Raw genomic sequence first — 230,686 nt, 5'->3', positions numbered from 1 at the left:
GACCGATGTTTAGCTCGGTTATCTCTTTTATATCCATCATATATGATACATTGTGATAGTTTAGTCCGTGACCAGCTGCTACTTGAAGTCCTAGTTTTTGTGCGTGAGTTGCAGCATTTTGTAAGGCTTCAAGAGAGTGTTCTAGTTTGCTTGCTAACTCATAACGAGGAAGCATAAGTTCTTTTATAGAGTGGTTTGAGTGAGGGAGTGAAGAGTTAAGCATCGCAAAAAGATTTGCAAAAAGTCCAGTGTGGAGCTCTACCATCTCTGCTCCTAATTCTTTTGCCATCCCTATAGCCTCTATAGTTGGGTCAACAAATAGAGAAACTGGGATGATGGAGTCGTGAAGTTGTTCTATGGCAAAAGCTATCTCATCTTCATATTTGAACAAGTCAAGTCCACCCTCGGTTGTAACTTCTTCTCTTTTTTCAGGAACTAGCGTAGCACGATGAGGCTTTAAAACACTTACAATATTTAAGATATCTTTATCGATACTACACTCCAAGTTTACAGGTAACTTAGAGTGCATCATAATATTTTTAGCATCTATATCTTGTATGTGTCTTCTATCTTCTCTAAGATGTATAGTTATCTGATGGGCGCCACTAGCACAAGCAACACTTAGAGCCTCTAAAATATCTGGATCATTTACTCGTCTAGCTTCTCTTAAAACTGCTATATGGTCTATATTTACACCTAATTTCATACTACTCATTCTTACTTCCTTTAACATTTTTTACGAACTCTTTGTAGTTATCTTCAAGCTTCTCGTGGTCTTGTATCAGCTCGCCAAAATAAACTTGAACTTTTCTCTTTTCTTTAAATGGAGCTTGTCTAAAAGTTCTCTCTAACGTGTCATTTATAAAGACAGGAACTACATCTAAGTTATTTGCTTTTGCTATCTTTTTTGCACCACTTTGAAACTCTAAAACATCTGGGGTTTTATTTCTCTCTCCCTCTGGAAATATATAGATGTTAAAGTCATCTACTTTTTTTAGGGTGTGCTTTATCTCTTTAAAAAACTTTAAAAGTCCTCTTCTGTTTTGTAAATCAACACTAATACACCCACTATATCTAAAAAATTTACCATAAAAAGCATCAAAAAGCTCTTGTTTTGCTATCCAAGTTCCGTTTTTATCGTGTTTTGCAAAGATGTGTTCCATCACGATTATATCAAGCAAAGAGCGATGGTTTATAGCGTATAGAACCTTGTCTCTTTGTGGTACTTCGCCTATGAGTTCTATCTCAATATTTAAAAACTCTATGACTGCATTTGAGTATGATTGTCTATCTTTTGAGAGTTGTTTATAAGCTGGTTTTAGAGGTATAAAAGGATGAAAGTAAGTTTTTTTAAAGATTTTTATCTGTTTGTAACCAAGTTCAATCATAAAGATGAACTTGCCTATTTTTCCTAGCATATATTATTTACGATGCATAGGGTGTTGATAGTCGTTTCTCTCACAAGCACTAAACATTGTGATGACTCCGATTGACAAAATTGTAGCTAAGATTATTGTTCTCATGTTGTCCTCCATCTAGCATTTATTTTAAAAACTATTTCTTATTATATCATCTATTTTATTTATCTTAGAGGTGTTAGCAAAACAAGATTTATCTCCACAAACCATAAAATCTTTATCTTCGGTTGCTCTTTTTAAAACAAAAGGATAGTTTAAAGCAGCCAACTCTTTAGCAGAATTTTCAAGGTTTTGAAGATTTGACTTTATAACTCTGTCGCCCTTTAAATATCTTAACATTTGAGATAACATATATGGGTATATAACAGGTCTTCTCCCTAGCTCATAAGAGTTGTATTCTAGTGTTTTAAAAGCAAAATGAGAGTATTTTTCATCTTCTAAAAGAGTTGAGAGTGAGAGTAGGGCATCTAACATGATGCTAACTGAACTTGTATAAGTGTTATCAGCTATTTCAGCTTTTGTCTCAAACTCGCCTTTGCTAAAACTCCAACTTCCACGATCGTAAAACTTCTCTAGTGCTAGGTTTGCAAATCTTTGAGCTTGGATAAGATAAAGCTCATTCTGTGTGGAGCCAAATGCAGCTATAAGAGCCTGAGTTAGATAGGCATAGTCCTCTAAGAACGCCTCCACTTTAGGTTTTTTATGTATAAGTGTTGTGTGATGAAGTTTTGAGTCTATAAACATACTCTTAAGAAGTGCATCTAAACTTTTTATAGCTCTTTGTTTGTATTTCTCATCAATATCTCCTAGAGTAAAGAGTGCTTTTATCATCATACTAGACCATGAAGTCTGAACTTTTTTATCTATAAAAGGGTACTCTCTTTTTGCTCTTATATCTTGGAGTATTTTTTTTACATCACTAAAATACCCTGGGATTTTACCATCAGCAAAGCGAACTATATTTTTACCCTCAAAATTGCCATCTTTTGAAATGTTCATCTCTTTTAACATCGGTACTATATCTTTGTAGCCACCATTTTGTAGAGCATCATAAACTTCATCATAACTATAAACAAAGTAAGTTCCCTCTTCGCCCTCGCTATCTGCATCAGAGGCACTGTAAAACAAATCATCCTCACTCATCTTTTCATACCAAAAATCAGCACACTCTTTTGCAGTAGTTAAAAAACTCTCATCTTTGTATGTTAGGTAGGCTTTTGCGTAAACATCGCAGAGTAGGGCGTTATCATAGAGCATCTTTTCAAAGTGGGGAACAAGCCATTTATCATCAACACTGTAACGGCAAAATCCTCCATCAACAAGGTCATACATTCCACCTTTTCTCATAGACTCTAGTGTGTGAAGCATCATAGCTTTTACAGCTTTATCATCATAGAGTCTATCGACAACAAGGAGTGCATTTAGAGTTGAAGCGTGGGGAAATTTTGGAGCATTGCTGAAGCCTCCATCTGTAGTTTCATAGTTTTGTTTTACTTGATGGATAAAATTTTTAGCAAAATCCTCTTTTAGTAGAGTTGCCTCTTTTGGATGCTCTTTTTTGTTTATAAACTCTTCTATCTCATCAGCATTTTTAAAGATTTGTTCATCATTTTGAGAGATTTTTGAGCCTATGAGTTTTGCAAGTTCGATAAACCCCATGCCCTCTATGGAGCTGTGAGATGAGTGTGGTGGAATGTAAGTGCCTGCAAAAAATGGCTTATTGTCTGGTGTACAAAATATAGAAGTTGGCCAACCTCCAGAGCGGCGATTTAGTAGCATATAGACCTCTTGATAGTGTTTGTCTATATCTGGGCGCTCCTCACGATCAACTTTTATAGAGATAAAATGCTCATTTAAAATATCTGCACACTCTTTGTTCTCAAATACATTCTCTTCCATCACATGACACCAGTGACAAGAGCTATATCCGATGCTAATAAATATAGCCTTGTTCTCTTCTTTTGCTCTAGTAAATGCTTCATCGCCCCACGGATACCAATCAACAGGATTGTCTTTGTGTTGTTGCAAGTATGGAGAATCTTCTTTTTGGAGTCTATTTGACATCATAACTCTTTTGTTTTAATTTTTATAGCAAAAGAGTATGTAAAATTTGATGATGATTTGCTTAATCAAAATAAATAGATAATTTAGTTAATCTATGTGATAATAGCTCAGAATATAAGAAAAGAATTATTTAAAATATAATAATTATTAACAAAGGAAAAAATATGAATAGAGTTACATCATATGGAGCTGCTCAGAATGTTACAGGATCTTGTCACTTGGTGGAGTTATTGGGGTTGAATATACTTATTGATTGTGGAATGTTTCAAGGGGAATTTGGAGCTGAGAAAAACTATGATGATTTTGAGTTTGATGTACGAGAGATAGATTATCTTATCATAACTCATGGACACCTAGACCACATAGGAAGGGTTCCAAAACTTGTAAAAGATGGCTTTGATGGAGTTATCATTGCAACAGAGGCAACAAAAGAGATAGCAAATATTATGCTGCTCGATAGTGCAAAAATCCTAAGAGAAGAGTATAAAACTCTAAGAAGAAAAGCTAAAAGAAGGGGCGATGAGAAGAGAATAATAGAGCCACTATATACGATAGAGCATGTAAAAGAGGTTTTTTTAAAAGAGTGGCAAACCCTTGAGTACCGCAAAGAGCTAAAACTCTCAAAAGATGTGACTATTACATTTGGAGATGCTGGACATATCTTAGGAAGTGCGTTTGTAATGATAGACTATAGGGATAAAGAGAGTAAAAAAAGAGTGGCCTTTTCAGGAGATATAGGAAGTAAAGAGAGAATGATTTTAGACCCACTTGATACACTCAGTAGTGCTGATACTCTCTTTATGGAGTCAACTTATGGAGATAGAAACCATAGATCACTAAAGGCTAGTATAAAAGAGTTTAAAGAGACTATTATAAAGACACTAAGAAGGGATGGAAATGTCATCATTCCATCTTTTGCACTAGAGAGAACACAAGAGATACTTTGGTTACTTAATAATATGGAGTCTGATGGAGAACTACCAAAATGCCAAGTTTTTTTAGATAGCCCATTAGCTACAAAAGCTACAAGGCTATATGCTAAATATCCAGTGCATCTAAATGAAGAGTTAGAGCTTCATGCACAGGAGAGTGGCAATCCGTTTAGATTTGCCTCACTTAACATTAGCTCAACAAAACAAGACTCTCTTTTGATAAACAAAGTCAAAAAAAGAGCCATCATCATAGCTGGGAGTGGAATGTGTCATGGTGGACGCATCATGCATCATCTAAAGCATCGTCTGTGGAATGAGAAAAACTGTGTCATTTTTGTAGGTTTTCAGGTTGAGGGGACCCTAGGCAGAGAGATTATAGATGGATATGAGTATGTCAAAATATATGGAGAAGACATAATTGTAAAAGCTCAAGTTGAGACCATAAACGGTTTTTCCGCACATGCAGGACAAAACGACATGATAGAGTGGATGTCAAACATAAAAGATTTGAAAAATTTATACTTAATACATGGCGAACAAAGCAAGATGAAAATCTTTACTAAAAAGATAAAAGAGGAGTTAAACATAGATGCTAAGATAGTTAAGTATGCAGAGGCGGTGGAATTATAGTGGTATTTTTAAACGCTCTCTAGTTTTCAATTTGATATCAAATATATGGGTAGATATTCATAAAAGATGATGTAATAATTAAATCAGCAATGTATAATGTTAATTGTGATTAAATATGTAATCAATATATTAAGGTATTTAATGAACGAATTTAAAACACTTCCCAAAATACGAATAAGTCAGGTTAATTTAGACATTACAAATCCAAGAATTGGTAAACAGGCTGATGAAAAGGCGTGTATTGAAGCGATAGCTAATAAAAATAGAGTACACATGCTAAATCTAATTCGAGATATAGCTTCTGAAGGACTTACTCCGAACCCTATTATTTTATCAAAAAACAAAGATGATGAGTGGATAGTACGAGATGGGAACAGACGTGTTACTGCTCTAAAACTTTTAAAAAATCCAAATCTTGCACCTTCGGATGAAATGACTAAAAAAATAAAAGAAATTAAATTAAAATATCCAAAGTACTCTTTAGAAATTAAAACGGCACATGAATTTGAATCAGAAGAATCACTTCAAAAATATCTAGATAAAATTCACAAAGGTTCTCAAGATGGTATTGGACAAATAGAATGGTCAACAATAGAAAAGGCTAGACATAATCAACAAGTCGGTAATAAAGATAAAAATATACGCGCATTAAACTTTTTGATCTGGGCACAAAACGAGTGTAATATATTTATTGATGAAGATACATTTCCATTCACAACATTATCTGATAGATTAATGTCTGTTGAGCGTTTGGAGAGAATTGGAATTATTGCAGATAATGATAAAGCATACTGTTCACCTAATAAAGACTTAGATATTACAATAAAAAAAGTCACAAGAATCATAAACGATTTATCAAAGGGTGAAGAAACATCAAGAACTCTTTTGGGAGCTAAAGATCAAGATCGTTATATTGATCAGCTATGTTCAGAATATGGAGAAGGTATTATTGAATCTAAAAGTGATACTAACGATTCCACTAAAATTGGTTCTAATCTAACAAATGCAGTAACTAATCCAACAAATAAACCTACTGCTCCAACAGACACACTGGCTACTACAACTTACCCAGTTAATAATAAGCCAACATGGGATCGTCCAAAGCTATTTTTGAAGAGTAAAAATCCAATTAAATTGCCAGAAAATCAAAATAAAGTACAAAATATTCTTACTGAGCTTAGTAAACTTCGTGTTGACAGTACTCCTATTGCGGTAGCTATGTTATATAGAGCATTAGTAGAACACTCAATACTTTACTACATTAATAAACATAATCTAAAGCCGAAAAAAGCAGAATTTGTACCTAGAATTCGTAGTGTTATTACTCATATGAATGATAATAATGTAATTTCTGAAGATTTATTTGAATTAATAGGAAGGTATACAAATGATGATTCATCAATGTTACATGCAAGGACTTTACATGCCTACGTCCATTCTGATGTATTTCATCCAGACAAGCAGGTATTAAATAATTTTTGGGACCAAACAAGTCCATTTCTTGTTGCCTGTTGGAAAGACTAAGACTTCACAAGCTTAGGGCGTTCATGTAGGTCTATATTCCCAAAAAACATAGCTTCAGTAGCAACTGTCCCTTTTTTATTTGTGGTTGAATAATTCAATGAGAATTCTATACCCTTACTTCCTTTATACAACTCTTTTATTTGGTAACAATTATCATATGTAAGAGTCCAGGGTGTTTCTAGAGATATTATAATCTCAGATATTTTAGAATGATCGTTATGATTATAGTGATTTCTATAAAGTTGAGAACCTTTTTCATAGTATGGAGGGTCGAAATAGATAAGAGCTTTGCTAGAAAGCTTAGGTTTTATATTATCTATAAAATCAAGAGCGTCTAAATTATATAAATGTATATTATCACTATACTCTGCAATATTTCGTATCCTCTTTATTAGATTTATTCTATTATAGCGGGCATCCATTTTATAGTTGCCATTTTGGTTATTTCCGCCTATGACACCCGCCGTTAAAATACCAGAACGATTTGTTCTATTTAGAAAAAAAGTTGCAAAACCTAAATCAAGCTTTGAAGTATTTTCATGATTTTTATATATATCTTTTTGAAAACGCCACTCTTGTACAGTTAGCTCTGTATTCTCTATTTTTTCTATTAATGCATCTGTGTCATTTAATACGCTATACCAGAAAGCATATATCGCTGGATCAAGGTCATTTATATATATATTATTCACATAATGAGATAACAGTAGATACATAGCCGCACCAGCCCCACCTGCGTAAGGTTCAACATAGCTACCACCACTAATATTATTATAACGCATCAGTTCACCAAACCATGGTCCCAAACGAGATTTTCCACCAGGATAGCGCAAAGGTGTTATATCTCTTACTTTTATAGCCACAATAAACCTTTAATTTTTTTACTATTTATATTGATATTATAGTCTCTATTTGTATATGTTTTTATTAAAATAACACCTCTATGAAGAATAGCTCTGATTTAAGCAATAACATTACATTTTAGGGAAACTATTTTTCATAATTTAGCTCTTACAATATTTTTAAATTGCATAAGTAATCTAAAAAATACACCCTACTAAGTGAATCTTTATTTCCTAAGTGGTTTATATAATACAGATATATTCTTTATTTTAATATTGATGAAACAAGTTATAGTAATTGAAATATTTTACCACCAGTTCTAAAAAAGCCTGATTTTACATTTTTTAGTGAGTTTTGATTTTACCTCTTTGGTATTTTTGATTATTGTTCTTTCTTATCCAGTCAAGATTATTGTAAGTTTTTGGAGTAAGTCGTGTATCAACAGGCTTTTTTGAATTGCTCTTCATCTCTTCTATCTTGGTTTTTGGAGTTTTTGTTGTGATGGCATCTTTTATATCTTGTGCGCTAAGAGCTAAACATCCAGTATTTAAAAATATAACTGTTCCAAGTATAATGGTTAATGATTTCATAGTTTTCATCATTTGCCTTATTTTTATGTATCATTCCACTTACACAGAACCTAGAGATTGAATCCAGCTTTAGAAGCTACTTTCAAAACACTTTTAGACTTCTATCTTTTTCTATAATGTAGCATAAAGCAGTTCAAAGAGTGTTTTAGAGCTTTGTAGCTCTACAAAGTTTTTAACTTCTTTGTAGTTTTATTCGGACTTACTCGAGAGAGTGTCGTTTATTTTAGGCTTGTTTTTGAGTATGACTAATGCATCGCAATAGACAAGACTCAAAGACTCCCCTAGAGAATGGCAAAACCAAATCCCACTAAGCTTTTATGTATAAAAATTATTTACCGATAGTTTGGGCAAATGTTTCTAACTCAGCATTAGAATATTTAGCAACTTGACCTTTCATTACAGCTTTCATAGCTCCGCCATAAGTTCCATCTTTGTAACCCTTTAGTGCTGTTGCAATCTCTTCATGTGCTAAATCTGAAACAATTTTTGATTTGCCAAGTGCAGCTTTTTCAAAGTTAGCACCATGACATGCTGCACAAGCTTTTGGTTCTACCGCACCCATGAGAGCGATACTACTTACAAATAACATTAAAGCAATTTTTTTCATTCTAAACCCTTTGTAAAACTATAGTATTTTTAGATTATACTCCGCCAATTCTAAAAATAAGTAAAATTTTTAAAATTGAATATATTAATTAAAAATTAACTCCGAGTAAGTCCTAATCTACCTCTTCACACATCGTTTTTGACAAACATTTAGGCTTCTATTTCTTTCTATAATGCGACATAAAGTAGTTAAAGGAGTGTTTTAGAGCTTTGTTTGTTAACTCTACAAAATCTTTTACTTCTTTGTAATTTTCTTCGGCCTTACTCGAGAGAGTGTCAAATTTTTCGTTCGCATCTTCATAAAGACTCTCTAACTCTTTTGCACCTATATCAAACTGTTTTTTAGCTTCTTTGCTTAGATGTGAACTTGCTTCTTTAATCTCATCTATCTCTTCTTGGAATTTAGCCAACTGTTTTTTAGCTTCTTTAACTATTTCATCTTTTTTCATGATATACCCCTTCATTAAGTTTTACTATCTTAATTCTATCATAGATAGCTTGCTAAACTTTAAACAATCCTAGTTGCTCATTTAAATCGTGAGCACTTCCTTGTACTGTCTTTACTTTTAGTTCTATCTGTTCTAAAGAGCCTTTGTTTTGAGTAGATAGCTCATCTACATCATTTATATTTTTAATAATATTTCTAGTGTTTTGGGCAAGATTTTTAGAAACAGCTTCTGAATTTCTAGCCATAACAGCAGCTTCTTGAATGTACTCAGAACTCTCTAGTATCTTATCTTGTACATTTGTAGTGTGCTCTACTAGTTGTACAACTGATTTTGCATTTATATCTATTTGAGTGCTTGAGTCAACGATGGACTGCACTATAACATTTATGGTTGCATTGATTTCACTAAGAGAGCTTTGTGTGCGTTCTGCAAGTTTTCTGACTTCATCTGCAACGACTGCAAAACCGCGTCCATGCTCACCTGCACGAGCTGCTTCTATGGCAGCATTTAGTGCTAAGAGATTTGTCTGATCTGCTATCTCTACTATGATATTTAGAACTGATTTTACATTTTGAGCATCTTTGCTTAACTGAGCAAGTGATTGAGCGATTTCGTTTTCTTTTTCAGAGACGTTGTTTACAGATGCTACAAGTTTTATGATGTCATCGTGTGCGGCGGAGAGGTTTTCAACTGCAAGGTTTACTTTGTTGCTGGTCTTTATAGCATCATCTAGTGACTCTTTGAGTATATTTTGAACATCAACGCCCAAGCCTGTGGCTTTATGAAGAAAGCCTCTCTCCTGACTCATACGTTCATTTATCTCTATTAAGTTTTTTGTAACTCCCTCTACATCTTCATATGTTTTTTGCCCTGAGAGCATAACTTTTGAGACCATGTCTTGTACTTTTTCTATAAAGCTGTTGAAATAGTTTGAGGTTTTACCTATCTCATCATTTGACTTCTCAACTAGTCTTTTTGTCAAATCTCCTCTACCGCTAGAGATCTCTTTAGCGATGCCTGAGAGTTCATCAAGTGGAGATAAGATCAAGACCTTTGTAATAAAAACTAGAACAAATAAGATGATTATACTTGCAATAAAAAAGATGATTATTAAAGAGATTAGTGCTTGGCTGGCCTCTTTCGCTGTTGCTTTTACTTCATCTAGGGGTTTGGCTAAGAGAAACATACCTATCTCTTGTCCATCATTATTTTTAATCTTTTCATAGGTGTAAAAGTATTGCTTATCGGTGAGATGTCCCTTTGTCTTGAGTGCTTTGAAGTCTATAGCAGATGCCGCTTTTAAAAATGTTTCATCTACTTTGTCATCCCCATGATCAACATAGTAAGAGCCGATAGTTATAGGATCTTTTATATAATGTGCAGTTTCTAGGTGCTTTTTATCTACAAGTATCAGTAGATCGCGACTATCTTGTGGATCGCTCTTTTTATAGATAAGAGCATTAAATCGCAAGATAAAGTCAACACTTCCTGTATATTCAGCCTCTTCATCTTCAACAACATACATAAGAGGTGCAGTTGCAACCATCATAAGACCACCTCTGGTGATTTCTGAGCCAACAAAGGGTGTCATCTTTTTTTGAACTGCTTTTATACTGTTACGCACACCAACATCTGCACCGTAAGCTCTCTTATCCCAAGACTTTACATATGAGGTACTCATAAGATCTACTACTTGTATAAGCGGGTTTTTAAAGGATTTATTTGCGGTTAGCGCTTCTCTTAGTTTATATATCTCATTAAAGATAGTTTCGCGATCTTCATCATACATGCTGTTTACTACAAGAGAGTTGTTTGAGATGGAGATAACAATGTTCTTTAGTGCTTCTAACTTTGTGTTTAGGTCTTTTTTAATGTCACTCTTTAAAGAGAGTTCCTCTTTATTATATATATTATTTTGTATAGAATCTACTTGCTTGTACATAATAAATGAGAGTATAACAAATGCTAAAAGTATGATTGGTATCAATGCGATGAGTAGTTTGCTTAGAAGTGTAAAGTTTTTTGTAGACATATGTTACGCCCCTTAATAAAATATCATAGAGTATAGTTGTTTTTTGTAAAATATATATAAAATCTAAGATAGGACTAAATATGATAGGTTTCTCATTAGTTTATAAACTAGATTTTGCATCAAGCTAAGATGTAGATTTAAAATAAATTCTTATAACTTTACATAAGACTTTAAAATACAAGTAGATATACTATGCGAACTAAAACTAGAGTATGTATAAACTCAAGTGAGGCTTTCAAAGAAGTGTAAGAGGTGTAGATGCTAAAAAAAGTTGTAGTTGTTTTTATCTTAATCTTGATAGTTGTAGCAATGTTTTACTACAAGGACAAGGTAAGAGAGCAAAAGATAAATCATATCATGGATCAAGTCTCCATAGTTTTAAAATCAAAGCTCAAATCTGACAAGATGGATGATTTGAAGATGGCACTATTTTTGTCTAAAAACAAAGCTTTAGTTGATGCCTTAGAAAATGATGATGAAGATTTAGGCTACAAACTGCTCTCAGAGATAACTTCAACCATAAAAAAAGAAACAGATATCTTAGTAAGAGCTCAAATCATAACAAAAGAGTTAAATATCTTTGCTAGAAGTTGGGATGATATGTATGCGGGAATGCCCCTAGGCGAGTATAGAAAAGACTTTAAGTACTTTGAGACTAACAAAGTCCCACGAACTTCTATAGAGATAGGAAGACGTCTTGGTATAAAAGCTACAGTCCCCATATACAAAGGTTCTGAGTTTTTAGGTTTTGTAGAAGTCATCTCTTTTTTTAAATCTATTACTGAGTTTTTTAACTCCATGGGGGTAGATATCTATGTTTTATTGGATGTAAAGTATATAGATACTGCGGTACTTATGATGCAAAACTTAATGGTAGATGATTATATAGTATCAAATAGAAACTACAACTATGACCACATTCAAACCTTAAAAAAGATAGATTTTCAAAAGCTAAAGTTAGATAGACTTGCATATAAAGATAATAAGTATATCTTTTATGAGACTATGTATGATGGAGACTACAAGGCTATAGGTGGGTTTGTTTTTGTGCTTGATGAGAAATACCTAGACTACTTTAGAAATCCAGAAGATGATATATCTTTTCTCATAAATGTCACAAGAGGTGGACTCTATGATGTTGTGAAAAGGGAGAAATACAACAATAATGTTTATGATAAATACTCGGCTAACTCTATGGTCTATCTTCAAGATGTTATAGACAAACAAGATAGGCAGATCTTTTTAGATGAGGCTTATGAAAAGTTTGATGAGTACTCAAAAGATGAGCTTATACAGATGATGTTAGAGAGAAATATAGTTAAAAAAATAGATGGAAAGATAAAATGAAAATCCTACTTTTAGAAGATGAGTATTCGCTAAGAATTAGTATAGAAGAGTTTTTAACAGATATAGGCTATGAGGTAGATGGTTTTATGGATGGGCTTGAGGCTTATGATGCCATCTATGAGAGAGCTTATGATATATTGCTTTTAGATGTAAATGTGCCATCTCTAAGTGGTTTTGAACTTTTAAAAAAATTAAGAAAAGAAGATGATAAAAAAATTCCTGCTATCTTTTTAACTTCTATGAGCGATATAGATGCAGTAAAAAAAGGCTATAAAACAGGTTGTTGTGACTATATAAGAAAACCATTTGACTTAGAAGAGCTAGAGCTTCGCATCGACCAAGCATTAGCTAGCTTTTTAAAAGATGATAGCTCTTTGGTGCATTTTGGCAGTGGGCTATCATATGATATGAAAAGAGGCAAGCTTAGTTTAGGGCATGAAGAGATTTTACTTAGAAAAACGGAACAAGATCTCTTAGAAGTGCTGATAAAAAACAAAAATGCAGTAGTATCTACGCAGATGTTTCAAGATGAGGTTTGGGGCGAGTATGTTGAACCAGCTACCATCAGAGTGCAACTCAATAACTTACGCAAAAAACTCCCAGATGGTGTTATACAAAACAGAAGAGGATTAGGGTATATAGTTGAAAGGTAATCAATACTCAGCAAAATACGCACTAATATATACATCTTTAGTCTCTATAATTCTTTTAACACCACTCTTTTTTTACTTTATATATATGAAAAATATCCACTCCATAGAAAATGAGTTACTACTAAAAGAGAAATCACTACTAATCATAAAAGCGATGCAAGAGTACAACCAGCATGAAGAGTACTTTGAATATCCACGATTTAAAACATTTGAATCAGGGCTTTATGATGAGAAGTTTAAGCCTATTTTTTCTCTTATAGATTATAAGATACACTACTTCAAAGATGGTTATCACGTAGAAGACAATGATGCTTACTTGATAGTAAAACTCCCCAAAGATAGATATTTTGGAGCTTCTTATCTTATAGTGAAAAACAAACTCTCTTTTGCATCTGTTTATGAAAAAGTTTTATATATACTCTTTAGCATAGTTATTCTCATCTTTACTCTTAGTATATTTTTCTTACAAAGTTTTGCAAAACCATTTCAAAGAATGAACAAACAGTTAGATAACTTCATCAAAGACTCTATGCATGAGATAAACACACCGCTATCTATCATAAATGTAAATATTGACCTATACAACAGAAAGCATCAACCAAACAAGTATATGCAAAGGATGAAGGCTGCATCTAAGGTTTTATCTAACATATATAATGACATGGACTATCTTATAAAACATGAGAGGCTAGAGTATAAAAAACAAAATATTAATCTTGATAAGTTTTTAAAAGAGAGAATAGAGTACTTTAGTGAAGTAGCACTTATGAAAAATATAGTTATAAACTTAAATATACAAGAATCACTGCTAGTTTATATGAATCCAAAACAACTTCAACGAGTTATAGATAACACTCTCTCAAACGCCATCAAGTACTCATATGAAAACTCAAAGATAGATGTAAATTTGCACAAAGAGGATGAAAAGCTCTACTTAAGCATAAAAGATTACGGTGTTGGGATAGAAAATGTTGAGAGTATTTTAAGCAGATACTATAGAGAAAATATCAATAAGGGTGGCTTTGGCATAGGCCTGAGCATTGTAAAATCCATCATCGACAAAGAAAACATACAACTCATTATAAACTCTACTCCTAAGGTAGGGAGTGAGTTTTTATATGTATTTGCTTCTATAAATAAATAAATCTAATAAATAAACCTCATTTTACATTAATTTTACATTGTAGAGATACACTTGCTACTGAAATGAAAATAGGAGGAACAGAGTATGAGAAAAACTGTAATGATATCGTTGCTAATAAGTGCTTCACTTTTTGCTGCTGATTATAGTAGTGTGATAGAAAAGCCAAATGCGAGCAAGATAATCAAAGATGACTTGCTAGCTAAAGCTACAGTCTATACTATGCCTGATGGCTGTATAACAACAGACAAGGATGCTATTGCAAGGGGTGCTTATATATTTCACAACCTAAATAGTAACAAAGCAAGCAAAAAACCACCAAAAGGTATAGTTATTAAAGAGGGAAAAACTAAACAGTATGGAAACTGTGTGGCTTGTCACAATATTGAAGGTGCTAAGGGTGCAGGAAATATTGGTCCAGACTTAACAGGATATAAGGCTATGTTTATAGATAGTGGTGTCAGAGACAATCAGTTTGTTTTTCAAAAAATCGCTGATCCTCGTATAGACAACAAAAATACAGACATGACTGTTAACTTAACTACTAAGTTATTTACAACTAAAGAGATATGTGAAATTACTTCATATGTTATTTCAATAAAATAAGGATATACAAATGCAAAGAAGAGATTTTTTTAAACAACTAGGTGCGGTAGCTACTATTGCTGCTATTTCTCCAGCGATTAGTTTTGCAGCTGAGGCAAAAGGTCCAAAAAGTCCAAATGCACTTTCGTATAAGGCGGCAGTCGATGCGATAACTGGCAAAAAAGGTGCTACAGAGTCTTCAAAAGTAAAGTTAAAAGTTCCAGAGATCGCTGAGAATGGTGCAGTCGTTCCTGTTACTGTTGAGGTAGAGTCTCCTATGACTGATAGTGACTATGTAAAAGCTATACATATCTTAGCTACAAAAAATGCTAACACTAGATGTATCGATGTCTACTTAACTCCAGCAAACGGAAAAGCAATGTTTGCTACTCGTATAAAACTAGGAGATACTCAAGATGTAGCTGCTGTAGTAGAGCTTAGTGATGGCACATTTTTAACTGCTAGTCAAAATGTGAAAGTAACTATTGGTGGATGTGGTTGATAATCAATCATTTAACAAAATCTAAAATAAAATAAACCAAGGAAAAGAAATGTCAAAAAGAAAATCACTTATTAAGATTAAGCCAAAAAAATATAAAGACGGCGAGATAGTTAAAGTCAGTTTTATGGTTATGCATCCGATGGAAACTGGAATGCGTAAAGATAAAAAAACAAAAAAAATTATCCCAGCTAAGTATATAAACAGCGTTAAGTTTGACTATAACGGTAAAGTTATTACAACTATGAATGTTTGGGAGTCACTATCTACAAACCCAGTTTTTACTACATATATGAAGGTAAATGGTGCGGGAAAATTAAGTGTTACATATAGTGATAGTACAGGTGAAGTTCACGAAAAAAGCACAAAGATTAAACCAAAAGGATAATCAATGAAAAGTACAATCAAAATAGCACTATCTCTTACTCTTCTTTGGTCACTTTCTTTTGCGAGTGAGCAGTTTTCTATGAGTGATTCAGATCGTGAAATGTATGCTGAGATGTTAGATGACAATCCAGCAGATATTATGGTGGGAAATGGTGAGGAACTTCTTGAAGAGTATTGTGGTGGAGATGCTGGGCTTGCAAAGTTTTTAAATGTTAGTGAAGATAAACTACCAGCTTATATAGCAGGTTTTCCGCGATATTTAGAAGATTTTAAGCAAGTTGTTGCTTTAGATCAAGTGCTTCAAGGACTGATGCATAAAAATGGACACAAACCTTTCGCTCTTAAGAGTTCAGATATGTTTGATATGAGTGCTTATGCAAAGTCTATTGCTAATGGAGAGAAACTTCAAATAGACATAAACGCTAACAAACATATGAAAAAAGCGTACGAATTAGGCAAACTAACATTTGAACAAAAAAGAGGTTCTAGAGGGCTTTCATGCTTATCTTGTCATTCAGAACGGGTGATAGGAGGTATTTTAAGAACTCAACCATTGCCAGATTTAAGTGGAAAGGGAAATGCACCAGCTGCGACTTGGCCAGCGTATAGAATGACAAAGTCATCATTAAGAACTTTGCAACGTCGTTTTCAAGGATGTATGAATAATGCTTTGTTAGCAGTTATTCCTTTAGGTTCGCCTGAGATGGTAGGACTCGAAGTATATTTGACTCAAGAAGCTAAGGGAAGCGAGATAGCAATTCCTGGACTAAAAAGATAAGGTTAAAATAATGGATATTTCAAGAAGAGATTTTATGCACATAGCTGCTGTTTTAGGGCTAGGTGCGGTTAGTGTTGGATGTTCTAAAGATAGCGTTAAAACTCCTGCACAAGTGTCACTAAAAGATATTTATGATTTTAAGGCGACTGGAAACTTTACCCTGTTACATATGTGCGATATTCATGCTCATATTAAACCGCTATATTGGAGAGAACCATCTACTTTGATATCTGCTCCAAACTTAGTTGGAACTCCCGGCTTTTTATGTGGAGAGGCTTTTGCTAAACACTACGGTCTAGAACCTAGTAGTTTAGATGCTTATTTTGATACACACATGGATTTTGATACATTAGCTAAAAAGTTTGGAAAAATGGGTGGAATTGCTCATATGAAGACTTACTTAGATCATGTAAGAAAAGAAAGAGGAGCTGAGAATGTCTTGTTCTTAGACTCTGGGGATACATGGCAAGGAACAGGTGTAGCACTTAAAACAAGAGGCGAGGCTATAGTAAAAGCTCAAAACTACTTAGGTGTAGATGTGATGGTTGGTCACTGGGAATTCACTTATGGCAAAGAGAGAGTAAAAGAGCTTATAGAGATGCTAGATGCTAAATTTATCTCTCAAAATGTAGTAGGAAATGACCCTTTTGCAGATGAGTATGAAGAGCTGATTTTTGAGCCTTATACTATTGAGCAAAGAGGTGGAGCTAAGATTGGAATTATAGGACAATCATTTCCTTTTACTTCAACTGCCAACCCTAGAGAATTTACAGAGGGCTGGAGTTTTGGCATAAGAGCTGAGACTCTTCAAGAGTATGTTGATGAGTTAAGAGATGAGCATAAAGTTGATTGTGTTGTTGTCTTATCTCATGATGGCTTTAGTGTGGACCAAGAACTAGCTCGTATGGTTCATGGCATCGACTTTATACTTAGTGGACATACACATGACCCATCGCCAAAACCTATAGTAATAGATGGAACAGTAATTGTTATCGCAGGAAGTCATGGCAAATATGTTGGTCGCTTAGATATAGATGCTAAAGATGGTAAAGTAAATAACTACGAGTACAAACTTGTTCCTATCGCTTCTAATATGATTCCAGCAGATCCACAAGGCGAGAAACTTGTAGATGAGTTATATGCTCCGTTTGCAAAAGAGTTTAATGAAGTTTTAGGTAAAACTAAGAACACTCTTTATAAGCGAGATACTTTTTTCTCAACTTTTGATCAATTGATTAATGATGCTATTATGGATGAAATGAAGTGTGATATCTCTTTTACTCCTGGTTATAGATGGGGAACAACAGTTCTTGCAGGTGATGATATATTGATGGATAATGTATATGAGATGTGTGGTATCACTTACCCTAATGTCTATACATTTGAGTTAAAGGGTTCTAAAATCGCAACTCTCTTAGAAGATATTGCAGATAATGTTTTTAATGCAAATCCTCTTTACCAACAAGGTGGAGATATGAGTCGTTTGGGTGGAGTTACTTACTCTATTGCTGTTGCAAATGCAGCAGGAGAGCGTATTTCTAAACTTATGATTGGAGGAGAGCCGATAGACTTGGATAAAACATACATAGTGTCATCTTGGGGCGGTAACTTGCAAAACGCAGGAGAAAACCTTCAAAAAGACAAGATAAGAGCAGTTTATGATGTTACTCGTGATTATATTAAAAGAAAAAAGGTCGTTGATGTAAGCAATGAAGGTAATGTTACTTTGATTGATTATGATTGTGGGTGCCCAGTAAAGGGCTCTAGAAGTTGTTAAAATAAAAAAAGGAATACAAATGAAAAAACTACATTTAAGCTTAGTAACTGCTGTAGCGTGTTTACTTACAGCACCACTTAGTGCCGATGAGTCTAAACCAAAACGTGAGCTTAAGAACAACATGATGGTTGTAACAAACAAAACACCAAAAAGTGTTGATAGCATTACTGAGGCATTTAGTGAGGGTATCTTTTATGGAAGACTTAGAACAAATGCTTTTAGATGGGACTGGAAAGAAGAGCAGACTGGCGGTAACTTAGATAACTATGCTTTTGGTCTAGGTGGTAGCCTTGCATATAAGACTGCACCTTATAAAGGTGTAAGTGGTTCAGCTGCCTTTTACTACTCAAGTAGTCCCTTTTCTGCTTTACGCATGGATGAGAATGATATAGGTAAAGTAAAAGCTGGTAAAGACACAATTAGCCGTTATGATGTCAAAAACTCAGGAAGCTATAATATGGCTGTACTTGCTGAGGCTAATTTGCAATATGAAATCTCTAATACAAAAGTCATTGCTGGTCGTCAAATATTTGAATCTTTTCTTACAAAGTCAAATGATACAAAGATGATTCCAAATACTTTTGAAGGTTTTGTTGTTGAGATGAGAGAGATTCCAGATACAACTATCCGCGCGGCATACTTTACTGGACAAAAACTTAGAGATCATACAGAGTTTCATGATGTTTTAACATTTAAAGACTCTGCTGGAGATAGCTGGGGAAATAATGATGACTCTGCAATACACAAGGGTCTCTCTTATAACAACTTTAAAAATGCTGGTGAAGACACTTCGCATGAACTTATTATTATAGATGCTAAAAATAAGTCTATAAAAGGGCTGCAACTTGATGTAACATATGCAAGCGTTCCAGACGTTGTCTCTTCAATCACGGGTGAGATAAACTACAAAATAGATATTGGTGATGGCTACTCTCTTACCCCAGGTGTTCGCTATATGCACCAAATGGATGATGGTGGTGGTGTAATTGGTGGTGCATCACTAAAGGGTGGATTAGCAAGAGATAAAACTCCTACAACAAACTTAGGATATACAGACACACAATCTCTTGACTCATCGCTAGCTATGGCTCGTTTGGTTCTAAAAAAAGGACCACTGAAAGCTCAAGTAGCTTACTCTGCAGTTAGTGATGATGCAGATATAGTAGCTCCATGGAGAGGTTTTCCAACTGGTGGATATACTCGTGCTATGGCTCAGTATAACTGGTATGCAAATACAAAAACTACATCAGCAGAAGTTAACTATGACTTTGATAAAGCTGGTCTAATTTCGGGGTTTAGTGCACTTGCTCGTTTTGCAATGCAAAATTTTGATGAGGCAAAGCAAGTAGCAGGTAATCAAGCAGATAGTATGATTCTTCATATGGATTTTCGTCAAAGAATCACACCTGAATTTTATGCAAAAGTTCGTGTTGGTTTAGTAAATGCTGATGATCGTCAAACTGGTGGAGATAAAGATTCATATAATGAGTACCGTTTTGAATTAAACTACTTGTTTTAAAAAATAATATTAGAAGGTTGTGTGTATGAAGTCATTATTGTTTGTAGCGTTAGCTTTTCATTCTCTTTTCTCCTTTGAGTACACCCTTGTGCCAAAAAAAATAGAGACTAAAATCTACTGTTTTTTTGGCAAGCCACAGATAATGGATACACACAACAACGGTGATATAAGCAACTCTTGCTTTGTAGATTTAGGCAAAAGTTATCTAGTAATAGATAGCGGACCTAGCTATAAGTATGCAAGAGATGCTCATAAAGCCATGAAAGCTATCAAAAATCAAAAAGTCTCTTTTGTTATAAACACTCATATCCATGATGACCATTGGCTTGGAAATGGATACTACAAAGAAAATGGTGCAACTATCATAGGTGCTAAAATATTTGCAAATACACCAAAAGCAACTCCCATAAGAATGCAACGATTTATCTCTAAAGAAGCATTTCTTAAGACTAAAGAAGTTTTTCCTACAGAGCATATAGAAGGAGTGAAAACACTTGATCTTGAAGGTGTTAAGGTAGAGCTTACGAGTTTTGATAAAACTATTCATACAGACAATGATATGATAGTCTTTATACCATCAAAAAGTGTTGTATTTGCAGGTGATTTAGTATTTAATGAGAGGGTTTTATCTTTGCGTGATGGCAATATTAACAATTGGATTAACGTCTTAGATGAGATAGAAGCAAAGAATAGTAAGTTTATCATAGGTGGACATGGAAGTCTTTATCTTAAAGATAGCACAGAGATGACAAAGAGATATCTTAAAGCCATCAAAGAGTTTGTGCTAGAGTCTATTGACAAAGGACAAGATATTACAGACACTCTTGCAAACTCTCGTATGAGTGAGTTTGAGCATCTAAAACTTTATAAAGAGATGCACACTAAAAATATAGAGACTGCTTATAGAACTTTGGAGTGGGGCGATGAGTAGCCTAAGGCTTCTTGCTCTTTGTTTAGCCCTTTTGTGCCTTACTTTAGAGGCACTAGATTTTAAAACTTATGAAGAAGCAAAGATACTTCAAAAGAAGAGTAAAAAGCTTATAATGCTTGAAGTTATGCGAAGTAATTGCCACTTCTGTAGCGATATGCAAAGAGATGTTTTTGATGATAAAGAGATGAGTTTATGGATAGAAGAGAGGTTTATCCCAGTTAAAGTAAATCTTGATACAGACTCACTTCCACTTGGTTTAAAAGTGAGTTTTACTCCCTCTTTCTTTTTTATAGATATAGATGATAATATTAAAAAGAAAATCCCTGGTTCATGGAATATAGAGGACTTTAAATCACTAACAAAGGATCTTAAATGAGAAGATATTTTACTTTAATTTTACTCTTGTGTGCGATACTCACAGCCGAGACAAAGTTTGCCGAGCCGGAGCCATCTTTTGCTGATCCAAGACAAATTGTCTTCTCAATCAAGAGTGCAGATGATGCAGAGATTCATCATGTGTTAAGTAGTGCTAATAATGTTCTAAAATTTTATGGACCTGATAACGTCCAGATGAGAATAATAGCTTACTATCATGGTATTAAAGCCTTGCAGAGTGTCCATAAAGATATAGCTCTAAGAGTGAGAGCTTTGATGCTCCTTGGTGTTGAGTTTGTAGCTTGTGGAAATACAATGACTACAAAAAACATAAACAAGAGTGAGCTTATAGATGGTAGCGAGATAGTTACTGCTGGGATAGTTGAGATTGTTGAGAGAGTTAAAGAGGGTTGGGTAAATATAGTCCCTTAATGTATTATACGAAGGAAAAACATGAAAAAAATAGTTTTACTAGTGCTGTTTAGTTTTAGTATGCTCTTTGGAGCAGGAGATTTGCATCTTTTTGAGATACAAAACAAAGATGGTGCCATCACACCAACAACGGTCGAAGAAGCGTTTAAAAAGAGTGATTTTATGATAGCGGTAAATAGTGAGATGAACTATCCTTATAAAAAACAGTTTAAAAAGACAAAGTTTCAAACCTTTAACCTTTTAACTATATATCATAAAACAATATCAGCAGAGTTGGTTAAAAAGTACCCAGAAGCTGGCGTACTTACACCTTTTGGCGTTGGTATATATCAAGCTAAGGATGAAGATGTGCTACATCTCTCTTTTTTAACCTCTGAGGCACAAGCAAAAATTTTAGGAGTTGATGATGAACTACTAAAAAAACTAGAACAAGAGAGTCTAAAAGCAATAAGAACGAACTTTAAAGATGCTAAACACTCTATAAGTGAAGATAGCCTTAAAGAGAGTAGAGGGCTTGTCTCTAAGTTTGAGTTAGAGTTAGATGGAGAAGATTTTGATGAAGCAAGAGAAGAGATAGAGATGAATCTTGAAAATGGTTTTGCTCCTTTTGGTTTTGTTATGCCAAACTATATGGATTACAATGATGAGATAAAGAGCGTGTCAAATGGTAAGACTCCATTTGACTTCTATGTGTCCTACTCTATTTGTAAACTCAAGGTAATATACACAGTCTCCTTAACACGCCCAGAAGCTAGTGCTTTTGCTCCTTGTACGTTGATGTTGTATAAGAAAAAAGATGAAGACAAGATAGTTTTAGGGTTTCCAGCTGTTTATAACTGGATGAGTAGTGCAAGAGTTAAAGATAAAGATTCAAAAGAAGTTCTTTTAAAAGCACAAAAAGACTTTGAATCTGTACTAAAAGATATAACAGAATAAAGGTAGAAAAAGATGAAAAAAATAATTTTAGCATTGATGCTATTGGTTGGTTTAAGTAGTGCTGAGGATATAACTCCAAAACTTGTTATTGATCTTACTGCCGGAAATGTAGAGACTTTTGAAAAAAGAGTACTAAAGGCTATAGTTGTAAATAAAAATCACTATGAGAGTATACTTAAAGAGTTAGAAGTTGCAGTTGTAGTGCATGGGAGTGCTTATAGGTTTTTTGTAAATGATCCAAATAAGACAAAATATAAAGATGATAAAGAACTCTTAAGTAAGTACAAAGAGCTTCATACCAGAATAAAGTCTCTTGCTACTACTTACAATGTTGAATTTTATGCTTGTAGAGTCGGAATGACTAAAAATGGACTTGAAGATAAAGATATGCTTAGTATTGTAGAGATAGTACCAACTTCTACTATAGCTCTTATAGACAAGCAAAACAGAGGTTATGCTTACCTGCTTGTTGATGACAAATAGTAAGTAAAAAGACAATAGATATGAAATCTTTATTGGCTATAATTATCTAAAAAAAAGGTGTGTATTTATGAAAAAACTCTTTATAGCCCTTTTAGTCCTAAACATCACTCTCTTTGGTGCTCCAAAGTTTTTGATGCCAGATGAGGCTTTTAAGCCAAATGCTAGTATAAACTCTTCAATGCAGATAGAGGCTTCTGTAGAAATTGCTAAAGATATCTATCTCTACGCCGAGCAGTTAAAACTAGAGGTAAAAGAGGGCAGTGGTATCTCTATAGCAGAGATAGAAAAACCCAAAAGCATTTTGCATCATGAAGAGATGGTTTACCTAGAATCTCCAGAGTTTTTAGTTACCTTGCAAAAAGATAGTGATATTAGTGGGATTAAAAACATTGAATTTGTGCTTTCATATCAAGGTTGCTCAGAGCAAGGTCTCTGTTATGAACCACTAAGTGCTACTTACAGTTTTGAAGTAGATACAAGTAAACTTGAGCTTGCATCTACACTTAAGAGTGATGTTTTAGCTATAGACAATCAAAAAAGTGTGGCATCTAAAGTAGTACCTAAAGAGGATAGTGTCTCAGAAACAGATGCCATAGCAAACACTATAAAGACAGGAAATATTACGCTTGTACTTCTGACATTTTTAGGCTTTGGACTTCTTTTAGCTCTTACTCCTTGTGTTTTTCCTATGATTCCTATCATCTCTGGAGTTATTATCTCTCAAGGCGAGGGGCTTACTACTAGAAAAGCTTTTGCCTTGTCAGTTGTTTATGTTTTAGCTATGGCAGTTGCATACACTATCGCCGGTATTTTAGCAGGCCTTTTTGGTGCAAACCTTCAAGCAGCACTCCAAACTCCGTGGGTGATTTATGCTTTTGCTGGAGTTTTTGTAGCATTAGCATTTAGCATGTTTGGATTTTATGAGTTAAAGCTTCCTGATTCATTTGTAGCGAAGGTGAGTAAAAATAGCAATAGGGGTGGTTATGTTGGTGTAGCTATTATGGGTTTTCTCTCAGCTCTTATAGTTGGCCCTTGTGTGGCTGCTCCACTTGCTGGCGCACTAGTCTATATTGGACAAACTGGTGATGCTGTTCTTGGAGGATTGGCCCTATTTTTTATGAGTATAGGTATGGGGCTTCCACTTATTGTAGTTGGAGTTAGCGCAGGTAAATTTATGCCAAAACCTGGGGCATGGATGACTATGATCTCTGCTATTTTTGGTGTTATGATGCTCTTTGTAGCAGTTTGGATGCTTGAACGCGTGCTAGATGAGTATGTAACTATGCTTCTTTATGCGATGCTAGGTATCGGTTTTGCTATCTACTTAGGAGCATTTGAGAGAGAGTCTCATATCTTTAAGAAAAGTGTGGCTCTTATATCTTTCATCTACTTTGTAGCACTGTTTATTGGGGCACTTGGAGGTTCAACTAGTATGACTAAACCTCTTTCGTTTTTACAAAGTAGTACAAACAAGATACAGGTTCAAACTAAAGAGTTAGAGTATACTACAGTAAAGTCTATAGCTGAACTTGATGAGCTTTTAGCTAAACACAAGGGTAAAAAAATCATGCTTGACTTTTATGCTTCATGGTGCACATCTTGTAAAGAGTTAGATGGGGTTACTTTTGCAGATGCTAGGGTAAAGGAAAAGCTTAATGAGTTCGTCTTTATAAAAGCAGATGTTACAGAAAATTCTAAAGAGCAAAAAGCTTTGAGTAAGAAATATGGAGTCTTTGGACCTCCAGCTCTAATCTTCTTTGATGCTTCATCTAAGGTTATTGACTCTAAAACTATTATTGGTTTTATTGGGCCTGATGAGTTTTTAGCTCACTTAAACCAACTCTAATCTATTTAAGTCTCTCAACGAGAGGCTTAGAGTCTTCTAAAAGTAGGTTTGGCTCTATAAAAGGGGCAACTTGTGCTAAAAAATTTAGCATACTCATAATTGGCGAGCCATAAAAAAATTTCACTTTGTTATTGTAGTGCCAGAGTCTATCTGCATATTGGTAGATTAAAAATGAGTTATCCCCTATATTGTCTCCATCTGTGTCAAAACCTGCATATCTATCCCAGTAGTTATACTCAACTCTGTTTAGCATAGTCTTATATCCAGCCGTACCTTTTACAATATCATCTATATTTCCTTCAAAAATATTGTTGGTGATAGTATTTTGTCTAATGGTCATATGAAAACCTATAGCCTCTTTGTTGTAAGAGATGTCGTTGTTTGTGATATATCTTTTCATCTCTTTCTCATTTGGATTTGAGTCTATATAGATGCCCTTAGCATTGTATCTAAGTCTGTTTGAGTCAAAAATAGTTGAGCCACCTTGAAGCATAACTCCGATGCCTGCAGCTCCATTTGAGCTTAGTATAGAGTTATTTATGATTTTGGAATGCTCACTCATCATCATTATTAAAGATACAGAGTTATACCTAAAGCTATTTTTCTTTATAAGAGTGTTTTTACTATGAGCTACTTTAAGAGCAAATCTTGAGTTTGAGATATTGTTATCTTCAATAATGTTGTCATGAGAGTAGTTTAGAGTGATGTCTCTGCTATTGGTGATGGTGTTTTTAGAGATAAGATTGTTATGCGAGTGCCATATCTTTAGTGCATCTCCTCTTAGGGAGATCTCAATGTCTTTTGAATGTATGAAGTTTTCTTTGATGGAGGAGTCTTGCACCATGTACATATCTATGCCGTACAAAGAGTCTAAAATCTTGCATTTAGTTATGTGTATATTTTTTGCTTTTTCTACCTTGATACCGCTATCGAGTGAGTGCATAAGAGAGCCACTATTTTGGATGGTAAGATTGCTAAGAGTTACATTTGAGCTTTTAATGCTAATAACATTTCCAACACCACCACCATCTATGACAACTCCATCTTCAACACCGATTATAGTTAAAGGTTTAACAATTATAATGTTATCACTATAAACACCGCTATAAAGCTTTAGTGTAGAACCTGATGGAGCTTTGTCTATTGCATCTTGAAGCAGTCCCGCATCAAGATTATAGATGAAAAGTAAAAGAGTTAAAAGTTTTTTCATCTATGTTTATAACTTCTAGTAAAATCTGTGGATTTCTTCCATGATATTAGCGAACTCAACATTATCGCCTTTGTCTTTTAAAAACTTTACAAGATAGTCCTGAGACGCTTTAACACCTTGAGTTTTTTCTATCTCTAAAAGTTTTGCATAAAGCTCAGCAATAACCCCTATTACATATTTTGAGATTGTTTTTCTTGAAGCATGATATCCTATGATTTCGCCAGTGTCTGTGTTTTTTCTTATCTCAAACTCTGTAAAAATCCAGTAATATCTCCCATCTTTTGCAAGATTTTTTACAACTGCATTAATATTTTTCCCCCTAGATATAGTCTCCCATAAAAGTTTAAATACTACTTTTGGCATATCAGGATGGCGTACTATATTGTGAGGTGAGCCTATAAGCTCTTCTTCTGTATAACCAGATACCTCTTTAAAGTAGTCATTGCAATAGGTAATCTTACCCTTTGCATCAGTTTCACTTACAATATATCTCTTTGGGTCTAGTTCTATCTCTTCATCTTTTGGAGTTGGTTTAATCATTCTATATCCTTCCATTTAAAAGTTTTATAAGTGCCTCTGGAATCTCTTTAAAGTTTAAAATTCTTTTGCCATTATGCTCTTTTGCATACTTATCAGCGGCTTCATATGTTGCAAAAGCTGGTAGGTCATCTCCAGCAGGGGATACCATGTTTGAACCATAAACATAAAAAGCACCTCTAGCATTTATTGGCTTAAGAGTTGTAAAGTCTGTGACTATGATATCTTTAAAATCATCCTCACTTTTTACACCCACATCAAACCATTTTCCTGGATGATGATAAAATTCTATCATTGCTTTTGGACTTACAAAAAAGACTTTTTTACCATTTGTTAACTCTATCTTAGCCACCCAATTGGGCCCCTTATGAACCTTTAACTTTTTTACCAAACCCTCTGTCTCTTTTGTATAATCCATCTCATAAGAAAGGGCTACACTATATGCTAAGACTACTGCTAAAAATATTTTTATCACTATAAACTCCTAATATTAAACTAAATCTTTTTTTTCAAATATCTTGTAACCTAAAAATGCAAATAACAACCCAATAGAGAGAGGATAAGCAATGGATAGTAAAACAAAAACACTCTGACTCATAGAGTCAAGTATATAAAATGCGACTGGACCCATAACTGTAAGCTCAGGGTCAAAAAGAGAGATGGCAGCCACGCGGAAAATCTCCATAGGGTTTATCATAGCTATAAAAATGATAAGCTCTTCATTAAATCTGTTTTGCATCATAAGTGAGATAAGCGCGATATCTATAAAAGCGAGCAGAAATATCCAGATAAAAAATGCAATTCCAAGCGCCACCTCACTAGACTTTACAAAAGAAGATATAAAAAATGCTATACCTAAAAACGCACTGCTCATAGCAAAAAGAAGCCCTGTATATAAAAAGAAGATATTCCAAGGAATATCTGCACCTTTAAACGCTCCATAGACTATAGCAATAACCATAGCAAACAAAACAGGAAGATATACAGTGATAAAACGACCAATAATCTTGCCCCAGTAATATTGCTTTAGTGAGATTGGAAAAGAGAGCATATACTCTAGTATGTGGTTATCTCTATCTCCAGAGATAGATCTAACTGTAGTTATGAGGATAAATATAGGCAGTATGACTATAGTTATCTGTATATACATAAGCAAAAGTCTGCTAAGACCACTAAAACCCATAACTTGTGACTCTGTAACTCCTGCTATAAAAAACAGAGCTATAAGCCCTCCAAAAACAAGAGAGTAAACTACAAACCATTTAGCTCTAAGGGACTCTTTTAGGTCCAAATATGCGATTAAGTATAAATTTTTCATTAGTATCCTAGTATCTGTTTTCTAATTTTTGGATTTGCCATATGCTCACCTCTTAACATTTTGATTCTAACTTCATCAAAGTCTATTGTCTCTTCTATGCTATTTTCAAAGGCGACAAAACCATATGACATTGGAGTTTTCTCTCCTATCTTGTAGTGTGCTTTTGTTGCATCTATGTAACGAGCTGAATCTTTTGTAAAGACTTTTGCACTCTTTGCATCTAGCTTATTTTCATGACTCCACAAGATAAGACAACCTATATCATCAAAGTAGTATAGGCTATTATTTTTTACTATAGATGCACTATGGGCATTGCTCTTATCTAACTCCATATGACACTTTGGGCATACTCTGCTATCACTTTGCGGTTCTTTTGCACCAGAGTGTTGAGTAGAGTTACAAGCAGTAAAAAAGCTAATAGCAAGGATGAGTAAAAGATTAAAACTTTTCATCCGAAACCACTTTTCCTAGATCCATATAAATCTGACGATTAACAAGATCTTTTACCTCTTCTAGTCTATGTGTTACAAAAAGAAGAACTTTTTCATCTTCGTTTTGCTTTAGCAGTCTATAAAAGTCATCCCTAGCTTTAGGGTCTAAGTTAGCCGTAGGCTCATCATATATGATAATATCACTCCTTTTTGCTATAGAGATAGCGATTAGTAGCTTCTGTTTCATTCCTCCACTAAGCTTAAAAAAAGACTTTTTCATATTTGCAGCTAAATCAAGCTTCATCTCATTTGCATAGTGCATGATTTTGTCTTCATCTACCTCTGCACTTACAGAGATGTAGTGTATAAGTTCTTCAATATTTAGCTTAATAGGAGGAGGAAGTTGTGGAACAAAACTTATCTCTTTTAAAACTTCTACCCTTTGTTTTATGGGGTCAAGACCGTTGATAGACACACTCCCTGCATCTGCGTGATAATACCCCAAAATAGAGCGAATAAGTGTAGTCTTACCAGCTCCATTTGCACCCATAAGTGCGATGGACTCATTTTTGTTAAACTCACAGTTTACACTATCTAAAGAGACATGAGAGCCAAATTTTTTTGTTAGATTTTCTATTTTTATCATGATTTACACCAAACTTTTTAATCTAAAGTCGAACTTTAGTGCATCTGCATGACATACATCTATACATCTACCACAAAGTGTACAGTCAGCACCAGTTATATACTCTCTTGTAATGCCCTTTTCTTCTCTTTGTTTGTCATATTTTGCTTTTGTAATCTCTAGTACTTGATTTTCAAAACATACATCGCTACAAACCATACAATGATCACAGTTATCATTCCACTCAACTCTTAAAGCTGAGATTTTGCCAATGTAGCCATAAGTAGTACCTATTGGGCAGATGTAAGTACACCATGCGCGGCGAGAGTAAAAAACCTCTATGGCAAAAACAACTACTACCCAGAAAAATGCTAAAGACCAACCGTAAACTATCATCCTACTTAGTATCCCAACTACATTAAATGTCTCAAAAACTAAGTAGCCACTTGTAAGAGATAAAACTAAAAATATCGCCCAAAAGATATGTCTAACTCTATGGTCAAACTTTCTCTCTTTGATGATTTTTTTACTTACTAGTGTGTTGTGCAGCTTCTCACCAATCTCGCTAAGTATGCCATAAGGACAAACCCAGGCACAGTAGCTTCTACCACCAAGTAACAGATAGACTAAAACAATAGTTGTGATACCGATGATCACATTTACTGGCAACTCATGCGTAGCTAAAAAAAGTTGCATAGTAGTATATAGATCTATCATATGAAAGCCTAAAAATCTCGAGCCGTTTAGTGTACCTTCTAGCATCTGTAAATCTATAAAAAATGATAAGAAGAAAAGGAGATGCACAGCAATAACAACTACCCATCTCTTTGTTCTGTAACTAAAAATCCTTTTTCCATCTCTTGTGGTATCAAAAAATGTAGAGAAAAAACTTGATTTTTTAATGGTTTCTCTGTTGTTATATTTATCCATTTAAATACTCCATTTCATACTAGATATTTTTAGTTTAGCTCTTCTTTTGCTCTTGCTGGAAACTCTCCAATCTCTTTTGCAAATCTTCTTAGATCTTCATCTTCAAGATGTATCAACAAGCCTCTCATTACCATATTTTCTTTTCTACCGGCTTTAAAGTCAACTAAACTTTTGTAAATCTCTTCTTCACTTTGTCCAAACAGAGGTGGTCCCATCATAGGCTTACCATTTTGATAGCCAGACCCATTTGCACCGTGACAAGAAGCACATTTGCTTTTGTACTCATTACTTACTTTAAAAATCCCTGCATTTCCGGCTTTGTCTCTTAATGCCTTTAATGCCTCGTCTTCTTTTTCTCTATCTGATTTTTCTTTTGGTGATGCTGCTAAATTTGCAGCTTGCTGGTTACTTCCATCGCCAAAGTCTTCAATAACTTTTGCTTGATGCCCACCATGAAAAACTGCATCATCCATTGCAGTAAAAACCATTAAACCAACTATAAAAAGTGTTAAAACACCTACTACTATATTTTTCACTATCTGTTCCTCATTCGTGTAATCTCTTTGTTAAACTCATATATCTCTTGAGCTATTTTTTTAATCTCTTTGTCATCCATCTTTTTAACAAGGTCATTCATCAATGGATTTGACTCTTTACCAGTTTTAAAAGCTACAATCTTGTTATAGATAAAGTCGCTATCTTTTCCTAGGAGTGATGGACCTACAATTCCATTTGCATAGTCGTCATGACAAGCTGAGCACTTTACTATAAAATCTTTACTTAATTTTTTTACAAGCATAGAAATTTCTACTTTTTCATATGGACTTCTTACGTTCATATTAGCCTCCATACTTGTCCTAGGCTTTACTCTAGTAGAAGCATCACCATTTGCATCTTTTACATTGTAGTCATAGTAGTAAGATTTGCTTTGAGACTTATCGCTTTGTTTTTCTTTAACTTTTATAGCGTGAGCATCACTGTTTTGAACGACCTCTATCTTAGGTGCATCGTTTGAGCTTGCCTGCCTCTTATCTTCTTTTTTATCCGAACTATCACTACAAGCACTAAATGCAACCATTAACACTATTGCAAATGTAGAAATTTTAATCTTAGATACTTTCATAACACTCTCCTATTTTTTACTTGCGTAATACTCTTCATAAGTAACCCGCGGTTTAACTATTATAGATGGGATTGTAGTAGGACATACATCTTGACAAGCACCACAACCAATACAACCATCGTAGATCTCAGGACGATTTCCACCACCTGCATCTGGTACCATAGCTATAGCACTGAGAGGATTTGGTATCGGACACATATCTGCACAAAGTGTACACTGTTTTCCCTCAAACTCTGAAAACTTCTCTAAAAGTTCTACTTCAAGATCATGTAAATTTGTAACAGAGTCATTAAACTTGCTCATTTTGTCCATATATCCAGCAGGTATCGGAATATTTTTCATAGCGATACATGTATCTGGATGTTCTAAAACTGCTATTCCCATTTTTATATCTTCTGGTTTTTCAGTATGATGGTCTAGTGCTCCACTTGGACATGCTAAAACACATGGAACAGCACTACAAGCATAACAAGCTCTCTCATTTGCATCTATATAAGGTGTTCCAACCCCATGACCATGGGCCATGTCAGTTAGTTTTATAGAATGATATGGGCAGACCTGAAGACACTGCCCACACTTAATGCATAGAGCTAAAAATTTTTTCTCATCTACAGCTCCAGGAGGTCTTAGTCTATTTTCTGCTCTTAGAGTGTATGGGCTAAATATCATCCCACCACCAAGAACAAGTCCTAGTATCCCTAAGGTGGAATACTTCATAAACTCTCTTCTATCTGTTTGTACTTTTTGCATATCTATCCTTTAATCCTAACTTTGGGTTTCTCATCTTCAAGTAAAAAGAGTGGCTTAGTAAATGGCGCTAGTTTTGCTAAAAAATTTAGTAAAGAGATAACTGGCGAGCCATAAAAAAACTTAACATCTGGATTGTAAATCCACATCTGATCTGCATATTGATAGACTCTATATGGAGTATCTCCAATATTATCGCCATCTCTGTCAAACCCTATATAGTTATCCCAGTAGTTTCCCACTATCTCATTTTTATAGGTTTTACTTCCTCTACTGTCATTTACAATATCTTCTATATTTCCCATAATAACATTATCTTTTATGATGTTGTTTTCACTAAGTGAGTGAAAATGTATAGCCTCAGAATTATATAAAACCTTATTTCCTGTAATCCAGTTGTTAGTATCTGGCTCAAATGGGGATCTGTCTATATAGAGCCCTTGTGCACAATAGATAATTGTATTATCTTTGATTGTAAAATTTGAGACATCTTTAAGACCGATACCCATTCCTGTTGCACCCAATGAGCTTTGTACATTGTTTCCTATAGCTATTGTATCTTTAGAGTACATAAAAAATATGCCAACACTATTAAACTTATATGTATTATTTTTTACTAAGTTTTTACCGGCATACATAAAGTGTAGAGAGTATCTACAGTACTCACCATAATTTTCTACTATCTCATTTCCATGAGAGTACCAAATAACCATATCTCTTGACTTTATAAGAGAGTTTTTCTTTATGATATTGTCATTTGAGTACCAAAGTCTAAGCCCATCTCCACGAAGTCCTAATTCTAAATCCTTTGAAGTGATGGTATTTTCAGATATGATGGAGTTTCTAGCCATCTGCATATCTATACCAAATAGGCAATCTTCAATAACGCAGTTGCTAACCTCACAATGCTTTGCATCAGCTATAGCTATAGCCGCATCTACATTTTCATGTCTGCTACCACTACCTACGATTTTTAAATTTTTAAGAGTGACATATGAGCTTTTTATGCTTATAACAGTTCCTAAACCTTCTGCATCAATAATAACACCTTTTTCTTTTCCTATAATAGTGATAGGTTTATTGATAATTATATTTCCTTTATAAACACCAGCATTAAGCTTTAAAATAGAACCACTTGGTGCGGCATCTATTGCTTCTTGAAGCGGGTTTGCTCCAAAAAGAGTAGTAATAAAAAAAGAAATACTAAAGATTATTTTAAACATGTTAAACCCTAAATTTTATTTACGCTTGCATCTCTTTTAGTGCTTTTTGTTTTGCAAAAAATGCTAAGAGGCTAAATAGTCCTATAAGAACCAACATATAAAAGCCGATAGTCGGGTATGAGTGAGTAGTAAATTGTGCAATCTTACCATCACCAAATACTGTTGGCATAAAAGGTTTTATCTTAAACGCTCCCCAGTCATGTAAGTTGTGTCCAAACCAGTATAACCAGTACGAATAATCGGCTATAAAAAGTAGAGGCAGAGATGCAGGGATTAGCATAACATAATTTAAGTACTTATTATTGTAAGCTATAAAGTAGATTATAAAAAGAGAGAGCAAAAGTAGTGCATAGATACCAATCTCTCTCTCAAAAACACCACCTACCCACATAGGATCCATCCCAACATAGTGATTTATCGTGTTCATCTCATGAACCTCTCCACTAAATCCATCGAAGTGAAAAAAGACAGGAATTCCTTGAGGGAATGCTTCTTTTGGATAGTTTGGAGCTTCTAGTGAAACCGCCCAAATTGGAAGTGACGCTACACCAATCTCTGATGCAGAACTTATCATTTTTTCTAAATTGTTGTGCGCATCTTTAGGAGTAGATATACTTTTATATCTTCCTTTATTATAAAGATTCCAAACTTTGGCACTAAAAGGTGATACTTCATCTCCTTTTTGATTGTCTATTTGTGTTAAAACTCCATTAAAAGCTATCATCGGAAATGTAAACGAGAAAGTTAAAATGAGTAGAGCTAAAAGAGCAAAGATTCTTGCCTTTTTTAAACTTGTATGCATGTGTTATCCTTAGAGTGAAAATAATTCTAGACTTTTAAAGCCATTGATTATTATAGTTTTTATTATAGCTAAATATACTTTAACTTATTATAGACATAAGTCAATAATATAGTTAAATATAATAAATTATAAATTTTATTATATTTAAAAACTATAATAAAAGCAATAAAATTATAATCAAAACTTTGATTTAAGTCAAGAAATATCAAGGAAATTTATGATATGGGCATTTTTTCTTAAGAAGTGACAAATTTCATTTTAAGTCAGATTTTTCTAAGCTTGTAGTTGAATCTTCTGAGTAATTTATAAGCTAAATATTAAAATGAAATTTGAGAGGTTAAAATAAGAGATAGAGGAGGCAACTCCTCTATCTTACATTGAGTATAACTTAGTCTTTTATCTTAGAATAAGTTAGCATTTTCATCAACCCATTTTAGGTATTCGATAATGTCTTTAGTCTCTTCTTTACTCATATTTTGGTTCGGCATTCTTATTTTGAAGTAATCAATCATGCTCTTAACATATGGGTCTTCATACATTTTTTCTGGATGTAGGATAAAGTCACTTACCCACTTCTCAGCATTTTCATGTCTTTGTAAAACACCTGTCAAGTCTGGACCAGATGAAACTTTACCAATAACATGACATCCATTACAACCACCCTCAGCAAATGCTCTTTCACCTCTAGCAGCAGCAGCAGATTGTTTAGTAGCGATCTCTCTTACTAGTGCGTCTTTTGCACGAATTCCAACATCAGCAGTTTTAACCATTAGTTGCCAAATCATATTTTCAAAAAGGATAGCTTTTTCATAATCACCTTTTTTGTAGGCTTCATCAGCTTTCTTTTTCTGAGCAGGAATTTGGTTATATTGATCAAACGCATCAGTTACAAGGTCAGCTACAACTTTATGTTTATCAAACTTATTGTCTTTTAAGAACTTAACAACTGATTGAATAACAGCATCTGTAGCGTCATTTACTGCAACAGTTTTTTTGTACTCAGCTATTAACTCATCTTTTGACATTGTTTGCATTTTTAGTTTTTGAGCCGAAGTATATTTTTTGTTCGGATCTTTAACCATTAAGTAACCCATCATCTCTAAGTGAAGTGCAGAACAAAACTCTGTACAATAGTAAGGAAAAACTCCCTCTAAGTCAGCAGTAAACTTAACACTTCCTGTTTTACCAGGTTCTAGTGAGACGTGAACATCATGTTGACTAACTGTAAATGCGTGAGTCTCATCTTGAGCTCTCTCAAGGTTTGTTAAGTACATAGTTACCTCATCACCTTTATTAACCGTGATTCTCTCAGGGTTGATGTGTGAACGAACAACAGTAGCATATACAGTAACTTTATTACCATCTCTCTCAATTCTCTCTTGACCCGCCAAAGTTTTACCTTCATGAATCTTACCAGTTCTTACGTTTGTTCCCATTGGGTATCTAACGTGTGGGTGAAGCTTCTCAGCACGGATAGCAACAGCTTGGTGAGGTTCACCTAATGGAATAGGCATATCATATAAAAGATCCATTTTTTTACCACTAATGTCAATTAGCTGGTGACTTTGTGGATGCAATGGTCCAACAGGTTGATATCTATCAATCACTAGTTTGTTTAGTGAAATAACATATTTCCCTTGAGGATCAGCAGATTTTCCTTCCATTCCACAAAGGTGACCAACATTGTAGTGAACATTTACTTTGTCTAAAACTTTAAGAGTTTTGTAGTTCCACTTAACAATTTGTGAATCAACATATAGTGAAGTATAGATTTCACCATCTACGTTTGAGTATTGGTTATGCAATGGCCCAAGACCTAGTTCAGCTTGACCATGTAGTGATTCTTTCATATCTAAGATAGGAATACCATATGGGTCTTTACCAGCGTATTTTTTGCTCTTGATAAGTTTTTGAATCTTACTCCATTTATAAACAGAAGCGTGAGTATCTAACTTACCACAAACTGTGATATATTCACCATCAGGAGAGACATCAACACCGTGAGGTGATTTAGGCTCTGGGATTAAAAATAGTGCTTCATGCTTAACCGCAACATCCATAGGAACAATTCTATGTCCATTTACAACTTTTACATTTTTTTTATCTTCTGCAAGTTTTGCAAGCTTTTTCCAGTTATAAACATGTAAAAAGTCAGTGTCATTTCTTGACATACCAGCTTCATTTGGTGGCATACCAACTTCGATTCCACCTGTGTACATCTCTGAGTTAAATGAGTTTGTAAAGCCCCAACCATGAGAGACACCTTTACCAGCATCACTTAAATCTTGCATATATGGAGGCATCTCGATAGTAAAAGAGTCTTTTTGTTTTATACGACCAATTTTAGAATCAAACTTCCACATAGTGACACCACCACGGTATCTCTCTTTGTACTCTTCTATAGGTGCATAGTCATTATCAAATGGAGCAGCATATTGAGCAGCTTCTATGATATACTCTGAGTTTTGTGTAAAGAAAGCTCCACCGTGAGCAGATTTAAAAACAGGGTTTACAGCTATTTGTTGAGTCTCAAAGTCAGCCAAAGAGATGATAGCTATACGAGGAGTCGCTTTATCGTTGATTGCTAACCACTTACCATCATACTTACCATCTTTTTCAGATAGAGCAGGGTGATGAGTGTCTCCCCAGTTAATCTCTCTTCCACGGATGTTACCTTGTCTTAGAACCTTTTTAGATTCCTCATCAAAGCCATAACCTTGCCAAGGCTCAGGTGTAAATACACCAATGTACTTCAAGATTTTCATTGAAGGAACACCATAAACTATAACTTGTCCAGCTTGTCCAGCTGAGCTAAATACTACAAATTCATCTCTACCACCTGATGGCAGATATGTCTTAGCAGCACGAATAATGTCTTGTTCTGTTAAGCCTCTTTTCTTCATTACTTCTTGTAGCTCACCACCTGAAGCTGCTGATGCAACTGTTGCAGCTAGTGTAGTGCCTAAAAGAACTGAAGCAAGCTTATTGAAATGCTTAGTCATTTTCTTCTCCTTAAAATTCCTTTGAATATAAAAATATACCCAAATGATTCGTAATACTATTATATTTTTGAGGTCTATAATTTGACTAAGGTCAAATTATAAAATTAATTTTGAAATTTATTTAAGATTTAAGAATAGAACTAGAAATAAGAGAATTTAAGTCTTTTTTTAAGTCCTCTAGTCTCTTTGCAGAGGTTGTTAGCTCTTCTAGTGAGTCTATAAGAGCATCCTCTCTTTTAGTTAGCTCTTTGTCTATAGAGTGAGTCCCTTGCATGGTATAGATTAGCTCTAAGAGATCTGTAATGTTACTCTCAACTTGATACAAAGAGCCAAAAGAGTGTTCAATGGAGTGACTTGAATTTTCTATGGAGCTATTAATTTTTTCTACAAGTAAGTTAAAGTTATTTCTTGCTTGTAGTATCTCTTTGCTTTCATTTTTCATTTTTATAGGTTCTAGGTCTTTAATGCTGGAATTTGTAATAATTTTTTTTGAAGTTGATAAAAATTTCTGTATAAAAGAGATTAACTCTTTTAGCTGAGTAAAGAGATATACAAGAAGCACTACTAGGATTAAAAAAAGAGTGTATTGAAGGCTTTTAGAGCTATGAAAGTTTTTTTCATACTCAGTTTTATGCATCTTGATGAGTTCATCAAACTCCATAACAAGCTTTATATTTGCGTGGTATATATCATTTACCATTTTTTCTAGCAAAATAGTTGAATAGGGAGAAGTCGTTTTGGCTTTATCTCTAAAGTTTTGTACAAGAAGATAAAATTCGTTCCATAACTTAGTTATTTTTCTAGTTTTTTGAGTTATCTCTAAAGAGCCTTTTTGCTCTATTGGAAATTCTCTATTTTCCATATTTTTAACAAATGCTTTTATAGACTTATCTAACTCTTTTGTTGAAGAATCTCTATATCTATATACAAAAAATATATTTTTAGCTATATCTTGTGTAAAAGCTTTTTGTGAGTTTAGAAGATCAAGAAAATCATTGTTAAAACTATTTTGCTTTGAAATCTGGCTAGAGAGTAGAGCTAGAGTGATAGAGAGTATAAAAATAAGTATGCCAACTACTTTTATATTAGTCATTTGCTACTTCCTTCAATGCTTTTGAATCTAGCACCTTAATTCGACCATGTATTATATCAATAATATTATTTCTCTTTAGTCTATTTAAAACGCGAGATAGAGTTGCTGGTTGTATGTGAAGTATTAGAGATATATCGTGTCTTTTTAGTTTGTTAAACATCTCTAAATCACTGTGAAGCATCATAGAGACCTTTTGAACTGAGTCATATATAAACTCACGATTTATCAAAGATTGAAGTTTTTGAGATCTTTCATTTACCTCACAAGATAGCTCTAGGCAGAGTTTTTGTTTATCTAAAAAATTTTCTTTAAATAGCCCATAGTCTATGTTTAAAACTAAGGACTCTTCAACAATAGAGATGTTGGAAAAAAAGTTAAGAGTTTGGCTTTTAAAACTCTCTATCTCTGAGAGTAGAGAGTTTTTATATATATAGTATAGAAAAATTTCATTTTTGTGTTTGTCTATCTTGTAGGATTTTGCTAAGCCACTTATAAGAAACTCTAAGTTTTGACTCTGCTCATTTTCATAATGAAGCACATACTCATTTGCGTAAGTAGTAAGCGTACAAAAAGAAGATAAGAGCTCTATCTCTTTAGCATCAAGAGAGCTAAAAAAGATCAAAGATTCCAAAATCTCTCGAATAGACAACTCTTAAGTCCTATTCTAAGATAACAGGACAATCTTCTTGTGAGATATTAAACTCAAAAAGTTTAGCTTTAGATTTTGCACTGATGTAAACATATAATGCATTTATGCCAGCTTTTAAAAACTTATGTGAAGTTTGACAAACTCCCATAGTTACAGCTTCTTTCATTCTTGATCTATCTTCTTTTCTCACAGCCTCATCACTCTTTGAACCAGTGTTTATCTCAAAAGTATATACAAGTGTAGCACCGTCATTTTTTATAGATGTAAAAGTTGTATATTTGTCTATCACTTGAGGAAGGGATTTAGATGTTTCTTGTGCTACCATTTCTGCTATAGTTATATTTTGAGACTTCATCTCTTTTTGGGGAAATACACCAGTTCTTGTTGGTATCTCAGATGAAAATAAGAAAGTAGATAAAACTACCATTAGAAATATTTTGTTCATTATTACTCTTTTACTTAAAATTTATATAATTAAAAAGTCAAGCTTTTGATCTCAATCAGTAAGCCAAGACGACAATATCTTTAATCCTGTTGTTGTCTCATATATGAAGGAATATCCAAGTAATTCTCATCATATTCTCCACCAACTACTAATTTTGGACGAAGTTTTATTTTTGCTTGTGGCTCTTCACTTACAAAGTCTTCATTATTGGAACCTGTGCCCATATCTTTTTCAAAGCCTGTTGCAATTATAGTTATTTTTATATAATTTGGCTCAATAGTCGCATCTGTAGATGTACCAAAGATAACCTCTGCATCTTCGTGTGCACTCTCATGTACAACATTCATAGCATCTGATATCTCCATAAGTGGAAAATCTGGATGCATCTTGAAGTGAACTAAAACACCCATAGCTCCGTTAATTGTCATGTTGTCAAGTAGAGGTGACTCAATTGCTGCTTTAATAGCTTCATAAGCAGCATTTTCACCCTCATATTCACCAACGCCCATAAGTGCCATACCTTTATGACTCATTACAGTTTGCAAGTCGGCAAAGTCTAGATTTATATCATTTTCACCACTCGCAAGTATTACACCCGAGGTTCCACTCACAGCTTGAGCTAAAACACCATCAACTATCTTAAAACTCTCTTTTAGTCCGAGTCTTCTATCTATGATGGAGAGTAGCTTGTCATTTGGAATAACTACAATAGAGTCGCTCTCAAGCTTAAGCTCTTCTAGTCCAGATTCAGCAAGTTTTAGACGTTTTTTGCCCTCAAAGGAGAAAGGTTTCGTAACTATAGAGATAGTTAAAGCCCCAACTTCTTTTGCTATTTGGGCAATAACAGGAGCAGCACCAGTCCCAGTTCCACCGCCTAGACCTGCTGATATAAAGACTATATCAGCACCATCAAGAGCGTCTCTAATCTCATCATAGCTCTCTAGCGCTGAGTCTTTTCCAATAGCGGGCTTCATTCCAGCACCAAGACCCTTAGTAAGCTTTGTACCTATCTGAATCTTAGATGCGCTCTCTGCTTCATAAAGAACTTGAGCATCAGTGTTTATCATAATCATCTCGATGCCACAAACACCCTCTTTAATCATATGACCGATCATGTTACCACCACCGCCACCTACGCCTACTGCTATTATTCTTGCTCCACTTAGGTTGCTTGCTTCTTCAATTACATATGGTTCCATAATCTTACTCCTTAAAATAGCTGGGTTGCCCAGTTCCAAAATTTGCTAAAAACTCCAGCTTCATCGTTTTTTTTATCTTTTTTAGATTCCAAAGAAACCATTTTTTGCTCTTGCTCTTCTTCAGCCGAGGGTGCAATAGGAATCTCACTCTCAGTAGAGAAGTTTACCTTACTTTGTGAAACAGGTGTCTCGTTTGAGTGCCGAACTCTTTTGTTTACATCTATCTCATAAGGAGTGTAGTATTTTGCACTATACATAACCAAACCGATAGCACTTGAGAACTCCGCACTTCTTAAGTTGTCAAAAAGTCCGTCCATTTCTATTGGGCGAGCAAGGCGAACAGGCACTGAACCAAATGTAGCTACAGCTAACTCTCTGATGCCTTCCATCTTTGAGAAACCACCAGTTAGAACTATACCAGCTCCTAGCTGATCTTTAAGACCGCTATTTTCTATAAACTGGGCTAGTATCATAAGTGTCTCTTCAACTCTTGCAAAGATGACATTGTGAACTACTTCAAGAGAGACCTCGTGAGTAGTCTCCTCATCACCTATAATTGGAAGCTCTATAAGCTCATTGCTAGGAGCAAGAAGTGAGCCATAACTTAGCTTTACACTATCGGCAATATTGAGTGGAGTATGTAGAGCCATAGATAAGTCACTTGTAACATGGTTCGAGCCGACTCCCAAAAAGTCATTATATCTGATGGAATTACCAGAGTGGATGGTTATATTGCTCGTGTTTCCACCCATATCAATAACGGCAACGCCTAGCTCTTTTTCATCAGGATTTAGAGTAGCTATAGAAGATGCATAGCCATTGAGTACTACATTTTCTACCTCCACACCAGCTCCACGAACAGCTTTTTTTAGGTTGTTTAGGTTTGACTTTTGAGTAGTTATGATGTGTGCTTCAACTTCAAGTCTTGAAGCATTCATACCAAGCGGGTCTTCTATAAAATCCTGATCATCGACCTTAAAGTTATATGGAAGAGCATGGAGTATCTCATACTCGTTTGGTATGTTGGCGTTATAAACAGAGGTGTTCATAACTCGCTCAATCTCTTTAAAACTTACTTCTTTGTTTTGAATGTTAACTATACCGTTTGAGTTTAGACTTTTAGTGTATGCACCAGATATAGAGACTATAGCAGTTTTGACATCACTACCAGAGACTCTTTTTGCATCATTTATTGCAGTTTTTATAGATTTTGAGGCTAACTCTATATTTGTTATGCTTCCTCTTTTTAAACCTTGCGCTTTAGAAATACCAGCACCCGTTATAGATACTGAATTATCATCGGCAATTTCAGCAATGATAGCGCATATCTTTGTGGAACCAACATCTATGGCTAAAACAGTTCTGCTCAACTTAGAGTCCTTGAATAAATATCTCTGTTTTGTACTTGTTTTGGAGGTTTTTTACCAAACCTTCGTTAAACAAGTCACTCTTTATCCTAACTATAGGGTTGTTAGGGTTGTTATTAGAATTCTCAAGCAGTTTTTGTTCCAAGATGTTATAAAGAACAATTTTTCCACTATTTAAAGCTATAAATCCTCTTTTTTTGTCTGTTGCAAAAAGAGCGTTTAAAAATTCGTTTGCCTCTGTCTCTTGAAGATTTGCAATCTTGTTTGCATCTTGATTTGTTATAAAATCTGTAGAGTCTCCTTTAAACGTCTTAACTGAGTTTTTAGCTAACTCTAAGAGCTTGTTGTTTTTTTGCTCTTGAACATATTTTGGCAAAATCTCATCTTTAGCATCTTCATAACTCTTTACACTTGATGGGATAGTTTTTATCAGTTCAAATGTAAAGTACTCATCTCCTACTAAGATTGGCTTTAACAGTGGAGATGTAGGAGATGTTTTTGAAATAGCTTCTAAAACTTCGTCATTATAAGGGTTATTTGAAGCTGAGATAATAGTAGTTGTTACCTCTATATCAGGAGCGAGAGTTCCTTTTTTGTAGTCTATGTAAGCTCTAAGAGCTGTATCTTTAGTTTCTTTTGCATCAAGTTTGGCTATTACTGATGCTTTTGCGCCCTCAAATGGAAGTATCTTTGCATCTGTATCTTTGAAGTTAATCTTGTTCTCTTCATAGTACTCTCGTATCTCTTTATCTTCATACTTACCAGAGACTCTTGGCTGCTTTATAAACTTAACTTCATACATGACTTCACTCATAAAGTTTTGTTTGTTTTTTTCCCAATATGGCATAAGAACTTCATCTGAAGTGTCAACTGAGATTTTTTCATCACTTATTACTTTATACTCTATCTTATCTGCTATATTTAAGATATTTTCTATGATATCAAGTTCATTTTTACTTACATCAACTGGCAATAAAGCTAAGGTTTTTTGTATCAAAAGCTCTTTTTTTATATCTGCTTCATACTCTTTTGTAGTCATGTTATTTCTTGATAAAACCTGCTTATAAATCTCTTTATCAAAAACACCATCTTTAAAGAAAAATTCCTTAGTCTTGAGTCTCTCTAAAATCTCTTTTTCACTTACATCTAAGTCATAAGAGATACCAAGATTTAAAACAAGTGCTTGGTTTATAAGCTGTTTTAGCGCCTGCGATTGGAGTCCGAAACTTTTTGCTTTTTCTTCATCAAAGTTGCCTTGAAACATCTCGTTGTATTGAGCGTAAAGATTTGAGTAAGTTTTTTGAAGTTCACCTATGGTTATCTCAACGTCTCCAACCTTTGCAGCAGCTCCAGCCTTGTCTCCATAAGAGTATTGCCCCCATCCAACAAAGCCTGCTCCGACGAAAGCTATAGTTGAAATCCAAATAGTTATAATGAGATATTTTTTATGTCTTTGCATCCATGAAATCATGTATTGTTACCTTATAGCGCGATATTTTCGTAATTCTATGTAAATTCTCATTAAACCTTGATAAAAGGGTTGCGAGAGTTTAATTTGTACAGATTTAAAATAGTGAAATTTAAGTGAAGATGATTTAGGTTTTGTTACAATGGTTTAATTAGATTTTATGCTAAAATAATAGTATTTTTATTTTGAATCTAGCAGGAGTGATTGTGCAAGTCGAATATCCTATTGATATTGTTCAAAGTAAATTTCATCAAGATGTAGAGAGCTATGGACGAGTTTTGTTTTTTTCAAAAGATGAAATGGTTTTAACACCCCAAGAGCTAACGAAAAAATTCTTTTTTGTACTTGAGGGCAGAATTAAAGTTTCACAAGTGAATCTAAAGAATGCTAAAGAGCAGATTATCACCATCTTAACTAATGGCGATATGTATGATGTAGTTACGCTTCTTGATGGTAAGCTACATGAAAATCTATTGTATGCACTAGATGAAGTTAAAATCGTATGTTTTCCTATTGAGATCGTTAGAAAATGGATGCAAGAGGATCAAAATTTTAATAAAATACTTTTTCCATATGTTTCAAATCAGTTAAGAGAGAGGGAGGAGCTTGCTTTGGACCTCTCGCTTTATAGTGTTTCAGAGAGACTTATAAAGCTAATTTCAAAAACTACAAATCATGAAAATCCTAGCAAGCGCAATCTCTTACAAAATCTTTCACACGAAGTAATTGCAAGTATAATAGGAACTGTAAGAAAAGTGCTTAATCGACATATTCAACAACTAAAAGATGATGATATGATCACTGTCAAGCGTAAAAATATTGAAATAAAAGACGCACAAAAACTTCTAGACAGCCTTCCTCTATCTTAAGTGCCACTAAAGTGGCAGACTTATTTTATTAAATAGACTAGACTTAAATTCGTAAAACGAGGAAGAGTTGGATTGTTCTTCTTGTTCTTCTTTTTTATGATTACAACTTCAATTTTGCTAACAGTAACGATTTGATTTATAGAGGTGCTAATGATTGGTTTGGTAAGTCAGATGGGGTATATCAGTCAAAGCAGCACAAGCTATAAAGAGTTACATTAGCTGATAGAGGGAGTAAAAAAGATAGCAGTGAATAATCAAACATAAAGGCTAAACAATTAGTCTCTTGCCTATTACTACACAGTTTAGGAGGGTTGTAGATGATACAGGCGATTATTATTTATAAAAAAAACAAAGAAAATATTGAAAGATTTTTACTTGATAATATTTCCAATAATGTTACTAACGAGCTTACAGATAAACATCTAAGTAGCTTTTTTAAAACATTTAAATCACTACAAATGCTTTATGTTACAGATGATAATTATCAACAATCCAAAGCAAAACTTATAAGAGATAAGAAGGATACGGCACCATTACCAATAGATAGAATAGTTACTTTTGAAAAGAGAGTTATAAAAGGTGGAAAATATGTTAGCTCTCCTTATGTGTCCATATCAACAGGTCGTACCATTATTACAGTCATTAAAAAGATAGAAAAGAACTATTTAGTAATGGATTTTGATTTAATTGATTTATTAGAAGAGTTAAACTATGTCACACATGGCACATTTTTTATAAAAACAAATAAATTTTTTTATGCTACTATAGGATACGGACTGTATCTATTATCTGCAATTTTAATTTTATACTCTATTCTAACTTTTGGCTCGTACCTGCTCTACTATGATTCAACATTAATAGAAGCCACATTTAAATCTATTGTTTCAATTACATTAGGATTGGCTATTTTTGATTTGGGTAAGAACTTATTGGAACATGAAGTTATTTATAGACAAGAAGCAGAAAAAGGCAATAGCAGCAGAGTTTTTATTAAATTTTTAATTTCAATAATTGTTGCGATATCAATAGAAGGATTGATATTTATTTTTAAAATTATACTCTCAAAAGAATACAGTGATATGACTTATGCTTTTTATTTAATTGCTGGCGTTTCCATGTTTATTATATCTTTATCTATATTTAGTAAACTTTCCCGTAGTTGATTTTTTTTAAAGTGCCACTAAAGTGGCAGACTTATTTTATTAAATAGACTAGACTAATACTGCAAATAAAAATAAGGAGTTAAAAATGTACATTACAAAATATAACCCAACTAGAGATATGCGAGAGTTTCAAAGAGGATTTAATAGTTTCAACTCATTCTTAGATAATTTTATGGGTGGTATGGCAACAATTAGCAAGGCTGATTTTGAACCTTTAGTCAACACGCGGGAGGGAGAACATGCTTACCATGTAGAGTTGGATCTGCCAGGTATGAAAAAAGAGGATATCAATGTAGATGTAAAAGATAATGTTGTAACAATCTCAGGTGAAAGAAAGACTAAAGAAGAGGTTGAAAAAGAGGACTACTATAAAATAGAGAGTAGTTATGGAAAATTTGAAAGAAGTTTTACTCTGCCTGAGAATGTAGATATTGAAAATATACGTGCAGAATCGCAAGATGGTGTCTTAGAAGTGATCATACCAAAGTTTCAAAAAGTAGAGAAAAAGTCAAAAAAAATAGAGATTAAATAGGAGGTTTATTATGAGCTTTATTGAAAAAACTAAAGAGATAGGAAATGAGATAGAAGAGAGCTTAGAAAAAGGGTTTGAAAAAGGCAAGGAGGTGTTGAGTAATGTTGCTAGTCATCTCCCTTTTGCAAACTTGGCGAAAAAGAAGGGTGGAGATTTTCATGTCGAAATTGATTTACCTGGTGTTAAAAAGGAGGATATCGAAGTAAAAATTGATAATAATATCTTAACTATTAGTGGTGAGCGTAGGATGAGAAAAGAGATAAACAGGGAAGACTATTATCATCTAGAGAGTTCATTCGGTAGGTTTGAGAGAAGCTTTACTCTTCCTAAAGGGATTGATCAAGAAAAGATAAATGCAGAGTACAAAAACGGGAGACTTATAATAGATCTTGAGAGAGAAGAGTCTCTTAAACCAAAAGCTATAGAAGTAAAATAATTTTAGATAAAAATTGAACCTTCTTGTTAATCTATAAACTAGATTCCGTGTCAAACACAAAATGACAAAACACGCGTCATTCTGAACTCTAAAGAAACATTTTTGTATAGCAAAAAGTGATTCTCTTGTTTTGATTCAGGATCCAACTCAATAAAAGATTATAGTTTGTTAAAAAAGTTTCTAAGACCTTTTAGAGCTTAGAAGCTTTGGCTTATTTCAGCTTCATATCCACTCCATATTGTTATACTCCACATCGAAGTTAGAGTTTATCTTAAATGTTAAAGGTGTGTTTGATCTATGAAGAATGAAGAACTAAAAAAAAGAGACTTGGAAGTTTTGTGGCATCCTTGTACTCAGATGAAAGACCATGAAACACTGCCACTTATCCCTATAAAAAGAGCTTATGGAGTATATCTTGAAGACTTTGAAGAAAATATTTTTATCGATGCTGTTAGTAGCTGGTGGGTAAATATTTTCGGGCACACAAATGCTTATATAAATGAGAAGATAAAGGAGCAGTTAAATAGTCTAGAGCATGTAATTTTAGCGGGTTTTACTCATGAGCCAGTTGTAAAACTCTCTGAGAGACTCGTGGAGTTAACGCCAGATGGACTAAGTAAGTGTTTTTACTCTGATAATGGTTCAAGCGCTATAGAAGTGACCCTAAAGATGAGCTATCATGCTCATAAAAATGATAAAAAAATTGGCAAAGATATCTTTGTCTCACTCACAAACTCTTACCATGGCGAGACTATTGGAGCGCTGAGTGTTGGCGATGTAGAACTCTACAAGCAGACTTATGAGCCACTTTTACTAAAGACCATACAAACTCCAGTTCCAAGTGATACAAGTGTTACCTCTGCAAAAGAGGCCGCACAAAAATTTGAAGAGCTGTGCAAAGAGAGGTCTCACGAGATAAGTGCAATCATACTAGAGCCTCTTGTTCAAGGCGCTGGATATATGCATATGTACGATAGAGAATTTTTAGTTTTAGTGCGCGAGATTTGCTCAAGGTATGATGTGCACTTAATAGCAGATGAAGTTATGGTCGGTTTTGGACGAACAGGAGAGCTTTTTGCGTGTGAGAGTGCTGGAATTACACCTGATTTTATGGTGCTATCAAAAGGACTCACTGGTGGTTATCTTCCTCTCTCTGTCGTTTTAACCTCAGATGAGATATATGCTAAGTTTTATTGTGATTACAACGAACACAAGGCATTTTTACACTCTCACTCATATACAGGAAATGCACTTGCATGTGCGGCTGCAAATGCAACTCTTGATATTTTTGAAAAAGATAACGTAATAGAGCAAAACAGAAAAACGGCAGCGTATATGGCTGAAAAATTAGAGAAGTTTAAAGGGCTAAAAAATGTAGCATCCATCAGACAAACAGGAATGATATGTGCCATCGACTTAAAAGGTTATAAGAGCGAAGATAGAGTAGGCTTGAGAGTTTATACTTATGCGCTAGAGCATGGAGTACTGCTAAGGCCACTTGGTCATGTAGTCTACTTTATGCCACCATATACCATCACAAAAGAAGAGATAGATAGGGTAATGGATACAGCTTATGATGCTATCTCTGCTTTGTAAACATTTTTATCTTATCTTCAAGTCATGATTGGTTTGTTTGTTTGTTTGTTTGTTTAAAGTAGGACTAAATTGCTAAAAGGGCAGCTTGCCCATCACAACATCGTGACTATTTACATATTGCTCACACTTTGTGCCACCGAGCTTTAAACAAGCCTTTTGCCACTCTTTTGAATGTCCATCACCTTTTGTGAAGTTTTTGAGCTTAAACATAAGTGCGTGAGCATACTCATGCGCGATAACGCTATCTACCATATAGTCCATACTCTCTTGCATTACTTTTTTGTTTAGGTAGATTTTTATCTCGCCATTTTTGTAAGCTGTAAGACCATAGAGTCTACCTTTAAATCTATCTGTAACTATTAAAGGGACCCTAAAGCTAAAACCGTAATTTTTTTGCATAAGCCAAATAACTTCTTGCTCTTTTTGTGCTATGCGGTCTTTGTAACTTTGGGGTATGTCGTTGGTTTTAAAACTATAGTCATCATAGAAGTTCTTTGCTAAGATTAAAGATGCTAGGACTATGATGCCTAAGAAAAGAAGCTCGAACTTTTTTATAAACATAGTTTTATAAAACCTCTAGCTCATTTTTACTTGTCTTAAAGCAAAACTCTCTTGCTACAAACCAGTCAGCAATCTCTTTGTCACTATACTGATGTTCTCTTTGTTTTGGAGGAATGACACTATTTCTAACTTTAGAGCGGATGATGCCCATAACTATGTAACTAGCTATCAAAGATGCTATAGCTATAAAATAGTCTTGTATATACCAGACTATAAGTGCAACAATATATATGCCAAACTGTAAAAAAACTCTTATAAGAAAAGAGATGATTTTGCACTTTTTTGATTCTAGTTTTGGAGTTGCCTCAAGCATCTCTAAAATTTCATTATCCACTTCTATACCTTACTTTTAAGTTGTATGATTATAGCTAAACTATGTAAAATGCTAATAGACTAAAAATATGTGAGCCATATAGGCTAAACTTTTTTGATATCATTTGTAACTATTAACTATTTTTTGGTAATATACTTAAAATTTAAAAAAAGGACATTTAAGATGGCAAAACATCAATTTCAAACAGAAGCAAATCAAATACTAAACTTAATGATACACTCACTATATTCAAACAAAGAGATATTTCTTCGTGAGCTTGTCTCAAATGCATCAGATGCACTTGATAAACTAAATATGTTAGTTTTAACAGATGAGAAGTACAAAGGTGTGACTTTTGCTCCTAGAATCGACATTATTGCCGATAAAGAGACGAAAACTCTAACTGTTAAAGACTCTGGTATTGGTATGAATGAAGAGGATTTAATGAACAACTTGGGAACTATCGCTAAGTCTGGAACTAAAGCATTTTTAGAAAATCTTACTGGTGATCAAAAACAAGATTCTAATCTTATAGGTCAGTTTGGTGTTGGTTTTTATGCTTCTTTTATGGTTGCAAACAAGGTAGAAGTTATAACTAAAAAAGCAGGCGAGACGCAAGCATTTTTATGGACTAGTGCTGGTGATGGCGAGTTTGAAATATCAAAAAGTTCAAGAGACTCTCACGGAACTACTATAGTTATGCATCTAAACGATGATGAAGAAGAGTTTTTAGAGACTCATAGAATCGAGAGTATCATCAAAAAGTATTCAAATCACATCCCTTTTGCTATTTTTATGGATAAAGAGAAGCATATTCCCGCAGTTACAGATGATGATGGTAAAGAGACTGAGCCATCACGTACAGAGATAGAAAATACTCAAATAAATCGTGCAAATGCACTATGGACAATTTCAAAAAATGAAATTTCGGATGATGAATATAAAGATTTTTATAGCTCAATAGCTCACTCATCAGAAGAGCCGCTAACATGGATGCACAATAAAGCAGAAGGTGCTATAGAGTACACGACACTCTTTTACATCCCAAGTAAAGCACCGATGGATATGTACAGAGTTGATTACCAAACTGGTATCAAACTATATATCAACCGTGTATTTATTACAGATGATGAAAAAGAGTTGATGCCAACTTATCTAAGATTCTTAAGAGGTGTAATTGACTCAAAAGATTTGCCTCTAAATGTTTCTCGTGAGATTTTACAATCAAACGCAGTTATGAACAAGATAAAAAATGCTTCAGTTAAAAAAGTTCTCTCAGAACTCTCAAAGATGGCAAAAAAAGATCCTAAAAAGTACGAAGAGTTCTTTAATGAGTTTGGAAATGTTTTAAAAGAGGGTCTATATAGTGACTTTGCAAATCGTGAAAAAATCTTAGAGCTAATGAAATTTAATACACTAAACTCTGATGAAAAGGTTATGATAGAAGAGTTTGTTAAAAATGTAGATGAAGATAAAAAAGAGATATACTACATCACAGGAAAAGCATCACTCTCAATGCTAAAAGCATCTCCAGCTCTAGAGAAGTTTAAGTCTCGTGGCATCGATGTTTTAGTTTTAAATGAAGAAGTAGATACTATCATCTTCCCAATGGTAACTGAGTATAAAGAGTACAAGCTTATATCTGTAGCTGATGCAAAGTTTGAGGAGAGCGAAGATGAGAAAAAAGAGCAAGAAGAGGTTGCAAAATCTTTTGAAGGTTTAGCAAAAGAGTTTAAAGACGCACTTGGCGATGCTGTTAAATCAGTTGAGACTACATCAGATCTTGTTGACTCTCCTGTTAAACTAAAAGAGGATAAAGAAGACCCAGCTTATATGATGGCTCAAATGATGAAGCAGATGGGACAAGATACAGGAACTCCTGCACCTGCACCGATTTTACAGATAAATCCTAAGCATGAACTTCTTGTAAAACTAAAAAACTCAGCGGATCAAAATCTTATAAACGATGCTGCTCATGTTCTGCTTGACCAAGCAAAACTCTTTGATGGCATAGAGCTTGATGATACAGCAGACTTTATCTTAAGACTAAACAGAATTATCTCTAAAGCTATATAAATTTTTTCGTAGTGAGTGCATTTGGGCACTCACTTTTTTTTCTGAATAGAATCAGATACTTTTTCAAGCAAACCTTGAGGTTTCTTTTTAAAAGTCGGTGTTTTGTCTTCAAGTGGTAATGCAAAAGCTAAAATGATAAAAACAAATGAAAAAACTACACCACCTAACATACTAAGGATAAGTTTTAGTTGAAAATCACTCATATAGTTTTGCACCTTTATTAAATGTAGTAAGATTTTTAAATTATATCATGTTAAAATTACATATGCTAAAAATAACAGAGATTTTACTCTTATTGCTTCTTCTTAATTTAAACCTAGATGCCAAAGAGCCGCTACTTGGAATTTTAACCTCAGTAAACTCAAATGAGGTACAATCTTTTAATATATCAAAATTCAATTTAACATGCAGACCTTACGGTGTTTTGACACTAGAGAGACTTTACGCAATTTCCGATGATGGTTCAGTCTGCAAAGAGAAGATAGAGAGCATCTATGCTAAATATCCAGACCTTAAGTACTTTGCTCAAAGACTCTTAAAAAGACAGCAGAGATACCACTTTGTGCCAAAAGAAAAGGGTGAGTGTGTTTTGTATGCAAAAGGGCAGATGACTCTCTCAGAACTTCTCTTAGCTAAGGGGTTAGCATTAGTAAAACCTCTATTTGATGATGAAGAGTTTAGAGATGACTTCAATGTGGCCCAGAGAAAAGCTTCTCTAGAGAAGAGAGGTTTGTGGGAGAAGGATATTTTTGAGATATGTGCGGCTAAGCTTTATGAGTAGCTTAGCTCTGTTTGTTTGTCATATATATCCAAAACTCTTTATGAGAGTAACCTTTGTTTAAAAAGTAGATTTGTAAAATCGCCACTCTATAAAGTGTAATAAGCATCTTTGCAAAAGGTATAAAAAGACTTAAACTAACAAGTAAAGACTGCTCTTTATCTCCTTTTGATGTCATCATCTCTTGTATACCAATATTTTTACTAAGATATATGCCAAAAAGTATGGAAAACAAAAAGTTTAGACTTAGTCCAAAAATCATATAAGCTACAAAATCTTGTTCATGCATTCCTGCTATCATAGTCTCTCCATAAAATTAAATTTTAGAGTATATTTTATCAAAATGTTTCTTTTGTTATTCATAAGTTTTTATCCTGCTTTTTGTAAAAAAAGTACCAAAAGGAAGAAGTGAAGCTATAAAAAAAATCAAACTCTCACTAAAAGACCACTTTGTATCTTCCCACGCTTTTATTAATAAAGCACAAAATATTATAAATAATATCCCGTGAATCATACCTACAATTTTTACCGCTATTGGAAAACCAAACATGTACTTCATGGGCATTGCTACAAATAGCAAAAGAAGATAAGAATAACCCTCTATTGTGTTGATATATCCGAACTTTTTTACACTATTTTTTACCATTTTATCACTTTGGGATTGAATTTTGAGGCAATTATATAATCAAAAGGTAACAATAATGCAAGTTTGAAAAACTACGAAACAATCCAAAACTTTATTTAAACATCTTTACACTATACTTTTTGTGCTAAATTGTAATAACAAAGGTAGATTTATGGAAACTAACCTCATAGTAGAGGGTTTTAAATTTATGGCTTTAGGAATGGGTACTGTTTTTCTTTTTCTAATCACACTAATTGTGTTGATGAATCTTATGTCAACTGTACTTCATAAGTTTTTTCCTGAACCAACTGCAGCAAGCTTAGAACCACAAACAGCAAATCAAAAAGATAATAAAAAAATTATTGCCGCCATTAGTGCTGCGATTTCTCACCATAGACAAGGTTAAGGATTATAATGGGTAAAAAATATATAGATGTAATGGATACAACATTTAGGGATGGTTTTCAGTCCGTATTTGGCGGTCGAGTACTTATGGATGATTTTTTTCCAGCAGTAGAAGCGGCCAAAAGAGCGGGAATAAATCACTTTGAATTTGGTGGAGGTGCAAGATTTCAATCTTTGTACTTCTATTTGAGAGAAGATGCTTTCGAAATGATGGACAAATTTCGTAAGATTGTTGGACCAGAAGCCAACCTTCAAACTCTAGCTCGTGGTGTAAACACAGTTATGCTAGATACTGGCTCTAAAGAGTTAATAGACCTTCATGCAAAAATGTTCAAAAAACATGGAACTACAACTATTAGAAACTTTGATGCACTCAATGATGTTGAAAACCTAAAGTACTCAGGCGAGAGAATATCTCATCATGGGCTAAAACATGAAGTAGTTGTGACTATGATGGACCTTCCACCAGGATGTCATGGTGCCCACACTGCTGAGTTTTATGAAAAAACTCTTCGTGAGATTTTAGATAGCGGTATCCCATATGATAGTATCTGTTTTAAAGATGCATCTGGAACTTCAAACCCACAAAAAGTCTTTGACACCATTAAAATGGCTCGCAGACTAATCCCAGAGGGGACTCACTTAAGACTTCATACTCATGAGACTGCTGGTGTATCAGTTTCCGCTTATATGGCGGCACTAGAGGCTGGCGTAGATGGTATAGATATGGCAGCAGCTCCAGTATCTGGTGGAACAAGTCAGCCAGATATCTTAACTATGCTTCATGCTACAAAAGGTATGGATTATGATCTTGGTGGTTTAGAAATTGGCAAAATTTTGACCTATGAAAAAGAGTTGCAAAACTGTTTAGCAGACTACTTTATGCCTCCTGAAGCTACTATGGTCTCTCCTATCATTCCATTTTCTCCAATGCCGGGAGGCGCTCTTACTGCAAATACTCAAATGATGCGTGATAATAACATCCTAGATAAGTTTCCAGAAGTAATTGCTGCTATGACTGAGGTTGTAGAAAAAGGTGGTTATGGCACAAGTGTTACTCCAGTATCTCAGTTTTATTTCCAACAAGCTCTAAACAATGTTATGCAAGGACCATGGAAAGCTATAGCTCCAGGTTATGGAAAGATGGTTCTAGGTTATTTTGGTAAAACTCCAGTTGCTCCAGATCCAGAGATTGTAAGAATTGCCTCAGAAAAACTGGGCTTAGAACCAACTACACAGAAGGTTCTTGATTTAACTGATGTAGATGAGAGCAAATCTCTAGAGACTTGGATTAAAAAGCTCAAAGAAGAAGATATAGAGATAACAGAAGAAAATATCTTTATTGCTGCTGCTTGTCATGAAAAAGGTATTGCTTTTCTAAAAGGCAAGGGTGAGTTAAATGTTCGTAAAATATCAGAGATGAAAAAAGATTGTGAAGGAAGTTCAAATATGGGTAGTGGAAATTATACAGTAGTCGTTGATGGTCAAAAGTTTAGTGTTCAAGTAGCAGAGGGTGATGCAAATGTTGAAGTTACAGCGGTAGATGGTGAGAGCATAACTCCATCAGCATCAACACCAAAAGAGGCTCCAGCTAAAGCTTCAGGTGATGAAGTCTCTATAAAAGCACTGCTTCCAGGAAATGTTTGGAAAATAGTGGCAAATCCGGGCCAGAGCGTTAATGAGGGCGATGTTATTATGATACTAGAGTCTATGAAGATGGAAATAGATGTTGTGTCTCCTCGTGGTGGCGTTGTTAAGTCTATCAATGTTGCTACTAATGACAAGGTAGTTGAAGGTCAAGTCGTAGCAGTACTAGGATAAACGATGAGATTTTTTCTTATAAAAATAGTAGCACTTTTGCTTCTTAGTTTTGGTGTCTTACATGCTAGTGCAGAGACTGCTAATGGTTCATCAACTCATAAAGAAGAGACTTATCAAACTAAGCCACTCGCTGAGATGATTTCAGGATTTTTAGCTTCTACTGGTCTAAATGCTCTTATAAATCCAGATCCAAATGAAAAAAGTGCCCATGGGGAAGATATGAGTGACTTTCATAAGTCGTGGGGTCGTGTGATTATGGTACTAATCACATTTTTGCTCTTTTATTTAGCTATTAAAAAAGGTTTTGAACCTCTGTTGCTCTTGCCTATCGCCTTTGGTGGGTTACTTGCCAATATTCCAGTTGCAGGGATTGCCGGTGAACATGGCTTTTTAGGTGTTATCTATAGTATGGGTCTCTCAAATGAGATGTTTCCCATCATCATTTTTATGGGTGTTGGAGCTATGACTGACTTTGGACCACTCTTATCAAACCCTAAGACAGCACTTCTAGGCGGAGCTGCACAGTTTGGTATCTTTGGAACACTTGTTGGAGCGGTGGCACTTTCACAAATGGGTTTTGTTGATTTTACACTTCAACAAGCATCAGCTATCTCTATTATTGGTGGAGCAGATGGACCGACTTCTATCTTTATAGCCACAAAACTAGCACCTGAACTTCTTGGAGCTATTGCGGTTGCGTCTTACTCATATATGGCTATGGTTCCTATCATTCAACCTCCAATCATGAAAGCACTAACAACAGATGCTGAGAGAAAGATTAAGATGACTACGCTTCGTCATGTCTCTCGCTTAGAGAAGTTGATATTTCCTATTATGGTTTTAGTTTTGGCTATCTTAGTTCTTCCAGCCGCAACTCCGCTTATCGGTGCGTTTATGTTTGGAAACTTTTTAAAAGAGTCAGGTGTGGTTGAGAGATTAAATGACACTTTGCAAAATGCACTTATAAACATTGTAACAATCTTTTTAGGTCTTGGTGTAGGTTCAAAGCTTGCATCTGATCAATTCTTGGTTCCTGATACTATGTTTATTATGGCTTTAGGTGTTATTGCATTTTCTGCTGGAACTGCGTCTGGTATTATTATGGCTAAGATTATGAATCTATTTCCTGGGCACAAGGTAAATCCGCTTATAGGTTCAGCTGGTGTGTCTGCTGTTCCTATGGCTGCTCGTGTATCAAACAAAGTTGGTATGGAATATGACCGCTCTAACATGCTCTTAATGCATGCAATGGGTCCAAATGTTGCGGGTGTTATTGGCTCAGCCGTTGCAGCCGGTGTTCTTATCTCACTCTTTCAGTAGAGAGGTTCTCACTACTTATCCTGATGGATGAGCAGTGAGACTATTTAGCTTTTATAGCTAAGACTTCTTGGGTATTTATCGCCTCTATAATAAGCGGTATAACATTATGGCTCTTTGTTTTATCAATAAATCCATTTGCTCCTAAAACTTCGGCTTCTCTTTTGTTATTGCTTCCAGTCATTGAAGAGTTTACTATGATAGGGATTTTTTTTGTTCTTGGCTCATTTCTAAGAAGTTTTATGACTGTAAAACCTGACATCTCTGGCATCTCAATATCTGTAATAATAGCTGGGATCTTAGATGGATCTTGCAACTCTAAGACATAATCCACAAGTTTTTTACCATTGTCAAACATTTTCATATCTATATTTGCATTTTTAAATATTTGAGATAGGTGCTTTTGTGCAGTTTTAGAATCTTCTGCAATAAGAACCGTACCTTTTAGTAGTTTTGCAGGAATATCCAATTCAGTTAGATTAGTAGGAGACTCTGATACATCAACCATAGCCTGAGGTACTACATCTGCTAAAAGTTTTTCATAATCAAGTATAAGGCATAGACTTCCATCTTCGAGTCTAGTATCGTTCATGACCACGCCATCGTCTTTTAGCCTGTAACTATCAGGAGCGTGCATCTCATTCCAATTTTTTTTGATAACTCTGTATGCAGACATGATTCTAAGACCAATAATAACACCATTAAAGTCACAAATAAGAATGTTTGACTGTTTAATCTCTTCCTTTGTTAGGGTCGTTCCTAGCCAGGCTGGTAGATTTAGTATAGGGATTTGAAGACCACGAAGTATGATGGTTCCTTCAAGCAGTTTGTGAGATGATGGGATCTGAGTTAGGAAATGATTTTTAGATTCAACAACTTCTCTTGTCTTAAAAACATTTATTGCATAGTAAGCAGAGTCTTTATGATTGCTGATTCTAAAAACTAAAAGTTGAAGCTCATTATTTTTAGCTAGATTTGTAGTAGAATCAACTTTGGACAGAACTGACATTGTTACCCCTTGAATTAAAACTTTGTCAATAATAGCGAAAATATGATGAAAATATGCTTGAATATTAGCGATGAAATGGTAAAATGACTCCAAAATTAATAAAGGCTTTTAAAAGTGAAAATATTATTGATTATGATCTTAACGTTTACTTTATCATTTGCAAAGGTTTACTACTCAAAGGTAGAACCTTACGAGATTAGAGATATATCTTCAAATGTTTTAGGGTTAGTACTCTTTATAGATGAAGATATGATAGGAAAGAAGCTTGGTTCAAAACCTTATATACGCATAGATGATGAGCTTGATGTAAAAGAGCTGGGATTTATAGAAGACAAATTAGAATATTTGCAAGATATAGTCAAAGTTAATGAAGAGGTTTTACTAAACTTAGAAAACTCTATCCAGAGAAAGAGAGAAAACTATAAAAGAATAGAAGAGTTGAAGTTTAAATCAACTGTTGAAAAAGATAGAGAGTATCATGAGCTTATATCAAGTGAAAATCAATACTTAAACACACAAAAAGAGATACTAAACTTAAAAGTTCAAATAGCGGACTTAAAATTAAGACAAGCTCAACTTTTGCGAGATGTAAAAGATAAAAGTCTTAAAAATGAGGGTTTTATACTTTATGAAATTTTGGTAAAAACTGGTCAGGTTGTAAATATTTCAACTCCTCTTGCAAAAGTAGCAGATGTATCAAAAGCAAAACTTAGCATCTATCTTGATGAGTCTGACGTAGCTGGGGCAAAAGAAAAAGTGGTATATATAAATGGCGAAAAAACTTCTTATAAAATATCAAGACTCTTAAAAATAGCAGATGCAAAAAATATTTCAAAATACTTAGCTCAAATCATCATAGACTCTCCAAAACTCTTCTCAAAACTAGCAACTATAGAGCTAAAAGATAAGTAGATGCAAAAAGAGATAAAAGAGTCAGATGTAATTATTTTTTGGGGGAAAAACCCAAAGTTGAGCAGTTTAGAGCCACTTGAGGTGTTGAAAAATAAAAAAGTTATAGTAATAGACCCTATAAAAACAGAGATTGCCAAGATGGCAGATCTGCATATCTCTATAAAACCAAAAGGAGATTTTTTTCTTGCTATGCTTCTTTGCAGGTTTTTATATATTTATGAGAGTGCTGATGAAGAGTACTTGCAAAAACATACAGCTGGATTTGAAGATTTTTATGAGTTAACTCAATCTATACGCATAGTCTCTACACTAAAAGAGATTGATGTTAATTTAGGCGAAATTGAGAGAGTAATCGAGCTTGTAGAGAGTAAAAAAGTAATTATAATCTGTGGTGGTGGTGTACAAAAGTGTAGAGATAAAGATGATATCTTAAGAGCGATTGATGCTTTTGGAGTTATGCTTGGACTCTATGGTGAAGGTGGTTTTGATACCCCATCTGGCAAATTTGAGTTTATAGACGAGCATGATTGTACTCTACCATCAAAATAATAAATTTTTAAGGAACAAAAAATGAGCAATACAAAAGAGTTAGATAAAAAATATATATTACCAACATATGCAAGAGCAGATGTAGAGTTTGTAAGTGGAAGTGGAGCAAGATTAGTAGATGTTAATGATAAGAAGTATATAGATTTTGCATCTGGCATTGGTGTAGTAAGCGTTGGACACGCAAACAAAAGAGTAAATGATGCCATCACAAAGCAGATTTCACAACTAACACACACTTCAAACCTCTACTATATAACATCTCAAGCAGAAGCTGCAAAAAAAATAGTTGAATCAAGCGGATATGACATGATGTGTTTTTTTGGAAATAGTGGAGCTGAAGCAAATGAGGGTGCTATAAAGATAGCAAGAAAGTTTGGAGAAAAGGATGGTGAAGTTAAGAGATATAAAGTCATAACACTTCAAAACTCATTTCATGGAAGAACTATAACAACGCTAAAGTCAACAGGGCAAGAGCTTATGCACAACTACTTTGGACCATATCCTGATGGCTTTGTATATGCAAATGATATTGCACAAGTTGAGTCACTTTTGGATAATCATACAGTTGCAGTTATGATAGAACTTGTTCAAGGTGAGGGTGGAGTAGAACCACTAGATAAAGAGAGAATCCAAGCACTAGCAAAGATGCTAAAAGAGAAAAATATCCTGCTTATAGTAGATGAAGTTCAGACTGGAGTCTATAGAACTGGAGAGTTTTTAGCATCAAATGTTTATGGCATTGAGCCAGATATCATAACTCTTGCAAAAGGTTTAGCTGGCGGTGTTCCTATCGGTGTAGTTATGACATCTCTAAAAGAAGTTTTCTCTCCTGGAGATCATGGATCTACTTTTGGTGGAAACTTTTTAAGTTCAAGGGCAGCTTGTGAAGTTATAGATATCTTAGATGAGTATACAAAGAGTGGAGGCTTAAAAGAGATAACTGAGTACTTTAACCATAAGCTTCAAGAGTTTTGCAACTCACATAAAGAAGTCTTTACTTCTAAAGTTGGCATCGGTTTGATGTGCGGTCTTAGAGTAAGAGATGGGGATACTTTAGCAAAAATTATCTCAAACGCAAGAGATGAGGGTGTGATAGTGCTCCGAGCTGGAAGAAATACCCTTAGATTTTTACCACCACTAACTATAACGAAAGAGGAAATAGATGAAGGTTTCATATCTCTTAATAACGCTGTCACTTCTTTGTAGTACAGCCTTTGCACAAGAATCCCTTGAAGCATATATATCAGACAACAAAAAAGAGCAGTTTAAATATGACTATGACAAAGTAGAGGCTGAGAGTTTAAAGCTTCGCGACTCCTGGATAGCTCCGCTTAATTTGCAATACAGCTACTCTAAAAGTAACCCCTATGAAGAGGAACAAACTTCAGAGAGTGCTTTTGTGAAAATGGACCAACCTATATTTGCTAGTGGTGGTATCTACTACGGCATAAAGTTTGCAGAAGCTTCAAGAGTCTACTCAAACTACTCCATAGAAGTTGCACAAAGAAAGCTAGTAAAAGATGCTATCTCTCTTTTGATGCAGATAAAGCAGATGGACTATAAAATCAAAAAACAAGAACTGCAGATAAAAAACTCTGAGATAAACTTAGCTCAAAAGCAAGAGCAATACTTAAACGGTCAACTTGATTCTGGTTTTTTAGATAATGCTATTATTGAGAGAAATGTAGTTACACAAACTCTTTATGACATCCAAACAAACAAAGAGAGACTCATCTCAAAGTTCAATGCTATTAGTGATATGTCTTATAAAAACGCAGAGGTTCCAAACTTAGATACTTTAACGTTGGAGCAGTTTTTAGCTAACAACATAGTGCTTGATATGTCTAGTAGTGATATAGATAAAACTAGATACAACAAAGATGTAACAACTGCCAAATATCTCCCACAAGTGAGTTTAACCGCTGGATATAACTGGAATAAAAGTGATACTGTATATAAGTTTGGGGCAAATGAAAAAAATTATTATGACTATGGTATTAAAGTATCTATGCCCCTTGATATCAATACTTATAGAGATATAGAAGCCTCGCGCATAGACTATTTAAAGTCTGGGCTTGTTGTAGAAGATAGAAAAAGAGAGCTAAAAGCACTTTTTGAGCAGGTAATGCAAAACATAAAAAACTTTGAGAAAAAGATACTCCTTAGCATTGATAACAAAAAACTCTATGAGAAGCTACTCTTTGAGACACAAGAGATGTATAGTGCTGGATATAAGACGAGCTATGATGTGGATTTGTTAAAAAACTCTGTAGCTATTCAAAGTATTGATTTAAAAATATTTGAGATAGATAAGCAACTAGAGCTTTTAACACTTTATGAGATGTATAAAAATGAGTAGATTTAGCAAGTATATGAGTGAGTGGCTCTATAGCGATGATGGTTACTATGCTACTTATAAAGCTATAGGAAAAGAGGGAGATTTTTATACCTCTGTAAGTACAAGTAAATTTTTTGGTGGAAGTGTAGCGAGGCATATCATCTCTTTAGTAGATGAGGGTTTTTTAAGCAAAGATGCAGTCATCTGTGAGATAGGTGCTCATCATGGCTACTTTTTAGCTGATATCATTGAATTTATTTACACCCTAAGACCAAAACTTCTAAAGAGTTTGAAGTTTGTTATTATCGAGAGATTTGAGGCACTTCAAAAAGCTCAACAAGAGTATTTTAAAGAGTCCTTTGGAGATGTTATAGAGCTAACACACTACAGATCTCTAAGTGAACTTAGATGCAAAAATGCTTTTTTTATAGCAAATGAAATCTTTGATGCATTTGCGTGTGAGCTCTACTATAAAGGTAAAACTGCAAGAGTTGAAGCACATAACATTGAGTTTGATATAGAAGATGAGTTCATTGATGCAAAGGCTAAAAAATACAAAAAGGATAGAGGCGAGATAGCTATAGGTTATGAAGAGTTCGCCCGTGAGATGGCTAGTTCTTGTGATAAGTTTGAGTTTATGAGCTTTGACTATGGCGAGATGATGGCACGCCCTGACTTTTCCATCAGAGTCTATGAAAAACACAAAACAATCCCTCTTTTTGATGAAGAGATAAAAAGAGATGAACTTTTTAAAAGTTCAGATATAACTTATGATGTCTGTTTTGCTCATGTAAAAGATGCCTACGAAGAAGCTGGGGTAAAATTTATAGAACTAAAAGCTCAGATGGTAGCACTTGTAGACATGGGGATACTAGAGCTTTTAGAGATACTAAAAGAAAATGCCGATGAGAAGATCTATGAACAAGAACTTCAAAAAGCAAAGATGCTAATCATGCCAAATTTTTTAGGTGAGAGATTTAAGATGATACGCTTTAGAAAAGAGTATCTATGTTAGCATTTGATAGTTTGAAAACTAAAGAGGATTAAAAGTGAAAAAAGAAGCGGTAGTATTGTTAAATATGGGTGGACCAAATAACCTAGATGAGGTTGAGGTTTTTTTAAAAAATATGTTTAGCGATAAAAATATCTTAACTATGAAGAGCAGCCTTTTAAGAAAATTGGTAGGTGGGATAATAGTTTTTACAAGAACAGAGAGTTCTCAAGATATTTACCGCCAGATTGGTGGAAAGTCTCCTATTGTTGGGCATACAAAAGGGCTTGTTAAAAAACTTCAAGATAGAGTTGGAAGTGATGTGATGGTGGATTTTGCAATGCGATATACTCCGCCATTTGCTAAAGAAGTTATAGAGAGATTAAACAAACAAGAGGTTGAAAAAATCTATCTCATCCCTCTTTATCCGCAATACTCAACAACTACTACTAAGTCTTCTTTGGAAGATTTTGAAGAGGTTTACCATGCAAGTGGATCTGATGCTATTTTGGTTGAGATAAAACACTTCTTTGAAAATGAAAGCTATAACAAAGCCATTATAGATAGGATAAAAGAGCAGATGAGTGGTGCTAAGTATGAGGATTTTGATATGATTTTCTCAGCTCATGGACTTCCTCAAAAGATAGTAGATGCTGGAGATGTTTATGAGAGACACGTTAAAAAGCATATTGAGATTTTAAAAAGAAAACTACAAGAACAAGATATGAATTTTCATGATGTTCATCTTGCATATCAGTCAAAAGTTGGACCGATGGAGTGGTTAAAGCCCTCACTTGGTGATAAGCTTGAAAGTATAAAAGATAGAGGTGTTGTGATATTTCCTATAGCTTTTACTATAGATAATTCTGAGACTGATTATGAGCTAGAGATTGAGTATAGAGAGATAGCCAAGGAGCTTGGTATCAAAGAGTACAAAGTGTGTAGATGCCCTAATGATAGTGACTTCTTTGTAGATGCCTTGCAAGAGATATATGAAAAGATGAGATAGTTATGAAAGTTGTTATTTTTGATATGGACGGAACATTGGTTGATTCTAAAAAAGATATAACCACCTCTGTAAACTACATAAGAGAAAAACACTATGGACTTGAGCCTTTAAGCGAAGAGTATATAGTTGAGGTAATAAATATGGAAGTGAGAAACTTGCCAAAGCTTTTTTATGGAACTGAGCATTATGAAGATAGAGATAGAGAGCTCTTTGAGATTCACTACGCCAACCAATGTATACAAAATCCATATCTTTATGATGGCATCAAAGAGACTTTAGAAGAGTTAGTAGAGTCTAGTGTAAAAATCTCCGTTGCTACAAACGCGCCAACACCCTTTGCAAAAAGGATTTTGAAGCATCTTAGAGTTGATGAGATGTTTGATGTTATTATTGGAGCTGACAGAGTTGAAAACTCCAAACCAGATCCACAGATGCTCCATCATATCTTGAATCATTACAAATACGATGAAAAAAAAGACATAGCTTGGATGGTTGGAGATAACTCAAAAGATATGCTAAGTGCAAAAGCCGCAGGGATAGAGTCTATGTTTGCAACTTGGGGTTTTACTCCTCAGGCAGACCATGACATAATAGTGTACGAACCAAAAGAGATACTTGGCATTGTTTTATAAATATATGATAAAATAAGACCAAATTATATTGAAGGTATGATGTGTTTGATAACGACTTGCTTTTAGCTTTTGCATTTATGGCGATTCTCTTTTTAAGACAAATATCTATCTTAAAACATCCAAACAAGATAAACTATGCACCGCTTATGATAGGTGTAGGAGCTATTAGTAGTGTTGTTCACTTTATCATTCACCCAGATGTTACAAATGTTATTTTACTTCTTAGAGAGTCTTTCTTACCGCTCTTAGTCTCACTTCTTTTATATATAGTTATGAACATACTCCATCAAACACAGCAGACTCAAAGTGCTAGAACTAAGGATGAGTTTTCTCAGTTTATCGTCTCCCAAGTTAGTGAGTTAAAAGAGTTTATGGCGGATTTGGAAGGTCGCATGATACTCTCTCAACAAGAAGATAGAGAGGCCCAAAAAAACTTAACAGAGAAGTTTAAAGGCGATATAAAAGCACTAAATGCTATAGAGATAAATCAAAGTAGATTTTTAGAAAAGTTTGATGAGATGCAAGAGTGGCACAAAGGCGTATCAAAAGCTTTTGATAACTTTACTAATGTTCAACTTCCAGAACTTGACAATGTCGTTCACAAGCATATAGATATGCTAAGAGTTGCAGAACAAGACCACTATAACCAAACTAAAGCTACTCTACAAAAAGCTTTAGAAAATAAGTACGATGTAAGCGAGGATATAGAGAGTTTAAAAGAGAACCTGACTAGTATGCGCGCTATCTCAGATGACATAGCAAAAGCCATCACAAAACATACTCTAGAGCAACTCTCAGGCATAACAAAAGCTTTTGAGAATCAAATAGTTTCTTTAAAATCCCATACTGAGGGCGTAAGCACAGCTCTTTATGAGGGAGAAAATAGGCTTAACTCTATACGAGAGCAGAGTGAAATGATAATGAAGCAGATGGTTCTCTCATCAAAGAAAATGAATGAACTTGAAGAGAAAAATAGTGGCTTACACGATATCTATACAACCATAAAAGATTTGGTAGAGGAGATAGAACATATAAAAGCAGACTATGTAAAATCTCAAGCACAACTAAGTTCTATAGTAAGTAACCTAAGTAGAGCTCAGCAAGAAGAGATAAACAGTGTAAAAGAGCAGATGGAAGATCTCATAGTTATACTTACAAAAAAGATAGATAACTCCCTAGATAAACTACATGAACACTATCATATAGCATCCCAAGATATTACAGACAGCGTTAAAGTTTTAGCAAAAAAAGCACAGATAAAAGGTTATACAGACCTAAACTGATAAGCCATCAAGGCTTAATATGATTAGAGCAGGGTAGGTCACCAAACCTAGATATGGTAAAAAACCATTGATGGGAGCTAAAAGTATCAAACTTAGCTCGTGAGAGAGTTGTTTTTTTCTAAAGACCTGCTCAAGTAGTAAAATCTTCGTAGCAATGTCAGCAGTCTTTATAAAAAGTATTATCATAGATGCAATACTATAGTTGCTTAACATGACAAAGCCTATGGAGAAGTAAAATGTCGGTTGCATAAGTAAAAACAAAAAGATACTTTTTCTATAGTACTTATGCATACGGATAAGCATCCCCATAATGCTAGGAGCTTTTTGCCAATATATCTCATAAGACTCAAGTAAAACGAATAGGATCACATAGTTTAAAACGGCTTCATTTATCATAATGGGATTTTACTATAATAAAAGAAAATGGAGCTTGAATAAAATGCTCAAATATATTAAGTTGATTTTGACATAAAGGAAAATGCAATCTGCCCTCAAAATTATAAAAATAAAATCCTCGACTAAAACCTATATATGAAGTTCTAGATGGTAAAGTAGGATATTATGATACAGGATTAGTATTACTTTAAAATAACATCATCAAAAAATAGTTCTCTGTTATCTTCAAAATTTTCAACTAGTTTTGTAAAACAGCTTCCAAGCTCTCTTATAGTCTCAATATTTGGCTCGATATATATCTTATTTGATTTTTTCTGCATTTTAATAATCCCTGCTTCACGGAGTAACTGCAGATGCTTTGAGATTGTCGGTAGAGAAAATTCAAAATGTTGAGCAATTGTTGAGACACATGTAGAGTGAGGACTTACTTTTGGGTTTTTATTGTCTATGGAACACACATATCCACCTGTAAATACATTCTTAAAGATAAGAAATCTAGTCTCATTTCCAAGTGCTTTAAATATTTTTATTTTTTCTTGCATATCCAGCATAGCCTTCCTTGACAATTTTTTTAAATAAGTATAGCATACTAAAAGCTATTTAGTTAAATGCCTAAATATGCAAATAACTAAGGAGGGATTTTAAGTGAAAAAACTATCAAGATTATTGGTATATACAATACTATTTGGATTGCTTTGTAGCAATGCTTACGGGCAGATTGACGCAAAAATGATGCTTATAAATGAGGCAAAAAAGGAAGTAGGTGAAGTTACTTCAGAGCAATTAAAAGAGATGATTGATGATGAAGAGGTGATAGTTCTTGATGTAAGAGAGTCTGAACAAAGAGCTGAGGGCTACTTATTTAGTGACTTTATTCCTGTTAAAACTATTTCAATTACTCGCGGTAATTTGGAGTGGGAAGTAGAGAGTAAAATCCAAGATAAAGAGAGTGTGATTGTTACCTATTGTAGAAATGGTGGACGCGGTGCATTGGCTGCACAGGTACTAAAAAAAATGGGCTATAAAAATGTTAAAAACCTCCAAGGCGGGATTAGCGCATGGGCAAAAGCCGGCAATCCTATAAAAACTGGACTTGGCATACAAAAAATAGCAAAATAGGAGAAAAAAGATGGTAACGATTATATTAAACCATGATCCTTACGATGGTTCAGATATTGCCTACAATGCTCTTAGACTAGCTTCAACACTACATAAAAGTGGGCAGAGTGTAAATATCTTTTTGATGAATGATGCCGTTGATTTAGCAAGAGATAAGACACAAAAACCACAAAACTATGACTATGACTTGGTTGCAATGTTAAAAAAACTTTATGAGAGTGGAGTTGCCTTACAAGCTTGCGGTACATGTAATGCTAGATGCGGAATCTTTAAAAATGAACCGTACTTTGATGAAAAGATTTTATCAACGATGCAGACTTTATCAGATTGGGTCATTCAAAGCAAACAAGTGCTTACGTTTTAAACGTATGATAAAGTAGATATAATAAAATCTTAAAGCTAATCTTTTGCGTATCTAGAAGATAGAAGAAATAGCACAACCTAGGAGAAATATTATATGAAGATTCGCGTTTATTACGAAGACACAGATACAGGTGGGGTGGTTTATCACTCTAACTATTTAAACTTTTGTGAGAGGGCTAGGAGTGAGGCTTTTTTTGTTAAGGGCTTAACTCCTATCTTGAGTAGTGGGCACTTTGTTGCAAGGAAGTTGGAGGCTAGTTATATAGCTAGTGCTAAGCTTGGGGATGAGTTAAGTATCACTACAGAGCTTCTTGAGATGAGAGCGGCTTCGTTTAGACTTTTGCAAACTATATATAAGGGTGAAAAAAAGATATTTGAGCTTACTATCACTCTAGCTTACATCACATTTGAAGCAAGACCTCAAAAGATAGATGACGAGGTTAAAAAACTTATACTCTCACTCTTTAAATCTTGAGAAATACTTTACAAATCTATATCTAGAAGGGTTTAAAAGCTCTATTGGGTATATCATTTGGTTGTCTTGTAGTTTTATCTCATACTCTCTATCTGCTCTAGTAGCATGACTATAAAAGTAGTCAACTCCAACTGTAGTTGTGTAGTTTATCCAGTCATAAACTATGTCATTTCCTAAAAGTGAATTTGTCTCTATGAGGATACTGTTGTTTTGGGTAATGGAGTTTGCTATTATCATGTTTTTTCTATCTTCGTACTGGGTTATAGAGAGGATTAGCGGGTCGTAGTTTATCTGGGTAGATAAAACCTTTGTAGCGTTTGTCTCATAAAGTGTGAGTTGAGACATAATCATTCCCGTTTTTACAATAGGCGTGTTTATAAAAAATGAACCCTCAACGATGCTCTTGTTATCTTTTAGCTGCTTTTCAAGATTTGTAGTTCTTTTTGGGATAGCAAACTTTACTACACTCTTTTTTTCTTGTGGATCACTAGAAGTCAAATATGCCATTTCCTCATAAAGACTAAGTTTGTTCCCAATAGTCGTGTCATCATAAAATATAACTAAAGGAGAGACCGCTTCTTTAAGTAACATATCGCTTTGGGCTCTATAATCTATCCCGCCATAGTAGAGGTATGAAGATGTAGAAGTGACATCTTTTTTGTTTATGGTTGGAAAAAAGATGTTTATCTCAGGGTTTATCAGAGAGACTGCATCTGCTCCCTTTTGAGTGAATGGCGCGATTACATAGTTAAAGCCATCATTGGATATCACTTCTAGCGCTTTTTTTATATCATCAATATCTTCGCTCTCTATCTTATAACTTTTTAACTCAAAAGAGTGGTTTTTAGCTATGAGATATGCAAAAGATGCATTTGTTGTTGATGAGGCATATCTTCCTATGATTTTATATGGAAGAAGCAGGGCTATGCGTATCTTGTCGCCAATGATGTATGAGCCGAGATTTAAGATGGAGATGCTCATCTTTCTTACTTCATCGTGTTGCTCATTTTCTAGTTTTCCTTCCGCGTGAGCTAAAAAAGAAAAGATCATACCATTGTCAAGATATAGTTGCATGCAATTTTCATCACATGGGTATGGATCTAAGTTTTGTATATATGTTTTTGGGATAGGAATGTTAGATATAAGCGAACTCTGTGCAAACATCATAGCAGGAAGTAAAAGTGTGAAAATATATAATTTTATCATAAGCCAACTCTTCATTTTAGTAACATTTTATATTTGCCATTATAACCATCTTGAACTTAGAAGTTAATAGTTACATCTATAGAGCCGTTAAGACATGAAACTCTTTTAGTGCAAAATCATCAGTCATACCGCTTATATAGTCAGTTATCAACCTTACTCTGTAATACCATTCGAGCATTTCATAGCTCTCTTTATCTTTTGTATTTAGTTTTTTTTCATCATTTTTATAAGCGGATATCTGCTTTGAAGAGACTCTTCTAATGAGCCTCATCGATACAAAACACTCTATACTCTCTTCATTTAGTAGGGCGCGAAAATCATCTGCACTAAGCTCTAAGAGTGGCCTGTAAAGGTTTAGTAAAGCATTTAAGATTGAGTAACCTTGCAACTCAAGCTCTTGTACCTCTTTGCATTTGTAGATATATTTAGTTGAGATTTTTTGTAAAATCTTAACTGCTTTATAGTACTTACTCTCTTTATCATACTCAAGAAGCGCGTGGTTAAACTCTCCTTTAAAAATGGCTTCATGATTGGCTAGATATATCTCAACTACATGACGAACCAAAGAAGAGACGAGTTTTGCCCTAATTAGGGTAAAAAACATACTAAATTGATAGGGCTCTTCATCTTCTTTTGCCTGTTTATATCTCTTTTGAATCACTTCTAAAAGGTAGCTCTCATTCTCTTTTTCACACTCTGCTTTTATAAGTGAGTAGACCTTGTCTAAGCTAAGTATCCCTTTTACAACACTATCTTCTAAGTCAGCGGTAAGGTATGAAATGTCATCGGCAGCTTCCATAATATAGGTTATGGGAAATCTATGCCCAGCTTTTACATCTAGTATCTTTTGAATCTTTTGTATAAAATCTCTCTCACTATAGTAAAAACCCGGTTTTTTTCTTAGATAATCAAGCGGTTCATCTTTAACTCTATCTTCGTAGGCACCTCTAGTGTACTTAAGAACTGACAATATCTGCGTATATGAAAGATTGAGGCGTTGGAGTTTTGAAATAACTCTGATGGCTTGTGCATTGCCATCATAGTTGCAGATATCTTTTGCAAGCATCTCTTTTAGTTTTTTTACTTCTTGCGAACTTGCTTTAAATCTGTCTAAAATGGGTACAGCACTATTTTTCATCCACTTGTTTATACTCTTTTCTGCAAAGTGCCCAAAAGGAGGGTTACCAATATCATGCAAGAGACTCGTCATCTCCGCAGTTGATACAAATGCATTTTCAAGCTCACCGAGTTTATACTTTTGCAGTCCTTCTTCTTTTAACTTTGTTAGTATTGATTTGGCAATAAACCTAGCAGTTTGCCCAACTTCTAATGAGTGTGTAAGTCTAGTTCTTATCGAAGCATTTAGCTCTAAGGCAAATACTTGAGTTCTCTTTTGCAATCTTCTAAAAGCAGGAGCCGATAAGATGCGACCTCTATCACTCTCGATGGAGATATCTATATCTTTTAAAGGATAAAATTCTCTATCTAATGTAAGCTTTTTACTATAATCAATCATCTACTTGCCTCTTCTAAATTTTTACAAATATCTAAACTCTTAAAATACCAAATTTACACTATTTAAGCAAGGTAGTTTGACATGTTTACTTCTAAGTTTAAACTAGTAAATACCTAAAGTGCTGGATTTTTAATATACTCTTTAAAGCATAATTGCTATAATCTGCAAGCTTCGTAAGCATCTTTATTGTTGATGTTTTTAACAGGATACTTTATGAATAAAAAAGAATCTATGTTTTATATTGGACTAAATAGACTAAAATCTATTGTAGATATAAAAAGCAATAACATTGTCAGCTCCTTTTTTAAAAGAGCTCTCTTCTCCCTTGTATTTATCAGCATAATAAGCACTATATCTATAATCCATTTTCTACAGTACAATTTTTACACCTCCCTAGCAGATGACATTAAAGTAAATGTTGATGAGAGGCTTAGCAAATATGGTAAAGATTTTAAATCTTCAAATAAGGAACTACTAAAAGAAGATGTAGAAATTTTAATGAAACAGCTAGGACTTGTTGTAATTGAAATTTATGATGATAAAAAAGAGAAGTTTTTTAAATTTACTTCTGCTGAAGAAAAATTTGCAGATAAATTAGAACTCGTTCAAGCCAACTACAAAAATATTGGGCATAATTTTCCAACATCTAAAAAAATAAGCTATAACTTTTTTGAAGTTCCAGGTAAGCATAATTTTATGCAGATTTTCTACCCTATATATAAATCAAACAACTTATTAGGATATATCGAAGTTATCTCTTATATAGAGCCAATAGTGGTTAAAAGATTTAAACAAAGCATACTTACTACAATAGTAACCGTCTCGGTGACAATATTTATTTTTTCTCTTTTGATATTTCCACTAGTATATTTTGCATATAAAAAGCTAAACGCACACAGATTGGAGCTACTATCTAGCAATATTATGACGATTAACACTCTTGGAAATGCAATTGCCCTTAGAGATAGTGACACAAATGAGCATAACTATAGAGTAACTCTTTACGCGATTAAATTTGCACGAAGTATAAACCTAGACTATGAAAGTATCAAAGTGTTAATAAAAGGAGCTTTTTTACATGATGTTGGAAAGATAGGGATATCTGACAATATTCTTCTAAAAAATGGAAGTTTAAATGAAGAAGAGTTTGAGATAATGAGAAGTCATGTTGTTAAAGGAGTTGAGCTTGTAAAGGGTGATAGTTGGCTAGAAGATGCCAAAGATGTGATTTTATATCATCATGAAAGATATGATGGAAGTGGTTACCCAAACGGAGTAAAAGGCAAGGAGATACCAATTGTCGCTAGGATATTTGCTATAGTTGATGTTTTTGACGCACTTACTTCAAAGCGACCCTATAAAGAGCCGTTTAGTTATGAAAAAAGCATTGAAATTTTAAGAGATGGTTACAATAGCCACTTTGATGGGGAGTTGTTAAATAATTTCATAGAGATTTCTCACAAACTATATAATGATACTAGATTAAAACAAAAAGAGGAGCTAAAAAAAGAGCTTGAGGGTTTGATAAAAAAATACTTTTTAGAGTGAGCTCTCTTTTTCAATCTCAGCTCGTAGTTTTTTCAAAATCTCTACCATCGCTAAAGTATCAAGTTTGCAGTACTCAAGCAGGGCAGTTCTAGTTTTTTCTTTTTCATCTTCACTCATAAGAGATAGTTTAGCAAAGGCGTTCATAGCTTCACTACCGTTTTGGATGCCATCTAGGCTTTTATAGGCTTCTAGCATCTTAGGAACTAGCGCTGGTAAGACATACTTGATGGAGTAACTTCCTTGCATCTTGGGAGCTATATAGTGCTTTTTTTGAAAAGGAGACATCAAGTCTCTCATGTTTTCATTTATAGAGAGCAGATGCTCTTTTAACTCAGAAAAACTCTCAGCAAGTTTAGATATCACTCCTTTTTCAAAACTCATGTTATAAGCCAAAACCGTAGCATCTTTTGGAATATCACTGACAAGACTCTTAGCCAACTCATAACGAGGATCTTTACCATCTTGAGCCAAATACTCACAGTGCTCTAGCCTTCCTTCAGAGTGCTCTATGTGAAGTGAGTACTGAAAAGGTATCTGCTGATATGGGCTAATGCCTCTCCACTCTGGGATTGCCTGCTGGAAGGTTTCAAAATCAAGATGATAGATAGGATAAGTTAGTCTCTCAAGAAAACTTTTTATACTCTCTTTATCAACATAGGTGCTTTGACTCTTATAGTTTTGCACCTTTTGTTTTTGTATGGCTGTCATGGCAAAGTCATCAAGAATATCTTCTATCTTTACTATCCCTTGAGTGTAGAGTTCTAGCTGTTTTTTGCTTCCAAGGTTGAAGATATTAAAAATCGAATAATCAGGAATCCCTCTTTGAACTCTCCAACAATACTCCTTAGCATCACACTCATAAGGAGTGTTACAATGAGCCCCGATATCAATGTTTGGTTCATCATCGGACAAATAAGCCTTAAACTCCTCAAGCTTTTTTTGGATGCCAAGCTCTAAAGCGTCAACTTCCTCACTAACATCTATAATCTTAAAGAGCCCATCTAAATCAAGCGCCTCTCCTCGTACATAAGAGCTGTCAATATGCACAACATAACTACCAACTACACTATATCCAAGCTCTTTTAGTACATAGTGCTGAATCGAGACATCATGAAGATAGATATCTTTGACGCTAGTAGAACTCTTTACTTCATAAATCTCCACTCCATTAGGCGTAACCTTTAAAATATCCACCAAAACAAGTATGCCATCATAAAGAAAAGTAGCCTCATAAATATGTTCAAACCCCTCATCCAAGAGCTTTTCTGTAGTCTCAACCATACCAGTGAAATCATCAGGAGTATAAACAACTTCTTTACCATCAGGAAAAAGCCCACAAGCCAAATCACCCACAACATTACCAGTCTCAAACCGAGCTAAAGCAGTTGCATCTGGAGGAGTTAAAACTTCTTTTTTGTACTTTTTTAGCCAAAGAGATTTTGGGCATTGGATGCCACGGGTGTAGAGGGATTTAGAGAGGGCTATTATCTTGTTTTTTTGCATCATTTTTTTCTCTATTTAAGATTTATATCTTTAAAAATATTTTATTATTACTGTTGATTAACTTCAACAAAACTAGTCCCATCCCCATTAGGAATAACCTTGATTTGCAACGGTATCCGCTCTTTTAGAGCTTCCACATGAGAGATGACTCCAACCATTTTTCCGCCACTTTGTAATAAATTTAGAGCGTTTAGTGCGATCTCTAGGCTCTCTTCATCTAGTGTTCCAAAGCCCTCATCTAAAAAGAGTGAGTCTATGGCTATTTTTTGGCTTGCTAGTTCTGAGAGACCGAGGGCTAGGGCTAGACTTACTATGAAACTCTCCCCGCCAGAGAGCGTGCTAACAGGTCTGATGGCGTTGCCTTGAAAGGCATCTATGACCTCTAGGTCTAAGAGTTTGTCTTCATTTCTTGTTAGTGTGTAGCGAGAGCTTAGGATCTTAAGGTGCCTATTTGCTAAGTTTATGAGTTGCTCTAGCGTGATGCCTTGTGCAAACTTTTTAAACTTTGTTCCATCAGCTGAACCTACAAGTTCGTTGAGCTTTACCCAAACTTTAAAAGACTCTTTTTTTAGCTCAAGTGATGCCATCCTACTTTTATGCTTATCGCTGTTTTCTTGGTTTACTTCTAGTTCTTTTTTATCACTGCCGATGCTCTCTTGAAGAGCGTTGGTTTTTTGCTCTAACAATGCTTGAATGGTCTCTAGCTCGTTAGTGGGTTTTTCGCTTTCAGGCTCTTGTTTGTGGGTTTGTAACCTTTTAGAACTCTCTGTTTTTAGTGTTTGTGAGAGTTTGTATCCATCTTCTATGTTCTTGCAAAAACTTGCTAACTCAGCTCTTTGCTCATTGCTAAGATTTGCATCTAAAAACTCTTGCTCATCTTTAAAGTCATTTTCTTTGTATAGCTCTTGAAGCCTTAAAGCTATCAGATTTACTCTTTTTTCATCTTCGTATATCTTAGCATCTAGGTCTTTTTTATAAGTCAAGCGCTCTTTTTGTTTTGTTATGAGTTCATTAAGAGCATCTCTGAAGAGTTGAACCCTTCTTTGCATCTCTTCATGCTTTGCTATAATCTCTCTTTCATAACTCTCTAAATCAACAACATTGAGAATCTCTAAGCGACTAGAAGTCAGCTTTTTGAGATTTTTATCTAGCTCTTTTAGGCTCACTTCATCTGCTTTTATATCTGCACTAAGCGAGATTTCTCTAGTATGATTCTCTTTTTTATCAACCTCGCATCTATTAAGTTCTGTCTCTAAAACTCTTAACTCTTTTAAAGTCTGTGCATAGAGTTCTTTTCTATTTAGTAGCTCTTTATACTGCATCTCTATTTTTGTTGCATCTAGCTCCATGCCAAACTCTTTAAAGTGTGACTTTAGATTTTGTAGATATTTTTGAGCCTTTGACTCGTTTGTTTTTACATCAAAATTAGCTTGTTCTTTTTGAGAGATAAGCTTTTGTATCTCGGCACTAAGAGCGTAATAGGCTTTTTCTTCTATATCCATCAGCTCTCTTGTTTTGTCTATCTCGTCAAGAAGTTCATCTTTTTTTATACGCTCTTGTTCTATCTCAACTAGTCTAAAGTTGAGTTTTTTGACACTCTTATCATAGTCTATATGCTCTTTTTTGAGAGTCTCTAAGTGATCGTTTATATCCGCAATATTTGCATTTACACTTTTTTTATAAAGCCTTTTATACTCAAGTTTTAGCTCTTTTAAAGTTGCAGATAATTCATCAACGCTTCTCTTTATAAGTTTGTACTTTTCATTACGAAGTGACAAATCAAAAAGTTTAAGTCTCTTAAGACTCTTTTGAAGAGTTTTCTCTTCATCTCTATAGTGTGCGATATTTTGCTCAATGATGCCAAGAGTAGAGTTTAGTTTTTCATCTTTTTGGTTGCTCTTTAGGTAAGAGTTTTTAGCATCTATCTGCTTTTGTATCTGTTTGTCTCTCTCAAGAAGTGCGTTTAGAGAGTTACTGGCTTGTTTTAAACTCTCTTTTTTACCTTCACAAACGGCTTTTAGTTTAGTTATGCTCTGTGCAGTCTGTCTCTCATTTAGGAGAAGTTCAAAGGCTTGTTTTATCTTTTGTTTTTGTCTGTCAAACTCTCTCTTTTCATCTTCAAAACTTTTTTCTAAGATGGCATGCTCTTTGGTTTTTTCCTCTATATCTTTGCTCAGAGTCTCAAGTTCAGAGCTTAGTTTTGTTAAAGCTGTTTTATCGGCTTTTAGGCTCTCTTTTAGTTGAGTGTGTGATGAAAAAGTTGAAGAGATATTTAGTGCTTTGTTTGCTAGAGAGAGTTTAAGAAAAGAGTCTTTATGTTGCTCTTTTAGTTTTGAAGCTTTTGTAAACTCCTCTTCATGTCTCTTTGCATCTAGTGTTAATTCTCTTAGTCTTTGAGTCCAGTTTAGTTGCCTTGTTAGCTCTTTTAACTTCTCATCTGTTTTTCTCTTCTCATTTGTGTTTTGCTCAAGCTCTTTTTGCTTTTTTAGAACTTGCTCTTTACTCAGGAGTTCTATGGATTCTAAGATTTTTACATCAGACTCTATCTCTTGCTTTAAGTTTCTATGTTTATCAAACACAGCTATGGAGATATCTGCATAGATTTGAGTTCCTGTAATTTTTTCTAAAAGTTCTGAACGCTCTTTTTCATCTGCTTTTAAAAAGGCATCAAATCCACCTTGTGCTAACATCATTGACTGTGTAAAACGCCCAAAGTCCAGACCTGATAGCTCTTCTACCTTTTTGGCAACATCTCTTGATTTTAAGTCTAAAACCTTGTTAGTATCCAGATCTACAAGCTCCATCTTTGCAGTTTGAAACTTTCCATCATGCTTTTTATGTGCTCTTTTTTGTGCCCAAGAGGAGCGATATCGCTTTTTTTTGACCTCAAACTCCACTTCACAATAAGCCTCAGCAGAGTGTCTAGTCATCAAGTCATTTGGATTTTTAAGTCTTGAAGTGCGACCATATAAAGCACATGAGATGATGTCAAGAAGTGTACTTTTTCCTGAGCCCGTTGGCCCTGTGATGGCAAAGAGGGCGCTATCTTTTGTAAGTTGTAAAAAGTCTATCTCAGTTTTGCCAAGAAGGGAGTTTATGTTGAGAGCTTTTAGTGAGAGTATCTTCATAAGGCTTCTACCTCGCTCATAACTACTTTAAAGTTTTTCAACAGCTCTTTTGTTAGCTCTTGATCTTCTAAACTCTCTAACTCAACTCTTTTCCCAAAAACTTCAAGAGGATTTAGTTCATCAAGGCTTATAGCGTTAAAAGTAGTTGCATTAAGAGATGCTTGCTCTCTATCAATCTTTACAGCAAGAAGTGTAAGTTCCAACTCTTTTGCTCTTGCTCTGATGCTCTCATTTGCATTAAAAGGGTTCTCATCTTTGATATGCACCTCTATCCAACTCTCTTTATCCGTTACATTTTCAAGTTCATTTATAACAGATGCAGTCTCTCCACGAATGACGAGCAGTTTTCTAAAGAGTGGAATGTCAAGCTCTTTTACCTTTGCATCTAGGCCACTAAATTCTACAATATTTACCTTTTTTTGCGAGTTAGATTCACTAAAACTAAGTGGTATTGGAGAGCCACTATAGCGAACACTCTCGCATCCAACTCTCTGGTTTATATGAAGATGCCCCAAAGCCACATAGTCAAAATCTTTGAAAAAGTTACTATCTATATCTAGGGTTCCACCTATATATATTTCTCTCTCTGATTCACTTGTTTTAGCTCCTAGAGTTGTTAGATGTCCAGTAGCGATTATAGGAACATCTTTTGAGAGCTCTTTTGCTCTTTTGTAAGCACTTTTGTAGTGTTCTTTGATGCCAAGGGAGAGAGCTGACTCTTTATCGTCCATAGTTTGGGCACTAAGAGATTTACGAACTACATAGTCGCGCAAAAATGGAACCGCGCAAACAATGCCACAAAGCTTTTTTTCATCATAAATAGCGATAATTTCATCTTCCTCTTCATCGCCAGATGTTATAACATGAACATTTAAAGCACGGAGCAGTTGTTTTGGCGCTTTTAGTGTTGCTACGGAGTCGTGATTGCCCGCTGTTATGATGATGTTTTTGCAAAAAGAGGAGACTTTAGTTAGAAAGTTGTAGTAGAGTTCTAGTGCATAGTTTGGAGGAGTAGTAGTATCAAAAATATCGCCTGCAACGATGAGAGTGTTAATCTTTTCTTGCTCTATAGTTTGCATGAGCCACTTCAAAAACGCTTTATGTTCATCTTGGCGACTCTTTCCCATAAAGCTCTGACCTAGATGCCAGTCTGATGTATGCAATACTTTCACTATTTCCCCATTTATGTGTAGTTTTAGTTAAAGAGGCAACTCTTTATAGTTTTTAGGTCATTAAAAGTGACTTTTTTTAGTTCTGGATTTCTTTGTAAATATTTAGGATGATAGATAGGGATTAGTTTGTATTCTTTGAATTCTATGACATGACCTCTAACATTTTGAAAGTCCATTTTTTCGTTTGTTAGTTTGTAGTAAGCATCTTCGCCTAGAGTTACTATGACTTTTGGTTTTATGAACTCTATTTGTGAGAAAAGATATGATTTACAAGAGTCCCACTCTGAGGATGATGGCAGGTTTGAGTTTAGTGGTTTGCATTTTATTGCGTGCGTTATATAGACATCTTCTGTTTTTAATTCTATAACATTTTCTATCATTTTTCTCAAACTATCACCGCTTCTACCGCTGTAGTATTGGTTGTTAGCGTCTTCACTCATTGAGACGCTAAAGTCTATAAACATAAGCTTTGCATCTTCACTGCCATATCCGCTCATGCTCTGTTTTCTTGATTTACTCAAATCACAAAGATGACACGTTGCTATGTTTTGAGAGAGCTCTTTTAGTGTTGTTGGTTTTTCATGTGGATTTGCCTCATTTACAAAAAAAGGGTCGGTATAAGTAAACCCAAGAGCTTTTAAACGGTAAAGATTTTGTAGAAGAACTAGATTTTGAAAAGATTTCACACAAATACCTACTAAATAAATTTTTATGAGTATAGTTAAAGAGTTGTTAAAGTCTACTTTGAAGAACTATTTATGATAAAATGACAAACTTTAAAAGGATGAAATATAGGTATGAATAATAAAAAAAATATTTTAGATATATATAATTTTACATTGACATCATCAACCGAAGTTAGCTCTATAGTTAGGCAAATCATAGATATTGACAGTCTAAACTTGCTTATACATATCTCTTCATATATGCACAACACTGTTTTAGTACAAAACTTAAAACTTGAGCTAGAGAAAAAACTCCCAAAAGTAAAGATTGTTATGTTTAAGCATTCACATAAAACTTTAACTTCTGTAGTTGTTTATGAATTGGATGCTACTTTAGAGATAAATAGATTTAGTGATGAAGCTCTTAGAGAGATACAACTAAGAGACTCTTTTGCAAATAACGCACTAAAAGAGTGTAAAAAACAGCTACTTAGCAGATACTTTACAGATCATTTAACAAATTTTCCAAACCTTTATCAACTTAGGAAAGATCTACATGATAATGATGGCTATGGTCTTGTTACTATTGCAGTAGATGACTTTGCAACTATCAATAACTTTTACGGTTTTATAGTAGGTGACTATATAATAGAGCAGGTTGGAAACTATCTTGTTAAGAAGATAAACAAAAAAATTTATAGAGTCTCAGGAACTGAGTTTACACTTTTTCTAGATGAAAATTTGCCTTTTTATGATCTTAAAGACTATCTTAGTGAGCTTTATGAGAAGATAAAGCATATAACGGTTGTGTACCAAAACAACGAGATAAATGTAAGTCTGACTCTTGCATCTTGTGTAAACTCAAATCAAGATAATCTATTTTCAAAAATAGCAATGGCTCTAAAGTATGCTAAAGACAATAGGTTACCGTTTTGGATATATGAAGATAGGATGAGGTTTGAAAATGAGTATGAAAGAAATCTTAAGACCTCAAATATGGTTAGATATGCTGTTGAGAGAAAAAATATCGTGCCATATTTTCAGCCCATCATAGATAACAAAACGCAAGAGATAAAAAAATATGAGTGTCTAGCGAGGCTTTTAGATGAAGATGAAAATATCGTCTCTCCAGCACTTTTTTTGCCTATTGCAAAACGAATAAAAGTTTATAATTATGTCACACAAATCATAATAAATGAGTCATTTAAAGTTTTTGAGGAGACAAGCTTTGAGTTTTCCATCAACTTATCGATGGAAGACATCATAAATAGTGAGATGTTTAACTTCATCCTCAATAAACTAAAACACAGTAAAGCATCAACTAGAGTTATATTTGAAATAGTAGAATCAGAAGCTATACAAGACTTCAACAAGATATCTCGTTTTATACATGAGATAAAAAGATATGGAGCAAAAATAGCCATCGATGACTTTGGTGATGGTTACTCTAACTTTGCATATTTAACCAAGATGAGTGTCGATTTTATAAAGATAGATGGTTCTCTTATACAAAATATAGACACAGATAGGGACTCTTACTTGGTTGTTGAGACTATAGTTGGTTTTGCAAATAAACTAGGTATAAAAACCATAGCAGAGTTTGTTCACTCAAGCACAGTTATGGATAAGGTTAAAGAGTTGGGGATTGATTTTTCTCAAGGCTATCATATAGATAAGCCGTGTATTAGCATCTAAAAGACTTAAAGCCCAAAGGGGGCTTTAAAAATTACGCTGTTACTTCTACAGTAACAGGTGTGCTCTCCCAGATGCCGTGTTTTGTACAGTATCCGTGAGCTACAAGGTTTAGTTTTTTGCTAGTTGGGATGATTGTAAAAGTTGTAGTGTTGTGAGCTTTTACATTTCCCAGAGTTCCCGGAACATAAGAGGCAGTTGCAAGTTTTGTTTCGCCATTAAATAGTGTAATACTCTCTATGTAGTGATCAAAATCATCAGGATGAGAGTACTCGTTACCCATTTTTACAGTTACTTCAAATGGCTCACCAGCTTTTGCAGTGCTCGCACAGTGGATAAATGGAGAGTGACGGTCTATAAGATCTTTTTTAGCTTCTCTCTCTACTGTATCTATATCAACATATTTGTTAATCTTTGGCATTTATAATTCCTTTGTTTTGTTTTAATTTATGGTGCAATTGTAACTTCAAAATCATTTACCTAGATATAAATAAGAGTTTATCTAACTTGTTTAAGAAACGTTTTATAAAAGAACTTTTTAACCAAAAAGTAGGTAAAATCGCCTCAATTTAATACAAGAGAACTATTATGTTAAAACCACTACTTATCGAGATAGGCGTTGAAGAGCTGCCAGCTGCTCCACTTTTAAAAGAGTTAAAAAATATTGAGAAAAAATATGTAAATATACTAGAGAAAAACTCTCTTTTGAGCGACTTTGAATTTTACTACACTCCTAGGCGTTTAGTCATCTGGCATAGAGAGTTCAGTACCCATCAGCCAGATAGCGTAGAAGAGTTTTTTGGAGCACCTCTTAGTATCGCATATAAAGATGGTAAAGCAACCCCTGCAGCTGAGGGTTTTGCCAAAAAGTGCGGAGTTAGTCTTGATGAGATTGGCACTTCTACAAAGGGCAATAAAGAGGTTCTTTATTATAAAAAAGATCTAAAAGGAAAGGCATCTGTTGAACTTATAGATGGCATAATAAAAGAGTGGATAAACTCGCTTGATTTTGGCAAGTCTATGAGATGGGGAAGTTTAGATGAGAGTTTTATACGACCTATAAGATGGATAAATGTACTTTTAAATGATGAGCTTGTAGATGTTGAACTCTTTGGTGTGAAGTCTAAAAAAGAGACTTTTGTACATCGCATCTCAAGGTTTGAGTCTTTAGAGATAGCTGGTGCAAAAGAGTATTTTGATGCATTAAAGGCTGGTGGAGTTACACTATTTCAAGAGCAAAGAAGAGAAGATATTTTAAATGATTTTGTAGCTTTAGAGAAAGAGTACAACATAAGTATAGATGCTGATAAAGAGCTGCTTAATGAGATAGTGGCGATAACTGAACATCCTAAAGCACTTTTAGGTTCATTTGATGAGGAGTTTTTAAGACTTCCTCCTGAGGTTATTATCACTTCTATGAAAGAGCATCAGAGATATTTTGCAGTCTTTAAAGAGGGTAGGCTCTTAAATAAGTTTGTAGTTGTCTCAAATGCACTTACAGAAGATTACTCAAAGGTTGTGGAGGGAAATGAGAGAGTTCTTCGTCCTCGTTTAGCTGATGGACTCTTCTTTTATGATAATGATATAAGAGAGGGTTTAAGTACAGATGGACTTGAGAAGGTTGCATTTTTTAAAGGTCTAGGAAGTGTAAAAGATAAAGTAAAAAGAGAAGCAAAGATTGCAAGTGCACTCTTTGATAAATACAGAGTAGATGCTAAAAAAGAGGATTTGGTGCGAGCTGTCTCTCTGGCTAAGGCGGATCTTACAAGTGAGATGGTTTATGAGTTTACAGAGCTTCAAGGGCTGATGGGATATTACTACGCACTAAAACAGGGCGAGAGTAGTGAAGTGGCAACTGCGATAAAAGAGCAGTACTTGCCAGATGGTGAAGATAGTGACTTACCATCAACTCCTATGAGTGCAGTTGTTGCGATGAGCATTAAGCTTGACACTCTTTTAGCACTCTTTAGTATAAACGAAATTCCAACAGGCTCAAGAGACCCTTTTGCTCTTCGCCGTGCGGTAAATGGCATCATAAGAATCACTAAAGAGTATGGTTTTGAGTTTAATATAGTAAAGAGCGTTAAAGAGCTTGCTTCTATATATGCACCTATAGATATGAAGAAGTTAGAGAGCTTCTTTTTAGAGCGTATAAAACAGTACTACAAAGTAAATCCTTCTATAGTCGAAGCTGTCATTGCATCTAGCGAGAGAGAGATAGTTTCAATGGGTAAAAAGATAGAAGCACTCTCAAATATCGCTTCCTCAGAAGGTTTTAGCGAATCTTTTTCTACATTTAAAAGAGTTGCAAATATCACTAAAGATATAGATTTGAGCTTAAAAATGAATGTAGATGCAAAGCTTTTTGAAGAAGATGCAGAGCGTGAACTTCATGATGCGTATAAAAAAGTAGCATCTAGTAGATATGACTCTTATGAAGAAGAGCTAGATGCACTACTTGGATTAAAACCAGAGCTAGATCGGTTTTTTGAAGATGTGATGGTAAATGCTGATGATGAAGCTATAAAAAATAATAGAAAATCTTTAGTAGCATCTATATATAAGAGCATCCTAAAGATTGCAGATATAAAAGAAGTAAGTCTGTAGTTTTAAAAGGTTTCTTTAATTGAATGCTATAAACAACTGAGTGCTCTGAACAATTATTAAGGTAGATCCTGAATCAAGTTCAGGATGACGCGTGTTCCGTCATTCCGTGCTTGACACGGAATCTAGTTTATAGACTAATCAGAAGGTTCAATTTAACAAAATTTTATAATATAGCTATTGTAACATTACTAAAAAGTGAGATATAATGCAAAAAAAATTATTTAGTAATGGTGCAAAATGGTTGTAAAAAATCTTTTATATTTTTTCTTAATTTTTTTCTTAAGTGGATGCACACAAGCGTACACGACAACAAACACTCAACACCTTGATGCACTAAATAAGCAGATAACTAATTTAGAGCAAAACTTAAGCCAAAAACTAGATACTAAACTAGAAAAACATGATGAAAATTATAAAAGATTATTAGAGACTTCTCTTTTGCAACAAGCTAAGAGTTTTGAGTCTTTAAAAAGCGACTTGATCACTCTACTTAAACCTGCAAAGCCTGTTAAAACAAAGGTTGTAAAAACTAAACAAAAACCTATAATAGTTGAAAATAAAATACTATCTCTTAAAGAAAAGCTAGTTATTGGAAGTGTTGAGAGAGTGCATGTTTATCCATCTAACTTTGTTATGGAGGCTAGGATAGACACAGGTGCTGAGACTTCTTCTATAGATGCAAGAGAGATAACAAGGTTTGAGAGAGATGGCAAAAAATGGGTGCGATTTACCTTAGTCGACAGAGAAACAGGCACATCGCATGTTGTAGAGCGTAAAGTAGTTCGAGTTGTGAGAATTTCACAATCTTCACTTGAAAAAGATTATGAAAAAAGAGTGATAGTTGTGCTTAAAATAACTATTGGAGATAAAAAAGAGTTAAGTGAATTTACTCTTACAAATAGAGAGCATATGAAATATCCGATGTTGATTGGACGTAGTGCGCTTCAAGATGTTATGGTTGTTGATGTTAGCGAAGAATATCTAGCTCCATTAGTTATAAGAAAAAAAACAAAATAATGATATCCAAAAACCTCTTATATTTATTTGTATTTTTTTTAGCACTCTTAGGTGTTTTTATAGCCATAATGAGACATGAACAAACGCAGATTCCTTTTTTATCAAGTGAGAAAAAAGATGTTTGGATGGTTGAAGCAAGAGTGGAGTTTAAAGCACAAAACAACACGCCTATAACTGTTAGTTTATCTTTACCTGAGGATACTTCAGGATATAAACTCTATTTTGAGCAGAGTGTCTCAGCTGGGTATGGTTTTAGTATGGTGCAAAAAGATGGCATCAAGCGTGGAGAGTGGAGCATTCGTCAAGCAAAAGGAAAACAGGTCCTCTACTATAAGGCACAGATTGTTCAAGACTTCACAGATGATCTGCCTTTAAACAAAGTTGAGTCAAAACTAAATCCTAAAGATGATATTTTATGGAGTGCTTCTGAGCAGATAGCTGCAAAAGAGATACTCGACCTTGCATATGCAAAATCAAGTAACAATATCACTTTTACCAGAGAGCTTATTAAAATTCTTAAAAATATAGAAAAAAGAGATGATAGTTCTCTGCTTTTACTTAAGCATAACTATATGGATGTGCTTAGTAAACTCTTAACTGATGCAGGAGTTGTGCATAGAGTATCTCTTGCACTAGAACTAGAAGATGCAAGGCGTAATAAAGCACTCACCTCTGTAATAGAAGTTTTGGATAAAGGTGAGTGGATACTATTTGATCCAAAAAATGCACTACAAGATGTAAACAAAAACTTCCTTTTGTGGACAAGAGGTGGAAAATCACTCATAGATGTTGTAGGTGGAACAAATGCAACAGTAAATTTTTCAATGGTTAAGCAAAATATGCCAGCACTTGAACTTGCAAAGGCTCATTTTGATGAGAGTGGATTTGGTATCTTTAGCGTTCATCGTTTGCCAATAGAGGAACAAAGTATCTTTAAAATGCTTCTTCTTTTACCTATTGGTGCGCTCATAACTGTTTTTATGCGTCTAATCATTGGCGTAAAGACCTCTGGAACATTTATGCCTGTGCTTATCGCTATGGCCTTTTTACAAACATCACTCTTTTTAGGACTACTAAATTTTGTTGTTCTTGTTGCTATCGGACTTCTGCTTAGAGGTTACCTCTCAAATCTTAACCTTTTACTAGTTTCTAGGATTGCTACTATCATAGTTATCGTTATATTTTTAGTCGCATTTATGACTCTTATAGGGTATGAGATGGGATTCAATACTGGGATGAGTGTAGCATTTTTCCCTATAATAATCCTTGCATGGACAATAGAAAGAATGTCTATACTATGGGAAGAAGAGGGTGCAAAAGAGGTTTTAACACAAGGAAGTGGAAGTCTTTTGGTTGCGATACTTGCTTATATGGCGATGATCAATGGATATGTAGCACATCTATTTTTTAACTTTCCTGAGCTTCATCTTATAGTTATTGCACTTATGATTTTAATGGGAAGATATACCGGTTATAGACTCTTAGAACTTCGTCGTTTCCGTGAGTTTAAAAATATTTAAATGTTAAACTTCATAGGACCTTTTACACTTAAGAGAAGAGGAATATTGGGGATGAATAGTCGCAATATTGAGTTTATCAGTCGCTACAATGACCGCAAACTATTTCCTCTTGTAGATAATAAGCTTCAAACTAAACTCTTAGCACAAGAGTATGGTATAAATACTCCTGAGCTTCTTTTTGTTGTACGATATCAACATGATGTTTATAGACTTTTAGAAAAGCTAAAAAACATCTCTTCTTTTGCTATAAAACCAGCATGTGGTTCTGGTGGTAAAGGGATTTTGGTTATCAAAGGTAGAGATGGTGACGGCTTTATCAAATCGAGTGGTATGGTTATAGGACTTCAAGAGGTAACGAAGCATGTTACAAATATTTTAGCAGGACTTTACTCACTCTCTGGGGACCAAGATGTCGCACTTGTAGAGACTTTGATAGAAGCAGATGCCGTGTTTGATGATTACTCTTATCAAGGTGTTCCCGATATCCGTATCATAGTTTTTCAAGGCTATCCTGTGATGGCTATGCTTCGTCTCTCTACAAAAGCGTCAGATGGCAAAGCGAACTTGCATCAAGGAGCAGTTGGCGTTGGGCTTGATATCAAAACAGGTAAGCCAATAAACGCTGTAATGAATAGTGAAAAAATTCTTATTCATCCAGATACAAAACATAGTTTTGATGGTATAAAAATAGACAATTGGAAGGAACTTCTACTCTTAGCATGTAGCTGTTATGATATGACTAATCTTGGTTATTTAGGTGCAGATATAGTACTCGATAAAAACAAAGGTGCTATGCTTTTAGAGCTAAATGCAAGACCAGGACTTTCCATACAAGTAGCTAACTCTAAAGGGTTGCTTCCTCGCCTTAGAAAGATAGAAAAAGAAAAAGTAGCCTCTAAAAGAGCTAATGTACAAAAGAGAGTAGAATTTGTTCTTGGTTTTGAAAATTTTTAATTATAGCTTTTGAACTTTTGGTGGTATCGTTTTAAAAGCCTCTTTAAAACCTTTTGCTCTTAATTCTTTTGCTTTTCCTAAAGCTAGTGGAGATAAAAAGTAGCCAATCTCTAGAGCTTCATCCTCATCATGGTTATTGTCATACATAAATACTATATTTTTATCTAACTTTTGAACTTGAGCAGACAAGGCTCTAACATAGGCGATGATAGCTTTATGGTGTCTGTCATGCTTGTGACCAGAGCCAAAAAAGACAAACTTACCACTAAGTCTAATGTTTGGGATATCAAGATAGTTTAATTTTTTATCGTATCTTGTGTATTGGTTCGAGTTGAACTTGTCTAAATCAGCATCAAACTCTTCTAAGATGGGTGTTGGTTCTATGTTTTCTCTGTTAAGTGAAAAAAGGTACTTTATCTCTACAAGTTTTTTAGGATATACTTTTTTAAGTCCTGCATTTATAACATAACTCATAGGGTATTCATTAAGTGTAACAAATTTATCATACCCATCAAAGCCATCTTCTTTTAAAAATCTACTAAGTTTAAAGCCTACTGGGCTTGTTTCAGGGTTGTAAAGTATGATAGTCCCAGCTACATTTTTTCTCTTTTTTTTGAGTAGAATTTCAAGCTCATCGGTAGTGATTTCATCTTCATCACTCTCATTAAAATAAATATATTGTTCTACTAAGTAGTCCATATCAAAGTTTGTTGAGTACTTTCCAAATATTTGCATCTATCTTAATCCTTATAGTTGTCGAAATTGTACTTAGTTTTGTTTAAAATGTCTATTTTATTTAAAAGATAGTTTAAAGCTTAAAAAAGAGTGGCTTTAATATTTAACTTTTGCTAAGTAAAGTCCATTGCTAGGCGCTGGCTTTAGTTTGTACTTCTTTTTACAAGCTAGAGACTCTTTGATCTCATTTTTATCTAGATTTAAAAGTCCAGCTACCATAAAACGGATTTGACTTCTTAAGTATCCATTTGCTTCAAAGTGCAAAACTATAAAGCCTTTGTGTCTATAGGCAAAGGCTTTGTAAACTTCTCGGATGCTACTCTTTGTATCACTTCCCACCTTCATAAAGTTAGCAAAGTTATGTCTTCCCTTATAAAGCTTTATATTTTTCTCTATCTTTTTAAAATCTAGTGAGTCAACAAAAGTTACAAAATCATCTTCAAATGGGTTTCTCTTAGCTACTTTTATCATATATCTATAGACTCTTTTTTTAGCGCTATATCTTGCATGAAAAGAATCATCTACTTTTTTTACGCTTTTGATTAAGATGCTAGGAGGGAGCATGGAGTTTAAAACTCTTTTTAGTTTTTCTAAGTCATTCCAAAATTGTGGTAAATCAAGATGACAAACCTGAGCAGATGCGTGAACTCCTTTGTCAGTTCTACCAGATGCAACAATCTTAGAGTCAATCCCTAGTTTTAAAAGAGCTGCTTCTAGGGTTCCTACTATAGTATTTGTGGAACTTTTTTGTACTTGTGAACCTAGAAAATGAGTTCCATTGTAAGAGAGAGTTATAGCGCATCGCATATATAAGTTAAAACCTAGCTAAAATGGTCTTTTTATAGATGGCATAAGTCACTATAAGCCAAGTTAGAGAAACTGCTGGGATAGTATAGTAGCCAAGTGCTTTTTGAAGCCATAGAGTAGTTCCGTAGTAGATAACAATATCTATAAAAAGATATAGATATAGTCTAGCTTTTTGATGCCTTACATGGGCTATACCGATGCTAGCAACTAAATATAGACTAAGAATAGGAAAGATACTCAAAAGAGTATTGGTTATCATCTTATGCTTTTTTTTATCTTTTCTCTCATCTGAGAGCCAGTACTCCAGTGGTGTTTTATAAACTGATAGGTCTGTAGTCATAGTATCATTTATAAACATAGTGTCAAAACTAATTTGTGAAAACTTTTCTTTAGAGTAACTATAACCCTCTCCATCTATAAGTTTTAGCCTAAGTATCCCAGCATTGTTGATGATTTCGGCTCGATTGGCACTAATGATGATCTCTTCTTCTATATTTTTGTTAAAAAGGATAACATCCGAGTAAGTTTCATCTTGATTATCTGCACCAATATACAAAAGCCAACTACCAAAACTATGACCAAATTCTGATGCACTTAGGTTAAACTTTGCTTCACTTTTTTTATAAGAGATAAAGTTGCTTGAGAGCGTCTTTGCATGAGGAATAAGTACAAGAAAGTTAAAAGCCAGCAAAAGACTTAGGGTAATGGCAGGTTTTAAAAGTATCTTTAATATAAATTTTGGATGGATACCAAGAGAGAATAACACTACCATTTCATTGTCAGTTGAGAGTCTAAAAAGTGTAAGCGTGGCTGCTGTGAAAAATGTTATAGGAAGTGTATAAAACAGAATTTCAGGAAGCACAAAAAGAAATAACTTTGTCATATCCAAGATGTTAAGCTGTATAACGGCTGTGTATGTCGCTAACTTTATCATAAATACAACTGTTGCTATAGCAAACAGAGGTATAAACATAGATAAAAAGAGTATGTAAAAGTTGTCGTTTATGTAGTTTTTTAGTTTATGCATATCAGTAAGTTGCCTCGATATAAGCTAAGATAGGAGAGTCAAAGATATAGACTATAAATGAGGCTAACGCTAAAAAAGGCACAAAAGGAACTCTCTGCTGCTCAATACTTCTTTTTAATACCAATAGCATAACAGGAAGTGCCAAAAGAGCTGATAAAAATATAGCTACAAGCGTTAGTTTAACACCAAGCAGAGCTCCCATAGTAGCTGCTACCATAATATCTCCCTCTCCCATAGCTTCGATAAATGGAGTTCTATCATAGAACTTGTTCCAAGAGGTTTTATTCTTTTGCGCTGCTCTGTATATAGATGAAGTTAGATAGTATGAAAGTGCAAATCTAAGAAGGGTAAAACCACCCGCAAAAAGTAGGGCGTTTTGTAGGTTTAAAAGTATTCCATCTAGACTCCACGCTCCTAGTATTGCAAAAAAGATAGCCAATAAATTTAGTGAATCAGGAACCATTTTATAGCGAAAATCTATCATCGAAAGTGCTAGGAGCATTAAAAAACTAAGAGCTATAAAAAGAGCTGGTAGTGTTAACGTAAATTTAGCTGCAATTACTAAGAAGATAAGTCCAGATAGTAACTCTATGATGGGATATTGCATGGATATTTTAGCAGAGCAATATGAGCATTTGCCCCTTAAAAATATCCATGAGATGATGGGGATATTGTGCCAAGGTTTTAGCGAAGTTTTGCAACTATAACAGTGTGATGCACCAAAAACAACACTTTCATTTTTTGGAATTCTAAGTATGACTACATTTAAAAAAGAGCCAAAGAGTAAGCCTAATATAAACGCCACTAGAAGCATTATAGTCCTCCAAAACGACGTTGTATTTTTGTAAAATTTTTTATGATTTTCTCTAACTCTGTAGTTGTAAAGTCAGGCCAAAGCGTATTTGTAAAAAAGAGTTCTGCATAGGCTGATTGCCAAAGTAAAAAATTAGAGAGTCTTTTGTCCCCACCCGTTCTAATAAGCAAATCAACGCTATCTTTACAATCAAGCGTGTTTGATAGCATCTCCTCAGTAATATCTCCCTCATACTCTTTTAGCTTGTTTGCAGCTCTTAGGATTTCATCGTGAGCACCATAGTTAAGTGCTAAAGACTGTATAAGTCCATCACAGTGAGCAGTCTCATCTTTTACTCTTTGTATAGTCTTTTGAAGTGACTTTGAGAAGGCTCTTATGTCACCTATGGGTTCAAAACGGATATTATTAGCTAAATATGTTATGAGTTCATCCTTTAAGTATCTCTCTAAAAGTTTCATCAAAAACTCGATTTCTAAGCGAGGTCTTTTCCAGTTTTCAGTTGAAAAAGCGTAAAGAGTAAGTCTCTCTACATCTCTGTTTTTTGCACAGTATGCAGTTACATCTTTTACAACTTTTGCACCAGCTTCATGCCCTTTTACTCTTTTTTTACCGCTAAGTTCTGCCCATCGACCATTGCCATCCATAATAATGGCTATGTGTTTTGCTCTGTTTATATTAGAGTTTTTTAGCATGATCTAAAATCTCAAAAGATAGACTTAGTTTGTCATCTAAAGTTAAAGACTCTATAGTGTTTGGAGTTATAAAGTCTATCTGGTTTGTGTTGCTTCCAAAGCTTGATGAGTCTTTTAGAATATTTAAGCATACCGCATCAACACCCTTACTATCTATCATGTTTGAAGCGTTTTTTATAGCACCGCTAGCGTCTACTTCTGCTTTAAAGCCAATGGTCGTTATATCTGTTTTATCTATAGTTGTTAAGATATCAAGATTTTGTTTTAACTCTAGTGCAAACTCTTCACCTAAAGTTGCTTTTTTTAGTTTGCCCTCTTGTGTATGTTTTACTACATAGTCACTAACAGCAGCGGCCATAAAAAGGTATGGTTTTTTTTGTATCAAAGATATCGCATCATCACTCATGAGAGTCGGTTTTGAGAGCTTACCTTTTTTTGCTATGCGTATAGAGTCTACAAGATACTCCATCATCTCAGCTGAACTCTCTACATCTATAGTATACATATCTTTTGGGATATTTGACTCAAACTTTGTAGATATAAGGTTTACATCTGCACCTTTGCAATAAAGGGCAGTGGCAAGTGCGGATGCCATCTTGCCACTTGAAAAGTTTGATATGAATCTTACATCATCAATCTTCTCAATTGTCCCACCACCTGTGACTATAACTCTTCTATCTTGCCAAAAATCATCTTGTAGTAAGATTTTTACACTATGCCAAAATATATCTAAAACATCAGCCATCGCACCATCACCTACAGTCCTACAAGCTAACTCTTTTGTTTGAGTATCTACTACGCTATAATTTGCAATAGAGAGCATTTTAAGGTTTGCTTTTGTAAAAGGGTTCTCAAGCATGACAGTGTTTGCTGATGGAGCTATGATTTTTGGTTTTGAAAATGCCAATGCACATTGAAGAAGCATATTATCAGCAATACCGTTAGCAAGTTTTGCTATAGTGTTTGCAGTAGCAGGTGCAATAACAAACAGATCTGCCCACTGAGTTGTTTTTATATGGTTATGTTCATCTACCCATGACTCATTTGTGTCATCTAGTACTCTGTTTGTTGTGAGTGTCTCAAAACTAAGCGGTGTTACAAACTTCTTAGCTGCTTCGCTCATCACCACTTTTACCTCGGCTCCAGCTTTTACAAAGAGTCTTGTCAGCTCAAGTGATTTATATACGGCAATAGAACCAGTAACACCTAAGAGTATCTTTTTGTCTTTTAGTAAGTGTGGAGGAATAAGCATAAAACGAGCCTTAGTGAAATATTTATGGATTATACCAAATTTCTCTATGAGAAGATTTATATATTGACACATATCAAGCTAAATATTATTATCTTTGATAAGATTACAACTTATAATTAATAAAAGGAATATTTATATGAAAGCTATATTTTACATACTAGCTCTTGGCTTAACACTTTTTGCAAACACTGCAGATACTGCTACATGTCATAAGTGTCATCCAACTATAGTTGAAGAGTTTGAATCTTCTATGCATAAAAAATCTTCTATATATGAAGACAAGATTCATAAAGCAGTCTGGGATAAACATCCATTAAAGGCTAAAGATAATTACACTTGTGCAAAGTGTCACACACCAAATACGACAGATGGACAAACCCACAAAGAGGGCATTACTTGTCTTAATTGTCACACTATTACGAGTGTCCAAAAGCATGCAAAGTCAAACAAAAATATTTATTCAGACAAAGATAAAACGTTTTACTCAGCAGAGAAGGGCAGAGAGGGTGAAATAGTTAAGCATAAAACAACAAGCTCTTGGTGGGGTAACAAAACTACAGTCGGTTCAGCTTATCATGATATAGACTATACAAATGAAGCTTTTTATAACGGTCAAATGTGTATGGGATGCCACTCACACAGACAAAACTCACATGAGTTTGCAGTTTGTAGCATAGACGAAGATGGTGCAAAAGACAAAGAGTCAAACTGTATCTCTTGTCATATGCCAAAGATAGATGGGACAGCAACAACTGTAAGAAAGAGTAAGCAACACACTTATCACGGTTTTGCTGGAGCTAGAGTGAATCCTGAGATGTTAAGCAAATATGTTGAGTTAGAGTTTAAAAAAGTGGCTAATGGTTTTGAGGTGGTTATAGAAAACAAAGCTCCACACGACTTTATGACTCATCCTCTAAGGGTTGCGCAGCTAAGAGTAACACTTACTAGAGACTCTAAGCATATAGAGTTAAAAACTCATTCATTTGTAAGAATCATAGGAACAGATGGCAAGCCATCTATGCCGTGGTTAGCAACTGAAGTTATAAAAGACACTATGATAAAAGCTAATGAGAAAAGAGTTGTAAACTATAGCGATGCTCTTAAGAGTGGTGACAAAGTAGAAGTAAGCTTAGGCTACTATCTTGTAAACCCAAAAGCAGTTAAAAAACTAAATCTTCAAGATGAAAAAGAGTTAACAAAATTTACTATACTTAAGAGTAAACAATTTAGTATAGAATAGTTATAGTAGAGCAAGGTGGAATATCTTACCTTGCTTTTATATTTAAGAAGATGCAAAAAACTTCTCCACATCAACATTTAAAGCTTTAGATATTTTGTATATATGCTCTAAGTTAAACCTTCTGTTTTTAGCAGAATTTTCAGCATTGGCATAAAAAGCTGATGATTTTTGTCCTATCATCAGAGCTAACTCGAGCTGAGTAACTCCCTTTAGTTGCCTCTCTTTTTTTATATTTGCTGAAACTTGTTTTATGAAATTTTGAACTTCATCATCATCAACAATGCATAAATTGTCAAATATGCTCAACATAGATCCTTTAGTAATATTTTTAACACTTATTTAATTATCAATTAGTATAATTGTGATAATGCGTAATATTATATAAGGTTATAATTCATGGGTCAATTACTTGTTAGTAATTAACTTATAGGTTAAATAAAGGAAGTTCATGTTTAGTTTAAAAAAAAGGGATGATTTAAATATAAAGATAGAAAAACTCGTCACTGAAAATAATAAATTACAAAATACAACTCAGGATTATATAGTAAAAAACAAGGCTTTGCAGAAGGAAGTTGATAGACTTAAAAAACATGCAAAAAGTTCAGAGCTAAAAGAGACACTTGTTGATTTATTATTGTCAGGTTGTACGAGCAATATAGGTATTATTCAAAAAGATTTTGCTGGAAATATAGACCTCCTAACTGATATGCAAGAGCATTCAAAAAATTCATCACTTGGATCAAGAAAAAGTGTCTTTTCAATCTCTGAAAATTTAAGAAACTTAATGGAGTCAATCGCTGAGTCTAATGAAGGTGTTTCAAGACTTACCGAGGGTATCAATGATGTCTCATCTTTAATGATGCTTATAAACGATATAGCAGACCAGACAAATCTCTTAGCACTAAATGCTGCTATAGAGGCAGCTCGAGCAGGTGAGCACGGACGAGGATTTGCAGTAGTTGCTGATGAGGTGCGAAAACTAGCAGAGAGAACGCAAAAGGCAACTAAAGAAGTTGAAATAACCATAAATACATTAAAACAAGAGTCACATAACATAGCCAAAAAATCTGAAACAATGACATCAATAGCCCAAAAATCTGAAAGCCTGACAAACGACTTTGAATTAACACTTCAAGAATTTGCTAATGATGGCGAAAAAATCGCACTCTCTATAGATAGTATACTTGATGAAACATTTATAGGTTTAGTTAAACTTGATCATCTCTTATTTAAAGCAAATGCTTATAGTGCCTTTATCCATGAAGATGATAAAGCACATTTTTCAAATCATCATGAGTGTAGACTAGGAAAATGGTATGATAGTGGAATAGGTAAAGATAGGTTTGGGCATACAAAAAGCTATAAAGATATGCTTAGTCCTCACAAGTTGGTACATCAAAATATAATAGATGCTATAGAGTGTATAAAAAATGGTATCTGTAATGATGCTGAGAAAATTATAAAAAATTTTAATACTGCAGAGTCTTCAAGTAAAAAACTTTTTGAATTATTGGATTTATTACCATTAGAGAGGTAGAGATGATTGTAAATAATAAAGAAACTCTAATTTGTGCAATTGACCTAGAAACACATGAGATTTTATATGCAAACAATAGCTGTATAAAAGAATTTGGCGATCTTATAGGAAAAACCTGCTATAAGACTTTTCAAAAAAATAAAAAAACACCTTGTTCTTTCTGTCCTTTTGAGCAATATAAGCAACCAAATCCTTTAGCAGTAGGAACTACATTTGAGTGGGAAAATGAAAACCCTATCAATGGACGGTATTATTTATTTAATGATTGCATTGTAGAATGGAGAGATAATCAAAAAGCAAAAATTCAAGTAGGTATAGATATAACTAAACAAAAAAAACTTGAAGAAGAGATCAAAAGGCTTGCAAATTATGACTCTCTAACAAATCTAGCCAATAAAACACTTTTGAAAAAATCTATTTCAAGCACTATGAAAAAAAATCATCAAAAAGGTTTTTACAGTGCTTTGTTATTTATAAACCTAGATAATTTCAAAGCAGTTAATGATAAGTCTGGACACAGTATAGGAGATAAGTTACTTATAGAAGCTTCACGCAGAATAAAAAAAACCATAAAAAGTAAAAGTGTAATATCAAGAATAGGAGGAGATGAATTTATTGTTTTAGTAGAGACAAGTAAAAAAGATGAAACACTTGCAATGAGAGTATTTGAAAAAATATCACAAAAAATTCTTGATAGTTTAAAAGAGACATATTTTATAGATAACTATGAGTTTAGAGTGAGTGCGAGTATAGGTATTAAGCTATTTAACGATGAGAGTACATCTGTTGATAAGTTAATCTCATATGCTGATAATGCTATGTACAATGCAAAAGGAAATGGAAAAAATACTTTTTGCTTTTTTGATCCAAAGTTACAAAAGATAATGGATGAAAAAATAAAACTAACTGAGAGTTTAAAAGAGGCAATAGAGCAAAACCAAATGAACTTGCACTATCAAACACAAATTTTTTTAAATCAAGAAGAGAAGATTGTAGGAGTAGAGGCTCTTATTAGATGGAATCATCCTACAAGAGGTATGATCTCACCTGCTGAGTTTATACCTTTAGCAGAAGAGAGTGGGCTTATTATTCCCCTTGGAGAATGGATTATAGATGAGGCTTGTAAGCAGATAAAAACATGGAAGAGCGAGAAAGTTAAAAAAAGTTGGAGAGTTTCTATAAACGTAAGTTCAAAACAGTTTGAGATGGATAGTTTTGTATCAACTATAAAAAATATTGTTGATATAAATGGTATTCATCCAAATATGTTAAGACTAGAACTAACTGAGAGTTTATTAATAAAAAATGTTGATAAAGTTTTAGATAGACTTCATAAGTTGAAAGAGATGGGATTTTCTCTCTCTATTGATGATTTTGGAACTGGTTACTCATCTTTGTCTTATCTCAAAAGACTACCTATAAATGAATTAAAAATAGATCAATCTTTTATAAAAGATTTAACTACTGATAAAAATGATGAAATTATTATTAAAACCATCATAACCATAGGAAAGAAATTTGGTTTAGAAGTCATTGCTGAGGGGGTAGAGACTAAAGAGCAATACCAAAAACTTACAGAGATAGGATGTAAATATTTTCAAGGTTATTTTTTTTCAAAACCTATTAGTGCACAACAGCTCTAAAATTTATCTTTTTTTGCTAGAATCCCAAAAAATTTAACCCAAGAGGATTTAAATGCAAAAAAGAATAAAAAGTTTTGTAGAAGATTCAAAGTTTCAAAACTTCATAATGGCTCTTATCATCATTAATGGTGTTATTATGGGGTTTGAGACTTCAAAAGAGATTATGCAGGACTATGGCTTATTGTTTCATATATTTGACAAGTTAGTTATTACTATCTTTACTATAGAGATATTGCTTCGCATCTATGCTCATAGAGTAGAATTTTTTAAAGATTCATGGAGTCTTTTTGACTTTGTTATAGTTGCTATCTCTTTGATGCCATCAACTGGTGGATTTGAAATCTTTAGAATACTAAGAGTATTTAGGCTCTTTAGACTTATAACAGTAGTTCCACAGATGAGAAAAATAGTAATGGCGCTCATTAGTGTAATACCTGGAATGCTCTCCATCGCTGCACTTTTAATTCTGTTTTTCTATATCTTTGCAATCATGGCTACACAGTTATACGCCGAGACTTTTCCACAGTGGTTTGGCTCACTAGGTGAGTCTTTTTATACACTCTTTCAGATTATGACGCTAGAGTCTTGGTCAATGGGAATAGTGCGACCTATTATGGAGGTTCACCCATATGCCTGGATATTTTTTGTGCCATTTATATTTATGGTGACCTTTATTATGGTTAACCTTATAGTTGCTATTGTAGTAGATGCTATGAGTGAGATAAACAAGGATGAGACACAAAGTGTTGTACGTGAGATTCATTCACATGATGAGGGCTTTTCTTTGGAGTTAAAAGAGTTACATCTAGAGATAAGAGAGCTAAAAGAACTCTTAAGAACAAAGCTCTAATCTACCGAATCTACCACTAGTAGATACTCTCCTGCAAGAGGGTGATTTTTTGGATGTTTTGGTGGTTTTTTATATGGATGAATCCACTTTTTGCCTTTGTAGAGATGCTTAAAAAAGACAAGGTTATTATCTAAAAAACTATTTAACTCTTCGCTCATACGGATACAGCCGTGTGAACGAGCTACTCCAAACTCTAGTGAGCTTTTGTGAGTATGAAGGGCAAACTTTAGTTTATCTCTTATGAGTTTATGCTTTTTTATATCTTTTATCTTTTTACCATTTACATCAAAGGTGTTGTAGCGGACACTGCTTTGCTCTCCAAAGTAAAAAACAAAACTACCTTTTTTTCCATAAGGAAGGGTTACATTATCATCGAGCATCTCGCCTTTTGAGCGCCAACCACTCTTGATGCTAAAGAGTCCTGATGGAGTTTTAAAGTAGTGATCTTCTCTGCTTTTTACTTCTGCTTCTCTACTCATATCTCCACTAGAGATAAAGTCAAAGCCAATGGCAAAGAAGTCATCGACTTCTGCGTCATATAAAACCAATATAAAAACCTGTTTTTTTAAATCTACAAAAGAGATAAACTGAGAGGTTTTAAATTTCTCTTTGTACTTTAGAAGATGTTTTTTTGCTCTTTGCCAGTAGATGGCATCTATGCTAAACTTTTTCTCTCTTGCTATAAGTTTTTCTCTTGTATCAAAGGGCTTTAGAATGACTTTAGAAAAAAATTCATCTTGGATTTTTTTAACATCAAAGTTTGATGCTCCAAGATAATTTAAAGCTAAAAAAAACAGAAAAATTATCTTCAACGGATTAGCTATTTACTCTTTTTGTAGGGTCTAACTCATTTACAACTAAGTCTAAAATTTCAAATAATTTTTCACTCTCATTTTCCATATTTTTAAAGTTGTTAATGATTTCATCCTCAATATTTTCTTCAAAAATAGTGCTATTGTTCATTAGTTCTATATTTTTAATAACATTTGAGTGAACTTTTGCGTGAGGTGTATCTATGGCTGAGTAGTTTTTAGTGTGTCCATACCTCTCTTTTCCATCTGCTAGGTACCACTTACCTAAACGGCACTGCGTATGATCACCAAACTGAGCTTTAACCTCGTGAGACAGTACCGAAGTATAGGCGTTTGATTTAAATAAAATATGGTCAATCTTTACAAGAACCATAAAGAGTGAATCACGTATAAAACTAGCATATTCAGCCGAATTTTGGGCATTTGCTTGAAACTGTTTAAGTGTTATAGCAAAATCATCTATAGTGCTAGTAACATTTTGTGAAATGTCTGCCATCTCTTGTGAGTTTGACTGAATCTCTTGTGTCTCTTGTTGAAGAGTTTGGATAGTTATAGATATCTCTTGAGTTGATTTTTGAGTTCTCTCTGCAAGTTTTCGCACTTCATCAGCAACTACTGCAAATCCACGTCCATGCTCACCTGCACGTGCAGCTTCTATGGCGGCATTTAGTGCTAAAAGATTTGTTTGTTCTGCAATATCTTTGATGATATCTGCAATGGCTGAGATCTCATTTGATCTCTCTGAGAGAGAGTCTATATTGTTACTTGTTGCATCTATTTTGTGGCTAAGATCACCAAACAAGCCAAGAACACTGTCCATAGTCTCTAAGCTACTGTTTGCTTCTTGTGAAGTTTTATCTGACATTTGGGAGATCTTGTCTACCTCTTCTGAGTTATTTAAAAGATTTTGCTGGATAATAGTTAAACCATGTGAGATTCCTCCACCTAAATCATGAAGTTTTTCACTAAAGCTACCTCTTACTTGTGCTCTGTATCCATCTTCTATGGTTTTAACTGAGTTGTTGATGGCTTGAGTTGCTTGCGTTAGAGTAGGGTTAAGTCCAGTTGTATCAGCGTAGTAAGAGTTTGAAGTGTCTTCTGCTATCTGAATGGCTTTTACAGTCTCTTTCATATAGTGTTTTAACTGTTTTATCATAGAGTTAAATTCAACCCCAAGTTCATATATCTCAGCTTTACCTATCTCTGGAGCTGCTACTTCAAAGTCTCCATGACTAAGTTTCGTCATAGAGTTAGTAGTTTTCTCAATTGCCTCTTTTAGTAGAAGTAGTTGAGAGCGAAGATATAGTGCTAAGAGGATATGCACTATTACAATTCCTACCATAAGAGGAGAGAAGTCAAATATAAAGACTTCTAAAACAAATCCTAGAGCAAAAAGGATCAACTGCAAAGTATTTGAATGTGCAGAATTTTGTAGAGTTGAATTATTCATATTTTTTCCGTTACTTAGAATATAAATTTCTTAAAGATGAATTGTACCTAAAAAAAGTTATATAAGTTTTATAAATCATGCTTTTGAAAAAAATTTGTAATAAAAATCTTTAATAGTCTTTAGTTTTGTGCGGCTGATGGCTAAAACCCCGCTTTGTATCTTAGAACCAGTTACTGTAGTACCTGCGGCTATCATAACATCATCTTCAACTATAAGTGGCGCTATAAGTTGTGAGTCACTTCCGATAAAAACATTTTTTCCTATGATGGTTTTATATTTGTTTACGCCATTATAGTTACAAGTAATAACGCCAGCACCGACATTTGTACCTTCTCCAACTTCTGCATCACCAATATAGCTTAGATGTCCAGCTTTTACGCCTATAAGTGAGCTTTTTTTAACCTCTACAAAGTTTCCTATATGCGTGTTTTTGAGCTGTGACATTGGTCGAATGTGGGCTAATGGACCAACATCTGAATCTATGATGCGACTATCTTCTATAACGCTTGAGGATTTTATGTGAGAGTTTGAGATAAGAGTATCTCCCGTTATACGGCAGTTATTTTCAACAATACACTCTTTTTCAAACTTAACACTCTCCTCTATATAGATAGTATGAGGAAGCTGCATCACAACTCCCTCTCTCATCCAGTGAGATTTGATTTTATCCTGCATAACAACTTCACACTGGGCTAAATCTTCTTTAGAATTTACCCCTTTAAAATGTCCCTCATCTACTAAAAGAGGTGAGATGCTGATGGCATCTGCTTTAGCTAATGAGATTATGTCAGTCAAGTAGTACTCTCTTTGAGCATTGTCATTTTTTAGAAGAGGGATGTACTTTTTAAGGACAGATGAACTAAAAGCATAGACTCCAGCGTTTACGCTTTTTACTTTTAACTCTTCTTTACTTGCATCTTTATGTTCAACTATCTTTAAAACTTCGCCATCTTCAATGATAACACGACCATATCCATCAGGATCTTCTAACTCAAAGATAGACATGATAATCTGGGCATCACTACTTAAAAAGCCACTGAGTGCCCCTGCTGTTATAAGTGGCATATCACCATTTAAGACTAAAACTTTGTCTCTTTTTGGCTCTATGTTCATCATGGCTCCACCAGTTCCAGGGAAGTTTTGTGCATCTTGGATAACAAAGTTTATGTTGGTAAAAAACTTGCCTATCTCTTTTATAACCTCTTCTTTTTGATGTGCTACAACTACTGTTATGTCATCTGAAATCTCTTGTGAAGATTTGATGATGTGGTAAAGCATTGGTTTGCCACTTATGTGGTGGAGCACCTTTGCTTTTGTTGACTTCATACGGCTGCCTTTTCCAGCTGCTAAAATTACTATACTTAAATCTTTTTTATTCATATTTCCTCTATTTTATATTTTATTTGCAAGATGATTTGTCTTTTTTGATGACAAACTCATCTAAAATCTCTCCATCTATACTTAAAAACTTTGAGTTAAGCGTAGTTGGAGTTATATCTATGATGAGCGAGCCCATTTGATTAAAGGCAAAAGGAAGAGCAGGGTGTTCTAAAGAGGCGTTATCTAGTTTTGAAGATGAACCACAAACTTGATAAATAGTACCGCTATTTTTACTTGGCTTTATAGGTTTTGTATAGCAGCTCTTTGCATCTTGAACTATGTTATGTTTGCCTAAAGTATCACTTTTACCTATATGATTGACCATAAGTTTTGAGCGCTCATAGCCATGTGAGTTTCCACTTAGAACCAAATCTACCCCAAATTCATCAAAGATAGGAACTAAGTTTTCTCTGATTTTTTTAATTTTGCTATGGCTATCTGAGTTGTGTCCACCATCTGTATATGGAGGGGTGTGAAGTGCTACAATAACCCACGGTTTTGTGTTTTTCTTTAAGTCCTCTCTTAACCACGCTGCTAAGTCTGAATTTTTATCTATACGGTACATTTCGCTATCGAGCATAACTAAGTGAAGGTTACCACTCTCAACGGAGTAAAATTTCTCACTACCACTTGGCACTCCACCACTTTCACCCTTTGTAGGAAAGTCAAATATGTTATAAAATGCCCATCTCTTAGCATCATATTTTCCGATAACTGCCCAAGGAGTAAATCTTTTTAGTAGTTTTGCATAAGGCTTAAAAAAGCTCTCATTGTACTGTTTTTGACTACCATTGTTATAAGCATTATTACCTAAAAGTATCCACATATCAAGGTTGTTGAAGTCATGCTCGATGTAGTCTAGCATTGCAGTATAAACTTTTGTTTGGTCTGCTGTTGCCTTACCACTATCCCCGATAACCCATAGTCTTTGAGTCTCTTTTTCCTTACAAAGTGTTCTAAAACTTCTATCTTCATTGTCTATGGACATAGAAGCAGATAAGACTTTGTAGTAGTATTTTGTGCATTCATTTAAGCCTGATATAGTTATGGAGTGTTTTTTAGTTTTTTTAGCGTCTTTAAGAGTATTATCAAGTGAATCTGAGAAAAAACCATACTCTATTGAGCCTACTTCAAACTCTGGAGTGTGCCATTTTATGGTTATGGAATCTTGCGTTTGCATAACAGTATAAGGTGCACGAGGTACAAAAACATGGCTATCATAAGTTATTATGCCAAATCTGCCAATACCATATAGTAAAACTGCAATAAAAACTAACTTTAAAACTGTTTTGAAAAAACTTTTCAATTATCTTCTCACAAAAAATAAACTCAAACTATTGAGTACAAAAACATAGTTGAGAGCACCCCAACCATAACTCCTGCTAAGATAGCATTAACAAAATGGCTATTTGCTAAAACTCTACTTCAAAAAAGCACAATGACTATACTAAATCATAAATAGATATATTTAAGAAATAGTAACACAAGATAGGTAAAAGTAGCGAAGATTGTAGTTATATAGCCTGATGGAAATGAGCTAAAAGTTGTTGAAGAGTCTAAAATAGTGATATAAAGAAGTTTCATATTTTGTAAGAAACTCACATCTTTAGCCTTTTAATTTTCTAGATTTTTTGATAAATGATAAGTGTATAATATTTTTTGTGGTATTATAACCGCAATATTTACTCTTAAGGTATTTGAATGGATTTAGGTACGGTTATTGGTATAGTTCTGGTTTTAGCTCTTTTACTAGGTGCTATGTCAATGGGTGTGGGTGTAGGTCCATATATAGACATCCCATCTATTTTAATAGTTGTTGGTGGTAGTATTGGTTCATTACTGATATCTTTTAAACCAGCACAAATGAAAAACTTTGCAAAAGTCTTTATGGTTGCTGTTAAGCCAACTATTGAAGATGAAGTAGCACTTATAAAAAAGTTAGTTGATTTTGCTACAAAGGCAAGAAAAGACGGTATCTTAGCTCTTGAGGGTGAAGTAAATGCTGAACCAAACGAGTTTTTAAGAAGGGGTCTCTCAATGGCGATAGATGGAAGTGAACCAGATACTATAAGGGAGTTGCTTGAGATAGACATGGAGAGAACCAGTGAGAGGCATAGGGTAAATGGCACTATGTTTAGTCAGTGGGCAGCTTTGGCTGGTGCTATGGGTATGGTTGGAACACTTATCGGTCTTGTTGCGATGCTTTTAAACATGGCTGATCCATCTGCTATTGGTCCATCTATGGCTGTTGCACTTCTTACTACGATGTATGGTGCCATTATTGGTAATGTTGTGGGAACTCCAATATCGATAATCTTAGGTATTAGAAACAATGAAGAGACCCTAATTAAAGAGATGATACTCTCTGGTATCATGTCTATTCAGTCAGGAGATGCACCTCGTGTTTTAGAGGCTAAACTTTTAGCTTATCTAGCTCCAAAAGATAGAGTTAGTCAGTTTGACTAATGAGATGGGTAGTAGATAATGGCTAAAAAGAACAAATGTCCTGAGTGTGAGAGATGTCTTCCTAACTGGTTAGCAGCCTTTGGAGACTTGATGTCCCTGCTTCTATGTTTTTTTGTTTTACTTCTCTCTATGTCGAGCATGGATGCTAAAAAAATCTCTGAAGCTATCGGCTCACTCTCTGGTGCTATGAGTGTTTTAGAAGGTGGAACAAAGACTGAAATCTCAAAAAGAAGAATTCAAGAGTCAACTCCTCTAGAGACTAAAGATGAGACTTCAGAAGCAGTAAATAGAATAACTCAAGCTGCAATGGATGCAAATGAGATGATAGATAAAGGTCACGGACCTGCTATTACAGTTGAAGAGGCTCAAGAGGGTTTTGTTATAGAGCTTCCAGCTTCACTACTTTTTAAATCTGGAAGTGCAACCATAGAAAATGAAGATGCACTTTTGTTTTTAAAAAGAGTAGCCCTGATAGTTGATGAGCTTCCAAACGCTATGTTAGTGAGTGTCCAAGGTCATACAGATAACTTAGCTCCGGGAAAAGATAGCGTATATAAAGATAACTGGGAACTCTCATCAGCTCGTGCTATCTCTGTACTTCAAGAACTTATCTTAGATGGAGTTGATCCAAAAAGAATTAGTGCAGCAGGATTTTCTGAGTATACACCACTAGCTACAAACGTAACAAAGGCTGGGCGAGAAAAGAACCGCAGAGTTGAGTTACATTTTTATGGCAGTAAGAGAGATGATGAAGCAAAAGCTAAACAATCTATCTTAGATAAGGCAACAGCTGAGTAATGATAAGAATCTTTTTTACTCTTTTAGCCTTAGCATCTATACTTGGCGCAGAAGCTGTAACTATTCCCACTATGAACTTTGCTCTATCAGCTCCTGATACTCCAGAGCAACTTGTAAGTTCGCTAAATGTCTTAGTAGTTTTAACACTTCTCTTTTTAGCTCCAAGTATGATACTTGTGATGACGACATTTACTCGTTTTGTCATAGTCTTTGGCTTTTTAAGACAAGCTTTAGGAACTCAACAAGTACCTCCTACTCAACTTCTTGTAATGCTTGCGATGATTTTAACATTTTTTGTGATGGAGCCTATTGGAAAAGAAGCTTATGATGTAGGAATTAAACCATATATTGAAGAAAAAATCGGTTATGAAGAGGCATTTGATAAAACGGCTCTTCCATTTAAAAACTTTATGGTTAGAAATACCAGAGAAAAAGATTTGGCTCTGTTTTTTAGGATAAGAGAGATGCAAAATCCAGCAACTATTGCAGATGTACCTCTCTCTGTAATCATTCCAGCTTTTGTAATAAGTGAGCTAAAAACCGCTTTTGAGATTGGTTTTTTACTCTTTTTACCATTTTTAGTTATAGATATGGTTGTTGCATCTATACTTATGTCTATGGGTATGATGATGCTCCCACCTGTTATGATATCACTACCCTTTAAGATACTTGTTTTTGTTCTAATAGATGGTTGGAATTTGCTTATAGGTAACCTAATAGCGACGATAAAGTAGGAAAATGATGGATTGTAAGTATTTTGGAGAGTGTGGAGCTTGTAGAGTATATGAGGGCGGATATGAATCACAGCTAAAGGATAAGTTAGAATTAAATAAAGATAGATTTAAATCTTTTTACGCTGGAGATATGTCTGTTTTTAAATCCCCAACTTCACACTATCGCTCAAGAAGTGAGTTTAAGGTTTGGCATAAAGATGAAGATATCTTCTATGCGATGAATCACTTAGAACATAAGGGCATAGTTTTAGTAGATGAGTGCCCTCAAGTAAGCGAGCATATTGCATCTCTTATGACAAAACTATTAGTTGCTATAAAAGAAAAAGATATAGCTTTTAAACTTTTTGGAGCGGATTTTTTAAGCTCAAGTAGTGGTGAGATTGTAGTCTCTTTGATATATCATAGAAAACTGGGCGATGAGTGGCTTATAAAAGCAAAAGAGATAGCCGATGAGCTTGACATCTTTATTATAGGGCGAAGTCGCAAGCAAAAGCTAGTGATTGGTCAAGACTTTGTAACTGAGCATCTAAGCGTTAATGGCGAGGTTTATAAGTTTAACTATATAGAAAATAGTTTTACCCAACCAAACTCTAAGGTAAATGAGCAGATGATTTCTTGGGCTACAGAGTCACTAGAGACTTGTGATGGAGATTTGCTAGAGCTTTATTGTGGAGCTGGCAACTTTACAATTCCTTTTGCAAAATCTTTTAAAAAAGTTCTAGCTACAGAGATATCAAAGTCTTCTATAAATGCTGCAAAAACAAATATGCTCTTAAATGAGGTCAAAAATATTGAGTTTTTAAGAATGAGCGTAGAAGAGTTTACTGAGGCTATAGAAGGAAAAAGAGAGTTTAACAGAATGAAGGATATAGATATAGACTCTTATGATATAAACACTATCTTTGTAGATCCACCTAGATCTGGAATGGATGAGACCTCCTGTATGATGGCATCAAAATATGACAATATTTTGTATATCTCTTGCAATCCAGAGACACTTTTACGAGACTTAGAGCTACTTTGCAAGACTCATAAAGTTGTAGATATGGCCCTTTTTGATCAATTTCCTTATACTCACCATGTTGAGATGGGAGCAAAATTATTAAGAAAAGGTAAGCAAAAATGAAGCCTCTTTTTTTACTTTTTTTAACACTCTCTTTACTCCAAGGGGATGAACTAAAACGAATAGAGTCCATCATAAATGATATAACAAAACTTAGAGTTGAATATGCAGAGTGCCAAAGAGCTTTGGAGTCAAAAGGTGCTTTAAAAGTAGAGGCGACAAAAGAGACTCATAGCAAAAATCATGAGAAAACTATAAAGACTCTAAAAGCTAAAAATAGCCATTTAGATAAAAAACTAAAAGATGAAATAAAGAAGTACAAAAATCAAGTAAAAATCAAAGAACAAGAGATAAAAGCTTTGAAAAATCAACTAGCTCTTTTAGAAAAAAAGCGCAAAAAAAAGCCAAAAGTAGTGGTAAAAGATGACAATACATTTCCAACTTTGATGCCAAAAAATATCAACGTTATAAAAGAAAATCAAAAAGAAGAAGTAATAGTAAAAACAAAACCAACCACTTTTAGGCTTAAAAATGATAGCAAGATTTATAGCACGCTTGATAAAGAGGAGATTTATGTGTGGGAAAAAGGTAGATCTTTTACATCAAATGTTAAGACTCAAAACTTTGTTATGATAACAGGATATTTTATAGATAAAAAATGGCAAAAAGCTGGGGAAGAGTTATGGATAAAAAGAGTAGATGTCTTTGAGAGATAAGCTACTAAAGAGAGTCTTTGGACATGAAAGTTTTAAAAACTATCAAGAGCAAGCAGTAGAAGCCATCTTACAAAAGAGAGACCTCATAACCATACTTCCAACAGGTGGCGGTAAATCTCTTTGTTATCAACTTCCATCACTTATGATGGATGGGGTTACTATTGTCATATCTCCACTTATTGCCCTTATGCAAGACCAAGTCTATGCGCTAAAGAAAAATGGCATCAAAGCTGAGATGATAAACTCCTCTCAAGACTTTAACGAGATACAGGGTATTACCGCAAGACTTCTAGCAAATGATATAAAACTTCTCTATATAGCGCCAGAGAGGCTTAGTGCAAATGGTTTTGTAGAACTTTTAAAAAGAGTAGAGATTAACTTCTTTGTAGTAGATGAGGCTCACTGTGTGAGTGAGTGGGGGCATGAGTTTCGAGCTGACTATAGAAATCTCTCTATGCTCAAAGAGATATTTAGTAATGTTAGCATCGCAGCTTTTACGGCAACTGCAACGCACAAAGTTCAAGAAGATATAGTAAAAACTCTAAAACTCTCAAATGCACTCTCTCTTCGTGCTAAGACTCTAAGGGAAAACCTAACCATCAGCTCACAACAAAGATTAGGAAATGGTAGAGCTCAACTACTTGATTTTATCTCTAAACACAAGTCAAAATGTGGCGTTATTTACGCTTTTAGTAGAAAAGATGTAGAAGCAGTTGCAGGTTTTTTAAAAACAAAAGGTTATAAGGTTGGAGCTTACCATGCCGGCTTTTCAAGCGAGGTACGAGAGAGAGTCTATAAAGAGTTTATCTATGAAGAGGTTGACATCATAGTCGCAACTATTGCTTTTGGGATGGGCATAGATAAAAGCAATATCCGCTTTGTAGTACATATGAGTATGCCAAAGACGGTTGAGAACTACTACCAAGAGATTGGACGTGCTGGGCGTGATGGACTCTCTGCTGAGACTCTGCTACTCTACTCCAAGGGCGATGATTTGAAGATGCGCTCTTTTATTGATGTGCTTGAGAACAAAGAGTATAAAGAACTGCTCTATAACAAACTAAAAAAGATGTACAGCTATGCAAACTCAAGTGAGTGCAGACACAAACTCATAGCGAAGTATTTTGATGATGAGATAGATAGTTGCGAAGATGTTTGTGATAACTGTAGGCGTGGAAGTGTTGAGAAAGTAGATATCACAACAGAAGCACAAAAACTTCTCTCTTGCATCTACAGGTGTGAGCAAAGATTTGGGCTTACTCATCTTATAGATGTCCTAAGAGGCTCTAAGGCTAAAAGAGTTTTAGAATTTGGGCATGATAAACTCTCAGTTTACGGTAGAGGCGAGGATATATCAAAAGATATTTGGAGTGCCATAGGAGATAGACTCTTTGAGCTAGATGCCATAGAGATAGGCGAATTTAGAGCCATAAAACTTAAAAAATATGGTGCTGATATATTAAAGGGTTTGGTTAAAGTTGAGATAGATAAACATAAGATGCAACTAAAGTCAAAGAGAGCCAAAAAAGAGAGTTTAACTACTGCTGATGATGAGATATTTGAGAAATTTAGAACTCTTAGAGCTAAGATTGCCACAAAAGATGAAGTCCCTGCATATATAGTTTTTTCAGATAAAACTTTAGTTGACTTTATAAACAAACTTCCCCAAACAAAAGATGAAATGCTGGGCGTAAATGGAGTAGGCGAGGTTAAGTTTGAGAGATATGGGGAGGAATTTTTAGCTCTTTGTAGGGAGATAAAAACCTTATAAACATTAAAGTTATGCAGGCGGGGCTAAAGCCCCACTTCCGGAAAACCTTATAAATTTTAAAGCTTGACATCTCTTCTCGGAAGTGAGGTTTTAACCTCGCAGGACAAGGCTTATAAGCTGTGTACCCTAGCTTTAAAGCCTCATTTTCGAAGTATCTCATAATCTCGCACCACTAAGTTATGTAGAGTTTAAAAATGATATAATGGCAAAAATTTAAAAAGTAGAGTCTGTTTTGAAAAAAATTTTGATAATTAGTGATGGTAGTGTAGGCGAACATTTTATACAAAGAGTTATTGAGACATATACAAGTGAAAATATTTACTATGTAATTGAGCTTAAAGCAAAAAAGTATGAAGAAGTTAATCCTGCTCGTTTTAAATTTTACGAATTTGACCCAACTAGCTTTTACAAACTCTCAAATCTTTTAAAGATGGAGTTTGTTCAAGTCATTATTGCTATGGATAGTCAGCTTGACACTGAAAATACTATCAAAAATATAAGACTTGTCAAAAAAAATCTTCGTGTTATTGTTTTAAATCAGTGGGATATGCAAAATGAAGACTCGGATGTTCTTATGGTTAATTCTAATGAGATTTTAGCATCAAGGCTTCTTGATTATTTACCAAATGTTCCAGTAATCGCTCAAAATGTAGGGATTGGCGAGGGTGAGATAATGGAAGTTTTAGTTCCATTTGGAAGCTCTTTTGTTTATAGGCATATTGGCGTAATAGAGCAAAAAAATTGGCGAATTGTTGCTATTTACAGAAATAGAAAACTTCTTATGCCATCACGAAGAAGAATGATTCAACCAAATGACCTTTTAGTTTTAGTGGGTGATCCTGCTGTTTTAAAGTCAGTTTATCGTGCTATTAAGAGAGAGTTGGGGCAGTTTCCTGAACCTTTTGGCTCAAACATCTTTTTATATGTAGATATGTGCTTAGTAAACTCAAATACTATAAAAGAGATGATAAGACGGGCAGTTTTTGCTCATAAAAAGTTTAAGCATAACCTAGTTATAAAAGTGGTAAACCCTAGTAATATAGAGACTCTTCAATATATAAAAGAGTTTAGAGATGAAAATGTTATTGTAGATATAGAGTACAAATCAAGAGATTTAAGAGCTACTTTTTATAAAGATATAAAATACTACCATATAGGTTTAGTCATAGTCTCATCTGAAATGTTTGGCGATTACTATACTAGAAACACTCTTTATGAGTCACATGTCCCTGTGCTCAAACTCTCTGATAGATCTTTTTCAAGCGTTAAAGATGCAGCTATTATACTAACAAACAATCGAGACTTAGAGAAGATATCTTCCACTATTTTTGACATCTCTGAACAGATGGGATTTAACTTAGAAATCTATAGCTATGTAAATGAACATGATGATGATAAAGAGCAAACCATCGAGCACTATAACAACCTTGCTGCAATTTTTTCTAAGAGTATTAAAGTTATAAATGAGAATGAAAATCCCATAAGAGAGCTTAGAAAAAAAGAGAATTTTGTTCATATCTTGCCATTTACTCCAAAAGTAAAAAAGAGAAGAATCTATTCACTTTTATCAACAGATAGTGAAAAATTATATTACAAACTAGATAATTATCATCAGATTTTTCTACCTGTTCAACTATAATCTTGTGATTTAGCTTTTTCTTACCCTTTTTTAAGTATTATCTATCACTAGAGATACCCTATATATTAATTAAAATTTGGATAGCTGATGCAAGTAAATATTCCCCTTAAAAAAGTTGTTGATAACTCTTATGATATAAGCATAGACACTCTTAAAAAAATTCACTTTGATACAAAAGTAGCCATTATAACAAACCCAAAAGTAGCAGGTTTGCATCTTTCATACCTTCTTAGTTTTATAAGTGCAAAAGAGCTCTATATCATAACTCTAAGTGATGGAGAGGAGTATAAAAACCAAGAGAGTATAGATACTATTTTAGAATCACTCTTTAACCATAGATTTAACAGAAAATCAATGCTTATAGCTTTTGGTGGTGGTGTTATTGGAGATATGACAGGATATGCTGCTAGCATCTACCAAAGAGGTATCGACTTTATACAAATCCCAACTACACTTTTATCTCAAGTAGATGCAAGTGTTGGCGGAAAAACTGGAATGAATAACGCTTATGGTAAAAATCTCATTGGAGCATTTCATCAACCAAAAGCTGTTTTTATTGACCCATATTTTTTAAATACACTAGCACCACGAGAGTTTGGTGCTGGAGTGGCAGAGATGCTTAAGATGGCGATAACATTTGATAAAGATTTTTTTGAATTCTTAGAAGATGCAGATCTTAATGACAAAGAACTCTTAGCACAAGCCATAAAAAAAGCGGTTGAGACAAAAGCTAGTGTTGTTGTAAAGGATGAGAAAGAGCATGGTTTAAGGGCTGCACTAAATTATGGCCATACTTTTGCACATGTTATAGAAAACGAGACAAACTACAAAGAGTTTCTTCACGGAGAAGCTGTGGCTATTGGTATGATTATGGCAAATGAAGTCTCACTTAGTCTTGGACTAATGAGTAGAGATGAAATCTTAAGAGTTAAAAATATTTTGCAAAAGTATAACTTACCAACAAGTTACAAAATCAAAAATAGTAATAGCTTTTATGATGCTTTTTTTCTTGATAAAAAAAGCTCAGATGAAAGCGTCACTTTTATACTAGCAAAAGCTATTGGTGAGGTTGAGATCATAAATAATGTAGAGCCAAGTGTGATTATGTCTGTTTTAGATAAGTTTGGAGATGTTAAATGAAAATAATCTTTTTTCTGTTTTTACTACTTAGCTCAATAGTTTTTGCAGAAACTGAACCTATAGAGAAGTTAAGTAAAGAGCAGCTCCAAAAGATAGAACAAGAGCAAGAACAACAAAGACTTAAGAGAATCTCTGAGTATCTTAATCGTTTAAAAAAGCTAGAAGAAGATATATCTAAAGAGAGAGTTTGGACAAAAAGTTATGCATCTTACCTCACATCACTTGATGTTAGAGAGTCTTTGCAAAAAATAAAAGATAGAATAAAGTTTTTAAAAAACAAAAAGAAAAAAACTATTAGTGAGCAAGATGAACTAAACGCCATCATCTCAAAAGAGAAAATTTTAACTATACAGATAGAGAAGTTTAAAGAAAAAGATAGTGCACCATTTTCAACTCTTATCACTCCACCTAGTATTGAAGATACGCCTAGTATTACCAATCCTTTTGATATTTTTACTGGTATATCACTTATTAAAACTTTAAACTCTGATTTTAATGACTATATCAAGAGAAAAGATGAACTAACTCAGCTCATAAATCTTTTGCGTAAAGAGAGTGAAATCTATAAAGAGATAGCGGCTCTAGATACTGAAAAAAAGTATGAAAAAGAGATAGAGAAGAAGCACAAACAGCTAGAGAGATTTGAGACAGCGCTAGAGACTATGGAAGTCGCATCTGAGGTTTATCAAAAAAGATTAGAAATTATTGAGATAAATATTAACAAAGATATAGAGGTTCAGGTTCTAAAACTCGCTAAAATAGGCGTAGTTATATTAGTAGTATTTTTTATATTTTTTACCCTAAAACTAATTGTTAAGAAGTATATAACTGATAACGAGCGATTTTATATGACAAATAAAATCATCACATTTTTAAATGTTACGCTCATTATACTTATCCTATTTTTTAACTATATAGAAAATGCTAGTTATCTTGTAACCATACTTGGATTTGCATCTGCTGGTATTGCAATTGCCATGAAAGACTGGTTTATGAGTATACTTGGCTGGCTTGTTGTGGTTATCGGTGGTAGTATTCATGTGGGAGATAGGATACGAGTTGATTTGGCTGGAATGAAGTATGTTGGAGATGTTATGGATATCTCATTACTTCGCATGACCATACTTGAAGATATAACTCTAACAGCTGTTAGTGATAACAGAAGAGCTGGAAGAATCATCTTTATTCCAAATAACTATGTATTTACACATATGATAGCCAACTATACACACTCTACACTAAAGACAGTTTGGGATGGTGTGCATATTACTATTACCTTTGAGTCTAACCACAAAAAAGCTATGCATATAGCAAAAGAGATAGTTAAGAAGTACTCTAAAGGTTATACAGATATAACAAGAAAACAGTTAAACAAACTTAGAAATCAGTACAGCCTAAAAAACACAAATGTTGAACCTAGAATATTTTCCTTTATAAAAGAAAATGGTGTATCTATAGATTCTTGGTACTTAACAAACGCTTATGCAACTTTAACTCTAAGAAGTGTTATATCTGTAGAGATTGTTGATGCTTTTAATAAAGAAGATGACATAACTATAGCATATCCTACTCAAAGACTCCATCTCAATAATGAGACAAAAAAAGAACCTCCTTTTGATATTGGTGAGACAATATGAAAAAAGTATTTTTTAAAACCTTTGGTTGTAGAACAAATATTTATGATTCACAAGTTATGATGCAAGCTTTAAAAAACTACGAGATAACAGAAGTTGAATCTGAGGCTGAGATAATAGTTATAAACTCTTGTACAGTTACAAATGGAGCGGATACTCATGTTCGCTCATACTTAAGCCAAATAGAAAAAACATCAGATGCAAAGGTTTATCTCACTGGATGTGGCGCTCATACAAAAGGCGAGTCACTTCTAAAGAGTGGTAGAGTTCATGGAGTATTTGGACAGAGTGAAAAGCTAAAGATAGAGAGCTTTTTGCAAGAGGAAAAACCATTTTATGATGCTGGAGATTTAAACCATATAGACAATGCAGTTGTTGATGACTTTGTTGGTAAGAGTAGGGCGTTTATAAAGATACAAGAGGGGTGCAGTTTTAGATGTTCATACTGCATCATTCCCTTTGTAAGAGGTGATGCTAGAAGTATGGATGAGGCAAGAATTTTAGAGCAAATCCAGAGACTCGCATCTAATGGTTTTGGAGAGTTTATTTTAACTGGTACAAATATTGGAAGTTATGGACAAAAAACCAATAGCTCACTAGCTTCACTTATGAAAAAAATCTCACAAATTCGTGGAGTTAGACGCATAAGACTAGGTAGTGTTGAGCCTATTCAAATAACAGATGAGTTTAAAGAGATTTTAGGTGAGAGCTGGTTAGAGCGACATCTTCACATCGCACTTCAACACACTTCGCCAAAGATGTTAAAGCTGATGAATAGAAGAAATGTTTATAAGCATGATTGTGAGCTTTTTGAAGAGTTAGCCTCAAAGGGTTTTGCTATTGGAACAGACTTTATAACAGGTCATCCTGGAGAGACTAAAGAGCTATGGGAAGAGGCTATGCAAAATGTAAGAGATCTGCCACTTACGCATCTGCATGCCTTTACATACTCAAAACGAGATGGTACTCCATCAGCAACTCTAAAACCTGAGGTAAATGGTAAGCTTGCAAAAGAACGTCTACATGAGTTAGAATCTGTTGTAAAGCAAAAAAATCTAGAGTTTAGAAGTGCTTTTAGTGGTGAGTTAGAAGTCCTACTAGAGAGTCAAAAAGGCTCTCTCTTTGTAGGACACGACCAACATTTTAACAAGATAGTGGTTGATTCAAAAGAGGACTTACTAGGAAATTGGGTAACTATACAAAACTATGAAGCTAGAGGAGAATTTAATCATGCCAAACTCTAAGACAAATAAAATACTACTCTATTTATCATCTTTTTTTATTATCGCTTTGGTACTATTTGCAGTCCTTAGAGACAACTCTTCAAAGATAACCCTCTATGAAGCAAAAAAGATACTTGATAATCATACAGTAAAAAAAGTAACTATTACAAAGGACTATGTATATTTAAAAACTGATAACGATATTTACAAGATAGCATCTTCTCAAGTTAAACCTGAGATGTTTATAAACCATAAAGTTGAAGTCGGTGCTGGTTCTAATGTCATAGTCTATATACTTTTTGCAGTCTTAGCTTTAGGCATAGGCTCACTTATCTTTAGGTGGTGGCAAAAAAGAGGGGTTATTGTTGAAGGTGGTGGAGTTAATGCTTCAAGAGTTGAGATACAAAATGCTCCGCTTGAAGCTATAAAGAGTGATGTAAAGTTTAGTGATATTGGTGGCATTAGCGATGTTAAGATTGAGCTTGAAGAGATTATAGACTTTATGAAAAAGCCCACAAGGTATAAAAATTTTGGTGCTAGGATGCCAAGGGGCGTGCTTTTGATTGGACCTCCGGGTGTTGGTAAAACTATGATAGCAAAGGCAGTTGCGCATGAGGCTGGTGTGCCGTTTTTTTACCAAAGTGGCGCTTCTTTTGTACAGATCTATGTAGGTATGGGAGCAAAAAGGGTTCATGAACTCTTTTTAGCTGCAAAAAACTCAGCACCCTCTATCATTTTTATAGATGAGATAGATGCAGTTGGTAAAAAAAGAGAGGGTGTTAGAAACGATGAGAGAGAAGCTACACTAAATCAGTTACTAACTGAGATGGATGGTTTTGAAGGTCAAAGCGGCATCATAGTTATTGCTGCTACAAACAAGATAGATGTACTAGACTCAGCACTTCTTCGTGCTGGTAGATTTGATAGAAGAGTTTTTGTAGAACTTCCAACAAAAAAAGAGAGGGCAGCTATCTTAGAGAAATACCTAAGCAGAGTACCAAATGACTTAGAAGTCATGAAAATAGCAAAGATGACAGTAGGCTTCAATGGAGCGGCATTAGCTGCACTTGTAAATGAGGCAGCTCTCTTAGCGTTAAGACAAGATGATAAAAAAGTCAATATAGATCACTTCCATCAGGTAAAAGATAAAGTGATGTTTGGAAAGAAAAAGCTTCAGATGCTAAGTGATAAACAAAAGGCCTATAGAGTAACTTACCAAGCTGCAAAAGCAATAGTTGCTACTTACTTTGATCTTCCTTTTGAGAAGTTAATGCTCTCAAATGAAAAGCTAACTCCAACTGTAGATGAGCCACTTATTAAGCATGAGCTTGAATCAAGAATCAAGATGCTTTTAGCTGGAGTTGTTGCTTGTGGTATTAAGTACGGCGAGCATGCAAGTAGTGCTAAGGTTGATTTGGATGAGGCTAAAGAGCTTGTAGAGAAGATGCTAAAAGAGTATGGAATGGGTGAGACTCTTATCTACTCTATTGAGCAAAATGAGGCTCTTACCTCAAAGCTACATAGAGAGACAAAAGCTCTTATAGAGAAAATGTCAGATGTAATGATTGTGGTTGAAGAGAAGCTCTCTGAGAAAGAGAGCATCACAAAGTCAGATGTTAAAGAAGCAATAGATGCAGTTCTTTAGTGGATTTTCTTTGCAAAAAGAGAGTTATCTCTTTAAAGAGTATATAAATGATACAAAATACACCGTAGCAGGGTTTAGCTATGGAGCTATAAAAGCTTATGAATATGTTCAAAAAACTCTAGCGGTTAAAAAGAGAGTAGATACTCTACAACTTCTATCCCCAGCCTTTTTTCAAACAAGAGATGCAAAGTTTAAGAGACTTCAACTTCTCTCTTACACAAAGAGTGAGATAGTCTATATAAAGCAGTTTATAAAGCTCTGTTTTGATCCTTATGAAAAAAAAATTGTAGAGCAAAAAAAGAGTACAAAAGAAGAGTTAGAAGAGCTGTTAAACTATGAGTGGGATATCAATGGGTTAGAAAAACTTGTGCAACAAGGCGTAAAATTAGAAGTTTATCTAGGTGAAAAAGATAAAATCATAGATGTTGATGGAGCAAGGGAGTTTTTTACTCAAGTCTCTACTGTTACATATATAAAAGGTGCAAATCATTTTTTGCAGACTAAATAAGGTGTTTAAGATAATAATTGTTTTATAAACGGTTATAAAACAATTATTATCTATCATATAAAGGAAATAATGAAATGAATAAAATAAAAATAGGTGTAATAACAGCGAGTGATAGAGCAAGTAGAGGGATATATGAAGATATCTCAGGCGTGGCAATTCAAGATACTATGAAAGAGTACTTAAAGAATGATTTTGAGATAGTTTATAGATGTATAGCAGATGAGCAAAGCTTGCTAGAGAAGACTATGAAAGAGCTTTGTGATAGTGAGTCTTGCTGCTTGGTAGTGACTACAGGTGGAACAGGGCCAGCACTTCGTGATGTAACTCCAGAGGCAACTGAAAATGTATGCGATAAGATGATGCCAGGCTTTGGTGAACTTATGCGTCAAGTAAGCCTGCAATACGTGCCAACTGCAATTTTATCTCGTCAAAGTGCAGGGATAAGAGGAAAATCTTTGATTATAAATCTTCCGGGAAAACCAAAGTCTATCCGTGAGTGTTTAGATGCAGTATTTCCTGCTGTTCCTTACTGTATAGACCTTATTGAAGGTCCATATATAGAGACTAATGAAGAGGTTATAAAGGCTTTTAGACCAAAGACTAAATAGAAAAGCATTAGCGAAATTTTACTCTATCAATGCTTGGTTTATAGGTTGGGTCTTCTCCCTCCACTGTCCAGAGTTTTTTTGCCATTGCACTGATGGAAGGTGAAAAACTCTCATCTATTGGTTCTATAAAATCAACATCACTAAAGTGAGTCATTAAAAGAGACTTTTCATAAGCAAATCCAGAGCCTGCTGGCTCTAACTTTAGTGTTTTGTTTGTTTGCAGACTCGCCAATATCCAAATAGCTAAAAACTCCTCTGAGAACTTGTTTAAGATATTGTCTGAAAATTCTTCAAAGTTATTGAAGCTACTTAGTTCATAGATATCTATAATAAGATCAAGAGTTTTATAAAGATGAACAAAGGGAACCATAGAAAAGAGCATTCTTCCAACGTTCTTTCCAGTTGTGTGAACTGCACCTAGAAAAACTCTAGCTCCCCCATCTGTGTCGCCAAAGTTATTTGTTTTTAGTCCAACAAGTCCAATATCAGTATGTCTATGTCTTCCACAGCCTTTGATACAGCCTGAAAAACCAACTGTGATGCCATGTTTTGCTATGCGACTAAGTGGTATGTACTTTGTCTCATCTTTTATGCTCCAAAAAGAGTAGGGGCACAAGCTTCCTGCACAGGCTATGATGGTTGAACTCTCTTTTGGAGATGCAAATGGAGTTGATTTTTCTTTTAATCCAAGTAGGTAGATATTTTGATCTATACCTATTCTAATCTCTACGTTGTTTTTGTTTGCAAAGTCAGCTATCTCTCTTATCTCTTTAACACTTAGTCTTGCAAAGTCAGTTTGATAGCAGTAAGAAAAAGTTTTATCTTTTAACTCTTCATGCGGCAAGAAGACCCTCTTTTTTAGTACAATCTCCGCACCGCTATTAAAAGGCTTACCGTACTCCTTTTGGATGTGAGCTTTAAGTGCATCTAGCCCTATCTCTTCTATAAGATAAAAAAGACGTGTTCTAGATCTTGTAAAACGAGAGCCATGAAGATAAAAAGCTTCTACAAAAGCTTTAAAGAAGTCAAAAACTTCTCCCTCAAGCAAAAATATGTCGGCATCCTCGGCTATCTCTGTATTTTTTCCGCCCATGTAAACTTTAAAACCATAAACACCATCTTTTTTTGCAAGTGCAAAGTAGAGGTCATTTGCAAAAAATGAGGTAACACTTGCACTATTTCCACTTATGCCAATAGATACACGACGAGGTAACATACCAACATAGCGGGGATTTTTAACTATATAGTCTTGCATCTTTTCTATGATGGGATATGCTTCTATAACATTAAAAGCTCCACAACCATCATAAACATCGCTTACTATATTTCTTATATTGTCGCCAAAACTTTGCCAGGTGGTTAGTTTATGAGAGTTTAGTTTTTTCCAAATTGCTAAGACATCATCCGCTTCGAGGTCGTGGAGTTGTAGACCACCTCTTGCAGTTGTGATAAGAGTTAAGTCATACTCCTCAACCACATTTGCAATATGGCAAAACTGCTCAGTTGTAACTCTTCCAGCAGGAACTCGAAGACGCATAGTAAATTCATCTTCTAAAAAGTCAGTAGTAAAGATACCAAAGTCTTGAAGGAAAAATCTATCTCCCTCTGCTAAGTTTTCAAAGTCAAGATCTTCAAATTCTTTGAAATACTCTATAGGTTTTAGTCTTGCTTTGTATCTCTCTCGTTTATTTAGTTTTGGCTCTGGGCTTTGCATCAAAATCTACTCCATAAAAATATATGTCTTTATTTTATCTAATAATTAATATAAATAGCTTGATATATATTAACGCCAGATGATATTAAGTTCATCTAAGAGTATAGATTTGTCAAAAGTTGATGTTGGAGCTTTAAGATTTGCGATGTTTATCTTGGTGTCTAAAAAACTTTGAATGTAGTAGTTGTTTTTGTAGCCTCTTCGCTTTAGGTCTTTGATGATGGAGTTTATATCCTCTGTACTTAAAAGATCACTATGCAACGTTGTTCTAGCTTCAAAGGCAGTGTTTGATTCTATAAGAAAATCAAGTGTTTTAGAAAATTCTTCATACTTATTTGAGTGGGTGATTTGTGTAAACTTCTCTTTTGGTGCTTTATAATCAAGTGCTACAAAGTCAAGCAAATCTAACTCTATAAGTTTTTTTACTTGTGTGAAATTTGTGCCATTAGTGTCTAGTTTTATCTTAAAACCTAGCTCTTTGATGGCATAAGAGAATTCTACTAAGTTATGCATGGTTGCTTCTCCGCCAGATAAAACCACAGCTTCAAGTAGACCTACTCTAGTTTTTAAAAACTCTAGTACATCCACAAATGTGTGGCTTCCCTCTTTTGCAAAAACAATATCTTTGTTATAGCAATAGTCACATCTCATATTGCAACCACTTAGCCAAATGATGCAAGCTAAGTGATCTGGATAATCAACATGAGTGAACTTTGTTATATCATATACAGTTCTAGTGTTCAGTGAATTGCTTTCTCTGTTTATGTTCACCAGCTTTACCCACATTAAAACTCTCTACAGGTCTATGATAACCCATAACTCTTGTATATACTATACACTTTTGTCTTTTTTCATTTAACAGCGCTAATGCTTCGTTCTTACTCATTTTGTTTTCCTTTTGTTTTATTTAATATATCTATCTAGTAACACTACACTCTTATAATTTGGGAACAAGAGCAGTTGTTACAGCTTCCGGAAGTGAGGCTAAAGCCTCGCTTCCGAGTTATTCACAGTCTAAGAAGAGGTGTAACCAAGTTTGACAAGGCTAAAACCTCGCTTGTTGATTTTTTACGAAACCTCAAGTTCTTTTTGTTCCATCAGCAACTCCTCATCACATTTTGGACAATACTCGTGCTCTCCTGCAATATATCCATGTTTTGGACATACTGAGAAGAGTGGAGTGACTGTAATGTAAGGCAGTCTAAAGTTTGAGATTACATTTTTTACTAGCTTTCTTGAAGCCTCAGTTGAACTGATTCTCTCTTGCATATATAGATGTAGAACTGTTCCGCCTGTATACTTACATTGCAAATCATCTTGAAGTGTAAGTGCTTCAAATGGATCATCTGTCAAATCTACTGGGATTTGAGATGAGTTTGTATAGTAGATATTCTCACCCATTCCAGCTTGTAGGATTGAGTCGCCATATCTCTTTTTATCTTCTTTTGCAAACCTATAAGTAGTTCCCTCAGCAGGAGTAGCTTCTAGGTTATAAAGATTGCCTGTCTCTTCTTGAAACTCTACCATTTTATCTCTCATATGGTTGAGTAGTTTTGTTGCAAACTCAATGCCTCGCTCATCACTAACATCATAAGCATCTGATGTGAAGTTTCTTATCATCTCATTGATGCCATTTACCCCTATGGTTGAGAAGTGGTTTTTAAAACCTGGTAGATATCTCTTAGTATATGGAAAAAGACCTCTATCATACATCTCTTGGATAAATACCCTCTTTTTCTCTAACGTGCTCTTTGCATGAATCATGAGCTCATCAACTCTAGCCATCAGAGCTTCTTCATTGCCTTTATATAAAAAGCCAAGTCTAGCCATATTGAGTGTTACAACTCCTATGCTTCCAGTCATCTCTGCACTTCCAAAGAGACCGCCACCACGCTTAAGAAGTTCTCTTAAATCAAGTTGCAACCTACAACACATACTTCTTACATGACCAGGTTTATATGCTTCCTCATTTTCTACTAAGTTCCCATTTTCATCTCTCTTGTACTGAGAGCCTATGAAGTTTTGAAAGTATGAAGAGCCTACTTTTGCCGTATTTTCAAAGAGTATATCTGTATTTTCACCATACCAGTCAAAATCTTCTGTGATGTTTACAGTTGGAATAGGAAAAGTAAAAGGTTGTCCTGTCTTGTCTCCCTCTGTCATAACCTCATAGTAAGCTTTGTTTATCTGGTTCATCTCAGGTTGAAAGTACTTGTACGTCATCTCATCAAGAGCATTACAACCTCTTCTTTTTGCCTCAGCTTCAAGTTCACTATCTAAAAGATTTTTAAATAGATGTGACTGTTTTGAAGTTGGAGTTTGATCTTTTAAATCTTCTGGGACTGTCCAGTCAATAGTTACATTTGTAAAAGGTGACTGACCCCAACGAGCTGGAACATTTAAGTTATATATAAAACTTCTAACAGCCTTTTTTATCTCTTTGTATGGGAGTTTGTCACGAAAAACATAGGGAGCTAAGTATGTATCAAACGATGAAAACGCCTGAGCGCCTGCCCACTCACTCTGTAGTATTCCAAGAAAGTTTGCCATTTGACCAAGAGCTTCACGAAAGTGTTTAGGTGCATCACTCTCAACACGACCGCGAACTCCGTTAAAACCCTCATCAAGAAGGACTCTCAAGCTCCAACCAGCACAATAACCAGTCAAACAGTCTAAATCATGGATATGATAATCACCATTACGATGAGCATATCCTTCCTCTCTTGAGTAGATTTTATCTAGCCAGTAGTTTGCTATAACTTTTCCAGCTGTGTTGTTTACAAGTCCAGCGTTAGAGTAGCCTGTATTAGAATTCGCTTTTATACGCCAGTCACTCTTGTTTATATACTCTTCTATAGTTTGAGTTGAGTTTATATAAGTTGTGTCCTCATCTAAAAGAGCATCCCTTTGCATCTTGTGCATATGTCTATAAAGAATAAATGAGCGCATTACTTCAAAATATCTAGCTTTATATAGCTCTTTTTCTATGCTGTCTTGAATATCCTCAACTGCTACAACTCTTTTGCTTTTAAGTCTATCTAGAACATTAAAGAAGATAGAACTATCATAGATAACTCTCTCACTCTTGAAAGCTTTTTTGATAGCATCTTCAATCTTGAAAGATAAAAATTCCGCTTGAGTACCATCTCTTTTTAAAATTGTATCTACCATCGCCATAACTCTCCTTTGCTTTTGTAAAGAGAAGTTTAGTCCAAGATGATTTAAACACTCATAATAAAAAGTGTCACTTATGTGTCACTAAAAGCTATCTTCGCCTCTCATTGGGTATAATTCATCCATGAAAGAAAAAACACAAAAGATATTAAATATTTGGTACAAGCATTTTATGGATGAAGATAGACAATATAGTGAGTTTGAAGACTCAGATATTGAATACTTTGTAGGTTGTATGCTCTACAATCACTTCAACTTCTCTTATGCACTTAATACTATGAAGACTATAGATTTGTCCTATGATTTTCTAAGCTCTTGCGGTGATGAGTATGATGAGATAGTAAAGATTATTAAAAGCATAGAGATAGAAGATGAAGAGCAAAAAATAGTTTTTTTAAAAGAGTATATAAAAGAGTCACAAGAAAAATATAGTGGTGATGCACTCTATCTTTTAAACCGACTAGCCTACCATGTTGATGGAGTCTCACAGAGATTTTTAGCTGGGCATAAGGCTAAAGCAGTTCAGTTTATAAACCCAATTTTAAGATGAAAAAGTATCTTATAACCTCAAGAGAGTTTTACACAGATACGCCTGCTATATTTCGCACAATCCTGTATGAACAGTTTACAAAGCACTCGCCAGACTATGCGCTATATAGAGATAAAACAAATCCAAACTACAATATTCAAGCTGCACATTTTGTTGAGATTTGTAAAGAGTTTAAAGAGATTAAGAGTTTTATCCATAGAGATGTAAAACTTGCAAAAGAGACTGGAGCATCTGGAGTGCATCTAACTTCAACTCAAAGTGACGAGATAGAGTATGCAAAAGAGTTAGGACTTGAAGTTATTATAAGTACACATACAATAGATGAGGTTTTAACAGCAGAGCAAAAAGGTGCTGATATGGTTACATATAGCCCAATCTTTGCATCTCCAAACAAGGGTGAGCCAAAAGGGGTAGAAGAGTTAGAGACGCTTTTGGATATATGTAAGATAAAGGTATTTGCTCTTGGTGGGATAATCAGCCATGAGCAAATAGAGCTGATAAAAAATACAAAAGCGTATGGCTTTGCCTCTATTCGCTACTTTTATTAGTGCTTTAGCCATTGATGTTAAGCCTAAAATAACTATGTATAGCTATAATGATTCTAATAGGTTCAAATTAGCTCTTGTTCTTGAGCAAAACAAATAAAAGGAGTCAAAAATGGCTAAGGAACTATCAAAAAAAGATATAAAAAAAGTTGTTGCTAAAGCAACTAAAAAAGCAGTAAAAAAAGAAGTTATTAAGAAAAAAGACGCAAAGTCAGTTGCAAAGTCAGTATCTAAAAGTGTGATTAAGAAAAAACCAGAGGACAAAAAAGAAGCTAAGAAAATTGTAAAGAAAATTTTAAAAAAATAGCTTAACAGACTCTCTAAGAGAGACTTCCTGCTAGATAACCACTAGCAAAAGACCATTGGAGGTTATATCCTCCGCATGGTCCATCAAGATTCATAATTTCTCCACAAAAGTACAAACCACAAATGAGTCGGCTCTGCATATTTTTAGGATTTATCTCTTTTAAACTAACTCCTCCTCTTGTTATCATTGCTCTCTCAAACCCATCGTGACCCACAATGGTTAGGGGCGTTGATGCTAGAGTCTGTATAAGTTTGTTTTTTTGTTTTCCTGAGATATCTTTTAGTTTTGCATCTTCTTTTATAGAAGCAAGTAGACATATCTCACTAGAGAGAGTATCGGGAAGTAGAGTCTTTACTATATTTAACATACTTGAGTTGGGATTCTTATTAGCTTCATCTCTTATGTGCTTTAATATATCATCTTCATTCATACCTTTTGTAAGATTTACTAAGATTTTTACCTCTTTATACTTATCTATAAGTGGCGTTATCTCTCTTGCAAAGTCTAGAACTACTGGACCCCTTATGCCTCTGTTTGTAAAGATAAGATCACCTTTTGCTTTTAGTTTTTTATACTTTTTCATATCAACTCTAAGCTCGGCTTTTGCGATGGTGTCTGCGCGACAATTCTTTACCCAACCCTCTTTAGTATGAAGTGGCATCATTGCAGGATATAAGGCAGTTGATGTATGTCCAAGCTCAGATGCTAAAGCGTAACCATCTCCATTAGCACCAAGCATAGGATAACCCAAACCACCAGTTGCTAGGATGACATTTGAAGTCTTAAAACTATGTGATGAGGTTTGGACTTGACATATATGCCCATCATAACTTTGTAGTTTTGTAACTTTTTGTGAGCATAAAATCTCAACTCCGAGTCTTAGCATCTCTTCTTTTAGACTTGAGATGATGGTGCTAGAGTTGTGAGAGGTTGGAAAAACTCTAAAGCCATCAGGTGCGTGGGTCTCAACGCCAATACTTTTAAAAAACATCATAAGCTTTTTGTAGTCAAACTCTTTTAGTGCATCTTGCATAAAACGACCATCTCGCCCAAACTTCGACATAAACTCTTGTGATTCAAGCGTGTTTGTAAGGTTGCATCTACCTCCACCAGTCGCCTTTAGCTTTGCACCGACTTTTGGAAGTTTTTCCAAGAGTAAAACACTTTTGTTATTTCGTGCAGCTCTGATGGCAGCAACCATTCCAGCAGCACCAGCGCCAACAACAACAAGATCATAGTGTTTTATCAAAGCATTTCCTATTAAAGTTTTAAAGAGCTAATTGTATAACAATTTGGGATATTAATCTTAAATAACTAAAAACAAATGCTACAATCACTCTTTAATTTTATAAGGTCAGTTATGAGAAGTTTTATTTTGAGTCTTTTTACTCTTTTTATATTTAATGGATGTTTTACTAGCTCTTTGAGTCTCAAAAACGAAAATGAACTCGTCCTAAAGCACGATGAAAGTGAGTTGATTTTGTCTAACGAAATTGTAAGTTCAGAGCTTTTAAACTTTAAAGACCTCTATGTAAGCAGATATAAACTTCAAGATAAAAATACTAGAACTCTTTTTTATGAAGTTGCCAATACCAATATGAATTTTGAGTTTAATTATGGTGGTTTATATACGGTGATGTATGTTTTTGATAACTCACAAAAATATGAGAGTGTTTGTGAAAAAAACAACCTTTATCTTGTTCAAATAAAACTAAAAGATGCTTCATACCTAAATGTCATTATCCAAGCTAGTGACTCTCAACTCTATACATTTACATATGGTTTTTCAAATGAAGAGTTTTTAAAAATAGCAAATGGACTTATAGAAGAGGAGAATTTAAAAATCAAAGAGCTAAAATACGATGCCATAACTTTTAACCCATCAGACTCGCCAGCTAGTAACTGGAGTGATGTAATAGTTTTTTTTACACCACTTATCACTCCATATAGAGCTTTAAATTCAAAGTGAGAGTATCTACCATCAATAGACAAAAATGCTACAAATGTTATCGACCTGCAAGCTCATGTATGTGTAGTGAAGTTCATAAAATAGGGACTAAAACAAAATTTGTTATACTTATGCATCCAAAAGAGTTTAAAAAAGTTAAAAATGGGACTGGGCATTTGACTCATCTATCTCTAGAAAACTCTGAGTTGTTTGTAGGTGTGGACTTTACAAAGCACAAAAGAGTAAATGAGATTATAGACTTATATGATAGTTATATCTTATATCCATCAAAAGATGCTATAAATATAAGTAAAAGTATTCCAGAGTCACAAAAAAAGATGGCGATATTTCTTATAGACTCTACATGGAGTTGCTCTCTTAAAATGTTAAGAGAGTCGAAAAATCTACAAACTTTAAAACAGATGAGCTTTGATGCTGTAAAATTATCTGAGTTTAAGATAAAACGACAACCATCAGAGCAGTGTTTATCTACTATAGAGTCTGTTTTATCTGTTTTAGAGTTACTAGCTAAGCATAATAAAGAGAAGATAAAAGCTAGTGACTTTGAAGAGTTTTTAAACCCTTTTAGAAAAATGATAAAATATCAACAAAAAATTATATCTAATCCTCTTAGCAATGCTGTGAGGTTTAAGAAAAGAAGAGAGAGGCTAGAGTAGATGCAGATAGAGACTTATCTTTTTGAAGATGGAGTGTGGAATAAAGAGATAGATGCCACTCTAGACTCAGCAAACACTCTGATTGTTATGTTTGGAAGCATAAATATTTTAAATGTTAAAGATGGTATTGATGATATTATACATAACTATCCAACTTCAACCATCGTAGGCACTTCAAGCTCTGGAGAGATATATGATAATGAGATTTTTCATGATTCACTTAGTGTGAGTGTTGTGAAGTTTTCTAAGAGTAGATTCAAAGTTGTAGTAAAAGAGATAAGTGAACAAAACTCTTTTGAAGTTGGCAAAGATATAGTAAACGAACTAAAAGATGACCATCTAAAGAGTATTTTTGTGCTTAGTAGTGTTGTAAATGTTAATGGCTCAGAACTCACAAAAGGACTCTCCTATAATGCTCCAAAGGAGTGTATTATAACTGGAGGCTTGGCTGGAGATGGAGTTGACTTTAACAAGATTTGGATCTTGTTAGGCTCAAAACTTATGAAAAGACAGATAGTGGCAATTGGGTTGTACGGTACCTCTTTACGGGTCGGATCTGGCTGTAGATGCGGATGGTCAAGATTTGGATTAGATAGAAGAGTGACTTCATCACACCAAAATATTCTCTACTCTCTAGATAACAAACCAGCACTTGAACTTTACAAAAGATACTTAGGTCCTTACGCAGATAAACTACCAGCATCAGGACTCTATTTTCCTCTGATGCTACTAGAAGAGGGAAATGATAAACCAATACTTAGAGCCATAAAAGCCATAGATGAAGAGAATAACTCCATAACTCTAGCTGGCAGTATCCCACAAGGAAGCATAGTAACTTTTGCAAAAGCTAACTTAGATGAACTCATAGATGGCGCACAAGAAGCTGCTGAGTCTCTGATGGTAAGCTACGATAAAAGCCAAAAAGCTTTGTGTATAGCTATCAACTGTGTGGCTAGAAAGATAGTGTTAAAGCAAGAAGCAGAAGATGAGATAGAGATAGTGCGAGATATTTTAGGAGAGAATGTCTCACTTGTAGGGTTTTACTCTTATGGAGAGATATCCAATATCTCAGAAGGTGGTTGTGACTTTCATAACCAGTCTATGACATTGATGTTACTGTATGAAGAAGATAATCATGTGTGAAGATAAATTACTAAGCAGACAGCTTAAAAAAGCTGGTATAAGCTCTTTTGAATCACTAGATAAAGAGAAGTTTGAAAATCTCTTAAAGTATATAGAACAATCATACAAAGATCACAATGACACTCGTCGCATTATAGAACGTTCACTCGATATAGCATCACAAGAGATGAGAGAAGCTGTTGATGATTTAGAAAAAGCACATAAAGAAGTTGATAAAAAAAATAAACTTATGTTTCAGCAGTCTCGTTTGGCTCAAATGGGAGAGATGATAAGTATGATAGCTCATCAGTGGAGGCAACCATTAAACATGATAAGTGTGACAACTGCATCTATAGAGTTTGATCTTTTATTTGGAAAGATTGATAAAGACAAGTTAATAAAAGATACAAATAAAATAGCAGGTTATTCACAACATTTAAGTGATACTATAGATGACTTTAGAAACTTTTTCAGACCAAATAAAGAGATGCAAAAAACTAATTTTTGTGATGAAGTAAAAGTAGTTCTTAGTATCATAGGCGAATCAATTTTAGCAAAAAATATAAAAATCATTAAAGAGTTAAACTGTAGAAGTGAGTTTAATACCTACTCAAACGAGCTAAAGCATGTCATAATCAACTTACTAAAAAATGCAGAAGATGTCTTAGTTGAAAAAAACATAAAAGATGCATATATAAAAATAAAAACATATAAAAATAAGAACAAAAGAGTTTTAGAAATAAGTGATAATGGTGGCGGAATAGCAAAAGAAAATCTAGAAAATATCTTTGATCCATATTTTTCTACAAAGATGAAAAGAAGTGGAACAGGGCTAGGTCTTTACATGAGCAAAATAATTATAGAAGAGCATTGTGGTGGCGAACTGCAAGTTAGTAACGGTGAACACGGAGCAGTTTTTAAAATAGTGTTCCCATACTAGCTGTTTTTTAACTTCATAACCCACTCAAGCATCACTTCTTGGAGTTTAGGATTTGGAGCTTCCATAAACTCTATGCTAAAACTATCTCTAAACTCTACTATACCAATACTTCTAGGTCTAACTGCCAATATTTTAGAGTTTGGAATAGCTGCGCCAAAGCAAAAAACAACATTTTTAGCATTAAGAATATTTTTATCTATCTCTCCGCCTAAGTTTTTTGTATGTTTAAAGTGGTCAAAAACAGCGATATTTGTAGCTATAGGGTGTTGCTCAATCATTTGTATAAAATACTTTACAATCTCATCAACACTCTTCTCTTTTATCTCACTCTTATTTAAACTTAGTGAGTAAATTGGGTATTTATCCAGAAGCAGAGTTTTTGTCATTTTTAACCTTTTAAATAATATAAATTTATGATAATAATTATAATAAAAGCTTCATTAAAATGTAGTGAAAATATAAAAAAGGCTGTATGTTACTTGTTAAACATGATAGAACCAAGTCTTATCATATTTGAGCCACACTCTATTGCTAGCTCAAAATCTCCACTCATTCCCATGGAACATATGCTAGCACCATCTAGTGATTTGTAAATATCAAATGTAGTCTCAAAACTTTTCTTTATGATATTTTTGTCTTGACTATGTGCACCAATACTCATAACACCCTTTAGGTTTATGTTTGGACACTCTTTTTTTATTTTTTCATAAGCTTCTACTGCAACTTCTGGCATAAAACCGTGTTTTGAGTCCTCTTTAGCTGAGTTTATCTGCATAAGTGCATCTAAGGTCATCTCTTTTGCTTTGAGTTTTTTTTGAAGCTCATAAGCTAATTCTATGCTATCAAGCGAGTGAAAGAGAGTAGGATTAATATCAAGTAAGTTATTTATCTTGTTTTTTTGCAGATTTCCCACAAAGTGCCACTCTAAAGGCAACTCTTCAAGTTCATTAGCCTTTGCTTTTAAGTCTTGAACTTTGTTCTCACCAAAAGCTCTCTGTCCGATAGCGTAAAGTTTCTCTATTTCAGCAGATGTAGAGTACTTACTAATAGCTATGATTTTAACTATATGGTAGTCACTAACTCTAAGCCTAGCACTTTCAACTCTTCTAAGCACATCATCTATATATATTTTATACTCTTCTTGTGTCATCTATATCCTCTTACAATAAAACTTCAATTTATTTTTAAATATTTTGCAAATATGATTTTATCGAAAAAAGGATATATTTTTATAGCTTTGTGCTAAGATTTATCAACCCATCAATCTATTTATATCATTATAAAGACCTAACCCCATAAGCGAAAAGAGTACTACCCAGCCCGCTATAGTTAGTTTTATAAGAACGGCTTTACTCGCTTCTCTTTTAAAAAGTAACTCATAAAGATTAAACATAATGTGTCCACCATCAAGGGCAGGGATTGGGAGGAGGTTTAAAACTCCTAAGTTTACAGAGATAAGTGCTGCAAAAAAGAGTACACTCATCCAGCCTGCATCTGTTGCATCTGAGGTTAGTTTTACTATGCTTATCACACCGCCGAGCTCCTTAGCTGGAACTTCTCCAACTATAAGCTTTTTAAGTCCTGTAAAGATAACAGTAGAGGCAAAGATGGTTTGCTCGGTTGCATAGCTAAGTGTTTGTGCAGCAGAGAGTTCAAGTTTGTGTGAGACTCCTGCACTTCCTATGCCTATCATCTTTTTTTGTACTACTTCATTGAACATGTTTGTAGTCTCTTTTATGTTAGGTGTTAGAGTTTTAGACTCTATAAAGCCATCTCTTATAATCTCAACATTTAAAGAGCCCTCTGATCTCTCTATGATGCCAGCCATCTCTTTCCATGTGTTTATTTTTACGCCATCAATACTTTTAATGGTGTCATTTGTCTTTAGTCCAGCAAGTTCGGCAGGAGAGTCTTTTACAACTTCGCCGATAACAGGCGAGAGAATATTTGGACCTCCTAGTGCTATGAAAAAGTAGAGTATAAAGGCTAAAACAAAGTTTGCAAGAGGACCAGCTAGAAGGATAAAAATCTTTTGAGATGGAGTCTTTACATTGTAACTATCTGCGTCATAACTTTTTTTACTAGGATCAGTGTCGTCTTGACCTTTCATGCGGACATATCCGCCAAGAGGAATAGCTGAGATACTCCACTCAGTCTGCCACTTTTTAAATGTAAGCATTCTCTTACCAAAGCCAATGCTAAAGACTTCAACAGAGACACCCATCAGCCTCGCTGCCCCATAGTGACCGAGTTCATGAAAAAATATAAGTGCTGAGAGAACTAAAAGGGATACTAAGATACTCATGATATTTCACCTCCTAAGAGTGCTTTTCTAAAACCCCAAAGATATTCTAATCCTGAGTAGAGTGTAAGCGCTACTGCAATCCACAGCAGTGTATCTCCAAATGGCCAGTGCATTAGTAGAAATCCTATGGCTATCATCTGTGCTACAGTTTTTACTTTGCCAGCCCATGAAGCTTTAACATCGACTCCCTCACTAACTGCAACAGTTCTGATACCAGTGATAAAAAGCTCACGAACTATGATGATGTAAATAGCCCATGCAGATGCTTCGCCTATCATCATAAGTCCCAAAAATGCAGCAAGGGTAAGCATCTTGTCAGCTAGTGGATCTAAGATACCACCAAGCATTGTCATCTGGTCCCACTCACGAGCGATATAGCCATCAAAAAAGTCAGTAGCAGATGCTAAAACAAACAATAGAGATGCAAAGTAGTAGTTCCATGATATATGAAAACCGTTGTCTGTAAAAATATCAGGATTTAAAATAACCCAAAACATCAAAGGAGCTAAAAGAATCCTAAGAGAGGCAAGGGCGTTGGGAAGATTTAACAAAAAAAGTCCTTAAAAATATAGTAATGAGATTTTAACTTTTTTTTGCTAAATAAATGCTCAAAATAATTTTTCAAGTTATTTTTTAAATTATTGTAGTCCTTTTTTTAGCTCCTACAAGCCAGTATGCTATAGCTAAACCAACTATAACAACGCCTATAGTCAAAAGTTCATTAGATTTCTCAGATGATAGCGAGTAGATTAAAACTTTTCTAATAAGTGCCGCCATAGCAAGCATAATAAACGCTCCAATAGCAAAACCTTTTCCTTGGAGATGATTTATCTCTTCATGTATAAGCTCGATTGCTGCCCAAAGGACAAGCAAACTTCCCAAAATTGTCAATATCCCTTTCTCTATTCCAATATCTGAGAAAAACAGGAGATAGATATCGTAAGCAAAAAGTCCAATAGCAAAAAAAGCAACTAGGGCTAAAGCCCCTGCTAAAAAAAAATTTACATATGAGTTGAAGTTTTTAAGTCCTGAGAGGATTGTTTTTTCAAACTTTGAGAGAGATAAAAACTTACTAAGTTCACCGTCTCTATAAGAACTTGTAAGCACATCAAGATTCATATCTAAAATCTTCTCAACCGCTTTTATCTCGCTTATATGAAGCTTTTTGTTCTCAAAGTTCTCTTCAATATTTTGAAGTATAAAAGTTCTAACAAAGGTAAAAGCTGAGTTTACATAGTGAGTTGGAAGACCTATTCTGACATGAATCTCTCCGATGCTGTAGATATACATAAAGTAAGTCATTTCATATTTGCCACAAAAGAGATTTACAAACCACTCTTTTATTTTTTTACGATGATTTGCGATAATCTCTTTGTTTTTTAAAAACTGTGCAGTCTTTCCAAAGCCCCAAATATAATCGTAAAATCCATCTATAAACTCTTCTGCTAAAAGTTCCATTCTAGGTTGCAATTGCTTTAAAAGATTAGCTTCTTCCTCAGTAAATCTATAGTGTGCCTTTAAGTCTATATAATCTTGCATATAGCTGTCCTTTAGTGGTTAGTTTTTCTATCTAGACTCTTTTAAAATGTTAATAGTAATTATAGCAAAGTCAAGTTTTAATATAGATGCTAAATTAGTACTGCTTTTATCTTCTTAATTACACTGTCTTTTTGCATAACTATAAACTAGATTCCGTGTCAAGCACGGAATGACGGAACAAGTGTCATCCTGAACTCTAAAGAAACATTTTTGCATAGCAAAAAGCGATTTTCTTGTTTTGATTTGGGATCTAACTTAATAATTGTTCAGAGCATCCAATCTGCTTACTAGATGCTTGGCAACTCTAAAAGAGTTAGCATAAATCGTCCAAGTGTATGGAACGCTTCCTCCTGTTGGCATAAAGCTTGCATCTGTTACATATAGATTTTTAAGCTCATGAGCTTTGCAGTTTACATCTAGCACCGATGCTTTTGCATATTTTCCAAAACGGCATCCGCCTGCTACTAAATTTGGTGGTGGTGAAGAGGAGATGCTCATAGATACATCGCTCGCACCCATCTTTTGTAAAACTTTTATAGCTTTGTTTGCAAGATATGTTCCCACTTTTATATCATGCGGATGTCCATAAAGGTTTATCACACCTACTGGCATATCAAACTTGTCTTTGAGTTTATCATCCACACTAACAAAGCAATAATTACTTGGAAGCCAGTCATTAAAGACTTCAAATGTTAAAACTCTTGAATTTGTGAGCCTTTTGTGTATTTTATCGCTTAGTTTTTCTCCCCAGATAAGCTCACCATTATCATTATAAAATTCTCTTGTTGCACGAGATATAATATTTGCGTGTTCAAACAAAAAGTCAATAGTTCCACCCTTATATTTTTTTCCATTTTCATCATATTCGTACCAATCTTGTAAAGAGCGATTGAAAAACAAACCTACTTGCATCAGCTCTTTTTGCTGTTTTTGCGAAAGTGTTTCAAAGTTAAAACGGCCACTGCCAACCCCACCCGCTGAAAAAATGAGATTTTTGCCTACTTGTCCACTATTGTTTGCTAAACCATTTGGGAAAAACTTGTTTTTTGAATTTAGTAGTAGGCGAGAACTCTCTATCGCCTGAGCAGCCACAACAAAAATCTTAGCCTCTACAATATGAGAGACTCTGTTTTTGTCATAATAGTGAGCCTTAGTCACTTTTTTATCATCACTCTCTAGTTTGTATACAAAGGCTTCAGTGATTATTGTCGCACTACATTTTTGTAAAAGTGCCGCTCTTGCACTCCCTTTTGCACCAGTTGCACAACCATAACTTCCACAAAAGTTTGAGTAGGAACAGCCTTGTCTACCCTGTGCATTTAAAGGTAAAATTGCCCTTGGAGTTGGGATACTTTCATAAGATAAACTCTTACACGCATCATCAAACCATTGTGTAGCACTATTAACTGCTAGAGCGGGGTAAGGGAAGTTTGGAGTAGAACGAGGCTCTAAAAATTTATGTTTTACTATTTTGCCTGAGACTCCAACAATCTTTTCTACTTTTGTATAGTAAGGTTCCAAATCTTCATAACTTATAGGCCAGTCAACAACATTCGCTCCATCAATCTCTCCGTAAACAGATTTTAGTTTAAAATCGTTTGGCTTCATCCTATGAAAATAACCACTCATTAGATTAGAGGAGCCTCCAACCATAGAGCCGTTCCAGAAGTTCCAATTGTACTTGCTTCCTTCGTAACGCACTATGGAGTCATCAGCATCTCTCTCATTTATGACATGTTGTTCTTCTTTTAGAGAAGGAGTAAAGATATCTCTTCTGCAAACAGCTAACTCATCTTTGTTGAAATCTTCTTCTTTGTAATCTTTTCCTTTTTCTAAAACTACAACATTAAAACCCGCATTTGAGAGTTCATAGGCTATAGGAGCACCTCCTGCACCGCTTCCTATTATGCAAACATCATAAGTCATAGATATGGTTCTTTTGGCTGAGGAAGTCCTGGGATATGTTCTAGCCACTTCCAACCGGCACCATTTTTATTTGCTCCATAGATAGGATCGCTAAGGGTAGCTTCCATTATATAACTAAGCATAGTATATATCCAGTTATCTCCCCATCTCTGTTTTGAAATAATCTGGAGTACATTTTGTCGCTGAGATGGAGAGAGTTTTATATAAGGATGTTTGTAGTGAAAAACAGCTTCTTCATTGAGCCACTGCACGCCATTTTTTAAGAACTCTTTCTCATCATCTGTTACACGGCTGTGATGTAAGATGAGTGATAAATAAGAAGAACCATTAATACCCAACTTTTTTATACTTGGAGAGAGGTCTTCTTGAACTAAGGAGATAGTCTCCAAAGTGGAGACTGCACCAAAGAGTTCACTCTTAGGCATAATGATTAGAGCAGTTGTAAAAAAACTACTCTTTAAAAAAGATCTACGAGTTTTTAAAGATATGGATGAATATACATTACCTAAATAAAGACTCAAGAAATGACTCCTCTCATAAACAGAACATCATTTGATGGAAATTTTATACTAATTTTTTTCACCAAAAATCAATCTATCTATACTAAACTTTCCTGCTCCATTTGTTACAAATATAAAGAGAAATAACATATAGTAAAGAGGGATTTCAAAACCATTATCTCCAGCTGAAAAACCATTTGGTAGATGTACAGTTATAATTGCCACAACCATAACAACAATAAGAGGTATAGATATAAGGCGAGTAAATAGTCCCAATGTAAGTAAAACTACACCCAACGCTTCCGTACTTGCTGCCATATAAGCGTTAAGAGTTGGAAAAGGGATGCCTAGTGAACCAAACCACTCAGAAACAGAGCCGATATCTTTCCATTTGCTCATTGCTGGACCATAAAAGCCGTACGCTATTGCTAATCTGGCAAATAATAAAGAGAGTGGTTTACCATACTCACTTAAACGAGAAAATTCCATATACATTTGTTTGAATTTCATGACAGACTCCTTAGGTTAATTTGTATTATAACAAATATAAATATATTTGTATGTAATCCATGTTACAGACCAACTTACTATACCAGTTTAAAACCAAATTTGAGTGTTTTCGTCTTCAAAAATAAATGAGTTTACTTCATAAATACTTTTTTAACAACGGCTAGTGGCTAGTTATTTCCACCACATTTTCCTTTTCTTTTTGCCTCTCTTTTTTTGGCACCGCATTTTCCTGCTTCCTTTGCCTCTCTTTTTTTGGCACCACATTTTCCCGCTCTTTTTGTAGTTTTTTTCTCAGTGCCACATTTTCCAGCAGCCTCAACGGGCTTTTTCATAGAACTCCCACATTTGCCAGCACCACACCTCATACCCTCTGCACTTGCAGATGTTACTCCAAATCCCATAAAAAGAGCCACACCAAGTAAAAGTGCTGTTAGATTTAATTTTTTCATTTGACATCCTTATGTTTTAGACTAGAACAATTGTAGCATAAGAAACAAAAAAATCATGTTATATATATTATATTTTATGTATAAGGATTAAAAGGTGATAAGTAAGGTTTGATTTATGACTATATTGAGATATCAGTTCTTTATCATAAATATTTTATATCTAATTACACAGACAAATCTAAAAATATTATTTTAACTTAAGCATCTCTACATAATGTAGAGAGCTTGTTTACTGAAAAGAAGTTCCGCCATCTATGACTATGGTTTGACCTGTTAACCATGAAGAGCTATTTTCACATAGGAAAATACAAGCTCCTGTTAGGTCGGTTGCGTCTCCCATGCGATTGAGTGGTGAGCGTTTTACTACTTCGGCTTTTACTTCCTCATAGTTTGGAAATGCTTTTAGTGCATCAGTGTCGATTGGACCACCGCTTACTGCATTGACACGGATATTTTTCTCGCCAAGTTCAGCTGCTGCGTACTTAACCATAGTCTCAACTGCCGCCTTGTTTGTTCCATGACCTGCGTAGTTTGGAGAGTAGACTAAATTACCAGTGGAGCTCATGCTTATGATGCTACCACCGCCAACTTTCTCCATTCTCTTTACTGCCTCTTGTGCACCAACTACAAAGGCTTCAACAGTAGCTGTGTAAATATTGCTAAGACCTTTTGGTTTGAGTCTCATAAATGGAGCAAAACCACCAACTACAGCACGACCAGAGATGATGGCGTTTGAGATAAAGTAGTCAAGCCTATCGAAGTCTTCGTCAAACTCTTTATATGCATCTTTGTAAGTAAGAGGTTCTAAGATATTTAGCTTGTAAGCACGAGCTTTTATATTATAGTTACTTTCAAGATCTGCAACAATCTCATTTGCAACCTCACTGCTAGATGCGTAAGTAAAAGCGACATCACAACCTTTTGCAGCAAAAGCATAAACTATAGCTTTACCTATACCACGAGTCCCACCACTTATAAAAAGAGTTTTCCCCTTCATTATGCCATTCTCCTTTTTGCAGAAGTGAATTGTGCAAAAATTCCTCTAACTAAAGCTTTGCCGTCGGCAAGAGATATATTTTTATGCATCTTAAAGTCCTTTGATATCATAGTTTTTCATAACTTTTTCTATCTTTTTCATATTCTCTAAACTAGGTGGAACTAGTGGAAGTCTAAACTCTAGGGTCTCTATAAGTCCAGCTATATACATTGAAGCTTTTATAGGTACTGGATTTGATTCGCAAAACATAACTTTGTTTAGAGGATATAGTTTTTCATTTATCTCCCTTGCACCTGCAAAATCACCACTTAGTGCTAAGCTTACTAGCTCACTCTTTAAGTCTGGCATTAAGTTTGATGTAACAGAAGTTATGCCAGCTCCACCACTTGCGAGGATTGGATAGTCTATAGCATCATCGCCAGAAAATACTTTAAGTTCAGGACAACGAGATAGAAGTTCAACCGTTCTCTCTAGGCTTCCACTTGCTTCTTTTACACCATATATATTTTTACACTCATTAAAAAGACGAATAGTTGTGTCTGCATCTACATCAACACTAGTTCTTCCAGGTACATTGTAGAGCATAAAAGGTACATCACTTACACTATCAGCTATTGCTTTGTAGTGCTGAAAAAGTCCCTCTTGAGATGGTTTGTTATAGTATGGGCTTACTGAGAAGATAGCATCAACACCACAGTCTCTTGCTCGCTGTGCAGTCTTGATAGCTTCAGCAGTAGAGTTACTTCCTGCACCGGCTAGAACTCTAGTCTTAGTACCTTTACAGACTTCAACTGCGATTTCCATACATCTTATATCTTCTTCATAAGTAAGAGTTGCACTCTCTCCTGTAGTTCCTACAGGACAAACTGCATCCATCCCATTGTTGATTTGTCTTTTTATAAGTGCCGCATATGTTTGCTCATCAAGTTTTCCATCTTTAAATGGAGTTATTAACGCCGTTGAAGAACCAGTTACTATATTCATTGATTGACCTTTAGTATAAAATCTTGCGATGTTTTAAGTTTTATCTATAAAATTTAGTCCAAGCAAGAAATTTTTTTATCTATGTAATAATGTAAAACTATATCAAAAAAGTACTAAAAAATAGGTAAAAAGCTACTTTACTTCTCTTTTGGTCTGCTTAGATACTCTTTAAAGTATAGCTCTATCTTCTCTTTAGAGAAGGATTTTTCTTTATCTCTTATGCGATAGACTCTTTTGTAAAAGATATACTTTTCTATGATGTTCATAGTGTGAAACTTATCATAGATGCCAAGTAAAAAGTCACTTTTTATGGAGAGATTTTTAGCTTCAAGTGTGATAAAAATCTTATGCAACGAGTCTATCTGCTCTATAGTGTGTGGGTTTATATCGGAGTTGATAATATAATGAATCTCTTCAACGCTAAAGTTCTTGCTGATGGACTTTGCATAGTACTCAAGAAGTACATTTATCTCTTTGTTTCGCTCTTTGTTATAATCAGCGTGTTTTAGATAAGCATAGAGCTTTGGTTTGCTCTTTTGCCAGTTGTAAAGTGTGTTGATTTGAACTTCAAATCTATCGCTTATTTCTCTGTTATTTAGCACTATTAAGAACCTTTTGTTCATCTAAAATATGATATGTTCCTGTTGCATAAGCTATTAGTGTATCTTTTGAAAATATCTCAATAGTAGTAAAAACAGTTCTTTTTGACTGGTTTATAACTCTAGCCTCCGCCTTTAAAACTTCATCTCTAGCAGGTTTTAAGTAGTTTATCTTTATCTCAATTGTTACAGCACTAAGACCTTCTTTAAGCACAGAAACAGCAGCGTACCAACCACAGTGATCAGCTAGCGTGGCAATAGCTCCACCATGAACTACGCCAAAGTGTTGTTTGTGATGGGGCAAAACATCAAAGCCCAGTTCTGCATAGCCGTCACCTAGGTCTAAAACTTCTCCACCTATAAACTTTAAAAAACCTATATCATTTTTATCTATATCTTGAACTCTCATATTTACCTTTTTTAAATCTCACTAAGAAGATGGATACCCTCTCTCTCAAGCGATTTTATAGCACTTTCTAACTCAGGATCCGCTACTTTAAATACAAAAGCGCCAATTTGTGCGTTTGTGAGAGTATAAGTGTACTCTATATTTATGTTTTGTTTTGCAAGAGCTTTTATAACAGAGTTAAAACTTCCAACATGGTCACTAATCTCTACAGCAAAAACATCTGTAAACTTAGAAGAAAAACCATTTTTCTCTAAAATATCTTTTGCTCTTTGGCTATCATTAACTATGAGTCTAAGTATGCCAAAGTCACTTGCATCTGAGAGATTTATGGACTCTATGGAGATATGTTTTGATGCTAAAAGCGTAGTTATATCACTCAGTTCACCTTTTTTGTTCTCAACAAATATAGACAACTGTTTTATAGCTTTTGACATTTTATACCCTTTTATCTACAACTCTTATGGCTTTACCCATGCTTCTCTCTAGTGTTCTAGGCTCAACAAGTTTTACATTTGCATTTATATAAAGATTGTTTGCTAGTGAGCGTTGTATATCTTTTTTGATTTTTTCCATCTCAGCTACTGAGTCACTTAAAACTTCATCGCTAACTTCTACTAAAATATCTATCTTATCAAGATGTCCTTTTTTATCTGCGATGATTTGGTAGTTAAGTGTAACTCCCTCAGTATTTGCGATGACATGCTCAACTTGAGAAGGATATACATTTACACCATTTACGACTATCATATCATCAACACGCCCAACGATACTCTCCATACGAACAAGAGTTCTTCCACAAGAACAAGGAGAGCGATGGAGCGAAGTTATATCTCCAGTTCTATAGCGAATGATAGGAAGAGCTTGTTTTGTCAGTGAAGTTATAACTAACTCTCCACGCTCTCCATCTTCTAAGACCTTGCCCGTTTTATGATCTATGATTTCAGGATAGAAGTGGTCTTCGTTTACATGTAAAAGTTTAGAGTGTTTGCAGTTTGAGCTTACACCTGGTCCTATAATCTCACTAAGTCCATAAACTTCGTGATAGTCAATCCCCCAAACACGAGATACTTCCTCTTTTAGTCCATCACTTGTAGGTTCAGCTCCAAATACACCAGATTTTAATTTAAAATCTTTCAGATATCCACTTCCAGACTTCTTAGCAGATTCGTACATATGAAGTGCAAAAGAAGGAGTTGCAGCCATTATAGTGGCATTGAAATCTTTCATAAGCATAATCTGTCTATCTGTAAAACCGCTACTAGCTGGAATAGTTGTAGCACCTATCTTTTTAGCACCACCATCAAATCCAAGTCCACCAGTAAATAGTCCATAGCCATAAGCGTTATGTATAACATCAGCTCCTGTAGCTCCAGCCATTGTATAGACTCTAGCCATCACTTCATCCCAAACATCCATATCTCCTTGAGTGTAGCCAACAACGGTAGGTTTTCCTGTGGTTCCACTCGAGCTGTGAACTCTAACAACTTCACTCATTGGAACTGTAAAGAGTCCAAAAGGGTAGTGGTTTCGCAAATCCTGCTTTTTTGTAAAGGGTAATTTTTCTATATCTTTTAGAGACTTAATCCCTTTTGGAGATATATCTAACTCATCAAATTTTTCTTTGTAAAAAGGTGTTAGTTCATAAACTCTCTCTAGTGTCTCTTTAAGTCTTCTTAGTTGTATCTCTTCTATAGTTTCTCTTGGGGCACCCTCGATTTTATTCCACATTATTTTGACTCCTTAGCATCTCTCATGGCTTGCTCTAAGATAACTATATTTTGCTCTGCTACTTTTGTATTTATCTGTGTGATGGCATCTTTTACCTCTTGCACGCTAAATGGGAAGTTTTTGTCATTTACAAGTGCAAATCCTAGCATATATACATTTAAACCTTGAATAGGAAACTCTCCATTTTCAGCTTTTTTAAACGCATCTATTTTAGCAAAACCTTTAAATGGAAGCTCTGGATATTTGTCCTTATCTTTAGCATTTGTAACCAATGTTCCGCTAAGTTTCAAAAAAGCAAGATTTCTAAGACCTTCGTTTTTCTCTAGTGCTATCATAAGGTCGGCTTGGTTTTTGTCGATCACCGGGTTTGTAAAGTCGCCTATTTTAATATCACAAGAGACAGAGCCTCCTCTTTGACTCATTCCATGGTTTTCAGTCCCTAAAAATGCGATATTACGATTTCCTGCACAAATAGCTAAAACCTTAACTAAAAAAACAACACCTTGACCACCAAAGCCAGCTATTACTATTTGATATTTCATCTTAGTTACCTCTCTTTAGATAGTCAAAATCTTGCACAAAGGCGTCAGTTGGACATACTACATCTAAACATCCACCACAACCAGCACAAAGAAAAGGGTCTATCTCTATAACGCCGTCCTCATTGTAAGCCATTGGCGGGCACTTATATACGGTAGTACACTGATCACATGCGATGCAAAGCTCAGGATCAACCTTAGCAAAGATATTTGGGATAAACTCAGGAGCCCTCTCTCCATCTAAGATACAAAACTCACGAACAACTACAACAGTTGGTCCAGTTGCATCTGCGTGAATTTTTTTTACCTCTCTAAAGAAGTCAACGTTATCTTGCATCTCATAAGAGTAGTGATGTTCCATACACTCAATCCCCATTCCTTCGACAATCTTTTTGATGTCGATGTTTTTGTTCTCTCTTGATGGAGTAGTCTGTCTTCCTGTCATGGCGATGGTAGAGTTATCTAGGATAACAAGTATAAACTTATGATTTTGATAGACAGCGTTTATAAGTGGTGCGATTCCAGAGTGAAAAAATGTTCCATCTCCAATGGTAGCAACAACTGTTTTATCTGGGTCACTAAGAGCAAAACCACTAGCCATAGAAACACTAGCACCCATACATAAAATGCTGTCAATAGCACCCTGTGCAATTGCTAAAGTGTAGCAACCAATGTCTGATGGATAGATGGCTTTTTTCTTTTTAAAGACTTTTGTAATAGCATAGTAAACATCGCGATGAGGACAACCAGGGCAGAGTGCAGGCGGGCGAGTCTCTACTTCAAAGTCTAATGATGGTGGAGTAGCATAGATATTTTCTCCCTCATAAAGACCGATATTTACAAATGCTTTTAAAATCTCTTCTTTGCTCATCTCATCTATATTATGAATAGAGTTTGTATTTTTTCCATAAACATTAGGAGATGCTATTTGCTCTTCAACACATGGGTACGGTTCTTCAACTACTAAAACTTTATCGTAAGACTTAAATCTATCTCTCATCTGCTCTACAGGAAGAGGATAGGGCATAAGAACTTTAACAACATCAGCTTCGAGATTAAGGTCACTTAGAGTCTCTTTAGCAAAGCCATAACCAGTTCCGCTAGTGATGATTAGAACTCTATTTTTACCCTCACACTTGTCAAACTCTTTTTTTAGAAGATGGTCCCAGTTATACTCTTTGATAACCTCCATGCGATTTAGTTGCTCAACACCTTGAGCAAATCTACCAACACGGGGGACTGCACCCCAGCGAGGAACATCTCTCTTAAACTCGCCCTTGTTAGGCTTAAAGTTTGTCTCATCATCCATCTCTATGATCTCTCTAGCGTGACAAACACGCATAACAGGACGAAGCATTACAGGGATTTGAAACTTCTCAGAGAGTTCTACCCCATATTTTGTAAGGTCATAAGCATCTTGTGGAGTTGCTGGATCTAGTACTGGGATGCGAGCAAACTTTGCAAAAACACGGCTATCTTGTTCGGTTTGAGAAGAGTGAAAACCTGGATCATCAGCAGCGATAAGTAACATTCCGCCGAGATTACCGATATAAGCCGCACTCATAAGCGCATCACTTGCAACATTAAGACCTACTTGCTTCATTGTTGCACAGGTTCTCCTGCCCGCTATCGCACCAGCGTAAGCTACTTCAAAACCAACTTTTTCATTAGTTCCCCATTCAGCATATATATCTAAGTTTAGTTTATGTTTTATCTTTTGAACTTCGCTTAGTATCTCGCTAGATGGGGTACCGGGGTATCCGCTAATCATATCAACATTTGCGTGGATAAGTCCCCAAGCAATCGCGTCATTTCCCATTAGTGTCTGTTTCATAAAAGTCTCACTCTTTGTAATTATTTATCCGTTAAAGATATGTTTTTGTTAATTTACACAATAGTTATATAAATAAGGCTTAAATTAAGGCTAAATTTTACAACTATTGAGAAATACTAAAATTTATAATACGCTATTAAACGATATTCATCAAAACTCAATTTTTTAGTGCCACCTAAATCTAGCCAATCCTTAGTAAAACTACCTCTTGCTTGAAGTTTAAATTTTGATCTCACTTGATATACAAGATCAAAATCAAACTCTTTTGTTTCCCATTCATAACCACTTTGGTAGCCATTGTATTTGCCAATATCATACTCAAAATACTTAAGCATTGCTAGGATATCTACTCCAGTCAGATGTTTAAGATTGTAATTAACTCCTAGCAAAATAGAAGAGGTGTCTCCCAAGTTAGCGTGCAGTGCTCCTTGAGAGATTATAAAAGGATTAGCTCCACCTAGTGCGTTTATAATGCCACCGTCTAAAACGCTTCCCTGTGATGCTGGAGTGTTTACATAACGCAAATCAATTCCAAAGCCATTATTTAGTGAAGCTTTAAGCATTGCTCCGCATTGGCTTGCATCTACATCTTTGTCATCGCCCGCTGTATTAAATGCTTTTCCAAGTAGGTTATCTCCAACATTATCTTGCTTGGTGTAAAACATAGATGCAAAGGTATTAAAAACACTTAGTCTGCCTTTGTAACTAACCTTAGCAACTATTATGTTCATAATGTCATGAATATATTGATCCCATATTTCTAATTTTATGCCATCAAAGCCTGTGTAGGTTGTACTTAAGTAGGTCATACCAGCTGTATTTTTTTTGTTGTTTTGACCTAAGTAAACATCTGCAATGGATTCAAACTCTCCAACCTTGTATCCTGGTCCAAAACCATAAAGTAAGCTCAGCCTTGTCATAGCATCATTTGGGTTCAGCACATTGTTTGGTACAGGGACTGAGTTTGCAAAACCGTTTGTTTGAACACGAGTGATATGACCTAGTTCAAATTTAGTGTCTGCTATATCACTGTTTTTTACAACAACGCCTTCAAAAGTATTTGGTAGCATTCTAAAGTTGTTTGGAGCTGCAAAAGGAGTGTTTATGCTTTGTCTTCCAACTCTAATGTTAGTATTTGCTAGTGTGTAGCTTATATAAGCCTCTCCTAAAACACTATAACTTCTACCATCAGCACCAAACAGAGTGTTATCGTTTTTAAGCGTGTTGTCTGATTTGTTGTCTACTTTGTTTGTAGTGTAAAATGTAGCACCTGCATCAAAACCGTAGTAAGATGCTGTTTGATAACCTAAATATCCACCAAAAGAGAGCCCATCACGAGTGTACTTAGATGGATTTTTGCCAAATCCACTTTCCCAATCATAAGTCCGACTTATATAAAAAGACTTTAGTCCCCCTTGAACAGTCCCCTTTTTAAATGCATCTTTAAGGGTATCTGCTGAAACAATCGTAGTTAAACCTAAAACAGTAGCTAGCACTAAACTTCTTTTTTTCATGTCTCTTCCCTTGTTTATTATTTCTTATTTAATCGAATCCTCTGATTAATCCATAAACTAGATTCCGTGTCAAGCACGGAATGACGATACATGCATCACCTAACTTGACGAGGCATGCGTCACCTGAGTTGACGAAACATGCGTCATCTAACCTGACGGGCATGCATCACCCTGAATTTGATGAAACACATGTCATTCTGAACTTGATGATACACGTCATCCTGAACTTGATTCAGGATCCAACCCAATAATTCTTTAGAACATTCAGTCATTAAAACATCTATCAAGATGTTTTTTATTCATCTTTTTAGTCATAAGTGAGACTACTATCGCAGTGATAATGGAGAGTGGTAGAGCGATTATGAGTGCATCTACAAAGATAATATCTCCACTTAAAAGTGAGTCTTTGCCAAAGATGGCTTTTGCAAGACCTAGTGATTTTGCTTCTTTGAAGTGAACAAAAAGTAGCCAAAAGCTTGACACTACTAAACCAACTAGCATAGAAGAGATAGCTCCCGCTTTTGTTATACTTCTAAAGAAGAGTCCACCTATAAAACTTGGCAAAAAGATACTTGCACAAAGAGCGAAGAAAATGGCAGTTGAGCGTGCTATGATGGCTGGCTCATCATCAAAAGCATAAGCTAAAGAGACTGAGAAGATTATCATTATAACGACGCCTAGTCTTGTAACCGTTACAGAATCATAGTCTTTTGTAGTGATTTGCTCAAAAAAGTCACGCCCAACTGCTGTTCCCATAGTGTGAAATTGGGAGGAGAGGGTACTCATAGCAGCTGAGATAAGAGCAAACAAAAAGATAAAAGCAAACCACTTTGGCATTGCAGTATTTATAAAGTGTGGGATTACTTTACCAACTGAACCAGCACTTTGAAGTGCATTTTTGCCTTCATTGAACTCAAAATACCAAGCATTTGACAAAGCTCCAACTATAAAGATAATCCCTGTCATTGCAAGTATAAATATAGAGCCGATAAGAACTGCACGATTTAACTCTTGCTTGCTCTTTACTGTCATAAACCTAACTATAAGCTGTGGCTGAGCCAAAACACCAATGCCCACACCCATAGTAATAGTAGTAATAACAAAGAGCCAACCCTTACTTAAAAACTGCGGCATGGAGTTCCAACCCTCAAACCCCCATAAAAGAGATAGCTTCATCATAAAGTCAGGCGAACCTGGGGAAAACTCTACTATATTTTTGGATGCAAGAGGTTCAACTACAGTTATTTGCCATACATTTTCAAGTTTAGAAAATGCTGCACCTATTCCCCCAATAGTTTATATATTTTTTATAATTATTTGAATTTTATATATTAATATTCTAATTATTATAATTAATATATAGTTATTTTAAAATTGCTACAATTATTGCAAAGTTAAGCATAAATTTATATTAAATTATTATAAAAAGTTATTAATTTTTTTTAAAGGAACATAAAATTGAGTAGGGTAGGGAATAAACGAGTAAAGGATTTAACAATAGCATTAAGTGCAGATGCTCTTTTTATAAATGTTTAAAATTGTATCTAAAATAGCTGCTATAACGGGGCCTAAAATAATGCCTATGGGGCCAAAGGATGTGATCCCTCCAAGAATTGATATAAGTATGACTAGATCTGGTAATTTTGCGTCATTTCCAACTATCCATGGGCGCAGAAGATTGTCAACCAATCCTATTACCAATACTCCCCACAAAATAAGACCTATTCCCCATGCCATATTGCCTGTAAATATAAGGTATGCGGCTGCTGGCAACCAGACTAAAGGAGCCCCTACTCCAGGAATGGCTGAAAGAATAAAAACGACGCTTCCCCAAAATGCTGGTCCACCAATCCCAGTAGCCCAAAATGCTAACCCAACTAATAAACCTTGAATAACCCCTATAATCATAATACCTTTTAGAGATGCTTTAGTTACCATCAAGCCACGGCTCATCAGCTCATCATAATCTTTTTTTGAAAGGGGAAGTAAAGAGGCAAGTGAGTCTAATAATTGTCGCCCATACATTAAAAAGTAAAACATTGCGTAAAACATAATAAACAAGCTAATAAAAAAGTTAACTGTTCCTTTAGTTGCACTAGAGAGACTTGAAACTAGCCAGCTTCCTATTGAGCTAGCTGCCTCGGAGGCTTTTTTAATAATGGTTTCATCAAAGGATTTAAATTTTTCATGTAATGGTAGCCACTCAGGTAGTTGTTGACTTATGGAGATGTTGTTATCCATGATTTCTTTTACTATTGGACGCGCCTTTTGGCTGACTTGTATTGCTTCACTTGTTACCATACTTGTAAGAGCAGCTAAGGGAAAACCGATAGCTAAAATGGATATGATAAGTATGGAAGTAGCCGCCAAAGCGGATCTGTCTTTTAGATAGTAAAGAGTCTTACGGTAGAGAGGATAAAGCAAACCTGAAAAGATAGCAGCGAGTATAATAGCTATCAGAAATTTTTGAATCATTCCAATGAAGCCTACAAGAACTATAAGTAGCAGTAGTAGTATAAACGTTTGCTGAAATTTATTGGGCGTTTTTGTATCCATCCTCTCTCCTTAAACATCTTTATAACATTTTCTAAAAGAAAGATTATATAGTATTTTGGTACTATTAGTGATAAAAGGCAAAATTATGAAGATATATGATTTAATTATAATTGGGGGTGGAAGAGCCTCTAGATTAGCTGCAAAAGTTGGTAGATTAGGTAAAAGGGTTGCTCTGATTGAAAAGTCTAAGCTTGGAGGTACTTGTGCAAATAGAGGCTGTGTTCCTTCAAAACTTTTAGTTGGCTATGCTGATGTTTTGCGGAGTATAAAAGAGTCACAAAGACACTATGTAAGAAGCAGTATTGATAATATTGACATTAAAAAGATATTTAAAGAAAATAACGAATATATTGCTAGTGTTGATGGAGAGTATAAAGCTATGTTAAATGAAAATGTAGAACTCTTTAGAGGTATAGGTTCTTTTGTCTCAGATAGCATAGTGGAAGTTAATGGTGTAAAATTAACAGCACCAAAAATAGTTATTGCAACAGGAACAAAACCTAAAAAACCACCTTTTAAAGAGGCTTGGAGTAGTGATGATATCTTTCCTTTAAATAAAATCCCAAGCTCTATTACAATCGTAGGTTCTGGTTTTATTGCTTGTGAGCTAGCAAATGTGTTTGATGCGTTGGGTGTAAAAACAAAACTCTTAGTAAGGAGTGAGAGACTTCTCTCAAATGAAGATGAGGATATATCCAAAGTATTTAAGCAAGAGTTTTCCAAAAAGATTGATATAGAATTTAACACAACAATAAAAGATGCAATATATAATGACTCTTTTTTTGACATAATACTAGAAGATAAGGCTGGTAAAATTAAAAAACATACCTCAGAAGCTCTACTTTATGCAATAGGAAGAGAATCAAATGCAAAAACTTTAAACTTAGAAAATACTCACATTGCCTTAGATAAGAGAGGCTTTATAAAAAGAGATGAGTTTTTCCAAACAGATGCTAAGGGTGTATATGTTGCAGGAGATGCAGCAGGGGAGCACATGTTACAACATGCTGCATCTTTTGAGATAAATCATCTTTATAAATACTTATTTGAAGATAAAAAAGAGCCATTGAAATTTAAATATATGCCACACTCTGTTTTTACAGATCCTGAGATTGCAAGTGTAGGTATAAGTGAGCAAGAAGCAAAAGAGAAAGATTTAGATGCAGTAGTGTCAAAAACAGATTGGTTAACGAGTGCAAAAGCAGAGTCAATGAAGCTAAAATATCCTTTTACAAAATTTATTGTAGATAAAAAAACTTATGAGATACTCGGTTGTCATATGATAGGACCGCAAAGCTCAACGATGATCCATCAAGTTCTTACTGTTATGCATATAGATAATGATATACGGCATCTAAAAGAGATGTTATATATCCATCCGGCACTTAGTGAATCACTCTTACCAGCTGCTATTAATGCTGTTAAAGATATAAGAAAATTGAGTGATAGTTAAAAAAGCTTAGATTGAAGATTAAATCTATCGTAGTAGATATCTATCATCTCTCTTAAAGTCTTATCATCAAGGGGACTTTTTTCTTTTAAACCAAACTTTTGTATATATTCTAAAGGCAAAATAGACTTTTCAGGACTTGGCTCTCTTAGGTAGTCAAACATAGCCTCTTTTATCCTTTTTTCACTACTATATTTAAGTGTGTATTTTTTCATAATAATATGAAATTTAAAATCTTTACCGTGGCAGTCAAAGCAGTTTTTATCAAACTCCGAAGCACCTAGGGTTATGTAAAAAAGAAGAAAAACACTTAAGAGTCTTACCATGATAGAGCTACCTTTGTTCCTTGGTTTTGCTTTGAGACTATGTCTATCTTTATCTTGTATTCATCGGCTATAGACTTTATGATGCTATATCCTATGCCAAAACCACCTTGAGACTTGTCAAATCTTAAATATCTTGTAAAGATGTTTTTAACCTCTTGCTTACTCATACCTTTTCCTTCATCTTCGATGATAAGAGAAGAATACTTTAAGATGATCTTTATAGTTGTGGCTTTGTAGCTATATTTAATTGCATTTGATATGAGGTTATCTATGAGTCTCTGTATCTTTTTTTTATCAGCTTTGAAGTAGACATCTTTTTCTATATCTAAGGTAAAGTCTATCTTTTTTGTATGTGCCATTTCTGTGAAATATTCTACTCTTTGGTGCAGCATCTCTTTTAGATTAAGGTCTATATTTTGAGTAGATGTTCTGTGGTTTAAGAGTATATAGACTAAGTCTTCATAGATATTTGAGATACTTTGTGATGCTATTTTTATGCGTTTTAGTTTTCTTAATGTTTTCTCATCACAATTTGAAGAGTCTATAGTCTCTATATTTGTAAGTATTGCAGTGATGGGTGTGTTTAGCTCATGTGTAGTATCTTTTATAAAGCTATCAAGAAGTTTTATGTTCTCTCTCATAGGTCTTAGGACAAGATTAACAAGAAAAACAGAGGTAACTAAGGTTATTATAATCGTAACAATAGCAATAAATATAAGATTATCTAAAATGTCAAGATGCTTAGACTTTTTTTCTATAATAATGTAAGCAGCGCCAAAATAGTAGGGTGTAAGTGACGAAATAAAATAAGAGTTGGACTCCTTTGTAAAAAAATCATCTTTAAACTTTGTTATATCTATATCTTTGCTTGTGCTAAAGATGAGGTTCTTATCTATATCATAGATGGCACTCTCAAATTCATTAAATCTAGGATATCTATATCTCTCGCTGCTCTTTTCATTTAGCTCGGAGAGCTGTTGTGTTAGAAGAAGAGTATATTTTTTTAAAAGATCTTTTTCACTATGTGCAAACTGTTCTTGTTCGTAGTAGTAATAACTTATAAAAAGAGTGGTAATGAGTAAAAGTGTAGAACTAAGATAGAGTCCAAGCACATAGATGATGCTTTTTTTCTCACCTCTATACAAGCTTATATCCAAGTTTTTTTATGCTAAGTATCCGCTCTTTGCCAAGATATTTACGCAGCTCTTTTATGTATGTTCTTAAGCTCATATAGCTATGTTCTTCATCAAAACTCCAAACATTTTGATAGATATCATCAAAGCTCACGCACTCATTTTTGTGTTTTAGTAGAAGTTTTAAAAGAAGAGACTCTTTATGTTTTAGAGTAATTATTTTATCATCTTTTTTTAGCTCATCGCTGTGTATATTAAACTCTATATTTTGCGTTATTTGCATGATGCTCTCTTGTGTTTTATACACTCTTTTTAAAAGAGCATTGATCCTTAAAAGTAGCTCTTTTAATTCAAATGGTTTTTTAATATAGTCATCAGCACCACTTAAAAATCCTCTTGAGAGATCATCTATACCATTTAGGGAAGTTATAAAGATAGCTGGGGTATTTGTCTTTGTCTCTCTTAATTCTTTTAAAAGTTCAAATCCATTGATATGAGGAACATTGACATCTAAGAGTAAGATATCAAAGTTTGAACTATAGACTTCTTGTAGCGCATCTTCGCCATCATAAACACAAGTAACATCAAAACCTTCATCGCTTAAAAATTCTTTTAAAGTTTGAGATAGGTTTATATCATCTTCAAGATATAAAATCTTCATAAAAGCAGTACCTCCACTGACTACTCAAAAACAATAGCTCTGTCTTGTATTTTCATTATTCTATCACAATAGGGAAGAATTCTATCATCATGAGTAACGGTGATGATGGCAACATTTTGTTCAGATGCTATCTTTTTAAGCATCTTAATTACACTAACTGCTCTTTCACCATCTAACGCTGCTGTTGGCTCATCTGCTAGTATGATCTCTGGGTTGTTTGCTAGTGCTCTTGCGATGGCAACCCTTTGGTTCTGTCCGCCAGAGAGTTGTGATGTCATATTGTGCGCTTTGTCATCAATTTCGAGATATTTAAGTAGCTCCATGGCTTTTATCTGAGCATCTTTTTGACTTACATCGTTTGCCTGAGGCAGTAGTGTTATGTTTTCTAAAACATTTAAAAAAGGGATAAGATAGTGAGATTGAAAGATAAAGCCAATCTTCTCTCTACGTATCTTACGAGTATCTTTAGCCATCCACTTATTCTTATAAACCAAATCTTCCCCGAGCCAAATTTCTCCACTTGTTGGCTCTGTAACACAGCCAATCATCATCAAAAGGGTAGTTTTTCCAGCACCACTAGGAGCTATTAGAGCTACAACTTCTCCCTTTTGTATCTCAAATGAAGCACCCTCTATAACTCTAACTAGATTATCATCTTTGCCAAAGTGTTTTACAAGGTCTTTAACCTTTATAGCACTATGTTTGCTCATATCATCCTCCAATAGCAGCTGCTGGATCAGCACTTATAACTTTATTTACACCAACAAAAGAAGCTAAGATGGAAGCTACTAAAATAACTCCAAACAACGCCCATGCGTCAGGGATTTGCAAGACTACTAACTTTGGAAAGCTATCATAAATGAGATGTGAAAAGATATTTCCAAAAATAAAAGCAAAAATACCTAAGAGTATAGTCTCTTTAACAATCATCTCTATGATAAGAGAGTTTGGTAGTCCCATAAGTTTCATGATGGCTATCTCTTTCATCTTCTCTAGCGTCATGGTGTAGATAATGAGTGCTATGATGATAGTTGATACAACAATTAAAATAACTGTAAAAAGACCTATCTGTACCGCTGACTTCTCAATTAGGTTTTTTATTAAAATATCAGTTTGCCCCTTTGCTGTATAAACACTCTTATGTTGCCACTTTCTAATCTCTTGGGCCACTTCATCTATCTCAAAACCCTCTTTTACCTTAGCAACGATAGTGTTGACCATATTAGATTCAGTATTTTCTACCCCTCTTGCAACATTGTTTTGTATCTCTTTGTTTGAGTATAAAAATTGCAACTCTTGAGCATCTTTTAGACTGAGATAAACCAAAGGGTCTCCATTGTTTGAGACTGTTTTTGTTGTTATTCCAACAACCCTATAAAAATTTCTTCCAAGTTTTATTCTCTCATCTAGCTTAAAGCCTGTTGTATCTGTTACAACAATCTCATAGTGGTCATTTTTAAGTTCACGCCCAGCTATCAATCTATCTGGGTTTATTGGATTAAATGTTCCATGGATATCAAAACCTACAGCAAAAACTCTAACAGGTTTACTAGCACTTGGGAGTTGAATATTTTGAAAAGTCATAGCTTCACTTCTCTCTATGCCATTCATAACATAGATGATATCTTTAAGGTCTTCATGAACTCTTGAAGACTCAGCAAATGGTCCTAAAGTGTTCTCTTGAACTATCCATAAGTCTGCATCTATATCATTTAGTAAAATCTCAGCTTCAACTATCATCCCGCGATAAACACCAATCATAATAAGAACAATTCCAAGGAGCATACCAACACCCATAGCAGTTGCTATAAACTTACCAAGGGTGTGTTTTATATCTCTTGCAGCTAAATTAATCATCTAAATATCTTCATACCATCGCTAAGTGGTTTATTTGAACTTTTATGTATGATTAGTTCTGTATCCCTATTAATACCATCAGATACAGCAACCTCATCATCATTTTGTGCCAAAATAGTTATAGGTGTAAAATAAGCTCTATCATCTTTTACTACCCAAACACCTTTTTTAGACTCTTTTGTGCGGATGAGAGTGATGGGAATTTTTAAGACATTTTCATGCTTTGTGGTTTTTATATTTACTTCTGCTTGTTCATTTATGTAAAACTTACTTGGAGTAACTTTGAACGCTACTGCTATCTCTCTCTCAAGTGTTACAGCATTACTAATAGCTACAACTCTTTTAACAACTCCTTGAAGTTTTTTATCTTTTTGAGATCTTAACACTATGGACGCATCTTGACCTAGTTTTACACTATGGGCAAGTCTCTCATCTACGTTTACAACAACCCAGAGTGTTTTAGGATCAACTATCTTAAAGATTGGAGTTGATGGTAGAACATATTGTGCTAACTCTGCATCTTTTGAGATTATATATCCATCAGAGGGAGCGTAAATTTTGAGTCTTTTTAGCTTTTCTTGCGAGGCTTCTATTGTTTTACCTAATCTTTGAATCTCAAGTTTAGCAGATGCAATCTTTGCTTTTGCCGCATCTATTTGTGCATCCATGTTTTGTAAGTCACTCTCAGCCTTGTCAAACTCTGCTTGAGTAGCATATCTATCTTCTAGTAGTTTTTTGTAGCGACTATAAGTTACTAATAGAAGTGATCTTTGGGCTTCTAGGCTCTCAAGATTACTCTTGGTGGTACGAACTTCATGTCTAGCTTTTTTAAGTGCTACTCTTTGTTCATCTAAGAGCATAGGCAGATCTACAGGGTCTATATTTAGGAGCAAATCCCCTTTTTTTATCCATTCTCCTTCATCATAATAGATGTTTTGTATCTTTCCACCACTCTGTGCTGTAATTGTATAGATGTTTTTTGCATCTACATTTCCAATCCCTCTGATACTTACAAACAGATCCCCATAAACAGGCTTTATCGTACTAAAAGTTGATTTTTCTACATATACCTTGTTGTAAAAAACAAAAACCCCTAGAGCAATAATTAATGCACCTATACTATATTTTATCCATGTCTTCATTGTATGATTCCTTGTAAGTAGTCTAGTCTGTTGATAATGTTATTTATACTAAATTTGGCTTCTAAGAGTCCTAAGTTAGCAAACAGATAAGTTGAAGATGCATCAAGAACTTCTATATAAGTTGAGAGTCCTTCTTTATATCTAGCCTCAACAATATCTTTAGTAGCTTGTGAAGACTCTAGCAGGGCCTCTTTGGCTTTTACTGTATGTTTGAACTTTTTTAAGTCAATTATAAGCCGTTGCATCTCATCTTCAAGAAGTAATTTTTTAGAGTTATAAGCCTCTTTTGACTCATCTTTTGCTATGCGTTTTTGCTGGACTTCTGCACTTACTCTTCCACCACTATAGATAGGGATGTTGATAGATATGCCTACTTGTGAGGTGTCATATTCGTTTAGAGTATCTTGATGTGTATATGATGCTATAGCATCTATGGAGCCATAGTGCCCGGCTTTTGAAGCTTTATACAAAAACTCATCTCTATATACCTGTTGCTCTTTGCTCTTTGCTTCATAGTTATTTGCTAGGATACTCTCAAGAAGAACTTCAGAGTCTTCTATAGTACTATTATTTAATATACTACTATCTTCAAATTTGGTGTGCGAATCTATTTTTTCTCCCATATATAAAGAGAGAGTTGAGAGAGCTTTGTCAAGTTCAGACTCAGTCTGGGCAAGACTATCTTCTGCTATATACATCGCACTAAGAAGGCTTAGGGCATCGGCCTCAGTTTTTAAACCCTCTTTTACAAAGGCTTTTGCTTGATTGTAGAGCTCTTCTTTTGTTTGGAGATCTTTTTTTCTTACCTCAAGTGCTTTTGTTTGAAGAAGTACAATGTTGTACTGAATCTTTACACTATAAGCCAGAAGGGCTTTTTGGTCACCTAAGTACAAAGATGCTATCTCTTTATCCTTTTTAGAAGCGTTAATATTAGATGTGGTTTTAGAAAAATCATAGATTTTTTGATTGAGTTCTACACCAGCTTGCCAGCTATCATCTTCTATAGTGTTGAAGTGTCCACTTTGTGGCATCACAAAAGTATTGATGGGATTATATTGTGCATTTGCATCTATTTGAGGCAGATAATCAGCTTTTGCAATTCCGACAGCAGCATCAGCTCTATTGACGCTAAGAGATAGCTTTTTGATATCAGGATGATTTTTAAGCGTTTTATCTATACACTCTTGCTGTGTTAAGATATTTGCTTGGAGTATTAAGCCAAAAAGGCATATATGTAAAAACAAAAATTTCATTATAGTAAAATCCTCTCTTTAAAAACACAAGATTTGTATTTTGTATCTTACAAAGTACTTGTGAAGTTATTGTGAACTTAGTTTTTTTCTCTTGCTTTGTTCTTTAACTCTCTATATTGATATTCGCATTTAGATATTTTAGTATAGATTAACTTATGTATGCATTCCATCTAAAAAGAGGGACCCAAAGAGCTAGCTAAAGGATTTCAGTAATTTAAAAACATAGAATATTTATAGTATAATCTTGCTATGTTAATTGAGCAGGAGAGTGTTTTGTTAGACAAAAAGAAGTTAAAAAAAGAGCAGATAATACAGTGCGCACTAGAGTTATTTGCCTCAAGAGGATTTTACAGTACTACTATACCTGATATTGCTAAATCTCTTAAGATGAGCGTTGGTAACATGTATAACTATTTTAAATCTAAAGATATATTAGCGAGTGAAATCATAAAGTACATCTCTATATATTTAGGAGAAAAACTAAAAGAGATAAATGAAGAGGATATATCTACTAAAGAAAAAACAAGAAAAATAGTAGAGATGTATTTTAAAACTGCCTCGCTAAAACCTGAGATGATAGACTATTTTTTAAGGATATACCTATCTAATCGTGAAGTTTTTAAAGATAGTTGTGAGGGCATGCTCTGTGTAAATGAGTTTGTTACAGAGATTATGATCTACTTTGAAGAGGGTGTTAAGTGTGGAGATTTAAGAGAACAAGACTTCTTTAGTGCTTTTGGACTTTTTATGGGTTATTTGGGTGGTATGGTTTTTTTAAAAGGCGAAAATATTTTGCCAAAAGATTTAAATGACTATGTAGAGGACATAACATTTAATATATACAAAGCCCTCAGCGCTGAGTAGATTATGAAAAAAAAGATGAGAATTTTATGGCTTAGTGCCATCTCTTGCAATGGTAATACTCACTCATTTTTAAACTATCCATATATGGAAACATTCTTAGATGACTTTGAATTTATTTATCATCCAGTTATAGATTCTAAGTATCTGCTACAAGATATAGTCTCAAAACTTATTTCATGTGATATCCTGCTTATAGAGGGTGCGATATCAAGGGAGTTTAAAAGAGCGGATGTATCGATTGTAGATATAATTGAAAAATACTCTAAGATAGTGCAAAAAATAGTTACCGTTGGTACATGCGCAACTTTTGGGGGTATTTTTAGAGAGAGTGGTTATAAAAACACTTCAGGACTACATTTTGACCAAGAAAAGCAGATAGAAAACTTTAAATATTTGTTAGATAAAACGATTTCAATATCGGGTTGTCCTATTCATCCAGAAGTTTTGGTAAATACTCTCTATGCTATTAAAAAGAGCACTACATTAAGGCTTGATGGCTTTTTAAGACCAAAAGCATTTTATGCTTATACTGTTCATAATGGTTGTACAAGAAACGAATATTTTGAGTATAAAGTAGATAATCACAAATTTGGAGAGCTTGAGGGATGTATGTATTATGAGCATGGCTGTCAAGCGCCTTTTACACATGGGAGTTGCAATAAGATACTTTGGAATGAGGTAAATTCAAAAACTAGAGCAGGGCTTCCTTGTATGGGTTGTACTGAACCTAGCTTTCCAAGGCAAAACCTCTTTAGTACGAAAAAAAATATGTCCATTCCTGAGAACCTGCCTGTTGGTGTTAGCAAAAGAGCTTATCTTACTCTTGCTGGAATCACAAAAGCGTTTAAAATTGACAGATTAGAGAAGAAGTTGTTTGATGATTAAATTGATAGAAAAAATAGAGGGCGAAGCAAAGCTCAACTTTAATTTTAAAGATGACAAGATTGATTTTGTGGATGTTGAGTTTATGTCAACAAGAAATATTGAAAATATCTTAAGAGACAAAAGAGCTTTTGACGCACTTGTGATAAATCCAAGGGTCTGTGGCATCTGTGGTCATGCACATCTTATAGCTACAGTTGAGGCACTAGAGAGTTGCTATAACAATCTACAGCTCTCAAATAAAGCAAAAGCCATAAGAGAGCTAACTCTTAATTTTGAGCTTATTCAAAACCATTTTAAGTGGTTTTATCTAACAATGTTGCCTTTTTTTGGGCATAAACAACAGATATTAAAAGCAACATATCCGACGCAACTTATGGGCAAAGCTATAGCAGCTTTAGGTGGACAATATCCTCATACTTCTTATGCAGTTGTTGGTGGAGTAGTTTGTGAAATCACTCAAATGGACATTATAAAAATAGAGAGTTATATAACTCAAACACTTAAGTTTGTAGAGGATAACTTGGTAAAAGTAGATAGTAAAACACTCTTAGCATGTAAAGATGCAGATGCACTTTTAGATTTTTCTGGAGATTTACCAGAAATATTAATAGAGATAAAAAAAAGAGATATGCTAAATCATGCAAAGAGTTATGATAGGTTTATAGCTTTTGGGGAAAATAGTTTTTTTAAAAAAGGCAAGTCGCTAAAGGCAAGAGTAAGTCACAGTATTTCACTAAAAGATGTAAAAGAGTCTGAAGTGCCATCATCATTTGCTAAAAATGTAAGCTATAAAGACAAGTACTATGAAGTAGGACCACTTGCCCGTGCTATGGTAAATAAAACAACTCTTGTAGTAGATGCTCATAAAAAGTATGGTGATAGTCTCTTTAGTAGAATCTTAGCAAGAGTTTTTGAGATATTAGAGCTTTTAAATCATTCAAAAAAACTGATAGATAAGATAGATTTGGATGAGCCTTCATATATTGAGCCAGAGTTTGACATCTCAAAACTTACCTCCAGTGGTTACTCTGCTGTTGAGGCAGCACGCGGAACTCTGATTCATAAAGTTGAGTTGGAAGAGGGTATTATAAAAAATTATGAGATTATTACTCCAACACAGTGGAATTTAAGTGGTGGAACAAGAGAAAAACCAGGAGTTTCGCAAAAAGCAATGGTTGGACTAAGTGATATAAAAACTGCAGAACTTGTTTTTAAATCATTTGACGTTTGTTCGGTCTGCACTACACATTAATAATTTAAAATTATACAATCTACACTAAATTTGACTTTATTATATAAATAATAGTTATATACATCTTTTTAATTTTAGATTAAGTTTTTTTTGTATACTATTACTGAATGAGTATTCATTCTTAGGATAATATTAAATTATGGGGAGCATGTTATGGAGAGTAATAGTTTGTTTAACAAGTTGTCTTCTAGATTAGAAGAGTTGTCAAATCTACCAAAACTAGATGAGGAAGTTTCAATCTCAAAATTGGTTGAAGAGAAAGGTTTTTCAAGAAGAGAGTTTATGACTTGGGCAGGAGCCATGACATCAATGCTGATGTTGCCTGCTAGTTTTACTCCTCTTGTTGCAAAGGCAGCAGAGTTAGCTGATAGGCTTCCCTTAGTTTGGTTACATATGGCAGAGTGTACAGGATGTAGTGAATCTTTGCTTAGAACTGCTACACCGAGTATAGATAGTCTGATATTTGATTATATTTCACTTGAGTATCATGAGACACTTATGGCAGCAGCTGGTTGGCAGGCTGAGGAAAATCTCGAACATGCTATTGAAAAATATAAGGGTAGATATATCTTAATGGTCGAAGGTGGTATCCCCCATGGGCAGAGTGATTACTTTTTAACAATCGGTGCTCATGGTAAAACAGGAGAGCAGAGTGCAAAAGATGCATCTCAAAATGCTGCTGCGATTTTTGCTATTGGTACATGTTCATCCTTTGGTGGCGTCCAAGCTGCAGCTCCAAATCCTACAAATGCAACAGCACTTAGTAATGTAACAAACAGACCAGTTATAAATGTTCCAGGTTGTCCTCCTAGTGAGAGCAATATTGTAGGAACGCTATTTCACTTTATTTTATATGGAACTCTTCCAGCACTTGATGTTTACAACAGACCAAAATGGGCTTATGGACTTAGAATCCATGATGCTTGTGAGAGGAGAGGTAGATTTGATGCAGGTGAGTTTGTAGAAGAGTTTGGTGATGAGGGCGCAAAAAATGGTTTTTGTCTTTATAAAGTAGGATGTAAAGGACCTTATACCTTTAACAACTGCTCAAAACAAAAATTTAATCAAGGTACATCTTGGCCAATTCAAGCAGGACATGGCTGTATGGGATGCAGTGAACCTGATTTTTGGGATAAAATGGGAATAGTTCATGAACCACTAGGTGATAGACTCTATCATACAACCTTTGGAGGACTCGGTGCTGATGCAACAGCGGATAAGATAGGTGTTGGAATTTTAACTGTAACTGCAATTGGAATAGCGGCGCATGCCGCCATATCATTAGTTAAAAAACCTAAAGAATAGAGGAGTATAGATATGTCAAAAAGAGTAATAGTAGACCCGATAACAAGAATAGAGGGACATTTAAGAGCTGAAGTAATAGTAGGAGATGATGGGGTTGTTCAAGATGCTTTTGTATCGTCAACTCTATGGAGAGGTTTAGAGGTTATAGCCAAAGGAAGAGACCCCAGAAATATACCACTAATGATGCAGAGAATCTGTGGTGTTTGTACCTACTCACACTATCTAATAAGTACTGTTGCAGTGGAGGACGCATTGGATATTAAAATACCATATAATGCAGAACTTGTAAGAACACTTATGCTTGCTGCTCTATTTATGCATGACCACGTTGTTCACTTTTATCATCTCCATGGTGTTGATTGGGTAGATATAGTCTCCGCACTATCGGCTGATGAGGCAAAAGCTAGTAAGTTAGCATTTAAATATACACCAAATCCTATAGGAACAGGTGAGAATGAGCTGAAAAAGGTGAAAGAAAAAATAGCAAAATTTGCTAAAAATCCTCAAGGACTTGGGCCTTTTGCTAATGCATATTGGGGTCATAAAACCTTTAGACTCTCTCCTGAGCAAAACCTTATAGCACTCTCTCACTATTTAAAAGCGCTTGAGGTTCAAAGAACTGTAGCACAAATGATGGCGATATTTGGAGGTAAACAACCACATCCTCAAAGTTTAGCAGTTGGTGGTGTTACCTGTGTTATGGATCTTTTAAATCCAGCTAGAATGGGAGAGTATCTTGTTAAGTTTCAAGATGTTGCTGAATTTATAAATAATGCTTATTACGCAGATATTGTAATGGCAGCCCAGATGTATAAAACAGAGCCATCAGTTATGAAACCTATGGGTGTTAAAAACTTTTTAGCTCATAGAGAGTTTATGGTAGGAAGGAATGAGTATCTTTTTGAGAGTGGCATCATTAAAAACGGAGATTTGAGTAAAGTCTTTGAAATCGATGAAGATAAAATAACAGAAGAAGCTACGCATGCTTGGTACAAAGATGAAGAACCACAGCATCCTTATGATGGGACAAACAATCCTAAATATACAGGTTTTGTAGATGGGCAAAGCGTTGGACCTGATGGTAAGATGGTAGCTTCAAAAAATATTAATGAAAAAGAGAAATATAGCTGGATAAAATCACCTAGATATGATGGCGAACCTATGGAAGTTGGACCTCTTGCTTGTATCTTAGTTGCTTATGCAAAAGGTAACAAAAGAGTAGAGAGTGTTGTAAATGGATTTTTAGAGCAGACAGGACTACCTGCTAGTGCTCTGTTTTCAACTCTAGGAAGAACAGCTGGGCGAATGCTACAAACTAAACTTATAGCTGATAACGCATTGGTTGCTTTTAATAATCTTATAGAAAACCTAAAAGTTGATCAAGAGACTTGTGCAACTTATACGATTGATAAAAACAAAGAGTATAAAGGAAGAGGTCTAGGTGATGTGCCTCGTGGAATGCTTAGTCACTGGATTAGAATTAAAAACGGAGTTGTTGAGAACTATCAAACAGTTGTTCCATCTACTTGGAATGCTGGGCCTATGGACGCTAAAGGTTCAAAAGGACCATATGAAGCTGACTTAATCGGTCTAAAGATAGAAGATTTGACACAACCAATAGAGATAATTAGAATCATCCACTCATATGATCCATGTATAGCATGTGCTGTTCATGTAATGGATACTAAAGGCAAAGTGCTAAGTGAGTATAAAGTTGATCCGCTTTATGGCGGATGTACGGTTTAAGGGGGCTATTATGCAAGGTGTTACTACATTAGAGCAAAGCTCTTTAAAAAACAGTGATGAAAAAATCCAACGTGAGCTTGAATTTACTTCTTTTTATAGATGGCATCACTGGATTAGAGTGTTAAGTATAATCATACTAACCGTAACAGGATTTTATATCTCTGTTCCTTTTATAGTGCCAGCTGTAAATGCCCAGCCGACAAATTTTTTAAATGCAGATTTAAGAGGTATACATGAAATTTTTGGATTTATTATGATATCTATGTTTATAGGAAAAACATACTACTTCTTTTTTTCTGTTAAAGATAAGGTTGAGATAAATTCTTTTAAAGATCTTTTTAGTCTTAAAAATTGGCTTAATCAGGTAGGATATTATCTCCTCTTAACAAAACATCCAAAGCTAAGTGGAGCCTATAATGTTATACAGCTAATGGCTTATGTAGTCTTTTATGTTGCAATAAGTGGTCTAATTCTAACAGGACTTATCCTCTATGTTCACAGCTTTCATGGTGGAATAGGTGCAATACTCTATGACTCAATGAGAGTTATCGAAGCTATGATTGGTGGATTAGCGGCGGTTAGAGAGCTTCATCATATACTTATGTGGGGAGTTATTATCTTTGTAGTTGGGCATGTTTATATGGTAGTCTTTAACGCTGTCTATGGCAAAGAGGGAACAGTTGACTCTATATTTAGCGGATATAGATGGAAAAGAAAACACTAATACAGAGGAATAGCTTTTGAAAATTTTAATTCTTGGTATTGGAAATATTCTGTTTGGAGATGAGGGGATTGGTCCTCATCTTGCAAATCTACTAGATGAAAAATATGAGTTTATATCTGATGAGCATACCGTAGATATCCTAGATGGTGGTACTTTAGCACAAAGATTGATTCCTATTATTACAGAGTATGAGAGTGTTTTACTTATAGACTGTGTAAAAGTAGTTGATGGAAAAGTTGGAGATGTTTATAGCTTTGATTTTAGCGATGTCCCTGAGTTTATCACATGGAATGGAAGTGCTCATGAGGTAGAGATGCTACAAACTCTCCAGATGATTGAGATGCTAGGAGATTTGCCATCTACAAAAATAGTAGGAGTAATTCCCTTTGTCATAGGTGAAAACAGTACTTTTACAATGACTGATGAAGTTTTAAAAGCTGCTAATATAATGCAGAGAGTTATTATAAAATATATAGAAGATTTTGGAATCAAAGTTGTGGTAAAAAAAAGCATAACTTTAGAAGAGGTCTCTAAATATACATATTTAAAAGGCGCTTTATGATATTGGAATTTTCATTTAACTATCTCTCATCATCTCTAATTTATGAGAAGATAATCACAAGAACTCTAAAAGAGTTTTTACTAGAATCAAAAATCATAAGAGATGGCGATAAACTCTTTTTATATGTAAAATCAGAAGATATCGATGAGCTAGAGAGTTTTGCAAATAGACTCTCAACAGAGTTGCCTCACTCTATTTTTCTACATGAGACTGATGTAAGAGTTGTTGATGAGATGCCAGAGAGTAGTTTCATTTTGCAAAAAACACCAAAGCTAGATATGGCGTTTTGTCCAAAGTGTTTAACTAAAGTTATGGACGAAGCAGATAAAAACTACTACAATATATTTCATGAGTGTGAAGTTTGTGGATACGGAGTTTCGGGTAAGATGAGAAGTTATAAAGATGACTTTGCAACCCTTGCTAAAGCTATAAGTGACGGACAGGTGGCTAGCCTAGATACATTTAATGGTAGATATTATGTTGGTAAAGTAGGAAACAAATGTAGCAATACTGATTTTGATATTGTTTGTTATGATTTAGTATCAGTTTTAAACTATACAAACGCTAGCAATAGTGAAGTAGTAGCTCTAGGAGCTATAGAGAAACCTCTTATAAGATTAAAAACAAACATGAAGTTTAAGATGGATTTTGAGGAAGTAGATAAAGAGCTTATTCGTTTTAAACTCCCTGATGATTTTGTTTTGCATCTACTCCTTGGTGAACTAAACAAGCTTGGCATCAGTATGATTTTTATAACAAAAGAGAGTATTGCTTTTGATGTGAAGTTTGATTTGATAATGCGCGAAAAAGAGCTAGAACCTATAGAGATTGTTGTAGGTGATAACCATATCGCAATTGTAAAGGGGCAAAAAGGTCTGCCATATGAAAATCTAAGCCATAAAGATGACCTTATCAAGCATGTTGGCGCTTTTTTCTCAGTTGTAAAAGAGCACTCTTTGCTTGATGGAACTGTTGCTGGGGTTAATATCTCCAAAGATTATCATAATAATATTATGGTCTATTCTAAAAAGTTTGGAGTTATTGAGTATCTCTCATTTAAATTTAACTTTGGCTCGATTAAAGAGGTGTTTGACTCTATAGTAGCTTTTGATGAAGCTGGAGCAAAACTAGTAGAGAACTTTAAAAATAAATTTCCTGAGCATTACGAAGAGATATCTAAGATAGAGTTTGATGAAGAGGAGTTTAATGTTTATAAACTTTGGGGGATTGTCTCTATAGTGCTAGGATATTCAAAAGATAAAGATTTAATGAAATCAGCTGAAATAATAGAGCAAAATGCAGCTCTTTTTTTAGGTACAAAAGGCCCAAGAATAGACTATAAACTAAAAAGACAAAATTCTAAAGTTTACTTAGAACCACTTATGACCATAAGAACTGCTATGAGTTTTAAACTAGCAGATGTAGATAGACTTACACTTTGTTATGGGGTAGTTGAGAGTTTTGTTGAGTTTATCTCCTCACAATTTGATGATATAAAAGAGGAGATGAAAACAGATGCAGTAGTTGCTACTGGAATGCTTTTAGAAAATAGACATCTCTTTAGCAAACTTAGTAAAGAGGTCTCAGTAAATCACAATCTCTACTTCAACAAAGAGTTGCCAATAGATGGTAGAAATATTTTATATGGTGCAAATGAGCTACTTTGAGAAGAGTCAGTTATAGTATAAAAGGACAGGTTCAAGGCGTTGGATTTCGCCCTTTTGTATATAAAAAAGCACTAGAATTTTCCCTTGTGGGCTTTGTCAAAAATGACACAAGTGGAGTCAAACTTGAAATGCAAGGCAGGGATGAAGATATAAAACTCTTTGAAGATTCACTCTACTCTAAGCTTCCGCCACTTGCAAGAATTGATGATGTACAAATAACAGAGATAAAGTTAGTTCAAGAAGATAAGTTCAAAATTATACAAAGTGATAAAGGGCTTAGTGGTTCAAAAACAGCGCTTATTCCCACAGATGTTGCTATATGTCATAAGTGTTTAGCAGATATAAAAAGGAGTAAAAAATTTCACAACTACTTTGGCACTAACTGCACAAACTGCGGTCCAAGATATAGCATCATAAAAACAGTCCCTTATGATAGAAAAAACACCTCAATGCAGAAGTTTGAGATGTGCAGCTCATGTGAAGATGAGTACAAAAATCCTAAGATGAGAAGGTACCACGCACAGCCAATCTCATGTAATGAGTGTGGACCTATTTTGTCTCTTTTTAGGGGCGAGACAAGAGTAGATGAAAAAGATATAATCAAAAAAGTCGCATCTCTAATAGAGAGCGCAGAGATTGTAGCCATAAAAGGCATAGGCGGATTTCATATAGTTTGTGATGCTACAAATGATGAAGTAATTAAAAAATTGAGAGAGTTTAAAAACAGACCTGCAAAACCCTTTGCAATTATGTGCAGAGACTTACAGCAGATAGAGTCACTAGCCAAAGTAAGCGAGAAAGAAGAAGAGCTTTTAGCATCTAAAGAAGCCCCGATTGTAATACTGAAAAAGCTTATAAACAGCAATAATATTTCATCTCTTGTAGCTCCAAAGATAGATAGAATCGGCTGTTTTTTGCCTTATACTGCACTTCATCATCTTCTTTTTATGCATCTTAAAAACCCCATAGTGGCAACAAGTGCAAATCTTGGAGATGAGCCTATCATTATAAGCGCTAAAGATATCTTTAAAAAGCTTCCTTTTGTTGATTTTACACTCGATTTTGATAGAGAGATAATTAGCGGAGTTGATGATAGTTTAGTCCAAGTAGTTGCTGCAAAGATGCAGACTTTAAGGCTCTCAAGAGGCTTCGCACCTAAGGTTATAAAACTTCCATTTAAGAGTGAGAAAAAAATCTTAGCAGTTGGTGCAAATGCAAAAAACTCTGTAGCTTTTGTAATTGGGGATAATATCATCTTATCTCCTCATATCGGGGACTTGGACTCTATGGAGGCATTTGGTTTTTTTGAGCGAACGCTAGAGAGTTTTAAAAGGTTTTACGATTTTGAGCCTGATATTATAGTTCATGATAAACACCCAAATTATGAGACAACAAAGTGGGCAAAAAAACAAAACTGTGAGCTTTTAGAAGTTGGACACCATTTAGCCCACATCTATGCGTGTAAGGCGGAATTTGGACTTAGTGGGGATTATCTTGGATTTAGTTTTGATGGGACTGGTTACGGTGATGATGGAACTCTTTGGGGTGGAGAGATTTTTGTAGGAGATGCTCGCAAATATAGCTTTAAAGGGATTAAGCTTTTAGGTGCAGATAAAGCGATAAAAGAACCAAGAAGAGTTGCTCTTAGTATGCTTTTTGACGAGCTAAGCTTAGAAGAGGTTTTAGAGCTAGAGTTTGATGTTGTTAAATCTTTTGTAGCATCTGAGATAAAGATGCTCCATCAGAGTTATATAAAAAATCTCAATGCACCAAAAACAAGCTCTGTAGCAAGACTCTTTGATGCTATAGCCTCATTTTCAGGACTTACGCAAAGTGTGAGTTATGAGGGTGAGAGTGGACTTTTGTGTGAGAGTCATTATGATAAAAATATAGCAAAATGCTTCGACTATACTATAGCTAACAATGTGATTGATATAAAAATAGTTGAGTATATTTTAAAGGGTAAAATGGATAAAGATGAGCTCAATTCTATGCTTATAAATACACTAGTAAAAATCATCACAGATATTTCAAAGATAGAAAAACTAGAGGTGATTTTAAGTGGCGGTGTGTTTCAAAACAAAACACTCTTAGAGCTTGTGAGTCAAGCGTTAAAGCGAGAGAAAATGAAGTATTACTCTCAGCAAAAAACCGCCATCAATGATGGTGGCATCGCCTTAGGGCAGGCTTATTATGTTTTATCGTATAATAAGAAAATATAAAATTGGACCCTCTGTATAAACTCGATTACGTTTAAGCATTAAATGACGTGACACGCGTCGTCCTGAACTTTGTTCAGGATCTAGCTTAAAAATTGTTTAGAAGACTCAATTTATATTAGATTTATTTTAAAAACATATAATATGAATACCTATTCATAACAATAAATTTGTTCATTCATATCAAGAAAAAAAATTAAGGATTTAAAAATGTGTAAAGATTGCGGTTGCTCAATTGTAGAACATAGTCACTCTCATGACCATAGTGGAGACCACCATCACGAGGGTTCTCATGAACATCAGAGCGCTCATGCTCATCTATATGATAATCCCCAGTTAAACGACCCTAAAACTATCTCTGTAATTACAAAAATTTTAGATAAAAATGATCAAGAAGCAGGACATAATAGAGAGCATTTTAACTCTCATGGTGTTCTTTGTATAAACTTGATGAGTTCTCCAGGAAGTGGAAAAACGGCTCTACTTGAGGCTTTGGTGGATGTAGGCGAGTTTAAATTTGCTGTAATTGAGGGAGACTTAGAGACAAGTAGAGATGCAGATAGATTAAAAGCAAAAGGGATAGAAGCCCATCAGATTCAAACTGGTTCAGCTTGTCATCTAGATGCATTTATGGTTCACAAAGCTCTGCATCATATGGACTTAGATAGTGTAGATGTCTGTTTTATAGAAAATGTTGGGAACCTTGTTTGTCCTGCTAGTTATGATGTTGGGAGTCATTTAAATGTAGTTCTTGTGAGCATCCCAGAGGGTGAAGATAAAATTGCAAAATATCCAGTGATGTTTCGTCAAGCAGACTTGATACTTTTTACTAAAACAGATCTACTTCCGTATTTTGAGTACGATATGCAAAAAGAAAAAGAGATGGCAAGAGCATTAAAACCAAGTGTAGACATACTTGAGGTTAGCATAAAAGATGAAGAGAGTATCAAAAAAGTGGCTTCTTGGATTAAGTTTAAAATGGGGATGAGATAATGTGCCTCTCTATTCCAAGTAAAGTTGTTAAGATAGATAAAGAAAATGAAGTAGCAACAGTTGATACTATGGGCGTACAAAGAGAGGCTTCTTTGTCGCTTATGAGCCAAGAGGATATTAAAATAGGTGACTATGTACTTTTGCATATTGGGTTTGTGATGAACAAAATCGATGAAGCCGAGGCGCTAGATAGTTTGGAAATTTACAAAGAAATCATAGATGCGATGAACGAAGAGGATCGGCAGATGGCGATTTTAGAGGCGGATGAGTGTCCAAATAGAGGAGAGTGAGATGGGGTTAGAGCTAAAAAATCTTTATGATGATTTTAGAGATGGCAACACCATAAAAGCCTATGCAAAAATCATAAAAGAAGATGCCAAAAAACTTAAAAACCAGATAAATATCATGGAAGTTTGTGGTGGACATACGCACACCATCATGAAATACGGACTTCCACAGCTCTTACCATCAAACATCAAGTTTATCCATGGTCCGGGTTGTCCTGTTTGTATCATGCCAAAAGAGCGCATAGATCACGCCTATGTTTTGAGCATGGTAGAAGATGTGATTTTAGTAACTCTAGGCGACATGATAAAAGTCCCAGGAAGCAATGGAAGCCTCCAAGATGCAAGAAGCAGAGGTTCGGATGTTCGTTTTGTCTACTCTCCCTTAGAGTGTCTAAAAATCGCAAATGAAAACCCAACTAAAAAAATCATCTTTTTTGCCATAGGATTTGAAACGACAACTCCAATGACAGCGGCTCTTCTTGATGCGGTTATAAAAAAAGATATAAAAAATATCTTTTTTCACATAAACCATGTAACAGTTCCAGAAGTAATGCGCGAGTTAATCGACTCAAGAGATGAACATGTAGATAGTTACAACAACAAAATAGACGCATTTTTAGGGCCATCTCATGTGAGCGTTATCAGCGGTAGTAAGATATATGAAGAGTTTCCAAGAGATTACAACCGCCTAGTAGTTGTCTCAGGCTTTGAACCAGTTGATGTGATGCAGGCAATTAGCATGATAGTCAAGCAGTTTATAGAGGGCAGATGCGAACTTGAGATTGAGTACAAAAGGTTAGTAACTTATGATGGAAACCTAAAAGCTCAAGAGTTAATAGAGAGATATTTTGACAAAAGAGATCTATTTAAATGGCGTGGTTTAGGCAATATTCCAAAAAGCGGACTAAAACTAAAGCCTGAGTTTAAAGAGTACGATGCAGAGATTATCTACAAAGATATTTTGCCAATAGGCGAGATAGAAGACCACAAACTATGCATCTGCGGAGACATACTAAGAGGAATGGCAAACCCACCAGAATGTACCATTTTTGGAACTGCATGTAAACCAACAAGCCCGATAGGAAGCTGTATGGTAAGCAGCGAGGGTGCTTGTGCAGCTTACTATAAGTATGGGAATTTGAGATGAACAAAACAATAAGCTTAGCTTGTGGAAACGGTGGAGAGGAAAATAATGAACTTATCTCAAAAGTTTTTTATAAAGCTTTTAAAAATGAGATACTAGAAAAAAGTGAAGATGCGGCTATTATTCATAATGGAAAACTTGCGTTTTCTACTGATAGCTTTACGGTCTCGCCTCTCTTTTTTGCAGGAGCGGACATCGGTAAACTTGCTGTTTGTGGGACTTGTAATGATTTAGCTATGATGGGTGCGAAGCCTAAATATCTTACTTGTAGTGTGATTATTGAAGAGGGTTTTGCTACAAGAGAGCTAGATAAAATCGTGCGAAGTATGAAAAAAGAGCTTGAGATTAACGGGGCTATTGTTGTGAGTGGTGACACTAAGGTTGTGCCTCGTGGGAGTGTTGATAAGATTTTTATAAACACTAGCGGAATTGGTGAAGTTATAAAAAAAGGTATCAGTTCTAACAACATAAGCAAGGATGATATCATCATAGTAAACCGTGATATTGGATGCCATGGGGCGGCTATTTTTGTGGCTCGAGAGGGGATTGAGATGACGAGTTCACTCAAGAGTGATTGTGAATCGCTTTATCCTCAAGTAAAAGCTCTTTTGGATGCAAATATAAAAATAACTGCCTTGAGAGATGCCACTAGAGGCGGTGTTAGTGCAGTTTTAAATGAGTGGGCTTCTCAGTCAAATATCTGCATTGAGGTTGAAGAGGAGAGCATTCCTGTAAGCGATGAAGTAAAAGGTATCTGTGAGATGTTAGGCTTTGAAGCTACGGCTTTAGCAAATGAGGGCACTTTTGTTCTTGCTGTAAAAAAGGAAGATGCAGACAAAGCAGTAGAGATATTAAAGGGATTTCCTAGTTGTTTAAAAGCCACGACAATTGGCAAGATAACAGATACTCATTTAAAGAAAGTTATCTTAAAGAGCAGCTGGGGAACTTCAAGATTTTTAGATACTCCAAGTGGCGAACTACTTCCTAGAATCTGTTAAAGAGATGAAAATACTACTCATCGTATCGGCTTTTAACTCTCTTACTCAACGGCTATTTTGTGAGCTTCGAGATATGAATCATACAGTATCCGTGCAGTATGCCATAAGCAGTGAGGCGATGATGCAGAGCGTTGAAGAGTTTGCACCAGATATTGTTTTTTGTCCCTATCTCAAAAAGTATCTCCCAAAAGAGATATTTTTAAAAACTCCGACTTTTATACTTCATCCAGGTATTAGAGGCGATAGAGGTCACAACTCGCTAGACCATGCCATAAGAGAGGAAAAAAAGGAGTGGGGAGTTGTGATTCTTAGAGCAAATGAAGAGCTTGACGGCGGAGATGTTTACGCAGAAGTTAGATTTTTAATGCGTGGCACCTACAAGGCTTCCATCTATAGAAACGAAGTAGCGCGTGCTGCATCAAAGGCTCTAAAAGAGTTACTTGCAAATTTAGCAGACAAAAATTTTAAGCCTACTCCACAGTTAAAATCCCAGATGCATCACTATCTCTCACAACAAGATAGAGCCATAGACTGGGAAAAAGAGACTACTAAAGAGATTATAAAAAAGATATATATGAGTGATAGTTATCCCGGTGTTAAAGATGAGTTTTTAGGCTTAGAGTGCTATCTTTTTGGTGCATGGCAAGAGGAGAGTTTAAGAGGGGAACCAAAAGAGATAATCGCAAAAAGAGATGGTGCAATTTGCGTTGGCACAGTTGATGGCGCACTCTGGATAAGCCATATGCAAGAGGTTGGCAGATTTAAACTTCCATCAACCTACGCCCTAAAAGAGAGGATAAAAGGTGTTAAGGAAATGCGAATACCTCTAATTAGTGAAGTTGGAGATATAACTTTTCATGAGATTAGTTCTAAAGTTATAGGCGATGTCGGATATCTCTACTTTAATTTTCATAATGGTGCGATGCATTCAGAGCAATGCATAAGGCTAAAATATGCGTTTGAGCATCTAAAAGAGAGCTGCAAAGTTATAGTTTTGATGGGTGGGGAGGACTTTTTTAGTAATGGTATTCATCTAAATATTTTGCAAGATTCAAAAAAGCATGGAGAAGATGGTTGGAGCAATATAAATGCTATGAATGATGTAGTAAAGTCCATTCTCTTTGCAGATGAAGTTATAACAATCGCATCTCTACATAGAAATGCAGGAGCGGGTGGAGTCTTTTTGGCACTCTCTTGCGACCATGTAGTAGCACAAGAAGGAGTTGTTTTAAATCCGCACTATAGAACTTTGGGACTTAGTGGGAGCGAATATCACACTTTCTCACTAGCAAGAAGAGTTGGCGAGGAAAAAGCAGGGGAACTTTTAAATGAGTGTCTGCCCATCAGTGCAAACAGAGCACTTAAGATAGGAGTGATAGATAAAGTTTTTGAATATAATGATTATTTCAAATCTTTAAACGAATTTGCTCAAAAACTATGCGAAGATGAAGATGTTTATAGTGATTTTTTATATGAAAAAGAGGATTATATATCCCAAAACAGCTCCCAAATTGAGCAAAAAAAAGAAGAAGAGTTAAGAGTTATGTATAGAGAGTTTTGGGAAGAAGATAGCTCTTTTCATAAACTAAGATATGATTTTGTATATAAAGTGTGTTCTCTACAAACACCAGAAAGACTTAAGAGACACAAGTGCCGAGGGAAAGTTAGCAAAGATAGCGGAATTACTTCCGATATCGTGATAAAACATTAAAATCGCACAAGTGCGATGGGCCTCCTGCCGAAGGAAACCAAGCGTTAGCGTAGATAGCGGAATTACTTCCGATATCGTGATAAAACATTAAAATCGCACAAGTGCGATGGGCCTCCTGCCGAAGGAAACCAAGCGTTAGCGTAGATAGCGGAATTACTTCCGATATCGTGATAAAATAAATAAAGGATTCACTTTATTTTATAAAATAAAATCAAGGAATACAGATGCATGAATATAGTATAGTCCAGTCTCTTTTAGATTCTTGCGAAGAGAATGCAATAAAAAACAATGCGAAAAAGGTGATTAAAGTTGTTATCAAGATAGGTGTGATGAGCGGAGTCGAACCTGAACTTTTAAGAAGTGCGTTTGAGATATTTAAAGAAAAAACACTCTGCGAAGAGGCGGAATTTGTTATAAATATTCAGCAAATTATTGTTAAATGTAATAATTGTCTAAAGGAGTCAGTTTTAGTGGGTATAGAATATTTTTGTCCTACATGCAACAGCGTTGATCTTGATATTCTTGATGGAGAGGATATGTATCTGATGCAGTTAGAGCTTGAGTAGATATAAATATGATTGGTTAATAAAATAATAGACTTTTACTTTTTTTCACATATTTCTTAAAAAAACAAATATAACTTTTATGAATAATTAAATATTTAAATTGTATCATGCAGTAAAGGTTATTTTAATTTTACTGTTTAAGGGGTGTTAAATGAGTGAGAGGAAAATTACGATAGATCCGCTGACAAGGATAGAGGGGCATCTTAAATTTGAGACAATAATTAAAGATGGGGTTGTTACAGATGCTAAGTGTTCTGCGGAGATGTATAGAGGAATCGAAAAGGCACTCATAGGTTATGATGCCAGAGTTGCACAACAAGTTACCCAAAGAGTTTGTGGTGTTTGTCCCTATGCACACGCTGAAGCAGCCTCTCTTGCCCTTGAGGATGCTATGGGAATAAAACCAAATCATAATGGACAGCTACTAAGAAATATGATTGTCGGCGCTTATCAGCTTCAAGACCATCTATTGCACTTTTATATTTTAAGCGCGTTAGATTTTATCGATATAACTGCGGTGTTGAAATATGAGGGAGACGATGATAGCATCTTAAGTGTAAAAAAATGGGTTCAAAACGAATTAAAAAGTAATAAAATATTTCCCGCAGCTCCTTTCTTACCTCGCTATGAAGCAATGTACGCAAAAGGAAATAACACCAATTTTACGGCAATCAAAAACTACTTAGAAGCTATTAGAGTTATGGCTGATTTGACAAAAGCTGTTGCAATCTTTGGAGCAAAAGCACCACATCCTGTAACACTCGAAGCTGGTGGAGTAACAACTATTCCTACTATAGGAAAACTTGCAAAGTATAGATCTTTGATAATAAGTGCCAGAAAATTTATAAAAGATAACTACCTAAACGATATTATAGCCGTAGCAAAAGAGTTTCCTGAGTATTTTAAAATAGGGGCAGGATATGGAGATTACCTCTCATTTGAATATCTGCCCGATGAAAATGGAGAAAATCATCTTTTTGTAGGTGGCTCAACAATAGATGGCAAGTATGAAGAACTTGATTTGAAAAATATCTTTGAAGACCACAAATACTCCTACTACAAATCCAAACCTGACTCTAATGTAAGACCTCTCGATTCTACAATATTAACACCTATAGATTATGAAGAGTTTAAAGAAGAACAGAAAAAAGAGGGCGGAAAATATAGTTGGTCAAGGGCGCCTCGTTACAAAGGTAAAATTATGGAAGTGGGCCCGGTTGCAAGAGTTATAAATACTTATAAAAGCGGTAAAAACAAAAAGCTAAATACTCTTGTGGATTCTATAAATAAAAAATTAGGGCTTACTTTTAAAGAGTATAATTCTGTTTTGGGAAGACATCTTTGCAGGGCTATTATGGCAGCTACTATAATTGATAAAATTTTAGAAGATACAGACAAAGTTATTCCTGATGAACTTGCATTTGTTGAGAGAGATGTTCCAAAAAATGCGGTTGGATTTGGACTTACTGAGGCAACAAGAGGAGCTTTAGCACACTGGATAGAGACGGATGAGAAAGGTCTTATAAAAAACTACGACATGATTGTACCTACTACTTGGAATATATCGCCAAAAGACGCAAGTGGAGCTCTTGGTGCTGTAGAGAAGATGCTAATGGATACGAAAATCAAAGACCCAGACAATCCTATAGAGTTGGCAAGAATAGTAAGATCTACAGATCCATGTCTTGCATGTTCGGTTCATTAAGGAGACAAAATGGCTACTTTAACAAGAAGAGATGCAATAAAGCAGATGTTAAAAGTAATAGCTGCCGTTGGAGCAGCAAACTTTTTCACACTTGAAGACCTCATGGCTATGGAAAAAGGAAAGATGATAAAGCCAAATATAATTTGGTTACATGGCTCTTCATGCTCTGGCTGTTCGACCTCATTTTTAAATATTGAAGATGTATCTGTGCTTGATATTTTAACTAAATACACAAACATTATCTACCATCCCGACATCTCTTTAGCAACTGGAAAACAAGTTACAGATATACTAAATAAAGCTTCTACAGAGCTAAAGGACAATTATCTTTTAGTAGTAGAGGGTTCTATTCCTGTTGCAATGCCTCATGCTTGTATGATGGGCGATAGACCTATTATGGATTGGATGCAACAGATGAGTGCTAGTGCTTCTGCTTGCGTTGCAGGTGGAACATGTGCTGCCTTTGGAGGAATCACTGGAATGCAAGGAATGGATGCAGGTGTTATGTCCATAGGTAAATTTACAAAACATAAAAAAATAAACAAACCTATAGTATCTTTGCCAAATTGTCCTATGAAGCCTGAGCATCTAGTTTATGTAATTTTTCATTATGCAAAATTTCAAACTATTCCAGAACTTGATGCAGAGGGAAGACCGCTTAGATTTTTCTCTCAAACTGTTCATGAGAGATGCATATACTACTCTGAATTTCAAGAGAAAAACTATGCAAAAAAAATTGGTGATGCAGGCTGTCTGCTTAAGCTTGGTTGTCAAGGCCCCGTTACAAAAAATGATTGTATGACGATAGGACACAATAACAACACAAATACATGCATAAAAGCTGGTCATCCCTGTATAGGATGCGCAAGTGAGCACTTTCCAAGGCAGATTATGCTTCACTCTTTTAAGGATAAAAGGGCTATATCAAAGTTTAGACATTTTAAGTTTAAAGGGTAAATCATGCAAAAGAGAAGATTTTTTGAAACCATCTTGTTTAAACTCTCTTTTCCTCTTGTTTTTAGCGTTGCAGCTATTTCCATTATCTCTATAACACTCAATTATTACCTTCAAAAAGAAAAACTTGAGGAGATGATAAAGGATAAAGGGTTTGCTATTTCACATAACTACACTGTCTCTTCAAAAGATTCTCTTGCGCAGGGTCAGCGTAAAACATTTCAAGCTGCAATGGATAACATAGCACTCCTAGAAGGTGTAAAAGAGACTGTTTTATATGCATCATCTGGACTCATGAATTACAAATCGAATGAGGTGACAGTCGGAAAACCATTTGTTCACACAGATGATGGTTTTTACAATCCAAACAAAAAAATTTATGAACAAACAAATGGAAGGTATCTTCGAACAGATTGGAGTGATAAACCCCTTGAAGAGTCGGCTGGATTTCATGGAAGCACCTTGATGGATAAAGAGAAAAAATGTAGCAGTTGCCACTTTGAAATAGATAGAGATTTAGAGTTTATAAATAACAGAGCCTATAAGATAGATGAAGCAGATGATACCTCTACTTTTTATGAAAAAATTATAGCTGAAAAAGGTTGTATTGCTTGCCATACAAACTGGAAAGAGGGCGATGTATCAGGCTATCTTGGAGTAAGTATCTCAAATAAAAAAATGAGAGATCAAGTTAAAGATAACATGTGGAACTTTACGCTTACACTAGTTACGATTGCATTTATAATCATAGTTATAGCCCTTATCGTCTCTTTAAAGTTTAAAAGTAAACTGCAGCTTTTACTAGATGGCGTTAAAAATTTAAACGAAAAAAATGGTTCACACATAGAGATTAAAGAAAATGATGAGATTAAAGACATAGCTCAGGAGTTTAATCGCTATATAAAAAATATGGAAGATGGCATAATCCAAGATAATAAACTTATAGCTAACCTCTCAGATGTTGCTTCAAAAACAGCCAAAGGCGATATGACAAAAAGAGTTGAAGTAGATGCGAGTAGTGAATCTCTAAATAGACTCAAAGAGATTGTCAACTCTATGCTTGATGCTATGAATACAAATATCCAAAAAGTACTAGAAGTGCTTAAGAGTTATGAAAATGATAATTTTAAGGCTACCGTAGAAATAGCAGATACACAGGGGAGAGTAAAAGAACTTTTTGAGAGTACAAACAGTTTAGGAAAAGCTCTCTCACAAGCTAGTAAACAGGAGCTCGAAGATGGGCATAGCCTTGAGAGTCAATCTTTAAAACTCTCTGAGAATATGACATTATTGACATCTTCAGCACAAGATCAAGCACAAAAACTCAAAGATACCTCAGCAATTATGGAGTCTATTACAGTTGCAATAAATGAGATTGTTAATAGAACCAATAATGTTGTAAGCCAATCCGAGGATATTAAATCATCAATAAGCGTTATTCGTGATATTGCAGATCAGACCAATCTTTTAGCACTAAATGCTGCTATTGAGGCAGCACGAGCGGGAGAACATGGTAGAGGGTTTGCTGTAGTTGCAGATGAAGTGACTAGTCTTGCTGAAAAAACACAAAAAAGTCTTAATGAAATTACTGCAACTGTGGGTATCATGACAGGTTCTATAAATGAAGTAAGTTCAACTATGCAAGAGCAGTCTCAAGCAGTCTCAAATATTAACGACACTATTGGCACGCTTGAGGAGACCACACAGAAAAATGCAGACAATGCAAAAGAGGTAAACGAGATAGTAACGCAAACTAAAGAGATGGCTGGACGATTTGTTCAAAATGCTGAGTCTAAAGAGTTCTAAAGTTGCTCAAAGAGCCTACCCTTTAACTCTTTTTACATCTATAAAGGGTATAAATATAGTGCTGTTTTACGAGTAAAGAGCAGTACTGAGGTATCTCTCTCCTGTATCACAAAGTATAGTAACTATGGTTTTTCCTCTGTTTTTCTCTCTTTGGGCTACAAGTTTTGCAGCATAAGCATTTGCCCCTGCTGAGATACCAACTAAAAGTCCATCACTCTTTGCTAAAGCTTTTGAAGAGGCAAACGCATCTTCATCGCTAACTTGGATAACTTCACTAAAGATATCGCAGTTTAATACTTTTGGAATAAAACCAGCACCGATACCCTGAATCTTGTGAGGTCCTGCTTTTCCTCCAGAAATAACAGGTGAACTTGATGGCTCAACTGCGATTATTTCTATATCTGGATTGTACTCCTTTAGAGCTTCTCCTATTCCAGTTAGTGAACCACCCGTTCCAACTGCTACAACTAAGATATCAATCTTACCATCAGTATCTCTTAGTATCTCTTTGGCAGTAGTTTTTTTATGCACAGCTGGATTTGCTGGGTTGTTGAACTGTTGAGGCATAAAGCTGTTTTTAGTCTCTTTATTTAGCTCAGCTGCTTTGTCAATCGCACCGTTCATCCCAAGTGCAGCTGGAGTTAGAACTATGTTAGCACCAAGAGCAGAAAGTAGTTGACGTCTCTCTAGGCTCATAGATTCTGGCATTGTAAGTGTGAGTTTTAAAGCTTTAGAAGCACAGACCATAGCAAGTCCAATCCCAGTGTTTCCACTTGTTGGCTCAACTATAAGAGTCTCTTTGTTTATCTTGCCATCAGCTATTGCGGCGTCAATCATAGCTAGAGCAATTCTATCTTTTACAGAGCTAGTAGGATTCATAAACTCACATTTGCCAAGTATTGTGGTGTTTGTCTCATTAGAGATACTATTTATCTTTACAAGTGGAGTATTTCCAATCAACTCAGTTACATTTTGTGCTATTTTCATGATTTATTTCCTAAATAAGATATTTTAGTATTATATTTAATTATAGCGGTTTTGTATTTACATTGTTATATTTATTAGGTAGGTGAGGGTCTATTAAGCTAAATAGATGAAATTACAAGTTATGTCTATTTTAGGCTTCTTGTATTATACTTTCAACATTAAAAGAATAGGACAAAATATGAGAATTATATTACTAGGAGCACCTGGTGCTGGAAAAGGAACACAGGCAGGATTTTTAACAAAAAAGTACAACATTCCTCAAATCTCTACTGGTGATATGCTAAGAGCAGCCATAAAAGCGGGCACACAGATGGGTAAGATGGCAAAAGCTGCAATGGATGCAGGTCAACTTGTAACTGATGATATAATCATAGGACTTGTAAAAGATCGTATAGCAGAGAGTGATTGTAAAAATGGTTACCTTCTTGATGGCTTTCCACGAACCATAGCTCAAGCAGATGCAGTTACAGATGCAGGAATTGTAATAGATGCAGTTATAGAGATCGATGTTGATGATAGTGAGATAGTAAAGAGAATGTCAGGAAGGAGAGCGCACCTTGCAAGTGGTAGAACTTATCATTTAGTTTACAATCCACCAAAAGTTGAGGGTAAAGATGATATAACTGGCGAAGATTTAGTTCAAAGAGATGATGATAAAGAAGAGGTAGTTCTTGATCGCTTAAAGGTCTATCATGAGCAAACAGAACCACTTATAGGTTACTACAAAGAGCAGGCTTCTAAAGATGAATCACTTAAGTATATAACTGTAGATGGAACAGCTGATATCAAAGATGTTGAAGCGTCTATAGTTTCACAATTAGGGTAAAATCTTTGGGCGAGCCGGAAGTAATGCTTCTAGGAATGCTAGCCAATGGCATTCTCCACGATGAGCCTCGCCCTAAAAACATCACTTCCAATTTACCTACTTTTTCAAAATAATAGTAGTTGACTTAGTAAAGTCAAAGTATTTGTTAGCAACTTCTAAAACTTCTTTTGAGGTTACTTTGTTTATATCTTCTTCGTAAGTTAAAAGTGGAGCTAAATCCCCACGGACTAAATAACTACCAAATAGATTTGCAACAGATGATGAGCTCTCTAACGAGTAGATAAAGTCTGCTTTTGTGTTGATCTTTACTTTTTCAAGTTCAGCTTTAGTTACCTTTGAGTTTTTCATAAGCTCTATTTGCTCTATCAAAATCTTCTCAACATCCTCAGCTTTTACACCTGAGTTACAAGAAGCTAAAAATATAAAAAGACCAGGGTCGATGTTTTCCATATTGTAAGCATATACTTGGTTTACAAGGTGTCTTTTATCTACTAGCTCTTTGTAGAGTCTTGAGCTTTTTCCAGAGTAGAGTATCTCAGAGATTACACTAAGTGTTACTTGATCTTTACTTTTAAAGTCTGGGATGTGAAAAGCAATAGCCAAAAGCTCAACTTCGCTCTCTTTATGGATAATGACTCTTTTTGCTCCATCTTGAGGGGGTTCTACAAACTTAAATTCAGGAATCTTAGTACCATTTTTTATATGAGCAAATTTAGCTTCTGCTTTTTTGAAAACCTCTTTTGCATCTACATCGCCTGTAACCATTAAGATAGCATTGTTTGGTTGGTAGTAAGTTTTGTGAAAATCCTTTATATCTTTTATAGTCCATGTTTGGATGTCATTCATAAAGCCTATCGGAGTCCAGTGGTATGGATGATAAACATAAGCGTTGTTAAACAAAGAGAAGTACAAGTAACCAAGAGGAGAGTTTTCAGTTCTCCAACGTCTCTCTTCAGCTACAACATCTCTCTCAGGTTGAAACTCATCATCTTTTAGATTTAGGTTTTGCATAAGTTCAGCATATAGACTAAGTGACTTTGAAAGATTATCTGTACTTGATTTTATGTAGTAGTGAGTGTAGTCAAAACTCGTAGATGCGTTGTTTACCCCGCCTATGTTCTTTACCTCTTTGTCAAACTCTCCAGCTGGAAGATTTTTTGTAGATTTGAAATTCATATGCTCTAACATGTGAGCAATGCCTGTTTTACCCATGATTTCATTTCTACTTCCAACCTTGTAAAAGATGTCAGTAGAGATTACATTTGTGGAATTTTCTAGTGGGATTACAACTACTTGTAGTCCGTTTTTAAGTGTTTTTGTCTCATAATGAGGTAGTGATGATGCCATTAATGTCCCTAAAGTTAGTAAGATTGCTAAGAATATTTTCATGTTCTGTCTGCACCTATAGCTTCTGTGATATTTGTATATCCATCAGCTTTGATAAGCTCTATAAGCCCCTTATTTATGTTCATGACCAAATCAGGTCCACTAAATATCAGTGAAGTATAGACTTGAACTAAAGATGCTCCAGCTTTTATGCGTCTGTAAGCTTCCTCTGCGGAGTCAATCCCACCAACTGAGATAAGTATAGTCTTACTATAAAGCTCTTTTGCAATAGCCTCAAATATCTCAAAACTCTTCTCTTTTAAAACCGCGCCACTTAGTCCACCGATATCTTTTGGATTTTCTACGAGTGAGTAGTCTATAGTTGTGTTTGTTGCAATTATGCCATCTGCGCCTTTTTCAACTGCCATCTTTGTAAGAGCTACCGCATCTTCTTTTGTCATATCAGGTGCTATCTTCAGAAGTATCGGCATATCTGTGAGTGCTTTTGCTTCTTTAAAAAGCTCTGTTATAAACTCTTCATTTTGCAAATCTCTAAGTCCTGGAGTGTTTGGAGATGAGATATTTATAACAAAGTAATCACCCAAGCCATTAAAAGTTTTGATAAGCTTTGTGTAGTCACTAATGGCATCTTTTTCTGCTGTAATCTTGTTTTTACCAATATTTATACCGATAGGAGTTGTAAAAGGATATACTTTTTTAAGTCTTTTTTGAATCTTTAGGGCCCCATCATTGTTAAAGCCCATAGCATTTTGTAGAGTTTTTTCTTGTATATGTCTAAACATTCTAGGCTTAGGATTTCCAGCTTGTGCAAGTGGAGTGATAGTGCCTATCTCACTAAAGCCAAATCCTAAAATTTGAATACCGCGAAGAACAGTTGCATTTTTATCAAACCCAGCCCCAAGACCAACAGGATTTAAAAACTCTCTTTTAAATAACTTTTGTCTTAAGGCGTTATCAGTTACAAAATGAGATTCTAAAAAAGAGTTAAATGGTATCTGACAAAGATTTGCAACTCTTAGTGCACTCTCAGCTAAGAGGTGGGCATTTTCTGGCTCTAGTTTAAAAAGCCAAGGTTTTATAGTTTCATAATTTATCATCTTTTTAAAGTTGCCTTTGTAAAATTTTTTCAATTATACTATTATTAGAATAACATAACGATAAAGGATTTTTTATGAAAGTTTTAGTACCACTAGCTACAGGGTTTGAAGAGATAGAGGCTGTATCTATCATAGATGTTTTAAGAAGAGCGGAGATTGAAGTTTTAGTAGCCGCATTTGATGAAGAGAGTGTTGTAAAGGGTGCAAATGGCATCAGTGTTGTAACTGACATGAACATTAAAGATGTAAAGGTTAGTGAGCTTGATATGATAGCACTTCCTGGTGGTTGGGATGGAACTCACGCTCTAGCAGATGATGGGAATGTACAGAACATCTTAAAGGAGATGGATAGTAAAGGCAAAAACATAGCAGCCATCTGTGCGGCTCCTTATGCACTTCATAGAGCTGGAGTTTTAAAGCAAAACTATACTTGTTATCCATCAGTAGAAAAAGAGATAAGAGAGCAGGGTTACATAGGAGATGGCACAATGGTTGTTGAAGACGCTAATGTCTTAACATCTCGTGGACCTGCAACTGCTATGTGTTTTGCTTTGGCAATTGTAAAAAAACTAAAGGGCGAAGAGACCTATAAGATGGTAAAAGGTGGACTCTTAGCGGACTTTTGTAAAGAGTAGATTTTTTAGACTTCTCTCTTCATCAAGGCTCTCAAACTCTTTTAGGTTTGCAAGTCTCTCTTTAAACTCAAACTCAGGAGCTAACTCTGATATTAACTCTTTTAAAAAAGATGAGTTAAGTTCTGGCGAGTTCAAGCAAGCGAGCAAGATGCAGTTATCTGATGCAATATCTGGAAGTTTTGCTATGATTTTTCTATAATCTTTCGTAGCTTCAAAACTTCCTCTTTGAAAACTTGGCGGATCAATAATGATAAGGTCATAAGGACCTTTTTTCTTGATGCGAGAAAAAGATTTTAGGATATTGTAAGGCAGAAAGCTCACACCTCTAGTATCAAGATCATTTAAGTGATGGTTTAAGCGACCAATACTTAGAGATGCTTTGCTCATATCGATATTTGAGACACTTTTTGCACCTCCTAAGATGGCAGCCACACTAAAAGCACAAGTATATGAAAAAAGATTTAAAACACTTTTATCTTTTGCACTCTCTCTTACAAACTCTCTTCCATTTTTCATATCTGCAAAGTAGCCACTGTTACGATTTGAGAGAAGATTTAGTCTAAATTTCATACCATTTTCAAGAGCAAAAATCTCATCACTTAACTCTCCTATGACTACTTCAACTGGAAAGTCTTTTTTATATCTTCTTTGCACAACTATAGTATTATGTCTTGAAGTTTTTATAAAAGATTTTAAAAGTTCTAAGAGTTCGCTCTCTTTCGCATCTTTATCATATAGAGCGACACTTAAAATAGTGTCAATAGAGTCAATAGTGAGATGTTTAAAATCATCATAAAGCCCACCACGACCATGAAAAAGTCTTTTAAATTCAGCACTCAAATCTTTTGAGTTTAGTAAAATATGTGCGTTTAAGTCTTGTAGAGTCAAGTTTAGCCCTGTTTTTTTAGATGAAAGTTTAGCTATTTTACTTGAAAACTCACTTTAAAAGTTAAAGGTATAGTTATTGCTTGTAAATATAAAAAAACAGGAGTAGATTATGTTAGTTGGTAGTTCTACAAGTGCTTTTAGCTATAGTAAAAACAAAGAACAAATACGAGAATCTGATATAGCGTTTGCTTTTAATGATGAAAAACAAACTCAAACTCAAACTCAAGTAAAAGAGTATAAGAGTCGTGACGAGATAAACGCGGATGATATAGCACTTCAACAGTTTAAAAAAGACCTCACTCAAAAGGGTTCTTTTAAGTTTATGTATGACTTTAATATGCAAAAAATAGAAGAGATGCTAGAAGAGTACAAGAAAAAACTAGAAAAAGAACTAGAGGAAAATCCAGACTCGAAGATGGATATAGATCAGATGGTAAATGACTATAAAAAACAGCTCTTAGAGAGATTTAGAGAGCTAGAAGATGAAGAAAATGACTCAAACACTCTTTTGAGTACAAGCCGCTTAGCTTTTGAGTTAGCTGATAAATTAAAGCCTAAGTTAGAGGACATTTTGAGCCTTTAGGTTTTATCTTTTTTGTAAACGCTATCTGCTAATGACTTTTAGTTTTACAAAGAGTCCATCATCTTTTTTAAAAATTTCCATAGCAGTGTCTAGGGGAGTTTTTTGTCTTTTTAGACTTCCTTGGACTGAGTGAAGAACATGAGCAAATTTTTGAAATAGTGGTGCTACTATATAGTTGATATGATCTTTTTTTAGCATATCTGCAAGTGCGTATATAACACAATAATAAACACTTTTATTGATAGATCTTTGGATGAGATAATCATGCATAATGTTTATATTGTTATACAAAACCTCTTTGTTCTCTTCACTCAATACAGTGTTTTCTTGGGCTCTTTTTAAATTGTGCTCTATCTCTTCTTCTATATCATGATTTTGTTTTTCCATAAGCGTGTTTATATTTGGACATATCTTTTTTAGCTCATCAAATAGCTCTTTGTTATCTAATCTCTTAGTTGAGGCTTCATAAGTGTATATTTTATCTTCAAAATAGTCGTGATCAAGTGCTTTTATAAGTTGAACTGCTATATTTAAGTAGACATATTTGTCCTCTTTATTGTTATCAAACTCTATGCCTGTATGAGAGATGATAGGTTTTGGACCAACGTATTTTAACTCCATAATAATATCCTTAATTTTATTTTTTAAACATTAAATCTAAAGTGCATAACATCGCCATCTTGTACGATGTACTCTTTCCCCTCAAGTCTCATCTTTCCAGCTTCCTTTGCCTTTGCTTCTCCACCATAAGTTATGAAATCTTCATAAGATATAACCTCTGCACGGATAAAACCTTTTTCAAAGTCATTGTGGATGGCAGCAGCAGCGCGAGGTGCAGTTGAATTTTTTCTAATAGTCCAAGAGCGAACCTCTTTAACGCCTGCTGTAAAGTAGCTCATAAGTCCTAGTTTGTCAAAACCTTTTTGTATTATCTGTTCTAATCCTGACTCTTTAACTCCTAGATCTGTTAAAAATTCCTGAGCTTCATCATCATCAAGACCGATAAGTTCTTCTTCAATCTTTGCACATAGTTTTATAAGCTCACAGTTGTTTTTAGCAGCATGCTCTCTTAGAGCTACTACATAATTGTTGTCTTCTAAGAGACCATCTTCGTCAGTATTTGCTCCATACATAATCTCTTTGTTAGTTAAAAATCTAACTTCTGAGTTTAGTTGTTTGTAAATATCAGTGTCGGCATCTTTAAAGTTTCTTGCTAACTTCCCATCAGCTAAAAACTCCATAAGCTCTTCGGCCATCTCTAACATCTCTTTTGCACTCTTATCTGCTTTTGCCTGTTTTTTGAGTCTATCAATACGGTTAGATAAAACCTCTATATCTGCAAGTATAAGCTCACCCTCTATAATTTCAACATCACGAAGTGGGTCGATACTGCCTTCGTTATGGACTATGTTTTCATCATCAAAACATCTTACAATTTGGAGTATAACCTCAGTTTCACGGATGTTTGAGAGAAACTTATTTCCAAGTCCTTCACCTTTTGACGCACCTTTTACTAAACCTGCGATATCTACGAAGTCTAGTGTAGAGTATTGAATCCTCTGGGGATTTACTATCTTTGCAAGCTCTGCTAATCTCTTATCTGGAACAGGAACTACAGCCTTGTTTGGCTCTATGGTACAAAATGGATAGTTTGCAGCCTCTGCGTTTTGTGCCTTTGTTAATGCATTGAAAGTTGTTGATTTACCGACATTAGGGAGTCCTACTAGACCTATACTTAAACCCATTATTTACCTTTTTTTTAAAAATATAGTTATGTGATTTTATCTAAATTATGCTTTGTTTATTTGTAAAGGGGATATTATTAGATTTTATCATGAGGTCTAGCTAAGAAAAATCCTTGAGTACGATCAATACTTAGATCTTTTACTTTTTTATAAACTGACTCATTATGTACAAACTCTGCAACAGTCAGTATATTTAGTCTTTGCGCAAAATCAACAATGGTTTTAACAACTATTTGGGCATTTATGTCATAATCAATATTTTTTATTAGAGTACCATCTATCTTTATATAGTCTATGTTTAATTTAAGAAGATGTTCAAAGTTAGAGTATCCGGAGCCAAAGTCATCTATAGATATTCTACAGCCAAGAGCTTTCATCTCATTTGTAAAAACAGCTACATCTTCATAGTTCTCTATGCCCTCAGACTCTAAAATTTCAAATATTATTTTTTTAGAAACATTATGTTCTTTTATCTTTTGCTTTATGTACTTAACAGTGTTTTTATTTAAAATATCTTCAACTGATACATTTACAGAAAAATATGAATCGATATTTTCAAAATATTTACAACTTTTCTCAATCATAATTTTTGTCAATTTACTATAAAGTCTACTTTTTTTGGCGATTATTAAAAATTTATATGGACTAATTATATTTCCATCTTCATCTATGAGACGTATTAAACACTCGTAGCTTGCAACTTTATCTGATTTATTATCATATATAGCTTGAAAGTATGGGACTATCTTATCATTTTCTATAGCTATTTTAAGATTTTTTACCCATTCAATATTATCTTTATATTGCTCTTCAATATTTAAATTTTCATCATAAAGTAAAAAAGATTCTTGTTGCTTTTTTGCTGATTTTAAAGCTATATCTGCTTTTTCTAAAATATTTTCCATCTGATAAGATCCACCTACAGAAACTCTAATGGAAAGCTCATTATTCTCATAAAAAAATATCATTTTTTCAACATTTGCTGCTAGATTTTCAGCTATTTTAATAAACTCTTGTATAGATGGTTTTTTTGTAAAATATATAGCAAATTCATCACCTGAGAGTCTGCTTACAGTAGTGTTTTGCTTTTTATTAAACATACTATTAAGCTTATATGCAAAACTTTTTAATATGTAATCACCTGCAGTTTGTCCAAAAAAGTCATTTATCTCTCTAAAGTCATCTATATTAATGACAAGAAGTGCCCCATCATCGCTGCTGATGATATCATTAAGTAGACTATGCCTATTTGGTAGCTTTGTAAGCGAGTCGGTATATAGTTGTTTACGCAACTCTAATGTTTTTTCATTTACCTTTTCTTCAAGATATTGATTTATATTTTTTTGTTTTTTTGAGTATTGAGATATTTTTTGCTGCATATTATTTAGAGCTTTTGATATAAGTCCTATTTCATTGTTTTGAGATACATATGGTATCTTTATCTCTTGATCTGGAGAATATTCTTTTAGTGATTTGGCAATCTTTCTAAGAGGTAGTAAAAGTTTTTTTACATATAAGCCAAAAAGAGTAAAGATAAAACTAAAAACAACAAACATTATTAGCAATATTTTAGTGTATTGATTAATTAGTTCTTTGTAATTTTTATTTGAATATGTAATAATTAGAGAACCGAGTATTTTTTTTGAATTTGGTTGGTGTATGGCTTGTTTTATAGTAAAAGATTCTTCTATGCTCTTATCATACTCTGGTGATCTGATTTCATTAATAACTTTGAGGTTTTTTAAAACTTTTACGGCTAGTATATTCGGATTTTCTATAAGTTGACTTAATACTTGATCTGTTTTATCTTTCATATCAAGATATATATTTAGAGCGATTAAAGGTTCTATAGTTCTAGCAACAAGATCTGCTTTTTCCATTTCTATACTATAAAAGGCTTTTTTATTTATTTTTTCAAACGCAGTCAAGATAACTAAAACACTAAGTAAAAAAATAAGCACAATAAGAAGTACAATTTTAGTAGAGATAGATTTGACTTGATTTTTTTTCATACTAAATAAGACTCCATTCACGCTACATAACTTATATTTTGCATAAATCATCTTAGCATATTCATAGTGAAGTTGAGAGACAATTATATATTATTTTTGTCTATAAATGTAACCATTTGTAATAAAGAGTCAACAAAGTCTATTTTAGTTTTATTTAAGTCTTCTTTGTTTAGATACAAAACAGTTGATTTTTCTAGCATTAGAGAAAAAAGTAGCCCTTTTTTTAAGTTTTGTATGTCGTATGAAAAGGCTATTACTCCTTTTTCTTTGGCAACTTTGGCAACTTTGGAGATGTGTTGATCTGAATTTAGAGTGTAAATAGCAGATGCCTTTGTATCATTTGATAGATCAGAAAATTCAACTAGGTTAATTTCATATAAATATTTGTCAAAATATCCTTCAAAGTTTTTATCTATAAATTCACTTATCTCTTGAGCTATATGTAGATCATTTTTGCCATAAGCTATTGTGTAAACAACCTTTCCATCAATGAGTTTATTTTTTAGGTTTTTATCTAAGAGCAGTATTTTTGGAAAAATAGAAGCTTGCGCTTTTAGTAATATGTCACTATAACTATAGCCATAAGCCATATTTACTAAAATGAAACATAAAAAGATTATTTTTTTCATTTAAAACTTCTTCTTAAGAGCGACAAGAAAGCTCCTACCCTCTTGCTCATAATCTTGTGAATATGTATTTGGAGAAGATGGGAACTTAAGGGTTGCATCAAATATATTTTTTAGACTCAGTGTTACAGTGTAATTGTGTCTTTTGTTTTTGTAGTTAAGAGAAGTATCTAAGGTAGAGTATGAGTCTAATTTATCTCTAGTATCACCAGAGATTCTCTCTTTTGAACCAACATATTTTGCAAGTCCACTAACAGAGAGTGAACTACTGATATTATAGATATAGTAGCCTTTAAGTAAGTGGTTCGCTACATTAGGTAGTGACTCACTCTTGCTTTCATCTTTTATGTAAGAAGTTCCAGCTACATAAGAGTAGTTTATGTATAGTTGATCTGAGGATGTAAAGTTTCCTTTGTATTCAAGCTCAAAGCCATAGATATCTGTGTCTACAACATTTCTATATGTAGAATCTGTTGCAGTATTATATATTTGATCTTTGTTTAAAAGATAAAATATATTTGTTTGCAGATATGTATCACTAGAGAATTTTTTAATATATGCAACTTCAAAAGCATCTACTTTTTCAGGATCCAAGTTTGTATTTCCAACTCTAGCTCTGTTATTCATAGTGTACATCTCTTGCCATGAAGCATTTCGGTGTGAACGGCTATATATGGCTTTAAAAATATCCTCAGAGCTATGTTGATATACCATAGATACTCTGGGTTCTATACCTGAGGTTTTATATGTGTTTTTTTCATAGTTGAAACCATACATAAAGCCAAGACTGTTGCTATACTGAAATTCATCCTGCAAGGAGATAACTAGAGTACTTCGTTTTGCATTTTTATCAAAAAATGGCAGGGTATCAGTGTAGTCAAAAAGTCCTGCATCTCCAGTTTCTCTGTTTGATAGTTTAGACGTCATATCAATAGTCTCTTCATTTGTTAAACGATATCCAAAGGTAATGAGATGTTTTTCAATACCCTTATATTTAACATATGAAGATTGGTACAATTCCCTTTGTGCAGCAAAGTGTTCACTGTAAATACCATTTGCAAAGGTAACAGGAGTACCATCGGATGGTTTAAGTAGTATAGTGTTATCAGGGGCTAATTTAGACACAGAATCAAAGGCATTGTATTTGATCCCTGCTTTTATATAGACACTAAAGTCATTGATATCTTTGTTGTAACCGAGTTCAAAATAGTAGTTCGGAAGTTTCATTCTATCATCATCTTGTGGTAGTGCTAAGTTTATTCCATAAGCACTACCTTTAGTATGTTCATGTAGCCTTGCTTTAAGATATATGTCTTTATATTTGATATTTAAACCTAGAGAGTACTCTTTTAGCCACAGAGGAGCATCTCCTGTTTGAGAAAGTGCTACATTTCCTGCACCAAGTGATCCTTGAGAGAGACCATCAGGACCAGCATATAGTTTTTTATCGTCTTGCTGATAGTAAAAGTCTGTAAATACTTTTAAGTCCTCGGCTTTGAAGTTCTTTATAAATCCACCCATTATGTAGTCATATGAGCCATATTTAAAAACTAATTTATCATTGTTCTTGAAGTCTTTAAAGTCTTCTGCATATGTTATAACATGGATAGAACCTGCATAAGCATTTACACCATCTGTTTTACTCCCAGGTCCTCTTGTGACTTCGATACGCTTGATTATTTCTATGGGAAAAGAGAGGTATTCAGAGTAAGAGTCAAAGAAGGTATTGTTAACTAACACATCATCAATAAAAAGTTTTGATTGACCATATGCTAGAGAATTTGAACCTCTAAAGATAGGTGTTTGGTTGTTAAAACTATCTGTAGCCATGTCAACACCAGGTACTAATTCAAGTGCTTCTTTTAGATTTGATACACCAAGTTTTTCTAGTTCACTACCTTTAAATACAGAGATAATATATGGTTGATAATTTTCGTTTTGTTTAGTAGCAGTCGCAACTTTGTTAAAGTGCTTCATATCATTTGACAAAGAGCTTATCAGTGCATCTGTTTGGGCATTAAGGTTGGTTAAACCAAGTATTGGAAATAAAAGGAAGCTAATATTAGGTAGCTTTGTCAAAATATTCTTTTTAATAATAATTCTCCCCCAAAAGTTCCAGATTGTCTATGAGTAATTGTTTTATATATAAAATACATGGATGACGAAAACCAAAATATTTATGCACCTGCTCATTACCTATCTTGACATAGTTCATTTTATAGATTTTAAGTAATCTTAAAAAGCTCGATTCTAGCGCTCCATAAGTGTACTCAATGTCAAGTTGATTCATTTTTATATACATGAATTTTTAACTTCATTTATTATAGCTTTTGTTATCTGAATGTCCCTATATTTAGCATCAACAAATATTCTTGACACCTCTCCAAGTTTATCTCTTTGAAAATTATAACTATCTAGCTCCATATAGTTTTCAGTTGGGTGCCTAAGTGGAGATATGATAGTTTTTAAATTTAATACTTTGAAGAATTGTTAAATTGGATCCTGAATCAAGTTCAGGATGACAAGTGTTTCGTTTCAGGATGATAAGTTTTTGCATTTCAGGATGATAAGTTTTTGCATTTCAGGATGATAAGTTTTTGCATTTCAGGATGATAAGTGTTTCGTTTCAGGATGACACATATGCTGTCATCCCGTGCTTGACACGGGATCTAGTTTATAAACTAATCAGAGGAATCGATTAATTATGTGTGCAAAGTTGTTTACATCTATACAGAGATTTTTTTGCTTTTTATTGGTTTTATTAGTAGGTATCCACCAATAAGCACGGGAATTATCCCTAACATCTGACGAAACCCTGGTACTTCATCTAGATATATAAAGGCAAAAAAGAGTGTCATTGGTGGCACAAAAGCAATCATAGCACTTATCTTTGTGATAGAGATGCGATACAAGGCTTCCATCCATAAAATCTTAGAGATGCCAAAGATAACTAAACCTATGAGTAGAAGATAAACAAACGCATTTTCTAAAGCCTCTAAGCTAATCTTTGGTTCTATTAACCAAGCTAAAAAGGCTATGACTGGGAGTGCTATGATTGTTCTAAATCCTAATATTGTTATAGATGAACAATATCCTCTTGCACGTTTTGAGTAAAAATTTGCAATGGGAGCAATGGCTGCTGCTACTAGGATTATAAAATCACCTTTGTTGAAGGTTAAATTATCAGGAATAAGTATGATTATTGCCCCAAGTCCCATAATAAAAGCACCAATGCTATGAACAAGATCTATTTTCTCCTTTCCAAAGATATTGAAATAGAGGTAAGAAAAGAAGAGTTGAGTAAAAATTATTACTGACATATTTCCAGCTGTAGTAAACTGCATGCCTATAAAAACTAAGGCAAAAAGTGTTGTAATATAAAAGCTTGTAAGTAGTAGGTCTTTATAAGCAGCTCTGTTTTTTAGCTCTTTAAAAAGACCTTTTTTTAGCATAAGAAATATAAAAAAGAATAAGGATACAAAGAGAGAAAAGGCGTAAGTGTGTAGTGCTCCGATATGCGAAATAGCTACTATTGAGAGTATGGGAAACCAACTCTCCAAGATGGAGAGTACTATCATTAAAAGTTCGCCTTCGCGCTCTTTTGTCATATATTTTTTAAGTATTCACTCATAAAACGCACACTTGCACCAGTTGCTCCATAAACATTGCAATCCCAAGGAGTCTCTGTATATGCTGAACCTGCTATATCAAAATGTAACCACTTATCTTTGTTTTGCTCTTTTATAAAGTTATCTAAAAATAAGCCCGCTGTGATGGCTCCACCATAAGGTTTTGAAGAGACATTTGAAATGTCAGCTATCTCACTCTTTATTAGCTTTTTAAGATGTTTGTTAAATGGAAGTGAACCAGTAAGTTCGCCAGCTGTAGTTGCCGCTTTTGAGATGTCATGTTTTAGTTTATGAGAGTGTCCCATAACTCCGGTCGTATATTGACCTAGAGCTACCATACAAGCACCAGTAAGAGTTGCAAAGTCAAAGATTGCATCTGCATCTACTTTGTCTTGCGCAAAGTCTAGAACGTCAGCTAAGACCAATCTACCCTCAGCGTCAGTGTTTCTAACTTCTATAGTTGTCCCACTTCTTGATACCAAAACATCATCAGGTTTGTAAGCATCACCACCAACCATATTTTCAACTGCACCTATAAAAGCGTGAACTTCTATGTCGAGCTTTAACTCACTAACCGCCTTAATAATGCCCAAAACTGAACATGCTCCAGCCTTGTCCATCTTCATAGTTACCATTGAAGTTGATGGCTTTAGGCTAAGTCCACCACTATCATAAGTTAGACCTTTTCCGACTAAAGAGATGATTTTTTTTGGCTTTTTTGGCTTATAAGCTAAGTGGATGAGTTGGCTTTGATGGATGGATGCACGACCAACTGCAAGCATTGCATTCATATTTTGCTTCTTTAGCTCATCTTCTGCAAGAATTTCACACTCTAAAGAATTTTCATCAGCTAACCTTTGTGCTAAGTATGCAAACGATTCAGGGTTTAGCTCTTGTGGAGCAGTGTTTACGATATCTCTAGTAAAACAGGTAGATTTTGAGATAATAAGCGCATCATTAAATATAGGCTTTAGCTTTTTATATTCAAGTTTATTAGATACCATAAAAACATCTTCTAACTTGCTCTCTTTTGGTTTTGATTTGTAGTCATTAAACTCATATCCACCAAGAACTACACCCTCAACCATAGCGCGAAGTGAAGTTGCTTTGATAACACTAAAAGCAACACTTTTATAGTTTGAAGATTTTAGTGCTTTTATCATGCTAGAAGTTGCACTTCTTATATCATCGCTTTTTTTGCCATCAACTCCACAAAAAAGTAAGCCTTTTTCATGTAAAAAACAGATGGTGTCTTGCTCTGCTTTAAATCCTGCTAAATTTAAGAGCTTAAATTTCTTATGTTTTTTTAGTTCATCAGGAGTTAAAAACTCGACTTTAATGTCTGTTTTGACATCAGATATATTTTTATTTAAAAGTTTTATATTCATTGTTTATCCATAGTGTTATTTTTGTTAGATATTGATTAAATATCTCTAATAGTGCATATACTTTTTAGCTTTTACATCATCTTGTATGCTTCTTAATTTCTCTTCTAAGATTTCAACTAAAATCTCAGAACTTTTCTGTCCATTTGGCTCTGGAACATTGTAGTTTGTTACTCTAAGGTTTGATTTAAAGAGTGACTCTAGTTCGTCTTGTATATCTTTTTTTCTTGAGTGCATGTCTTTTTGCACAGGAGTTGTTGGTTTTACCTCTTCTCTGCTCAGCCAGGCATAAGCACTATCAAGTGAGCTAAAAAACTCTACCTCACCACTCATAAACCAACTTCCAAACTTTGCTAAATACTCATCAGTTGTACTAGCTCCAACGATAGCAATCTTACTAAAGAGATCTTTATACTTCATCCCAAATTTAAAGTCATCCCAAGCGGCTCTAAGTTCCCAGCCATCAAATTCTGTTGCATCTAGGAGCATTTTTGCCTTAAACTCTTTTGCACCATCAAGCGAACTCTCTAGCATAGGAGTCATATTTGCATAGTCATTATGCGTAAGCTTACCAACTATCTTCATCTTGATAAAGAAAAAATCATCTACACGATTTATACCTATAGAAATTCCGTGTTCTAAATACTCCATAACAATCTCCTTATAAAAGTTTGTCTTAATTGTATCTAAAGATGAAAAACCATACTTAACTAGTCAAAATGAAGTATCTCTTTTGCTTGTATCATATCTTTATCACCTCTACCTGAGAGGTTTACTATGATGAGTTTGTCTTTTATATCTTCTATCTTTTTAAGATAAGCAATAGCGTGTGCACTCTCAAATGCTGGGATGATTCCCTCTTTTTGACTTAGCCATACAAAAGCTTCAAGAGCCTCCTCATCTGTTGCGTTGTCATATGTTACAGACTTGTTGTCGTTATGAAAAGAGTGTTCAGGTCCAATGCCCGGGTAGTCAAGTCCAGCCGAGATAGAGTGAGCCTCTGTAATCTGCCCATCTTCATCTTGAAGTGTATAACTCATCTGACCATGCAGTACACCAGGGCGACCTTTTTTTAGTGAGCAGCCGTGTTTAGATGTCTCGATGCCTAAGCCTCCAGCTTCAACACCGATGCACTCAACTTCTTTGTCTTCTAAGAAGTGTTGAAATGTTCCTATCGCGTTTGAGCCACCACCAATACATGCTATCACATAGTCTGGTAAGCGGTTCTCTTTTTGGAGTATTTGAGCTCTTGCCTCATAGCCGATGATGGATTGAAAATCTCTTACCATCATTGGATATGGATGTGGACCTGCCACTGTTCCTATGATATAAAAAGTATCCCTAGTGTTTGTAACCCAGTGACGTATAGCTTCATTCATCGCATCTTTTAGAGTACAAGAACCACTTGTAACTGCATTTACTTTAGCACCTAGAAGTTTCATGCGAAAAACATTTAACTCTTGCCTAGATACATCTTTAGCTCCCATAAAAACTTCGCACTCTAAATCTAGTAGTGCACAGACTGTAGCAGTAGCAACACCATGTTGGCCAGCTCCAGTCTCAGCTATGATTTTTTTATATCCGAGCCTTTTAGCCATCAGACCTTGGGCTATTACATTGTTTACTTTATGGGCACCTGTGTGGTTTAAATCTTCTCTTTTTAGGTAGATTTTTGCACCTAGCTCATCTGAGACATTTTTAGCATAGTAGAGTGGAGAAGGGCGACCTACATAATCTTTTAAGTAGTAATCGACTTCACTCCAAAAATTCTCATCAAAGCGGATTAATTCATACTCTTTTTTAAGTTTTATAAGAGCTGGCATAAGTGTTTCAGGTACGTATCTACCACCAAATGTACCAAAATGTCCATCTTCGCTTGGATCAAATTTTGAAGCTTTAGGAATATACATTATTTAACCTCTATAATTGAATAAACAGGAGTTTTTTTCTCTACTTCTTTGTAACCATCTAAAAAGGTAAGAGTAACAACAAAACAAGCCTCAACACACTCAGCACCTGCTTGTTTTATAAGTGTAGCTGCAGCATTTGCAGTTCCGCCAGTTGCAATGAGGTCATCTAAAAGAAGAACCCTAGCATCTTTTTGTCCTCTAAAAGCATCTATATGAATCTCAACTTCATCTACACCATACTCTAGTGAGTACTTCTCACCAATAGTAGTATATGGAAGTTTCCCATGTTTGCGTATAGGAACAAAGCCGATGCCTAGCATCTGAGCTAGGGCAGAGGCAAAGATGAAACCTCTTGCATCTATACCGACTATAAAGTCTAGGTTATACTCTTTATATCTTTGGTATAGATGATTCATCAAAACACCAAAAGCGTATTTGTCGCTTAAGAGAGTTGTGATATCTTTAAAGACAATTCCCGGTTTTGGAAAATCTTTTATCTCTCTGATGGAGTCTTCAATGATTTTTCTTTCTGTTTTGCTAAGTGTCATAATATTTTCTCCTTTAATTTTATTTAACACCCTTAAAGGGTACCTAGTAAAATGAAAGGAAACCTCCCATTAATTTAGTATAGCATCGTTAGTTGTTTAGAGTAAAGCATCTATACGATTTTCTAATGCTTTTATTTTACCATTTAGACGGTCTGTCTCTTGTCTATGTTTAGTATTTCTTTGCTTTAAAACTTTTAGCTCATTTCTTAGTTTTGTAAGTTCTTCACTTAGAATATCTACATTTCCCAAAGCTCTTTGGAGCTGTATCTGGTACTTTCTAATAAGTATTTCAGCCTCTTGAAGTGTTAACTTCATAAGGTCATTTCCTCTTTGTTCTTTACTTGTGATGCTCTTAAAGTAGTACATCTTTACAAAGAGATATACACACAAGATTGATAAAATTGTTAAAAGTGACCATTCCCAAAACATAAATAATAATCCTTCGCAAAACTACTTTATTGCTTCTATCTTCTCAACGCGACCGCAGTGTCTTCCACCATCAAAACTTGATGCTAGCCATGAGTCTATTATGGATTCTGCTACACCATTACCTACAACTCTCTCACCAAAACACAGAACATTTGCATCGTTGTGTCCTCTTGCTACCATTGCAGTATATGCGTCATGACAAAGCGCAGCTCTGATGCCGCTGAGGCGATTTGCTGCCATGCTCATTCCTATGCCAGAGCCACAAATTAGGATGCCTTGAGACTCCTTGTCTGCTAAAACTGCTTGACAAACCTTGATGGCAAAGTCTGGATAGTCCACTCTTGTCTTTGAAAAAGGACCAAGGTCTATGACTTCATGACCCTTTTGCTTTAACAATTCTACAGTAAAATCTTTTAAATCCAATCCGGCATGATCTGTTGCAATATAAAATTTCATATTTTTCCTTTATGTAAGTAGTGCGAGAATAGTTCTAACTGGCAAAAGTAAGACATAGTCTTTGATGGGCGTCATCAAAATTATAAGAACTATAATGATGCCATACCTCTCATTTTTGTAAAAAAACTCTGCTACAGCGTTTACTCTGTATTTTAGTGCTAAATGCATTAAGAAGTGTGCTCCATCAAACTGAGGGATAGGGAGAAGATTAAAAACTCCCAAAACGACATTTATGATGAGCAGTTGAAAAACAAGCATATAGGCAAAGATATAAACAATACTATCTGCAGTAGTAGGTTGGCTCATTGCTACAAGTGCTATAGAAGCTATGGTTGCTATAGTAAAGTTATAAACTATCCCAGCCAAGTCAACTTGCATAGCAGCGTTGTAGCCACCATTTCTCACAACTGTAGAAGTGTTTATCGGCACAGGTTTTGCCCAACCAAACAAAAATCCACTCTCTCCGCCTAGTAAAATTGGTAAAAAGTACATAGTAGCTGGAACTATAATAGTACCAACTAAATCAATATGTATAAGAGGGTTTATAGAGAGTCTTCCAGCATTTTTTGCAGTTGTATCGCCATACATGAAAGCTACCCAACCGTGCATGATTTCATGTCCGATAATGGCAATGGCTAGTGCAAAGATTGCAGATGCAATCTTTAAAATATCAATAGATTCCATGATCGTCTTTATCTTCTTTTATTCTCTCTTGTATTGCAATGTCAAGATGTTCTTTTTGCTCTAAATCTGTTGGGGTTTTTCCGATTCTATCCCATCTAATTTCCCAGTTACTTCCTATGGAGAAGTAGATAAACCAAGGAGTTCCCTCTATATTGTCATAAGGAACTGCTCCCCAAAAACGGCTGTCATTTGAGTGATCACGATTATCTCCCATCATAAAGTAGTGATCTTTATCTATCTTAATAGGAGCAAATTCAAAAAGCTCCATATGGTATCTTCCATTGTTTTGGATTTTATCATCGTGATGGATACCTGGATGTTTTTTCATATATGGATTTTTAACCCAAAGTTTTCCTCCAAGGACTACTATTTCATAATCTTTAAAATTCTTTTTTATCCACTCATCTCCCTCATGATGATGAATATAAAGATTTTTATCACTTATAAAAAGTTCATCTTCAGGAAGTGCTACACATCTTTTGACATAGTGTTGCTTAGGATTGTGAGGCGGTCTAAAGATAACAATATCGCCTCTTTTTGGCTTATCTCCATCAACTAAACGAAGTCTATCGCTCCATGGCATGATAGAGACCTCTAAAAAAGGAATATGTGGCATAGAGATACCATAAGCAAATTTTTTAGCAAAGAGATGGTCTCCTACAAGAAGAGAGTCTTTCATTGAGCCAGATGGAATTCTAAAGGCTTGAGCTATAAAAAAGATGATAAAAAGAACTATGACTATAGTTCCAGTCCATGAGTTTGAAAATTTGTAAGTTTTGTATAAAAACTCTTTCATTAAACTTGTGCCTCTTTTAGTTTAAGAGCATTAGCTTTAGCTGCTTTTAGAGTGTTAGAGAGAAGCATTGCTATTGTCATAGGACCAACTCCGCCAGGAACAGGAGTGATGTAAGAGCATTTTTTACTAACTCTCTCAAAGTCAACGTCACCTACTAGTTTTCCATTTTGGGCACGATTGATACCGATATCTACAACAACAGCACCATCTTTAACCATATCTTCTTTGATGAGATTTATCACTCCAACTCCTACAAAAATCATATCTGCAGCAAGTGTGTGTTTTTTGAGGTCATCTGTAAATATATGGCATATCTCAACTGTTGCATTTGCGTTTAGTAAGAGTGATGCCATAGGTTTTCCAACTATGTTTGATGCTCCAACTACAACGCAGTTTTTCCCCTCTACATCGATATTGTACTCTTTTAACAAGTCCATGACACCAAGTGGTGTACAAGGAACAAAGCCATCAAGTCCAGTTGTGAGCCTTCCTACATTAAAGGGATGAAAGCCATCAACATCTTTCTCTGGTGTGACAAGTTCTAAAAGTTTAGTTGTATCTATGTGTGATGGAAGGGGGAGTTGAATGAGTATACCATCTATACTTGAGTCATTATTCATCTTAATTATGCTTTTCTCAATAGCCTCTTGAGAGATAGTCTCTGGCATCTCATGAGTGATGGAGTAAAAACCGACTCTATCGCAAGCTTTTTTCTTCATATTTACGTAAGCTTGACTTGCTGGATCTTTTCCAACTAAAACAACAGCTAAACCAGGCGTGCATCCGCAAGTTGATTTTAGCTCTTTAACATCACTAGCTACTTTTTCTTCTATTTTTTTTGAGAGTGCTTTGCCATCTAATAACTGCATTTAAACCCCATAAATTATTTTTTCGATATTATATCACTCCAATAATAATAGGTCGCTTTATGAAAAATATATTGATTTTAATCTTTCCACTCTACCTCTTTGCATCTAGTTCTTTTATAACTCCACTAGAGTACGCATCTCAACTCTACAAAAATCCAAGAGGCATAGGTTGTCATAACTGTCATGGAGACAAAGGCGAGGGCAAGATAGTTGCAACTTACATAGATAAAAAAAAACAAAAAAACTTTACTGGACCAGTTATAAATGAACTAGATTTTGAGTACTTTTTTAACTCACTAAATGAGCGAAAAGATGGGATGCCAAGATACTTTTTAACTAAAAAAGAGATTCAAGCACTCTATCTTTACCTACAAGAAGCGAAAAAAAATGTTAAGTAAAATTGTGCAAGCTTTTAAACAAAGAGATGTAGAAGCTCTAGACGCTATGGTTGTGCCAACAGTTAGAGTTTTAAACAAAAGAGATGATTTTACATCAGTGCTTATGCTCTCATGCAATAAAATAAAACACTTAGAAAAGATAAGTGAGCTTGAAGCAGACTGCATAATTTTAAACCTTGAAGATGGGGTAAGCAAAGAAGATAAACCTCTTGCATTAGCCCTTTGTGCTATATATCTAGTCAAGCATAAAGAGTGTAGTAAAAAGCTCGTAGTGAGAGTAAACGCACTTGAAGAGGGCGGTTATGATGAGATAGCTTATCTAAACCAGTTTATGCCAGATGCCATAAGAGTCTCAAAGATAAAAACAAAAAAAGAGGTAGAGAGTGTTTTGGCTCTTTTAGATGAAGATATAGAGCTTCATCTCTCCATAGAAACCTCAGAAGCGTGGCATAACTTGGCAACTTTGCGGGTAAAGAAAAGAGTTACTACATTTTATCTAGGCATCTTAGATCTTTTAGCAGATTTGAGGCTTCCTCAAAGTCTGTTAAAGATTGATAATCCTACTATAATCTACATACTTACGCACTTCTTAGTAAGCTCAAGAGCTATGGGAGTCAAAGCTGTCTCTTTTGTTTACCAGGAGTTTGAAAAACTAGATGAATTTTCAAAATGGATAGAGCTTGAAAAATCTTTAGGCTACGATGCAAAAGCTTGTATCTCTCCAGCACAAGTAAGATTGGTAAATAAAACCTTTTCTTATAGTGAACTTGAGATAAAAAGGGCAAAAGAGATAGTAAAACTATTTGAGATGCGAAGAGAAAATGGAGTTACAGGCTTTACTCACCCTGAGTACGGCTTTATAGACGAGCCAATATATAAAGGTGCTTTAGCACTTTTATAAAAATAATAAATTTACTATTCAACCGTGTTGTAAGAGCGGTCACCTACATCTCCTAGACCTGGAATTATGAACTTGTTACTATTTAGTCTTTCATCTATCTGTGAAATATAGATATCAACATCAGGATGTACAGAGGTTACTACATCTATGCCTTCAGGTGCACCGATAATGTTGAGCATAATTATTTTCATAGGATTTTTACTTTTAATAAGCTCTATCGCATCGCACATTGAACCACCTGTTGCTAGCATCGGGTCAACTAAAAGTATAGTTTTTTCTCTACACTCAGGAAGTCTGTCATAATAGAGAACACTTTTATGTGTAATCTCATCTCTTTTCATTGCCAAAAAGCCTGCAGTGCTTTCAGGAAGAAGTTCTATAGCACTATCTAACATAGGCATACCTGCTCTCAAAACAGATGCTACGACTATATTTTTTTCATCAATAGTGCCAAAATTTTGTTCTCCTTGCCAAGTCTTTATGTTCTTTTGGACTAAGGGGAACTCTTTTAATGCTTCATAAACAAGTTGCTTTGTAAGCTCTGCAACTGTATGTCTAAAACGAATGGCATCACTTTTTTGATCTCTTAAGTGAGTAATTAATGTTTTTGTAACTGGGTTTGATAATTCATAAACCATTTGTGTGCCTTAGATAAGCTTTTGTTAAATTGTACTATTGTTAATATTTAATAGCTCTTTAAATAAGCGCTTATACTTTCTCCCAAAAAGTGCCTTGTGGGGTGTCCATTATGTTTACTCCAAAGGATAATATTTCATCTCTGAGTTTATCAGAAGTTGCAAAGTCTTTCTCTTTTTTTGCCACATCTCTTTTTGATATTAGCTCTCTTAGCTTCTCTTTAGTCGCCTCATCTACCCCTGATTGGAAGTATTCGTAAGGATTTTTAACACCAAAACCTAAAATTTCTTTTATAAAAGCAAGGTTTGAAATAATCTCTTTTTTAAGCACTTTATGTTTGCCAGCACTATCAAGAGTCTCATTTGCATTTGATATCATCTCATCAATGAGGCTTAGTGCTAAAGAGATGTTCATGTCATCACTTAGAGCTTCTAAGAGTGCATCTTTAAACTCACTTGCATCTGTTGATCCACTAAGTCCAAAGAGTCGTTTTTTTAGTCTGTAGATCTTGTCAAGTCTTTTTTTAGCAAGATCTAAGTCCACAGTGTTGAAGTTAAAGTTGCTTCTATAATGAGTGCTAAGAAGATAAAACCGTAAAACCTCTCCATCGTACTCTTTTAGCGCATCTTTGAGAAAAAAGCTATTGCCCAAACTCTTTGACATCTTTTGGCCATCTATGTTTACAAAACCGTTGTGCATCCAGTAAGCAGCTAGTGTGTGATCTGTTGCACATCTTGTCTGTGCAGCTTCATTTTCATGGTGAGGAAAGAGTAGGTCTGCTCCTCCGCCGTGGATATCTACACTAAACTTAAGATTAGGCTTTGCTAAATGTTTTTCTATCATAGCAGAACACTCAAGATGCCAACCTGGGCGACCCTTACCATAAGGGGAGTCAAATGTAACACTTCCATCTTTTATACTCTTCCAAAGAGCAAAATCAGCACTGCTTCTCTTTTGTGATGAGCTCTCAACTCTTTGAAGTTTATCTTCTTCTTCTTGGACTCTTTTTGAGAGGCTTAGATACTCAGCATCGCTTGAAGTATCAAAATATACATCTCCATCTTCTGTTTTATAGGCGTGATTTTTATCTATGAGTCTTTGGATAAACTCTATCATGGCATCTAGCGACTCTGTAGCTTTTGGCTCAATATCTGGTCTTATAACTCCAAGCTTTGACATCTCTTTATGATAAGCCTCAGTGTAAAACTCTGTTATCTCTTTTATAGTTTTGTTCTCTTGCTGTGCTTTTTTTATAATCTTATCATCAATATCTGTGATATTTCTAGCATAAGTAACCTTGTATCCATTCGCACGCAAAACTCTACAAAGCAGGTCAAAAACTAAAGCACTCTTTGCATGACCTAAGTGAGCATCATCATAGACTGTTGGACCGCAAACATATAGTGTTACATTGTTTTTATCTTGAGGGATGAATTCTCGTTTTATTTTTTGTTGTGAATCGTAAATCTTCATATAAATCTTTTTAGTTTAAATTTTGTCGAATTATAGCACAGAGATAAAACTCTTAAAAGCTAAAAGCAAGAGACTTAAAGCTGTAGAGCCAACTATGAGATATATTATGTTTTTTAAGCCTAGCATCTCTAAAAAGTCTTTTATGCCAAAGGCTTTTACAGTCAGAGTGAAGCCCGCAAAACCGCTGATAGTCCCAGCTAATGCTAATCCAGCGGCTCCCATTGGAGCTATAAGTGTTAGTGCAAAGATAACATAGAAAAGAAGTGAAAATGTTGCTATCTTTGCAGCGTGGAGTTGTCTTTCATTTGCATATAACCAAAGCAAAAAGAGTTTTTGAAGTCCAAGTGGCAGAAGTCCTATCATATACATCTGAAGAACTGTACTTGAGTTTGTCGTGTCCTCTGCGGTAAATGAACCTCTCTCAAACAAGAGCCAAACTATCTCATGAGAGAGTATGATGCCACCAATGGTGCTTGCAGTTAGTAAAAATGTTAAAAACCAAAAAGCCTTTTTCATATAGGCTTTCGCTTCGTTGTTTTGTTTGTTTTTAATATATCTAGCCACACTAGGAAAGAGTGCTATGGAAGTTGCAATAGCAAAAAGTGCTAGTGGGAGTTGAAAGATACGGTTTGCATAGTAGAGATAGCTGATGGAACCAGTTGCTAGAAATGATGCTAAGATGGTGTCTAAAAAAGCACTAACTTGTGGAGTTGAGTTGCCCCACATCGCAGGAAAAAACTGCTTTTTAAACTTTTTTGATTCTTCTTTTATGTGAATGGATTTTGTTTTTATGTACTTAAAACCACCATACAAAGGTTTAAAAAGGCCTAGTTTGTGTATAGCTATTAAGTGTACGATGAGCTGTAAAACCCCACCTATAACTACACCAAAACTAAGGTAATAAACTATCTCTAGTTGAGATTTGTCTTGTGAGAGTAGTAGAGCTAAAATAAGAGAGATATTTAGCAGTGCAGTTGAGAATGCTGTTGTTGCAAAGTGTTTTTTGTATTGAAGCATTGTACTTAAAAAAGTCATTATAAAAATGAGTGGAAGATACCAGAAATTTATAGCAACAAAAGGGGATGCAAGCCTTATAGTTTCATCATCAAAACCTATAGCTATGGTTTGAGTGGCAAGAGATGGTAGAATGTTGACAAGCAAAGTTATTATAAGAATTATTGATAAAAAGATTAAAAAAATACTTGCTGAAAAAACGGACTTGTGTTTAGAGTGTGCATAAGCTGGAATGAATACTTGTGTAAAGGCACCCTCTGCAAAGATTCGGCGAAAAAGATTTGGTAATTTAAAAGCGATAAAGAAAATATCGCTATAAACACTCGCACCCAAAGCCGAGGCAGTGAGTAAATCTCTAAGAAATCCAAGTATTCTAGAGAAGAGTATTCCGAAACTATTTGTAAAAATGGATCTAAACATAAAAGGGCTACTTTGTCTCAATATTGTCTTGATTTTGTCGATATTTCGCTATATTTACGAAAGTTTAACAAAGATTAGATTAAAATGTATTATAAAAATTATTTGGTAGGTAGTTATGGCAATATTTGCTTCTGGCAAAAAAGGTACTCAATCATCACAAACTAAGATTCGTCCAACTGTTGTGCGAACTCAAAACGTTGCAAAGGAGTTGATTTCTATTGCAAAAAGTAATGACGTTAGTATTCACTCTATTGATTTTAATGTGCTAGAAGTTCAGACATATACAAGGATAAACAAGGATAATGAAGAAGTAGATTGGGAAGAGGCTACAGATGAAGAACTACAAAAACTACTAACTAAAGAAAACCTACTTAACAAAAACTTTGGTCTAAAGCAGATGTACGAGATAGAGATTTTTTCTAAAGTAGAAGGTGATCCATATCAAGATTTTCATCTAGCAATTGGTGCAAATGCTACTAAGTGTAAAGTATATCTAAGCATAAAAGAAGATTCACAAATCTCATATAACAAAAATTTTGAGCAAGATTTAGTCACTCTTATAAATAAAAGTAAGGTTCGTGCAAATATTCTTATAAATGTTTTTGACACAATGATGCCAAGTGTTGTGTCAAAAATAACAGCATATGTAAGAGTTCAAGAGAGTGCAAGATATGAAAAAAGCGAAATGCATCTTGTAGCTGAGTCCTATGAACCTATACTTACAAAAAATGACGCTTTAATACTTCATTATGAAAAAAAAGAAAATATTGATGATAATGAAAAGATAGACTATGCAAACAGAGGCTTTATAAAGAGTGTAAAAAAAGACGAACTTCTTATGGAATACATCAGAGCAAAAAAAGGAACACCTGGTAGAAACTGTAGAGGTGAATTTTTAGAACCAAAAGAACCACTAGAGTCAAATACTCCTACTTTTACTACTGATGAGACTATCAAAATTATAGAGAGTGATGATAAGATAGAGTATAGAGCAGTTGAAAATGGATATATAGTTCTTGATGCCAATGCTTATACTATAAAGTCTGATATAGATATAGATGAGATTAGTTTTAGGTCTACTGGAAATATTCACGCTGGCGTTGACTCTGATGTAAATATTAGCGTAACAGAGAGTGATGTTATGAAAGATGCTATTGGGACTGGTATGGAAGTTGAAGTCAGTGAGATAGAGATAGAAGGAAATGTCGGTCCAAATGCTCAGGTAAAAGCACTAAAAGCAAGTGTTGGCGGACAAACACACAAAACGGCGAGTATAAAAGCAGATAACTTGCGCATAAATGTTCATAAAGGAAAGGCGTATGGAAAAAATATCCATATAACAAGACTAGAACACGGAGAGGTAACTGGAGATGTAGTCGATATCGTCCAATGTGTAGGTGGACATATAAGAGCAAAAGAGGTAACCATAGAGAGATGCGGTTCTTATGTTAATGCTGTTGCATCTAGATTTATTGAGATAAAAAAACTTCAAGGTAGTGAAAATACTTTTGTTATAGATCCACTTCTTAAAGGCTCTGTTAAAGAGGGGCTAAACCAAAACAAAGAAGAGATTTCAAAGCTAAAAAAAAGTGTAAAAAACATAAAACAAGAGATAGAACAATATACAGAAATGGTTCAAAACAATAAAAAAGCTTTTGAGGATGTAAAAAAACGACTTCTTCATTATAAAAAAAACAATGTAAAGATGCCATCTTCGTTTATAAAACAGTACAATAATTTTAAAAAAGCGAGAGAACATTTAGCTAAGATAAAAAAAGAGTTCTCATCTAAGAGAGACTATTTAAATCTTTTGACAACTAAAACTGCATCTTTTCAAGACAATATTTTTAACGCAAGAATTATAAATAGAGACAGATGGACAGAACATAATGAGATAATATTTAAGCTTGTAGACCCACCAATAGAAGTCTCTTTTAAACCACCTGAAGGCTCACATGATAAAATCTTTGCAATAGTAGAATCAGATGATGGAAAATATAAAATAGAGGCGGTAAAAGAGTAGATGATAGTAGGTTTAAGTGGCAATATCATACATAAAGAGCCAAGTCTGGTTCATATAGATGTTAATGGTGTAGTTTATGAAGTTTTTATATCTTTGCATACTTTTTCAGCACTAGGCAGTGATGAAACAAAACTATTTACAAGACATATAGTTCGCGAAGATGCACAACTTCTTTTTGGTTTTTTAGATATGGCTGAGAAAAAAATGTTTGAGAGACTTATAAAAATAAGTGGAGTTGGACCTAAGGTTGCAACCGCCATCTGCTCAACTTATACTCCTAACCAGTTTGCAACTCTTATAAACAACAAAGATATAAATGGCGTAAAAAAAGTACCTGGTATTGGACCTAAGAGTGCGGGGCGGATTTTAGTAGAGCTTAGTGGTTTTGACGCAGAGCTTGTATCATCAGAACAAGTTCCAAAAACCAAAGCCTTTAACGAAGCTAGTGAGGCACTCCAATCACTAGGATTTAAAAAAGATAAAATCTCTAAAGCTCTTAGCTCATGCTCTAGCGAAGATACTTCACTACTTGTAAAAGAGGCTCTAAAACTACTTCAAACTATTTAATGCTATAATCCGAGTTTTAAAACAAGGAAATGTATTTTGAAATTAACAATTTTATTTGGCGGAGCTAGTTTTGAGCATGAGATTAGCATTATAAGTGCTATAACTTTAAAAGAAAAATTATCAACTCATGAACTAAGTTTTATCTTTTGTGATCAAGATCATAAATTTTACCTCATAGAGCCATCAAAGATGAGAGCTAGCACCTTTTCTAAAGGTGAGCATAAAAAGATGCCACAACTTAGCCTTACAAATGGCTACTTTGAGCAAAAGAGTATGTTTAGCTCAACTAAGCATGCAGGTGTTGTTTTAAATCTTATTCATGGAGCTGATGGAGAAGATGGAACAATCCCCTCCTTACTTGATTTTTTTGATATAAAATATATTGGTCCTAGAGTGGATGCTAGTGTTTTTTCTTATGATAAAAGATACACAAAGTGGCTCTGTGAGGCTAAAAAGATAAAGACTATAGAGTATGAAGTTCTCTCATCAAATGAACATAAAAACATAAATATACAGTACCCTATTATTGTAAAACCTGCAAGACTTGGAAGCTCCATCGGCTTGAGTGTTGTAAAAGAAGAGAGTGAACTCGATTATGCTTTAGATGTAGCTTTTGAGTTTGATAGGTCGGTTATAATTGAGCCTTTTATATGCGGTATAAAAGAGTATAATTTAGCTGGTTTTATGGCAAAAGGGGAGTTTCATTTCTCTATAATAGAAGAACCACAAAAAAATGAGTTTTTAGATTTTGAGAAAAAATATATGGACTTTTCTCGCTCAGAGAGTGTAGCAAAAGCAGAACTTAACTCAACAGTTGAGTTAAAACTAAAATCAACTTTTGAAAAAATCTATAAAAATCTATTTGAAGGTGCACTCATTAGATGTGACTTTTTTGTTTTAAACTCAGAGGTATATTTAAATGAGATAAACCCAATCCCAGGCTCCATGGCTAACTATCTTTTTGGCGACTTCGAAACCTCACTAGAACTACTTGCATCATCACTGACAGCCCAAAAAAGAGCAAAAACAAACTACGAGTATATTCACTCAATATCTAAAGCAAAAGGTAAGTAATGGCTCTAAAGTCTATACAGTACAACCAACATACTTTTGATATAAGCTATGAGATACTTAACCATGATGGACCAGTAGACCTAGTGATTTTACCCGGTTGGGGAAGTAACAAGGAGCTTATGAAGAACTCATTTCATCCATATATGGACACATTTCGTCATATCTATATAGACTTGCCAGGGTTTGGAAAAAGCACATCTAGTGTGGCACTTGGTACCAAAGACTATGCAAGGATAGTTGAGCTTTTTATGATTCATATAAATGCCTCAAAAGATATTATTTTGGGTCACTCTTTTGGTGGCAAAGTAGCACTTTTACTTGAGCCTAAGGTTCTCATTCTCGTTGGAAGTACTGGAATAATGGTACCAAAGCCTCTAAAAATAAAGCTTAAGATAGCTATATATAAACTCTTCAAATTCTTTGGACTTGCAAAATTTCGCTCACTCTTTGTTGCAGAGGATGCAAAAAGTTTGAGTGAACCGATGTATCAGACTTTTAAAAATGTTATAGATGAAGACTTGAGTGATGAGTTTAGTTCAAGTGAAGCTAAGACACTTCTATGTTGGGGAGATAAAGACACAGCTACACCACTTAGTATTGCATACAAAATGCAAAAACTCTTAAAAGATTCAACTCTAAAAATTTATGATGGCGATCACTACTTTTTTATGAAACATGCGAAGGAAGTATCTAGTGAGATAGAGAAAATTTTTTTAAAAACTTTGGAGCATAAATAATGGATTTTACATTACTCTTAGCCTTTATTACAAATGTTTTGCTTGTTACAACTCTGGGTTGGTACCTTATTACAAACTTGCAATGGTACGACTATAAACTCTCAAGAGTTATACTAAAGCATCACAAGCCTCATTGGCATATTATATACTTTTTAGTTCCCTTTATGGCTTACTATGCAACCGCAGAATTTTTTCCCATATTTTTTTACTTTGCACTTCTTCCTGCAACCTTTGTGTGGCATAAAAAGCTAGATAAGAAGCTAGTTCTTACATGGCGAGTTAAGAGGTTTTTGATACTTTTAGTCTCTTTGACCCTTTTTCAAGATGTACTTTGTACTATAAAAGATGCTTGTGAAGTTTATGGAGTCTTTATGCCTCTAGCAGTTGCTTATATTGGTAGCGTTATTATAGAGAAGTTTCTTTTTATGGCATTTTACAAAGAAGCAAAAAAGAAGTTAAGCTCTATAAAAGAGCTAGAGATTGTATGCATCACAGGAAGTTATGGAAAAACGAGCATTAAAAACTTTGTAGAGCAGATACTATCACAAAAGTATAGTGTGCATGCAACTCCAAGAAGCGTAAATACGCTAGGTGGAATCATGCGTGATGTAAATGAGTCACTAGCAAGTGATACTGAGGTTTATATCTGTGAAGCTGGAGCTAGAGAGAGTGGAGATATCTATGAGATAACTAACTTTTTAGAGCCTCAAGTTGTTGTTGTTGGCAAAGTTGGTGAGGCGCATATAGAGTACTTTAAATCTTTAAAAAATATTATAGCCGCAAAGCTTGAGATTATGCAGTCACCTAGACTCAAAAAAGCTTTTATCCACAACTCTGTTACAGATGAGCCACACGAGAGAGTTACTTTTTTTGGTGATGGTGTTTCAAATATAGATGCTACTCTTGATGGGACTAGTTTTGAGATGAGTCTTGATGGCGAGGTACTCAAACTTCATACAAAAGTCTTAGGAGCATTTCAAGCTAACAACATAGAAGTAGCAGTGCATATAGCTAAGACTTTTGGACTAAGTAGCCAAGAAATAGCAAAAGCAGTCTCAAACCTAGAGCCAGTTGAACATAGGCTTCAAAAGATAGTAGCAGGTGGTAAAATCATCTTAGATGATGGATATAACGGTAACATAGATGGTATGAAAGAGAGCATCAGACTCTGCTCACTCCATAGTGGTAGAAAAGTTATAGTTACTCCAGGACTTGTTGAGAGCAGGGATGAGTTAAACTTAGAGCTTATAAAAGAGATAAATGCAGTCTTTGATATAGTTATAGTTACCGGCTCACTAAACGCTAAACTCTTTGAGAAAAACATAAGTGTTAAAAACAAAATCATGCTACACGATAAGTCAAAAATTCAAGATGTTTTAGCATCTCAAACAAAAGCAGGGGATATCATACTTTTTGCAAATGATGCACCGAACTTTATATAGGTTTTGATATGAATGAAGCCCAAACGCGAACTAATTTAATAGATGATGAGTTAAATAAGTGCGGTTGGGATGTTAAAGACATAACTAAAGTCATCCAAGAGTATGAGATAAAACTAGATGAGTATTTACCTGAGTTTTTTAACAAAACTAAAAGGTATGTAGACTATGCTCTTATAAACAGAGTTGGAGAAGTTATCGCCATAGTTGAAGCTAAAAGAGAGGACAAAACTCTAGGAAGTGCTAAAACACAGGCTCATTACTACGCTCAGCGTATAAAAAAAACTCAAGGTTTTGCTCCGTTTATCTACATAACAAATGGACATGAGATAGAATTTTGGGACTCAGAAAATTATCCCTTACGAGAAGTTTTATCTTACCACTCTTTAGATGATTTGGAGACTTACTCAAAGCGAAATAACAACAACACCAAACTCTCCCCAGAACTTATAAACAAAGAAATTGCAGGAAGATACTACCAAGTAGATGCTGTTACAAAAACACTCCAAGAGCTAAATGAAAACAAAAGAAGTGTTTTGTGGGTTATGGCAACTGGAACAGGAAAAACCAGAACAGTTATCTCTTTAGTTGATGTTTTACTTCGTGCTGGCAAAGTTAAAAGAGTTTTGTTTTTAGCAGATAGAAGAGAACTAGCTGCTCAAGCCTTTGATGACTTTAAAGAACACATGCCAAACCAATCAAGACAACGCATAGAATCAGATAATTTTGAAAAAGACAAACGCATCTATGTCTCAACTTTTCAAACTATGATGAGTCTTTTAAAAACTACAGATATAAGCCAAGGTTTCTTTGACTTAATCATCGCAGATGAGAGTCACAGAAGCATCTACAACTACTACGGACAACTCTTTTTAAAGTTTGATGCCATAAAGATGGGACTTACTGCAACTCCAGTAGAGTTTGCAGATAGAGATACTTACAAGTTTTTTGGTACCGATGGAGGAAATCCTACTTTTGCATACACTTATGAAGAGGCTATAAAAGATAAGTTTTTATCGCCTTATGATGTTGTAGATGTAAAAACAAACTTTTTAGCTGATGGCATCAAGTTTGAGATGCTACCAAAAGAAGAACAAGAAAGACTTTTAGTTGATGGCTACGATGCAAGTGAGATAGACTTTGAGGGAAGTGCAGTTGAGAAGATGGTTAAAAATGATGATACTAACCGTAAAATCTTAACCACACTTATGGAAGATGGATACAAAAACCCTCTGACAAACCTACCAGCAAAGACAATCATCTTTGCCATAAACAGACCTCACGCAAACAGACTTGTAAAACTTTTTGATGAGCTTTACCCTCACTATAACTCAGAGGTCGCAAAAGTGATAACTTCAGACCTTAACAACGCTGATGAGCTGATAAAAGAGTTTAAAGATAAGTATGAAAACAACAACTCCAAGTTTAGTATAGCTATCTCTGTGGGCATGTTAGATACTGGCATCGATGTTCCAAAAATCATGAACCTTGTCTTTGCAAAACCCGTCTTTTCAAAAGCTAAGTTTTGGCAGATGATAGGGCGTGGAACAAGACTCTATGATGGAGATTACAAAAAAGAGAAGTTTGTTATCTTTGACTTTTGGTCTAACTTTGAGTACTTCAACGAAAAACCAAGTGGAGAGGCTCCAAAAGAGCAGTCGAGTCTTCACAGACAGATTTTTGAGCAAAATCTAGTGCTGTTAAAAAATCTAAGTGGAGATAACTTTGAGACTATAAAAAGAGAAGTTAAACAACAACTAGATGCCATACCAAAAGATGACTACTTTGTTAAAAAGCACTCAGCAGAGCTAGAGCCATTTTTAAAAGAGTTCGATGACAATCTCTCACGACTTAGTAGCATCTCTAAACTACTTGATAGAATCACAGTTCAAAACTACTCTGAGTTAAGGTTTAGACTTCAAACTAAAAAACTACAAACCTACAAGATAATCCAAGACGATGAAAAACTACAAAAATCCATTGAGAAAATTGTAAGCGATGTTTTAAGACTTCAAAAAACCATCTCAGCAGTACAGATGCAAGAAGAGCTAATAGATGAGGCAGAGGAGGGTACTTTTTGGCTAGAGCTTGATTTTGTGGAGTCAAATGCTACTACAAATATCTTAGCACCGCTTATGGTTTACAAGTCTAAAAGAGTAGATGCAAAAGAGTACCACTTTGACTTAGCAGATGCCATAAAGAGTAAAACAAACATAGAGATAAACCACTTAAGCGTAAACTTAGAAGCTTATGAAGAGCATATCTTAAAGGTCATACAAAAACTTACAAACGAAAGTTCCACTTTGCAGAAGCTTTTTTTAGGTCTGCATCTAAGCGTTGAAGATATAGATGCACTAAAAGATGAGATGCTCAAAGAAGAGATAGATGCTAAGGTTTTAGGAGAGATGTTTGAGTGTAAGTCTGATGATTTGGTAGAGATATTTCAAAGCATCATAAACAAAAAAGAGTACAAACTCCCGCATCTGCTTGATGAGTTTTTAAAAAACCACTCACTAAGCTCTACTCAAATAGAGTTCATAAAAGCCATAAAACACTTCGTAAAAGAAAAGCATGACATAACGAGAAAAGACCTAGTACAAAACCCATTTACAAAGTTCCACAAGATGGGAATACAAGGAGTCTTTCAAGGCTCACTTATGAATGAACTCGTACAAATAATAGACGATAAAGAAGATAGTAAATGATAGATAAATTGCCTGATGGGTGGAGAGTTGAGAAGTTGGGAGATATAGGAAAGGTATTTACTGGTTCATCAGCTCCACAAGATACTAAGTATTTTGAAAATGGTAATTATCCATTCGTAAGGGTCAGTGATTTATCAGATAAAAAGTTTAATAATAATTTACAAGATATTAGAGATTATATAAATGATATTTGTTTAGATGAAACAAAACAAACATTTGCAAAGAGTGGAACTATTCTATTTGCTAAAAGTGGGATGTCTGTTAAAAACAACCATAGAGCAATTTTAGGAAGGGATGCTTATATCGTTTCACATTTATGTGCTATATACTTAGAGAATGAGATTACAAGAAAATTTGTATATCAATTACTTTGTAAAATGGATATGGTAAATTTTAGTGATAATGACTCTTACCCTTCACTAAAAACTTCAATAATAAAATTAATTTCAATTCCAATCCCACCACTTCCACAACAAGCCAAGATTGTAAAAGTTCTTGATATTAGCTCGGCTTTGATAGATAAGCAAAAAAAGCTTATAAAAAACTATGACCTATTTTTAAAATCAAAGTTCATAGAGATGTTCGGTGACCCTATAAAAAATCCTATGGAATGGGAAGTTGAAAAGCTGGAAAACCTAGGAAAATGGAAAGGTGGAGGAACGCCATCAAGACAAAACCCAGAATATTTTAAAGGAAATATACCGTGGATAACTACAACATCACTTGGAAAATTATATATAGATAGAAAAAATGCTGTTGAATTTATTACAAATGAAGCAATTCAAAATAGTGCTACTAAAATAATTCCAATAAATTCTATAATTATAGGAACAAGGGTTGGTGTTGGAAAAGTATCAATTAACACTGAGGAATTATGCAGTAATCAAGATATTATGTCCTTAACAAACATCACAGACAATGTAATACCGATTTATATATTTTATTTTATACATTTTTATAAAAAAGTTCTAAAATCTCAACAAAGAGGGGCTACAATACAAGGCATCACAGCCCCTGTTCTAAAACAACTCAATATATCTATACCCCCAATAACCCTACAAAACAAATTCGCATCCATAGTAGAAAAAACAGAACTCATAAAAGAAAAAGAGAACAAAAAACTAAAATCACTACAAACTCTACACGATAGCCTGATGCAAAAAGCTTTTAAGGGAGAGATAGGATGAATAGCTATATACAAATAATTCAAAATATCCTTAAAAAGCAAAATCGTTATGACTTAGTTTTGAAAATAGAAAATTGTTACTTCAAAGAGCATCAAAGCGATGCTAGTAGCGGAGAAATAAATCTTTTTGTTCATCCAAACTATTACCTTGACTTTGTGCAACTAAATAAAGATGATTTATCTTTGTTGATTCAGCTTTTCAATGGACTAACGGATTACGATTATGAAATATCATCTATTGTTTTTACAATAGATACCAATAGAGCTGTAGAAAAAGTTAATGATACTGTTTATATATTTGTAGATGAAGCAGGAGATATGGACTTTTCAGTAAATGGCTCAAAACATTATATGTTTAACTTTTTAGTAAAAAAAAGACCCTTTAATCTACATGAATATATATCTAGCTATAGGTATTCGCTTTTAGAGAGAAACCTAGACCCATTAAATGGAAAAAGATTAAACATAGAGAGTTTTCACGCTCATAATGACAATAAATTTATAAAACATGAACTATTTAACATCATCTCAACATTTAATGAAAATGATGTAAAACTTTACTCTTATATACTTGAAAAACCAAAAGTCACACCCGATAAACGCAAAGAAAATGATAAGTTTTACATAAACAATCTAAACCATTCTATACAAAGATTACTTGATAAAATAGGCATAACAAGCAACATAATCATAATAACAGATAATCTACCTGTGCATAAAAATAAAGCAAAGCAAATAGGGGCGTTAAAAAAAGGGCTTAAAGAGTATATAAAACATAACAACTTAAATATAAGATATGACATTTTTCATCACTGTAGTGCATCAAGTGCAAACTTACAGATAGTTGATTATATGGGTTGGGCAATATATAGAAAATATGAGCATTTACAAGATAATTACTATAATAAAATCAGTAAATATATAATAGATGAAGATGTAATGACAAAAGACAGAACGGATAGTTATTATGAAAGATGACCCATTCTACCTATCACAAACGCTAATTTGCAAAGCCTCCCTTGGAGTCTTGTCAGTAGATGGGAACTTTGCGAGAATTATACAAGAAAATATAGAAATTGTAAAGAGATTAAGAAATTCGGAATTTCCGATTTTTCTATAAACTAAAAATGAAAAGTAGGGAAAATAATGTTCGTAAGAAGTGAAGTAAAAAGTAAAATAGACAGCATCTGGAATAAGTTTTGGAGTGGTGGCATCGCAAACCCTCTTAACGCCATAGAGCAGATAAGTGCACTCATCTTTTTAAAGATGCTAAGTGAAAGAGATAACCAAAAGAAACTCCAAGCATCGTTTACTGGCGAAGAGTACGAATCTATCTTTAAAGATGAGAAGATGGCTTCATGGGATGAGTTTCGCGAGCTTGATAGTGAGTCGATGATGCAGAGTGTTCGAGACAAAGCATTTCCTTTCATAAAAAACTACAACGAGGGGAGTGAGTTTAACAAGTCTCTTAAAGATTTGGCTTTTATCATCACTAAACCATCTTTGCTTAGTGAGACTGTGGAGAGCATCCAAGAGATATTTAACATCTTAGAAAAAGATGAAAAAGGTTTTATGGATAGTTTGGGAGATATGTATGAGTACTTGCTAAGTGAGATAAGCTCAAGCGGAAAAAACGGACAGTTTCGTACACCTAGACACATCATACAGATGATGACAGAGCTTGTAAACCCACAAATAGGCGAGAGAGTTTTTGACCCGAGTGTGGGAACAGCAGGGTTTTTAGTAAGTGCATATACTCACATGTTAGCTCCATATACTAAAAAAGATGGAACTTTAGGGGCAAATCTCTCAGACAAAGCATCTTGGGATAAACTCTCAAATGATACTTTTTATGGAAATGATAGCGACATAAGTATGATACGAATATCTATGATGAATATGATGCTCCACGATATTCAAAACCCGCATATAAAACAGATAGATACACTCTCTAAAAACTACAATGAAAAAGACAAATACGAAGTAGTTTTAGCAAATCCTCCATTTAAGGGAAGCATCGACAAAGATGATAAAAATGATGGCTTTAGCATCTCATCTACAAAAACAGAACTTTTGTTTGTTGACCTGATAGTTAGAGTTTTAGATGTTGGTGGAAGATGTGGAGTTATCATTCCTGATGGCGTTTTGTTTGGAAGCTCAAACGCACATAAGATGCTAAGACAAAATCTACTAGAGAAAAACGAGCTAAAAGCTGTAATCTCGATGCCAAGCGGAGTCTTTAAACCTTATGCGGGAGTCTCAACTGCTGTTGTTGTCTTTGTAAAAGGTGGTTCAACAGAGAAAGTCTGGTTTTATGATATGCAAGCAGATGGTTACACTTTGGATGACAAAAGAAATGTTACAGAGATAAATGATATACCAGACATCATAAAAAACTACGCTCTTAAAGATAAAGCCGACTACAAAGAGAGTAAAAAACACTTTTTTATAGATGCACAGCAAATAAAAGAGAATGATTATGACCTATCCATAAACCGCTATAAAACCATAGAATATGAAGAGATAGAGTACGCATCTACGAGTGAGATACTAGAAGAGATAGATAAACTTTCAACAAGTATAGAGTCTAACTTGGTAGAGCTTAAAGAGCTGTTGTAATGATAGATAAAGGCATAAAATATTTAGGCTATTTTACAGCTTTTATCTTGAGTTTTTTAGTTTTGCTCGTAGTTTATGATGCTACTTCTCGTTACTTTTTCTCAGGCGGCTCTATTGCTCTTCAAGAGTTGGAATGGCATCTCTTTGATGTTATTATCCTTTTTGGAATTGCTTATACTTTAAAAGAGAATGCTCATGTTCGAGTAGATATATTTTACGCGTCTTACTCAAAAAAGAAAAAAACTATCATAAACATCATCTCTTCACTCTTTTTCGTGCTTCCTTTTTCATGTATGATAGTCTACATTGGCATCGATTTTGTAGCTCTTAGTTTTGCTCAAAATGAAGCTTCATCAAATCCTGGAGGTTTGGAGTATAGGTTTTTAGTAAAGTCACTTCTTCCTCTGTCTTTCTTTTTTTTAGCACTTGTCGCAATTAATGAAGCCTATAAAGATATCAAAAGTTTAAGAGAAGATGCAAAGAGTAATGAGTCTAAAGAGTATGATGGGGCTATAAAGTTATGATGGCGATTTTTATATTTGTAACTGTTTTAGCACTTTTGCTTTTAGGCATCCCTGTAGCCTTTGTTTTTGGAAGTGTGGCTATTTTCTTTGCTTTTTTCATACCAGAGTTAGGTTTTGGCATCTTTGATATCTTATCTCTTCGCATCTATGGCATCATGAGCAACTCAACGCTGATGGCAGTTCCACTTTTTATAGCCATGGGGCTTATATTAGAGAAATCAAAAATGGCTGAGCGACTACTCATATCCATGAGTGCTTTGTTTCGTGATATCCGTGGAGGACTAGCTGTTAGCGTAGTCTTAGTCGGTGCTATGCTTGCGGCTTCAACTGGCATAGTCTCTGCATCTGTAGTTATGATGAGCGTTATAGCTCTTCCACTTATGCTTCGTGCTGGATATGATAAATCTTTAGCATCTTCGACAGTCGTGGCATCTGGAACACTTGGACAAATCATTCCGCCTTCCATTATTCTCATCATCTTAGGCGATGTTATGAGTGTAAGTGTTGGCGAACTTTTTATGGGAGCGGTTTTGCCTGGAGCTCTTTTAGTTGGTCTATATATTGCGTATATACTAATCCGTTCCTATTTTTCGCCAGAACTAGCTCCAATCCCAAAAGAGGTTAAAAAAGTATCTAAAATAGAGATATTTTTCTCTATAATTCCACCACTCCTTTTGATGTTCTCAGTACTAGGAAGTATCTTTGCTGGCATCGCATCTCCTACCGAGTCTGCCGCTTTTGGAGTTATTGGTGCGATAATTTTAAGTGCAATCAACAGATCACTAAATTTTGAGATGCTAAAGTATGCCTCACTAGGAAGTGTAAAGTTAAGCGGCATGATATTTATGATACTCATCGCATCTACTGCCTTTTCTCTTGTGTTTAACGAACTTGGAGGGACTGACGCTATAGTTGAGTTTTTTCATGAAGATATTGGAAATGTTTGGTTTTTTATAGCGATCTCGATGCTAATTATCTTTGTAGCTGGTTTTTTCATAGACTTTATAGAGATATCGTTTATCATAGTACCTATCTTGGTCCCTGTTATGATAGGCTTTGGGATTGACCCTCTCTGGTTTGCAATCCTTATAGCACTAAACCTACAAGCCTCATTTTTAACTCCACCCTTTGGGCTTTCACTCTTTTTTCTAAAAGGTGTAGCAGGAGATAGTGTAAGCTCTAGTGAGATATATAGAGGCATCATTCCTTTTATACTCTTACAAATCTTAACCATAGGGCTAGTTATGATATTTCCAGATTTGGTTTTTGCTTTTGTATGATTTTAGATTTTAAAGCTCCACAGTGCGAAGCTGAAGCATCGCTTCCGGAAAGTTCTATAAACTTTAGCAAAATTATCTCTTTTTATAGAGTAATGGACTAAACTATAGCTACAAAATAAAAAAAAGAGACAAAGATGAAAAATATTTTATATGCGCCGTGGAGAGATGAGTATATTGCTGGTAAAAAGATAGAGGGTTGCGTTTTTTGTCATATAAGCACTCATGCAAAAGAGGATAAAAAGTCGCATGTTCTCTACAGGGATGAACACTGCTTTATGGTTATGAATATATATCCTTACACTCCAGGACATTTTATGATAATCCCTCACAAACATACAGATAAATTAGAAGAACTAGATGAGGCAACATGGCTACATATGAGTCTTTTGGCTCAAAAGGGCGTTAGGCTTTTAAAAGAGGGCTTAGGTGCGAAGGGTGTAAATATAGGTATGAACTTAGGTAAAGGTGCAGGAGCTGGGATAGCTGAGCATATTCATATGCATCTAGTTCCTAGATGGAGTAGGGATACAAACTTTATAACAGCCCTAGCAAACACAAGAGTTTACTCAACTGACTTTAAGAAGATTTATAAAAAAATAAAAAAACTAACTAAAAAATATATATAAGTTTAGTCTTTTTTCTTACTCTTTAGAACAAAGAAAAAGATTACTAGTATCACAACAAGGACTAGTGATCTAACTACAATAGTCGTTGCATCTAACTCTTCCATGTTTTGCCTTTAAATAATTTCTTGATTGTTTAGTTTGTGCGTTTATGTGGATGGGGTAGAGGGATTCGAACCCCCGAATAGTGGCACCAAAAGCCACGGCCTTACCGCTTGGCGATACCCCAATAAAATAATGGCAAAATTCTATCATACAAAACTTAGAATTGTCTAAAAGTGCGGGGTAATTAAGGTTAAATATTGGCAAGTTAGATTGAATGGAAATTTCACTTGATATTAGAATTGGAGAGCTATCAATAGAGCTATCTTTTTAAGAAACACTCAAACTTCTTTTAGTATGAAATCTGAGACTAATGAGCTCTTAGGCGAGATGAGAAAGGGTGGTATAGCTCTTTTTGAGAGTGGCAAAGCTGTAGTCATTTCCACATTGACTTGGCAATAGAAACTAATAAAAATTTAACTACACTAGAGACTTTTCAAAAAGAAAGTCCTTTGTTGGATATGAAAAAAATCTATGCAAACAATCAAAATATGCTACAAGAAGATAATAAAGAAAAAGAAGATGAAGATATCATGGCTCAACTACAAAAGAAGTTGAAAATCCTTGAAGCAAAACTCTCTCATGCAAAAGAGAGCGAGAAGGCAGCTATCCAAGCACAGATAGGAGTCTTACTCTCTCAGATGGTTTCGCTTTTAGATACTTAACTAAAACCGAAAATTTCAATAAAAATTAATTTTGTTTTTTATTCTTTTTTTCTCTCTTGCTAGTAAAGAGAGTGCCTTTGTTGTGCACACCATCTATCAAAAACTCTCTAGCGGACGTTAAATCATAGCCATTGCATAAAAACATCTCTCTACCTTTATCCATAAGGTATTGGGCAGCTTTGAGCTTCGTGACAATTCCACCTGTAGCAAATTGAGAATTTGGAGTATGCACTTGATTTAACTCTTCCTCTTTTAATTCAGTTACAAATTTTCTTATTTTTGCTTTAGGATTATCTTTGGGATTAGAATCGTAATAACCATCAATATCGCTCAGTATTATAAGCATATCAGCTCCTGTGTAGTAAGCAACATGGGCAGATAATTGATCATTGTCCCCAAATAGTTGATCTGGAGTTGTTGAAATATCATTTTCGTTAACAATAGGTAAAATATCATGTTTAAATGTTCTATCGATAATATCTTGAAAAATTCTAGTATGTACTTTTGAATCAAAATCTTCTTCTGTCAAGAGTATTTGAGAAATAGTTACATCATAAATATCAAACATATTTTTATAAGAACTCATCAAAACAGATTGCCCGACAGAAGCTAAAACCTTTTTACTTGTAGGTATAGTTCTGTTTAATTTAACTGCCGTATATCCAGCAGATACAGCACCAGATGATACTAAAATAACTTCATATTTTTTTCTAGCTTCAGTAATTAAAGAGACAAGACATAACATCCTCTCTTCTGCTATATTTGTTGTTTCTGTTAAAACACTGCTTCCAACTTTGATAACTACTCTTTTCATTTTTCCCCTCTTTTGTAATAATTGCTTTTAGGTGTTAAATTCTCTGTATAAGTCTCTTACTAGATCCTAAATCAAAACAAGAGAATCACTTTTTGATCAACCCTCTTGTCATTGTGGGCTTGACCCGCAATCCAATTTATGAAACAACCAGAGCATCATATTGAGACTAACATAAAAATAGTTAATATTTATTGAGTGATTTAAATACTTTGGAATATTTCGTATATTTAAACTCTATCTTAATATAGTAAAAAAAGATGGTTTTAATCGAGGTATATGTGATTGGTTGCGGAAGCAGGATTTGAACCTGCGACCTTCGGGTTATGAGCCCGACGAGCTACCGAACTGCTCTATTCCGCGGTGCACCTATAAAAAATAGGGAGTTGTGGATGGGGTAGAGGGATTCGAACCCCCGAATAGTGGCACCAAAAGCCACGGCCTTACCGCTTGGCGATACCCCAACATTAAAAAATGAAAGAATTGGTTGCGGAAGCAGGATTTGAACCTGCGACCTTCGGGTTATGAGCCCGACGAGCTACCGAACTGCTCTATTCCGCGGTGTTAACAAACAAGTCCAATATGTTTGTTGGAGCGAAATTATAGGCAAAAGAGTTGGTTTTGTCAAGTGATTTTAATAAAAATATTTAAAACTTAACTTTTTGTGAATAATTAGTCTTTTTTTCATAAAACCTAAATCTCTTATGATAGTTGAGATTAAACTATCTTGTGTATAATTCTTAAAAATATATTTTAAAAAAGAAGAGTAAATGACACCTACACAAAGAGTAATTCAGGCGATAGATGAGATAAAAAAGGGCAACATGGTCATTATGATAGATGATGAAGATAGAGAAAATGAGGGTGATTTAGTTTATGCATCAGCTTTTTCTACACCTAAGCATGTAAATTTTATGGCTACACACGCAAGAGGACTCATTTGTGTTGCTATTAGTAAGCCTATAGCCTCAAGATTAGAACTTAACCCAATGGTAAGTTCAAACACATCCTCTTATGAGACGGCTTTTACAGTCTCTGTTGATGCAAGAGATGCACTAACTGGTATCTCAGCGAAAGAGAGAGATGATACAATTAAAATCCTTGCAAACCCAATCTCAAATGCAGATGAGTTAGTAAAGCCAGGTCATATTTTTCCACTTATTGCTAAAGATGGAGGTACGCTCGTTAGAACTGGACATACTGAGGGTTCTGTTGATTTGTGCCGTTTAGCTGGGCTGAATGATTCTGCAGTGATTTGTGAGATAATCAAAGAAGATGGAACAATGGCGAGACGTGATGATTTAGATGTTTTTGGAGAAGCACACAATCTAAAGACAGTTTTTATCTCTGATATAGTTGAGTATCGCCTAGCTAATGAGAGACTTGTAAAGGAAGTAAGTGTAGAAGAGATTGAGTTCTTTGGTGTCAAAGTAAAACAACACAAGTTTGAAGATCACGACAAGATAGAACATACTGCTATAGTTTTTTACTCTGCATCCGAGATCTCAAATGTGAGAGTCCACAATGTTGTCCCTGATATTGAACTTCTACTAAATCAGAAAAAATATAACAACCTTATAAATTCAATAGACTATCTCAAAAAAAACAGTGGTGTCTTAGTCTTTATAAACAAGACTAACCATCAAGACAATGCTGCTATGAAAGAGATAGGAACAGGTGCACAGATACTAAAATCTCTAGGAGTATCAAAGATGAATCTTTTAACTTCACTAAAACAAGCTGAGTTTGTAGGACTTAGTGGCTTTGGGCTTGAAGTTAATGAGACTATAAATATCTAAGCACTTTAAATGCGGTATAAACCATGAGAGTTACTCCAGCGCTTATAGTTGATGATAGTCCTATGATTATCAAGATTATAAAAAGATCACTTCTAACAAATAAGATAGATGGATACTACTTTAGAGATGACTCCATCTATAGTGCCTCTGATGGGATGGAGGCTTTTGAAGTTATGGGGAGAGCTCATGATATAAAGCTTATAGTAACCGATATAAACATGCCATACTTAAATGGTGATGAGTTTATAGAGATACTAAAAGATACTGGTAAACTCTCTAACCTTGAAGTCGTTTTTGTAACATCTTCAAGTACACAACTTATCCTAAAGAGCGAGATACAAGAGAGTATCTTGGGCATTATATACAAACCATTTAGATATGAGAGTTTTGTTCAAAAATTTAAAGCTTTGCAAAAACAAAAATCACTCCAAAACATAGAACTCCAAAAGATAAAAACACAGCAAGTTGAGAAAAAAGAGTTTATAGAAAAAATGTGTTATTTATATTTTGGAGATATCGGTATAGACTCTGTCACAGACAACTTAGACACTATTATCGATGAATCATTTTCTAATGCACAAATAACAAAAAATGAGTATCCTGAACTGCTTTACTCCATACTTAGTATATACCTCTTTGAGTCGCAGATTGAACATAAAGTAAGCCATAAAAGAATCAAGTGCATACTAAAGCGTAAAGAAAATTCTTCTCATATAAAGAAGAGTCGCCTAGGGCTTATAGATGGTTTTAAAAAAGAGTTAGATTATGTTAACTCTACAGATTTACGACCATCGGAGATAATAACTGCACTCATCTCACACACTTTTGATACGCTATCAATGTCAACGAGTCATGTAAAGAAATTTTTTCCTATAGATAACAAACTCTACGCTCCACATTTTGAGTATATAATAGAAGAGTTTATCAAGATAGATTGTGAATTTAAAGATGATAGACTTTTTAAACTTATGTCTGAACATAAAGAGATAGAGGAGTTTTCAGAGTTTTTATATCATTTTTTAAAAAATAGAGAGATTTTTAAAAGCATAAAAGCGGTTAGCCTCTCAAAAGTTTTGGGAATTGAGTTAAAAAAACGCTTGAGTAAAATCCTAAAGATAACTTATGCTCTAAATAAGCACTACTGCTCAACTCTTGAGTTTTATATATTTAAAAGAGCTAAAAGTTCAAGTGAGATACATAGGTTTTTTAAGAAAAATATGCCAAAAATCATACCTTGCAGTTCTACATTTCTACACTTTAAGGGTAAGGTGACTACCAAAGAGTTACGAGATTATACGCCATATGAGATGCAGAAGTTGGTAGTAATATCATCAGAGCTAAAAACACTTGAGTTTTTTAAAGGGGCAATTGGTGATGCTTTTAAAAATTGGAGTGTTTTTTGTTTTGCAAAAAATGTGATTTTAGAAGCGTGGTTAGGAAGCAATAAACCAAATAAAATAGTTATAGATTACAATTTTAAGGGCTCTGGCTTTAAAAATGGTGTAGAGTTTTTAAGTCTCTTGTATAAAAGATATCCTCATCTAAAGCATGAAGCTGTTGTAAATGGAGTTTATTTTATAACAAAAGAGCAAAATCAACAAGAGCTTAAAGAGTATAGAGGTGTACTCAAGTTTGCAAAAATTGCATATCCTATTGTTTTTAAAGATGCTTATGAGACGCTGATATATGACTAAGAGACTTTATATCTTTTATGATATATAAGATATAATGCAATAAAAATATAAAAGAGTTAAATGAGAGAGATATTTAAGAGAGTCCAAGACTCTTGTGAGATGATTATAGAGACAAATCTTGAAGCACTTGATGTAAAAGAGATGAATCCTTGGTTGTTTAGTGTGTTTTTAAAGCAAGAAAAAACTGCTGATGAGAAATACGAAGAGTTTTTAGAGACAAAAGAGTCTTTAATTATCGCATTAGAACATCAGGATAGAGCAGTTTTTGTAGGAAGTAGACTCTATGATGGTTGGGCGGAACTTTATTTCTATGCTATGGATTCTAAAAGATTAGATGCTATCACTTCAAAGATACTTACTCCATCTTCGTATGTCTATGAAAGCAATGTTGTAAGAGATACAAAGTGGAATTTTTATGAAAAAGAGCTCTATCCTACCGAGTTGGAATTTTGTCATATTGAGAGTGATAAAATCATCTTTATGCTCGAAGAAGAGGGTGATGATTTGAGTATTAAAAGAGATGTGGAGCATTACCTCTCATTTGAAACTCCATCGCAAAAAGATAGATTTTTGCAAAATCTAGATATTGAAGGCGTAAGTTTTAAAGATGAAATAAGTAGCGATGAATTTGATAATGGTATTGCGCTCATCAAAGTTCACGCACCTACTCAAAAGGAAATTAGTGAAGTGGTAGATGAACTCTACAAAAAAGCAAAAGAGTTTGGCGGATACTATGAGGGCTGGAGTACAACTCTAGCAAGAAAAGAGTAGCCTTTGAGAGAGATGTTTAAGATTGTAGGAGTTATAAACTACCTTATAGTGGTGTTTTTAAACGCTTTTACAGACTTAGGGCATAAAATAATTATACAAAATACTATTTTTAAAGTTTATGATGGCGAGCTGCAGATTATCTTAACTGCCATCGTAAATGCTTTGATACTTCTACCTTTTATCTTACTCTTCTCTCCATCTGGATTTTTAGCCGATAGGTTTGCTAAGAGTGCTATTATGAAATACTCCTCGGCTTTAGCAGTTGTTGTTACGCTCCTTATCACATACTTTTACTACCAAGGCTGGTTTTATAGTGCATTTTTTATGACTTTTATGCTCGCTCTACAAAGTGCTATCTATAGTCCTGCAAAGTATGGATATATAAAAGAGTTAGTAGGTTTGAAGTTTATAAGCCTAGGAAATGGTGCAGTCCAAGCAGTTACTACCATAGCAATATTAAGCGGGATAATCTTTTATACAGTTTTGTTTGAAATCTCTTTAGCTGATAACTTTCAGACAAAAGAGGATGTCTTAAAGGCAATAGCTCCGCTTGGCTGGCTTTTGGTCTTAGGCTCACTTATTGAGTGGTTTTTGGCTTCAAATCTTCCAAATATGATGGTCGAAGCTAGCCAAAAAAAATTTAACTTTAAGAGATACATAAGAGCTGAGTATCTTCAAAAAAATATTAAAACTATTAAGAGAAACAAAGAGATCTTTGACGCCATACTAGCTCTTAGCCTATTTTGGTCTATCTCTCAAGTTGTGCTTGCTATCTTTGGAGAGTTTGCAAAGGGAGAACTTGGTATCACAAACGCTATCTATGTTCAAGGAGCTATGGCAATGGCAGGTTTTGGTATCATAGCCGGTTCATTTCTTGCAGCAGCTTTTTCAAAATACTATGTCAACAGTGGAGTTGCAACCATCGGAGCATTAGGGGTTACTATCATAGTTTTTGTTATTCCATCTTGTGAGTCAATACTAAGTTTAGTCTTGCTTTTTGCTCTTTTTGGAATCTTTTCAGGTTTTATAATGGTGCCACTAAACTCTCTTATACAACTCAAAGCTCCCAGAGTTCATCTTGGCATTATATTAGCTGGTAACAACTTTGTACAAAATATCTTTATGGTCTCTTTTTTACTCTTAACTACTCTTTTTGCGTTTTTTGGAACGAGTGCCATCTCACTCTTTTACCTTATGAGTTTAGTGGGGGCATATCTCTCTTTTATCTTACTGCGTAGATATTTTGTTATCTCTTTTTGGGCACTTGTAGAGATGCTACTTAAGATAAGATATAGATTTCGTTACGAGGGGCTTGAAAATATCCCAAAAAGTGGCGGTGTTTTACTTTTAGGAAATCATGTTAGCTGGATTGATTGGGCGATTATCCAGATTCCAATAGAGAGACGTATCAACTTTATGATAGACAAAGATATCTATAACAACAGATTTTTTAACATAGTACTAAGAAAAGGTTCACTTATACCCATATCAAAAAAAGCTTCAAATGGTGCGTTTAAAGAGGCATCAAAAAGATTAAAAAATGGTAAAATTGTGGCTCTGTTTCCAGAGGGCAGAATAAGCCCTGATGGAGAACTTGGAGAGTTTTACAAAGGATATGAATTTATCTCTAGTGACTATGATGGCTCTATTTGTACTTTTTTTATAGATGGGATGCAGGGTAGTATATTTTCTAAAAAAAGAGAGTTTAAATTTTTTACAAAAAGAGATGTAGTAGTCTACTTAGGAAAACCAGTATGTAGAGATACAAAATCACAAGAAGTACGAGATATTATAAAAAACTTAAAGGATGAACATGAAACTTAACAAGCCTAAGCACTCACTTTTTAAGAATGGTATCTATGCTCTTGAGGGTTTTATAGATATCACAAAAAATGAGACATCATTTAAGTGGCAACTTTTGCTTCTTAGTGTAATGGGTTTGGTGGCTTGGGTTTTACCTCTAAGTTTTGGATACTCTAGCATTTTGTTTATATCTCTATTTTTACCTCTCTTAGCAGAGATTACAAACAGTTCTATTGAGAGAGTAGTCGACCTTGTAACAAGTGACTATCATATCTTAGCAAAGAGAGCAAAAGATGTTGGAGCTACACTGGTTCTTGTGAGCCTTATAGTTACAGCTCTTGTTTGGATTTTTACCCTTTTTGTAGCTTTTGAGTTGGTATAAAGTTAACAAAGGATATGAAATGAGATTATAGTTAACGGTTGAGATTAATTAGACACTATTTGGGAGAAAAATTTTGAAAACAACTTTAATAATTGGCGCTGGCGGAGTTAGCCGTGTAGTAGTACACAAATGTGTACAAAATTCAGATGTGTTTGGTCGTATAGTATTAGCGAGTAGAACTATTGCAAAATGTGACCTTATAAAGAGTGATTTGCCAGATGCAGATATAGAGACTAGAAGCGTAGATGCGGATAGTGTAGATGAGATTATAAAACTTATAGAAGATGTAGATGCGGACATCGTCATAAATGTGGCACTTCCGTATCAAGACCTGACTATCATGGACGCTTGTATAGCTACAAAGACACCATATCTCGATACTGCAAACTATGAGCATCCAGATGAGGCGAAGTTTGAGTATAAACTTCAGTGGGCTAGGGATGAAAAGTTCAAAGAAGCTGGGATAATGGGACTGCTAGGGAGTGGTTTTGACCCAGGAGCTACAAATGTTTTTTGTGCATATGCTCAAAAACACTACTTTGATGAGATTCACACTATAGATATACTTGACTGTAATGCAGGTGATCATGGTTACGCTTTTGCTACAAACTTCAACCCTGAGATAAACCTAAGAGAAGTTAGCTCAAAGGGTCGCTACTGGGAAGATGGAGAGTGGATAGAGACTGAGCCTATGGAGATTATGCAAGTTTGGGATTATCCTGAGGTTGGTCCAAAGGACTCTTATCTGCTCTATCATGAAGAGTTAGAATCACTTGTTAAAAACATCAAGGGCTTAAAACGCATAAGATTTTTTATGACTTTTGGGCAGAGTTACTTAACTCATATGAAATGCTTGGAAAATGTTGGAATGCTTGGCATCAAAGAGGTGGAACACAAAGGCACGAAGATAGTTCCTATGGAGTTTTTAAAAACTCTTCTGCCAGATCCAGCTTCACTTGGTCCTAGAACAACTGGTAAAACAAACATCGGTATTTTAGCCCAAGGCATAAAAGATGGTAAAAAAAGAAAGATATATATCTATCAAGTAAAAGATCATGAAGATTGTTTTGCTGAGACGAACTCTCAAGGTGTCTCATACTCAACAGGAGTTCCAGCTATGATAGGTGCAAAACTTATGTTACAAGGGAAGTGGAGCGGGGTAGGTGTGTTTAACCTAGAAGAACTTGACCCAGATCCGTTTATGGATGAGATGAACAAACAAGGACTTCCTTGGGAGATAAAAGAGATGGAAGTTTAAGAGTATGAAGATTGAAGATATCCAAACTCCATGCTATGTCTGTGAAGAAGAGCTCTTAGAGAGAAATCTTCTCATCTTAGATGATGTGCAAAAAAGAAGTGGAGCTAAGGTTATACTAGCGCTTAAAGGTTTTGCGATGTGGAGTACCTTTGATCAGATAAAAAAGTATCTTCATGGATGTACAGCTAGTGGACTACATGAGGCAAAACTAGCTTACGAGGAGTTTGGTAAAGAGGTTCACACCTACTCACCAGCATTTAAAGGTGAAGAGATAGATGAGATAGCATTTATATCAGACCATATAGTTTTTAACTCTCCAAACCAGCTCTTTAAGTACGCACAAAGAGTAAAAGAGGTAAATCCAAAGATAGAAATCTCACTTAGGATAAATCCAGAGTATTCAGAGTCTCCAAAAGAGATTTATAATCCTTGTGGCATCTATAGTCGCTTAGGCACAACTAAAGCAAACTTTGATGAGGGAGTTTTAGAGTTTGTTGATGGACTAAACTTTCACGCTTTGTGTGAGCAAAATGTAGATGCACTAGAGGGTGTCTTAAGAGCTTTTGAGAGTAAGTTTTCTAAGTATTTTAAAGGTCTAAAATATATAAACTTTGGAGGAGGGCATCACATAACTAAAGAGGGTTATGATGTTGAGCGTCTTATAAAGGTTATCAAAGACTTTAGAGAGAAGTATGGTGTAGAGGTTTATCTTGAACCTGGTGAAGCAGTTGGATGGGAGTGTGGATATCTCATATCTAGTGTTTTGGATATAGTTGATAATGGCATGAAGATAGCAATACTAGATGCTTCTGCTGAGGCTCATATGCCAGATACTATGGCTATGCCATATCGTGCAGAGGTAAGGGGTGCTGCTGAGGCAAATGAAAATGAGTTTACTTATAGACTCGCAGGAAACACTTGTTTGGCTGGAGATATAATGGGAGACTACTCATTTGATAAGCCACTTGAAGTTGGAAGTAGAGTTATTTTTGAAGACCAGATTCATTATACTTTTGTAAAAAGTACAACATTTAATGGTATAAAACTCCCATCATTAGCTATAAAAAGAAGAGATGGTAAGATAGAGGGAGTAAAAGAGTTTGGCTATGAAAATTATAAAAACAGACTCTCATAATATAAAAAAATCTTATCTGTAGTGGATTTTAGGTATGATAATCGAATGATAATTAAAAACAATATATGGAAGATATTTTATCTATTGTCAGTAGTTGCTATTTCTCTCTTAGTGGCATTTCTTTATTTTAACTACAAAGAGATAAATGAGAGACATAGCACTCAGGTGGAGTACTACACTCAAATAGTAGCCAATTCAATAGAAGTGGATTTTATGCAAAAAGAAGTGCTTTTAAGTGTTATTGGCGAGAGAGTATTTAGAGAGTATAAGAGTAATTCAAAAGCCAAAATAGAAGAACTCTTTAATCTCTTGTTAAAGCATAATCCCTACTTAGTTAGTCTCGGTTTAGCTGATGCGAGTGGCCAGGTCTTAATAGCAAGCTCAAATGTAGAAAAAAAAGATATAAACTTTATGCAAAGTGATAAGACTAGCTATGATTTTAAAAGATCACTAAGCTCTGCGCATATGGTAGTCTCAAGAACTTACTATTTTAAAGATATAGGTGAGTGGATTATTCCACTTAGAAAAGCCATAAGAGATGATGATGGAAATATTTTAGGTGTTATTGTGGCTGGCATGAAAAACTCTAAAAATTCTAACTATCTTGATGCGCTTGATCTCTCACAAAACAAGACAGTGGTTGTCTTAAAAGATTTTGATAACAAAGGAGAAATGTACAGACTTTACTATAGCAAACAAGACTCTTCTCATAAAGAGTTATATGAAAAGCCTGTAGACAAAGAGTTGCTCTCTCACGTTAAAGAGAATTTTTATTCAAAGTATGGATACTCTATAGAAGAGTTAAGAGAGGCTCCTAAAACTGTTAGTTTGTTTGTAGACAATCCTCTTGTTGGTCATAATGTAGCGGGTTTAGTTTACAATAAAAAGTATAAGCTTTGGATATCTGTTGGGGGAGATGCAAAAGAGATAAAAGAGGAATTTTTTAGAGAGTCATCACTGCATATCCTGATGTCTATCTTGACTTTTATTGTATTTTTTATCCTTTTTAGGAGTGTTGTTTTATCTGAGAAGCAAAAGGATAGAGAGCTTGTCTATCAGGTTCAACACGACACCCTAACAAATCTGCCAAATAGAATCTATATGTATAAAAATATAAAAGAATATAAAGAGTTACACAACGATAAATATTTTATTCTTTATCTTGATTTGGATAATTTTAAAAATATCAATGATAAGTTTGGTCATACTGCTGGAGATGCTATCTTAATCGAAGTTGCAAATAGACTAAACATATTTTTTAACGAAGATGATATGATAGTAAGACAGGGTGGGGATGAGTTTATTATCTTTGTAGGAAATATAGACAAAAAAGAGCTAGAGATAAAGATTCAAGACCTTATAAGCTATATATCTAAAATCTATCATATAAAAAAAAGAGACTTTAGAGTAGGTGTAAGTATAGGAATATCTGAGTGTCCAAAAGATGCGCAAAATATAGAGGAACTCTTAAGTTTAGCTGATACTGCAATGTATCAAGCAAAAAAAATTAAAAACTCATACTCTTTCTTTACAGAAGAGATGCGATCACTAAATGCTTTTAGAGCAGATGTAGAGCATGAGCTAAGAGGTGCCATAGAGTCTTGTGAGCTTTGGATGGCTTATCAACCACAGATAAACGCGGATGAGACTCTTTATGGAGTTGAAGCTCTTGTGAGGTGGCAAAATGAAAAATTAGGGTTTGTCCCTCCAGATAAGTTTATATATGTGGCGGAGGAGAGTGGGCTTATGAAAGAGCTTGGAGAGTTTATCATACAAACTTCTTTAAGAGAGATAGGGGAGCTTCAAAAAGAGCTAAATCTTTCCTTTAGTCTCTCCATAAATATCTCAGTTGTTCAGCTTATGGAAGCTGATTTTCTGCCAAATTTACTAAAAATCATAGCTAAAGAGAACTTTGATAGAAGCTCTCTAACGCTTGAGATTACAGAATCTTTGTCCATAGAGAGTCTAGATGATGTCTTGCCTATTTTGTATGATATACAAGAGCATGATATACAGATATCTTTAGACGACTTTGGAACTGGTTATTCGTCTCTTAGTATTTTAAGAGAGTTACCTATAGATGAGTTAAAGATAGATAAAAGTTTTATTGATAAAATCTTGTATGATGAAAGCGAAAAAATTTTAGTAGAGAGTATAATAAACATTGGAAAAAACTTTCACATGAAAACTTTAGCAGAGGGAGTTGAGTGCATAGAGCAAGTAAATGAGCTAAAGAGAAGTAAATGTGATATATTTCAAGGTTATTACTACTCAAAACCACTCTCTAAAGAGGATTTGAAAAAATTTTTAAGAAAAGGATAAATTGTGTTAGAAGATAAAAAAAGATGGAATGAAAAGTATTCACAAAAGGAAGTCCAAGAAGAGGTCTCTACTATACTTGAGAAGTATGTAAGTCATGCAAATATTGGCATCGCACTTGATGTTGCTTGTGGAACAGGGAGAAATACTAACTTTTTAGCTAAAAAAGGCTTTGAAGTAGATGCAGTCGATATCTCAAATGTTGCACTTGATAAAATAAGCAAACTCCCAACTATAAACAAGATAGAGGCTGACTTAGATAAATATAACATCACACCTAACAAGTATGACCTAATAGTTAATGTGAACTATCTAAACAGACGCATAGTCTCTCAAATGAAAGATGGACTAAAAAGTGGTGGTGTAGTTATTTTTGAGACATATTTACTCGCTCATGGTGACTTTAAGATTCCAACTATGAATCTTGACTATCTGTTGCGAAAAAATGAGCTACTTCATGCTTTTATAGCTCTTGAAGTTATCTACTATGAAGAGCGTATAGATGTAAACCCAAATGGTGATAGAGTAAAAATAGCATCTATAGTTGCTAAAAAATCTTAAAGCCCCTCAAGTAAAACTATCCAAAGTCTATCTACCTCTTTATCACTTAAAAAGATAGAAGACTTTGCCCTAAATAGTTCAATAAGTCCCTTTTTGTTGATACCAAGAGTGCAAGAGCAGGCTCTATGTGTTGGCAAGTAGGCTCTTATAAGTGAGACTTCATCATCTTCTATCTTGATGGAACATAAAAAACAATCAAGGTCCGTATGGAGCCTTCCCTCATGTTCAAGTAGCTTAACATAAGACTCTATAGCTACTCTCTTTGGATTTTGTTCGCTCCATTTTTTAGATGCTTCATCTATTAGCTCGAAGTAAAAATCATCTAGCTCTTGTGCATCTTGTAGGTGCTTATAAAAGAGAGCTATAAAGTCTTGCCATAGCTTTAGTAGCTTATAGTTATTTATCCACTTAAAGCCTATATGGACAACATCTTTTAGTCTTCCTATAGTTGATTTTGCACTATCTTCTCTCTCATAATCTATCTTAAAACCTAGGTTTATAACCCCATGTCTTGCTCCATAAAACCTGTAAAGGGTATCTAAGTTGCCCTTTGTTATTATGGTAACTATTAAGTCTTCGTCTTTAACTTTGTTAAGTTTTATGATGTAACCTTGCATTTTCGCTTCTTATCTACACATTTTTTAAATTTAATAATAAAATTTTAAGTATATTATACTTTTTTAAAACTTTAAATAGTATAATGCACTACTTTATCTCTAAATATACTAAATATGTTTAAAAAGAGGTTAAAAATATCAAAATTTTATATGAATTTTGCTAAAAAGAGGGGAAATATGACAAAACACTATGATCTACTAAGATCGTTCAAAGATAACTGTGGTTTTGGACTTGTTGCCAATATAAAAAATGAAGCATCTCATAAAGTTTTAGATGATGCAGTTACAGCACTAGAGAGAATGATGCACCGTGGGGCGGTTGCAGCTGATGGAAAAACAGGGGATGGAAGTGGACTGCTTTTTTCGCTGCCCGATGAGTTTTTAAGAGTAGAAGCATCAAAGAGTGGAGTTGAACTTCCAAAACTCTTTGCAGTAGCATCTATCTTTTATAAGGATAAAAAACATTTAGAGGTTGTTGCAAAAATATGTGCAAACAATGACTTGAAAGTAGTTTTAAATCGTGATGTACCCATAGATACAAATGCACTAGGTAATCAGGCTTTAAAAACACTGCCAAGTATCACTCAACTCTTTATAACACCAAACTCTATAATGGCTACTAAAAGATTTGATGCACTTTTGTATCTCAGCAGAAAAGAGATAGAACACGCTTTAGTAGAGCAAAAGGATTTTTATATCTCATCTATGAGTTCAAAAGTTCTCTCTTATAAAGGACTTGTTATGCCAACGCACATAAAAGAGTTCTACAAAGATTTACAAGATGAAAACTTTAAAATCTCTTTTTCACTATTTCACCAGAGATTCTCAACAAATACACTACCAGAGTGGAGATTAGCCCAACCCTTTCGTGCAGTTGCACACAATGGAGAGATAAACTCTGTAGAGGGCAATCGTATAAACGTAGAGATAAAGTCTGAATCTATAAACAGTGAAGTCTTTAGCGATGAAGAGATACAAAGAATATTGCCAATACTTCAACTAGATGCATCTGATAGTGCGTCTGCTGATAACTTTTTTGAGTTTCTTATAGCCAACAATATGGACTTTTTTAAAGCTGTTCGTGCAGTTATTCCCTCAGCATGGCAAAATGCTCCACATATGGATCCAGAGCTTCGTGCATTTTATGAGTACCAGTCAACAGTTTTTGAAGCATGGGATGGTCCAGCTGCATTTTGTGTGACTGATGGTCGCTATATCGGATGTGCTTTAGATAGAAATGGTCTTCGTCCTGCAAAATATATAGTAACCAAAGATGATAACTTTCTAATAGCTAGTGAGTACGGAGTTATAGATATACCGCAAGAAGAGATAAAAGAGAGAGGTCGTCTTCAATCTGGCGAGATGATAGGGCTTGACTTAAAATTTGGAGAGCTTCTAAAAAATGATCAGATCAACGACTACTTAAAGAGCTCAAATCCTTATATGAAGTGGTTAAATGAGCATATGATCTACCTTCAAGAGTTTGTAGAAGTTCAGTACACTGATAAGTGCAACTTTGAGATAAAAGACTTTATAAAAAGACAGAGATATTTTAATATAACCCAAGAGGTAGTTGAGCAAATTATAGAGCCGATGATTATTGAGGCAAAAGAGGCAGTTGGCTCTATGGGAGATGATACTCCTCTAGCTGCATTTTCAAACAAACAAAGAAACTTTACAGACTTTTTTAAACAAAAATTTGCTCAAGTTACAAACCCTCCTATAGATCCAATTCGTGAGAGAGTTGTAATGAGTCTTAACGCTGGGTTTGGAGAAGTTCACAACATCTTAGATGAGATACCAACTCACGCACATCGTCTAAAGTCTATCTCGCCTATCATAACTCGTGAAAAACTAGATGTTTTAAAATCTTTTGGAGATAAAAAATCGCCTCGT

General features: G+C 34.6%; 224 protein-coding genes, 4 tRNA genes and 1 pseudogene (2 of these 229 cut by a window edge). 116 read left to right on the top strand and 113 right to left on the bottom strand.

From position 1 onward, the window contains the following. The 3 genes from M947_RS14200 to M947_RS14190 all read right to left on the bottom strand — a co-directional run. Positions 1-706, bottom strand: partial view of a pyridoxine 5'-phosphate synthase gene (locus M947_RS14200; protein WP_031347816.1) — the 5' portion only. The gene continues 80 nt to the left of window position 1, outside the view; 706 of the gene's 786 nt are visible here — the first part of the coding sequence; it begins with the start codon at positions 704-706; its stop codon lies off the left edge, out of view. 1 nt (position 707) lies between these two features. Then, a complete protein-coding gene (locus M947_RS14195; protein ID WP_021286703.1) occupies positions 708-1,388 on the bottom strand; it encodes a lysophospholipid acyltransferase family protein in 681 nt (226 codons plus the stop codon). A 159-nt stretch (positions 1,389-1,547) separates the two neighbouring features. Next, positions 1,548-3,482 carry a thioredoxin domain-containing protein gene (locus M947_RS14190; RefSeq protein ID WP_021286702.1) on the bottom strand — a complete coding sequence of 645 codons (1,935 nt, stop codon included), beginning with the start codon at positions 3,480-3,482 and terminating at the stop codon, positions 1,548-1,550. A gap of 164 nt (positions 3,483-3,646) precedes the next feature. On the opposite strand from M947_RS14190, the gene M947_RS14185 reads away from it, so the two are divergent. Together M947_RS14185 and M947_RS14180 are read left to right on the top strand one after the other, a co-directional pair. Beyond that, complete coding sequence (locus M947_RS14185) at positions 3,647-5,044, top strand: MBL fold metallo-hydrolase RNA specificity domain-containing protein (RefSeq protein WP_021286701.1); 1,398 nt, start codon at positions 3,647-3,649, stop codon at positions 5,042-5,044. Between the two features lie 141 nt (positions 5,045-5,185). After that, entirely contained in the window at positions 5,186-6,568 is a 1,383-nt protein-coding gene (locus tag M947_RS14180) for a ParB/Srx family N-terminal domain-containing protein (RefSeq protein WP_021286700.1), read from the top strand. On the opposite strand, the gene M947_RS14175 is transcribed toward M947_RS14180, so the two are convergent. The 5 genes from M947_RS14175 to M947_RS14155 all read right to left on the bottom strand — a co-directional run bounded on the left by M947_RS14175 (position 6,565) and on the right by M947_RS14155 (position 11,088). Continuing rightward, complete coding sequence (locus tag M947_RS14175; RefSeq protein ID WP_021286699.1) at positions 6,565-7,431, bottom strand: DNA adenine methylase; 867 nt, start codon at positions 7,429-7,431, stop codon at positions 6,565-6,567. The two genes, M947_RS14180 and M947_RS14175, sit on opposite strands and share 4 nt — an antisense overlap. A 324-nt stretch (positions 7,432-7,755) precedes the next feature. Then, positions 7,756-8,010 (bottom strand): hypothetical protein, encoded by a 255-nt coding sequence (locus M947_RS14170; RefSeq protein ID WP_021286698.1) that lies wholly within the window; start codon positions 8,008-8,010, stop codon positions 7,756-7,758. Between the two features lie 319 nt (positions 8,011-8,329). Then, positions 8,330-8,608 (bottom strand): c-type cytochrome, encoded by a 279-nt coding sequence (locus M947_RS14165; RefSeq protein WP_021286697.1) that lies wholly within the window; start codon positions 8,606-8,608, stop codon positions 8,330-8,332. A gap of 157 nt (positions 8,609-8,765) precedes the next feature. Beyond that, positions 8,766-9,056, bottom strand: coding sequence for a sll1863 family stress response protein (locus M947_RS14160; RefSeq protein ID WP_021286696.1), 291 nt, complete (start codon positions 9,054-9,056; stop codon positions 8,766-8,768). Between the two features lie 52 nt (positions 9,057-9,108). After that, complete coding sequence (locus tag M947_RS14155; protein ID WP_021286695.1) at positions 9,109-11,088, bottom strand: methyl-accepting chemotaxis protein; 1,980 nt, start codon at positions 11,086-11,088, stop codon at positions 9,109-9,111. 258 nt (positions 11,089-11,346) lie between these two features. Here M947_RS14155 and M947_RS14150 point away from each other — a divergent pair, with 258 nt between their 5' ends. The 15 genes from M947_RS14150 (at position 11,347) to dsbD (ending at position 24,777) form a co-directional block, all read left to right on the top strand. Continuing rightward, positions 11,347-12,435, top strand: a complete 1,089-nt coding sequence (locus M947_RS14150) for a cache domain-containing protein (protein WP_021286694.1) — start codon at positions 11,347-11,349, stop codon at positions 12,433-12,435. Then, positions 12,432-13,088, top strand: coding sequence for a response regulator transcription factor (locus M947_RS14145; protein WP_021286693.1), 657 nt, complete (start codon positions 12,432-12,434; stop codon positions 13,086-13,088). The genes M947_RS14150 and M947_RS14145 overlap by 4 nt, the downstream gene beginning before the upstream one ends. Continuing rightward, positions 13,078-14,232: a sensor histidine kinase gene (locus tag M947_RS14140; RefSeq protein WP_021286692.1), complete on the top strand. Its 1,155-nt coding sequence runs from the start codon at positions 13,078-13,080 to the stop codon at positions 14,230-14,232. Before M947_RS14145 ends, M947_RS14140 begins: the two co-directional genes overlap by 11 nt. An 84-nt stretch (positions 14,233-14,316) precedes the next feature. After that, entirely contained in the window at positions 14,317-14,835 is a 519-nt protein-coding gene (gene soxX / locus M947_RS14135; RefSeq protein WP_021286691.1) for a sulfur oxidation c-type cytochrome SoxX, read from the top strand. A 10-nt stretch (positions 14,836-14,845) separates the two neighbouring features. Continuing rightward, on the top strand, positions 14,846-15,316 hold the full coding sequence (soxY, locus tag M947_RS14130; protein WP_021286690.1) for a thiosulfate oxidation carrier protein SoxY: 471 nt from the start codon (positions 14,846-14,848) through the stop codon (positions 15,314-15,316). Between the two features lie 49 nt (positions 15,317-15,365). Continuing rightward, positions 15,366-15,701, top strand: coding sequence for a thiosulfate oxidation carrier complex protein SoxZ (gene soxZ, locus M947_RS14125; protein WP_021286689.1), 336 nt, complete (start codon positions 15,366-15,368; stop codon positions 15,699-15,701). A 3-nt stretch (positions 15,702-15,704) separates the two neighbouring features. Then, the gene (gene soxA / locus M947_RS14120) at positions 15,705-16,478 is read left to right on the top strand and encodes a sulfur oxidation c-type cytochrome SoxA (RefSeq protein ID WP_021286688.1); all 774 of its coding nucleotides are present in this window, start codon (positions 15,705-15,707) and stop codon (positions 16,476-16,478) included. Positions 16,479-16,488: 10 nt separating this feature from the next. Beyond that, complete coding sequence (gene soxB, locus M947_RS14115; RefSeq protein WP_021286687.1) at positions 16,489-18,255, top strand: thiosulfohydrolase SoxB; 1,767 nt, start codon at positions 16,489-16,491, stop codon at positions 18,253-18,255. A gap of 19 nt (positions 18,256-18,274) precedes the next feature. Further along, positions 18,275-19,774, top strand: coding sequence for an OprD family outer membrane porin (locus tag M947_RS14110; RefSeq protein ID WP_021286686.1), 1,500 nt, complete (start codon positions 18,275-18,277; stop codon positions 19,772-19,774). 25 nt (positions 19,775-19,799) lie between these two features. Further along, complete coding sequence (locus M947_RS14105; RefSeq protein ID WP_021286685.1) at positions 19,800-20,705, top strand: MBL fold metallo-hydrolase; 906 nt, start codon at positions 19,800-19,802, stop codon at positions 20,703-20,705. Then, positions 20,698-21,081, top strand: a complete 384-nt coding sequence (locus M947_RS14100; protein WP_021286684.1) for a DUF255 domain-containing protein — start codon at positions 20,698-20,700, stop codon at positions 21,079-21,081. Before M947_RS14105 ends, M947_RS14100 begins: the two co-directional genes overlap by 8 nt. Then, positions 21,078-21,512: a DsrE family protein gene (locus M947_RS14095; RefSeq protein WP_021286683.1), complete on the top strand. Its 435-nt coding sequence runs from the start codon at positions 21,078-21,080 to the stop codon at positions 21,510-21,512. Before M947_RS14100 ends, M947_RS14095 begins: the two co-directional genes overlap by 4 nt. 21 nt (positions 21,513-21,533) lie before the next feature. Further along, positions 21,534-22,448, top strand: a complete 915-nt coding sequence (locus tag M947_RS14090; protein ID WP_021286682.1) for a hypothetical protein — start codon at positions 21,534-21,536, stop codon at positions 22,446-22,448. A gap of 12 nt (positions 22,449-22,460) precedes the next feature. Beyond that, the gene (locus M947_RS14085; RefSeq protein ID WP_021286681.1) at positions 22,461-22,931 is read left to right on the top strand and encodes a DsrE family protein; all 471 of its coding nucleotides are present in this window, start codon (positions 22,461-22,463) and stop codon (positions 22,929-22,931) included. Between the two features lie 67 nt (positions 22,932-22,998). Beyond that, positions 22,999-24,777: a protein-disulfide reductase DsbD gene (dsbD, locus tag M947_RS14080; RefSeq protein WP_021286680.1), complete on the top strand. Its 1,779-nt coding sequence runs from the start codon at positions 22,999-23,001 to the stop codon at positions 24,775-24,777. A gap of 1 nt (position 24,778) precedes the next feature. Here the strand turns inward: dsbD and nosD are convergent, their stop codons facing one another. From nosD to M947_RS13985, 19 genes are all read right to left on the bottom strand, one after another. Next, a complete protein-coding gene (gene nosD / locus M947_RS14075) occupies positions 24,779-25,987 on the bottom strand; it encodes a nitrous oxide reductase family maturation protein NosD (protein ID WP_021286679.1) in 1,209 nt (402 codons plus the stop codon). Positions 25,988-26,002: 15 nt separating this feature from the next. After that, positions 26,003-26,527, bottom strand: coding sequence for a PAS domain-containing protein (locus tag M947_RS14070; protein WP_021286678.1), 525 nt, complete (start codon positions 26,525-26,527; stop codon positions 26,003-26,005). 1 nt (position 26,528) lies between these two features. Next, positions 26,529-26,999 carry a nitrous oxide reductase accessory protein NosL gene (locus M947_RS14065; RefSeq protein ID WP_021286677.1) on the bottom strand — a complete coding sequence of 157 codons (471 nt, stop codon included), beginning with the start codon at positions 26,997-26,999 and terminating at the stop codon, positions 26,529-26,531. A gap of 15 nt (positions 27,000-27,014) precedes the next feature. Next, on the bottom strand, positions 27,015-27,842 hold the full coding sequence (locus M947_RS14060; RefSeq protein WP_021286676.1) for an ABC transporter permease: 828 nt from the start codon (positions 27,840-27,842) through the stop codon (positions 27,015-27,017). Further along, the gene (locus M947_RS14055) at positions 27,842-28,294 is read right to left on the bottom strand and encodes a hypothetical protein (protein WP_021286675.1); all 453 of its coding nucleotides are present in this window, start codon (positions 28,292-28,294) and stop codon (positions 27,842-27,844) included. The genes M947_RS14060 and M947_RS14055 overlap by 1 nt, the downstream gene beginning before the upstream one ends. After that, on the bottom strand, positions 28,281-28,919 hold the full coding sequence (locus M947_RS14050; protein ID WP_021286674.1) for an ABC transporter ATP-binding protein: 639 nt from the start codon (positions 28,917-28,919) through the stop codon (positions 28,281-28,283). The genes M947_RS14055 and M947_RS14050 overlap by 14 nt, the downstream gene beginning before the upstream one ends. A 3-nt stretch (positions 28,920-28,922) precedes the next feature. After that, entirely contained in the window at positions 28,923-29,828 is a 906-nt protein-coding gene (locus M947_RS14045) for a NapH/MauN family ferredoxin-type protein (RefSeq protein WP_021286673.1), read from the bottom strand. Positions 29,829-29,857: 29 nt separating this feature from the next. Further along, on the bottom strand, positions 29,858-30,364 hold the full coding sequence (locus M947_RS14040; protein ID WP_021286672.1) for a c-type cytochrome: 507 nt from the start codon (positions 30,362-30,364) through the stop codon (positions 29,858-29,860). After that, on the bottom strand, positions 30,364-30,951 hold the full coding sequence (locus M947_RS14035; protein ID WP_021286671.1) for a c-type cytochrome: 588 nt from the start codon (positions 30,949-30,951) through the stop codon (positions 30,364-30,366). The genes M947_RS14040 and M947_RS14035 overlap by 1 nt, the downstream gene beginning before the upstream one ends. Before the next feature lie 9 nt (positions 30,952-30,960). Continuing rightward, complete coding sequence (locus M947_RS14030; protein ID WP_021286670.1) at positions 30,961-31,701, bottom strand: 4Fe-4S dicluster domain-containing protein; 741 nt, start codon at positions 31,699-31,701, stop codon at positions 30,961-30,963. Between the two features lie 2 nt (positions 31,702-31,703). Next, a complete protein-coding gene (locus M947_RS14025) occupies positions 31,704-32,921 on the bottom strand; it encodes a nitrous oxide reductase family maturation protein NosD (protein ID WP_021286669.1) in 1,218 nt (405 codons plus the stop codon). Positions 32,922-32,940: 19 nt separating this feature from the next. Beyond that, positions 32,941-33,723 carry a hypothetical protein gene (locus M947_RS14020; RefSeq protein ID WP_021286668.1) on the bottom strand — a complete coding sequence of 261 codons (783 nt, stop codon included), beginning with the start codon at positions 33,721-33,723 and terminating at the stop codon, positions 32,941-32,943. A gap of 401 nt (positions 33,724-34,124) precedes the next feature. Continuing rightward, positions 34,125-36,725, bottom strand: coding sequence for a Sec-dependent nitrous-oxide reductase (gene nosZ / locus M947_RS14015; protein WP_021286667.1), 2,601 nt, complete (start codon positions 36,723-36,725; stop codon positions 34,125-34,127). Between the two features lie 121 nt (positions 36,726-36,846). Beyond that, positions 36,847-37,818 (bottom strand): hypothetical protein, encoded by a 972-nt coding sequence (locus tag M947_RS14010; protein ID WP_021286666.1) that lies wholly within the window; start codon positions 37,816-37,818, stop codon positions 36,847-36,849. Then, a complete protein-coding gene (locus M947_RS14005; protein WP_021286665.1) occupies positions 37,811-38,467 on the bottom strand; it encodes a Crp/Fnr family transcriptional regulator in 657 nt (218 codons plus the stop codon). Before M947_RS14005 ends, M947_RS14010 begins: the two co-directional genes overlap by 8 nt. A gap of 10 nt (positions 38,468-38,477) precedes the next feature. Beyond that, a complete protein-coding gene (locus M947_RS14000; RefSeq protein WP_021286664.1) occupies positions 38,478-38,912 on the bottom strand; it encodes a hypothetical protein in 435 nt (144 codons plus the stop codon). A gap of 80 nt (positions 38,913-38,992) precedes the next feature. Then, positions 38,993-40,111, bottom strand: coding sequence for a cell division protein FtsZ (ftsZ, locus tag M947_RS13995; protein ID WP_021286663.1), 1,119 nt, complete (start codon positions 40,109-40,111; stop codon positions 38,993-38,995). 11 nt (positions 40,112-40,122) lie between these two features. After that, positions 40,123-41,481 carry a cell division protein FtsA gene (gene ftsA, locus M947_RS13990; RefSeq protein WP_021286662.1) on the bottom strand — a complete coding sequence of 453 codons (1,359 nt, stop codon included), beginning with the start codon at positions 41,479-41,481 and terminating at the stop codon, positions 40,123-40,125. A gap of 1 nt (position 41,482) precedes the next feature. Next, complete coding sequence (locus M947_RS13985; RefSeq protein WP_021286661.1) at positions 41,483-42,949, bottom strand: peptidylprolyl isomerase; 1,467 nt, start codon at positions 42,947-42,949, stop codon at positions 41,483-41,485. Positions 42,950-43,152: 203 nt separating this feature from the next. Between M947_RS13985 and M947_RS13980 the strand changes: the two genes are divergently transcribed. From M947_RS13980 to M947_RS13960, 5 genes are all read left to right on the top strand, one after another. Next, positions 43,153-43,815, top strand: coding sequence for a Crp/Fnr family transcriptional regulator (locus M947_RS13980; RefSeq protein ID WP_021286660.1), 663 nt, complete (start codon positions 43,153-43,155; stop codon positions 43,813-43,815). A gap of 317 nt (positions 43,816-44,132) precedes the next feature. Then, positions 44,133-44,978: an RNA-binding protein gene (locus tag M947_RS13975; protein ID WP_021286659.1), complete on the top strand. Its 846-nt coding sequence runs from the start codon at positions 44,133-44,135 to the stop codon at positions 44,976-44,978. A gap of 85 nt (positions 44,979-45,063) precedes the next feature. Beyond that, entirely contained in the window at positions 45,064-45,510 is a 447-nt protein-coding gene (locus M947_RS13970) for an Hsp20/alpha crystallin family protein (protein WP_021286658.1), read from the top strand. Positions 45,511-45,520: 10 nt separating this feature from the next. Next, the gene (locus M947_RS13965; protein ID WP_021286657.1) at positions 45,521-45,946 is read left to right on the top strand and encodes an Hsp20/alpha crystallin family protein; all 426 of its coding nucleotides are present in this window, start codon (positions 45,521-45,523) and stop codon (positions 45,944-45,946) included. 297 nt (positions 45,947-46,243) lie between these two features. Then, on the top strand, positions 46,244-47,542 hold the full coding sequence (locus M947_RS13960) for an adenosylmethionine--8-amino-7-oxononanoate transaminase (protein ID WP_021286656.1): 1,299 nt from the start codon (positions 46,244-46,246) through the stop codon (positions 47,540-47,542). Between the two features lie 72 nt (positions 47,543-47,614). Here the strand turns inward: M947_RS13960 and M947_RS13955 are convergent, their stop codons facing one another. Continuing rightward, the gene (locus M947_RS13955) at positions 47,615-48,103 is read right to left on the bottom strand and encodes a SprT-like domain-containing protein (RefSeq protein WP_021286655.1); all 489 of its coding nucleotides are present in this window, start codon (positions 48,101-48,103) and stop codon (positions 47,615-47,617) included. Between the two features lie 4 nt (positions 48,104-48,107). Beyond that, a complete protein-coding gene (locus M947_RS13950) occupies positions 48,108-48,437 on the bottom strand; it encodes a hypothetical protein (protein WP_021286654.1) in 330 nt (109 codons plus the stop codon). A gap of 162 nt (positions 48,438-48,599) precedes the next feature. Between M947_RS13950 and htpG the strand changes: the two genes are divergently transcribed. Further along, positions 48,600-50,492 carry a molecular chaperone HtpG gene (gene htpG, locus M947_RS13945; protein WP_021286653.1) on the top strand — a complete coding sequence of 631 codons (1,893 nt, stop codon included), beginning with the start codon at positions 48,600-48,602 and terminating at the stop codon, positions 50,490-50,492. Positions 50,493-50,521: 29 nt separating this feature from the next. Here the strand turns inward: htpG and M947_RS23600 are convergent, their stop codons facing one another. Continuing rightward, complete coding sequence (locus M947_RS23600; RefSeq protein ID WP_021286652.1) at positions 50,522-50,695, bottom strand: hypothetical protein; 174 nt, start codon at positions 50,693-50,695, stop codon at positions 50,522-50,524. 47 nt (positions 50,696-50,742) lie between these two features. On the opposite strand from M947_RS23600, the gene M947_RS13940 reads away from it, so the two are divergent. Further along, a complete protein-coding gene (locus M947_RS13940; protein ID WP_021286651.1) occupies positions 50,743-51,273 on the top strand; it encodes a hypothetical protein in 531 nt (176 codons plus the stop codon). Position 51,274: 1 nt separating this feature from the next. Here the strand turns inward: M947_RS13940 and M947_RS13935 are convergent, their stop codons facing one another. After that, entirely contained in the window at positions 51,275-51,571 is a 297-nt protein-coding gene (locus tag M947_RS13935; protein ID WP_021286650.1) for a hypothetical protein, read from the bottom strand. Positions 51,572-51,625: 54 nt separating this feature from the next. Next, complete coding sequence (locus M947_RS13930) at positions 51,626-51,916, bottom strand: DUF3817 domain-containing protein (RefSeq protein WP_021286649.1); 291 nt, start codon at positions 51,914-51,916, stop codon at positions 51,626-51,628. Between the two features lie 151 nt (positions 51,917-52,067). Here M947_RS13930 and M947_RS13925 point away from each other — a divergent pair, with 151 nt between their 5' ends. The 3 genes from M947_RS13925 to M947_RS13915 are packed head-to-tail and all read left to right on the top strand — an operon-like array spanning position 52,068 to position 55,441. Beyond that, positions 52,068-52,301, top strand: a complete 234-nt coding sequence (locus tag M947_RS13925) for an OadG family protein (RefSeq protein WP_021286648.1) — start codon at positions 52,068-52,070, stop codon at positions 52,299-52,301. An 8-nt stretch (positions 52,302-52,309) separates the two neighbouring features. After that, the gene (locus M947_RS13920; protein WP_021286647.1) at positions 52,310-54,121 is read left to right on the top strand and encodes a biotin/lipoyl-containing protein; all 1,812 of its coding nucleotides are present in this window, start codon (positions 52,310-52,312) and stop codon (positions 54,119-54,121) included. Positions 54,122-54,124: 3 nt separating this feature from the next. Beyond that, positions 54,125-55,441: a sodium ion-translocating decarboxylase subunit beta gene (locus M947_RS13915; RefSeq protein WP_021286646.1), complete on the top strand. Its 1,317-nt coding sequence runs from the start codon at positions 54,125-54,127 to the stop codon at positions 55,439-55,441. Between the two features lie 40 nt (positions 55,442-55,481). On the opposite strand, the gene M947_RS13910 is transcribed toward M947_RS13915, so the two are convergent. Continuing rightward, positions 55,482-56,447: a chemotaxis protein gene (locus M947_RS13910; protein ID WP_021286645.1), complete on the bottom strand. Its 966-nt coding sequence runs from the start codon at positions 56,445-56,447 to the stop codon at positions 55,482-55,484. Positions 56,448-56,561: 114 nt separating this feature from the next. Here M947_RS13910 and M947_RS13905 point away from each other — a divergent pair, with 114 nt between their 5' ends. The 8 genes from M947_RS13905 to M947_RS13870 are packed head-to-tail and all read left to right on the top strand — an operon-like array spanning position 56,562 to position 64,161. Further along, positions 56,562-57,359 carry an efflux RND transporter periplasmic adaptor subunit gene (locus M947_RS13905; RefSeq protein WP_031347813.1) on the top strand — a complete coding sequence of 266 codons (798 nt, stop codon included), beginning with the start codon at positions 56,562-56,564 and terminating at the stop codon, positions 57,357-57,359. Then, positions 57,360-57,908, top strand: coding sequence for a molybdopterin-dependent oxidoreductase (locus M947_RS13900; RefSeq protein WP_021286643.1), 549 nt, complete (start codon positions 57,360-57,362; stop codon positions 57,906-57,908). A gap of 21 nt (positions 57,909-57,929) precedes the next feature. Then, positions 57,930-59,114 (top strand): aspartate aminotransferase family protein, encoded by a 1,185-nt coding sequence (locus tag M947_RS13895; RefSeq protein WP_021286642.1) that lies wholly within the window; start codon positions 57,930-57,932, stop codon positions 59,112-59,114. After that, positions 59,071-60,267 carry a TolC family protein gene (locus tag M947_RS13890; protein WP_021286641.1) on the top strand — a complete coding sequence of 399 codons (1,197 nt, stop codon included), beginning with the start codon at positions 59,071-59,073 and terminating at the stop codon, positions 60,265-60,267. The genes M947_RS13895 and M947_RS13890 overlap by 44 nt, the downstream gene beginning before the upstream one ends. Next, positions 60,260-61,261 carry an SAM-dependent methyltransferase gene (locus tag M947_RS13885; RefSeq protein WP_021286640.1) on the top strand — a complete coding sequence of 334 codons (1,002 nt, stop codon included), beginning with the start codon at positions 60,260-60,262 and terminating at the stop codon, positions 61,259-61,261. Before M947_RS13890 ends, M947_RS13885 begins: the two co-directional genes overlap by 8 nt. 34 nt (positions 61,262-61,295) lie before the next feature. After that, entirely contained in the window at positions 61,296-62,246 is a 951-nt protein-coding gene (gene hemH, locus M947_RS13880) for a ferrochelatase (RefSeq protein WP_021286639.1), read from the top strand. 2 nt (positions 62,247-62,248) lie between these two features. After that, a complete protein-coding gene (locus M947_RS13875; protein WP_021286638.1) occupies positions 62,249-62,878 on the top strand; it encodes an HAD family hydrolase in 630 nt (209 codons plus the stop codon). 41 nt (positions 62,879-62,919) lie between these two features. Then, positions 62,920-64,161, top strand: a complete 1,242-nt coding sequence (locus M947_RS13870) for a hypothetical protein (protein ID WP_021286637.1) — start codon at positions 62,920-62,922, stop codon at positions 64,159-64,161. On the opposite strand, the gene M947_RS13865 is transcribed toward M947_RS13870, so the two are convergent. Together M947_RS13865 and M947_RS13860 are read right to left on the bottom strand one after the other, a co-directional pair. Continuing rightward, a complete protein-coding gene (locus tag M947_RS13865; RefSeq protein ID WP_021286636.1) occupies positions 64,153-64,557 on the bottom strand; it encodes a hypothetical protein in 405 nt (134 codons plus the stop codon). The two genes, M947_RS13870 and M947_RS13865, sit on opposite strands and share 9 nt — an antisense overlap. Positions 64,558-64,739: 182 nt before the next feature. Beyond that, the gene (locus M947_RS13860; RefSeq protein ID WP_021286635.1) at positions 64,740-65,108 is read right to left on the bottom strand and encodes an ArsR/SmtB family transcription factor; all 369 of its coding nucleotides are present in this window, start codon (positions 65,106-65,108) and stop codon (positions 64,740-64,742) included. Positions 65,109-65,202: 94 nt separating this feature from the next. On the opposite strand from M947_RS13860, the gene M947_RS13855 reads away from it, so the two are divergent. From M947_RS13855 to M947_RS13845, 3 genes are all read left to right on the top strand, one after another. Further along, positions 65,203-65,676: a rhodanese-like domain-containing protein gene (locus M947_RS13855; protein ID WP_021286634.1), complete on the top strand. Its 474-nt coding sequence runs from the start codon at positions 65,203-65,205 to the stop codon at positions 65,674-65,676. A gap of 10 nt (positions 65,677-65,686) precedes the next feature. Beyond that, positions 65,687-66,040 carry a DsrE/DsrF/TusD sulfur relay family protein gene (locus M947_RS13850; protein WP_021286633.1) on the top strand — a complete coding sequence of 118 codons (354 nt, stop codon included), beginning with the start codon at positions 65,687-65,689 and terminating at the stop codon, positions 66,038-66,040. 93 nt (positions 66,041-66,133) lie between these two features. Next, positions 66,134-66,514, top strand: coding sequence for a YbgC/FadM family acyl-CoA thioesterase (locus M947_RS13845; protein ID WP_021286632.1), 381 nt, complete (start codon positions 66,134-66,136; stop codon positions 66,512-66,514). Here the strand turns inward: M947_RS13845 and M947_RS13840 are convergent. Continuing rightward, positions 66,497-67,720 carry a type 1 periplasmic-binding domain-containing protein gene (locus M947_RS13840; protein ID WP_031347810.1) on the bottom strand — a complete coding sequence of 408 codons (1,224 nt, stop codon included), beginning with the start codon at positions 67,718-67,720 and terminating at the stop codon, positions 66,497-66,499. The two genes, M947_RS13845 and M947_RS13840, sit on opposite strands and share 18 nt — an antisense overlap. Before the next feature lie 76 nt (positions 67,721-67,796). Continuing rightward, positions 67,797-69,236 (bottom strand): dGTPase, encoded by a 1,440-nt coding sequence (gene dgt / locus M947_RS13835; protein ID WP_021286630.1) that lies wholly within the window; start codon positions 69,234-69,236, stop codon positions 67,797-67,799. 213 nt (positions 69,237-69,449) lie between these two features. Between dgt and M947_RS0111825 the strand changes: the two genes are divergently transcribed. Then, entirely contained in the window at positions 69,450-70,784 is a 1,335-nt protein-coding gene (locus tag M947_RS0111825; RefSeq protein ID WP_021286629.1) for an HD-GYP domain-containing protein, read from the top strand. On the opposite strand, the gene M947_RS13830 is transcribed toward M947_RS0111825, so the two are convergent. The 4 genes from M947_RS13830 to M947_RS13815 are packed head-to-tail and all read right to left on the bottom strand — an operon-like array spanning position 70,776 to position 77,273. Then, a complete protein-coding gene (locus M947_RS13830) occupies positions 70,776-72,290 on the bottom strand; it encodes a DUF2779 domain-containing protein (RefSeq protein WP_021286628.1) in 1,515 nt (504 codons plus the stop codon). The two genes, M947_RS0111825 and M947_RS13830, sit on opposite strands and share 9 nt — an antisense overlap. 44 nt (positions 72,291-72,334) lie before the next feature. Further along, the gene (locus tag M947_RS23685; RefSeq protein WP_021286627.1) at positions 72,335-75,415 is read right to left on the bottom strand and encodes an AAA family ATPase; all 3,081 of its coding nucleotides are present in this window, start codon (positions 75,413-75,415) and stop codon (positions 72,335-72,337) included. Beyond that, a complete protein-coding gene (locus M947_RS13820) occupies positions 75,412-76,587 on the bottom strand; it encodes an exonuclease SbcCD subunit D C-terminal domain-containing protein (protein ID WP_021286626.1) in 1,176 nt (391 codons plus the stop codon). Before M947_RS13820 ends, M947_RS23685 begins: the two co-directional genes overlap by 4 nt. A gap of 23 nt (positions 76,588-76,610) precedes the next feature. After that, positions 76,611-77,273, bottom strand: coding sequence for a uracil-DNA glycosylase (locus M947_RS13815; protein ID WP_021286625.1), 663 nt, complete (start codon positions 77,271-77,273; stop codon positions 76,611-76,613). A gap of 111 nt (positions 77,274-77,384) precedes the next feature. Here M947_RS13815 and M947_RS13810 point away from each other — a divergent pair, with 111 nt between their 5' ends. Next, positions 77,385-78,947: an EAL domain-containing protein gene (locus tag M947_RS13810; protein ID WP_021286624.1), complete on the top strand. Its 1,563-nt coding sequence runs from the start codon at positions 77,385-77,387 to the stop codon at positions 78,945-78,947. A 31-nt stretch (positions 78,948-78,978) separates the two neighbouring features. Here the strand turns inward: M947_RS13810 and M947_RS13805 are convergent, their stop codons facing one another. Continuing rightward, positions 78,979-79,365, bottom strand: coding sequence for a class II SORL domain-containing protein (locus tag M947_RS13805; RefSeq protein WP_021286623.1), 387 nt, complete (start codon positions 79,363-79,365; stop codon positions 78,979-78,981). 167 nt (positions 79,366-79,532) lie between these two features. Here M947_RS13805 and glyS point away from each other — a divergent pair, with 167 nt between their 5' ends. The 4 genes from glyS (at position 79,533) to M947_RS13785 (ending at position 85,042) form a co-directional block, all read left to right on the top strand. Continuing rightward, positions 79,533-81,551 (top strand): glycine--tRNA ligase subunit beta, encoded by a 2,019-nt coding sequence (glyS, locus tag M947_RS13800; protein ID WP_021286622.1) that lies wholly within the window; start codon positions 79,533-79,535, stop codon positions 81,549-81,551. 237 nt (positions 81,552-81,788) lie between these two features. Next, complete coding sequence (locus M947_RS23210) at positions 81,789-82,568, top strand: ATP-dependent zinc protease family protein (RefSeq protein ID WP_021286621.1); 780 nt, start codon at positions 81,789-81,791, stop codon at positions 82,566-82,568. A 68-nt stretch (positions 82,569-82,636) separates the two neighbouring features. Further along, positions 82,637-84,088: an inactive transglutaminase family protein gene (locus tag M947_RS13790; RefSeq protein WP_223175379.1), complete on the top strand. Its 1,452-nt coding sequence runs from the start codon at positions 82,637-82,639 to the stop codon at positions 84,086-84,088. After that, a complete protein-coding gene (locus M947_RS13785) occupies positions 84,089-85,042 on the top strand; it encodes an alpha-L-glutamate ligase-like protein (protein WP_031347806.1) in 954 nt (317 codons plus the stop codon). Here M947_RS13785 and M947_RS13780 read toward each other — a convergent pair whose 3' ends face one another. The 6 genes from M947_RS13780 to coaBC all read right to left on the bottom strand — a co-directional run bounded on the left by M947_RS13780 (position 85,043) and on the right by coaBC (position 90,369). Next, the gene (locus M947_RS13780; RefSeq protein WP_021286618.1) at positions 85,043-85,777 is read right to left on the bottom strand and encodes a hypothetical protein; all 735 of its coding nucleotides are present in this window, start codon (positions 85,775-85,777) and stop codon (positions 85,043-85,045) included. Between the two features lie 96 nt (positions 85,778-85,873). After that, complete coding sequence (gene truA, locus M947_RS13775) at positions 85,874-86,584, bottom strand: tRNA pseudouridine(38-40) synthase TruA (protein WP_021286617.1); 711 nt, start codon at positions 86,582-86,584, stop codon at positions 85,874-85,876. 7 nt (positions 86,585-86,591) lie between these two features. Continuing rightward, on the bottom strand, positions 86,592-87,611 hold the full coding sequence (locus tag M947_RS13770; protein WP_021286616.1) for an LptF/LptG family permease: 1,020 nt from the start codon (positions 87,609-87,611) through the stop codon (positions 86,592-86,594). Position 87,612: 1 nt separating this feature from the next. Beyond that, positions 87,613-88,425 (bottom strand): prepilin peptidase, encoded by an 813-nt coding sequence (locus tag M947_RS13765; RefSeq protein WP_021286615.1) that lies wholly within the window; start codon positions 88,423-88,425, stop codon positions 87,613-87,615. Next, positions 88,425-89,117 (bottom strand): di-trans,poly-cis-decaprenylcistransferase, encoded by a 693-nt coding sequence (locus tag M947_RS13760; RefSeq protein WP_021286614.1) that lies wholly within the window; start codon positions 89,115-89,117, stop codon positions 88,425-88,427. Before M947_RS13760 ends, M947_RS13765 begins: the two co-directional genes overlap by 1 nt. Continuing rightward, the gene (coaBC, locus tag M947_RS13755) at positions 89,101-90,369 is read right to left on the bottom strand and encodes a bifunctional phosphopantothenoylcysteine decarboxylase/phosphopantothenate--cysteine ligase CoaBC (RefSeq protein WP_021286613.1); all 1,269 of its coding nucleotides are present in this window, start codon (positions 90,367-90,369) and stop codon (positions 89,101-89,103) included. Before coaBC ends, M947_RS13760 begins: the two co-directional genes overlap by 17 nt. 136 nt (positions 90,370-90,505) lie before the next feature. On the opposite strand from coaBC, the gene M947_RS13750 reads away from it, so the two are divergent. Next, complete coding sequence (locus M947_RS13750) at positions 90,506-91,609, top strand: multiheme c-type cytochrome (RefSeq protein ID WP_021286612.1); 1,104 nt, start codon at positions 90,506-90,508, stop codon at positions 91,607-91,609. Between the two features lie 42 nt (positions 91,610-91,651). Here M947_RS13750 and M947_RS13745 read toward each other — a convergent pair whose 3' ends face one another. After that, positions 91,652-91,918 carry a helix-turn-helix domain-containing protein gene (locus M947_RS13745; protein ID WP_040765824.1) on the bottom strand — a complete coding sequence of 89 codons (267 nt, stop codon included), beginning with the start codon at positions 91,916-91,918 and terminating at the stop codon, positions 91,652-91,654. A 139-nt stretch (positions 91,919-92,057) separates the two neighbouring features. Between M947_RS13745 and M947_RS23830 the strand changes: the two are divergent. From M947_RS23830 to M947_RS13730, 4 genes and pseudogenes are all read left to right on the top strand, one after another. Next, a pseudogene (locus M947_RS23830) lies at positions 92,058-92,732 on the top strand (methyl-accepting chemotaxis protein); the annotation flags it as partial. Further along, positions 92,715-93,146: a CZB domain-containing protein gene (locus M947_RS23825; RefSeq protein WP_245541245.1), complete on the top strand. Its 432-nt coding sequence runs from the start codon at positions 92,715-92,717 to the stop codon at positions 93,144-93,146. The pseudogene M947_RS23830 and the gene M947_RS23825, both read left to right, overlap by 18 nt. Before the next feature lie 2 nt (positions 93,147-93,148). After that, the gene (locus M947_RS13735) at positions 93,149-94,789 is read left to right on the top strand and encodes an EAL domain-containing protein (RefSeq protein ID WP_021286609.1); all 1,641 of its coding nucleotides are present in this window, start codon (positions 93,149-93,151) and stop codon (positions 94,787-94,789) included. Between the two features lie 52 nt (positions 94,790-94,841). Next, complete coding sequence (locus tag M947_RS13730; RefSeq protein WP_021286608.1) at positions 94,842-95,639, top strand: ion transporter; 798 nt, start codon at positions 94,842-94,844, stop codon at positions 95,637-95,639. Here M947_RS13730 and M947_RS13725 read toward each other — a convergent pair. The 4 genes from M947_RS13725 to M947_RS13710 form a co-directional block, all read right to left on the bottom strand. After that, complete coding sequence (locus M947_RS13725; RefSeq protein ID WP_021286607.1) at positions 95,636-96,451, bottom strand: L,D-transpeptidase; 816 nt, start codon at positions 96,449-96,451, stop codon at positions 95,636-95,638. The two genes, M947_RS13730 and M947_RS13725, sit on opposite strands and share 4 nt — an antisense overlap. A 4-nt stretch (positions 96,452-96,455) precedes the next feature. Continuing rightward, positions 96,456-97,901, bottom strand: coding sequence for a methyl-accepting chemotaxis protein (locus tag M947_RS13720; protein ID WP_021286606.1), 1,446 nt, complete (start codon positions 97,899-97,901; stop codon positions 96,456-96,458). Positions 97,902-97,976: 75 nt separating this feature from the next. Continuing rightward, positions 97,977-99,281 carry a bifunctional UDP-N-acetylglucosamine diphosphorylase/glucosamine-1-phosphate N-acetyltransferase GlmU gene (glmU, locus tag M947_RS13715; RefSeq protein ID WP_021286605.1) on the bottom strand — a complete coding sequence of 435 codons (1,305 nt, stop codon included), beginning with the start codon at positions 99,279-99,281 and terminating at the stop codon, positions 97,977-97,979. Positions 99,282-99,300: 19 nt separating this feature from the next. Beyond that, positions 99,301-100,587 (bottom strand): purple acid phosphatase family protein, encoded by a 1,287-nt coding sequence (locus M947_RS13710; RefSeq protein WP_021286604.1) that lies wholly within the window; start codon positions 100,585-100,587, stop codon positions 99,301-99,303. 395 nt (positions 100,588-100,982) lie between these two features. Here M947_RS13710 and M947_RS13705 point away from each other — a divergent pair, with 395 nt between their 5' ends. The 13 genes from M947_RS13705 (at position 100,983) to mog (ending at position 115,226) form a co-directional block, all read left to right on the top strand. Continuing rightward, positions 100,983-101,747 (top strand): motility protein A, encoded by a 765-nt coding sequence (locus M947_RS13705; RefSeq protein WP_021286603.1) that lies wholly within the window; start codon positions 100,983-100,985, stop codon positions 101,745-101,747. 18 nt (positions 101,748-101,765) lie between these two features. After that, positions 101,766-102,545 carry an OmpA/MotB family protein gene (locus M947_RS13700; protein ID WP_021286602.1) on the top strand — a complete coding sequence of 260 codons (780 nt, stop codon included), beginning with the start codon at positions 101,766-101,768 and terminating at the stop codon, positions 102,543-102,545. Next, positions 102,545-103,279: a flagellar type III secretion system pore protein FliP gene (gene fliP, locus M947_RS13695; RefSeq protein ID WP_021286601.1), complete on the top strand. Its 735-nt coding sequence runs from the start codon at positions 102,545-102,547 to the stop codon at positions 103,277-103,279. Before M947_RS13700 ends, fliP begins: the two co-directional genes overlap by 1 nt. Before the next feature lie 7 nt (positions 103,280-103,286). Continuing rightward, complete coding sequence (trmA, locus tag M947_RS13690) at positions 103,287-104,405, top strand: tRNA (uridine(54)-C5)-methyltransferase TrmA (protein ID WP_021286600.1); 1,119 nt, start codon at positions 103,287-103,289, stop codon at positions 104,403-104,405. Continuing rightward, the gene (locus M947_RS13685) at positions 104,402-105,058 is read left to right on the top strand and encodes a hypothetical protein (protein ID WP_021286599.1); all 657 of its coding nucleotides are present in this window, start codon (positions 104,402-104,404) and stop codon (positions 105,056-105,058) included. The genes trmA and M947_RS13685 overlap by 4 nt, the downstream gene beginning before the upstream one ends. Next, positions 105,042-106,829 carry a DNA helicase RecQ gene (gene recQ / locus M947_RS13680; protein ID WP_021286598.1) on the top strand — a complete coding sequence of 596 codons (1,788 nt, stop codon included), beginning with the start codon at positions 105,042-105,044 and terminating at the stop codon, positions 106,827-106,829. The genes M947_RS13685 and recQ overlap by 17 nt, the downstream gene beginning before the upstream one ends. A 232-nt stretch (positions 106,830-107,061) precedes the next feature. Continuing rightward, positions 107,062-108,468 (top strand): COG3400 family protein, encoded by a 1,407-nt coding sequence (locus M947_RS13675; RefSeq protein ID WP_021286597.1) that lies wholly within the window; start codon positions 107,062-107,064, stop codon positions 108,466-108,468. An 87-nt stretch (positions 108,469-108,555) separates the two neighbouring features. Then, positions 108,556-109,608, top strand: coding sequence for a 3-dehydroquinate synthase (gene aroB, locus M947_RS13670; RefSeq protein ID WP_021286596.1), 1,053 nt, complete (start codon positions 108,556-108,558; stop codon positions 109,606-109,608). Then, on the top strand, positions 109,605-111,245 hold the full coding sequence (locus M947_RS13665; RefSeq protein WP_021286595.1) for a mechanosensitive ion channel family protein: 1,641 nt from the start codon (positions 109,605-109,607) through the stop codon (positions 111,243-111,245). Before aroB ends, M947_RS13665 begins: the two co-directional genes overlap by 4 nt. Continuing rightward, on the top strand, positions 111,242-112,486 hold the full coding sequence (gene mtaB, locus M947_RS13660) for a tRNA (N(6)-L-threonylcarbamoyladenosine(37)-C(2))-methylthiotransferase MtaB (protein WP_021286594.1): 1,245 nt from the start codon (positions 111,242-111,244) through the stop codon (positions 112,484-112,486). The genes M947_RS13665 and mtaB overlap by 4 nt, the downstream gene beginning before the upstream one ends. Continuing rightward, entirely contained in the window at positions 112,473-114,110 is a 1,638-nt protein-coding gene (locus M947_RS13655) for an AAA family ATPase (protein WP_021286593.1), read from the top strand. Before mtaB ends, M947_RS13655 begins: the two co-directional genes overlap by 14 nt. Next, positions 114,097-114,618, top strand: coding sequence for a pimelyl-ACP methyl ester esterase BioV (gene bioV, locus M947_RS13650; protein ID WP_021286592.1), 522 nt, complete (start codon positions 114,097-114,099; stop codon positions 114,616-114,618). Before M947_RS13655 ends, bioV begins: the two co-directional genes overlap by 14 nt. Before the next feature lie 74 nt (positions 114,619-114,692). After that, on the top strand, positions 114,693-115,226 hold the full coding sequence (gene mog / locus M947_RS13645; protein WP_021286591.1) for a molybdopterin adenylyltransferase: 534 nt from the start codon (positions 114,693-114,695) through the stop codon (positions 115,224-115,226). A gap of 7 nt (positions 115,227-115,233) precedes the next feature. On the opposite strand, the gene M947_RS13640 is transcribed toward mog, so the two are convergent. From M947_RS13640 to M947_RS13625, 4 genes are all read right to left on the bottom strand, one after another. Next, on the bottom strand, positions 115,234-116,940 hold the full coding sequence (locus tag M947_RS13640; RefSeq protein WP_021286590.1) for a nitrite/sulfite reductase: 1,707 nt from the start codon (positions 116,938-116,940) through the stop codon (positions 115,234-115,236). Between the two features lie 69 nt (positions 116,941-117,009). Beyond that, positions 117,010-117,711 (bottom strand): anaerobic ribonucleoside-triphosphate reductase activating protein, encoded by a 702-nt coding sequence (locus M947_RS13635; protein ID WP_031347797.1) that lies wholly within the window; start codon positions 117,709-117,711, stop codon positions 117,010-117,012. After that, the gene (nrdD, locus tag M947_RS23470; RefSeq protein ID WP_021286588.1) at positions 117,674-117,826 is read right to left on the bottom strand and encodes an anaerobic ribonucleoside-triphosphate reductase; all 153 of its coding nucleotides are present in this window, start codon (positions 117,824-117,826) and stop codon (positions 117,674-117,676) included. The genes M947_RS13635 and nrdD overlap by 38 nt, the downstream gene beginning before the upstream one ends. 182 nt (positions 117,827-118,008) lie before the next feature. Next, positions 118,009-120,111 carry a ribonucleoside triphosphate reductase gene (locus tag M947_RS13625; RefSeq protein WP_031347796.1) on the bottom strand — a complete coding sequence of 701 codons (2,103 nt, stop codon included), beginning with the start codon at positions 120,109-120,111 and terminating at the stop codon, positions 118,009-118,011. Positions 120,112-120,238: 127 nt separating this feature from the next. Here M947_RS13625 and M947_RS13620 point away from each other — a divergent pair, with 127 nt between their 5' ends. The 3 genes from M947_RS13620 (at position 120,239) to M947_RS13610 (ending at position 121,516) form a co-directional block, all read left to right on the top strand. Then, a complete protein-coding gene (locus tag M947_RS13620) occupies positions 120,239-120,664 on the top strand; it encodes a hypothetical protein (protein WP_021286586.1) in 426 nt (141 codons plus the stop codon). Continuing rightward, positions 120,661-121,212, top strand: a complete 552-nt coding sequence (locus M947_RS13615) for a thiamine phosphate synthase (RefSeq protein WP_021286585.1) — start codon at positions 120,661-120,663, stop codon at positions 121,210-121,212. Before M947_RS13620 ends, M947_RS13615 begins: the two co-directional genes overlap by 4 nt. A 109-nt stretch (positions 121,213-121,321) precedes the next feature. Then, positions 121,322-121,516: a hypothetical protein gene (locus tag M947_RS13610; RefSeq protein ID WP_021286584.1), complete on the top strand. Its 195-nt coding sequence runs from the start codon at positions 121,322-121,324 to the stop codon at positions 121,514-121,516. 13 nt (positions 121,517-121,529) lie between these two features. Here M947_RS13610 and M947_RS13605 read toward each other — a convergent pair whose 3' ends face one another. Next, positions 121,530-122,765, bottom strand: coding sequence for a BaiN/RdsA family NAD(P)/FAD-dependent oxidoreductase (locus tag M947_RS13605; protein WP_021286583.1), 1,236 nt, complete (start codon positions 122,763-122,765; stop codon positions 121,530-121,532). Positions 122,766-122,876: 111 nt separating this feature from the next. On the opposite strand from M947_RS13605, the gene M947_RS13600 reads away from it, so the two are divergent. Genes M947_RS13600 through M947_RS13585 form a run of 4 tightly spaced genes read left to right on the top strand, consistent with a single transcriptional unit; the run spans position 122,877 to position 126,203 of the window. Continuing rightward, on the top strand, positions 122,877-123,485 hold the full coding sequence (locus M947_RS13600) for a hypothetical protein (protein WP_021286582.1): 609 nt from the start codon (positions 122,877-122,879) through the stop codon (positions 123,483-123,485). Beyond that, a complete protein-coding gene (locus tag M947_RS13595) occupies positions 123,482-124,141 on the top strand; it encodes a DTW domain-containing protein (RefSeq protein WP_031347795.1) in 660 nt (219 codons plus the stop codon). The genes M947_RS13600 and M947_RS13595 overlap by 4 nt, the downstream gene beginning before the upstream one ends. Next, positions 124,142-125,284, top strand: coding sequence for an FIST signal transduction protein (locus tag M947_RS13590; RefSeq protein WP_021286580.1), 1,143 nt, complete (start codon positions 124,142-124,144; stop codon positions 125,282-125,284). Next, complete coding sequence (locus M947_RS13585) at positions 125,262-126,203, top strand: sensor histidine kinase (protein ID WP_245541242.1); 942 nt, start codon at positions 125,262-125,264, stop codon at positions 126,201-126,203. Before M947_RS13590 ends, M947_RS13585 begins: the two co-directional genes overlap by 23 nt. On the opposite strand, the gene M947_RS13580 is transcribed toward M947_RS13585, so the two are convergent. From M947_RS13580 to M947_RS13485, 20 genes are all read right to left on the bottom strand, one after another. Then, the gene (locus M947_RS13580) at positions 126,200-126,589 is read right to left on the bottom strand and encodes a DUF6858 family protein (protein ID WP_021286578.1); all 390 of its coding nucleotides are present in this window, start codon (positions 126,587-126,589) and stop codon (positions 126,200-126,202) included. The two genes, M947_RS13585 and M947_RS13580, sit on opposite strands and share 4 nt — an antisense overlap. Before the next feature lie 89 nt (positions 126,590-126,678). Continuing rightward, the gene (locus M947_RS13575; protein ID WP_021286577.1) at positions 126,679-127,353 is read right to left on the bottom strand and encodes a YggS family pyridoxal phosphate-dependent enzyme; all 675 of its coding nucleotides are present in this window, start codon (positions 127,351-127,353) and stop codon (positions 126,679-126,681) included. A gap of 102 nt (positions 127,354-127,455) precedes the next feature. Next, the gene (rseP, locus tag M947_RS13570) at positions 127,456-128,508 is read right to left on the bottom strand and encodes an RIP metalloprotease RseP (RefSeq protein WP_021286576.1); all 1,053 of its coding nucleotides are present in this window, start codon (positions 128,506-128,508) and stop codon (positions 127,456-127,458) included. Then, positions 128,505-129,059, bottom strand: coding sequence for a CDP-diacylglycerol--glycerol-3-phosphate 3-phosphatidyltransferase (gene pgsA / locus M947_RS13565; RefSeq protein WP_021286575.1), 555 nt, complete (start codon positions 129,057-129,059; stop codon positions 128,505-128,507). The genes rseP and pgsA overlap by 4 nt, the downstream gene beginning before the upstream one ends. An 82-nt stretch (positions 129,060-129,141) precedes the next feature. Next, positions 129,142-130,047: a protoglobin domain-containing protein gene (locus tag M947_RS13560; protein ID WP_021286574.1), complete on the bottom strand. Its 906-nt coding sequence runs from the start codon at positions 130,045-130,047 to the stop codon at positions 129,142-129,144. Positions 130,048-130,302: 255 nt separating this feature from the next. Beyond that, the gene (locus M947_RS13555; protein ID WP_021286573.1) at positions 130,303-131,973 is read right to left on the bottom strand and encodes a GMC family oxidoreductase; all 1,671 of its coding nucleotides are present in this window, start codon (positions 131,971-131,973) and stop codon (positions 130,303-130,305) included. Beyond that, the gene (locus M947_RS13550) at positions 131,970-132,494 is read right to left on the bottom strand and encodes a gluconate 2-dehydrogenase subunit 3 family protein (protein WP_021286572.1); all 525 of its coding nucleotides are present in this window, start codon (positions 132,492-132,494) and stop codon (positions 131,970-131,972) included. The genes M947_RS13555 and M947_RS13550 overlap by 4 nt, the downstream gene beginning before the upstream one ends. A 48-nt stretch (positions 132,495-132,542) precedes the next feature. Next, positions 132,543-132,983 carry an HvfX family Cu-binding RiPP maturation protein gene (locus tag M947_RS13545; protein ID WP_021286571.1) on the bottom strand — a complete coding sequence of 147 codons (441 nt, stop codon included), beginning with the start codon at positions 132,981-132,983 and terminating at the stop codon, positions 132,543-132,545. A gap of 167 nt (positions 132,984-133,150) precedes the next feature. Next, entirely contained in the window at positions 133,151-133,432 is a 282-nt protein-coding gene (locus tag M947_RS13540) for a hypothetical protein (RefSeq protein ID WP_021286570.1), read from the bottom strand. A gap of 229 nt (positions 133,433-133,661) precedes the next feature. Continuing rightward, positions 133,662-134,429 (bottom strand): enoyl-ACP reductase, encoded by a 768-nt coding sequence (locus tag M947_RS13535; protein WP_021286569.1) that lies wholly within the window; start codon positions 134,427-134,429, stop codon positions 133,662-133,664. Between the two features lie 90 nt (positions 134,430-134,519). After that, positions 134,520-135,413: a 4-hydroxy-tetrahydrodipicolinate synthase gene (gene dapA, locus M947_RS13530; RefSeq protein ID WP_021286567.1), complete on the bottom strand. Its 894-nt coding sequence runs from the start codon at positions 135,411-135,413 to the stop codon at positions 134,520-134,522. 137 nt (positions 135,414-135,550) lie between these two features. Continuing rightward, positions 135,551-136,015, bottom strand: a complete 465-nt coding sequence (locus M947_RS13525; RefSeq protein WP_021286566.1) for a hypothetical protein — start codon at positions 136,013-136,015, stop codon at positions 135,551-135,553. Then, positions 136,005-136,421 carry a PaaI family thioesterase gene (locus M947_RS13520; protein WP_021286565.1) on the bottom strand — a complete coding sequence of 139 codons (417 nt, stop codon included), beginning with the start codon at positions 136,419-136,421 and terminating at the stop codon, positions 136,005-136,007. The genes M947_RS13525 and M947_RS13520 overlap by 11 nt, the downstream gene beginning before the upstream one ends. Positions 136,422-136,432: 11 nt before the next feature. Beyond that, positions 136,433-136,855 carry an ACT domain-containing protein gene (locus M947_RS13515; protein WP_021286564.1) on the bottom strand — a complete coding sequence of 141 codons (423 nt, stop codon included), beginning with the start codon at positions 136,853-136,855 and terminating at the stop codon, positions 136,433-136,435. Between the two features lies 1 nt (position 136,856). After that, positions 136,857-138,149, bottom strand: a complete 1,293-nt coding sequence (locus M947_RS13510) for a phenylacetate--CoA ligase family protein (RefSeq protein WP_021286563.1) — start codon at positions 138,147-138,149, stop codon at positions 136,857-136,859. Next, positions 138,149-138,691: a 2-oxoacid:acceptor oxidoreductase family protein gene (locus M947_RS13505; protein WP_021286562.1), complete on the bottom strand. Its 543-nt coding sequence runs from the start codon at positions 138,689-138,691 to the stop codon at positions 138,149-138,151. The genes M947_RS13510 and M947_RS13505 overlap by 1 nt, the downstream gene beginning before the upstream one ends. A 1-nt stretch (position 138,692) precedes the next feature. Then, positions 138,693-140,522 (bottom strand): thiamine pyrophosphate-dependent enzyme, encoded by a 1,830-nt coding sequence (locus M947_RS13500; RefSeq protein ID WP_021286561.1) that lies wholly within the window; start codon positions 140,520-140,522, stop codon positions 138,693-138,695. A gap of 116 nt (positions 140,523-140,638) precedes the next feature. Continuing rightward, positions 140,639-142,036, bottom strand: a complete 1,398-nt coding sequence (locus tag M947_RS13495) for an OprD family outer membrane porin (RefSeq protein WP_021286560.1) — start codon at positions 142,034-142,036, stop codon at positions 140,639-140,641. Positions 142,037-142,300: 264 nt separating this feature from the next. Then, positions 142,301-143,215 (bottom strand): sodium:solute symporter family protein, encoded by a 915-nt coding sequence (locus tag M947_RS13490; protein WP_245541241.1) that lies wholly within the window; start codon positions 143,213-143,215, stop codon positions 142,301-142,303. Between the two features lie 324 nt (positions 143,216-143,539). Further along, positions 143,540-144,592, bottom strand: coding sequence for an AI-2E family transporter (locus M947_RS13485; protein WP_021286557.1), 1,053 nt, complete (start codon positions 144,590-144,592; stop codon positions 143,540-143,542). An 85-nt stretch (positions 144,593-144,677) separates the two neighbouring features. Between M947_RS13485 and M947_RS13480 the strand changes: the two genes are divergently transcribed. Continuing rightward, complete coding sequence (locus tag M947_RS13480; RefSeq protein ID WP_021286556.1) at positions 144,678-146,045, top strand: dihydrolipoyl dehydrogenase family protein; 1,368 nt, start codon at positions 144,678-144,680, stop codon at positions 146,043-146,045. On the opposite strand, the gene M947_RS13475 is transcribed toward M947_RS13480, so the two are convergent. The 7 genes from M947_RS13475 to M947_RS13445 are packed head-to-tail and all read right to left on the bottom strand — an operon-like array spanning position 146,042 to position 152,414. Beyond that, positions 146,042-146,368 (bottom strand): hypothetical protein, encoded by a 327-nt coding sequence (locus tag M947_RS13475; RefSeq protein WP_021286555.1) that lies wholly within the window; start codon positions 146,366-146,368, stop codon positions 146,042-146,044. The two genes, M947_RS13480 and M947_RS13475, sit on opposite strands and share 4 nt — an antisense overlap. Further along, positions 146,362-147,513, bottom strand: coding sequence for a sensor histidine kinase (locus tag M947_RS13470; protein ID WP_021286554.1), 1,152 nt, complete (start codon positions 147,511-147,513; stop codon positions 146,362-146,364). Before M947_RS13470 ends, M947_RS13475 begins: the two co-directional genes overlap by 7 nt. Continuing rightward, a complete protein-coding gene (locus tag M947_RS13465) occupies positions 147,506-148,162 on the bottom strand; it encodes a response regulator transcription factor (protein ID WP_021286553.1) in 657 nt (218 codons plus the stop codon). Before M947_RS13465 ends, M947_RS13470 begins: the two co-directional genes overlap by 8 nt. 20 nt (positions 148,163-148,182) lie before the next feature. Next, on the bottom strand, positions 148,183-148,872 hold the full coding sequence (locus M947_RS13460; protein ID WP_021286552.1) for an ABC transporter ATP-binding protein: 690 nt from the start codon (positions 148,870-148,872) through the stop codon (positions 148,183-148,185). A gap of 1 nt (position 148,873) precedes the next feature. After that, on the bottom strand, positions 148,874-150,019 hold the full coding sequence (locus M947_RS13455; RefSeq protein WP_021286551.1) for an ABC transporter permease: 1,146 nt from the start codon (positions 150,017-150,019) through the stop codon (positions 148,874-148,876). After that, positions 150,016-151,161 (bottom strand): efflux RND transporter periplasmic adaptor subunit, encoded by a 1,146-nt coding sequence (locus M947_RS13450; RefSeq protein WP_021286550.1) that lies wholly within the window; start codon positions 151,159-151,161, stop codon positions 150,016-150,018. The genes M947_RS13455 and M947_RS13450 overlap by 4 nt, the downstream gene beginning before the upstream one ends. After that, positions 151,158-152,414, bottom strand: coding sequence for a TolC family protein (locus tag M947_RS13445; RefSeq protein ID WP_021286549.1), 1,257 nt, complete (start codon positions 152,412-152,414; stop codon positions 151,158-151,160). Before M947_RS13445 ends, M947_RS13450 begins: the two co-directional genes overlap by 4 nt. A gap of 273 nt (positions 152,415-152,687) precedes the next feature. On the opposite strand from M947_RS13445, the gene M947_RS13440 reads away from it, so the two are divergent. The 18 genes from M947_RS13440 (at position 152,688) to M947_RS13355 (ending at position 173,802) form a co-directional block, all read left to right on the top strand. After that, the gene (locus tag M947_RS13440) at positions 152,688-153,278 is read left to right on the top strand and encodes a TetR/AcrR family transcriptional regulator (protein WP_021286548.1); all 591 of its coding nucleotides are present in this window, start codon (positions 152,688-152,690) and stop codon (positions 153,276-153,278) included. Between the two features lie 3 nt (positions 153,279-153,281). Then, the gene (locus tag M947_RS13435; RefSeq protein ID WP_021286547.1) at positions 153,282-154,163 is read left to right on the top strand and encodes an NADH-quinone oxidoreductase subunit B family protein; all 882 of its coding nucleotides are present in this window, start codon (positions 153,282-153,284) and stop codon (positions 154,161-154,163) included. Further along, positions 154,156-155,415 carry a nickel-dependent hydrogenase large subunit gene (locus tag M947_RS13430; RefSeq protein ID WP_021286546.1) on the top strand — a complete coding sequence of 420 codons (1,260 nt, stop codon included), beginning with the start codon at positions 154,156-154,158 and terminating at the stop codon, positions 155,413-155,415. The genes M947_RS13435 and M947_RS13430 overlap by 8 nt, the downstream gene beginning before the upstream one ends. 153 nt (positions 155,416-155,568) lie before the next feature. Beyond that, positions 155,569-156,720 carry a hydrogenase small subunit gene (locus tag M947_RS13425; protein WP_021286545.1) on the top strand — a complete coding sequence of 384 codons (1,152 nt, stop codon included), beginning with the start codon at positions 155,569-155,571 and terminating at the stop codon, positions 156,718-156,720. Positions 156,721-156,732: 12 nt separating this feature from the next. Continuing rightward, complete coding sequence (locus M947_RS13420; protein WP_021286544.1) at positions 156,733-158,466, top strand: nickel-dependent hydrogenase large subunit; 1,734 nt, start codon at positions 156,733-156,735, stop codon at positions 158,464-158,466. Between the two features lie 10 nt (positions 158,467-158,476). Beyond that, entirely contained in the window at positions 158,477-159,190 is a 714-nt protein-coding gene (gene cybH / locus M947_RS13415; RefSeq protein WP_021286543.1) for a Ni/Fe-hydrogenase, b-type cytochrome subunit, read from the top strand. A 16-nt stretch (positions 159,191-159,206) separates the two neighbouring features. Further along, entirely contained in the window at positions 159,207-159,752 is a 546-nt protein-coding gene (locus M947_RS13410) for a HyaD/HybD family hydrogenase maturation endopeptidase (RefSeq protein WP_021286542.1), read from the top strand. Beyond that, positions 159,749-161,419 carry a hypothetical protein gene (locus tag M947_RS13405; RefSeq protein WP_021286541.1) on the top strand — a complete coding sequence of 557 codons (1,671 nt, stop codon included), beginning with the start codon at positions 159,749-159,751 and terminating at the stop codon, positions 161,417-161,419. Before M947_RS13410 ends, M947_RS13405 begins: the two co-directional genes overlap by 4 nt. Next, positions 161,416-163,641, top strand: a complete 2,226-nt coding sequence (gene hypF / locus M947_RS13400) for a carbamoyltransferase HypF (protein ID WP_021286540.1) — start codon at positions 161,416-161,418, stop codon at positions 163,639-163,641. Before M947_RS13405 ends, hypF begins: the two co-directional genes overlap by 4 nt. Before the next feature lie 207 nt (positions 163,642-163,848). Beyond that, the gene (gene hypB / locus M947_RS13395; protein WP_021286539.1) at positions 163,849-164,631 is read left to right on the top strand and encodes a hydrogenase nickel incorporation protein HypB; all 783 of its coding nucleotides are present in this window, start codon (positions 163,849-163,851) and stop codon (positions 164,629-164,631) included. Beyond that, the gene (locus M947_RS13390) at positions 164,631-164,921 is read left to right on the top strand and encodes a HypC/HybG/HupF family hydrogenase formation chaperone (protein WP_021286538.1); all 291 of its coding nucleotides are present in this window, start codon (positions 164,631-164,633) and stop codon (positions 164,919-164,921) included. The genes hypB and M947_RS13390 overlap by 1 nt, the downstream gene beginning before the upstream one ends. A 1-nt stretch (position 164,922) precedes the next feature. Beyond that, complete coding sequence (hypD, locus tag M947_RS13385; protein WP_021286537.1) at positions 164,923-166,065, top strand: hydrogenase formation protein HypD; 1,143 nt, start codon at positions 164,923-164,925, stop codon at positions 166,063-166,065. Beyond that, on the top strand, positions 166,062-167,060 hold the full coding sequence (hypE, locus tag M947_RS13380) for a hydrogenase expression/formation protein HypE (RefSeq protein WP_021286536.1): 999 nt from the start codon (positions 166,062-166,064) through the stop codon (positions 167,058-167,060). Before hypD ends, hypE begins: the two co-directional genes overlap by 4 nt. 4 nt (positions 167,061-167,064) lie before the next feature. Further along, positions 167,065-168,771: a hydrogenase maturation protein gene (locus tag M947_RS13375; protein WP_031347787.1), complete on the top strand. Its 1,707-nt coding sequence runs from the start codon at positions 167,065-167,067 to the stop codon at positions 168,769-168,771. Positions 168,772-168,995: 224 nt separating this feature from the next. After that, the gene (gene hypA / locus M947_RS13370; RefSeq protein ID WP_021286534.1) at positions 168,996-169,337 is read left to right on the top strand and encodes a hydrogenase maturation nickel metallochaperone HypA; all 342 of its coding nucleotides are present in this window, start codon (positions 168,996-168,998) and stop codon (positions 169,335-169,337) included. A gap of 151 nt (positions 169,338-169,488) precedes the next feature. Next, complete coding sequence (locus M947_RS13365; protein WP_021286533.1) at positions 169,489-171,042, top strand: nickel-dependent hydrogenase large subunit; 1,554 nt, start codon at positions 169,489-169,491, stop codon at positions 171,040-171,042. Between the two features lie 9 nt (positions 171,043-171,051). Then, a complete protein-coding gene (locus M947_RS13360; RefSeq protein ID WP_021286532.1) occupies positions 171,052-171,999 on the top strand; it encodes a hydrogenase small subunit in 948 nt (315 codons plus the stop codon). 3 nt (positions 172,000-172,002) lie between these two features. Next, positions 172,003-173,802: a methyl-accepting chemotaxis protein gene (locus M947_RS13355; RefSeq protein WP_021286531.1), complete on the top strand. Its 1,800-nt coding sequence runs from the start codon at positions 172,003-172,005 to the stop codon at positions 173,800-173,802. 66 nt (positions 173,803-173,868) lie between these two features. Here the strand turns inward: M947_RS13355 and cysK are convergent, their stop codons facing one another. Next, positions 173,869-174,789, bottom strand: coding sequence for a cysteine synthase A (cysK, locus tag M947_RS13350; protein WP_021286530.1), 921 nt, complete (start codon positions 174,787-174,789; stop codon positions 173,869-173,871). A 178-nt stretch (positions 174,790-174,967) separates the two neighbouring features. On the opposite strand from cysK, the gene adk reads away from it, so the two are divergent. Beyond that, positions 174,968-175,615, top strand: a complete 648-nt coding sequence (adk, locus tag M947_RS13345) for an adenylate kinase (RefSeq protein WP_021286529.1) — start codon at positions 174,968-174,970, stop codon at positions 175,613-175,615. 96 nt (positions 175,616-175,711) lie between these two features. Here adk and M947_RS13340 read toward each other — a convergent pair whose 3' ends face one another. After that, a complete protein-coding gene (locus M947_RS13340; protein ID WP_031347786.1) occupies positions 175,712-177,004 on the bottom strand; it encodes a M16 family metallopeptidase in 1,293 nt (430 codons plus the stop codon). Then, a complete protein-coding gene (locus tag M947_RS13335; protein ID WP_021286527.1) occupies positions 177,001-178,059 on the bottom strand; it encodes a quinone-dependent dihydroorotate dehydrogenase in 1,059 nt (352 codons plus the stop codon). The genes M947_RS13340 and M947_RS13335 overlap by 4 nt, the downstream gene beginning before the upstream one ends. A gap of 74 nt (positions 178,060-178,133) precedes the next feature. Between M947_RS13335 and M947_RS13330 the strand changes: the two genes are divergently transcribed. Continuing rightward, the gene (locus M947_RS13330; RefSeq protein ID WP_021286526.1) at positions 178,134-178,694 is read left to right on the top strand and encodes a DJ-1 family glyoxalase III; all 561 of its coding nucleotides are present in this window, start codon (positions 178,134-178,136) and stop codon (positions 178,692-178,694) included. Here the strand turns inward: M947_RS13330 and M947_RS13325 are convergent. Then, positions 178,671-179,582 carry a class I SAM-dependent methyltransferase gene (locus M947_RS13325; protein WP_021286525.1) on the bottom strand — a complete coding sequence of 304 codons (912 nt, stop codon included), beginning with the start codon at positions 179,580-179,582 and terminating at the stop codon, positions 178,671-178,673. The genes M947_RS13330 and M947_RS13325 overlap by 24 nt on opposite strands. A gap of 109 nt (positions 179,583-179,691) precedes the next feature. On the opposite strand from M947_RS13325, the gene M947_RS13320 reads away from it, so the two are divergent. Then, positions 179,692-180,165 (top strand): hypothetical protein, encoded by a 474-nt coding sequence (locus tag M947_RS13320; protein ID WP_021286524.1) that lies wholly within the window; start codon positions 179,692-179,694, stop codon positions 180,163-180,165. Between the two features lie 21 nt (positions 180,166-180,186). On the opposite strand, the gene M947_RS13315 is transcribed toward M947_RS13320, so the two are convergent. The 15 genes from M947_RS13315 to folD all read right to left on the bottom strand — a co-directional run bounded on the left by M947_RS13315 (position 180,187) and on the right by folD (position 195,254). Beyond that, positions 180,187-180,786: a hypothetical protein gene (locus M947_RS13315; protein WP_021286523.1), complete on the bottom strand. Its 600-nt coding sequence runs from the start codon at positions 180,784-180,786 to the stop codon at positions 180,187-180,189. Between the two features lie 23 nt (positions 180,787-180,809). Continuing rightward, positions 180,810-181,910 carry a redox-regulated ATPase YchF gene (ychF, locus tag M947_RS13310; protein WP_021286522.1) on the bottom strand — a complete coding sequence of 367 codons (1,101 nt, stop codon included), beginning with the start codon at positions 181,908-181,910 and terminating at the stop codon, positions 180,810-180,812. Between the two features lie 77 nt (positions 181,911-181,987). Then, complete coding sequence (locus tag M947_RS13305; protein WP_021286521.1) at positions 181,988-183,922, bottom strand: EAL domain-containing protein; 1,935 nt, start codon at positions 183,920-183,922, stop codon at positions 181,988-181,990. Positions 183,923-184,005: 83 nt separating this feature from the next. After that, entirely contained in the window at positions 184,006-184,551 is a 546-nt protein-coding gene (locus M947_RS13300; RefSeq protein WP_021286520.1) for a hypothetical protein, read from the bottom strand. Then, positions 184,552-186,627: a TonB-dependent receptor plug domain-containing protein gene (locus M947_RS13295; RefSeq protein WP_021286519.1), complete on the bottom strand. Its 2,076-nt coding sequence runs from the start codon at positions 186,625-186,627 to the stop codon at positions 184,552-184,554. Between the two features lie 647 nt (positions 186,628-187,274). Next, positions 187,275-188,126, bottom strand: coding sequence for a DMT family transporter (locus M947_RS13285; protein WP_021286516.1), 852 nt, complete (start codon positions 188,124-188,126; stop codon positions 187,275-187,277). Between the two features lie 26 nt (positions 188,127-188,152). Continuing rightward, positions 188,153-189,565: a leucyl aminopeptidase gene (locus tag M947_RS13280; protein WP_021286515.1), complete on the bottom strand. Its 1,413-nt coding sequence runs from the start codon at positions 189,563-189,565 to the stop codon at positions 188,153-188,155. Between the two features lie 45 nt (positions 189,566-189,610). After that, the gene (locus M947_RS13275) at positions 189,611-190,213 is read right to left on the bottom strand and encodes a SpoIIAA family protein (RefSeq protein ID WP_021286514.1); all 603 of its coding nucleotides are present in this window, start codon (positions 190,211-190,213) and stop codon (positions 189,611-189,613) included. A gap of 59 nt (positions 190,214-190,272) precedes the next feature. Continuing rightward, on the bottom strand, positions 190,273-191,472 hold the full coding sequence (gene trpB, locus M947_RS13270; protein WP_021286513.1) for a tryptophan synthase subunit beta: 1,200 nt from the start codon (positions 191,470-191,472) through the stop codon (positions 190,273-190,275). Then, positions 191,472-192,020 carry an adenine phosphoribosyltransferase gene (locus M947_RS13265; RefSeq protein ID WP_021286512.1) on the bottom strand — a complete coding sequence of 183 codons (549 nt, stop codon included), beginning with the start codon at positions 192,018-192,020 and terminating at the stop codon, positions 191,472-191,474. Before M947_RS13265 ends, trpB begins: the two co-directional genes overlap by 1 nt. 96 nt (positions 192,021-192,116) lie before the next feature. Then, positions 192,117-192,449: a hypothetical protein gene (locus M947_RS13260; RefSeq protein WP_021286511.1), complete on the bottom strand. Its 333-nt coding sequence runs from the start codon at positions 192,447-192,449 to the stop codon at positions 192,117-192,119. A gap of 21 nt (positions 192,450-192,470) precedes the next feature. Continuing rightward, complete coding sequence (gene rpiB / locus M947_RS13255; protein WP_021286510.1) at positions 192,471-192,905, bottom strand: ribose 5-phosphate isomerase B; 435 nt, start codon at positions 192,903-192,905, stop codon at positions 192,471-192,473. 9 nt (positions 192,906-192,914) lie between these two features. Continuing rightward, positions 192,915-193,589: a site-2 protease family protein gene (locus M947_RS13250; protein ID WP_021286509.1), complete on the bottom strand. Its 675-nt coding sequence runs from the start codon at positions 193,587-193,589 to the stop codon at positions 192,915-192,917. Next, positions 193,576-194,385 (bottom strand): signal peptidase I, encoded by an 810-nt coding sequence (gene lepB / locus M947_RS13245; RefSeq protein ID WP_021286508.1) that lies wholly within the window; start codon positions 194,383-194,385, stop codon positions 193,576-193,578. The genes M947_RS13250 and lepB overlap by 14 nt, the downstream gene beginning before the upstream one ends. Next, positions 194,385-195,254 (bottom strand): bifunctional methylenetetrahydrofolate dehydrogenase/methenyltetrahydrofolate cyclohydrolase FolD, encoded by an 870-nt coding sequence (folD, locus tag M947_RS13240; RefSeq protein ID WP_021286507.1) that lies wholly within the window; start codon positions 195,252-195,254, stop codon positions 194,385-194,387. Before folD ends, lepB begins: the two co-directional genes overlap by 1 nt. A 59-nt stretch (positions 195,255-195,313) precedes the next feature. Here folD and M947_RS13235 point away from each other — a divergent pair, with 59 nt between their 5' ends. Together M947_RS13235 and M947_RS13230 are read left to right on the top strand one after the other, a co-directional pair. After that, positions 195,314-195,652, top strand: a complete 339-nt coding sequence (locus M947_RS13235; RefSeq protein ID WP_021286506.1) for a c-type cytochrome — start codon at positions 195,314-195,316, stop codon at positions 195,650-195,652. Beyond that, positions 195,642-196,553: an HpcH/HpaI aldolase/citrate lyase family protein gene (locus M947_RS13230; protein WP_021286505.1), complete on the top strand. Its 912-nt coding sequence runs from the start codon at positions 195,642-195,644 to the stop codon at positions 196,551-196,553. The genes M947_RS13235 and M947_RS13230 overlap by 11 nt, the downstream gene beginning before the upstream one ends. Before the next feature lie 14 nt (positions 196,554-196,567). On the opposite strand, the gene upp is transcribed toward M947_RS13230, so the two are convergent. The 3 genes from upp to murJ form a co-directional block, all read right to left on the bottom strand. Further along, a complete protein-coding gene (gene upp / locus M947_RS13225) occupies positions 196,568-197,191 on the bottom strand; it encodes a uracil phosphoribosyltransferase (protein WP_021286504.1) in 624 nt (207 codons plus the stop codon). A gap of 70 nt (positions 197,192-197,261) precedes the next feature. Next, positions 197,262-198,662, bottom strand: coding sequence for a cysteine--tRNA ligase (cysS, locus tag M947_RS13220; RefSeq protein WP_021286503.1), 1,401 nt, complete (start codon positions 198,660-198,662; stop codon positions 197,262-197,264). 30 nt (positions 198,663-198,692) lie between these two features. Then, positions 198,693-200,096 (bottom strand): murein biosynthesis integral membrane protein MurJ, encoded by a 1,404-nt coding sequence (gene murJ / locus M947_RS13215; protein ID WP_021286502.1) that lies wholly within the window; start codon positions 200,094-200,096, stop codon positions 198,693-198,695. Between the two features lie 115 nt (positions 200,097-200,211). Between murJ and M947_RS13210 the strand changes: the two genes are divergently transcribed. The 12 genes from M947_RS13210 to M947_RS13160 all read left to right on the top strand — a co-directional run bounded on the left by M947_RS13210 (position 200,212) and on the right by M947_RS13160 (position 214,876). Beyond that, positions 200,212-202,119, top strand: a complete 1,908-nt coding sequence (locus M947_RS13210) for a flagellar assembly protein A (protein ID WP_021286501.1) — start codon at positions 200,212-200,214, stop codon at positions 202,117-202,119. Then, positions 202,120-202,686, top strand: a complete 567-nt coding sequence (gene ruvA / locus M947_RS13205) for a Holliday junction branch migration protein RuvA (RefSeq protein ID WP_021286500.1) — start codon at positions 202,120-202,122, stop codon at positions 202,684-202,686. It abuts the gene before it with no gap. A gap of 36 nt (positions 202,687-202,722) precedes the next feature. Beyond that, positions 202,723-203,760: a D-alanine--D-alanine ligase gene (locus M947_RS13200; protein ID WP_021286499.1), complete on the top strand. Its 1,038-nt coding sequence runs from the start codon at positions 202,723-202,725 to the stop codon at positions 203,758-203,760. Then, positions 203,760-204,497: an alpha/beta fold hydrolase gene (locus M947_RS13195; protein ID WP_021286498.1), complete on the top strand. Its 738-nt coding sequence runs from the start codon at positions 203,760-203,762 to the stop codon at positions 204,495-204,497. The genes M947_RS13200 and M947_RS13195 overlap by 1 nt, the downstream gene beginning before the upstream one ends. After that, on the top strand, positions 204,497-205,939 hold the full coding sequence (locus tag M947_RS13190) for a Mur ligase family protein (protein WP_021286497.1): 1,443 nt from the start codon (positions 204,497-204,499) through the stop codon (positions 205,937-205,939). Before M947_RS13195 ends, M947_RS13190 begins: the two co-directional genes overlap by 1 nt. A gap of 8 nt (positions 205,940-205,947) precedes the next feature. Continuing rightward, positions 205,948-208,641: a type I restriction endonuclease subunit R gene (locus tag M947_RS13185; RefSeq protein WP_021286496.1), complete on the top strand. Its 2,694-nt coding sequence runs from the start codon at positions 205,948-205,950 to the stop codon at positions 208,639-208,641. Continuing rightward, a complete protein-coding gene (locus M947_RS23205) occupies positions 208,638-209,828 on the top strand; it encodes a restriction endonuclease subunit S (RefSeq protein WP_021286495.1) in 1,191 nt (396 codons plus the stop codon). The genes M947_RS13185 and M947_RS23205 overlap by 4 nt, the downstream gene beginning before the upstream one ends. After that, complete coding sequence (locus tag M947_RS13180) at positions 209,825-210,805, top strand: DUF3800 domain-containing protein (protein ID WP_021286494.1); 981 nt, start codon at positions 209,825-209,827, stop codon at positions 210,803-210,805. The genes M947_RS23205 and M947_RS13180 overlap by 4 nt, the downstream gene beginning before the upstream one ends. Positions 210,806-210,973: 168 nt before the next feature. After that, a complete protein-coding gene (locus M947_RS13175) occupies positions 210,974-212,446 on the top strand; it encodes a type I restriction-modification system subunit M (protein ID WP_021286493.1) in 1,473 nt (490 codons plus the stop codon). Further along, positions 212,446-212,970 carry a TRAP transporter small permease subunit gene (locus M947_RS13170; protein ID WP_021286492.1) on the top strand — a complete coding sequence of 175 codons (525 nt, stop codon included), beginning with the start codon at positions 212,446-212,448 and terminating at the stop codon, positions 212,968-212,970. The genes M947_RS13175 and M947_RS13170 overlap by 1 nt, the downstream gene beginning before the upstream one ends. Next, positions 212,967-214,250, top strand: a complete 1,284-nt coding sequence (locus tag M947_RS13165) for a TRAP transporter large permease (RefSeq protein WP_021286491.1) — start codon at positions 212,967-212,969, stop codon at positions 214,248-214,250. The genes M947_RS13170 and M947_RS13165 overlap by 4 nt, the downstream gene beginning before the upstream one ends. A 134-nt stretch (positions 214,251-214,384) precedes the next feature. Further along, entirely contained in the window at positions 214,385-214,876 is a 492-nt protein-coding gene (locus M947_RS13160; protein WP_021286490.1) for an HIT family protein, read from the top strand. Between the two features lie 151 nt (positions 214,877-215,027). Here M947_RS13160 and M947_RS13155 read toward each other — a convergent pair. Continuing rightward, a tRNA-Gln gene (locus M947_RS13155) sits at positions 215,028-215,102 on the bottom strand. Between the two features lie 334 nt (positions 215,103-215,436). Here M947_RS13155 and M947_RS13150 point away from each other — a divergent pair. Then, positions 215,437-215,640, top strand: coding sequence for a hypothetical protein (locus tag M947_RS13150; RefSeq protein WP_156022356.1), 204 nt, complete (start codon positions 215,437-215,439; stop codon positions 215,638-215,640). A 25-nt stretch (positions 215,641-215,665) separates the two neighbouring features. On the opposite strand, the gene proB is transcribed toward M947_RS13150, so the two are convergent. From proB to M947_RS13130, 4 genes are all read right to left on the bottom strand, one after another. After that, a complete protein-coding gene (gene proB / locus M947_RS13145) occupies positions 215,666-216,454 on the bottom strand; it encodes a glutamate 5-kinase (protein WP_021286486.1) in 789 nt (262 codons plus the stop codon). A 283-nt stretch (positions 216,455-216,737) separates the two neighbouring features. Beyond that, positions 216,738-216,814: transfer RNA gene (locus M947_RS13140), tRNA-Met, on the bottom strand. Between the two features lie 26 nt (positions 216,815-216,840). Continuing rightward, a tRNA-Gln gene (locus tag M947_RS13135) sits at positions 216,841-216,915 on the bottom strand. A gap of 20 nt (positions 216,916-216,935) precedes the next feature. Next, positions 216,936-217,012, bottom strand: a tRNA-Met gene (locus tag M947_RS13130). Positions 217,013-217,221: 209 nt separating this feature from the next. On the opposite strand from M947_RS13130, the gene M947_RS13125 reads away from it, so the two are divergent. The 9 genes from M947_RS13125 to M947_RS13085 all read left to right on the top strand — a co-directional run bounded on the left by M947_RS13125 (position 217,222) and on the right by M947_RS13085 (position 228,173). After that, on the top strand, positions 217,222-218,250 hold the full coding sequence (locus tag M947_RS13125; protein WP_021286485.1) for a bifunctional 3,4-dihydroxy-2-butanone 4-phosphate synthase/GTP cyclohydrolase II: 1,029 nt from the start codon (positions 217,222-217,224) through the stop codon (positions 218,248-218,250). Positions 218,251-218,273: 23 nt separating this feature from the next. After that, positions 218,274-219,944: a response regulator gene (locus M947_RS13120; protein ID WP_021286484.1), complete on the top strand. Its 1,671-nt coding sequence runs from the start codon at positions 218,274-218,276 to the stop codon at positions 219,942-219,944. Between the two features lie 60 nt (positions 219,945-220,004). Continuing rightward, positions 220,005-220,715: a DUF695 domain-containing protein gene (locus tag M947_RS13115; protein ID WP_021286483.1), complete on the top strand. Its 711-nt coding sequence runs from the start codon at positions 220,005-220,007 to the stop codon at positions 220,713-220,715. A 12-nt stretch (positions 220,716-220,727) separates the two neighbouring features. Continuing rightward, positions 220,728-222,539 carry an MFS transporter gene (locus tag M947_RS13110; protein ID WP_031347779.1) on the top strand — a complete coding sequence of 604 codons (1,812 nt, stop codon included), beginning with the start codon at positions 220,728-220,730 and terminating at the stop codon, positions 222,537-222,539. Beyond that, positions 222,529-222,900 carry a diacylglycerol kinase gene (locus M947_RS13105; RefSeq protein ID WP_021286481.1) on the top strand — a complete coding sequence of 124 codons (372 nt, stop codon included), beginning with the start codon at positions 222,529-222,531 and terminating at the stop codon, positions 222,898-222,900. Before M947_RS13110 ends, M947_RS13105 begins: the two co-directional genes overlap by 11 nt. Positions 222,901-222,973: 73 nt before the next feature. Next, entirely contained in the window at positions 222,974-224,158 is a 1,185-nt protein-coding gene (locus M947_RS13100) for a saccharopine dehydrogenase family protein (RefSeq protein WP_021286480.1), read from the top strand. 4 nt (positions 224,159-224,162) lie between these two features. Further along, complete coding sequence (nspC, locus tag M947_RS13095; RefSeq protein WP_021286479.1) at positions 224,163-225,293, top strand: carboxynorspermidine decarboxylase; 1,131 nt, start codon at positions 224,163-224,165, stop codon at positions 225,291-225,293. A 45-nt stretch (positions 225,294-225,338) separates the two neighbouring features. Further along, the gene (locus tag M947_RS13090; RefSeq protein ID WP_245541240.1) at positions 225,339-227,615 is read left to right on the top strand and encodes a bifunctional diguanylate cyclase/phosphodiesterase; all 2,277 of its coding nucleotides are present in this window, start codon (positions 225,339-225,341) and stop codon (positions 227,613-227,615) included. 3 nt (positions 227,616-227,618) lie between these two features. Next, positions 227,619-228,173 carry a methyltransferase domain-containing protein gene (locus M947_RS13085; protein WP_021286477.1) on the top strand — a complete coding sequence of 185 codons (555 nt, stop codon included), beginning with the start codon at positions 227,619-227,621 and terminating at the stop codon, positions 228,171-228,173. Here M947_RS13085 and recO read toward each other — a convergent pair. Continuing rightward, positions 228,170-228,790 carry a recombination protein RecO gene (recO, locus tag M947_RS13080; RefSeq protein ID WP_021286476.1) on the bottom strand — a complete coding sequence of 207 codons (621 nt, stop codon included), beginning with the start codon at positions 228,788-228,790 and terminating at the stop codon, positions 228,170-228,172. The two genes, M947_RS13085 and recO, sit on opposite strands and share 4 nt — an antisense overlap. A gap of 177 nt (positions 228,791-228,967) precedes the next feature. Between recO and gltB the strand changes: the two genes are divergently transcribed. Next, positions 228,968-230,686 carry the 5' portion of a glutamate synthase large subunit gene (gene gltB / locus M947_RS13075; RefSeq protein ID WP_031347777.1) on the top strand. It continues 2,721 nt past the right edge of the window, so only the first 1,719 of its 4,440 coding nucleotides appear in the window; its start codon is at positions 228,968-228,970; its stop codon lies off the right edge, out of view.

Source organism: Sulfurimonas hongkongensis, assembly GCF_000445475.1.
Taxonomy (GTDB): Bacteria; Campylobacterota; Campylobacteria; order Campylobacterales; family Sulfurimonadaceae; genus Sulfurimonas; species Sulfurimonas hongkongensis.
Note: the sequence above shows the minus strand (reverse complement) of the source record. Positions and strands in the feature narration are given on the sequence as shown.

Bases quoted from the DNA above. Each gene is read 5' to 3' on its own strand.
- M947_RS13885 (WP_021286640.1), top strand. From the start codon at position 60,260: ATGAGTAGATTTAGCAAGTATATGAGTGAGTGGCTCTATAGCGATGAT.
- M947_RS13730 (WP_021286608.1), top strand. From the start codon at position 94,842: ATGCAAAAAAGAATAAAAAGTTTTGTAGAAGATTCAAAGTTTCAAAAC.
- M947_RS23685 (WP_021286627.1), bottom strand. From the start codon at position 75,415: ATGAAGATACTCTCACTAAAAGCTCTCAACATAAACTCCCTTCTTGGC.
- M947_RS13495 (WP_021286560.1), bottom strand. From the start codon at position 142,036: ATGAAAAAAAGAAGTTTAGTGCTAGCTACTGTTTTAGGTTTAACTACG.
- M947_RS13920 (WP_021286647.1), top strand. From the start codon at position 52,310: ATGGGTAAAAAATATATAGATGTAATGGATACAACATTTAGGGATGGT.
- M947_RS13265 (WP_021286512.1), bottom strand. From the start codon at position 192,020: ATGACACTTAGCAAAACAGAAAGAAAAATCATTGAAGACTCCATCAGA.
- M947_RS13280 (WP_021286515.1), bottom strand. From the start codon at position 189,565: ATGAATATAAAACTTTTAAATAAAAATATATCTGATGTCAAAACAGAC.
- soxB (WP_021286687.1), top strand. From the start codon at position 16,489: ATGGATATTTCAAGAAGAGATTTTATGCACATAGCTGCTGTTTTAGGG.
- M947_RS13790 (WP_223175379.1), top strand. From the start codon at position 82,637: ATGAGACATGAACAAACGCAGATTCCTTTTTTATCAAGTGAGAAAAAA.
- soxX (WP_021286691.1), top strand. From the start codon at position 14,317: ATGAGAAAAACTGTAATGATATCGTTGCTAATAAGTGCTTCACTTTTT.
- M947_RS13195 (WP_021286498.1), top strand. From the start codon at position 203,760: ATGGCTCTAAAGTCTATACAGTACAACCAACATACTTTTGATATAAGC.
- M947_RS13890 (WP_021286641.1), top strand. From the start codon at position 59,071: ATGAAGGTTTCATATCTCTTAATAACGCTGTCACTTCTTTGTAGTACA.
- M947_RS13935 (WP_021286650.1), bottom strand. From the start codon at position 51,571: ATGATAGCAGGAATGCATGAACAAGATTTTGTAGCTTATATGATTTTT.
- M947_RS13705 (WP_021286603.1), top strand. From the start codon at position 100,983: ATGGATTTAGGTACGGTTATTGGTATAGTTCTGGTTTTAGCTCTTTTA.
- M947_RS13230 (WP_021286505.1), top strand. From the start codon at position 195,642: ATGTTAAGTAAAATTGTGCAAGCTTTTAAACAAAGAGATGTAGAAGCT.
- M947_RS13895 (WP_021286642.1), top strand. From the start codon at position 57,930: ATGAGCAATACAAAAGAGTTAGATAAAAAATATATATTACCAACATAT.
- M947_RS13150 (WP_156022356.1), top strand. From the start codon at position 215,437: ATGAAAAAAATCTATGCAAACAATCAAAATATGCTACAAGAAGATAAT.
- M947_RS13640 (WP_021286590.1), bottom strand. From the start codon at position 116,940: ATGCAAAGCCCAGAGCCAAAACTAAATAAACGAGAGAGATACAAAGCA.
- M947_RS13430 (WP_021286546.1), top strand. From the start codon at position 154,156: ATGATTAAATTGATAGAAAAAATAGAGGGCGAAGCAAAGCTCAACTTT.
- M947_RS13125 (WP_021286485.1), top strand. From the start codon at position 217,222: ATGACACCTACACAAAGAGTAATTCAGGCGATAGATGAGATAAAAAAG.
- M947_RS13545 (WP_021286571.1), bottom strand. From the start codon at position 132,983: ATGAAATTCAAACAAATGTATATGGAATTTTCTCGTTTAAGTGAGTAT.
- M947_RS13110 (WP_031347779.1), top strand. From the start codon at position 220,728: ATGTTTAAGATTGTAGGAGTTATAAACTACCTTATAGTGGTGTTTTTA.
- M947_RS13770 (WP_021286616.1), bottom strand. From the start codon at position 87,611: ATGCATAAACTAAAAAACTACATAAACGACAACTTTTACATACTCTTT.
- M947_RS14145 (WP_021286693.1), top strand. From the start codon at position 12,432: ATGAAAATCCTACTTTTAGAAGATGAGTATTCGCTAAGAATTAGTATA.
- M947_RS14100 (WP_021286684.1), top strand. From the start codon at position 20,698: ATGAGTAGCCTAAGGCTTCTTGCTCTTTGTTTAGCCCTTTTGTGCCTT.
- M947_RS13750 (WP_021286612.1), top strand. From the start codon at position 90,506: ATGAAAGCTATATTTTACATACTAGCTCTTGGCTTAACACTTTTTGCA.
- M947_RS13685 (WP_021286599.1), top strand. From the start codon at position 104,402: ATGAAGCCTCTTTTTTTACTTTTTTTAACACTCTCTTTACTCCAAGGG.
- M947_RS13860 (WP_021286635.1), bottom strand. From the start codon at position 65,108: ATGCTGGATATGCAAGAAAAAATAAAAATATTTAAAGCACTTGGAAAT.
- M947_RS13375 (WP_031347787.1), top strand. From the start codon at position 167,065: ATGAAAATACTACTCATCGTATCGGCTTTTAACTCTCTTACTCAACGG.
- M947_RS13105 (WP_021286481.1), top strand. From the start codon at position 222,529: ATGAAACTTAACAAGCCTAAGCACTCACTTTTTAAGAATGGTATCTAT.
- M947_RS14160 (WP_021286696.1), bottom strand. From the start codon at position 9,056: ATGAAAAAAGATGAAATAGTTAAAGAAGCTAAAAAACAGTTGGCTAAA.
- M947_RS13340 (WP_031347786.1), bottom strand. From the start codon at position 177,004: ATGAAAATATTCTTAGCAATCTTACTAACTTTAGGGACATTAATGGCA.
- M947_RS14050 (WP_021286674.1), bottom strand. From the start codon at position 28,919: ATGATAAAAATAGAAAATCTAACAAAAAAATTTGGCTCTCATGTCTCT.
- M947_RS13985 (WP_021286661.1), bottom strand. From the start codon at position 42,949: ATGATTTCATGGATGCAAAGACATAAAAAATATCTCATTATAACTATT.
- nspC (WP_021286479.1), top strand. From the start codon at position 224,163: ATGAAGATTGAAGATATCCAAACTCCATGCTATGTCTGTGAAGAAGAG.
- M947_RS13460 (WP_021286552.1), bottom strand. From the start codon at position 148,872: ATGAGCAAACATAGTGCTATAAAGGTTAAAGACCTTGTAAAACACTTT.
- lepB (WP_021286508.1), bottom strand. From the start codon at position 194,385: ATGAAAGAGTTTTTATACAAAACTTACAAATTTTCAAACTCATGGACT.
- M947_RS13335 (WP_021286527.1), bottom strand. From the start codon at position 178,059: ATGATAAATTATGAAACTATAAAACCTTGGCTTTTTAAACTAGAGCCA.
- glyS (WP_021286622.1), top strand. From the start codon at position 79,533: ATGTTAAAACCACTACTTATCGAGATAGGCGTTGAAGAGCTGCCAGCT.
- M947_RS14010 (WP_021286666.1), bottom strand. From the start codon at position 37,818: ATGACTAATATAAAAGTAGTTGGCATACTTATTTTTATACTCTCTATC.
- M947_RS13190 (WP_021286497.1), top strand. From the start codon at position 204,497: ATGGATTTTACATTACTCTTAGCCTTTATTACAAATGTTTTGCTTGTT.
- mog (WP_021286591.1), top strand. From the start codon at position 114,693: ATGAATAAAATAAAAATAGGTGTAATAACAGCGAGTGATAGAGCAAGT.
- M947_RS13450 (WP_021286550.1), bottom strand. From the start codon at position 151,161: ATGAAGACATGGATAAAATATAGTATAGGTGCATTAATTATTGCTCTA.
- M947_RS13810 (WP_021286624.1), top strand. From the start codon at position 77,385: ATGAATAATAAAAAAAATATTTTAGATATATATAATTTTACATTGACA.
- M947_RS0111825 (WP_021286629.1), top strand. From the start codon at position 69,450: ATGAATAAAAAAGAATCTATGTTTTATATTGGACTAAATAGACTAAAA.
- M947_RS13390 (WP_021286538.1), top strand. From the start codon at position 164,631: ATGTGCCTCTCTATTCCAAGTAAAGTTGTTAAGATAGATAAAGAAAAT.
- M947_RS13585 (WP_245541242.1), top strand. From the start codon at position 125,262: ATGAAGAAGATAATCATGTGTGAAGATAAATTACTAAGCAGACAGCTT.
- M947_RS13510 (WP_021286563.1), bottom strand. From the start codon at position 138,149: ATGTGGAATAAAATCGAGGGTGCCCCAAGAGAAACTATAGAAGAGATA.
- soxZ (WP_021286689.1), top strand. From the start codon at position 15,366: ATGTCAAAAAGAAAATCACTTATTAAGATTAAGCCAAAAAAATATAAA.
- M947_RS13875 (WP_021286638.1), top strand. From the start codon at position 62,249: ATGAAAGTTGTTATTTTTGATATGGACGGAACATTGGTTGATTCTAAA.
- M947_RS13425 (WP_021286545.1), top strand. From the start codon at position 155,569: ATGGAGAGTAATAGTTTGTTTAACAAGTTGTCTTCTAGATTAGAAGAG.
- ftsZ (WP_021286663.1), bottom strand. From the start codon at position 40,111: ATGGAACCATATGTAATTGAAGAAGCAAGCAACCTAAGTGGAGCAAGA.
- M947_RS13235 (WP_021286506.1), top strand. From the start codon at position 195,314: ATGAAAAATATATTGATTTTAATCTTTCCACTCTACCTCTTTGCATCT.
- dapA (WP_021286567.1), bottom strand. From the start codon at position 135,413: ATGAATATAGTAACTGGTTCTTCAACGGCGTTAATAACTCCATTTAAA.
- M947_RS13930 (WP_021286649.1), bottom strand. From the start codon at position 51,916: ATGGTAAAAAATAGTGTAAAAAAGTTCGGATATATCAACACAATAGAG.
- M947_RS13355 (WP_021286531.1), top strand. From the start codon at position 172,003: ATGCAAAAGAGAAGATTTTTTGAAACCATCTTGTTTAAACTCTCTTTT.
- M947_RS23210 (WP_021286621.1), top strand. From the start codon at position 81,789: ATGGTTGTAAAAAATCTTTTATATTTTTTCTTAATTTTTTTCTTAAGT.
- M947_RS13915 (WP_021286646.1), top strand. From the start codon at position 54,125: ATGAGATTTTTTCTTATAAAAATAGTAGCACTTTTGCTTCTTAGTTTT.
- M947_RS13805 (WP_021286623.1), bottom strand. From the start codon at position 79,365: ATGCCAAAGATTAACAAATATGTTGATATAGATACAGTAGAGAGAGAA.
- M947_RS14055 (WP_021286675.1), bottom strand. From the start codon at position 28,294: ATGAAAAGTTTTAATCTTTTACTCATCCTTGCTATTAGCTTTTTTACT.
- M947_RS13500 (WP_021286561.1), bottom strand. From the start codon at position 140,522: ATGAAACAGACACTAATGGGAAATGACGCGATTGCTTGGGGACTTATC.
- M947_RS13745 (WP_040765824.1), bottom strand. From the start codon at position 91,918: ATGTTGAGCATATTTGACAATTTATGCATTGTTGATGATGATGAAGTT.
- glmU (WP_021286605.1), bottom strand. From the start codon at position 99,281: ATGAATAAAAAAGATTTAAGTATAGTAATTTTAGCAGCTGGAAAAGGC.
- soxY (WP_021286690.1), top strand. From the start codon at position 14,846: ATGCAAAGAAGAGATTTTTTTAAACAACTAGGTGCGGTAGCTACTATT.
- M947_RS13405 (WP_021286541.1), top strand. From the start codon at position 159,749: ATGATATTGGAATTTTCATTTAACTATCTCTCATCATCTCTAATTTAT.
- M947_RS13420 (WP_021286544.1), top strand. From the start codon at position 156,733: ATGTCAAAAAGAGTAATAGTAGACCCGATAACAAGAATAGAGGGACAT.
- M947_RS14105 (WP_021286685.1), top strand. From the start codon at position 19,800: ATGAAGTCATTATTGTTTGTAGCGTTAGCTTTTCATTCTCTTTTCTCC.
- M947_RS13955 (WP_021286655.1), bottom strand. From the start codon at position 48,103: ATGTTTATAAAAAAGTTCGAGCTTCTTTTCTTAGGCATCATAGTCCTA.
- M947_RS13965 (WP_021286657.1), top strand. From the start codon at position 45,521: ATGAGCTTTATTGAAAAAACTAAAGAGATAGGAAATGAGATAGAAGAG.
- M947_RS13505 (WP_021286562.1), bottom strand. From the start codon at position 138,691: ATGAAATATCAAATAGTAATAGCTGGCTTTGGTGGTCAAGGTGTTGTT.
- M947_RS14155 (WP_021286695.1), bottom strand. From the start codon at position 11,088: ATGTCTACAAAAAACTTTACACTTCTAAGCAAACTACTCATCGCATTG.
- dgt (WP_021286630.1), bottom strand. From the start codon at position 69,236: ATGATTGATTATAGTAAAAAGCTTACATTAGATAGAGAATTTTATCCT.
- rseP (WP_021286576.1), bottom strand. From the start codon at position 128,508: ATGAGTATCTTAGTATCCCTTTTAGTTCTCTCAGCACTTATATTTTTT.
- M947_RS13940 (WP_021286651.1), top strand. From the start codon at position 50,743: ATGTTAAAATTACATATGCTAAAAATAACAGAGATTTTACTCTTATTG.
- M947_RS14180 (WP_021286700.1), top strand. From the start codon at position 5,186: ATGAACGAATTTAAAACACTTCCCAAAATACGAATAAGTCAGGTTAAT.
- M947_RS13900 (WP_021286643.1), top strand. From the start codon at position 57,360: ATGCAAAAAGAGATAAAAGAGTCAGATGTAATTATTTTTTGGGGGAAA.
- mtaB (WP_021286594.1), top strand. From the start codon at position 111,242: ATGAAAAAAGTATTTTTTAAAACCTTTGGTTGTAGAACAAATATTTAT.
- nosD (WP_021286679.1), bottom strand. From the start codon at position 25,987: ATGAAAAAACTTTTAACTCTTTTACTTTTCATCTATAATCTTGATGCG.
- M947_RS14020 (WP_021286668.1), bottom strand. From the start codon at position 33,723: ATGCATACAAGTTTAAAAAAGGCAAGAATCTTTGCTCTTTTAGCTCTA.
- M947_RS13615 (WP_021286585.1), top strand. From the start codon at position 120,661: ATGAAAAAGTATCTTATAACCTCAAGAGAGTTTTACACAGATACGCCT.
- M947_RS13475 (WP_021286555.1), bottom strand. From the start codon at position 146,368: ATGGTAAGACTCTTAAGTGTTTTTCTTCTTTTTTACATAACCCTAGGT.
- M947_RS13625 (WP_031347796.1), bottom strand. From the start codon at position 120,111: ATGGTAGATACAATTTTAAAAAGAGATGGTACTCAAGCGGAATTTTTA.
- recO (WP_021286476.1), bottom strand. From the start codon at position 228,790: ATGCAAGGTTACATCATAAAACTTAACAAAGTTAAAGACGAAGACTTA.
- M947_RS13305 (WP_021286521.1), bottom strand. From the start codon at position 183,922: ATGAAAAAAAATCAAGTCAAATCTATCTCTACTAAAATTGTACTTCTT.
- M947_RS13490 (WP_245541241.1), bottom strand. From the start codon at position 143,215: ATGATGAAGCTATCTCTTTTATGGGGGTTTGAGGGTTGGAACTCCATG.
- M947_RS14045 (WP_021286673.1), bottom strand. From the start codon at position 29,828: ATGGATAAATATAACAACAGAGAAACCATTAAAAAATCAAGTTTTTTC.
- M947_RS13275 (WP_021286514.1), bottom strand. From the start codon at position 190,213: ATGGAGTATTTAGAACACGGAATTTCTATAGGTATAAATCGTGTAGAT.
- hypA (WP_021286534.1), top strand. From the start codon at position 168,996: ATGCATGAATATAGTATAGTCCAGTCTCTTTTAGATTCTTGCGAAGAG.
- ruvA (WP_021286500.1), top strand. From the start codon at position 202,120: ATGATAGTAGGTTTAAGTGGCAATATCATACATAAAGAGCCAAGTCTG.
- M947_RS14070 (WP_021286678.1), bottom strand. From the start codon at position 26,527: ATGATTAAACCAACTCCAAAAGATGAAGAGATAGAACTAGACCCAAAG.
- M947_RS13115 (WP_021286483.1), top strand. From the start codon at position 220,005: ATGAGAGAGATATTTAAGAGAGTCCAAGACTCTTGTGAGATGATTATA.
- cybH (WP_021286543.1), top strand. From the start codon at position 158,477: ATGCAAGGTGTTACTACATTAGAGCAAAGCTCTTTAAAAAACAGTGAT.
- M947_RS13180 (WP_021286494.1), top strand. From the start codon at position 209,825: ATGAATAGCTATATACAAATAATTCAAAATATCCTTAAAAAGCAAAAT.
- M947_RS14035 (WP_021286671.1), bottom strand. From the start codon at position 30,951: ATGAAAGTATCTAAGATTAAAATTTCTACATTTGCAATAGTGTTAATG.
- coaBC (WP_021286613.1), bottom strand. From the start codon at position 90,369: ATGCTTATTCCTCCACACTTACTAAAAGACAAAAAGATACTCTTAGGT.
- murJ (WP_021286502.1), bottom strand. From the start codon at position 200,096: ATGTTTAGATCCATTTTTACAAATAGTTTCGGAATACTCTTCTCTAGA.
- M947_RS13735 (WP_021286609.1), top strand. From the start codon at position 93,149: ATGATTGTAAATAATAAAGAAACTCTAATTTGTGCAATTGACCTAGAA.
- M947_RS13480 (WP_021286556.1), top strand. From the start codon at position 144,678: ATGAAGATATATGATTTAATTATAATTGGGGGTGGAAGAGCCTCTAGA.
- M947_RS13665 (WP_021286595.1), top strand. From the start codon at position 109,605: ATGAAAATAATCTTTTTTCTGTTTTTACTACTTAGCTCAATAGTTTTT.
- M947_RS13850 (WP_021286633.1), top strand. From the start codon at position 65,687: ATGGTAACGATTATATTAAACCATGATCCTTACGATGGTTCAGATATT.
- M947_RS13120 (WP_021286484.1), top strand. From the start codon at position 218,274: ATGAGAGTTACTCCAGCGCTTATAGTTGATGATAGTCCTATGATTATC.
- M947_RS23600 (WP_021286652.1), bottom strand. From the start codon at position 50,695: ATGAGTGATTTTCAACTAAAACTTATCCTTAGTATGTTAGGTGGTGTA.
- M947_RS14190 (WP_021286702.1), bottom strand. From the start codon at position 3,482: ATGTCAAATAGACTCCAAAAAGAAGATTCTCCATACTTGCAACAACAC.
- M947_RS13765 (WP_021286615.1), bottom strand. From the start codon at position 88,425: ATGCTTCTAGTGGCGTTTATATTAGGCTTACTCTTTGGCTCTTTTTTA.
- upp (WP_021286504.1), bottom strand. From the start codon at position 197,191: ATGGTTTATGAATTATCAAACCCAGTTACAAAAACATTAATTACTCAC.
- adk (WP_021286529.1), top strand. From the start codon at position 174,968: ATGAGAATTATATTACTAGGAGCACCTGGTGCTGGAAAAGGAACACAG.
- M947_RS13365 (WP_021286533.1), top strand. From the start codon at position 169,489: ATGAGTGAGAGGAAAATTACGATAGATCCGCTGACAAGGATAGAGGGG.
- M947_RS13620 (WP_021286586.1), top strand. From the start codon at position 120,239: ATGAAAGAAAAAACACAAAAGATATTAAATATTTGGTACAAGCATTTT.
- htpG (WP_021286653.1), top strand. From the start codon at position 48,600: ATGGCAAAACATCAATTTCAAACAGAAGCAAATCAAATACTAAACTTA.
- folD (WP_021286507.1), bottom strand. From the start codon at position 195,254: ATGCAGTTATTAGATGGCAAAGCACTCTCAAAAAAAATAGAAGAAAAA.
- M947_RS13465 (WP_021286553.1), bottom strand. From the start codon at position 148,162: ATGAAGATTTTATATCTTGAAGATGATATAAACCTATCTCAAACTTTA.
- M947_RS14030 (WP_021286670.1), bottom strand. From the start codon at position 31,701: ATGCAAAAAGTACAAACAGATAGAAGAGAGTTTATGAAGTATTCCACC.
- M947_RS13170 (WP_021286492.1), top strand. From the start codon at position 212,446: ATGATAGATAAAGGCATAAAATATTTAGGCTATTTTACAGCTTTTATC.
- M947_RS13575 (WP_021286577.1), bottom strand. From the start codon at position 127,353: ATGACACAAGAAGAGTATAAAATATATATAGATGATGTGCTTAGAAGA.
- aroB (WP_021286596.1), top strand. From the start codon at position 108,556: ATGCAAGTAAATATTCCCCTTAAAAAAGTTGTTGATAACTCTTATGAT.
- M947_RS13175 (WP_021286493.1), top strand. From the start codon at position 210,974: ATGTTCGTAAGAAGTGAAGTAAAAAGTAAAATAGACAGCATCTGGAAT.
- M947_RS13970 (WP_021286658.1), top strand. From the start codon at position 45,064: ATGTACATTACAAAATATAACCCAACTAGAGATATGCGAGAGTTTCAA.
- M947_RS13840 (WP_031347810.1), bottom strand. From the start codon at position 67,720: ATGATAAAATTATATATTTTCACACTTTTACTTCCTGCTATGATGTTT.
- M947_RS13655 (WP_021286593.1), top strand. From the start codon at position 112,473: ATGCCAAACTCTAAGACAAATAAAATACTACTCTATTTATCATCTTTT.
- hypB (WP_021286539.1), top strand. From the start codon at position 163,849: ATGTGTAAAGATTGCGGTTGCTCAATTGTAGAACATAGTCACTCTCAT.
- soxA (WP_021286688.1), top strand. From the start codon at position 15,705: ATGAAAAGTACAATCAAAATAGCACTATCTCTTACTCTTCTTTGGTCA.
- trmA (WP_021286600.1), top strand. From the start codon at position 103,287: ATGGATTGTAAGTATTTTGGAGAGTGTGGAGCTTGTAGAGTATATGAG.
- M947_RS14170 (WP_021286698.1), bottom strand. From the start codon at position 8,010: ATGAAAACTATGAAATCATTAACCATTATACTTGGAACAGTTATATTT.
- nrdD (WP_021286588.1), bottom strand. From the start codon at position 117,826: ATGAGTAAGAACGAAGCATTAGCGCTGTTAAATGAAAAAAGACAAAAG.
- M947_RS13910 (WP_021286645.1), bottom strand. From the start codon at position 56,447: ATGTCAGTTCTGTCCAAAGTTGATTCTACTACAAATCTAGCTAAAAAT.
- M947_RS13785 (WP_031347806.1), top strand. From the start codon at position 84,089: ATGTTAAACTTCATAGGACCTTTTACACTTAAGAGAAGAGGAATATTG.
- M947_RS14090 (WP_021286682.1), top strand. From the start codon at position 21,534: ATGAAAAAAATAGTTTTACTAGTGCTGTTTAGTTTTAGTATGCTCTTT.
- M947_RS13210 (WP_021286501.1), top strand. From the start codon at position 200,212: ATGGCAATATTTGCTTCTGGCAAAAAAGGTACTCAATCATCACAAACT.
- M947_RS13515 (WP_021286564.1), bottom strand. From the start codon at position 136,855: ATGTCAAAAGCTATAAAACAGTTGTCTATATTTGTTGAGAACAAAAAA.
- M947_RS13250 (WP_021286509.1), bottom strand. From the start codon at position 193,589: ATGGAATCTATTGATATTTTAAAGATTGCATCTGCAATCTTTGCACTA.
- M947_RS13360 (WP_021286532.1), top strand. From the start codon at position 171,052: ATGGCTACTTTAACAAGAAGAGATGCAATAAAGCAGATGTTAAAAGTA.
- M947_RS14195 (WP_021286703.1), bottom strand. From the start codon at position 1,388: ATGATTGAACTTGGTTACAAACAGATAAAAATCTTTAAAAAAACTTAC.
- M947_RS14000 (WP_021286664.1), bottom strand. From the start codon at position 38,912: ATGAACAAAATATTTCTAATGGTAGTTTTATCTACTTTCTTATTTTCA.
- ychF (WP_021286522.1), bottom strand. From the start codon at position 181,910: ATGGGTTTAAGTATAGGTCTAGTAGGACTCCCTAATGTCGGTAAATCA.
- trpB (WP_021286513.1), bottom strand. From the start codon at position 191,472: ATGTATATTCCTAAAGCTTCAAAATTTGATCCAAGCGAAGATGGACAT.
- M947_RS13485 (WP_021286557.1), bottom strand. From the start codon at position 144,592: ATGGATACAAAAACGCCCAATAAATTTCAGCAAACGTTTATACTACTA.
- hypE (WP_021286536.1), top strand. From the start codon at position 166,062: ATGAACAAAACAATAAGCTTAGCTTGTGGAAACGGTGGAGAGGAAAAT.
- nosZ (WP_021286667.1), bottom strand. From the start codon at position 36,725: ATGACTAAGCATTTCAATAAGCTTGCTTCAGTTCTTTTAGGCACTACA.
- M947_RS13445 (WP_021286549.1), bottom strand. From the start codon at position 152,414: ATGAAATTTTTGTTTTTACATATATGCCTTTTTGGCTTAATACTCCAA.
- M947_RS13610 (WP_021286584.1), top strand. From the start codon at position 121,322: ATGGCTAAGGAACTATCAAAAAAAGATATAAAAAAAGTTGTTGCTAAA.
- M947_RS13520 (WP_021286565.1), bottom strand. From the start codon at position 136,421: ATGAGAGTTCAAGATATAGATAAAAATGATATAGGTTTTTTAAAGTTT.
- M947_RS13830 (WP_021286628.1), bottom strand. From the start codon at position 72,290: ATGATGCAAAAAAACAAGATAATAGCCCTCTCTAAATCCCTCTACACC.
- M947_RS13260 (WP_021286511.1), bottom strand. From the start codon at position 192,449: ATGTTTTGGGAATGGTCACTTTTAACAATTTTATCAATCTTGTGTGTA.
- M947_RS14095 (WP_021286683.1), top strand. From the start codon at position 21,078: ATGAGAAGATATTTTACTTTAATTTTACTCTTGTGTGCGATACTCACA.
- proB (WP_021286486.1), bottom strand. From the start codon at position 216,454: ATGAAAAGAGTAGTTATCAAAGTTGGAAGCAGTGTTTTAACAGAAACA.
- M947_RS13845 (WP_021286632.1), top strand. From the start codon at position 66,134: ATGAAGATTCGCGTTTATTACGAAGACACAGATACAGGTGGGGTGGTT.
- M947_RS13925 (WP_021286648.1), top strand. From the start codon at position 52,068: ATGGAAACTAACCTCATAGTAGAGGGTTTTAAATTTATGGCTTTAGGA.
- bioV (WP_021286592.1), top strand. From the start codon at position 114,097: ATGCAGTTCTTTAGTGGATTTTCTTTGCAAAAAGAGAGTTATCTCTTT.
- cysS (WP_021286503.1), bottom strand. From the start codon at position 198,662: ATGAAGATTTACGATTCACAACAAAAAATAAAACGAGAATTCATCCCT.
- truA (WP_021286617.1), bottom strand. From the start codon at position 86,584: ATGCGATGCGCTATAACTCTCTCTTACAATGGAACTCATTTTCTAGGT.
- M947_RS13165 (WP_021286491.1), top strand. From the start codon at position 212,967: ATGATGGCGATTTTTATATTTGTAACTGTTTTAGCACTTTTGCTTTTA.
- M947_RS13535 (WP_021286569.1), bottom strand. From the start codon at position 134,429: ATGAAGGGGAAAACTCTTTTTATAAGTGGTGGGACTCGTGGTATAGGT.
- M947_RS13555 (WP_021286573.1), bottom strand. From the start codon at position 131,973: ATGACTTATGATGTTTGCATAATAGGAAGCGGTGCAGGAGGTGCTCCT.
- M947_RS13455 (WP_021286551.1), bottom strand. From the start codon at position 150,019: ATGATTAATTTAGCTGCAAGAGATATAAAACACACCCTTGGTAAGTTT.
- M947_RS13300 (WP_021286520.1), bottom strand. From the start codon at position 184,551: ATGAAAAAAATAATCTTTTTATGTTTCATTTTAGTAAATATGGCTTAT.
- M947_RS14025 (WP_021286669.1), bottom strand. From the start codon at position 32,921: ATGTTTAAAATAATCTTTAGTATTTCTTTTTTTATTACTACTCTTTTT.
- dsbD (WP_021286680.1), top strand. From the start codon at position 22,999: ATGAAAAAACTCTTTATAGCCCTTTTAGTCCTAAACATCACTCTCTTT.
- M947_RS13160 (WP_021286490.1), top strand. From the start codon at position 214,385: ATGAAAAATATTTTATATGCGCCGTGGAGAGATGAGTATATTGCTGGT.
- M947_RS13720 (WP_021286606.1), bottom strand. From the start codon at position 97,901: ATGAATAATTCAACTCTACAAAATTCTGCACATTCAAATACTTTGCAG.
- M947_RS13960 (WP_021286656.1), top strand. From the start codon at position 46,244: ATGAAGAATGAAGAACTAAAAAAAAGAGACTTGGAAGTTTTGTGGCAT.
- M947_RS13320 (WP_021286524.1), top strand. From the start codon at position 179,692: ATGTTAGTTGGTAGTTCTACAAGTGCTTTTAGCTATAGTAAAAACAAA.
- M947_RS14150 (WP_021286694.1), top strand. From the start codon at position 11,347: ATGCTAAAAAAAGTTGTAGTTGTTTTTATCTTAATCTTGATAGTTGTA.
- M947_RS13540 (WP_021286570.1), bottom strand. From the start codon at position 133,432: ATGAAAAAATTAAATCTAACAGCACTTTTACTTGGTGTGGCTCTTTTT.
- M947_RS14165 (WP_021286697.1), bottom strand. From the start codon at position 8,608: ATGAAAAAAATTGCTTTAATGTTATTTGTAAGTAGTATCGCTCTCATG.
- M947_RS13090 (WP_245541240.1), top strand. From the start codon at position 225,339: ATGATAATTAAAAACAATATATGGAAGATATTTTATCTATTGTCAGTA.
- cysK (WP_021286530.1), bottom strand. From the start codon at position 174,789: ATGAAAATAGCACAAAATGTAACTGAGTTGATTGGAAATACTCCACTT.
- M947_RS13185 (WP_021286496.1), top strand. From the start codon at position 205,948: ATGAATGAAGCCCAAACGCGAACTAATTTAATAGATGATGAGTTAAAT.
- M947_RS13315 (WP_021286523.1), bottom strand. From the start codon at position 180,786: ATGGAGTTAAAATACGTTGGTCCAAAACCTATCATCTCTCATACAGGC.
- M947_RS13865 (WP_021286636.1), bottom strand. From the start codon at position 64,557: ATGATAAATGAAGCCGTTTTAAACTATGTGATCCTATTCGTTTTACTT.
- M947_RS14185 (WP_021286701.1), top strand. From the start codon at position 3,647: ATGAATAGAGTTACATCATATGGAGCTGCTCAGAATGTTACAGGATCT.
- M947_RS14110 (WP_021286686.1), top strand. From the start codon at position 18,275: ATGAAAAAACTACATTTAAGCTTAGTAACTGCTGTAGCGTGTTTACTT.
- hypD (WP_021286537.1), top strand. From the start codon at position 164,923: ATGGGGTTAGAGCTAAAAAATCTTTATGATGATTTTAGAGATGGCAAC.
- rpiB (WP_021286510.1), bottom strand. From the start codon at position 192,905: ATGAAATTTTATATTGCAACAGATCATGCCGGATTGGATTTAAAAGAT.
- M947_RS13590 (WP_021286580.1), top strand. From the start codon at position 124,142: ATGCAGATAGAGACTTATCTTTTTGAAGATGGAGTGTGGAATAAAGAG.
- M947_RS13600 (WP_021286582.1), top strand. From the start codon at position 122,877: ATGAGAAGTTTTATTTTGAGTCTTTTTACTCTTTTTATATTTAATGGA.
- M947_RS13285 (WP_021286516.1), bottom strand. From the start codon at position 188,126: ATGATAGTACTCTCCATCTTGGAGAGTTGGTTTCCCATACTCTCAATA.
- M947_RS13580 (WP_021286578.1), bottom strand. From the start codon at position 126,589: ATGACAAAAACTCTGCTTCTGGATAAATACCCAATTTACTCACTAAGT.
- recQ (WP_021286598.1), top strand. From the start codon at position 105,042: ATGTCTTTGAGAGATAAGCTACTAAAGAGAGTCTTTGGACATGAAAGT.
- M947_RS14085 (WP_021286681.1), top strand. From the start codon at position 22,461: ATGAAAAAAATAATTTTAGCATTGATGCTATTGGTTGGTTTAAGTAGT.
- M947_RS13780 (WP_021286618.1), bottom strand. From the start codon at position 85,777: ATGCAAATATTTGGAAAGTACTCAACAAACTTTGATATGGACTACTTA.
- M947_RS13760 (WP_021286614.1), bottom strand. From the start codon at position 89,117: ATGCTAAAAAACTCTAATATAAACAGAGCAAAACACATAGCCATTATT.
- M947_RS13560 (WP_021286574.1), bottom strand. From the start codon at position 130,047: ATGCAAGATTATATAGACTTAAAGGCACACTATAGATTTACTGAGGAA.
- M947_RS13975 (WP_021286659.1), top strand. From the start codon at position 44,133: ATGATACAGGCGATTATTATTTATAAAAAAAACAAAGAAAATATTGAA.
- M947_RS13700 (WP_021286602.1), top strand. From the start codon at position 101,766: ATGGCTAAAAAGAACAAATGTCCTGAGTGTGAGAGATGTCTTCCTAAC.
- M947_RS23205 (WP_021286495.1), top strand. From the start codon at position 208,638: ATGATAGATAAATTGCCTGATGGGTGGAGAGTTGAGAAGTTGGGAGAT.
- M947_RS13330 (WP_021286526.1), top strand. From the start codon at position 178,134: ATGAAAGTTTTAGTACCACTAGCTACAGGGTTTGAAGAGATAGAGGCT.
- fliP (WP_021286601.1), top strand. From the start codon at position 102,545: ATGATAAGAATCTTTTTTACTCTTTTAGCCTTAGCATCTATACTTGGC.
- M947_RS13435 (WP_021286547.1), top strand. From the start codon at position 153,282: ATGAAAAAAAAGATGAGAATTTTATGGCTTAGTGCCATCTCTTGCAAT.
- M947_RS14060 (WP_021286676.1), bottom strand. From the start codon at position 27,842: ATGAAAAATTTATACTTAATCGCATATTTGGACCTAAAAGAGTCCCTT.